200 protein-coding genes, 1 tRNA gene and 2 pseudogenes (2 of these 203 running past the window's edge) are annotated in these 228710 nt (G+C 63.4%); 90 read left to right on the plus strand and 113 right to left on the minus strand.

The window, feature by feature from the left end:
* Window positions 1-1249, minus strand: partial view of a peptidoglycan-binding protein gene (locus IVB28_RS00275; protein ID WP_247524072.1) — the 5' portion only. 110 nt of this gene lie to the left of the window's left edge; 1249 of the gene's 1359 nt are visible here — the first part of the coding sequence; it begins with the start codon at window positions 1247-1249; its stop codon lies off the left edge, out of view.
* Between the two features lie 219 nt (window positions 1250-1468).
* Between IVB28_RS00275 and moeB the strand changes: the two genes are divergently transcribed.
* Window positions 1469-2272: a molybdopterin-synthase adenylyltransferase MoeB gene (gene moeB / locus IVB28_RS00280; protein ID WP_247524073.1), complete on the plus strand. Its 804-nt coding sequence runs from the start codon at window positions 1469-1471 to the stop codon at window positions 2270-2272.
* 9 nt (window positions 2273-2281) lie between these two features.
* On the opposite strand, the gene IVB28_RS00285 is transcribed toward moeB, so the two are convergent.
* The gene (locus IVB28_RS00285) at window positions 2282-3289 is read right to left on the minus strand and encodes an aldo/keto reductase (RefSeq protein ID WP_247524074.1); all 1008 of its coding nucleotides are present in this window, start codon (window positions 3287-3289) and stop codon (window positions 2282-2284) included.
* Window positions 3290-3403: 114 nt separating this feature from the next.
* Between IVB28_RS00285 and IVB28_RS00290 the strand changes: the two genes are divergently transcribed.
* Complete coding sequence (locus IVB28_RS00290; protein WP_247524075.1) at window positions 3404-4315, plus strand: LysR family transcriptional regulator; 912 nt, start codon at window positions 3404-3406, stop codon at window positions 4313-4315.
* 4 nt (window positions 4316-4319) lie between these two features.
* On the opposite strand, the gene IVB28_RS00295 is transcribed toward IVB28_RS00290, so the two are convergent.
* Complete coding sequence (locus IVB28_RS00295) at window positions 4320-5321, minus strand: D-glycerate dehydrogenase (RefSeq protein WP_212243473.1); 1002 nt, start codon at window positions 5319-5321, stop codon at window positions 4320-4322.
* Between the two features lie 320 nt (window positions 5322-5641).
* On the opposite strand from IVB28_RS00295, the gene IVB28_RS00300 reads away from it, so the two are divergent.
* Window positions 5642-6172 carry an SH3 domain-containing protein gene (locus tag IVB28_RS00300; RefSeq protein ID WP_247524076.1) on the plus strand — a complete coding sequence of 177 codons (531 nt, stop codon included), beginning with the start codon at window positions 5642-5644 and terminating at the stop codon, window positions 6170-6172.
* A gap of 140 nt (window positions 6173-6312) precedes the next feature.
* On the opposite strand, the gene irrA is transcribed toward IVB28_RS00300, so the two are convergent.
* Window positions 6313-6804, minus strand: coding sequence for an iron response transcriptional regulator IrrA (irrA, locus tag IVB28_RS00305; protein WP_247524077.1), 492 nt, complete (start codon window positions 6802-6804; stop codon window positions 6313-6315).
* A 351-nt stretch (window positions 6805-7155) separates the two neighbouring features.
* Here irrA and fabA point away from each other — a divergent pair, with 351 nt between their 5' ends.
* The 3 genes from fabA to fabI all read left to right on the plus strand — a co-directional run bounded on the left by fabA (window position 7156) and on the right by fabI (window position 9917).
* Entirely contained in the window at window positions 7156-7677 is a 522-nt protein-coding gene (fabA, locus tag IVB28_RS00310) for a bifunctional 3-hydroxydecanoyl-ACP dehydratase/trans-2-decenoyl-ACP isomerase (protein ID WP_247524078.1), read from the plus strand.
* 54 nt (window positions 7678-7731) lie between these two features.
* On the plus strand, window positions 7732-8955 hold the full coding sequence (gene fabB, locus IVB28_RS00315) for a beta-ketoacyl-ACP synthase I (protein WP_247524079.1): 1224 nt from the start codon (window positions 7732-7734) through the stop codon (window positions 8953-8955).
* Between the two features lie 161 nt (window positions 8956-9116).
* Window positions 9117-9917, plus strand: a complete 801-nt coding sequence (gene fabI / locus IVB28_RS00320) for an enoyl-ACP reductase FabI (protein WP_247525309.1) — start codon at window positions 9117-9119, stop codon at window positions 9915-9917.
* A 107-nt stretch (window positions 9918-10024) separates the two neighbouring features.
* Here fabI and IVB28_RS00325 read toward each other — a convergent pair whose 3' ends face one another.
* The 5 genes from IVB28_RS00325 to IVB28_RS00345 all read right to left on the minus strand — a co-directional run bounded on the left by IVB28_RS00325 (window position 10025) and on the right by IVB28_RS00345 (window position 13061).
* On the minus strand, window positions 10025-10621 hold the full coding sequence (locus IVB28_RS00325; RefSeq protein ID WP_247524080.1) for a glutathione S-transferase family protein: 597 nt from the start codon (window positions 10619-10621) through the stop codon (window positions 10025-10027).
* A 71-nt stretch (window positions 10622-10692) separates the two neighbouring features.
* On the minus strand, window positions 10693-11289 hold the full coding sequence (locus IVB28_RS00330; protein WP_247524081.1) for a hypothetical protein: 597 nt from the start codon (window positions 11287-11289) through the stop codon (window positions 10693-10695).
* Window positions 11274-11570: a hypothetical protein gene (locus IVB28_RS00335; RefSeq protein WP_247524082.1), complete on the minus strand. Its 297-nt coding sequence runs from the start codon at window positions 11568-11570 to the stop codon at window positions 11274-11276. Before IVB28_RS00335 ends, IVB28_RS00330 begins: the two co-directional genes overlap by 16 nt.
* A 92-nt stretch (window positions 11571-11662) precedes the next feature.
* Window positions 11663-12127 (minus strand): GNAT family N-acetyltransferase, encoded by a 465-nt coding sequence (locus IVB28_RS00340; protein WP_247524083.1) that lies wholly within the window; start codon window positions 12125-12127, stop codon window positions 11663-11665.
* 7 nt (window positions 12128-12134) lie between these two features.
* A complete protein-coding gene (locus IVB28_RS00345) occupies window positions 12135-13061 on the minus strand; it encodes a hydrogen peroxide-inducible genes activator (protein WP_247524084.1) in 927 nt (308 codons plus the stop codon).
* Between the two features lie 114 nt (window positions 13062-13175).
* On the opposite strand from IVB28_RS00345, the gene katG reads away from it, so the two are divergent.
* Window positions 13176-15341, plus strand: a complete 2166-nt coding sequence (katG, locus tag IVB28_RS00350; protein ID WP_247524085.1) for a catalase/peroxidase HPI — start codon at window positions 13176-13178, stop codon at window positions 15339-15341.
* A 217-nt stretch (window positions 15342-15558) separates the two neighbouring features.
* Here katG and pnp read toward each other — a convergent pair whose 3' ends face one another.
* From pnp to rimP, 8 genes are all read right to left on the minus strand, one after another.
* Window positions 15559-17715 carry a polyribonucleotide nucleotidyltransferase gene (pnp, locus tag IVB28_RS00355; RefSeq protein ID WP_247524086.1) on the minus strand — a complete coding sequence of 719 codons (2157 nt, stop codon included), beginning with the start codon at window positions 17713-17715 and terminating at the stop codon, window positions 15559-15561.
* Window positions 17716-18092: 377 nt separating this feature from the next.
* The gene (gene rpsO, locus IVB28_RS00360; RefSeq protein ID WP_247524087.1) at window positions 18093-18362 is read right to left on the minus strand and encodes a 30S ribosomal protein S15; all 270 of its coding nucleotides are present in this window, start codon (window positions 18360-18362) and stop codon (window positions 18093-18095) included.
* 2 nt (window positions 18363-18364) lie between these two features.
* Entirely contained in the window at window positions 18365-19486 is a 1122-nt protein-coding gene (truB, locus tag IVB28_RS00365; protein ID WP_247524088.1) for a tRNA pseudouridine(55) synthase TruB, read from the minus strand.
* The gene (rbfA, locus tag IVB28_RS00370; RefSeq protein WP_247524089.1) at window positions 19483-19941 is read right to left on the minus strand and encodes a 30S ribosome-binding factor RbfA; all 459 of its coding nucleotides are present in this window, start codon (window positions 19939-19941) and stop codon (window positions 19483-19485) included. Before rbfA ends, truB begins: the two co-directional genes overlap by 4 nt.
* A gap of 155 nt (window positions 19942-20096) precedes the next feature.
* Window positions 20097-22799 (minus strand): translation initiation factor IF-2, encoded by a 2703-nt coding sequence (gene infB / locus IVB28_RS00375; protein WP_247524090.1) that lies wholly within the window; start codon window positions 22797-22799, stop codon window positions 20097-20099.
* A 72-nt stretch (window positions 22800-22871) separates the two neighbouring features.
* Window positions 22872-23555 carry an RNA-binding protein gene (locus IVB28_RS00380; protein WP_247524091.1) on the minus strand — a complete coding sequence of 228 codons (684 nt, stop codon included), beginning with the start codon at window positions 23553-23555 and terminating at the stop codon, window positions 22872-22874.
* 23 nt (window positions 23556-23578) lie between these two features.
* On the minus strand, window positions 23579-25189 hold the full coding sequence (gene nusA / locus IVB28_RS00385) for a transcription termination factor NusA (RefSeq protein ID WP_247524092.1): 1611 nt from the start codon (window positions 25187-25189) through the stop codon (window positions 23579-23581).
* A gap of 2 nt (window positions 25190-25191) precedes the next feature.
* Complete coding sequence (gene rimP / locus IVB28_RS00390) at window positions 25192-25947, minus strand: ribosome maturation factor RimP (RefSeq protein WP_247524093.1); 756 nt, start codon at window positions 25945-25947, stop codon at window positions 25192-25194.
* Between the two features lie 371 nt (window positions 25948-26318).
* Between rimP and IVB28_RS00395 the strand changes: the two genes are divergently transcribed.
* On the plus strand, window positions 26319-27401 hold the full coding sequence (locus IVB28_RS00395) for a DUF2336 domain-containing protein (protein ID WP_247524094.1): 1083 nt from the start codon (window positions 26319-26321) through the stop codon (window positions 27399-27401).
* A 13-nt stretch (window positions 27402-27414) separates the two neighbouring features.
* Here the strand turns inward: IVB28_RS00395 and trmB are convergent, their stop codons facing one another.
* The 16 genes from trmB to murJ form a co-directional block, all read right to left on the minus strand.
* Entirely contained in the window at window positions 27415-28125 is a 711-nt protein-coding gene (gene trmB, locus IVB28_RS00400; protein ID WP_247524095.1) for a tRNA (guanosine(46)-N7)-methyltransferase TrmB, read from the minus strand.
* Window positions 28122-29279 (minus strand): M20 family metallopeptidase, encoded by a 1158-nt coding sequence (locus tag IVB28_RS00405; RefSeq protein WP_247524096.1) that lies wholly within the window; start codon window positions 29277-29279, stop codon window positions 28122-28124. Before IVB28_RS00405 ends, trmB begins: the two co-directional genes overlap by 4 nt.
* Before the next feature lie 86 nt (window positions 29280-29365).
* Window positions 29366-29779, minus strand: a complete 414-nt coding sequence (locus IVB28_RS00410; RefSeq protein WP_247524097.1) for a helix-turn-helix transcriptional regulator — start codon at window positions 29777-29779, stop codon at window positions 29366-29368.
* A gap of 221 nt (window positions 29780-30000) precedes the next feature.
* Window positions 30001-31614 (minus strand): apolipoprotein N-acyltransferase, encoded by a 1614-nt coding sequence (lnt, locus tag IVB28_RS00415; RefSeq protein ID WP_247524098.1) that lies wholly within the window; start codon window positions 31612-31614, stop codon window positions 30001-30003.
* Window positions 31611-32729 (minus strand): hemolysin family protein, encoded by a 1119-nt coding sequence (locus IVB28_RS00420; protein WP_247524099.1) that lies wholly within the window; start codon window positions 32727-32729, stop codon window positions 31611-31613. The genes lnt and IVB28_RS00420 overlap by 4 nt, the downstream gene beginning before the upstream one ends.
* Window position 32730: 1 nt before the next feature.
* Window positions 32731-33240: an rRNA maturation RNase YbeY gene (gene ybeY / locus IVB28_RS00425; RefSeq protein WP_247524100.1), complete on the minus strand. Its 510-nt coding sequence runs from the start codon at window positions 33238-33240 to the stop codon at window positions 32731-32733.
* 61 nt (window positions 33241-33301) lie between these two features.
* Window positions 33302-34297, minus strand: coding sequence for a PhoH family protein (locus IVB28_RS00430; protein ID WP_247524101.1), 996 nt, complete (start codon window positions 34295-34297; stop codon window positions 33302-33304).
* A gap of 64 nt (window positions 34298-34361) precedes the next feature.
* Window positions 34362-35756: a tRNA (N6-isopentenyl adenosine(37)-C2)-methylthiotransferase MiaB gene (miaB, locus tag IVB28_RS00435; protein WP_247524102.1), complete on the minus strand. Its 1395-nt coding sequence runs from the start codon at window positions 35754-35756 to the stop codon at window positions 34362-34364.
* Between the two features lie 188 nt (window positions 35757-35944).
* Window positions 35945-36625, minus strand: a complete 681-nt coding sequence (locus IVB28_RS00440) for an HAD family hydrolase (protein ID WP_247524103.1) — start codon at window positions 36623-36625, stop codon at window positions 35945-35947.
* A 53-nt stretch (window positions 36626-36678) separates the two neighbouring features.
* Window positions 36679-37134: a Fur family transcriptional regulator gene (locus tag IVB28_RS00445; RefSeq protein ID WP_247524104.1), complete on the minus strand. Its 456-nt coding sequence runs from the start codon at window positions 37132-37134 to the stop codon at window positions 36679-36681.
* A gap of 38 nt (window positions 37135-37172) precedes the next feature.
* Complete coding sequence (gene rimI, locus IVB28_RS00450; protein WP_247524105.1) at window positions 37173-37658, minus strand: ribosomal protein S18-alanine N-acetyltransferase; 486 nt, start codon at window positions 37656-37658, stop codon at window positions 37173-37175.
* A complete protein-coding gene (gene tsaB / locus IVB28_RS00455) occupies window positions 37655-38350 on the minus strand; it encodes a tRNA (adenosine(37)-N6)-threonylcarbamoyltransferase complex dimerization subunit type 1 TsaB (RefSeq protein ID WP_247524106.1) in 696 nt (231 codons plus the stop codon). The genes rimI and tsaB overlap by 4 nt, the downstream gene beginning before the upstream one ends.
* Before the next feature lie 202 nt (window positions 38351-38552).
* Entirely contained in the window at window positions 38553-39122 is a 570-nt protein-coding gene (locus IVB28_RS00460; protein WP_247524107.1) for a NifU family protein, read from the minus strand.
* Window positions 39123-39299: 177 nt separating this feature from the next.
* Entirely contained in the window at window positions 39300-39794 is a 495-nt protein-coding gene (locus IVB28_RS00465; protein WP_247524108.1) for a universal stress protein, read from the minus strand.
* A 92-nt stretch (window positions 39795-39886) separates the two neighbouring features.
* Window positions 39887-40939 carry a tryptophan--tRNA ligase gene (gene trpS, locus IVB28_RS00470; RefSeq protein WP_247524109.1) on the minus strand — a complete coding sequence of 351 codons (1053 nt, stop codon included), beginning with the start codon at window positions 40937-40939 and terminating at the stop codon, window positions 39887-39889.
* A 111-nt stretch (window positions 40940-41050) separates the two neighbouring features.
* Window positions 41051-42586, minus strand: a complete 1536-nt coding sequence (gene murJ / locus IVB28_RS00475; RefSeq protein ID WP_247524110.1) for a murein biosynthesis integral membrane protein MurJ — start codon at window positions 42584-42586, stop codon at window positions 41051-41053.
* A 184-nt stretch (window positions 42587-42770) separates the two neighbouring features.
* Between murJ and IVB28_RS00480 the strand changes: the two genes are divergently transcribed.
* A complete protein-coding gene (locus IVB28_RS00480) occupies window positions 42771-43772 on the plus strand; it encodes an adenosine kinase (RefSeq protein WP_247524111.1) in 1002 nt (333 codons plus the stop codon).
* Window positions 43773-43909: 137 nt separating this feature from the next.
* On the opposite strand, the gene IVB28_RS00485 is transcribed toward IVB28_RS00480, so the two are convergent.
* Together IVB28_RS00485 and IVB28_RS00490 are read right to left on the minus strand one after the other, a co-directional pair.
* Entirely contained in the window at window positions 43910-45604 is a 1695-nt protein-coding gene (locus IVB28_RS00485) for an AMP-binding protein (RefSeq protein ID WP_247524112.1), read from the minus strand.
* Between the two features lie 193 nt (window positions 45605-45797).
* Window positions 45798-46991, minus strand: a complete 1194-nt coding sequence (locus tag IVB28_RS00490; protein WP_247524113.1) for a serine hydrolase domain-containing protein — start codon at window positions 46989-46991, stop codon at window positions 45798-45800.
* Window positions 46992-47335: 344 nt separating this feature from the next.
* On the opposite strand from IVB28_RS00490, the gene IVB28_RS00495 reads away from it, so the two are divergent.
* Window positions 47336-47656, plus strand: coding sequence for a hypothetical protein (locus IVB28_RS00495; protein WP_247524114.1), 321 nt, complete (start codon window positions 47336-47338; stop codon window positions 47654-47656).
* Between the two features lie 108 nt (window positions 47657-47764).
* On the plus strand, window positions 47765-49258 hold the full coding sequence (locus IVB28_RS00500; protein ID WP_247524115.1) for an NAD-dependent succinate-semialdehyde dehydrogenase: 1494 nt from the start codon (window positions 47765-47767) through the stop codon (window positions 49256-49258).
* A 150-nt stretch (window positions 49259-49408) separates the two neighbouring features.
* On the opposite strand, the gene IVB28_RS00505 is transcribed toward IVB28_RS00500, so the two are convergent.
* From IVB28_RS00505 to IVB28_RS00515, 3 genes are all read right to left on the minus strand, one after another.
* Window positions 49409-51625 (minus strand): SulP family inorganic anion transporter, encoded by a 2217-nt coding sequence (locus IVB28_RS00505; RefSeq protein WP_247524116.1) that lies wholly within the window; start codon window positions 51623-51625, stop codon window positions 49409-49411.
* 242 nt (window positions 51626-51867) lie between these two features.
* Window positions 51868-52782, minus strand: coding sequence for a phosphoribosylaminoimidazolesuccinocarboxamide synthase (locus tag IVB28_RS00510; RefSeq protein ID WP_247524117.1), 915 nt, complete (start codon window positions 52780-52782; stop codon window positions 51868-51870).
* Between the two features lie 91 nt (window positions 52783-52873).
* Window positions 52874-53791: a pirin family protein gene (locus IVB28_RS00515; RefSeq protein WP_247524118.1), complete on the minus strand. Its 918-nt coding sequence runs from the start codon at window positions 53789-53791 to the stop codon at window positions 52874-52876.
* A gap of 65 nt (window positions 53792-53856) precedes the next feature.
* Between IVB28_RS00515 and IVB28_RS00520 the strand changes: the two genes are divergently transcribed.
* The 3 genes from IVB28_RS00520 to IVB28_RS00530 all read left to right on the plus strand — a co-directional run bounded on the left by IVB28_RS00520 (window position 53857) and on the right by IVB28_RS00530 (window position 57125).
* Complete coding sequence (locus tag IVB28_RS00520) at window positions 53857-54429, plus strand: GNAT family N-acetyltransferase (RefSeq protein ID WP_247524119.1); 573 nt, start codon at window positions 53857-53859, stop codon at window positions 54427-54429.
* A 62-nt stretch (window positions 54430-54491) separates the two neighbouring features.
* Window positions 54492-55556, plus strand: a complete 1065-nt coding sequence (locus IVB28_RS00525; RefSeq protein ID WP_247524120.1) for a helix-turn-helix domain-containing protein — start codon at window positions 54492-54494, stop codon at window positions 55554-55556.
* Window positions 55557-55700: 144 nt separating this feature from the next.
* Window positions 55701-57125, plus strand: coding sequence for a serine hydrolase (locus tag IVB28_RS00530; protein ID WP_247524121.1), 1425 nt, complete (start codon window positions 55701-55703; stop codon window positions 57123-57125).
* 5 nt (window positions 57126-57130) lie between these two features.
* On the opposite strand, the gene IVB28_RS00535 is transcribed toward IVB28_RS00530, so the two are convergent.
* Complete coding sequence (locus tag IVB28_RS00535) at window positions 57131-58498, minus strand: MmgE/PrpD family protein (protein ID WP_247524122.1); 1368 nt, start codon at window positions 58496-58498, stop codon at window positions 57131-57133.
* A gap of 118 nt (window positions 58499-58616) precedes the next feature.
* Here IVB28_RS00535 and IVB28_RS00540 point away from each other — a divergent pair, with 118 nt between their 5' ends.
* Window positions 58617-59732, plus strand: coding sequence for an FUSC family protein (locus IVB28_RS00540; RefSeq protein ID WP_247524123.1), 1116 nt, complete (start codon window positions 58617-58619; stop codon window positions 59730-59732).
* Between the two features lie 102 nt (window positions 59733-59834).
* Here the strand turns inward: IVB28_RS00540 and IVB28_RS00545 are convergent, their stop codons facing one another.
* The 12 genes from IVB28_RS00545 to rpsT all read right to left on the minus strand — a co-directional run bounded on the left by IVB28_RS00545 (window position 59835) and on the right by rpsT (window position 76003).
* Complete coding sequence (locus IVB28_RS00545; protein WP_247524124.1) at window positions 59835-60323, minus strand: DUF2867 domain-containing protein; 489 nt, start codon at window positions 60321-60323, stop codon at window positions 59835-59837.
* Entirely contained in the window at window positions 60320-61714 is a 1395-nt protein-coding gene (locus tag IVB28_RS00550; protein ID WP_247524125.1) for an MATE family efflux transporter, read from the minus strand. Before IVB28_RS00550 ends, IVB28_RS00545 begins: the two co-directional genes overlap by 4 nt.
* Window positions 61715-61905: 191 nt before the next feature.
* On the minus strand, window positions 61906-63201 hold the full coding sequence (gene murA / locus IVB28_RS00555; RefSeq protein WP_247524126.1) for a UDP-N-acetylglucosamine 1-carboxyvinyltransferase: 1296 nt from the start codon (window positions 63199-63201) through the stop codon (window positions 61906-61908).
* Window positions 63202-63325: 124 nt separating this feature from the next.
* Entirely contained in the window at window positions 63326-63793 is a 468-nt protein-coding gene (locus IVB28_RS00560) for a hypothetical protein (RefSeq protein ID WP_247524127.1), read from the minus strand.
* A 144-nt stretch (window positions 63794-63937) separates the two neighbouring features.
* Window positions 63938-66373 carry a DNA topoisomerase (ATP-hydrolyzing) subunit B gene (gyrB, locus tag IVB28_RS00565; protein ID WP_247524128.1) on the minus strand — a complete coding sequence of 812 codons (2436 nt, stop codon included), beginning with the start codon at window positions 66371-66373 and terminating at the stop codon, window positions 63938-63940.
* 423 nt (window positions 66374-66796) lie between these two features.
* On the minus strand, window positions 66797-68962 hold the full coding sequence (locus IVB28_RS00570) for a hypothetical protein (protein ID WP_247524129.1): 2166 nt from the start codon (window positions 68960-68962) through the stop codon (window positions 66797-66799).
* 158 nt (window positions 68963-69120) lie between these two features.
* Window positions 69121-69810, minus strand: coding sequence for a hypothetical protein (locus IVB28_RS00575; RefSeq protein WP_247524130.1), 690 nt, complete (start codon window positions 69808-69810; stop codon window positions 69121-69123).
* 153 nt (window positions 69811-69963) lie between these two features.
* Window positions 69964-71100 (minus strand): DNA replication/repair protein RecF, encoded by a 1137-nt coding sequence (gene recF, locus IVB28_RS00580; protein ID WP_247524131.1) that lies wholly within the window; start codon window positions 71098-71100, stop codon window positions 69964-69966.
* Window positions 71101-71190: 90 nt separating this feature from the next.
* On the minus strand, window positions 71191-71556 hold the full coding sequence (locus IVB28_RS00585; RefSeq protein WP_247524132.1) for a DUF559 domain-containing protein: 366 nt from the start codon (window positions 71554-71556) through the stop codon (window positions 71191-71193).
* A gap of 128 nt (window positions 71557-71684) precedes the next feature.
* Window positions 71685-72803: a DNA polymerase III subunit beta gene (dnaN, locus tag IVB28_RS00590; protein WP_247524133.1), complete on the minus strand. Its 1119-nt coding sequence runs from the start codon at window positions 72801-72803 to the stop codon at window positions 71685-71687.
* A 259-nt stretch (window positions 72804-73062) separates the two neighbouring features.
* Complete coding sequence (gene dnaA / locus IVB28_RS00595) at window positions 73063-74472, minus strand: chromosomal replication initiator protein DnaA (RefSeq protein ID WP_247524134.1); 1410 nt, start codon at window positions 74470-74472, stop codon at window positions 73063-73065.
* Between the two features lie 1264 nt (window positions 74473-75736).
* On the minus strand, window positions 75737-76003 hold the full coding sequence (rpsT, locus tag IVB28_RS00600) for a 30S ribosomal protein S20 (RefSeq protein WP_212083530.1): 267 nt from the start codon (window positions 76001-76003) through the stop codon (window positions 75737-75739).
* A 380-nt stretch (window positions 76004-76383) separates the two neighbouring features.
* Here rpsT and IVB28_RS00605 point away from each other — a divergent pair, with 380 nt between their 5' ends.
* From IVB28_RS00605 to IVB28_RS00615, 3 genes are all read left to right on the plus strand, one after another.
* Complete coding sequence (locus tag IVB28_RS00605; RefSeq protein ID WP_028133689.1) at window positions 76384-76701, plus strand: hypothetical protein; 318 nt, start codon at window positions 76384-76386, stop codon at window positions 76699-76701.
* A gap of 175 nt (window positions 76702-76876) precedes the next feature.
* Window positions 76877-77533, plus strand: coding sequence for a peptide-methionine (S)-S-oxide reductase MsrA (msrA, locus tag IVB28_RS00610; protein WP_247524135.1), 657 nt, complete (start codon window positions 76877-76879; stop codon window positions 77531-77533).
* A 343-nt stretch (window positions 77534-77876) separates the two neighbouring features.
* Window positions 77877-78623 carry a polysaccharide biosynthesis/export family protein gene (locus IVB28_RS00615; protein ID WP_247524136.1) on the plus strand — a complete coding sequence of 249 codons (747 nt, stop codon included), beginning with the start codon at window positions 77877-77879 and terminating at the stop codon, window positions 78621-78623.
* Between the two features lie 117 nt (window positions 78624-78740).
* Here IVB28_RS00615 and IVB28_RS00620 read toward each other — a convergent pair whose 3' ends face one another.
* The 3 genes from IVB28_RS00620 to IVB28_RS00630 all read right to left on the minus strand — a co-directional run bounded on the left by IVB28_RS00620 (window position 78741) and on the right by IVB28_RS00630 (window position 80698).
* Complete coding sequence (locus IVB28_RS00620; protein WP_247524137.1) at window positions 78741-79415, minus strand: dienelactone hydrolase family protein; 675 nt, start codon at window positions 79413-79415, stop codon at window positions 78741-78743.
* 158 nt (window positions 79416-79573) lie between these two features.
* Window positions 79574-79909, minus strand: coding sequence for a hypothetical protein (locus IVB28_RS00625; RefSeq protein ID WP_247524138.1), 336 nt, complete (start codon window positions 79907-79909; stop codon window positions 79574-79576).
* Between the two features lie 24 nt (window positions 79910-79933).
* On the minus strand, window positions 79934-80698 hold the full coding sequence (locus IVB28_RS00630; RefSeq protein ID WP_247524139.1) for an alpha/beta fold hydrolase: 765 nt from the start codon (window positions 80696-80698) through the stop codon (window positions 79934-79936).
* 357 nt (window positions 80699-81055) lie between these two features.
* Between IVB28_RS00630 and IVB28_RS00635 the strand changes: the two genes are divergently transcribed.
* From IVB28_RS00635 to IVB28_RS00645, 3 genes are all read left to right on the plus strand, one after another.
* The gene (locus tag IVB28_RS00635) at window positions 81056-81547 is read left to right on the plus strand and encodes a (2Fe-2S)-binding protein (protein WP_247524140.1); all 492 of its coding nucleotides are present in this window, start codon (window positions 81056-81058) and stop codon (window positions 81545-81547) included.
* The gene (locus tag IVB28_RS00640; protein ID WP_247524141.1) at window positions 81544-83826 is read left to right on the plus strand and encodes a molybdopterin cofactor-binding domain-containing protein; all 2283 of its coding nucleotides are present in this window, start codon (window positions 81544-81546) and stop codon (window positions 83824-83826) included. The genes IVB28_RS00635 and IVB28_RS00640 overlap by 4 nt, the downstream gene beginning before the upstream one ends.
* Window positions 83827-84247: 421 nt before the next feature.
* Entirely contained in the window at window positions 84248-85342 is a 1095-nt protein-coding gene (locus tag IVB28_RS00645; RefSeq protein WP_247524142.1) for an HD domain-containing phosphohydrolase, read from the plus strand.
* A gap of 95 nt (window positions 85343-85437) precedes the next feature.
* Here the strand turns inward: IVB28_RS00645 and IVB28_RS00650 are convergent, their stop codons facing one another.
* Window positions 85438-87018, minus strand: coding sequence for an AMP-binding protein (locus IVB28_RS00650; RefSeq protein WP_247524143.1), 1581 nt, complete (start codon window positions 87016-87018; stop codon window positions 85438-85440).
* Between the two features lie 184 nt (window positions 87019-87202).
* A complete protein-coding gene (locus tag IVB28_RS00655; RefSeq protein WP_247524144.1) occupies window positions 87203-87622 on the minus strand; it encodes a VOC family protein in 420 nt (139 codons plus the stop codon).
* Window positions 87623-87747: 125 nt separating this feature from the next.
* Between IVB28_RS00655 and IVB28_RS00660 the strand changes: the two genes are divergently transcribed.
* Both IVB28_RS00660 and IVB28_RS00665 read left to right on the plus strand, forming a co-directional pair.
* Entirely contained in the window at window positions 87748-88722 is a 975-nt protein-coding gene (locus tag IVB28_RS00660; RefSeq protein WP_247524145.1) for a tripartite tricarboxylate transporter substrate binding protein, read from the plus strand.
* A gap of 149 nt (window positions 88723-88871) precedes the next feature.
* Complete coding sequence (locus IVB28_RS00665) at window positions 88872-89147, plus strand: DUF3551 domain-containing protein (protein WP_247524146.1); 276 nt, start codon at window positions 88872-88874, stop codon at window positions 89145-89147.
* Between the two features lie 9 nt (window positions 89148-89156).
* Here the strand turns inward: IVB28_RS00665 and IVB28_RS00670 are convergent, their stop codons facing one another.
* Window positions 89157-90404, minus strand: a complete 1248-nt coding sequence (locus tag IVB28_RS00670; RefSeq protein ID WP_247524147.1) for a serine protease — start codon at window positions 90402-90404, stop codon at window positions 89157-89159.
* A gap of 195 nt (window positions 90405-90599) precedes the next feature.
* Between IVB28_RS00670 and IVB28_RS00675 the strand changes: the two genes are divergently transcribed.
* The 4 genes from IVB28_RS00675 (at window position 90600) to IVB28_RS00690 (ending at window position 93032) form a co-directional block, all read left to right on the plus strand.
* Window positions 90600-91217, plus strand: a complete 618-nt coding sequence (locus IVB28_RS00675; RefSeq protein ID WP_247525310.1) for a hypothetical protein — start codon at window positions 90600-90602, stop codon at window positions 91215-91217.
* Window positions 91204-91578 carry a transcriptional regulator gene (locus IVB28_RS00680; protein WP_247524148.1) on the plus strand — a complete coding sequence of 125 codons (375 nt, stop codon included), beginning with the start codon at window positions 91204-91206 and terminating at the stop codon, window positions 91576-91578. Before IVB28_RS00675 ends, IVB28_RS00680 begins: the two co-directional genes overlap by 14 nt.
* Before the next feature lie 31 nt (window positions 91579-91609).
* Entirely contained in the window at window positions 91610-92350 is a 741-nt protein-coding gene (locus tag IVB28_RS00685; protein WP_247524149.1) for a di-trans,poly-cis-decaprenylcistransferase, read from the plus strand.
* A 388-nt stretch (window positions 92351-92738) separates the two neighbouring features.
* A complete protein-coding gene (locus IVB28_RS00690; protein WP_247524150.1) occupies window positions 92739-93032 on the plus strand; it encodes a hypothetical protein in 294 nt (97 codons plus the stop codon).
* 94 nt (window positions 93033-93126) lie between these two features.
* Here IVB28_RS00690 and IVB28_RS00695 read toward each other — a convergent pair whose 3' ends face one another.
* Complete coding sequence (locus tag IVB28_RS00695) at window positions 93127-94539, minus strand: HAMP domain-containing sensor histidine kinase (protein WP_247525311.1); 1413 nt, start codon at window positions 94537-94539, stop codon at window positions 93127-93129.
* A 104-nt stretch (window positions 94540-94643) separates the two neighbouring features.
* A complete protein-coding gene (gene dinB / locus IVB28_RS00700; protein ID WP_247524151.1) occupies window positions 94644-95744 on the minus strand; it encodes a DNA polymerase IV in 1101 nt (366 codons plus the stop codon).
* A gap of 43 nt (window positions 95745-95787) precedes the next feature.
* Between dinB and IVB28_RS00705 the strand changes: the two genes are divergently transcribed.
* The 5 genes from IVB28_RS00705 to IVB28_RS00725 all read left to right on the plus strand — a co-directional run bounded on the left by IVB28_RS00705 (window position 95788) and on the right by IVB28_RS00725 (window position 101402).
* A complete protein-coding gene (locus tag IVB28_RS00705; protein ID WP_247524152.1) occupies window positions 95788-96231 on the plus strand; it encodes a TspO/MBR family protein in 444 nt (147 codons plus the stop codon).
* 94 nt (window positions 96232-96325) lie between these two features.
* Window positions 96326-96535 (plus strand): hypothetical protein, encoded by a 210-nt coding sequence (locus tag IVB28_RS00710; RefSeq protein ID WP_247524153.1) that lies wholly within the window; start codon window positions 96326-96328, stop codon window positions 96533-96535.
* Window positions 96536-97552: 1017 nt separating this feature from the next.
* Window positions 97553-99874, plus strand: coding sequence for a DNA-primase RepB domain-containing protein (locus IVB28_RS00715; RefSeq protein WP_247524154.1), 2322 nt, complete (start codon window positions 97553-97555; stop codon window positions 99872-99874).
* Between the two features lie 296 nt (window positions 99875-100170).
* The gene (locus tag IVB28_RS00720; RefSeq protein ID WP_247524155.1) at window positions 100171-100740 is read left to right on the plus strand and encodes a hypothetical protein; all 570 of its coding nucleotides are present in this window, start codon (window positions 100171-100173) and stop codon (window positions 100738-100740) included.
* A complete protein-coding gene (locus IVB28_RS00725; protein ID WP_247524156.1) occupies window positions 100737-101402 on the plus strand; it encodes an HK97 family phage prohead protease in 666 nt (221 codons plus the stop codon). Before IVB28_RS00720 ends, IVB28_RS00725 begins: the two co-directional genes overlap by 4 nt.
* Before the next feature lie 159 nt (window positions 101403-101561).
* Here IVB28_RS00725 and IVB28_RS00730 read toward each other — a convergent pair whose 3' ends face one another.
* Together IVB28_RS00730 and IVB28_RS00735 are read right to left on the minus strand one after the other, a co-directional pair.
* The gene (locus IVB28_RS00730) at window positions 101562-103436 is read right to left on the minus strand and encodes a hypothetical protein (protein WP_247524157.1); all 1875 of its coding nucleotides are present in this window, start codon (window positions 103434-103436) and stop codon (window positions 101562-101564) included.
* A gap of 5 nt (window positions 103437-103441) precedes the next feature.
* Window positions 103442-103918: a hypothetical protein gene (locus IVB28_RS00735; RefSeq protein ID WP_247524158.1), complete on the minus strand. Its 477-nt coding sequence runs from the start codon at window positions 103916-103918 to the stop codon at window positions 103442-103444.
* Window positions 103919-104441: 523 nt separating this feature from the next.
* Here IVB28_RS00735 and IVB28_RS00740 point away from each other — a divergent pair.
* Window positions 104442-106898, plus strand: a complete 2457-nt coding sequence (locus IVB28_RS00740) for an SIR2 family protein (RefSeq protein ID WP_247524159.1) — start codon at window positions 104442-104444, stop codon at window positions 106896-106898.
* Between the two features lie 75 nt (window positions 106899-106973).
* On the opposite strand, the gene IVB28_RS00745 is transcribed toward IVB28_RS00740, so the two are convergent.
* Window positions 106974-107189: a hypothetical protein gene (locus IVB28_RS00745; RefSeq protein WP_247524160.1), complete on the minus strand. Its 216-nt coding sequence runs from the start codon at window positions 107187-107189 to the stop codon at window positions 106974-106976.
* 463 nt (window positions 107190-107652) lie between these two features.
* On the minus strand, window positions 107653-107901 hold the full coding sequence (locus tag IVB28_RS00750; RefSeq protein WP_247524161.1) for a hypothetical protein: 249 nt from the start codon (window positions 107899-107901) through the stop codon (window positions 107653-107655).
* A gap of 129 nt (window positions 107902-108030) precedes the next feature.
* Between IVB28_RS00750 and IVB28_RS00755 the strand changes: the two are divergent.
* From IVB28_RS00755 to IVB28_RS00785, 7 genes and pseudogenes are all read left to right on the plus strand, one after another.
* Window positions 108031-108443 (plus strand): annotated as a pseudogene (locus IVB28_RS00755) (hypothetical protein).
* Window positions 108444-108455: 12 nt separating this feature from the next.
* Complete coding sequence (locus IVB28_RS00760; RefSeq protein WP_247524162.1) at window positions 108456-108788, plus strand: hypothetical protein; 333 nt, start codon at window positions 108456-108458, stop codon at window positions 108786-108788.
* 6 nt (window positions 108789-108794) lie between these two features.
* Window positions 108795-109454, plus strand: coding sequence for an SOS response-associated peptidase family protein (locus IVB28_RS00765; RefSeq protein WP_247524163.1), 660 nt, complete (start codon window positions 108795-108797; stop codon window positions 109452-109454).
* Window positions 109444-110562, plus strand: coding sequence for a YaaC family protein (locus IVB28_RS00770; RefSeq protein WP_247524164.1), 1119 nt, complete (start codon window positions 109444-109446; stop codon window positions 110560-110562). The genes IVB28_RS00765 and IVB28_RS00770 overlap by 11 nt, the downstream gene beginning before the upstream one ends.
* Before the next feature lie 62 nt (window positions 110563-110624).
* Window positions 110625-111505, plus strand: a pseudogene (gene ligD / locus IVB28_RS00775) (non-homologous end-joining DNA ligase).
* Between the two features lie 283 nt (window positions 111506-111788).
* Window positions 111789-112154, plus strand: coding sequence for a hypothetical protein (locus IVB28_RS00780; protein ID WP_247524165.1), 366 nt, complete (start codon window positions 111789-111791; stop codon window positions 112152-112154).
* Window positions 112155-112450: 296 nt separating this feature from the next.
* On the plus strand, window positions 112451-112765 hold the full coding sequence (locus tag IVB28_RS00785) for a DUF3833 family protein (protein ID WP_346730704.1): 315 nt from the start codon (window positions 112451-112453) through the stop codon (window positions 112763-112765).
* A 245-nt stretch (window positions 112766-113010) separates the two neighbouring features.
* Here IVB28_RS00785 and IVB28_RS00790 read toward each other — a convergent pair whose 3' ends face one another.
* The 11 genes from IVB28_RS00790 to IVB28_RS00840 form a co-directional block, all read right to left on the minus strand.
* Window positions 113011-114024, minus strand: coding sequence for a site-specific integrase (locus IVB28_RS00790; protein ID WP_247524166.1), 1014 nt, complete (start codon window positions 114022-114024; stop codon window positions 113011-113013).
* A gap of 94 nt (window positions 114025-114118) precedes the next feature.
* Window positions 114119-114195 (minus strand) — tRNA-Arg (locus tag IVB28_RS00795).
* Window positions 114196-114246: 51 nt separating this feature from the next.
* On the minus strand, window positions 114247-115308 hold the full coding sequence (locus IVB28_RS00800; RefSeq protein WP_247524167.1) for a diguanylate cyclase: 1062 nt from the start codon (window positions 115306-115308) through the stop codon (window positions 114247-114249).
* A complete protein-coding gene (locus tag IVB28_RS00805; RefSeq protein ID WP_247524168.1) occupies window positions 115308-118418 on the minus strand; it encodes an EAL domain-containing protein in 3111 nt (1036 codons plus the stop codon). The genes IVB28_RS00800 and IVB28_RS00805 overlap by 1 nt, the downstream gene beginning before the upstream one ends.
* A 136-nt stretch (window positions 118419-118554) precedes the next feature.
* The gene (locus IVB28_RS00810) at window positions 118555-119640 is read right to left on the minus strand and encodes a branched-chain amino acid ABC transporter permease (RefSeq protein ID WP_247524169.1); all 1086 of its coding nucleotides are present in this window, start codon (window positions 119638-119640) and stop codon (window positions 118555-118557) included.
* Window positions 119637-120647 carry a branched-chain amino acid ABC transporter permease gene (locus IVB28_RS00815; protein WP_247524170.1) on the minus strand — a complete coding sequence of 337 codons (1011 nt, stop codon included), beginning with the start codon at window positions 120645-120647 and terminating at the stop codon, window positions 119637-119639. The genes IVB28_RS00810 and IVB28_RS00815 overlap by 4 nt, the downstream gene beginning before the upstream one ends.
* Window positions 120644-121366, minus strand: a complete 723-nt coding sequence (locus IVB28_RS00820) for an ABC transporter ATP-binding protein (protein ID WP_247524171.1) — start codon at window positions 121364-121366, stop codon at window positions 120644-120646. The genes IVB28_RS00815 and IVB28_RS00820 overlap by 4 nt, the downstream gene beginning before the upstream one ends.
* Window positions 121363-122136 carry an ABC transporter ATP-binding protein gene (locus IVB28_RS00825; RefSeq protein ID WP_247524172.1) on the minus strand — a complete coding sequence of 258 codons (774 nt, stop codon included), beginning with the start codon at window positions 122134-122136 and terminating at the stop codon, window positions 121363-121365. The genes IVB28_RS00820 and IVB28_RS00825 overlap by 4 nt, the downstream gene beginning before the upstream one ends.
* Before the next feature lie 164 nt (window positions 122137-122300).
* On the minus strand, window positions 122301-123485 hold the full coding sequence (locus IVB28_RS00830) for a substrate-binding domain-containing protein (RefSeq protein ID WP_247524173.1): 1185 nt from the start codon (window positions 123483-123485) through the stop codon (window positions 122301-122303).
* A gap of 214 nt (window positions 123486-123699) precedes the next feature.
* Entirely contained in the window at window positions 123700-125436 is a 1737-nt protein-coding gene (locus tag IVB28_RS00835) for an EAL domain-containing protein (protein ID WP_247524174.1), read from the minus strand.
* Window positions 125437-125636: 200 nt separating this feature from the next.
* Window positions 125637-126602: a sensor histidine kinase gene (locus IVB28_RS00840; RefSeq protein ID WP_247524175.1), complete on the minus strand. Its 966-nt coding sequence runs from the start codon at window positions 126600-126602 to the stop codon at window positions 125637-125639.
* Window positions 126603-126795: 193 nt separating this feature from the next.
* Between IVB28_RS00840 and IVB28_RS00845 the strand changes: the two genes are divergently transcribed.
* Window positions 126796-127635: a glucose 1-dehydrogenase gene (locus IVB28_RS00845; protein WP_247524176.1), complete on the plus strand. Its 840-nt coding sequence runs from the start codon at window positions 126796-126798 to the stop codon at window positions 127633-127635.
* A 104-nt stretch (window positions 127636-127739) separates the two neighbouring features.
* Here the strand turns inward: IVB28_RS00845 and IVB28_RS00850 are convergent, their stop codons facing one another.
* A complete protein-coding gene (locus tag IVB28_RS00850) occupies window positions 127740-129116 on the minus strand; it encodes a cytochrome P450 (protein WP_247524177.1) in 1377 nt (458 codons plus the stop codon).
* A 133-nt stretch (window positions 129117-129249) separates the two neighbouring features.
* A complete protein-coding gene (locus tag IVB28_RS00855; RefSeq protein WP_247524178.1) occupies window positions 129250-130485 on the minus strand; it encodes an LLM class flavin-dependent oxidoreductase in 1236 nt (411 codons plus the stop codon).
* 353 nt (window positions 130486-130838) lie between these two features.
* Between IVB28_RS00855 and IVB28_RS00860 the strand changes: the two genes are divergently transcribed.
* From IVB28_RS00860 to IVB28_RS00870, 3 genes are all read left to right on the plus strand, one after another.
* On the plus strand, window positions 130839-131003 hold the full coding sequence (locus tag IVB28_RS00860; RefSeq protein WP_247524179.1) for a hypothetical protein: 165 nt from the start codon (window positions 130839-130841) through the stop codon (window positions 131001-131003).
* Between the two features lie 6 nt (window positions 131004-131009).
* Complete coding sequence (locus IVB28_RS00865; RefSeq protein ID WP_247524180.1) at window positions 131010-131168, plus strand: hypothetical protein; 159 nt, start codon at window positions 131010-131012, stop codon at window positions 131166-131168.
* Between the two features lie 205 nt (window positions 131169-131373).
* Window positions 131374-132567: a PHB depolymerase family esterase gene (locus IVB28_RS00870; RefSeq protein ID WP_247524181.1), complete on the plus strand. Its 1194-nt coding sequence runs from the start codon at window positions 131374-131376 to the stop codon at window positions 132565-132567.
* Window positions 132568-132594: 27 nt separating this feature from the next.
* Here the strand turns inward: IVB28_RS00870 and IVB28_RS00875 are convergent, their stop codons facing one another.
* Window positions 132595-132897, minus strand: coding sequence for a hypothetical protein (locus IVB28_RS00875; RefSeq protein WP_247524182.1), 303 nt, complete (start codon window positions 132895-132897; stop codon window positions 132595-132597).
* Between the two features lie 139 nt (window positions 132898-133036).
* Here IVB28_RS00875 and IVB28_RS00880 point away from each other — a divergent pair, with 139 nt between their 5' ends.
* Window positions 133037-133405, plus strand: coding sequence for a helix-turn-helix domain-containing protein (locus IVB28_RS00880; RefSeq protein ID WP_247524183.1), 369 nt, complete (start codon window positions 133037-133039; stop codon window positions 133403-133405).
* A 3-nt stretch (window positions 133406-133408) separates the two neighbouring features.
* Here IVB28_RS00880 and IVB28_RS00885 read toward each other — a convergent pair whose 3' ends face one another.
* Entirely contained in the window at window positions 133409-134089 is a 681-nt protein-coding gene (locus tag IVB28_RS00885; protein ID WP_247524184.1) for an MBL fold metallo-hydrolase, read from the minus strand.
* A gap of 173 nt (window positions 134090-134262) precedes the next feature.
* On the opposite strand from IVB28_RS00885, the gene IVB28_RS00890 reads away from it, so the two are divergent.
* Window positions 134263-135861: an alpha-amylase family glycosyl hydrolase gene (locus IVB28_RS00890; protein WP_247524185.1), complete on the plus strand. Its 1599-nt coding sequence runs from the start codon at window positions 134263-134265 to the stop codon at window positions 135859-135861.
* 14 nt (window positions 135862-135875) lie between these two features.
* Here IVB28_RS00890 and IVB28_RS00895 read toward each other — a convergent pair whose 3' ends face one another.
* Window positions 135876-137573, minus strand: a complete 1698-nt coding sequence (locus tag IVB28_RS00895; RefSeq protein ID WP_247524186.1) for an alpha-amylase family protein — start codon at window positions 137571-137573, stop codon at window positions 135876-135878.
* A gap of 116 nt (window positions 137574-137689) precedes the next feature.
* On the opposite strand from IVB28_RS00895, the gene IVB28_RS00900 reads away from it, so the two are divergent.
* The gene (locus IVB28_RS00900) at window positions 137690-138178 is read left to right on the plus strand and encodes an MmcB family DNA repair protein (protein ID WP_247524187.1); all 489 of its coding nucleotides are present in this window, start codon (window positions 137690-137692) and stop codon (window positions 138176-138178) included.
* Window positions 138179-138331: 153 nt separating this feature from the next.
* Here IVB28_RS00900 and IVB28_RS00905 read toward each other — a convergent pair whose 3' ends face one another.
* Window positions 138332-138886 (minus strand): ActR/PrrA/RegA family redox response regulator transcription factor, encoded by a 555-nt coding sequence (locus IVB28_RS00905; protein WP_247524188.1) that lies wholly within the window; start codon window positions 138884-138886, stop codon window positions 138332-138334.
* Window positions 138887-138988: 102 nt separating this feature from the next.
* A complete protein-coding gene (locus IVB28_RS00910) occupies window positions 138989-140311 on the minus strand; it encodes an ActS/PrrB/RegB family redox-sensitive histidine kinase (protein WP_247525312.1) in 1323 nt (440 codons plus the stop codon).
* 105 nt (window positions 140312-140416) lie between these two features.
* Here IVB28_RS00910 and IVB28_RS00915 point away from each other — a divergent pair, with 105 nt between their 5' ends.
* The 4 genes from IVB28_RS00915 (at window position 140417) to IVB28_RS00930 (ending at window position 144724) form a co-directional block, all read left to right on the plus strand.
* Window positions 140417-141220 carry an ABC transporter ATP-binding protein gene (locus IVB28_RS00915; protein ID WP_247524189.1) on the plus strand — a complete coding sequence of 268 codons (804 nt, stop codon included), beginning with the start codon at window positions 140417-140419 and terminating at the stop codon, window positions 141218-141220.
* A gap of 127 nt (window positions 141221-141347) precedes the next feature.
* Complete coding sequence (locus IVB28_RS00920) at window positions 141348-142166, plus strand: ABC transporter permease (RefSeq protein ID WP_247524190.1); 819 nt, start codon at window positions 141348-141350, stop codon at window positions 142164-142166.
* Between the two features lie 121 nt (window positions 142167-142287).
* Entirely contained in the window at window positions 142288-143616 is a 1329-nt protein-coding gene (phaZ, locus tag IVB28_RS00925) for a polyhydroxyalkanoate depolymerase (protein ID WP_247524191.1), read from the plus strand.
* Between the two features lie 268 nt (window positions 143617-143884).
* Window positions 143885-144724 (plus strand): SprT family zinc-dependent metalloprotease, encoded by an 840-nt coding sequence (locus tag IVB28_RS00930; protein ID WP_247524192.1) that lies wholly within the window; start codon window positions 143885-143887, stop codon window positions 144722-144724.
* A gap of 341 nt (window positions 144725-145065) precedes the next feature.
* Here IVB28_RS00930 and IVB28_RS00935 read toward each other — a convergent pair whose 3' ends face one another.
* A complete protein-coding gene (locus IVB28_RS00935) occupies window positions 145066-147279 on the minus strand; it encodes a penicillin-binding protein 1A (protein ID WP_247524193.1) in 2214 nt (737 codons plus the stop codon).
* A gap of 169 nt (window positions 147280-147448) precedes the next feature.
* Between IVB28_RS00935 and IVB28_RS00940 the strand changes: the two genes are divergently transcribed.
* Window positions 147449-147874, plus strand: a complete 426-nt coding sequence (locus IVB28_RS00940) for a DUF1330 domain-containing protein (protein WP_247524194.1) — start codon at window positions 147449-147451, stop codon at window positions 147872-147874.
* Window positions 147875-148011: 137 nt separating this feature from the next.
* Here IVB28_RS00940 and IVB28_RS00945 read toward each other — a convergent pair whose 3' ends face one another.
* The 3 genes from IVB28_RS00945 to IVB28_RS00955 form a co-directional block, all read right to left on the minus strand.
* Window positions 148012-149238, minus strand: coding sequence for an ABC transporter substrate-binding protein (locus IVB28_RS00945; RefSeq protein WP_247524195.1), 1227 nt, complete (start codon window positions 149236-149238; stop codon window positions 148012-148014).
* 267 nt (window positions 149239-149505) lie between these two features.
* Window positions 149506-150732, minus strand: a complete 1227-nt coding sequence (locus tag IVB28_RS00950; RefSeq protein ID WP_247524196.1) for an ABC transporter substrate-binding protein — start codon at window positions 150730-150732, stop codon at window positions 149506-149508.
* Window positions 150733-150876: 144 nt separating this feature from the next.
* On the minus strand, window positions 150877-151284 hold the full coding sequence (locus tag IVB28_RS00955) for a DUF1304 domain-containing protein (RefSeq protein ID WP_247524197.1): 408 nt from the start codon (window positions 151282-151284) through the stop codon (window positions 150877-150879).
* Between the two features lie 48 nt (window positions 151285-151332).
* Between IVB28_RS00955 and IVB28_RS00960 the strand changes: the two genes are divergently transcribed.
* The gene (locus tag IVB28_RS00960) at window positions 151333-151863 is read left to right on the plus strand and encodes a methylated-DNA--[protein]-cysteine S-methyltransferase (protein ID WP_247524198.1); all 531 of its coding nucleotides are present in this window, start codon (window positions 151333-151335) and stop codon (window positions 151861-151863) included.
* Between the two features lie 40 nt (window positions 151864-151903).
* Here IVB28_RS00960 and IVB28_RS00965 read toward each other — a convergent pair whose 3' ends face one another.
* Complete coding sequence (locus IVB28_RS00965) at window positions 151904-152365, minus strand: nuclear transport factor 2 family protein (protein ID WP_247524199.1); 462 nt, start codon at window positions 152363-152365, stop codon at window positions 151904-151906.
* Window positions 152366-152526: 161 nt separating this feature from the next.
* On the opposite strand from IVB28_RS00965, the gene IVB28_RS00970 reads away from it, so the two are divergent.
* Window positions 152527-153429 carry a LysR family transcriptional regulator gene (locus IVB28_RS00970; RefSeq protein WP_247524200.1) on the plus strand — a complete coding sequence of 301 codons (903 nt, stop codon included), beginning with the start codon at window positions 152527-152529 and terminating at the stop codon, window positions 153427-153429.
* A 10-nt stretch (window positions 153430-153439) separates the two neighbouring features.
* Here IVB28_RS00970 and IVB28_RS00975 read toward each other — a convergent pair whose 3' ends face one another.
* Entirely contained in the window at window positions 153440-156232 is a 2793-nt protein-coding gene (locus tag IVB28_RS00975; protein WP_247524201.1) for a [protein-PII] uridylyltransferase, read from the minus strand.
* 188 nt (window positions 156233-156420) lie between these two features.
* Between IVB28_RS00975 and IVB28_RS00980 the strand changes: the two genes are divergently transcribed.
* The 5 genes from IVB28_RS00980 to IVB28_RS01000 all read left to right on the plus strand — a co-directional run bounded on the left by IVB28_RS00980 (window position 156421) and on the right by IVB28_RS01000 (window position 160718).
* Window positions 156421-157392 (plus strand): aliphatic sulfonate ABC transporter substrate-binding protein, encoded by a 972-nt coding sequence (locus IVB28_RS00980; protein WP_247524202.1) that lies wholly within the window; start codon window positions 156421-156423, stop codon window positions 157390-157392.
* A gap of 163 nt (window positions 157393-157555) precedes the next feature.
* Window positions 157556-158401, plus strand: coding sequence for an ABC transporter permease (locus IVB28_RS00985; protein ID WP_247524203.1), 846 nt, complete (start codon window positions 157556-157558; stop codon window positions 158399-158401).
* 4 nt (window positions 158402-158405) lie between these two features.
* Window positions 158406-159191, plus strand: coding sequence for an ABC transporter ATP-binding protein (locus IVB28_RS00990; RefSeq protein WP_247524204.1), 786 nt, complete (start codon window positions 158406-158408; stop codon window positions 159189-159191).
* Between the two features lie 69 nt (window positions 159192-159260).
* Window positions 159261-159770, plus strand: coding sequence for an OsmC family protein (locus IVB28_RS00995; protein ID WP_247524205.1), 510 nt, complete (start codon window positions 159261-159263; stop codon window positions 159768-159770).
* Window positions 159771-159920: 150 nt separating this feature from the next.
* Window positions 159921-160718 carry a hypothetical protein gene (locus IVB28_RS01000; RefSeq protein WP_247524206.1) on the plus strand — a complete coding sequence of 266 codons (798 nt, stop codon included), beginning with the start codon at window positions 159921-159923 and terminating at the stop codon, window positions 160716-160718.
* A gap of 113 nt (window positions 160719-160831) precedes the next feature.
* Here the strand turns inward: IVB28_RS01000 and mutS are convergent, their stop codons facing one another.
* Complete coding sequence (mutS, locus tag IVB28_RS01005; protein WP_247524207.1) at window positions 160832-163570, minus strand: DNA mismatch repair protein MutS; 2739 nt, start codon at window positions 163568-163570, stop codon at window positions 160832-160834.
* 216 nt (window positions 163571-163786) lie between these two features.
* On the opposite strand from mutS, the gene pcaF reads away from it, so the two are divergent.
* The 5 genes from pcaF to IVB28_RS01030 all read left to right on the plus strand — a co-directional run bounded on the left by pcaF (window position 163787) and on the right by IVB28_RS01030 (window position 169591).
* Entirely contained in the window at window positions 163787-164995 is a 1209-nt protein-coding gene (gene pcaF, locus IVB28_RS01010; RefSeq protein WP_247524208.1) for a 3-oxoadipyl-CoA thiolase, read from the plus strand.
* A gap of 202 nt (window positions 164996-165197) precedes the next feature.
* The gene (gene pcaH / locus IVB28_RS01015) at window positions 165198-165899 is read left to right on the plus strand and encodes a protocatechuate 3,4-dioxygenase subunit beta (RefSeq protein WP_247524209.1); all 702 of its coding nucleotides are present in this window, start codon (window positions 165198-165200) and stop codon (window positions 165897-165899) included.
* Window positions 165900-166502: a protocatechuate 3,4-dioxygenase subunit alpha gene (gene pcaG, locus IVB28_RS01020; RefSeq protein ID WP_247524210.1), complete on the plus strand. Its 603-nt coding sequence runs from the start codon at window positions 165900-165902 to the stop codon at window positions 166500-166502. It abuts the gene before it with no gap.
* A 262-nt stretch (window positions 166503-166764) separates the two neighbouring features.
* The gene (locus tag IVB28_RS01025) at window positions 166765-168453 is read left to right on the plus strand and encodes a methyl-accepting chemotaxis protein (RefSeq protein WP_247524211.1); all 1689 of its coding nucleotides are present in this window, start codon (window positions 166765-166767) and stop codon (window positions 168451-168453) included.
* A 91-nt stretch (window positions 168454-168544) separates the two neighbouring features.
* Complete coding sequence (locus IVB28_RS01030; RefSeq protein WP_247524212.1) at window positions 168545-169591, plus strand: ecdysteroid 22-kinase family protein; 1047 nt, start codon at window positions 168545-168547, stop codon at window positions 169589-169591.
* 200 nt (window positions 169592-169791) lie between these two features.
* Here the strand turns inward: IVB28_RS01030 and IVB28_RS01035 are convergent, their stop codons facing one another.
* From IVB28_RS01035 to IVB28_RS01045, 3 genes are read right to left on the minus strand one after another with little or no spacing between them, the layout of a single operon-like run.
* On the minus strand, window positions 169792-171348 hold the full coding sequence (locus tag IVB28_RS01035; RefSeq protein ID WP_247524213.1) for an MDR family MFS transporter: 1557 nt from the start codon (window positions 171346-171348) through the stop codon (window positions 169792-169794).
* Window positions 171349-171365: 17 nt separating this feature from the next.
* Window positions 171366-172529, minus strand: coding sequence for an HlyD family secretion protein (locus IVB28_RS01040; RefSeq protein WP_247524214.1), 1164 nt, complete (start codon window positions 172527-172529; stop codon window positions 171366-171368).
* A complete protein-coding gene (locus IVB28_RS01045; protein ID WP_247524215.1) occupies window positions 172522-173004 on the minus strand; it encodes a MarR family transcriptional regulator in 483 nt (160 codons plus the stop codon). The genes IVB28_RS01040 and IVB28_RS01045 overlap by 8 nt, the downstream gene beginning before the upstream one ends.
* 157 nt (window positions 173005-173161) lie before the next feature.
* Between IVB28_RS01045 and IVB28_RS01050 the strand changes: the two genes are divergently transcribed.
* From IVB28_RS01050 to IVB28_RS01075, 6 genes are all read left to right on the plus strand, one after another.
* The gene (locus tag IVB28_RS01050; RefSeq protein WP_063199255.1) at window positions 173162-173656 is read left to right on the plus strand and encodes a transcriptional repressor; all 495 of its coding nucleotides are present in this window, start codon (window positions 173162-173164) and stop codon (window positions 173654-173656) included.
* Window positions 173657-173692: 36 nt separating this feature from the next.
* Window positions 173693-174646, plus strand: a complete 954-nt coding sequence (locus tag IVB28_RS01055; RefSeq protein ID WP_247524216.1) for a DMT family transporter — start codon at window positions 173693-173695, stop codon at window positions 174644-174646.
* A gap of 12 nt (window positions 174647-174658) precedes the next feature.
* The gene (gene ispG / locus IVB28_RS01060; protein WP_247524217.1) at window positions 174659-175942 is read left to right on the plus strand and encodes a flavodoxin-dependent (E)-4-hydroxy-3-methylbut-2-enyl-diphosphate synthase; all 1284 of its coding nucleotides are present in this window, start codon (window positions 174659-174661) and stop codon (window positions 175940-175942) included.
* A 146-nt stretch (window positions 175943-176088) separates the two neighbouring features.
* Window positions 176089-176985 carry a TauD/TfdA family dioxygenase gene (locus tag IVB28_RS01065; protein WP_247524218.1) on the plus strand — a complete coding sequence of 299 codons (897 nt, stop codon included), beginning with the start codon at window positions 176089-176091 and terminating at the stop codon, window positions 176983-176985.
* A gap of 204 nt (window positions 176986-177189) precedes the next feature.
* A complete protein-coding gene (locus tag IVB28_RS01070; RefSeq protein WP_247524219.1) occupies window positions 177190-178527 on the plus strand; it encodes a Rieske 2Fe-2S domain-containing protein in 1338 nt (445 codons plus the stop codon).
* A gap of 3 nt (window positions 178528-178530) precedes the next feature.
* Complete coding sequence (locus IVB28_RS01075; RefSeq protein WP_247524220.1) at window positions 178531-179343, plus strand: N-acetylmuramoyl-L-alanine amidase; 813 nt, start codon at window positions 178531-178533, stop codon at window positions 179341-179343.
* Between the two features lie 8 nt (window positions 179344-179351).
* Here the strand turns inward: IVB28_RS01075 and IVB28_RS01080 are convergent, their stop codons facing one another.
* The 3 genes from IVB28_RS01080 to IVB28_RS01090 all read right to left on the minus strand — a co-directional run bounded on the left by IVB28_RS01080 (window position 179352) and on the right by IVB28_RS01090 (window position 182434).
* The gene (locus IVB28_RS01080) at window positions 179352-180959 is read right to left on the minus strand and encodes a Na+/H+ antiporter (protein ID WP_247524221.1); all 1608 of its coding nucleotides are present in this window, start codon (window positions 180957-180959) and stop codon (window positions 179352-179354) included.
* A 48-nt stretch (window positions 180960-181007) separates the two neighbouring features.
* Window positions 181008-181865 carry a class A beta-lactamase gene (gene bla / locus IVB28_RS01085; protein ID WP_247524222.1) on the minus strand — a complete coding sequence of 286 codons (858 nt, stop codon included), beginning with the start codon at window positions 181863-181865 and terminating at the stop codon, window positions 181008-181010.
* 194 nt (window positions 181866-182059) lie between these two features.
* On the minus strand, window positions 182060-182434 hold the full coding sequence (locus IVB28_RS01090; protein ID WP_007598116.1) for a nuclear transport factor 2 family protein: 375 nt from the start codon (window positions 182432-182434) through the stop codon (window positions 182060-182062).
* A 95-nt stretch (window positions 182435-182529) separates the two neighbouring features.
* Between IVB28_RS01090 and IVB28_RS01095 the strand changes: the two genes are divergently transcribed.
* The gene (locus tag IVB28_RS01095) at window positions 182530-182958 is read left to right on the plus strand and encodes a GFA family protein (protein WP_247524223.1); all 429 of its coding nucleotides are present in this window, start codon (window positions 182530-182532) and stop codon (window positions 182956-182958) included.
* A gap of 181 nt (window positions 182959-183139) precedes the next feature.
* Window positions 183140-184966, plus strand: coding sequence for a caspase family protein (locus tag IVB28_RS01100; RefSeq protein WP_247524224.1), 1827 nt, complete (start codon window positions 183140-183142; stop codon window positions 184964-184966).
* A 34-nt stretch (window positions 184967-185000) separates the two neighbouring features.
* Here IVB28_RS01100 and IVB28_RS01105 read toward each other — a convergent pair whose 3' ends face one another.
* Together IVB28_RS01105 and IVB28_RS01110 are read right to left on the minus strand one after the other, a co-directional pair.
* Window positions 185001-185693, minus strand: a complete 693-nt coding sequence (locus IVB28_RS01105; protein WP_247524225.1) for a DUF1345 domain-containing protein — start codon at window positions 185691-185693, stop codon at window positions 185001-185003.
* Between the two features lie 8 nt (window positions 185694-185701).
* A complete protein-coding gene (locus IVB28_RS01110) occupies window positions 185702-186625 on the minus strand; it encodes a polyprenyl synthetase family protein (protein WP_247524226.1) in 924 nt (307 codons plus the stop codon).
* A 161-nt stretch (window positions 186626-186786) separates the two neighbouring features.
* On the opposite strand from IVB28_RS01110, the gene mtgA reads away from it, so the two are divergent.
* The 3 genes from mtgA (at window position 186787) to IVB28_RS01125 (ending at window position 188610) form a co-directional block, all read left to right on the plus strand.
* Window positions 186787-187461: a monofunctional biosynthetic peptidoglycan transglycosylase gene (gene mtgA / locus IVB28_RS01115; RefSeq protein WP_247524227.1), complete on the plus strand. Its 675-nt coding sequence runs from the start codon at window positions 186787-186789 to the stop codon at window positions 187459-187461.
* A 167-nt stretch (window positions 187462-187628) separates the two neighbouring features.
* Window positions 187629-187811: a 50S ribosomal protein L32 gene (gene rpmF, locus IVB28_RS01120; protein WP_007598106.1), complete on the plus strand. Its 183-nt coding sequence runs from the start codon at window positions 187629-187631 to the stop codon at window positions 187809-187811.
* 142 nt (window positions 187812-187953) lie between these two features.
* Entirely contained in the window at window positions 187954-188610 is a 657-nt protein-coding gene (locus IVB28_RS01125) for a hypothetical protein (protein WP_247524228.1), read from the plus strand.
* A 4-nt stretch (window positions 188611-188614) separates the two neighbouring features.
* Here IVB28_RS01125 and IVB28_RS01130 read toward each other — a convergent pair whose 3' ends face one another.
* Entirely contained in the window at window positions 188615-188875 is a 261-nt protein-coding gene (locus IVB28_RS01130) for a hypothetical protein (RefSeq protein ID WP_247524229.1), read from the minus strand.
* Window positions 188876-189096: 221 nt separating this feature from the next.
* Between IVB28_RS01130 and IVB28_RS01135 the strand changes: the two genes are divergently transcribed.
* On the plus strand, window positions 189097-190788 hold the full coding sequence (locus IVB28_RS01135) for a bifunctional diguanylate cyclase/phosphodiesterase (protein WP_247524230.1): 1692 nt from the start codon (window positions 189097-189099) through the stop codon (window positions 190786-190788).
* Window positions 190789-190898: 110 nt separating this feature from the next.
* On the opposite strand, the gene IVB28_RS01140 is transcribed toward IVB28_RS01135, so the two are convergent.
* The 7 genes from IVB28_RS01140 to IVB28_RS01170 form a co-directional block, all read right to left on the minus strand.
* Complete coding sequence (locus IVB28_RS01140) at window positions 190899-192407, minus strand: tripartite tricarboxylate transporter permease (RefSeq protein ID WP_247524231.1); 1509 nt, start codon at window positions 192405-192407, stop codon at window positions 190899-190901.
* Window positions 192408-192410: 3 nt separating this feature from the next.
* Complete coding sequence (locus IVB28_RS01145; protein ID WP_247524232.1) at window positions 192411-192896, minus strand: tripartite tricarboxylate transporter TctB family protein; 486 nt, start codon at window positions 192894-192896, stop codon at window positions 192411-192413.
* A gap of 154 nt (window positions 192897-193050) precedes the next feature.
* Window positions 193051-194025, minus strand: coding sequence for a tripartite tricarboxylate transporter substrate binding protein (locus IVB28_RS01150; protein WP_247524233.1), 975 nt, complete (start codon window positions 194023-194025; stop codon window positions 193051-193053).
* Window positions 194026-194226: 201 nt separating this feature from the next.
* A complete protein-coding gene (locus tag IVB28_RS01155; RefSeq protein WP_247524234.1) occupies window positions 194227-197094 on the minus strand; it encodes a PAS-domain containing protein in 2868 nt (955 codons plus the stop codon).
* 248 nt (window positions 197095-197342) lie between these two features.
* Window positions 197343-198218 (minus strand): acyl-CoA acyltransferase, encoded by an 876-nt coding sequence (locus IVB28_RS01160; protein ID WP_247524235.1) that lies wholly within the window; start codon window positions 198216-198218, stop codon window positions 197343-197345.
* A 117-nt stretch (window positions 198219-198335) separates the two neighbouring features.
* Window positions 198336-199316 (minus strand): amino acid--[acyl-carrier-protein] ligase, encoded by a 981-nt coding sequence (locus IVB28_RS01165; RefSeq protein WP_247524236.1) that lies wholly within the window; start codon window positions 199314-199316, stop codon window positions 198336-198338.
* A 39-nt stretch (window positions 199317-199355) separates the two neighbouring features.
* Window positions 199356-200573 carry an acyl-CoA dehydrogenase family protein gene (locus IVB28_RS01170; RefSeq protein WP_247524237.1) on the minus strand — a complete coding sequence of 406 codons (1218 nt, stop codon included), beginning with the start codon at window positions 200571-200573 and terminating at the stop codon, window positions 199356-199358.
* Between the two features lie 357 nt (window positions 200574-200930).
* Between IVB28_RS01170 and IVB28_RS01175 the strand changes: the two genes are divergently transcribed.
* The 3 genes from IVB28_RS01175 to mtnA all read left to right on the plus strand — a co-directional run bounded on the left by IVB28_RS01175 (window position 200931) and on the right by mtnA (window position 203390).
* Window positions 200931-201203 (plus strand): phosphopantetheine-binding protein, encoded by a 273-nt coding sequence (locus tag IVB28_RS01175; protein WP_247524238.1) that lies wholly within the window; start codon window positions 200931-200933, stop codon window positions 201201-201203.
* Window positions 201204-201383: 180 nt separating this feature from the next.
* Window positions 201384-202259, plus strand: a complete 876-nt coding sequence (locus IVB28_RS01180; protein ID WP_247524239.1) for an S-methyl-5'-thioadenosine phosphorylase — start codon at window positions 201384-201386, stop codon at window positions 202257-202259.
* Window positions 202260-202289: 30 nt separating this feature from the next.
* Complete coding sequence (gene mtnA / locus IVB28_RS01185; RefSeq protein WP_247524240.1) at window positions 202290-203390, plus strand: S-methyl-5-thioribose-1-phosphate isomerase; 1101 nt, start codon at window positions 202290-202292, stop codon at window positions 203388-203390.
* Window positions 203391-203489: 99 nt separating this feature from the next.
* Here mtnA and IVB28_RS01190 read toward each other — a convergent pair whose 3' ends face one another.
* Window positions 203490-204125, minus strand: coding sequence for an HAD-IA family hydrolase (locus IVB28_RS01190; RefSeq protein WP_247524241.1), 636 nt, complete (start codon window positions 204123-204125; stop codon window positions 203490-203492).
* A gap of 112 nt (window positions 204126-204237) precedes the next feature.
* On the opposite strand from IVB28_RS01190, the gene IVB28_RS01195 reads away from it, so the two are divergent.
* Both IVB28_RS01195 and IVB28_RS01200 read left to right on the plus strand, forming a co-directional pair.
* Window positions 204238-204996: a trypsin-like serine protease gene (locus IVB28_RS01195; RefSeq protein WP_247524242.1), complete on the plus strand. Its 759-nt coding sequence runs from the start codon at window positions 204238-204240 to the stop codon at window positions 204994-204996.
* 122 nt (window positions 204997-205118) lie between these two features.
* Window positions 205119-206621, plus strand: coding sequence for an NAD(P)/FAD-dependent oxidoreductase (locus tag IVB28_RS01200; protein WP_247524243.1), 1503 nt, complete (start codon window positions 205119-205121; stop codon window positions 206619-206621).
* 423 nt (window positions 206622-207044) lie between these two features.
* Here IVB28_RS01200 and IVB28_RS01205 read toward each other — a convergent pair whose 3' ends face one another.
* Both IVB28_RS01205 and IVB28_RS01210 read right to left on the minus strand, forming a co-directional pair.
* A complete protein-coding gene (locus tag IVB28_RS01205; protein ID WP_247524244.1) occupies window positions 207045-207887 on the minus strand; it encodes an MlaD family protein in 843 nt (280 codons plus the stop codon).
* Between the two features lie 157 nt (window positions 207888-208044).
* Complete coding sequence (locus IVB28_RS01210; protein WP_247524245.1) at window positions 208045-210264, minus strand: acetate--CoA ligase family protein; 2220 nt, start codon at window positions 210262-210264, stop codon at window positions 208045-208047.
* A 212-nt stretch (window positions 210265-210476) separates the two neighbouring features.
* Between IVB28_RS01210 and IVB28_RS01215 the strand changes: the two genes are divergently transcribed.
* Window positions 210477-212120 (plus strand): glycosyltransferase family 2 protein, encoded by a 1644-nt coding sequence (locus IVB28_RS01215; RefSeq protein ID WP_247524246.1) that lies wholly within the window; start codon window positions 210477-210479, stop codon window positions 212118-212120.
* Between the two features lie 11 nt (window positions 212121-212131).
* Here the strand turns inward: IVB28_RS01215 and IVB28_RS01220 are convergent, their stop codons facing one another.
* The 3 genes from IVB28_RS01220 to IVB28_RS01230 form a co-directional block, all read right to left on the minus strand.
* Complete coding sequence (locus tag IVB28_RS01220) at window positions 212132-213124, minus strand: glycosyltransferase family 2 protein (RefSeq protein ID WP_247524247.1); 993 nt, start codon at window positions 213122-213124, stop codon at window positions 212132-212134.
* A 159-nt stretch (window positions 213125-213283) separates the two neighbouring features.
* Window positions 213284-213853: a class GN sortase gene (locus IVB28_RS01225; protein WP_247524248.1), complete on the minus strand. Its 570-nt coding sequence runs from the start codon at window positions 213851-213853 to the stop codon at window positions 213284-213286.
* 144 nt (window positions 213854-213997) lie between these two features.
* Window positions 213998-216259, minus strand: coding sequence for a marine proteobacterial sortase target protein (locus IVB28_RS01230; RefSeq protein WP_247524249.1), 2262 nt, complete (start codon window positions 216257-216259; stop codon window positions 213998-214000).
* Between the two features lie 187 nt (window positions 216260-216446).
* On the opposite strand from IVB28_RS01230, the gene IVB28_RS01235 reads away from it, so the two are divergent.
* On the plus strand, window positions 216447-217217 hold the full coding sequence (locus tag IVB28_RS01235; protein WP_247524250.1) for a helix-turn-helix transcriptional regulator: 771 nt from the start codon (window positions 216447-216449) through the stop codon (window positions 217215-217217).
* Window positions 217218-217269: 52 nt separating this feature from the next.
* A complete protein-coding gene (locus IVB28_RS01240; protein ID WP_247524251.1) occupies window positions 217270-218793 on the plus strand; it encodes a hypothetical protein in 1524 nt (507 codons plus the stop codon).
* Here the strand turns inward: IVB28_RS01240 and IVB28_RS01245 are convergent.
* The 3 genes from IVB28_RS01245 to IVB28_RS01255 form a co-directional block, all read right to left on the minus strand.
* Window positions 218740-219987: a hypothetical protein gene (locus IVB28_RS01245; RefSeq protein ID WP_247524252.1), complete on the minus strand. Its 1248-nt coding sequence runs from the start codon at window positions 219985-219987 to the stop codon at window positions 218740-218742. The two genes, IVB28_RS01240 and IVB28_RS01245, sit on opposite strands and share 54 nt — an antisense overlap.
* A 16-nt stretch (window positions 219988-220003) precedes the next feature.
* Entirely contained in the window at window positions 220004-221227 is a 1224-nt protein-coding gene (locus tag IVB28_RS01250; RefSeq protein WP_247524253.1) for an ABC transporter substrate-binding protein, read from the minus strand.
* Window positions 221228-221302: 75 nt separating this feature from the next.
* A complete protein-coding gene (locus tag IVB28_RS01255; RefSeq protein WP_247524254.1) occupies window positions 221303-222853 on the minus strand; it encodes a long-chain fatty acid--CoA ligase in 1551 nt (516 codons plus the stop codon).
* 265 nt (window positions 222854-223118) lie between these two features.
* Between IVB28_RS01255 and IVB28_RS01260 the strand changes: the two genes are divergently transcribed.
* The 6 genes from IVB28_RS01260 to IVB28_RS01285 form a co-directional block, all read left to right on the plus strand.
* Window positions 223119-224255, plus strand: coding sequence for an acyl-CoA dehydrogenase family protein (locus IVB28_RS01260; protein WP_247524255.1), 1137 nt, complete (start codon window positions 223119-223121; stop codon window positions 224253-224255).
* A gap of 116 nt (window positions 224256-224371) precedes the next feature.
* Window positions 224372-225535: an acyl-CoA dehydrogenase family protein gene (locus IVB28_RS01265; protein WP_247524256.1), complete on the plus strand. Its 1164-nt coding sequence runs from the start codon at window positions 224372-224374 to the stop codon at window positions 225533-225535.
* On the plus strand, window positions 225535-226191 hold the full coding sequence (locus tag IVB28_RS01270) for a glutathione S-transferase family protein (protein ID WP_247524257.1): 657 nt from the start codon (window positions 225535-225537) through the stop codon (window positions 226189-226191). The genes IVB28_RS01265 and IVB28_RS01270 overlap by 1 nt, the downstream gene beginning before the upstream one ends.
* A 196-nt stretch (window positions 226192-226387) precedes the next feature.
* A complete protein-coding gene (locus IVB28_RS01275; RefSeq protein WP_247524258.1) occupies window positions 226388-227188 on the plus strand; it encodes an AraC family transcriptional regulator in 801 nt (266 codons plus the stop codon).
* 192 nt (window positions 227189-227380) lie between these two features.
* The gene (locus tag IVB28_RS01280) at window positions 227381-228247 is read left to right on the plus strand and encodes a 3-keto-5-aminohexanoate cleavage protein (RefSeq protein WP_247324450.1); all 867 of its coding nucleotides are present in this window, start codon (window positions 227381-227383) and stop codon (window positions 228245-228247) included.
* A gap of 112 nt (window positions 228248-228359) precedes the next feature.
* Window positions 228360-228710: the start of an acyl-CoA carboxylase subunit beta gene (locus tag IVB28_RS01285; RefSeq protein WP_247524259.1), read on the plus strand. Its footprint extends 1266 nt past the window's final position; 351 of the gene's 1617 nt are visible here — the first part of the coding sequence; it begins with the start codon at window positions 228360-228362; its stop codon lies off the right edge, out of view.

Consider the following 228710-nt stretch of genomic DNA (forward strand, 5'->3'; position numbering starts at 1 on the left):
CCAGTACCGCCTGCGCCGCCGGCGCCGCATTGGCCGGGCCGGCCACGTGGGTCGGCTTCAACAATGCGATCCCGGCAAACTTGCCGTCACTGTCAATCGCGGGGCTGCCGGAAAATCCGACAGCCGGCGGCGGTGACACCGCGGTCTCGCCGCCGCCGACGGATGCCAGCGCGGCCTTGAGGCTCGACACACCGGCCGCTCCGCCCTGGCTCTGTGGATCAGCGATACCGATGATATCGACACTCGTCTTCGCCGCGCCGTCAGCAAGGCTGAACGGCTTCAGGCCGCGTGCGCCGTAGATGTGTAACAGCGCGAGACCGCGCTCCTTGTCCTCGGCGACACGGTCGGCACTGCCATGGCCCGCGATCGTGATCGCGAGGCAGCCGTCGGTGACGAGGCGGTCGGCAACGATTGCGCCATCGTCACTGACGACAGTGCCGGTGCCGTACTCGACGGTCTTGCGCGGCGGCGGCCCGGCCTGCGGCCCAGGCGGAAATGCATTGAAGGCGCTCGACATCGCGATCACGACCGGCTCGACCGTATTCTCGGTCGCTTGGTCGTAGAGAATCGTCATGGTACGGACCTCGTCGCCTCTAAAGGCGCCGCGGACGTAAAACTTCTTGAGGCCCTGCAAGCCCGACAGGACGAAGAAGTCGGGCTTTACCACGGTGTAGTCGACCTTGCGCCCGGACGGCTCTTTCTCCAGCTCCGCGAGCTTCGCCGAGGTCGGGTTCGCCTCCTTGCGGCGGCTGAGCAGCACCTGCACGGTTCCGGTCGGCGAGGTCCATTTCGAGCCGTTGGCGTCGCTCGCCTGCTGCGTCACCAGCTTTGAGGGAATGCCGAGCCGGGCGCCGCTGGTCGGCTCCGTCACGATCTTCCAGCCGACGCTGTCCTGCTTCTTTCGTGCCGTCTCGGCCAGCGCGGCGCGCTCCTGCGGATTGAGCACGCCGGTCGGCTTGCCGCCCTTGGCCTTCTGGTAATCCTTGATGGCGGTGACCATGCGTTCGCTGACGTCGCCGGTGATGGCGCCGTTGTACTGGCCGACCCAGGCGAGATCGGATTGCAGCGACAGCCGCTCTGCTTTTGCCATGGCATCGGCCGTCGCCGAGGGCGTCTGCATCGCCGGAGGCTTGACCGGAACGGTCTGAACCGTTTTCGGGGTGGAGCCGGGGATTTGTGGCGCGGTCATCTGGGCCTGCGCGCCTGTGGTAGCCGCAAACATCAAGGTTGCCGCAAGCATCGATCTCATGACAAATCCAACCAGCCCATTGAACGCGGTGTCATTGAAGCACATCTCGTTGGTCGCGAACAATGTTGGGGTGGTTCAGGTGTTTGACCCTCATCCTGAGGAGCCGCGCAAGCGGCGCCTCGAAGGATGCAGGCCCGGCTGAGGCAGCGAGGCCCCTTCATGGTTCGAGACGGCGCTTCGCGCCTCCTCACCATGGGGGAGGGAGTTGGAAGGAATACGATGCTGAGCCCGGACGAACTCGAACGCTATGCCCGCCATATCGTGTTGCGCGATGTCGGCGGTCCGGGCCAGGCCGCGCTGAAGCGGGCTTCCGCGCTGGTGATCGGCGCCGGCGGGCTCGGCGCGCCCGCTTTGATGTATCTGGCCGCAGCCGGCATCGGCACGCTCGGCGTCGTCGACGACGACGTTGTGTCGCTGTCCAACCTGCAGCGCCAGGTGATCCACACCACGCCCGATATCGGCCGGCACAAGGTCGAGAGCGCGGCCGAGCGGATCGCGGAGCTCAATCCGCATGTCCGTTTCGTCGGTCACGCCACCTGGCTCAAGGCCGACAATGCGCTCAGCCTGATCGGCGACTACGACCTCGTGCTCGACGGCTCCGACAATTTTTCCACGCGCTATCTGGTCTCGGATGCCTGCTTCTTCGCGAAGCGGCCGCTGATTACCGCTGCGCTCGGCACCTTCGACGGCTCGCTCACGACCATCCGCGCGCATGAGACGAACGAGCAGGGCGAGGTTAACCCGACCTATCGCTGCCTGTTTCCGGAGGCGCCGCCGCCCGGCACCGTACCGGCATGCGCGGAAGCCGGCGTCATGGGTGCGCTGGCGGGCGTGCTCGGCTCGATGATGGCGCTGGAGGCAATCCGCGAGATCGTCGGTTTCGGCGACGGCCTTGTCGGCCGCCTCCTGATGATCGATGCGCGCGCGATGCGCTTCGAGACGCTGCGCTACGGGCGCGATCCGGCCAATCCGCTCAACGGTGATGGGCCTGTGGTCACCGACCTCAGCGCCCATCGCACCTGATTGCCGCGGTTACGCCGTGGCCGGTTTCTCGCTGTCGAGATGCGCCATCTGCTCGGCGGCGTAGCGCGTTCCGGAGGCGACATCCGGCGGGAAGGCCTCTGCCAGTGCAGCGAGATGCGCCTGTGTCAGCGTGAACCGGGTCGCGCCGAGCGCTTCGGTGAGACGATTGCGAGTTCTCGCGCCAACCAGCGGCACGATCTCCTTGCCCTGCGCCGCCACCCAGGCGATCGCGACCTGCGCCGGCGTGGCGCCGATCTCGGCGGCAATCGCTCGGAGGGATTCCACCAGCGCGAGATTGGCATCGAGGTTCGCGCCCTGGAAACGCGGCGTCATCAGCCGGTAGTCTCTGCCGGCTTTGCCCTTGTCCTTGGTCCAGTGGCCGCTGATCAGTCCGCGCGCGAGCACGCCGTAAGCCGTGATGCCGATGCCGAGTTCGCGGCAGGTCTTGAGGATATCGCGCTCGATGCCGCGCTCGATCAGCGAATATTCGATCTGGAGATCGACGATCGGGTGCACGGCATGGGCGCGGCGGATGGTATCGGAGCCGACCTCTGACAGGCCGATATGCCTGATGTAGCCGGCCTTCACGAGATCGGCGAGGCCGCCGATGGTCTCCTCGATGGGCACGTTCGGATCGAGCCGCGCCGGGCGATAGATGTCGATATAGTCGGTGCCGAGGCGTTGCAGTGAGTAGGCGAGGAAGTTTTTGGTCGCCGCTGGCTTCGTGTCCATTCCCGAGAATTCGCCGGCGGGACCACGCAACGCGCCGAACTTCACGCTGATCTGCACTTTTTCGCGTGAGACATCCTTCAGCGCCTCGCGGACAAGCATCTCATTATGACCCATGGCGTAAAAATCGCCGGTGTCGAGCAGCGTGACGCCGGCATCGAGCGCCGCATGGATGGTGGCGATGCTCTCGCCGCGATCGGTGGGACCATAGAGATCCGACATGCCCATGCAGCCGAGCCCGAGGCCGGAGACGGTGGGGCCGGTTGAACCGAGTTTGCGCTGTTCCATGATGGCTCTCCTCGAAAGGCGGCTGATGCGCCGCGTGACGAGGCCAGATATGCGCCAACTCGATTGCGCGGATAAGCTGGACAATCCGGAATGGCTTGTTCACATTATCGAACAATGACCAAGCCCGACTTGCGCGATCTCGATGTCTTCGTGGCCGTCGCCCGCACCCGCAATTTCCGGCGTGCCGCGATCGAAATGCGTGTGTCCGTGTCGAGCCTTAGTCAGCGGCTGCGGGATCTCGAAGAGCGCCTCGGCGTCCGCCTGCTGAACCGGACCACCCGCAGCGTCGCCCTGACCGAGGCGGGCGAGCTGCTGCTGTCGCGGGTGGCGCCGGCGCTGCGCGATGTCGGCGATGCGCTCGATCAGGTGCGGGGCCTGCGCGAGGTCGCCTCGGGCCGCCTGCGCATCAATGCGCCGCCGCCGGCGGTCGATCTCGTGCTGGCGCCGATGGCCGGGCCGTTTCTCGCAGCGTATCCGCAGGTCGATCTCGACATCGTCTCTGAGAGCGGCTTCGTCGACATCGTCACTGCCGGCTTCGATGCCGGCGTGCGCTATGGCGAGCATCTCGCACAGGACATGGTGGCGATCCCGCTGAGCGGCCCGCAGCGCTACGTCGTCGTCGCATCGCCTGCTTACCTCGCGCGCCGCGGTAGGCCGAAACATCCGAAGGATCTGCTCGGGCATGATTGCATCCGCGCTCGCTACTCGAGCGGCGTCATGCACGATCTGGAGTTTGAGAAAGCCGGTCAGGTCGTGAAGGTCGATCCGCCCGCAAAACTGATCTCGACGAATATGACCCTGGCGATGCGCGCCGCGCTCGACGGCGCCGGCATCTGGGCAACGATCGACGGCTATGTCGGCGAAGCCCTGCAGTCCGGCGCCCTGGTCAGCCTGATGGAAGATTGGTGCGAGCCGTTCCCCGGCCCGTTCCTTTATTACCCGAGCCGGCGGCAAACGCCGCCCGCGCTGCGGGCCTTCATCGATTTCGTCGCCGACTGGCGCAAGCGCGACACGCGAAGCAAATAAGTTCTCAGAGCATGCTCGGCAGCACGCGATCCGGCGGCTTGTGGGCGTCGAGGAAGGTGCGGATGTTGATGATCACCTTCTCGCCCATCTCGACGCGGCCTTCGATCGTGGCCGAGCCCATATGCGGCAGCAGCGTCACCTTGCCGGCCTTGGCGAGCCGCACCAGCTTCGGGTTGACCGCGGGCTCGTGCTCGTAGACGTCGAGGCCGGCGCCGGCGATCTCGCCGCCTTCGATCAGCTTGATCAGCGTGTCCTCGTCGGTCACCTCGCCGCGCGCGGTATTGACGATGTAGGCGTCTTTCCGGATCAGCTTCAGCCGCCGCGCCGAGAGCAAATGATAGGTCGCCGGCGTATGCGGACAGTTCACCGAGATGATGTCCATCCGCGCCAGCATCTGGTCGAGGCTTTCCCAATAGGTCGCGCCAAGCTCTTCGGCAATCTTCGGCGCGACGGGACGGCGGTTGTGATAGTGGATCTGCAGGCCGAAGGCGCGGGCGCGGCGCGCGACCGCCTGGCCGATCCGGCCCATGCCGATGATGCCGAGCCGCTTGCCGCCGATGCGGTGGCCGAGCATCCAGGTCGGCGACCAGCCCGGCCAGGGTTTTCCCTCGGTCAGGATCGAGGCGCCTTCGATCATCCGCCTGGGCACGGCGAGGATCAGCGCCATGGTCATGTCGGCGGTATCCTCGGTCAGAACTTTCGGCGTGTTGGTGACGGTGATGCCGCGGGCGTGCGCGGCTTCGACGTCGATATTGTCGACGCCGTTGCCGAAATTGGCGATCAGCCGCAGCTTGCAGTCGGGCTGGTTGACGATGTCAGCGCTGATATGGTCGGTGACCGTTGGAACCAGCACATCGGCGGTGCGTGCGGCTTCCGCGATCTGGTCGGCGGACATCGGCGTGTCCTCGAGATTGATCCGCGCGTCGAACAATTCGCGCATCCGCGTCTCGATTGAATCCGGCAGCTTGCGCGTCACCACGACGAGGGGCTTTTTCTTCACCGACATGTCCTGCTCTCATGGGGCATCGCAGGCCGCCTCTGTCGCCAAAGGCTGGTCGTTGAGGCCTCATTAACCCGGTTGTTCGACACTGCCCTTGCCGTGTCCGTCCCCGGCGTTTCCTCCAAGCTCTCCCGAGATTTCCGGCCGGAAAATCGGGGCAAACTGGTTGTTCAAGTGCCCGTCCTCTCTAGCAGAAGGCCGGGCCAAGACAAGAACCACGGGTCAGGCTTGGGGAACACCCGCGTGGCGGGTCGGATGTACGCGGCAGGTTGGGAATTTTGGGGTGAGGGTCCGGCAAGGCCGGGTCCTCGACGGGAGACGGGTTGATGGCGTTGGGGCGTATTTGTTCGGTGATGGCGCTCGTTTGCACCTGGTTGAGCGCTTCGGTCGGCCCCTCGCATTCGGCCAAGGAGACCACGCCCCAGACCGCCAGCGGCCTGCCGGTGCCGCGCTATGTCAGCCTCAAATCGGACCACGTGAACGTCCGCGCTGGCCCGACCAAGGACAATGACGTGGCCTGGGTCTACACCCGTTCAGGCCTGCCGGTGGAAATCACCGCCGAGTTCGAGAATTGGCGCCGGGTGCGCGATTCCGAAGGCGCCGAGGGCTGGGTCTATCACTCGCTGCTGTCGGGCCGCCGCACTGCGGTCGTCACCATGAAGCACAAGGACGACCTTGCCCCGATTTACGATCGTGCCGATCTCGACAGCGCCGTTTCAGCAAAGCTCCAGGCCGGCGTCGTTACGCAGGTGAAGAAGTGCGCTGCAAACTGGTGCCGCGTCACCGGCAACGGCTTTGACGGCTGGATTCAGCAGGAGCGCCTCTGGGGCGTGTACTCGGACGAGCAGGTCAACTGACGCCAAAAGAGGGCGAACTGCTGCCCCAACGTCATGCCCGGGCTTTGTCGCGGGCATAAACGCTCTTCTCGCCTGGCCCAAAAACGTGGATGGCCGGGACAGCCCGGCCACGACGATCTCAGATCGATTTCAGTGACGTCTCAGCGCTTCTTGCGCAGGCGCACGACCATGTCGATGCGCGCGATCTCGTAACCCTCGGGGACCTCCGGCATCTTGGACAGCGCCAGATGCGGGTCCTCGATGTCGACCAGCTCATGGCTGTTCTCGAGGTAGTAGTGATGGTGGGTGGTGATGTTGGTGTCGAAATAGGTCTTGGTACCGTCGACGCTGACCTGGCGGAGCAGGCCGGCATCGGTGAGCTGGTTCAGCGTGTTGTAGACGGTCGCCAACGACACCGGAACCTTGGCCAGCGTCGCTTCCTCGTAGAGCATTTCAGCCGTGAGGTGCCGCGCGCCCTTGCCGAATAATAGCCAGCCGAGCGCCATACGCTGGCGCGTCGGACGCAGCCCGGCGGACTGGAGCATTTCGTTGACGTCGTGCCACGGGCAGCCGGTCAAAGCCGGCTGGCGGCCGGACAGGAGGGCCGCGGCGTGAACGTCGTCATCGTGGCGGGTGGCGCTGTTTTCAGTCATTTCCAAAATCGGGCACGCGTGGACGCTAACTCTCTGCAACATATATGGAGAGATAGATGCAGATGCAAGTTTCTCGCAACTAGAGTGGTTCTAATTAGCCGGGAACCGGGCCGGCGCCCCGCCATTTTACCTTCATGAGAGCGCTTTGCTACCCGAAATGGCCTGTGTTAGAGAGCCCGCGGTTCCGCTTAGCCGATTTTGGTGCGGCCAAGCATTCAGGGCCGCGCAATCCATCCGGATCCTTCGGTATTCTCGTCTTAACAAGGGCAACAGGCGTTGCTTTTCGAATAAGATGGGCCCCGTTTTGCCGGAAACGCCGCTCAATCGGGGTTAGAACACAGAGGCTTCCGCATGCTGAACAGGCGCAACGGTTACGAATATGAAGATCTGCTGGCTTGTGCCCGCGGCGAGATGTTCGGCCCTGGCAATGCGCAATTGCCGCTGCCGCCGATGCTCATGTTCGACCGCATTACCGACATCAGCGAGACCGGCGGCGAATTCGGCAAGGGGGTGGTCCGCGCCGAGCTCGACGTGAAGCCCGACCTCTGGTTCTTTGGCTGCCACTTCAAGAACGATCCCGTGATGCCCGGCTGCCTCGGCCTCGATGCGCTATGGCAAATGGTCGGCTTCTATCTGGGTTGGACCGGGGGCGAAGGTCGAGGCCGCGCGCTTGGTCTGAACGAATTGAAGTTCAGCGGTCAGGTGCTGCCCGAGGCCCGCAAGGTTGTGTACAACGTCGACATCAAGCGCGTGATGCGTTCAAAGCTGGTGCTCGGGATTGCCGACGGATGGCTTTCGGTCGATGACCAGATTATCTATCGCGCCAAGGACCTGAAGGTCGGCCTGTTCAAGCAAGGCACGAGCCTGGGCTGAGCGCATCATCACGAAGAGAACGAGCAAGAAGACAACGAGCAGGGCGAGGCTGTCATGAGGCGGGTTGTGGTCACCGGGATGGGCATCGTCTCGTCGATCGGAAACAACACCCAGGAAGTGCTTGCGAGCCTTCACGAGGCGAAGTCGGGCATTTCTCGGGCTGAGAAACATGCCGAACTCGGCTTTCGTTCCCAGGTGCAAGGCGCGCCGACGCTCGATCCTGCGACGGTGGTCGACCGCCGCGCCATGCGTTTCCTCGGTCAGGGCGCGGCGTGGAATCACGTCGCCATGGAGCAGGCGATCCAGGATTCCGGTCTGTCGCCGGACGAGGTCTCCAACGTCCGCACCGGCATCATCATGGGCTCCGGCGGCCCGTCCGCCCGCACCATCGTCGAAGCCGCCGACATCACCCGCACAAAGGGACCCAAGCGCGTCGGGCCGTTTGCAGTGCCGAAGGCGATGTCGTCCACGGCCTCCGCGACGCTTGCGACCTGGTTCAAGATCAAGGGCGTGAACTACTCGATCTCCTCGGCCTGCGCGACGTCGAACCATTGCGTCGGCAATGCCTACGAGACGATCCAGATCGGCAAGCAGGACGTCGTCTTCGCCGGTGGCTGCGAAGAACTGGACTGGTCGCTGTCGGTGCTGTTCGACGCCATGGGCGCGATGTCCTCGAAGTACAATGACACGCCTGCCACGGCCTCGCGCCCCTACGACATCAACCGCGACGGCTTCGTCATCGCCGGCGGCGCGGGCGTGCTGGTGCTGGAAGAGCTCGAGCATGCCAAGGCGCGCGGCGCCCGCATTTACGGCGAGATCGTCGGCTACGGCGCGACTTCGGACGGCTACGACATGGTCGCGCCATCGGGTGAAGGCGCCGAGCGCTGCATGCGCATGGCGATGTCGACGGTGAAGACCAAGGTGGACTACATCAATCCCCACGCGACCTCGACCCCCGCCGGCGATCCCCCCGAGATCGACGCGCTCCGTCGGGTGTTCGGCAGCGGCGAAAAGTGCCCGCCGATCTCGGCGACCAAGGCGCTGACCGGCCACTCGCTGGGCGCCACCGGCGTGCAGGAGGCGATCTACTCGCTGCTGATGATGAACAACGGCTTCATCTGCGAGAGCGCGCACATCCAGGAGCTCGACCCCGTGTTCGCGGACATGCCGATCGTGCGCAAGCGCATCGACAATGTCAAAATCGGTACCGTGCTGTCGAACTCCTTCGGCTTCGGCGGCACCAATGCAACGCTGGTGTTCAGCCGGCTGGATGCGTGATGCCATTGTTGGCGGACTGTTGATTTTCTCGTCATGGCCGGGCTTGTCCCGGCCATCCACGTATTGGCCCCGGGGTTGGAAGTGCTGATACCCGGGACATCCAGCGCGACGACGCGCTTCGCGCTTTTGCCCGCATGACGAAAACGGAAGGTAATGGCGAGATGGAAGGTTTGATGAAAGGCAAGCGCGGTCTGATCATGGGCATCGCCAATGATCATTCGATCGCCTGGGGCATGGCGAAGACGCTGCATGCCCACGGTGCCGAGCTCGCCTTCACCTTCCAGGGCGAGGCTCTGGGCAAGCGGGTCAAGCCGCTGGCCGAACAGCTCGGTGTCGATCTGGTGCTGCCTTGCGACGTCGAGGACATCGCCAGCGTCGATGCCACCTTCGGTGTGCTGCGCGAGAAGTGGGGCAAGCTCGACTTCGTAATCCACGCCATCGGTTTTGCCGACAAGAACGAACTCAAGGGCCGCTACGCCGACACCAGCCGCGAGAACTTTTCGCGCACCATGGTGATCTCCTGCTTCTCGTTCACGGAGGTCGCCAAGCGCGCCGCCGAGCTGATGATGGAGGGCGGCAGCATGATCACGCTGACCTTCGGCGCCTCCGAGCGTGCGATGCCGAATTACAACGTGATGGGCGTGGCCAAGGCGGCGCTGGAGGCCTCCGTGCGCTATCTCGCCTCCGATTTCGGGCCGCGCGGCATCCGCGTCAACGCGATCTCCGCAGGCCCCATCCGCACGCTCGCGGGTTCGGGCATCGGCGAGGCGCGCGCCATGTTCGCCTTCATGCAGAAGCATTCGCCGCTCCGCCGCGGCGTCACGCTCGACGAACTCGGCGGCTCGGCGCTGTATCTACTGTCGGATCTGTCCGGCGGCGTGACCGGCGAGATCCACTATGTCGATTCCGGCTACAACACAGTCCTGATGCCGAGGCCGGACGATTTGAAGGCCCCGGAGTAGGACTTCGCAGGGTGGGCAAAGGAGCGCAAGCGACGTGCCCACGATCTCTCAACAATTGCGCACAGAACGTGGGCACGCTTCGCTTTGCCCACCCTAAGAGAGCTGCTTCAACCCGCTGCGATCTTCTCCGCACGCTGGAATGCCGGCCGCGCCATGCAGCGCGCGAGATAGGCCTCGAAGGCGGGGCGCGATGGCACCATCTTGAACTGCCGCACCGCGAAATTCAGGCCCGAGCCGATCGTGATGTCGGCGGCCGAAAATTCCTCGCCGAGAATCCATGGTCCCCTGGCCAGCGCAGCCTCCAGCACGTCGAACACCTGCGTCGCGCTGCCCCAGGCTGCGGTCGAGGTCGGGATCTCGATCTTGGTGAAGATCTGGATGATGGCGGGCTCGATGCAGCCCGGCGAAAAGAACAGCCATTGCAGGTATCGCCCGCGGCGCGGATCGGTCACGGCGGGCGCAAGCTTCGTCTCGGGATAGCGATCGGCAATGTAGGCGCAGATCGCGGCGGCTTCGCCGAGTGCAACGTCGGCGTCGGCGAGCGCCGGCACCTTGCCCATCGGGTTGACCTTGAGGAAATCCGGCGCCTTCTGCGCGCCGGTTGAGATGTCGGTCAGCACGCGCTCGTAGGCAAGACCGCTTTCTTCCATCAGCCAGAGCGTCGTGAACGAGCGCGAGCGGGGCGACCAATAGAGCTTGATCATGGCGGGAACCTTCCATCGGCGTGAGGCGGGCGGGGCTATTCATCGCGTGTCTACTTCGAAATCGCAACGCACTACGGCTGGTCCGATGCAGCGTTCGGCCGCCACATCTTGGTCAACGCGAATGAGTGCGTGTCAGTCTTGCTTGAGATACCCGGGAAGCCCCCGATCGAGCCTGTCGGTGTGAGCGCCCGCGTTTTCTCGCGCAGGATCGCGCTGCTCGAAGCGGCCGCGGGCGGGTTGGGGAACTGGTCATTGTCGAGCTTGTTAAGCGGGTCTTCGGTCAGTCGCATGCTTGCGGCGAAGTTCGCGCCGAAATTCACAAAGGGGCGCTTGATCTCCTCGTAGCTCCGTCCGTCGATCAGGTTGATCGAGATGTTCGCGAACAAATGCGAATGCCGGATCAGATTTCCGAGCCCTTGATTGAATGTGCCGATGCCGTTCAACATCATGCGGCTGCCCGGCAATTCTCCTTTATGCGTGGTCGCAACCAGATAGCGATCGCAACTCACGTTCGGTGTGATGCCACGCACGATCGCCGGCAGACGTTCGCTGGGATCGGGAATGAAACGCGATTTCGGATGATAGAAGGGCTCGAACGCTCCCCTGGGGTAGGCGATCCTGCGAACACCGGGATCGCCGCCCGTTGCGGCTTTCACCCGCGCGAACACGAGATCGTCGAGACCCCTTCGGCTTCCTCGTTCTCGAAGATGGTTAGCCCGAACTTCTGGACGGAGTAGCGCTCGCCGATCACCGAGATCACGCCAAGCTTGCAGGGGCCGATATCCGCCGCCTGCGGCTTGCTCGCCGCCGGCTGCTTGGCCTTCGGCGCGACTTTCTTGGCGGCTGGTTTTGCCGGTGCGGGAGACGCAGAGCTTGTCGGAGGAGTTTGCGCTGATGCCGAAGTTAGAAGTGACAGCAGGACGAGCAATGGGGCAGCAGATCGAAACATGGATTCCAAGGGGATCAGAGGCGAGGGATCACGGGACACGCCACAGTAGGGTGGGAGTGTGACAACCGCAAGGTGCACCCGCTGGTCGTAATCTACCCGGTGGGCCCCTGCCGCTTCCACCGATAATACTTCATCATGAACCCGTTCGAGGGCTCGATCTCCTGCTTCTCGAACACAAAACCTTCGCGCTCGTACCAGCGCCAGGCCTTTTCGTTCTCGCGGACGCAACGCAGGTACATCTCGTCAGGCATTTGCGTGCGGGTGAAGGCGAGCAATTGCCGGCCGAGTGATTGGCCCTGATAGGCGGGCGCGACGAAGAGCATGTCGAGATAGAGCTTCGGCACATGCAGCGCCAGCATGGCGGTGATCGTGCCTTGATCGTCGGCGACGAACAGGCTCCAGCCGTCTTCGATCTCGCGCCGGATGCGCGCGCGCAGGTTTGCGAGCAGGAAGTCGCTGGCCTCGCCGAGGCCGGTCGAGACCCAGCTCTCCATCCAGACGCGGCCGACCTCATCGTATTCGCCGGCACGGGCAGGGCGGATGAGCTGATGCGACATCCGGCGCTCAGGTCCGGTGATTGCGCACGGCCGGACGCGGGCGCGCCTTGCCGGCCGACAGGCATACCACCTCCGAGATTTGCAGCAGCTGCCGGGCCAGCGGGCTGGTCTTGCGCCAGACCATGCCGATGGTGCGGGATGGTTGCGGGTCGCGGAAGCGCGTGAGCGAGACCGAGGCCGATCGCGTTTCCACGGGCACCGCCATCTCCGGGATCAACGTCACGCCGATGCCCGCGCTGACCATCTGGACCAGTGTCGACAGCGAGTTGGCATCCAGCATCTCGCGCGGCGGCGCCGATTGCATGTTGCAGAACGACAGGGCCTGATCGCGGAAACAGTGGCCCTCTTCGAGCAGCAACAGCCGCATCTCCCGTATCATCTCGCGCGAAGGTGCCGGCGTTCCCTCATCCGCGCCCGGCCGGACCAGCAGGAATTTTTCCTCGAACAGGGCGACCTCGGTGAGCGAGGGCTCGGACACCGGCAACGCCACGATGGCGGTATCGAGCCGTCCCTCCACCAGTTCCTGGATCAGCCGCGGCGTCATCGTCTCGCGCACGCGGATGTCGAGCTCCGGATGCATGCGCGTGAGATTTTTGGTGATCGTGGGCAGCAAATAGGGCGCGATCGTCGGGATCATGCCGATGCGCAGCCGTCCGGAGAACCGGTCCTGCGAGGCGCGGGCGAAATCGCCGAGTTCGTCGACCGAACGTAAAATGTCGCGGACGCGCTTTGCCAGCTCCTCGCCAAATCGGGTCAGCGCCACCTGCCGGGCGCTGCGTTCCAGCAGGAGGCCGCCGAGCGCCTCCTCCAATTCCTTGATCTGCATCGACAACGCCGGCTGCGAGATGGAACAGGACTCAGCCGCGCGGCCGAAATGGCCGTGACGCGCCAGGGCGTCGAAATAACGGAGCTGGCGCAGCGTCAGGTTCATCATCAGAAAAACTTATCGCAGCGATCATTAAAGTCAACTTCCCCTGATCGAACGCGAAGCTTAGAGTGCTTCTACCTGGTCAAAGGCGCGAGTTCGACGCCACCAGAGGAGGTATTCATGGACGACACTTCAAAGTGCCCGTTTTCGGGTGGAAAACGCGTGCCGGCAAACCGCGACTGGTGGCCGACGCAGCTCAGCATCGAGATGCTGCACAAGAATTCCGACAAGTCCGACCCGATGGACAAGGGCTTCGACTACGCCAAGGAATTCAAGTCGCTCGACCTGAACGCCGTCATCAAGGACCTGACCGCGCTGATGACGGACTCGCAGGAGTGGTGGCCCGCCGACTTCGGTCACTATGGTGGCCTCATGATCCGCATGGCTTGGCACAGCGCGGGCACGTACCGCACCACGGACGGTCGCGGTGGCGCCGGTGCCGGTCAGCAGCGTTTCGCGCCGCTCAACAGCTGGCCCGACAACGCCAATCTCGACAAGGCGCGCCGCCTGCTCTGGCCGATCAAGCAGAAGTATGGCCGCAAGCTTTCCTGGGCCGATCTGATGGTGCTGGCCGGTAACGTTGCGCTGGAATCGATGGGCTTCAAGACCTTCGGCTTCGCCGGCGGCCGCGTTGACGTGTGGGAGCCGGAAGAGCTGTATTGGGGTCCGGAAGGCACCTGGCTTGGCGATGAGCGCTACAGCGGCGAACGGCAGCTCGCCGAGCCGCTTGGCGCGGTTCAGATGGGCCTCATCTACGTCAATCCGGAAGGCCCGAACGGCAAGCCGGATCCGGTTGCCGCGGCCAAGGACATCCGCGAGACCTTCTCCCGCATGGCGATGAACGACGAGGAAACCGTCGCGCTGATCGCCGGCGGCCACAGTTTCGGCAAGACCCATGGCGCGGGGGATCCCTCGCTGGTCGGACCGGAGCCGGAAGCGGGCGCCCTCGAGGATCAGGGTCTAGGTTGGAAGAGCAAGCACGCATCGGGCCACTCGGGCGATTCCATCACCAGCGGCCTCGAGGTGACCTGGACGAAGACGCCGACGAAATGGAGCAACAACTTCTTCGAGAATCTGTTCAACTTCGAGTGGGAGCTGACCAAGAGCCCGGCCGGTGCGCAACAGTGGACTGCCAAGAACGCGGAAGCCATCATTCCCGATGCCTTCGACAAGTCGAAGAAGCATCGGCCGACGATGCTGACGACCGACCTCTCGCTGCGCTTCGATCCGGCCTATGAGAAGATCTCGCGTCGCTTCCTCGAGAACCCGGATCAGTTCGCAGATGCGTTCGCCCGCGCCTGGTTCAAGCTCACTCATCGCGACATGGGTCCGATCCAGCGCTATCTCGGCCCGCTGGTGCCGAAGGAGACGTTGATCTGGCAGGATCCGATTCCGGCCGTGAACCACGAACTGGCCAGCGACCAGGATATCGCTGCGCTGAAAACCAAGATCCTGGCTTCGGGCCTCTCGGTTTCAGAGCTGGTCTCCACCGCCTGGGCGTCGGCCTCGACGTTCCGTGGCTCGGACAAGCGTGGCGGCGCCAATGGCGCGCGCATTCGCCTTGCCCCGCAGAAGGATTGGGAGGTGAACCAGCCGGCTCAGCTCGCCAAGGTGCTCGGCAAGCTCGAAGCGGTCCAGAAGGACTTCAACGCGTCGTCAGGCGCAAAGAAGGTCTCCCTCGCGGATCTCATCGTCCTCGGCGGCACCGCCGCGGTCGAGAAGGCAGCGAAGGATGCCGGCGTCGACGTGAAGGTTGCGTTCACGCCGGGCCGCATGGATGCCTCGCAGGAGCAGACCGACGCGCCATCGTTCGCACCGCTCGAGCCGCGGGCCGATGGCTTCCGCAACTATGTCGGCAAGAGGCATCAGTTCATGCAGCAGGAAGAGGCGCTGGTCGATCGTGCGCAGCTGCTCAGACTGACCGGCCCGGAAATGACGGCGCTGGTCGGCGGCCTGCGCGTGCTCGGCGCCAACGCGAACGGTTCGAAGCACGGTGTCTTCACTTCGAAAGTGGGCACGCTGAGCAACGACTTTTTCGTCAATTTGCTCGACATGAGCACGCAGTGGGCGCCGGCAGCTGACGGCACCTACGAGGCCCGCGACCGCAAGACAAATGCGGTGAAGTGGACCGGCACGCGCGCCGACCTGATCTTCGGCGCGCACTCGCAGCTCCGCGCCTACGCGGAAGTCTATGCCACGTCGGATTCCAAGGAGCAGTTCGTGCAGGACTTCGCGAAGGCCTGGACCAAGGTGATGAACCTCGACCGGTACGACCTCGCGGCGTGAGGTGTTGCATCTCTCCCGCTCTTGTTCCCCGAAGCCTTGGCGGGGGGCGGATGCGGAAGAGATTGCTCCCGTAGCTCGGATGGAGCGCAGCGCAGTCGGCACGCCAGTCCCGCATTGCGCTTCGCTTCATGCGGGCTACGGACTGATCAACAAAACGGCACAAACAAAAAGGGCGGCCTTTCGGCCGCCCTTTCGTGTTTCTGACCGGGAGCGAGACTTACTCGCCGGCGGCTTCGCGGGGAGCCTTCTCGCCCTCGCCGCCCTTGCCTTCGAGGTCTTCGCCGGTGGTCTGGTCGACGACCTTCATCGACAGGCGGGTCTTGCCGCGGTCGTCGAAGCCGAGCAGCTTGACCTTGACCTTGTCGCCTTCCTTGACGACGTCGGAGGTCTTCTGCACGCGCGCCGAAGCGAGCTGGCTGATGTGGACGAGGCCGTCCTTGGAGCCGAAGAAGTTCACGAACGCGCCGAACTCCATCACCTTGACGACGGTGCCGTCATAGATCTGGCCGACTTCCGGATCGGATGCGATCGACTTGATCCACTTGATCGCGGCCTTCATCGCCTCGCCATCGCTCGAGGCGACCTTCACGGTGCCGTCGTCCTCGATGTTGACCTTGGCGCCGGTCTTCTCGACGATCTCGCGGATCACCTTGCCGCCGGTGCCGATCACTTCACGGATCTTGTCGGTGGCGATCTTGAAGGTCTCGATGCGCGGCGCGTATTCGCCGAGCTCGGCACGGGCATTGGTGAGCGCCTTGGCCATCTCGCCGAGGATGTGGATACGTCCATCCTTGGCCTGGGCGAGTGCGACCTTCATGATCTCTTCGGTGATGCCCTCGATCTTGATGTCCATCTGGAGCGAGGTGATGCCCTGCTCGGTGCCTGCGACCTTGAAGTCCATGTCGCCGAGATGGTCCTCGTCGCCGAGGATGTCCGAGAGAACCGCGTAGCGCTTGTCTTCGAGGATCAGGCCCATCGCGATGCCCGCGGTCGGCCGCTTCAACGGCACGCCGGCATCCATCAGCGCGAGCGAAGCGCCGCAGACCGAAGCCATCGAGGACGAGCCGTTCGATTCTGTGATCTCCGACACCACGCGCGTGGTGTAGGGGAATTCGTGGTGCGGCGGCAGCACCGGGTGGATCGCGCGCCAGGCCAGCTTGCCATGGCCGATCTCGCGGCGCTTGGTGCCGCCGAGGCGACCGGTCTCACCGACCGAGTAGGGAGGGAAGTTGTAGTGCAGCAGGAACGTCTCTTTGTACGTTCCCGACAGCGCGTCGATGTACTGCTCGTCCTCGCCGGTGCCGAGCGTGGTCACGACCAAGGCCTGGGTCTCGCCGCGGGTGAACAGCGCCGAGCCGTGGGCGCGGGGCAGTACGCCGACTTCGGCGACGATGTTGCGCACGGTCTTGCTGTCGCGGCCGTCGATGCGCTTGCCGGTGTCGAGGATGTTCCAGCGAACGATCTTGGCTTCGAGCTCCTTGAACACGCCGCCGATGCGCAGCTTGTCGTATTTCGGCTCCTGCCCTTCCGGGAAGTAATGCGCGATCACCTTTTCCTTGACCTTGCCGACCGCAGCGTAGCGATCCTGCTTGACCGGAATGGCGTAGGCGGCGCGCAGTTCCTGCTCGACCATGCCGAGCATTTCCTTTTCGAGCGCCGAATTGTCGATGACGGTGACTTCGCGCGGCTCCTTGGCGGCTTTCTCGGCGAGCTCGATGATCGCGTTGATCACCGGCTGGAAATGACGGTGACCGAACATCACCGCGCCGAGCAAGATGTCTTCGTTCAGCTCCTTGGCTTCCGATTCCACCATCAGGACGGCGTCGGCGGTGCCGGCGACGACGAGGTCGAGCTGGGTGTCGACCATTTCGTCGAGCGTCGGGTTGAGGATGAACTCGTCATTGGCGAAGCCGACGCGGGCCGCGCCGATCGGGCCCTTGAACGGTGCGCCCGACAGGGTCAGCGCCGCCGACGAGGCCACCAGCGCGACGATGTCAGGGTCGTTCTCCATGTCATGCGAAAGCACGGTGACGATCACCTGGGTCTCGTTGCGCCAGCCGTCGACGAACAGCGGACGGATCGGACGGTCGATCAGGCGGGAGACCAGCGTTTCCTTCTCGGTCGGACGGCCCTCGCGCTTGAAATAGCCGCCGGGAATGCGGCCCGCAGCGTAGGTCTTTTCCTGGTAGTCGACGGTTAGCGGCAGGAAATCGACGCCTTCGCGTGGCGACTTCGCCGCGACGACGGTGGCGAGCACCACGGTCTCGCCATAGGTGGCGACGACGGCGCCGTCGGCCTGGCGGGCCATCTTGCCCGTTTCCAGCTTGAGAGGGCGTCCGCCCCAGTCGATCTCAACTGAATGCTTATTGAACATAGAAGTTTTCTTTCATGGGTTCTCGAAAGAAGGACGGATCGAAAAACAAAAACCATGCGCAAGATTGCAGGGCGCTGACCGAAGCGGGTGATCAGCGTCCTGCGATCCTGCCATGGTTTTTGGATTTCGGATGGCGTCCATCCTTTCGGGTCATACGGGCGCCTTGCCCGTTGTGCCCAGCCGCCGGATTGCTGCTGGACTTTCAGTCGGCACGAATGCGAACACCAAACCGCGGTCTTTCGCCGATCGTGCCCCGGATGCCAGCCGTCAACGGCTCGCATCCGACGTGCGCGTGGCCTCGATCAAAAAGCTTAAAACAGGCGCTTTCGTTCGAAGCCACGTGCGAAAACGCGCGCCGTTGGCGCGCGCAAGAACTGTTAGCGACGAATGTTGTGCTTCTCGAGCAGCGCCTTGTACCGCGCTTCGTCCCGCTTCTTGACGTAGTCGAGCAGCGAGCGGCGGGTCGAGACCAGCTTCAAGAGGCCGCGACGCGAATGGTTGTCCTTCACGTGGGTCTTGAAATGGTTGGTCAGGTTGTTGATGCGTTCCGACAGGATCGCGACCTGAACCTCGGGCGAGCCGGTGTCGCCGGCCTTGTTGGCATTCGTCTTGATGACTTCCGCTTTGCGTTCTGCGGCAATCGACATCGTCAATTTCTCTCGTTGCGACCGGCTGAGGCAGTCAGGCCGGTCAGGTTGAACACACGCTTGGGGATGATTTCGCCATTGCCGACTTCGGCAAGCGCGAGAAGCCGGCCTGCCACCGTGACATAGACTGTGCCGCTACAAGTGGGCGCATCCCGTCCGCGCAACAAAACGGCCTGGCCCCGATGGAGCCTTGCCGCATCAGCCCGAGTGACGGCCAGTGCCGGGATGTCGTCCAGCGCGGTCTCAACGGGCATAAGCGCGTCCGCGAGGCTACCCTCGCCGGACGCGGCTCTATCGCACAAAGCCTCCAGCTGATCCAGTGGAATCATGTCGTTTTCGCCAAATGGGCCGACCAGGGTCCGCCGCAGCGCGCAGATATGGCCAAAAGTGCCGAGAATCCGGCCCATATCGCGGGCGAGCGCGCGGACATAGGTGCCCTTGCCGCATTCGGCCTCGAACACGGCCCGATCGTTATCCGGTTGATCCACAAGGGTTAAATGATGAATCTCGACTGGACGGGGCGCCAGCTCGACGATCTCGCCGTCGCGGGCGAGGTCGTAGGCGCGCTCGCCCTGGACCTTGATCGCGGAATAGCGCGGCGGGATCTGCTCGATCACCCCGGTGAACCGGGGCAGGAGGGCCAGGATCGCCTCCCGGGTCGGACGCTGGTCGGAGGTCGCGGTCGCCCGACCCTCGATATCGTCGGTGTCGCGCTCCTCGCCCCAGCACACCGTGAACTTGTAGCGCTTGCGGCCGTCCATGACGAAGGGAACGGTCTTGGTGGCTTCCCCGAGCGCGATCGGCAGCCCGCCCGAGGCGAGCGGATCGAGCGTGCCGGCGTGTCCGGCGCGCTTGGCGTTGAACAGGCGCTTGAGCACCGCAACCGCCTGCGTCGAGGTCATGCCGATCGGCTTGTCGAGCACCACCCAGCCATGGACGTCGCGCCGGTCGCGGCGAACCTGGTTACCCTTCTGCTTGGTGTTAGCGCGCGGATCGTTGTTGACGCGGCGCGGCTCCTGCTGCGGCTGAGAACTGTCGCCGCGATCCGCAAAATTATTTGTCTGCAGGTCGCGCTGATCGGCTTCTTCGCCGCCGATCGTGCCGTGAGCCGGGTCCATCGTCATTGGCCTTCTTCCCGATCCGAATCCGGATTCTGTTCCAAGTCCTGTTCGAAGTCCTGTTCGAGATCCTTCTGCACCGCAGGTGTTCGCAAAAGCTTCTCGATCCGTTCCGCTTCGTCGAATCGTTCGTCGACGCGGAAGCGAAGGTCAGGTGCAAATTTCAGGTTAACGCGCCGCGCGACTTCGCCGCGCAAGAACTTCTTGTTGCGTTCGAGCGCAGCGATGACGATCCCGGTGTCGCGGCCACCGAGCGGCATTACGTAGACTGTCGCGAGCTTCAGGTCGGGCGACATCCGCACCTCCGGCACGGTGATGATGTGACCTTCGAGATCCGCATCATGCACAGTGCCTTGCGCCAGAATCTCGGCCATCGCGTGGCGAACCTGCTCGCCGACGCGCAACTGACGTTGCGAGCCTCCGCCCGGAGCGGAACTCTTTTTCTGATGATGGCGTGGCATTCTTGAAAATCACCTCGTCATGCCCGTGTCTGGAACACGGGCGCTGACATTTGTCCTGTTGAAACGAAGAGGGATGGATGGCCGGAAAAAAATCCGGCCATCGCACTCCCGCAATTTCAGCTCAAAAAGATCCGGCGCTTCGGTAAGATTTGGACTTACAGGGAGCGCTGGATCGTCTCCACGCGGTAACACTCGATCACGTCACCGGCGCGCATGTCGTGGTAGTTCTCGAAGGCCATGCCGCATTCCTGACCGGACTGGACTTCCTTCACTTCGTCCTTGAAGCGCTTCAGCGTCGACAGCTTGCCTTCGTGCACGACGACGTTGTCGCGGATCAGGCGCACATTGGCACCGCGTTCCACAGTCCCGTCGGTGACGCGGCAGCCGGCGACCTTGCCGACCTTGGAGATGTTGAAGATCTCCAGGATGGCGGCATTGCCCAGCATGGTTTCGCGCAAGGTCGGCGCCAGCAGGCCGCTCATCGCCTTCTTCACGTCGTCCACGAGATCATAGATGATGTTGTAGTAGCGGATCTCGATGCCGTTGCGCTTGGCGGCCGCAGCGGCCTCCTTGTTGGCACGAACCGAGAAGCCGATGATCGCGGCATTGAAGCCTTCGGCCAGCGTCACGTCGGATTCCGAGATGCCGCCGACGCCGGCATGCAGGATGCGGGCTGCGACTTCGTCGGTGCCGAGCTTCTCCAGCGAGCCGAGGATCGCTTCCAGCGAGCCCTGCACGTCGGCCTTGATGATCAGCGGGAATTCCTTGCGGCCCGCGGTCTTCAATTGCGACATCATCTGCTCGAGCGAGCCGCGCATGCCGGAGATCGAGGCAGCCGCGTTCTCGCGCTTCTGGTGAGCACGATAGCTGGTGACCTGGCGGGCGCGAGCTTCGTTCTCGACTACGGCGAGACGATCGCCGGCTTCCGGCGGACCGTTGAAGCCGAGCACTTCGACCGGCACCGACGGACCTGCTTCCTGCACGGTCTCGCCCTGATCCGAGATCAGTGCGCGGACGCGGCCCATCTCGGCGCCGGCGACGATGATGTCGCCAACCCGGAGCGTGCCGCGCTGAACCAGCACGGTCGCGACCGGACCGCGGCCGCGGTCGAGCTTGGCCTCGATCACGGTACCCTCGGCCGGCCGTTCCGAATTGGTCTTGAGGTCAAGGATATCGGCCTGGAGCGCGATCATCTCGAGCAGCTTGTCGAGATTGGTCTTGTTCTTGGCGGACACTTCGACGTCGACGACTTCGCCGCCGAACGATTCGACCTGCACCTCGTGCTGGAGCAGCTCGGTGCGGACGCGCTCGGGCTTGGCGTCGGGCTTGTCGATCTTGTTGATGGCCACGATGATCGGCACCCGCGCCGCCTTGGCGTGGTTGATGGCTTCGATCGTCTGCGGCATGACGCCGTCATCGGCCGCGACCACCAGCACGACGATGTCGGTGACCTTGGCGCCGCGGGCGCGCATCGCGGTGAACGCGGCGTGGCCGGGCGTGTCGATGAAGGTGATCTTCTTGCCGCTCTCGGGCGAGACGACCTGATAGGCGCCGATATGCTGGGTGATGCCACCGGCTTCGCCGGAGACCACGTTGGCGTGACGGAGTGCGTCGAGCAGCGAGGTCTTGCCGTGGTCGACGTGACCCATCACGGTCACCACCGGCGAACGCGGCTCGGTGTCGGTGGAATCGTCGGTGGCGTCGAACAGGCCTTCCTCAACGTCGGACGCGGCAACCCGCTTGACGGTGTGGCCGAGCTCTTCGGCGATCAGCTGGGCAGTGTCGGCGTCGATCACGTCGGTGATCTTGTGCATCGCGCCCTGCTTCATCAGCATGCGGATGACGTCGACCGCGCGCTCGGCCATGCGGTTGGCGAGTTCCTGGATCGTGATCGCTTCCGGAATGACCACCTCGCGGATGAGCTTTTCCTTCGGCTCATTCGAGGCATGGCCCTTCAGGCGCTGGGTGCGGCGGCGGAACGAGGCGATCGAACGCTCGCGCACCTCGTCGGCATTGAGCGCGGTGACGACCGTCAGGCGGCCGCGCTCTTTTTGCGGGCCGGGCTTGTGGGTGGGCTTGGGGGCGATCACGGGACGCGCGGCGCCGCCGGGACCGCGACGGATCTGGCGCGGACCATCGTCCTCGTCGGGTCCGGCCGCGACCGCGGGCGCGCGACCCACCGGTCCGCCGCCCGGCCGCTGCGTGCTGGTCCCAGGGCGTGCTGTCGTCGTTCCCGGGCGTGCCGTCGCGGTTCCAGGCCGCGCGGCGGGCGCGCCGGATCGCGGTGCAGGAGCGGCCGATGCCGCTGCCGCGGAGCGCGGCGCAGATTGCGGCTGCTCGCCTTCGCCAAAACGCTTCTTGGCCTCGGTCTCAGCCTTGCGCTTGGCTTCGTCCTCGTGACGATGGCGCTCTTCCTCGGCCTTGCGGCGGGATTCGGCGGCCTCGCGGTCGGCGCGTTCGGCGGCTTCGCGAACAGCGCGGCGCTGCGCCTCTTCCTCGGCCACGCGGCGCTCTTCGACTTCGCGCACCTTGGCATCGGCCAGCGCGCTGGCGCGGGCGGAACGCTCGTCCTCGGTCAGCGTGCGCAGCACCACGCCGGAGCCGGCGTTGCGCGGCGGAGCCGGGCGTGAGGGAGCAGGTGCAGGCGCGGCGGGGGCCGGCTTTGCAACCACGGTGGGAGCCTGCGGTTCGGGGCTGCCGTCGATGCGGCGCTTGCCGCGCTTCTCGACCACGACCTGCTTGCTGCGGCCATGGCTGAAGCTCTGACGCACAGTGCCCGTTTCGACGCGCGGCTTGAGCGATAGCGTCTTGCTCGGAACGCTCAGCTTCTTGTCGTCAGGGGTCTTGGTATCAACCATTCAGCAGTCCTAATCCTGATCTTTGTTAACGTTGTGCGTTGCCGCACCGTCCTATCGGGTCGTGGTTGTCTCTCAGAAATCCTGGCCGGGCTTTTCGGCAGTCTTGTCAGCGTCCGCCATCCGGTATCGGACCAGCATCTGGCTACGTGACAGGAATGACTTGCTCGCCGGGCCCGCGAGCAGGGCAGCATGTATCACATTTGACCGGGTAAGTGCCAAATCCAATTCTACCGATTTCAGTACGGTAACGACGGGAATCTGCGGCTTGGCGTCGCGATTTCCGTCATTTTGACGCGCCAGCGTGTCCAATTTGCGGATTCCGTCCGCGGCCCCGTCGCTGGCGTGGATCAGGACCTCGACCGTGCCTTCCCGCAGGGCGCTTTCAACCTTGCCGAAACCGGCGACGATCTGGCCCGCCTTGGCCGCGATCCCAAGGACCTCGGTCACGCTCCGGACCAGGAGCGCCTCGATGTCGGCAGGAAACGTCTGGGGAATGCGCAGCTCGCGCTTGAAGGCCTTGCCAAAATGGTGACGCCGCACGGCTTCCGCAACCACCCCGCGCGAGGCGGTGAGCCACATTCCGCGTCCGGGCAGCTTGCGTTTGAGATCTGGAACCACCTCGCCTTGCGGCGAGACGACGAAGCGGATCAGCTCGTCGATCGGCCGGACCTGCCGACTGACCGCGCACATCCGCATGGTCGCGGACCTTTCGGTCCGCGGTCCATTGTCGAGTTCGGGATCAGTATCGGTGAGCATCCGGGCGACATCCTCCTTCGCCCTTAAGCCGGCTGATCTTCGGTCGCCTCAGCCTCTTCAGCTGGCTTGGCGAGATCGGCCTCGGTGATCCAGCCGGCCTTGACGCGGGCCTGCATGATCATCGCTTCGGCGTCGTCACGGGAGATATCGATACCATCGAGCGCGCCCGGGAATTTGGTCTGCTCGCCGCCTTCCTTGCGTTCGGTCCAGCCGACCAGATCGTCGGTGGCGCAGCCCGCGAGGTCGTCGACGGTCTTGATGTCGTTTTCGCCGAATTTGACCAGCATCTTGGAGGTGACGCCGGGCACGTCCTTGACGGCGTCCTCGACACCGAGCTCCTTGCGCCTGGCCTCGATTTCCGCTTCCTGCTGCTCGAGATGCTCCCGGGCGCGGTTCTGGAGTTCCTGCGCGGTCTCCTCGTCAAAACCCTCGATGCTGGCGAGTTCCTTGAGGTCTACCATGGCGAGTTCCTCGACCGTGGTGAAGCCTTCGGACGCCAGCAGCTGGCCGACCACTTCGTCGACGTTGAGCGCTTCCATGAAGACCCGAGTGGAGTTCTCGAAGTCGGCCTGGCGGCGCTCCGATTCCTCCTGCTCGGTCAGGATGTCGATGTCCCAGCCGGTGAGCTGCGAGGCCAGACGCACGTTCTGGCCGCGGCGGCCGATCGCCAGCGAGAGCTGGTTGTTGGTATCGGGCACGACGACCTCGATGCGCTCGCGGTCTTCGTCGATGACGACCTTGGACACTTCGGCCGGCGCCAGTGCGTTGACCACGAAGGTCGCGATGTCGGGCGACCAGGGGATGATGTCGATCTTCTCGCCCTGCAATTCGTTCACCACGGCCTGCACGCGCGAGCCGCGCATGCCGACGCAAGCGCCGACCGGATCGACCGAGGAATCGCGGGAAATCACGCCGATTTTCGCGCGCGAGCCCGGATCGCGGGCGACCGCCTTGATCTCGACGATGCCGTCATAGATTTCCGGCACTTCCTGCGCGAACAGTTTCGCCATGAACTGCGGATGGGTGCGGGAGAGGAAGATCTGCGGACCGCGGGTCTCGCGGCGGACGTCGAAGATGTAGGCGCGGACACGGTCGCCGTTGCGGAACACTTCGCGCGGCAGCATCTCGTCGCGGCGGATGATGGCTTCACCGCGGCCGAGATCGACGATCACGCTGCCATATTCGACGCGCTTGACGACGCCGTTGACGATGTCGCCGATGCGGTCCTTGAATTCCTGATATTGCCGGTCGCGCTCGGCCTCGCGCACCTTCTGCACGATGACCTGCTTGGCCGACTGCGCGGCGATACGGCCATATTCCAGCGGCGGCAGGGTGTCGGCGATGGTGTCGCCGACCTGGGCGCCCGGATTGGCGCGCTGCGCATCGACCAGCGAGATCTGGTTGGAATGATTTTCGACTGTCTCGACCACCAGCATGTGGCGCGACAGCCGCAGCTCGCCCTTCTTCGGGTCGATCTCTGCGTGGACATCAGTCTCGCTGCCGTAACGTGCGCGCGCGGCCTTGGCGATGGCATCCTCCATCGCCGCGATGACGATGCCGCGGTCGATCGATTTCTCGCGCGCAACGGCATCGGCGATCTGGAGCAATTCAAGTCGATTGGCGCTGACTGCCATGGCTAGTCTCCTTCGTCAGGTTCGATCTCGCCCCGTCGCGCGCGTTCGGCGGCCAGGCGATGTTTCTTCGTATTCGTCGGGGCCGGCTTCTTCGTCGGCCTGGTGTTCTTGGTGGTCTTTTCGCTGATCTTGGCATGCGGCGCCTGCGGCGGCTCGATGCCGAGATCGCGGCGCATCTTGCGCTCCTCGGCTTTGCCGCGGCGCATCGATTCCGCAATCAGCTCGTCGGTCAGCACCAGCCGGGCCTCGCCGATGTCCTCCATCGTCAGGAGCACATCGCGATCACCGTCTCCCTTAACGTCGTCGCGATGCAGATGCACGCGATCGCCTTCGACCGGACCGAGGATGCCGCGGAACCGCTTGCGCCCCTCATGGGCGACCGCCATCTCGATCTTCACGAGATATCCGGAATAACGCTCGAAATCGGAACGGCGGACCAGCGGCCGGTCGATCCCCGGCGAGGAGATTTCCAGCCGATAGGCGCGATCGACGGGGTCGGCGACATCGAGCACGGGCGAGAGCGCCCGCGAGATCGCCTCGCAATCTTCGAGCTGCATCGAGCCATCCGGCCGCTCGGCCATGATCTGCACGGTGCAGCCGGACTCTCCGGAAATGCGGATCCGCACCAGGCGATAGCCCATCCCTTCGAGCACCGGCGCGGCGACCGCGGACACCCGTGCCGCCACGCCCGGCTCGACCACGAGCCGCGGCTCGGCCAGCAATTCGGCATCGGTCGGACCAGGGTTCGGTTCGGTCATATCAGGGGTCAAGGCGCTCGTCGGATAAGGCTTGGGTTAAGGCTTGGTTAAGATTTCAGAGCCCGGATCGGAACTCTCCCGAGACGCGTCGGGCCGCATCTTCCGCCAAGCCGCGTTCAGGTAACAAAAAAGAGCGGGTCCTTGCGGGCCCACTCTCACTACGCGGATCGTATGAGAAGATGAATTGGCGCTGATATAGCGCTTTCTGTCTCCCCGGACAAGGCCCATCGCGGGTCAAACGAGGCTTTTTGCGCCCCGATTGCGGCCTCCCGAGCCTAACGCTTCTTTCACCTAGGGAGGCTAAATTCCCTGATTGTGGGGCGGCTTGGACCAAGGGCGCACCCGCGGCGTGCCCTGATCGAGTTGTTTTCATGACCGTTGCCACGGCGCTCATTCCCGGACTGGACGATATCGTCAAACGCGGCGATCCGCGCCGGCGCGGCGAGATCGCGCGCGCCATCTCCGAACTGTTCTTCCAGGATTCGGCCAATCTTCGTCCCGAGCTCATCAATCTTTTCGACAATCTCCTGATCGATCTCGTGCCGCATGCCGAGCTCGCCTCGCGCGTTGACCTGGCCGAGCGCTTCTCGCACCTGAACAACGCGCCGCCGCACCTGGTCAATCAACTCGCGCGCGAAAACGAGATCATGGTGGCGGCGCCCGTGCTGCGCCGCTCGCCCGTGCTCGATGATTCCGCTCTGGTCGAGATCGCGCGGCTGAAGGGCCAGGGCCATCTTCTGGCGATGACGGAGCGGCCCGCATTGTCGGCTGAGATCACCGACGTGCTGGTCGAGCGCGGCGATCGCGACGTGGTGCGCCGCGCCGCGGGCAATGCCGGTGCGGTGTTCTCTCCGAGCAGCTATTCCGAGATGATCAAGCGCGCGGCGCAGGACGGTGTTCTGACACTCAAGATCGGTCAGCGCCGCGACCTTTCGGGCGATCACCTGAAGGAGCTTCTCGACGGCACCCTCGACGTCATCCGCCGGCGCCTCTCCAGCGTGGTCAACCCCGCGCGTCAGGTCGAGATCAAACGCGCGATGGCGGCGATCGAGGAGGCCGCGCTGCCGCCGGGGCCGCGGCGCGATTTCTCAGGGGCGCAGCGCACGGTGCTCGCCTTGCATCGCGGCGGCCATCTCGGCGAGAGCGCGCTGCTGGGCTTTGCCAAGGCGCACAAGTACGAAGAATCGATCGCTTCGCTCTCGGCGATGTCCGGCGTCCGTCTCTCGGTTCTGGACCGCCTGATCGCGGGCGACCGCTACGATCCGATCCTCATTGTCGGTCGCGTGCTGAATCTGGGCTGGCCCACGGTACGCGCGCTCATTCTGCTCTGGTACGGTCCGCAGCGTACGCCGACCGAGGCCGACATCGAGGCCGCGCGCGTGAACTTCACGCGCCTGATGCCGACCACCGCCGAGCGCGTCGTGAACTTCTGGCGCAACCGGCAGACGGTTTGAATTCCGCTGCTGGTCATTTCCGCCTGAATCGCAAGTAAGCTGCCTTGCGCCCCTCGCGCGCGGCCTTTCGGCCGTAGCGCGTCATCGTGTAGCCCGCCCATGGCTGCCTGAAGTCATCCGCGCGTTCGGCAAGCCAGACGAAATCCTGCGAACGCGCAAGGTGCGACAGCGTCCAGGCGCAGTAATCGTCGATGTCGCAGACGAAGCGGAATTCGCCGCCGCCCTTCAGCACGCGCGCCATCGCGGCGATCGTCCGGTCCTGGACAAACCGCCGTTTCCAGTGCCGCCGTTTCGGCCAGGGATCGGGATGGATCAGATCGATCCGGGATAGCGATGCCCTCGGCAGCCACGCCAGCAGTTCGGCGGCATCGCCGGCAAACAGGCGGATGTTGCCGATGTTAGTGGCCTCGATCTGCGCGAGGACCTTCGCCATGCCGTTGACATAGGGCTCGCAGCCGATGAAGCCCGTTGTGGCGAAGTTCTGTGCCTCGGCTGCGAGATGCTCGCCGCCGCCGAAGCCGATCTCGAGCCGCACATCTTCGGCTGCGGGGGCAAAGATCTCGCGGGCATCCGCCGGCGTTTCACCCTCGATATCGAGCGCAAGATGCGGCAGCAGATGATCGACCAGCTCGGCCTGGTGCTGCCTGAGCTTGTGGCCCTTGCGGCGCCCGAAGAAGGCGCGCTCGCTGTCCTCGCGATCCGGGTCTGATTTGCGCTCGCTCATCGCAGCGTCTGATACAGGCGATGGAGCAGCCGCGCGCGTGGCGCGAGCGATGAGATATAGAGCTGCTCATAATGGGTGTGCGCGCCCTTGCCGTCGACGCCGAGACCGTCGAGCGTTGCGGTGTGCGCGGCGGTGAAATTGCCGTCCGAGCCGCCCCCGGTATGGGTGTCGATCAGCTTGAATCCGATCTCTGCAGCCACCATCTTCGCGTGCTCGTAGAGCGAAGCGCCTGCGTTGCTCTTCTCGTAAGGCGGTCGGTTGAGCTCGCCCGTGACCTTGACGGTGACCCCGTCGGTCTTCGACGTCAGCGCGAGAATCTTGCCCACGAACTCGTCCGCGTCCTTGAGGCTCAGCACGCGCAGATCGACTTCAGCATAGGCCTCTTCCGGCGTGACGTTGGCGCGCGTGCCGCCGCGCACCACACCGACATTGACGGTGACGCCGCGCTCGAGGTCGTTCATCCCTTCCAGTGCCAGAATGACGTTGGCGAGCTCGCGGACGGCGCTACGGCCGTCTTCGGGCCGGGTGCCGGCATGCGCCGGCACGCCCTTGACGAACACGCGGAAGCGTCCGACGCCCTTGCGTCCGGTGACGATCTTGCCGCCGTCACGCGCCGGCTCCGTCACCAGCACGTATTTGGCCTTGCGCCCTTCGATCTCGATGAGTGCGCGCGAGGTGGGGCTGCCGATCTCCTCGTCGGAGGTGAATACATGCGTGATGCCGAGCGGCGAGCGGTCAGCGGTCGCGCACAGCGCGCGAAAGGCGTGATGGGCGATGTAGGCACCGCCCTTCATGTCGTAGATGCCGGGACCGAACGCGACGTCGCCTTCGACCTTGAACGGCAGGCGCTCGATGAACCCGAGGGGATGAACGGTATCGAGGTGGCTCAGCACCAGGATGCCCGGCAGATCCTGGCCCCAATTCGACCGCGCGATGAGATGATCGCCGCAGCCATCGACGCCGGCGATGCGCTCGAGCGTGACGGGCAGATCGCGATATTGGTCCGCGACCATCGAGATCAGCTTGTTGACCTGTTCAGGCGCTTCCGTCGGCGTCTCGACCTCCACCCAGCGGCGGATGCCATCGAGAATAGTTTGGGAATCGAACCAATTAGAGCTGGCCATGGACGCATCCGTGCCTTTGAATCGCATCATCGAAGCGGACGCGCGTCAAAGCGCGGCCACAGATGACGACATAGGCCAGATTTGACGCGGTCTCAAATCGCCATTGAGAGGGCAGGTCAGCGCTTGTCGGGACCTTCGCGAGCAGCAATCTGCTCGACGAGATCGACGATCGAGCGGCGCATCTTCGAGTCGGTGATTCGCGTGAACGCCTTGGTCAAGGCAAGTCCTTCGGAGGTCGCGAGAAAGTCGGACACGTAAGAGGGCGAGGCGCCTTCGGCAAAGCCATTCGGACCCGCCACACCGCTCGGACCGCCTTCGAACAGGAACGACACCGGTACCTGGAGAATCTCGGCGATCTGCTGGATCCGGCTCGCGCCGACCCGGTTGGTGCCCTTCTCGTACTTCTGTATCTGCTGGAAGGTCAGGCCCAAAGCTTCACCAAGCTTCTCCTGGCTCATGCCCAACATGATGCGGCGCATACGCACGCGACTGCCGACATATCTGTCAACAGGGTTGGGCGCTTTCGACATTTACTCAGCCCTCCAAACACCACCCTCAGCGCAATCTTCAGGAATGCCTCAGGTGCAAGCACCGTTAAAATCAAACCCTGTTATTGGAAAACATTGCGGAGAAATTTAGCAATGTACCACTGTCTTTTGCAGCCGGTGCAGAATGGGGAGCCCGCGTGCAGTCTGTCAACCGTGGGACTACGGTTGTCAAAAGCTTCCGGCCCCGGGTGGCGAAGCTCCGATCAGGACTGCCGTTTGGCAACGCGTCGGCGAAGCGCCAGGATCACGGCCAGAGCGACGAGCATGGCTGCGGGCGCATCGCCCACCCGCGCATAGACGGTCGGCGGGATCGCGGCGGGCAGGTTTGCATCCAAAATGCCTTCGATTCCGAGGCCGAGGCTGGCGATGGTGCGGCCCACCGGATCGATCACTGCGGAGACGCCGGTGTTGGCGGAGCGAACCAGCGGCAATCCGAGTTCGATCGCACGCATCCGCGACTGCTCCAGATGCTGATAGGGGCCGGTGGAGATGCCGAACCAACCATCATTGGTGAGATTCACGATCCAGCCAGGACGTTCGTCGCGTTCGGCCACTTCGCCGGGAAAGATCGCCTCGTAACAGATCAGCGGTAGCGCGGGCGGTGCACCGGGTACCGGCAGCGCATGCCGCACCGTGCCGGGAATGAAGCCGCCGCGCACACGCGTCAGTTGCTCGAAACCGAGCTTCTCCATCCAGGACTGGTAGGGAAGAAATTCGCCGAACGGCACCAAATGCAACTTGTCGTACACTGCGAGCACGCTGCCGTCGTGATCGATCACGTAGATCGAATTATAGGCACGCGTGATCGGCGTGCCCCGCGGTAGGTCGGGCGCGCGGACCGACCCCGTAATCAGCACCGTGCCCTTCGGCAGAAGGTCGGCAATCTGAGCCATCGCGTCAGCTTCGCGGGTCAGGAAGAACGGAAAGGCGGATTCCGGCCAGATCAGGATGGTGGCATCGCGCACGCCGGTCGATTGCGGGCCGGAGGCGCGGTCCGACAGTGCCAGGTATTTCTTCATCACCTCCGCCTTGGCGGCGTAGTTGAACTTGGCGTCCTGCTGCAGGTTCGGTTGCATCAGGCGCAGCTTGGCGCCTGATGCCATCGTGGTCGGATGCAGCGACAGGCGGATCGCGCCGAAGATGCCCATGACGATCAAGAGTGCGATTGCCGCCGCCGGCACACGCCACGGCGGGCGGCGATCAGGCGTGCGGTCGATCAGTGTCGCGGGGCTCGCGAAGATCGCAACCGTCAGGAACGTCATGCCCCACAGGCCGATCAGCGAGGCCGTCTGCGCTAGCGGCAGCGGCTCGGAGAGCGCATAGCCGAACGCGTTCCAGGGAAAGCCGGTCAGCGCGTGACCGCGCGCCCATTCGCTGAGGGTGAGGCTTGCCGCGAGCGCAAGCACGCGCGTGGCGTTCTTGGTCCAGAGCAGGCGCGCCAGCGCAAAGCCAGCCGCCGTGAAGATGGATAGATAGGCCGGCAGGCCGAGCACCGCGAACGGCGTCAGCCAGGCGAACACATCGGCATCGACGAAGAAGGCATAGCCGATCCAGTAGAGGCCGGGCACGAAATAGCCGAGACCGAACCAGTAGCCGGTCAGTGCCGCGGCCGGGACGCCGCCATATCGTCCCGCGCCGGTGCCGTCGATCAGCCAGACCAGCACCGGGAAGGTGATGAACAGCACCGGAAAGAGGTTGAACGGCGCCAGTGCCAGCACCGACAGTGCTCCGGCCCCCATGGCGATGACGGCGCGCTTCCATCCCCAGGTGAGGATGATGGCAAGAGCAATCTGCCGAAGGCGCTGGAACGGACTCACTGTTGGCCGGTCCCGTCGTTTGGCGGCGGGGTGGGCGTGTCGCTAGCCGGCGGCTGGCCGCTGTCCGGCGCGGTCTCGCGGCGCCGGCTCTCGCGCTGGGTGCGCGGGGCGGGACGCTCTTTGCGGGTCGAAATGCGCAGCCGCTTGACGCGGCGCGGATCGGCATCGAGCACCTCGACCTCGTAATTGCCGGGCCCCGAGATCACCTCCCCGCGCACCGGCAGACGCCCGACGAAGCTGACGAGATAGCCGCCCAGCGTCTCCACCTCCTCGCCGGCTTCACCGGTGACGAAATCCTCACCGATCACCGAGCGGACGTCGTCGAGGCTGGCGCGAGCGTCGGCGATGAAGGCGTTGTCGGGCAGGCGCACGATCGAGGGCGGTTCGTCGCTGTCGTGCTCGTCGTCGATTTCGCCGACGATCTGCTCGACGATGTCCTCGATTGAAACCAGCCCGTCGCTGCCGCCATATTCGTCGACCACCAGCGCCAGATGGATGCGCGTGGCCTGCATCTGCGCGAGCAGGTCGATCGCCCGCATCGAGGGCGGCACGTAGAGCAGCTTGCGGATGATGCGCGCATCCTCGAGCGGCAGCGCGAGGTCGACCGCCCGGAGGTCGAGCCCGGCCGGCAGCGGCTTCTTGCGCTTGGTCTTGGTGGTTTCCGACACGCGAGCACGCGCGGTCATGAAGGCGAGCAGGTCGCGGATGTGGACGATGCCGACGGGATCGTCGAGCGTCTCGTTATACACCACGAGGCGCGAATGGCCTGCGCTCTCGAAGCGGTCCATCAATTCGCCGAGAGGGATGTCGCGCTTCACCGCGATGATGTCGGCGCGATGCACCATGACGTCGGCGATGCGGCGCTCGTGCAGTCCGAGGATGTTGCGCAGCATAGTGCGCTCGACCGCGGAGAAGCCGGAATCGCCAGGCGTCGTCGCATCGAGCACGACCTGGAGGTCGTCGCGCACCGATCCCGGCTTCCAGCCGAACAGCGTGCGGATGGCGCGCAACAGCCAGCCATCGGCGGTCGGTCGCATCACCTCGCCTTGGGTCACCACGGCGGGAAGATTGGCCGTGTGGCGCGGGTTGTCCTGAATTGGGTCGGAATCCGGCATCTCAGTGCGTCCCTGCGCGCTCTGCATAGGGATCGGGAATTCCAAGCTGAGCCAGGATCTGCGTCTCCAGCGCTTCCATCTCCTCGGCGTCGCCTTCGTTCTCGTGGTCGTAACCGATCAGGTGCAGGAATCCGTGCACGGCGAGATGGCTCAAATGATGCTCGAACGGCTTTTGCTCCTCGTCCGCTTCGCGCCGCATGGTCTCGTAGGCGATCGCGACATCGCCGAGCATGCGCGGCGCATCGCCGGGCTTCCACTCGCCCTCCGGCTGGAGCGCGGGAAACGACAGCACGTTGGTCGGCTTGTCGATGCCGCGCCAGTTGTTGTTGAGGGTGCGGATGCCGGCATCATCGGTCAGCATCACGGCCACTTCCGCGCCGGCAACGTCCTCGTCGACACTCTCGGCGGCGGCCGCAATCGCGCGTTGGATTACGGCTTCGGAGTCGGGCTCGCGTTGCCAGCAATCGGCGACGACGAGGACCTCGGTCATGGGAAGGTTGGGATGGGACATTGTGTTGTCTGGGACGAAAAGGGCCCGTATTCGCGCCCTCTGGGGTCCGACTGTTGCCTCGTCAGGATTTGCCGGCGGCCGGCCGCTGCGGCGAACCTTCGTAGGCGGCGACGATCCGCGCCACGAGTTCGTGGCGGATCACGTCCTCGGCTTTGAAATGAACTTGCGCAATGCCCTCGACGCCGCCCAGGAGGCGCGTCGCTTCGGCCAGGCCCGAGGTCTGGCCGTTCGGCAGGTCGATCTGCGAGGGATCGCCGGTTACGATCATGCGGCTGTTCTCGCCGAGGCGTGTCAGGAACATCTTCATCTGCATCGACGTGGTGTTCTGCGCCTCGTCCAGGATGATGGCGGCGTTGGTGAGGGTGCGGCCGCGCATGAAAGCCAGCGGCGCGATCTCGATTTCGCCGGTCTGAAGCGCGCGCTCGACGATGCGGGCGTCCATGAGGTCGTAGAGCGCGTCATAGATCGGGCGAAGATAAGGATCGACCTTCTCGCGGAGATCGCCGGGCAAAAAGCCGAGCCGCTCGCCGGCTTCCACCGCCGGACGCGACAGGATGATCTTGTCGACCTCCTTGCGCTCGAACAGCTGCGCGGCATGCGCAACCGCGAGCCAGGTCTTGCCGGTGCCGGCGGGGCCGATGCCGAACACCAGCTCGTGGCGCTTCAGCGCGCGGATGTAGGAGTCCTGCGCGGCGGTGCGTGCCCGCACCGGCCGCTTGCGCAAATTGATGCTGTCGAAGTTGGATTTGGACGATTTGGCGTCGAACTCGAACAGCGAGCCTTGGGCAATGACGGCCCGGATGGCGCCTTCGACCTCGCCCTGGTCGAGATCCTGCCCCTTCACGGCCTGCCCGTAGAGCATCTCCAGCACGCGGCGTGCGGCGTCGCAGCCGTCGCGCGAGCCGCCGATCGTGATGTGATTGCCCTTGGAATCGACGACGACGCCGAGCCGCCGCTCGATCAGCGCGAGATGCTGGCCGTAAGGGCCGACCAGCGCCGAAGCGGCGCGATTGTCGTCGAAGTCGATGACGACCTGGGTCTCGGGCGGAACTTGCATGTCGCGGTCAAATTTGCGGCTGGGAGCGATAGAAGACGAATCCGATGCGCTTTTGGGCAAGGGTTCAGGCTCCACTGGCTTGCGATAAAGCGGGCTCGCGCGCATTGCGCGGCATCACGAGCTCGCCGAGGAAACTGTAGCGCTCGAGGCTGTCGATCCTGACCGGCAGAATCTGTCCGATGATATCGGGCGAAGCCATCACATGAGCGGGCTGGAGGAATGCGGTGCGGCCGACGATCTGGCCGTCCTTGCGCGCCGGACGTTCGAACAGCACATCGATCGTTGAGCCAATCGCAGCCTTGTTGAAGGCCGATTGCTGGCTGTCGATCAGTTCCTGGAGCCGCTCCAATCGCTGGTCCATCTCGGCGGGGGACACCGTCTCCTGCATGTCCGCGGCCGGCGTTCCCGGCCGGGCGGAGTATTTGAACGAATAAGCTGCAGCGTAGCCGATTTGCGTGACAAGCGCGAGGGTGGCGAGAAAATCTTGCTCGCTTTCCCCGGGGAAGCCGACGATAAAATCTGATGAAAAAGCAATATCTTGGCGCGCCGTGCGGAAACGGTCGATGACCCGCCGATAATCATCGGCGTTATGTTTCCGGTTCATGGCCGCCAGAATGCGGTCCGAGCCCGACTGCACCGGCAGGTGTACGAACGGCATCACGGCACCGAGATCGCGATGGGCTGCAATCAGGCTGTCATCGACGTCGCGTGGATGGCTGGTCGAATAGCGCAGCCGCGCAATGCCGGGAACCGTCGCCAGATGCTCGAGCAGCCTGCCGAGCGGCCAGGCTTTCCCATCGGGTCCCTCGCCATGATAGGCGTTGACGTTCTGCCCGATCAGCGTGAGCTCGCGCACGCCGTTGTCGGCAAGCCGCTTCACGTCGTCGACGATCTTCGCGACGGGACGCGAGACTTCCGAGCCGCGCGTGTAGGGCACGACACAGAAGGTGCAGAACTTGTCGCAACCTTCCTGCACCGTGACGAAGGCGGAAATGCCGCGCGCGCGGATCGCGGCGGGCTTGGGCTGGGCCAGGAAGCCGAACTTGTCCTGAGCCGGAAACTCGGTCTCGATCGCCCGGCCTTCGTCGCCGGCGCGCTTCAACAGCTCCGGCAGATGATGATAGCTCTGCGGTCCCACCACGACGTCCACCACGGGCGCACGGCGCACGATTTCCGCCCCCTCGGCCTGCGCCACGCAGCCCGCAACCGCGATCTGCATGGTACGGCCTCCGCGTGCAGCCTCGTCCTTGGCGACGCGCAGGCGGCCCAGCTCGGAATAGACCTTTTCCGAGGCCTTCTCGCGGATATGGCAGGTGTTGAGGATGACGAGGTCGGCTTCCTCGGCACTGGTCGTCTCCACGAATCCTTCCGGAGCCAGCGTGTCCACCATGCGCTGAGCATCGTAGACGTTCATCTGGCAGCCATATGATTTGATGTGCAGCTTGCGCGGCGGCGTCATGGAACCCGAAATGGCGGTGGGAGGACCGCCCTCAGATATAGGTTGGAGGGCCGAAAATCCAGCGATGAGAGGGTTTTAGGGCATCATTCCCGGGCGCTTGCACGCCGAAGCCGGAATCCAGAGGTTTTAGCGCGAGATTCCGGGTTCGATGCTGGCGTACGCCCCGGAACGGTTGTGGAGATGCCAACTTAGTCCGCCAGTACAGCCGCATCCGCCCGGCGGATGAGATCCGGTAATTGGCGCATGTCGTCGAAAGTCAGGCCGGCGCCTGCCCGGAGCAGGGTATCGGCATGGCCCGTGCCGCAGTGACTGCCGCCATGGAAACCAAGCACCGGCATGCCCGCGGCCCGCGCGCCGGCGATCCCGGCGACGCTGTCCTCGATGACGAGACATCGCGCAGGCTCGGTCTGCATCCTCTTGGCTGCGAATAGAAACAGATCCGGCGCCGGTTTTCCGTTTGGTACCTGTACGGCGGAAAAAATGTTGGGTGCAAACCTGTCGTACAAGCCAACACGATTTAGGCTGGCGCTGATCTTTTCCGGCGGCCCGCTGGATGCGACACAGGTTGGCACAGCGATCTGGGTCAGCGCCTCGCCAATATAGGGCGTGGCTTCCAGCGAAGTCGCAAATGCTTGGAATATCTCGGCGTACACTTGCGAGTGAAAATCATCTGGTAGACTGCGGCCCAATTCCGCTTCAACCTCGCGCGTTGCCTGGCGCATTGATCGCCCGAGAAAGCGTTCGAGCACCTGCTCCGATGTGATTGGATAGCCGTGCTGGGACAGCACATCCGCATGCGCGCGACAGGAGATCACCTCGCTGTCCACGAGCACGCCGTCGCAATCGAAGATGATGAGATCGATGGGCACTAAGGCATGATCCGGAAAAGTGTGGAGCGGTTTTCCGACGAGATCATGCCCAACTAGGACGTCGGCTTGTCGTCGTCGAGCGGGACGCAATAGAGCTCAAGCCGGTGGTCGACCAGCTTGTAGCCGAGCCTTCGGGCGATCTCAGCCTGAAGCTTCTCGATCTCCTCGGAGGTGAACTCGATCACCTTGCCGTCGCGAAGGTTAATGAGATGATCGTGATGGCTATCGCGCATCTGCTCGTAGCGCGCGCGGCCCTCGCGGAAATCATGGCGCTCGATGATGCCGGCGTCCTCGAACAGCTTGACGGTGCGATACACGGTCGAGATCGAGATCTTGTCGTCGACGGCGACGCAGCGCCGGTACAATTCCTCGACATCCGGGTGATCGATCGCCTCCGCGAGCACGCGGGCGATGACACGGCGCTGCTCGGTCATGCGCATGCCCGTGGCGGCACAGCGCGCCTCGATGCCGGACGCCTTGGATGCGGAAGAAGGTTTTAGTGCGGTCATCGTTTGTCTGCCTGGCGGGGCGCTTTCTGCCACCGATGTTACGACAAGTCACGTCGCATCAGAAGGGCGCTCAAATGTTCCCCGTCCGGCTGCTTATAGTAGCGTTCGCGGCGCCCCACCACCATGAATCCGGCTCGATCGTAGAGCCGCCGCGCCGGCTGGTTATTTTCCTCGACTTCGAGAAATATTGTGCGCACGCCGCGCCCCGCGAGATGACCGAGATGGGTCATCAGCAGCGTGCGGGAGAGGCCGCGGCCGCGATGGGCTTGGCCGACCGCGATCGAGAGGATTTCCGCTTCGTCCGCGCCGATCCGCGACACCGCAAAGCCGATCGTCCTGCGGCCGAGACGCAAGCGATGCACCAGCGTGTTGCGCTCGCTGAGCATGCTCTCGAATTCGCCCTCGCCCCAGCCGCGCGCGAAGGAGGCGCCGTGAAGCTGCGCCAGCTGCGAGGCGTCACGCGCGGATGCGGGCTCGACGGCCGCGCTGCCGCCGCGCCACCATTCCGACAGCCATCTCATCATGAGGTTGCGGCTTGTGCTGCAAATGGCGCCTGCGCCGGCGGCTTGGCGTCGGGCGCCTTCAAATAGAACGGCCGTGCCGGCGTGGTGTCGGGATTGGCGGCAGCGCCGAGCCATGCGACCCAGCTGATCTCAGGCGCGGGCTGCGCGTCGACCGCGACCGGCTGCGGAATATTTTTCGGCCAGCGCTCGGCGAGGATCCCTGCGGCATTGCCGACCAAATGCGGCGCGCCGAATTGCGAGGCCGCGATGGCCTCCTCGATGCTGGCGACCTTCGGTCGCACCAACTGGCTGCCGTCGCCGGCGACGATCTGGAAGTAGACGTGATCGTGCCGCGCGTCGATCGCCGAGATCACGGGGGCCGATTTGCTCTGGCCGACGATGGAGGCGGCATAGGCCGACAAGGTGGTGAGGCCGATCGCCGGCCGCTCGGCCGCGAGCGCAAGGCCGCGGGCCGCCGAAATGCCGACGCGCAGGCCGGTGAAACTTCCGGGGCCGACGGTGACTGCGATGCGGTCGAGCGAGGGGAAGGCGAGATTGGCCGATTGCATGACGCGCGCGATCATCGGCATCAACGCCTCGGCGTGGCCCCGCTTCATGAGCAGCTGCTCCTGCGCGCGGAGCTCGCCGGCGTCGGTGTCCAGCACGGCGACGGAGCAGGCGTCGAGCGCAGTATCGATGGCGAGGATCAGCATGGAATTGCGAATGGCGAGCGGCGAATGGGAAGCAGTCTAGCGAACCAAGCGTCTATCTGCCATTCGTCTCGCACGATTTGCTGGCCTCCAAAATGCCGCCCTACGGCAACCGTCATTCCGGGATGGTGCGTTAGCACCAGACCCGGAATCTCGAGATTCCGGGTTCGGTCCTACGGACCGCCCCGGAATGACGACTTCGTCGTCACATCGGCCGGACTTCGACTACATCGGGCACGAAATGCTTCAACAGGTTCTGGATGCCGTGCTGGAGCGTCGCGGTCGATGACGGGCAGCCGGCGCAGGAGCCCTTCATGTTGAGATAGACGATTCCGTCCTTGAAGCCGCGGAAGGTGATGTCGCCGCCGTCGTTGGCGACCGCGGGCCGCACCCGGGTCTCGATCAGATCCTTGATCATGTCGACCGTTTCGGCATCGGCCTCGTCGAAGAACTCGTCTTCGTCGTCGAGATCGGCATCATCCTGAGCCGCGCCGTCGGCGAGCAGCGGTGCGCCGGACATGTAGTGCTCCATGATCGCACCGAGGATCGCGGGCTTGAGCTGCTGCCATTCACCGTTCGCCTTGGTCACGGTGATGAAGTCCGATCCGTAGAACACGCTGGTGACGCCGGGCACCTCGAACAGCTTTTCGGCGAGCGGGGAACGGCCTGCGGCTTCGCGGCTCGCAAATTCCATCGGGTTGCCATCGACCACGACGCGGCCGGGAATGAACTTTAGCGTGGCGGGATTGGGGGTGGCTTCGGTTTGAATGAACATGGTTTTCTCCAGACGTCGCCGGTTCAAGGCCGGCGCGTGCCCTATCCACTAGCAGATGGCGACGGCGAACGCACGATCAAGGGGCAGGCCGGGCGTTCCGCTGTTATATCAGCGGGTTAGGTGTATCCTTAACCCTCCTTGGAGGGCCGGGGAGGGGGAGGGCAAAAGGCACCGCTGCTAGGACAGCGAATCCACGCTTGCGTCGCTGAGTGCGCCGGAAATGATGGTCACCGGGATCGGGAACGTCCCCACCGCATGCGCGAGCAGCGCGACCAGGGGGCCCGGTCCTTCCGCGCCGGGGTTGGCGGCGAGCACCAGCATGGCGATGTCGGGGTCCTCGTCGATCACGGCGAGCAATTGCTCCATCGGCGCACCCTCGCGGATCACCCGCTCCGGCGTAATCGCGGCGATGCCGTTGGCGCGGCCGGCGGCGCGGCCGAGCGCGGCCTCCGCTGCCTCCTCCGCCTCCGCGCGCATGATGTCGGCGACCCCGAGCCATTCCTGGCTCTGCTGATTGGGCTCGATGATACGCAGCATCACCACGCCGCCGCCGGCGCGAATCGCCCAGCGGCTGGCGTAGTAGACCGCGCGATCCCATTCGGCGGTGTCATCGACGATGACGAGGCATTTGGGCTTGTGACCCGGCTCGAAGCAAAGTCGTTTGCTGGTCATGCATGTCCCGGAATGTGCAGGGACGGCATGCTGCCACACTCCCGCAGCGTTGGGGAGAGGAGATGCGGCCGGCGCGCCGGCGCCGACCGTCTCTAGCGCCGGTAGATGAAGCCGACGATATCCTTGGAGAGCTTCATCGTCTCCTCGGCGATGGCGCGGGCCCGGTCCGATCCATCGTTGAGGATCGCATCGATATGGCCGGGGTCGGCGACGAGGCGCTTCATCTCGCCCGCGATCGGCGCGAGCTTGGTGACGCACAGCTCCGCCAGCGCGTTCTTGAAACTGGAGAACTGGCCGCCGCCGAATTCCCTGAGCACGTCGGCCTTGGCACGGCCCGAGAGCGCGGCGAAGATGCCGACGAGATTGTCGGCTTCCGGGCGGGCTTCCAGCCCCTTCTCCTCCGACGGCAGCGGTTCCGGATCGGTCTTCGCCTTGCGGATCTTCTGCGCGATGGTGTCGGCGTCGTCAGTCAGATTGATGCGTGAATTGTCCGACGCGTCGGACTTCGACATTTTCTTGGTGCCGTCGCGCAAGCTCATCACCCGCGTCGCCGGACCCGTGATCAGGGGTTCCGGCAGCGGGAAGAACAGGCCGTCATTGGCGCCCTGGGCGCGAATGGAATCGGCAAAATCGTTGTTGAACTTCTGCGCGATGTCGCGCGAGAGTTCGAGATGCTGCTTCTGGTCCTCGCCCACCGGCACGTGGGTGGCCCGGTACAGCAGGATGTCGGCCGCCATCAGCACAGGATAGTCGAACAGGCCGACGGAGGCGTTCTCGCGGTCCTTGCCGGCCTTCTCCTTGAACTGGGTCATGCGGCCGAGCCAGCCCATGCGCGCGACGCAATTGAAGATCCAGGCGAGCTCGGCATGCCCCGAGACCTGGCTCTGGTTGAACACGATGTGCTTGTTGGGATCGATGCCGGCTGCGATGAACGCCGCGGTGACTTCGCGGGTGTTGCGCGTGAGCTCGGCCGGGCCGCCCCAGACGTCGATGCCTTGCGTGATCGCGTGCATGTCGACGACGCAATAGATGCAGTTGTGCGTTTCCTGCATCTTCACGAAGTTGACGATCGCGCCGAGGTAATTGCCGAGATGCAGATTGCCCGTCGGCTGGACGCCCGAAAAAACCCGATCAACGAATGGCATGGTCAGCTTTCCCATAGGTATTCGGCCGTCGTTTCCAACAGCGGCGCTGCCCCGTCAAGGGTATTTCCACCTTTCCCGATGGGAGAGGCTTAGAGCCATGGCGCACACACGCTAATGAGCGGGCCGTTTCAAGGCGTTGACCGCCTCACGCCAGGAGGCAGCGCCGAGGATTTGCAGGAGCAGGCCGTAGACGGCGATTCCGGCCGCAATCTGCACGCCCAGCACGACGAACTTGACGAGGCCATGGGTCTCGGCAGGCACGAGGCCCATCGTGAGCCAGAGCAGGGCGCCCATGGCGGCTGCGGCGAGAACGATCCGCGGCAGCCGCTTGCGGGCGGTGGCATCGACCGAGAAGCCGAACGCGGCCGTGCCATTGCGGAGCAGCGAGATCGCACTGCTCCAGGCGCCGGCCGCGATGCTCGCGGCGATCCCGCTCGCGCCGAAAAAATGGCCGAGCAGAATCGCGAGCGCGATCGCAACCACGAAGCCTTTGGCCGTGGCACGTAGCGGCGTCATCGTGTCGCTGCGGGCATAGAAGGCCGGCGACAGCGCCTTGATCAGGACGTGGGCGGGCAGGCCAAGCGCCAGCCACATCAGCGCGTGCGCGGTTGCCGCGCTGTCATCCTCGGCGAACGCGCCATGCTCGAACAACAGCCGCACGATCGGCTCGGCCAGCACCATCAGGCCGAGCGTGGCGGGCAGCGCCAGCCCGGTCGCAAGCTCCAGCGCCCGCGATTCCGCATGCGCCACTGCCTCGCGGTCGGAGCTGGCGACGGCGCGCGTCAGCTCCGGCATCAGCACGGTGCCCATGGCGACGCCGACGATGCCGAGCGGCAGCTCGATCAGCCTGTTGGCGAAATAGAGCCAGGACACCGCGGAGGGTGTCGCGGACGCGATGATCGCACCGGCCACCATCAGCCATTGCGGGCCGGAGCTTGCGATCATGCCGGGAATGGCCTTGGCGAAGAAGCCGCGCATCTCCTTGTCGAAACTCACGTGCAGCGGAGTGGCGAGGCGCGCGCTCCGCTGCGACAGCAACATCAGGAGTTGCAGCAGGCCGGCAAGGCCAACGGTCGCCGCCAGCATCCAAGCCGCGAAAGCCGCATCGGTGTGCCAGAGCAGGAGCACGGCGACTGCGACGATCAAGGCGATGTTGAACAGCAGTGGCGAGAACGCCGTGAGGGCAAAGCGTCCTTGCGCGTTCAGCAGGCCCATCAGCACGGTGACGGGCCCGGCGAAGGCGAGATAAGGCAGCATCAGCCGCGCATTCTGAACCGCGAGATCGAGCCTGCCGCTGCCGAGGAATCCCGGCGCGATGATTGTGATGATCAGCGGCATCAACAATGCGATCAGGATCGAGATCGCGGCCAGCGCGGCGCTGACCGTGCCGAGCACGCGTCCTGCGAACGCCGCCGCGGCCGCCGTGCCATCGCGGTCCCTGACGCGCAGCCATGCCGGAATCAGCGCCGCGTTCAGCGCCCCCTCGCTGAGCAGCCGGCGCACCACATTGACGAGCTGGAACGCCGCCAGAAACGCGTCCGCCACGGCGCCGGTGCCGAGCAGCGCCGCGATCAGGGAATCGCGGGCAAAGCCCAGCAGCCGCGAGGCCAGCGTTCCCGTCGAGACGGTCAGGAAGGAGCGGATCATCGGGTGTTATACCATAGCGTTTTCAAGCGAAGTGGCCCCGGTTCGCGTGAAGAAAACGCGCCGACCGACGCCTCTCGTTGCTTGCCCGCGCAGGTCCGGTCGTGATAGGCCGCGAGCCAGATTTCAGGCTGACAGGAAGCGGATTTCCGCTGGGATCGCAATCCGCCAAACAGGATCAAGGTGAATGGCTGACGTGAAATATGACGTTCTCGGCATCGGCAACGCGCTGTTCGACGTGCTGGTCAGGACCGACGAGGCCTTTTTGGCCAAGCATGGCATGACCAAGGGCAGCATGTCCCTGATCGACGAGGCGCGGGCGGCGGCCATTTACAAGGATATGGGGCCGGCCACGGAAGTCTCGGGCGGCTCGGCCGCCAACACCATCGTCGGCATCGGCAGCTTGGGGGCACGCGCCGCCTATGTCGGCAAGGTCAAGGACGACCAGATCGGCAAGCTCTACGTCCACGATATCCGTGCCGCCGGCGTCGCCTTCAACACGCCCGCCGCGACGGACGGTCCCGCCACGGGTTGCTCCTACATCCTGGTTACGGATGACGGCGAGCGCACCATGAACACCTATCTAGGCGCGGCGCAGGATCTGTCGCCCGCCGACATCGATCCGGCCGAGATCGCCAGCGCCGGCATCGTCTATCTCGAAGGTTATCTTTGGGATCCCAAGAACGCCAAGGACGCCTTCGTCAAGGCGGCCAAGATCGCCCATGATGCCAAGCGCAAGGTGGCGCTGACATTGTCGGATTCCTTCTGTGTCGACCGCTATCGCGACGAGTTCCTGTCCCTGATGCGCAACGGCACCGTCGACATCGTGTTCGCCAACGAATCCGAGCTGCGCTCGCTCTACATGACCTCGGACTTCGACACCGCGCTGAAGCAGCTGCGCAACGACGTCAATCTCGGAATCGTCACCCGCAGTGAGAAGGGCTGCATGGTGGTGTCGTCGGAGGACGCGGTGGCAGCGCCGGCCTTCCCGGTCAACAAGGTGGTCGACACCACCGGCGCCGGCGATCTCTTCGCCGCAGGCTGCCTGTATGGCCTGGCGCGCAATCTCGCGTACAAGCAGTGCGGCGAGCTCGGGGCGCTCGCGGCCGCCGAAGTGATTCAGCACATCGGCGCGCGGCCGGTGGCGTCGTTGAAGGAGCTGGCGCAGCAGCGCGGGTTGACCGTCTAGGCCCCCGCTTTCTCCTCGTCATTGCGAGGAGCGCAGCGACGAAGCAATCCAGAATCTCTCCGCAGAGACAGGCTGGATTGCTTCGCTAAGCTCGCAATGACGATGTGGATGCAGGCTCGCGCCACACACTCAGCCACTCACGCCGTCTTCGCCGCTTTCAGCCCCAGCCGCTGCTCCACGGCATCGCGCATCAGGAACTTCTGGATCTTTCCCGTCACCGTCATCGGGAATTCCTCGACGAACTCGACGTAGCGCGGGATCTTGTTGTGGGCGATCTGGCCCTCGCAGAAGGCGCGGACCTCCTCCGCGGTCAATGTCTCGCCCGATCTGACGCGAACCCAGGCGCAGAGCTCCTCGCCGTAGCGGCTATCGGCAACCCCGAAGATCTGCACGTCCTGGATCTTGGGGTGACGATAGAGAAACTCCTCGATCTCGCGCGGATAGAGATTTTCGCCGCCGCGGATCACCAGGTCCTTGATACGGCCGACGATGTTGCAATAGCCCTCATCGTCGATGACGGCGAGGTCGCCGGTGTGCATCCAGCCGTTGGCATCGACCACGTCGGCGGTCTTCTCGCTCTCCTCCCAATAGCCCAGCATGACGCTGTAGCCTCGGGTGCACAGCTCGCCCCGTTCGCCGCGCTTGGCGATCCTGCCCTCGAGGTCGACGACCTTGACCTCGACATGCGGATGGATCCGCCCGACCGTGGAGACGCGCCGCTCCAGCGGATCGTCCGTCGCGCTCTGGAAGCTGACCGGGCTGGTCTCGGTCATCCCATAGGCGATGGTGACCTCGCGCATGTTCATCTCGGTATTGACGCGCTTCATCACCTCGATCGGGCAGGGCGCGCCGGCCATGATGCCGGTGCGCAGTGATTTCAAATTGAAATTCTTGAATTCGGGATGATCGAGCTCGGCAATGAACATGGTCGGCACGCCGTAAAGCGCCGTGCATTTCTCCTGTTCGATCGTGCGCAGCGTCGTGAGCGGATCAAAACCCTCGCCGGGATACACCATGGTCGTGCCAAGTGTGACCGATGCGAGATTCCCCATCACCATGCCGAAGCAATGGTAGAGCGGCACCGGAATGCAGATGCGATCCTGCTCGGTCAGGCGCATCGCGCGGCCGGTGAAATAGCCGTTGTTGAGGATGTTGTGATGCGTCAGCGTCACGCCCTTGGGCGATCCCGTGGTGCCGCTGGTGAACTGGATGTTGACGGGGTCGTCGAATTGCAGCGCGGCGTCGAGCGCTGAGAGTTGCTCGTTATGTTCCGCTCGGACTATGCGGGCGACTTCTTCGAACGGGATCGTGCCTGATGCTGCCGGGCCGCCGATCTGGATCACGATACGCAAGGCGGGCAGCCGCGCGGCCTGCAACTGTCCCGACCTGGCGCTTGCGAGCTCGGGCAGCAGCGTGTTGAGCATATCCATGTAGTTGCTGGTCTTGAAGGCCGTCGCGGTGACGATCGCTGCGCAGCCGACCTTCTTCAACGCAAATTCCAGCTCGCTGAGCCGATAGGCAGGATTGATCGTCACCAGGATCAGGCCGGCCTTGGCGGCGGCGAACTGGGTCAGCGTCCATTCCGGCCGGTTCAGCGACCAGATGCCGATCCGCTCGCCGCGTTCGAGCCCGAGCGCGAGAAAGCCGGCGGCGAGCGCATCGACCCGCTCGGCGAATTCACGCCATGTCCATCTCACGCCATGGCTGGGCGAGATGAGGGCTTCGCGGTCGCCCCAACGCTGTGCGGCTCGGTCGAGGCTGCGGCCGATGGTGTCGCCGAGCAGCGGCGCGTCGGAGATGCCGCAAACGTAGCTATCAACCTTCTCTGCCAACTCGATGTCCTTTCGTCAAAGACAGTCGGCGCGGTCGCCTTCGGTCATCATGCCCGGACTTGTCCCGCCTGCGCGGCCGAAGCCGCTTCGGCGAGGCGAAGGCCGGGGCATCCACGTTCTTCGTGCCGTGAGGCGATGCGTGGATGGCCGGGACAAGCCCGGCCATGACGCGCGGCGAGAAAGCGGCTCCTTCTCACGCCGCCTTCTGTCCGCTCCCCGCATCGAGCCCGGCATAGACCCCGCGCTCGAAGCCGGCGAATGCTTCGAGGCATTTCGCGTCGGCGAACGGCAGCAACTGCATCAGGATCACGCCGGTGACGTCGCGGGCCGGGTCGATCCAGTAGTAGGTGTTGGCGAGGCCCGCCCAGGCGAGGCTGCCCGCGCTGCGCCCTTCCGCGGTCTTGGCGGTGTTGATCATGAAGCTGAGGCCCCATTTCTTCACCTGGTCCGGATAGAGGTCGACGTCGTTGGTGTACATCGGCGCCGCCGTGGTCATCTTGCCCATGGCGAGATCGCCGATATGGTTCTGTCCCATCATCGCGACGGTCTCGGCCCTCAATACCTGGTTGCCGTTGCCGCGGCCCTTGTTCAGGATCATCCGGGTGAACTTGATGTAGTCGGCCGTGGTCGCGTAGAGGCCGCCGCCGCCCATGTGGAATTCCGGCTCCTGCTCGAGCTCGAACGGGATCGATGCGAGCTGGCCGTCCTCGCCGCGCGCATGCATGCCGACGAGGCGCTTGCGCATGTCGTCGGTGATCTTGAAAGCGGTATCGCTCATGCCGAGCGGGTTGAAGAGATTGTCCCGCAGGTAAGCATCGAGCCGCTTGCCGCTGACCGCTTCCACCGCCTTGCCGACGAAGTCGATATTGGTGCCGTATTCCCAGCGCGTGCCGGGATCGGTCATAACAGGCGTCTTCAGTGCCGCGTTCTGGCAGGTGGTGATGGCGGGAATGCCGTTCTTGTCGAGATAGACCGCGAGATCGCCGTTCCACATGTTGTAGCAGAAGCCTGCCGTGTGGGTCATGAGCTGGCGCAGCGTGATCGGGCGCTTGGCCGGCCGCAGCTTCGCCTCGCCCTTGGCATCGAAGCCTTCGAGCACCTGCGGGTTGGCCAGATCGGGCAACACCTCACCGATCGGCGCATCCAGCGACAGCTTGCCCTGCTCGACCAGCTGCATCGCGCCCGCCGAGGTCACCGCCTTCGTCATCGAGGCGATCCAGAACACGCTGTCCGCCGTCATCGCATCGGGCTTGGACAGGTCGCGCTTGCCGAACGCACCCTGATAGAGCACGTCGTTACCGCTGGCGGCGATCGCGACGACGCCGGGGATTTCCTTGGTGTCGCTCTTCTGGCGCAGGATCTCGTCGATCTCGGCTTTGCTTTGCATGGCGTTTCCTCCGGTTTGATTATTGTTGGAAGTGATCGATTGTCCTCCCGCACGCCCCGCGCGGCAAGCGTGTCCCGGTGCCCGCGTTGGTCGCGATGTCGTGACTTGACCGGCCGCACCCACCGCAGGACGACAGGACGGCTGAACTGCAGCACCCCGTCACAATCTGCGGTGGATGACACCAGCCCGCCGTGACCTTGGGTGGGCGCCGGCGATATATTTCGCGTGTTTGAATCACTTGAAACATTTTGTGCCTTGCGGCGTTTCAGCACGCGGCCAATCGGCCAGCGACGTTAAGACTTGATGCAAATTGGCGGTCGCTGAGCGGCTGCGAGGGGACTCAGATGATTTCGACCTGGAGCGAATGGAAGCGCTATCCCCGTCCCGGACGGGGTGAGAATTTGGAGGCGCCGATTTCGCCCGGCATCTACGAGGTGCGCATCGCCGGCACCGGCGCGCTCTATTCCTTCGGTGCGGTCGACAATCTGGCGCAAGCCCTGGCGCTGCTGCCGGTCGGCTCGAAAAGCTGGTTCGGTCGCCGCAACCCCTCCGACGTTCCCGATCTCGAATACCGGACGTGCGCAACGTCGTCCAAGGCCGGCGCCAAGGCCGCAGCCGAGCGCATGATCGGCCGGCGTGAGACCTATATGAGCGGCGCGGCCTAAGGCCGCTCCCAACTTAACCCTCCAGCAGATGTGCGTTACGGGGCGGTGCATTGGGCGCTGCTTATCCCTATATTCCGGGCCGATCTGATCGCCCCCAGGGAGTACGCCATGACACCGACCGCCGCCGCACGCGCCCCTCAAGCCACCGCCACTCTGCGCGACCGGTTGAAGGACCCTTCGCTGCTGAAGGAGGCCTGCTACATCGACGGCGCCTGGGTCGGCACGGCGGTTTTCGCCGTCAACAATCCCGCGACCGGCGTCGAGCTCGCAAAAGTTCCGCAGCTTGGTGCAGATGATACGACCAAGGCGGTCGAGGCCGCCGAGCGCGCATTTCCTGGCTGGGCCAAGCATACCGCCAAGCAGCGCTCCAACATCCTGCGCAAATGGTTCGAGCTGATCACAGCCAATCGGGAGGATCTCGCGCTGATCCTCACCTCCGAGCAGGGAAAGCCGCTCACCGAGGCGCTGGGCGAGGTCGATTTCGGTGCCGCCTATATCGAGTTCTTCGCCGAGGAAGCCCGCCGCGTCTATGGCGAGACCATTCCGACCCAGCGGCCCGACGCGCGTCTGCTCGCCATCAAACAGCCGATCGGCGTTTGCGGCGCGATCACGCCGTGGAATTTTCCGAACTCGATGATCACCCGAAAAGTGTCCCCGGCGCTCGCGGCCGGCTGCACCGTGGTGCTGAAGCCCGCCAATGAAACGCCCCTGTCGGCACTGGCGCTGGCCGTGCTTGCCGAGAGGGCCGGTATCCCCAAGGGCGTGCTCAACATCGTCACCGGTGATGCGTCGCCGATCGGCAAGGTGCTATGCGAGCATCCGGCGGTGCGCTTCGTCGGCTTCACCGGCTCGACCGCGGTCGGCAAGATCCTCTATCAGCAGGCCTCCGTCGGCGTGAAGCGGCTCGGCCTCGAGCTCGGCGGCAATGCGCCGTTCGTGGTGTTCGACGACGCCGACATCGACGCCGCGGTCGAAGGCGCCATCGTCTCGAAATACCGCAACATGGGTCAGACCTGCGTCTGCGCCAACCGCCTCTACGCCCAGGACAAGATCTACGACGAATTCGTACAGAAGCTGTCGAAGAAGGTCGCCGCGATGAAGATCGGCGACGGCACCGAGAGCGGCGTCACGCAAGGGCCCTTGATCAACCTGAAGGCGGTCGACAAGGTCGAGCGCCACATTGCGGATGCGGTCAAGCGTGGCGCCAAAATCGTCACCGGCGGCAAGCGCAGCGAGCTTGGACGCTCGTTCTTCGAGCCGACCGTGCTGGCCGACGTCAAGTCGGACTCGCTGGTGGCGCAGGAGGAAACCTTTGGTCCGCTCGCGCCGGTGATCCGCTTCAAGGACGAAGCCGACGTCATTGCGATGTGCAACGCCTCGCCGTTCGGCCTCGCCTCGTATTTCTACTCCCGCGATCTCGGCCGCGTCTGGCGCGTCGCCGAGGCGCTGGAGTCCGGCATGGTTGGCGTCAACACCGGCCTGATCACCACCGAAGTCGCGCCCTTCGGCGGCGTCAAGGAAAGCGGCCTGGGCCGCGAAGGTTCGCGTCACGGCATGGAAGAATATGTCGAGATCAAATACGTGATGATGGCGGGGGTGTGAGCCTCCGCTTATCCCTCCACGTCATTGCGAGCGAAGCGAATCAATCCAGAATCTTTCCACGAAGACAGTCTGGATTGCTTCGTCGCACCAGCGCAAAATTGCCTGGCAATTTTGTCGCGGGCTCCCCGCAATGAGGAAGCTGCGGCCTGATCATCGCCGCAGCACCGCGATCGTCCTATTCGCAAACGCCAACCGCTCGGCCATGACTGACACGAAAAAGGTCAGGAGCTTGTGGCTGAGCGCTGGCTCCTCGTCCCTGATCGCGTCGAACTGGCGCGTATTGAGGACGTAGAGCACGCTGTCGACCTCCGCCTGGATCGTCGCACTGCGCGGCGTGTTCGACACCAGTCCCATCTCGCCGATCGTGGTGTAGCGGCCGAGGCTGCGCACGCGCGTGGTGCGATCCTCCTCGGCGGGGACCATGATGCCCAGGCGTCCCTCGAGTATGAAGTGCATGGAATCGGCGGGGTCGCCGGCCCTCACGACGACCTCGCCGGCCTCGACCTCGATGCGCTGGCAGCGGTGGATCAGCCTGTCGGCATCATCCTCGCTGTCAAGGATTCGTGTGAACCAGCCGCGCAGGCTGGCCTCCTCCTGCTCCAGCCCCTGATGCTGCGCGATGATTTCGTTCTCGCACCATTCCAGCGCGTGATCGAGCTCGGGAACGATGGTGACGCCGTCGCCGACGAAGTCGCTGGAGCGCAGCACCTTCTCCGCCGCGACCGGCAGATGCACCAGGATCAGCTCGACGCCGAGGTCATGCGCGCTGCGCTTGATCTGGGCAAAGCTGTAGGCAGCCGACGAATCCACGCCGGTGACGAGCTTGAAGTCGAACAGCAGGTAGCGGCATTCCGGGCGCTCCTGCAGCAGCCGCTTGACATGCTGGTAGAGCCGGTTGGCGGAGCCGAAGAACAGGTAGCTCTGAAGATTGAGACCCTGAATCTTGCCGCCATGCGCCAGCAGCACCTCCTGGTCGTCGCGCGAGCGATCGAGCGAAGAGCGAAACTCGGCGCCGTCAAAGCTGTACTTGATCGACTCGACCCGGGCCGCGCTGAACGCAAACGTCGCGCAGCCGATGATCACGCCGATGAGGATGCCCGGGACGAAGCCCCAGCCGATGATAATGACGATGATGGCGACCAGCGAGAGATATTCGAGATTCGACAGCCGCTTGCGCGATTCGATGATCCATTTGTGCAACTGGTCAGCGCCCAGATAGAGCAACAGGCCGCCGAGCACGAATTTCGGCATGAAGCCGAGCAGCTCGGGCGCGACTGCCAGCATCAGCAGCGACATGGCGGCAACGGTGAGGCCGGAGAGGCGTCCGCGGCCGCCAGCGCCGAAATTGAGGACCGACCGGCTGACCGAGATGCAGCCGGCATAGCCGCCGAGTGCGCCGGTCAGAATGTTGGCGGCGCCGGTGACGTTCAACTCGCGCTCCAGATTGGCTTCGCGATGCACGGCGACTTCAACGCCGGTGGTATTGAACAGCGTGCCCGACGCGGCGACGAAAATGACGGCAACGAGGTTGCCGAGCAAGTCCGGCACCGCTGACCACGGATATCGCGCGAGCTCGTCGATGTGCCATGGCAGCATGAAGGCTGCCTGCGGAGGAGGCCGGAAGGTCCAGCCCATGGCACGGGCTTGCTCCAGCGAGATCCCCAAGACCCAGAACGCCACATGAGCGGTGAGCATGCCGCCGATCAGGATGATCGGTAATCCGAACGGGCTACGCGAGCGGTGCCAGGTCAGATACAGCACCAGCGCCATTGCGCAGGCCGCACCCAGCTCCAACAGCGCGACTCCATTGGCGACGCGCTGGAGCGTCGCGAACTCGACGGGGTGATCGGTGATGACCCGGATCGCGCCCATGACGATCACGAATCCGGTGGCACCGAGAAAGCCGCCGACCACCGGGTAAGGCACATAGCGGATCGCGCGGCCCATACGCGTCAGGCCCAATCCGCACAGTACGAATCCGGTCAGGATCGTCGACAGACCGAGCGTGATCAGGATGGACGATAGCAGTGGCGCGGGCAGGTTGGCGGTCTCGATGCGCTCGACCAGCGAGGCCGCCAGGATGCCTGTCATCGCGGCGGTCGAGCTGTCGGGTGCGGCAATTGCGAAAGGCAGGGAGCTGCCCAATGCGATCACTGCCGCGAGTACGGCGGAGCTGATGAAGGTCGCGGCGATGCCAAACGAAAGATATGGCGACAGCGGGCCAGCGAAGATCAGCAGCGAATAGGACAGCCCGAAGGTGACGGTAAGGACGCTGGCGGCGCTGCCGCCCAATATATCGTTGAGCGCACGTTTGAGGGACGGATTGAAACGGGGAGCCGGGCTGAAATTGATCGCTGGATCGGTCACGCCGGTGCGCTCGCCCTCTGAAAAGTCCCGTTCCAGACGTAGACGACTGCGGGTTTAACGCAACTGGATTCTTGTAGCTATTAAGTACCGAGACAGTTTTGGCGATGTCTCGCGATCCGATCGATGGCATTGTGAATGGCCAAACATCCGGAGCGGCGGCTGGGGCAGGGCACGCCGGCCTCTCCACGTCATGGCGAACGCAGCGAAACCATCCAGCATCGTTCCTCGGGGTGGCGACGGAGCTAGATCTCCAGCTCTTTCCCCGTCACCCGCCGATACGCTTCGAGATAGCGCTTGCTCGTCGCCTCCACCACGCTCGCCGGTAGCGGCGGCGGCGGGGCGTCGCCGTTCCAGCGGCCGGCGCGGCGCTCGACGTCGAGATAGTCGCGCAGCGGTTGTTTATCGAAGCTCGCCTGCGGCTGGCCTGGCTTGTAGGCACTGGCCGCCCAGAAGCGTGAAGAATCCGGGGTCATCACCTCGTCGATCAGGATGATGCGGCCGTCCTTGTCACGGCCGAACTCGAACTTGGTGTCGGCGATGATGATGCCCTGCTCGCGCGCCAGCTCCTCGCCGAGCGTGTAGATTGCGCGCGTCATGCTCTCCAGCGTGTAAGCAACCTCGTCGCCGACGACTTCGCGCATCTTCGCGATGGTGATGTTCTCGTCATGGCCGCTCTCGGCCTTGGTCGCCGGGCTGAAGATCGCAGGCTCAAGCTTCTCGCTCTCGACGAGTCCGGCCTTCAGCTTTTCGCCGGCCAGCGTGCCGCTCGCGGCGTACTCCTTCCAGGCCGAGCCCGAGAGGTATCCGCGGATCACGCACTCGATCGGGAACACGGTGGTGCGCTTGCACAGCATGGCACGGCCGAGAATCTCGGCGCGGTGGGGCTGCAACGCCGGCACGGCGGCGAGGATCGCGTCGGTGTCGGCGCTGATCATGTGATGCGGCACCACGCCTTCGAGCTCATTGAACCAGAACGCGCTGATTTGCGTCAGCACCGCGCCCTTCATCGGGATCGTCTCGCCCATCACGACATCGAAGGCGCTGATGCGGTCGGTAGTGAGGAGCAGCAGGCGATCGTCGTCGACAGCGTAGATGTCGCGCACCTTGCCGCGGCCGATTTTGGGGAGCGGCAGGTCGCTGGAGAGCATGGCGGTCATCGGCAAATCTTTCGCAGGCAAATCTTTCAGACAAGGCTTTCAGGCAGGACATGCGACCGCGCTGGATGGCGTGGCCGAAGACCGGATTAGCCTATTCCGGCAGCGGAATGAACTCATGTTCCTGCGGAACTGCGGCGAAGCGGCCGGTTTTCCAGTCCTGCTTGGCCTGCTCGATCCGCTCCTTGCTGGAGGAGACGAAATTCCACCAGACGTGGCGTGGCCCCTCCAGCGCATCGCCGCCGAGAAACATCATCCGTGTCGCCTTTAGCGCCTTCACCGTAATGCGATCGCCGGGCCGGAAGATCAGGAGCCGCGGCGCTTCGTAACGCTCGTTGGCGATCTCGACCTCGCCATCGACGATGTAGATCGCGCGCTCCTCGTGATCAGGATCGAGCGGCACGCTGGCGCCCGCCACCGCCGTGACCTCGGTGTAGAACCAGGGCGACACCATCGTGACCGGCGAGGTGATGCCGAACGAGGAGCCCGCGATCACCCGCGCGGTGAAATCGCGCTCGGAGATCATCGGCAAATCGCCCGCGCCGTAGTGCTGGAACGAGGGCGCAATCTCTTCCGATCTCGCCGGCAGCGCGATCCAGCTTTGCAGGCCGAGCATCTTCTGGCCCGAGGCGCGCTGCGCATCAGGCGTGCGCTCGGAATGGGCGATGCCGCGCCCGGCGGTCATCAAATTCATCGCGCCCGGCGCGATCTCCTGAACATTGCCCTCGCTGTCGCGATGCATGATCGCGCCGTCGAACAGATAGGTGACGGTAGCGAGCCCGATATGGGGATGCGGCCGCACGTCCATGCCCTTGCCGGAGACGAACTGCACCGGCCCGAAATGGTCGAAAAAGATGAACGGCCCGACCATTTGCCGCTTGCCATGCGGCAGCGCGCGCCGCACCGCGAATCCGTCGCCGAGATCACGCGTGCGCGGCACGATGACGAGATCGAGCGCATCGCAGGACATGGGATCGCCGAGCACGGGATCGTTCGAGGGCTGCCAGCTCATGGTGGACTCCTGTTTTTTGCGGGTATGATCGTAGCAGAACAATTGTGAGAACGGGAGGAGACCAGATGATTCCGCCGCTCAAGCCCGGCGCCGAGCTGCTCCAGGTCAAAGGTCCAAGAATCGATACCCAGCGCCTGATCCTGCGCCCATGGCGCGCAGGCGATATCGCTCCGAACGCCGCCATGTTGGCCGATCCCGGCACGGCCCGTTTCATCGCGCCGGATGGCAAGCCGATCACCACCGAGATCGGCGGCTGGCGCAACGCAGCCGTGATCTCCGGGCACTGGGCGCTCTATGGCTTCGGCATGTTCGCGGTCGAGGAAATGTCGAGCGGAAAATATATCGGGCGAGTTGGCCCTTGGTGCCCGCCCGGCTGGCCCGCCTTCGAGGTTGGCTGGGGCATTGCCTCGGAATTCCGCGGGAAGGGCTATGCGGTTGAGGCGGCTCGCGCATCGATCGACTGGTCGTTCGACAGCTTCGAAATTGACGAGATCATGCACTGTATCGAAAGCGAAAACGTGCCGTCGCAAGGCGTGGCGCGCAGCCTGGGTGCGCGGAAGGATCGCGAGATCGATCTGTTCGGCAAGCCCGCCGATGCCTGGATCACGTCGCGTGCCGCCTGGACCCGGCAAAATTGAAACGGTGCTCGATCTGACTTAAGTTCGCGTAGCGCGCGAATGGGCGCGATTGGGTCGACCTGATGCTGCTTGCCAATCTCGAACTTGCATTCCGTGCGGCGTCGGTAGCGTTGCTGCTGGTGCTGGCGGCGTCATTGCTCTCCGATTTCCGTAGCGTGCTCACAGCCCGCCTCGGCGCAGCCTTCGCGCTCGGCTCGGCCGCACATGCGGCGAGCTATTCGGTCGGCGTCACGTCCGTGATCCCGCTATGGCACGCGCCGCTGATCGCGCTCTCGACCGGAAACATCGTGGTGTTCTGGATGTTCACGCGGGCGCTGTTCGAGGATGAGTTTCGTCTGCGCGGGTGGCATGGGCTGGTCTGGGCGCTGGTCACTTCCTTCAGTTTCGCGGGGTGCGTCTGGATCGCACCTGCTGGCCACGTGCGATTCTCCGTGACCGCAGTCAATCTGATCGTCCTCGGCTTCATCGGGCTTGCGATCGGGCAGACGATCGCCTCGTGGCCGGCCGATCTGGTCGAGCGCCGCCGCCGCGTTCGCGTCTTCATCGTCTGCGCAGCCGCGCTCTATGGCGGGCTGAATGCAGCACTTCAGATCGTCGTTGCCGGTCACCGCGTCGGCGATGTCGCCGATTCGATAAACACCGCCGTGCTTGCCTGCGTCGTTGCGGGCATCGCGTGGGCGATGATGCGCGTCGACGGCGCCGATCTGTTTCCAGTCGCGGTGGAGACCGCGCCGGCGATTGCGCCTAGCCAGCCGCTGGCTTCCGAGGATGCCGCCGATCAAAAGCTCATCGAGGCCCTGATGCGGCTGATGGCGGACGAGCGGGTCTATCGCCAGGAGAACATCACCATCGGCGCGCTTGCGGGCCGGCTGAAGATTCCCGAATACCGCCTGCGCCGGCTGATCAACCAGCGCCTCGGCTACCGCAACTTCAATGTGTTCCTGAACAATCACCGGATCGAGGAGGCCAAGGCCGCGCTCGCCGATCCCGCCCAGGCCGAGGTCCCCGTCATCACCATCGCCATGGACGCCGGCTTCCAGTCGCTCGGTCCCTTCAACCGCGCCTTCAAGGCGGTCACGGGCGTGACGCCGACGGAATATCGGCGGCTGAAGGTGAATATGGTCTGACTGCTAATCTCCTGTAATATCGGCGTAATTCCAAAATCGGCGAACCCGGCACAGTTTCAGCGATGCCATTTTCCAAATCCGGCGAGCGCTCTGCCCCCCATTCCGGCTTTCTCCCCGGGCATACGCCCAAGCCGGAGACCGCCAGTGACCCGCCGCCGCAAGATCATCCTCATCACCACCATCGCCTGTGCCGGTCTTGTGCTCGGCGCCGCGCGGGCCCGCGACGTGCCCAAGGTCGCCACCGGCTTCGTCGCCGACATCCTGTGCTCGGAGACGTTCGTCTCCGGCCTCGATCCTCAGCGCACCTTTGCCGAGACCAATGACGCCATGTCCGGGGCGGGCCTGATCAGCTGGGCGATGGATTATCAGGTCGATCGCGTCCGCAAGGATGTCACGGTGACGCTGTTCGGAATCGGCCGCAGCCACGCCGTCTATCGCGAGGGGCTCGGCTGCACGCTCGACCATGGCGCGGGGATTGCCGCTGTCGAGCCTCCTGCGGATGTCAGGCAGCCCGCATTGCTGCCCGAGATCGCCGGGCCTGGAATCGTGCCGTCGCAAAGCCCCTCACTTTCCACCGCGCTCGACCGCGCCTTCGCCGAGCCTGCGCAGCCGCCTTACCGGCGCACCCGCGCGGTGGTCGTGATGAAGTCGGGCCGCGTCGTCGCGGAGCGCTATGCGGAAGGCGTCGGGCCGGAGACGCCGCTGCTCGGCTTCTCCATGACGAAATCCGTCATCTCGGCGCTAACAGGTGTGCTGGTGCGCCAGGGCAAGCTGAAGCTCGACGAGCCCGCGCCGGTCGCTGCCTGGAAGAACCCGAATGATCCGCGCCGCGCCATCACCGTCGATCAGTTGCTGCGCCACACCGCCGGGCTGGCGCTCGGCAGCTCATTGCAGGCTTCGCTCGGCTCCGCGTTCGAGCCGGTCAACCGGATGAAGTTCGTGGAAGCCGACATGGCTTCCTATGCGGAGAGCATGCCGCTGGAGACCGCGCCCGGAGCCGTGTGGAATTATCACGACGGCAACATGCTCATCCTCTCGCATGTGATCCGCGTCGCTGCCGGCGGGAATCCCGCAGACGCGCTTGCCTTCGCGCGCCGCGAATTGTTTGCCCCGCTCGGCATGCGCCACGTCACGCTCCAGCTCGACGGCGTCGGCACGATCGAAGGCTCGAGCGAAATGCTCGCACCGGCGCGCGACTGGGCGCGCTTCGGCCAGCTCTATCTCAACGACGGCGTCGCCGGCGGCAAACGTATCCTGCCCGAAGGTTGGGTGAACTACACCGCATCGCCGACACCGAACGCGTGGGTTGGCATCGGCGCCGGCTTCTGGACCAACCAGGGCGACAGTTTTGGCGCGAAGTTTCGCGTCGAGCACGGCTGGCCACGCGATGCCTTCTTCGCCAAGGGCACGATCGGGCAATACACCATCGTGATTCCGTCGGAGAAGCTGGTGATCGTGCGGATGGGGCGCTCGCCGAACGGACCGCCGCAGGCAGACGGCGTGTTCGATCTGGTGCGCGACGTGGTGGCCGCGACGCGCGAGAAGGGGAAGATGGCGGGCGTGGATTAGGTGCTTTACCGCCCCAGCTCCGTCGCCCTCGCCACGCGATCGAACCGCTCCAGCGTCATGATCGCGTCCGCGAATTTTTCCGCGCGCGCGTTCAACACGGGCCGTGCCAGCGTCAGAAACTTTTGCTGCATCGCCTGCGCGTCCGGGAATGAGGTCGGCTCACCGGAGGGATCGGCATAGAGTCGCTCATGCACGCCATCGTCGGTGGTGATGCTGACGCGGGCACCAAAAGGATGCGTACGGCCGACTTCGAGCCGGTCGTCCTGCACCACGTCGAACTTGTCGGCGAGCGCGTCGATTGCGGTGTCGCCAAGGCGGCTGTAATCGTCCCAGCCGAATGAACCCTGGTCGAGCGCGAGCGCGCCGGTGAAGAACATCGAAAACTGGCCGCCGACGATCGAGGTCGGGTGCCGCTTGGTGGCGGCATCGCCCGTCAGCGTGATGCCGTTGCGGTGCAGTCCGATCTCGACGCGCTTGACCTGGTCAGGCGTCAGATTGTGCTCGCGCCGCATCGCGATCAGCGCGTCGATGGCGGCATGGGTGTAGCGGCAACTCGGATAAGGCTTTACGCCGATCTTCATGGTTTCGTAGCTCTTGCCGAGCTCGGCGACCGCCTTGCCCGGATGCGCGTCGTCGGTGTAGCCGGCGAGCAGCCCGTGCTTGCCCTCGACCGATTCCGTTGCGCCGACGAAATCGTTGCGCGCCAGCGTCGCGGCGATCACGCCGTTCATCGCGGCGGCGCCGACCTGGTAGCGCTTGTTCCAGGCGCCGTTGACCAGGAATTGCAGCGAGCCGGCGGCCTGGCTGCCGGAGACACCGAAGGCGGCGATGAGCTGCTGCTCGGAGAGGCCGAACAGTTTGCCGGCCGCCGCGGCCGCGCCATAGGTGCCGGCGGTCGCGGTCGGGTGGAAGCCGCGCGCATAATGCGAGGTCGGATCGAGCGCATTGCCGAGCCGGCAGCAGACCTCGTAACCCGCCACGATCGCGGTCAGCACGTCGCGCCCCGACGCGCCGACCATCTCGCCGACGGCGAAGGCGGCCGGAACCACCGGCGCACTCGGATGCAGCGAGGAATCGGCGTGGGTGTCGTCGAAATCGAGGGAATGGCCGAGCGCGCCGTTGAGCAGCGCGGCGACCGCAGGCGTCCAGGTCTTGGCATCGCCGAACACGGTGGATTCGCCCTTGGTGTCCAGCGCCAGTGCTTCCAGCATCTTCAGCATCGACGGGGTCGATTCCGCCTCGCGCCTCGCCCGGATCGCACTGCCGAGGAAGTCCAGCGTCAGCACTTTTGCGCGATCCAGCACTTCCGCCGGAATATCCTGGTAGTTCAGGTTAGCGACATAGGCGGCGAGCGTTGCGGTTTCGTGGGCCATCGTGTTTCCTCGTTTTGGCGCGCAAGTTAGGCGGGCTGATTTGGCCTTTCAAGCAGCCTTGCGGCCACGGGCATCAGCCATGCTTTTGCCTGGCCTTAAGAGGATCGGACTTCCAACCATGGCATTCGCAGGACAGGTGTGGGAGCGGATACGGTCGCGGCGAACGCAACTGGGGCTCGCGATCCGGGTTACGGTCGCTGCGACCGCGGCCTATGCGCTCGCCACCGCGCTGCATCTGCTGTTGCCGCTCTGGGCCGTCCTGACCTCGCTGATCGTGACCCAGATGAGCGTCGGCCGCTCGCTGAAGGCGACGCGCGACTATATGCTCGGCACCATCGGCGGCGCGATCTATGGCGGTGCCATCGCGATCCTGATCCCTTATTCCAGCGAAGCCGGGCTGCTGGGATTGCTGGTGCTGTCGGTCGCCCCGCTCGCCTTCATCGCCGCGATCAATCCAAGCTTGAGTGCGGCCACCGTGACCGCCGTGATCGTGCTGCTGGTTCCGACCATGCATCATTCCGACCCCATGACCTCGGCGATCGACCGCGTTAGCGAGGTCGCGGTGGGCGCGGTCACGGGCCTGCTGGTCTCGTTCCTGGTGCTGCCCTCGCGCGCGGCGCGGCAGATCCGTGCCAGCGCCGCGATCCTGCTCGAACTGATCGCAGATGCCTTCACCGAGCTGCTCGCGGGCCTCACCCGCGGCCGTGACAACGACGCGCTGCACCGGATCCAGGACGGCATCGGCACCGCGATGGTTGGTCTCAATGCGATCGGAACCGAGGCCGAGCGCGAGCGCGCCGCGCGGCTGTCGAGCGGTCCGGACACCGGTCCGCTGCTGCGAACCGTGCTGAGGCTGCGCCATGATGTCGTGATGATCGGCCGCGCCACCGTGGTGCCGCTGCCGATCGAGGTGCAAACGCGGCTCGCAGCTCCCCTGACGGAAGTCTCGACCGCGATCGCGCGCTTCCTGCGTTCGGCAGCTGGCGCCTTCCGCCAAGGCGCCGGCGCGCCGCCGATCCATCCCGTCCATGTCGCGCTTCAGCACTACGCCGAGGCGGTCGCCGCCGTCCGCCAGGATGGCCTGATCCGCGGTCATCCCGGCGACACCGCCGAGCGATTCTTCGCGCTCGGTTTCTCGCTGGAGCAGATGCACCAGAATCTCTGCGATCTCGATCGGGTCGTCGGCGAATGGTCGGAGGCTGCGGCGACCAAGCCGGCGCGTGTGGCGGAGTAGCCAAAACATGATCCGGAAAAGTGCGCAGCGGTTTTCCGAAAAGATCATGCTTGAACAACAACCTAAAGCGCGATGGCGAGTTATCCTAATCGCATCGCGCTTTTAAGGGGCCGGCTCGACGATGCGTCTCATCATGCTGCGGGCCACGAGCTTGTGGAAGGGCGTGATGAAAGCGAGATAGGTCCGGCCGAGCCGGTTGTGCGTCCGCACCAGCGTGGTCAAAGTCACCCGACGGCCTGCCGCATCGCCTGAAGCGTCGACCACGATGCGGAAATCGAGGTGAGAATCGTTGAAGCCGGCGACCAGCCGTTCCGGCGTTTCGCTCAGCACCGGAAACAGGCCGATCGATCCGCCCGGCGCCGGCGCGCCTTCACCCGACGTCTTCAGCCCGAACGGCCTTACCAGAATGTTGCGCAGGCGCAGCAGCCCATCGATCCAGCGCGGTCCGTGCAGCACCATCCGGGTGCAGGCCTCGCGGGCGTTCACTTGCGCAGTGCCGATCTCGACGCGAAACGCGTCGGCGAACTGCGCGCCTGCCAGCAGCGTATTGGCATCGACCTCGGGTGCGACTTCGCGGACGGTTCCGTTCATTCCGCCAATCTGCGCGTCAGCATCCGGAAGCGCAAGATCAGCAGCCCGGCATAGACGAACGTCCCGACCGAAAACCCGACCCAGACGCCGACCGCGCCAAGCCCCGCGTTGAAGGCCAGCACCCAGGCGATCGGAAAAGCGATGCCCCAATAGCCGATCGCGGCGAACAGCAGCGTCATCCTGGTGTCGTTCAGGCCGCGCAGCGCGCCGCCCATAATGGTCTGCAGGCCGTCAGCGATGAAGAAGGTGGCGCCGACCAGCAGCAACGTCGCAGTCAGCTCGATGGTGGCCGCGCTCTCGGCGCCGCTACCGAAGAACAGCCGGCCGAGCTGGTAGCGGCCGAGGATGATGACGATGGTCAGGGCGGAGACCAATCCGACGCCGAGCACGGCTGCGGCCAGCCCGGCGCGCTTCACGGCCGCCGGCTCGCCGCGGCCGAAGGCGTGGCCGACCCGCACCGTCGCCGCCATGCCGATGCCGAGCGGCACCATGAACAGCACGGCGGTGATCTGCAGCGCGATCTGATGCGCGGCAATAGCGGCGGTCGAGATCAATCCCATCAGCAGCGCGGCCGAGGAGAACAGGCCATATTCCAGCAGCAGCGAAAACGAGATCGGCGCGCCGATCGCGATCAGCTGGCGCATCAGAGGCCAGTCGATCCGCCAGAAGCGGGCGAGCGGGCGGTAGTCCGAAAGCGGTTTGCGCAGACCTGCGATCGCGAGCACCGCGACGAACGTGCCGAGGTTGACCATCGTCGTCGCAAGTCCCGCGCCGAACAGGCCCAGCTCCGGCAGGCCGAACAGGCCGTGGATCAGGGCATAGACCAGCGCGGCATTGACCGGGATCGCCGCCACCGTGATCCACAGCGGCGGCTGCGGCCGGTTCACCGCGCTCATCATGCTGCGCACCGCGATGAAGCCGAGTGCCGGCGCGATGCCCCAGGCGAGGCCATTCAGATAGCGTTGGGCAAGGCCGGCTGATTGCGGCGCCTGTCCGAGCGCGAGCAGGATCTGCTCGCCATAGAGCGGTGAGGCCATCATCGGCAGCGAGATCAGCAGCGCGGCCCATAGCCCGACACGCAAGGAGCGGCGGATCAGCCTGACGTCGCCGGCGCCGAAGGCCTGCGCGGCCAGCGGCGACACCGCGGCCATCAATCCGAGCCCGAAGGTGAAGCTGACGAAATAGACCGTATGCGCCAGCGCCGCAGCGGCCACGGCATCCTCGCCGAGCCGCCCGATCAGCGCGAGATCGGTCGTGATCATCGCGATCTGTCCGAGCTGCGTCAGCATCAAAGGCACGGCCAGCCGCAGCGTCTCGACGAACTCCTGCGCGAGATGGTTTTGCGGCATGCCGGTTTGCGGCTGCGAATGGTGTTGGACGGTATCGAGCATGGCTCTCCAATAGCATCGCAGGGCGACGAAACCATGGGTATTGTGTCCCGGACGCGCTGCAGCGCGAAGCGCTGCTGCGCTGAGCCGGGACCCCGAAAGTTGCGGTCTCAGGCCCCGTCCCATGGGCCCCGGCTCAGCAGCGCATCACTTGCGTGCTGCGCCGCGTCCGGGGCACGAGCCCTTGGGAGGCGCTAGCCCTTGCGCTCCGGCACGCGCTTGATCTTCGCGCCCAGCGCGTTGAGCCGCTCCTCGATGCGCTCGTAGCCGCGCTCGATCTGGTCGGCGTTGTTGATGGTGGAGGTGCCCTGGGCGCACACGGCCGCCAGCAGCATCGCCATGCCGGCGCGGATATCCGGCGAGGTCATGGTCGCGCCGTGCAGGCGGCTGGGCCCTGCGATGATCGCGCGGTGCGGGTCGCACAGCACGATGCGCGCGCCCATCGCGATCAGCTTGTCGACGAAGAACATCCTGGATTCGAACATCTTCTCGAACATCAGGATGACGCCCTCGCATTGCGTGGCGGTGACGATCGCGATCGACATCAGATCGGCCGGGAAGGCCGGCCAGGGCTGGTCTTCCAGCTTCGGCACGTGGCCGCCGAAATCGTCCTGGATCTTCAGGGTCTGGTTCGACGGCACGATGAGATCGTCGCCCTCGACGCGGCAGACGATGCCGAGCCGCTCGAATCCCATGCGGACCGAGCGCAGATGCTCGACGCCGGCGCGCGTGATGCGAAGCGGCGAGCGCGTCACCGCGGCAAGCCCGATCAGCGAGCCGACCTCGATGTGATCGGGCTGGATGCGATAGGTCGCCGACCCCAGCGTTGCCGGCCCATGCACGATCATGGTGTTGGTGCCGATGCCCTCGATCTTCGCGCCGAGCGCGACCAGGAAATTGGCGAGGTCCTGCACATGCGGCTCGGACGCCGCGTTGCGCAAATAGGTGACGCCGTCGGCCGCGACCGCCGCGACCAGCGCGTTCTCGGTCGCGGTGACGCTTGGCTCGTCCAGGAACACGTCGGCACCCGCGAGTTTTGGCGCGCGGAATTCGAGCCGGTCGGTCGCGGTGACTTTTGCGCCCAATTGCTCCAGCGCCAGTACATGCGTATCCAGCCGGCGGCGGCCGATGACGTCGCCGCCGGGCGGCGGCAGCATCACCTCGCCGCAGCGTGCGAGCAAGGGGCCCGCCAGCAGGATCGAAGCGCGGATGCGCACGCACAGATCGGGGTCGAGATCGGCGGCGCGGATGCTCTTGGCGTGGATGTGCAGCGTATTGCGGCCAGTCCATTCCGCCGACGCGCCGACCGAGCGGATCAATTCGACCAGCGTCTCGGTGTCGCGGATCCGCGGCACGTTCTCCAGCGTCACCGGATGCTCGGTGAGCAGGGCCGCCGCGATGATCGGCAGCGCCGAATTCTTGTTGCCGGACGGCTCGATCGAGCCCGAGAGCCGGTGACCGCCCTCGACGATATATTGGATGGGCGCCACTGAGATCTCTCGCTGTCCTGTTGGGTGGGCTGTTTCGGAGCGGAAACTACAGAGAATTGGACGCGGGAGCAATTGTGCTGCCGTATCAGGCCGTCAATCTGGAGCTTGTGGCAGGCGGCAGCCCTTAGAACAACCCGATGATGTTTCCCACCACATACAGGATCGCAATCAGGACCAGAGCGCCGATCATGACGAAGGAGATTTCGATCGCGATGGCGCCGGCGCCGAGCGCGGCGGCGACGGCGGCGAGGAGCCGTTCCTCCCTGAAGACCAGCGAGAGGACGGAGAGCAGGACGGCGAGCAGGCCGAGCGAGATCGCGGTGACTGACGCGATTTCGCTCCAGCTTCGCCCCGTGGATTTCTCGACCTTCGGGGCCTGATACTCCACGCCCTTTACCTTCGCGATGACGCGGTCCTTGATGCGATTTCCGGTGTCGACGATCACCTTATCTGCCGGCGGCGGGGGAAATACGATCGGCACGACCCAATGCGGCAGCACCGCCGCCATCAGCGCCAACACACCGACAATGCTGCCCACGATGCCGAGGCGCCGGGACGGCACGGTGGAACGGGTCATTGCGGATGCGGTCATGGCGTGAGGTTTCCCGGCCGGAATTGGCCAACGGGTTCATGCCACTTCGTCGCGTTGACGGGAGATGAGGTTCAGGGGGTTCTCACCTCTCCTACGGGAGAGGTGATCGGTGCGCGCGATCGGCACCGCCGAAGCAAACGCGCGCTAGATATCGATCGTCGCGCTCAGCGAATGTTCCTGGATGAAGTCGCGCCGCGGCTCGACCACGTCGCCCATCAGCTTGGTGAAGATGTCGTCGGCTTCGTCGACCTCCTTCACCTTCACCTGGAGCAGTGATCGCGCGTTGATATCCAGCGTCGTCTGCCAGAGCTGCTCCGGATTCATCTCGCCGAGACCTTTGTAGCGCTGCAGCGAGACGCCCTTGCGGCCGGCGTCGGTGACGGCTTCGAACAGATCGACCGGGCCGTACACCATGTGCTCGGCGTCCTTGCGCCGCAGCTTGCCCGGGCGGGCATAAACGTCCTGGAGCTTGATCGTGTACTCATCGAGCTTGCGGGCTTCGACGGAGCCTAGGAACGCGTCATCGATGAGGGCGACGTCCTTGACGCCGCGCACCGTGCGCTCGAACTGGAAACCATGGCCTTCGACGTATTGACCGATCCAGCCGCGCTCGACGTCGTCGGCGAGCGTGTCGAGGCGGGCGGCGATGTATTGCGCGGCCCCGGCGGCCTTTTCCGGATCGCCGTAGATCGCCTTGTTTAGCACGCCGGTGATGGCGGCCTGCTCGATCACCTTGCGATTGTAGCGGGTGTGCAGGCTGCGCAGGATGCCGCGGACGGCGCGGGCGTCGTCGACCAGCGAGCGCAGGTCGCGGCCGGTGCGATCGCCGCCGGTGCCGGGGATATAGACGCAATCGTCGAGCCCGGTATCGATCAGATAATCTTCCAGCGCGCGCTCGTCCTTCAGATATTGCTCGGACTTGCCGCGGTTGACCTTATAGAGCGGCGGCTGGGCGATATAGAGATAGCCGCCGTCGATGATGTCGCGCATCTGGCGATAGAAGAAGGTCAAGAGCAGCGTGCGGATGTGGGCGCCGTCAACGTCGGCGTCCGTCATCACGATGATCTTGTGATAGCGCAGCTTCTCGATCGAGAACTCGTCGCTGATGCCGGTGCCAAGCGCGGTGATCAGCGTGCCGATCTGCTCGCTGTGCAGCATCTTGTCCGGACGCACGCGTTCGACATTGAGGATCTTGCCGCGCAGCGGCAGCACGGCCTGGAATTCGCGGTTGCGGCCCTGCTTGGCGCTGCCGCCTGCCGAGTCGCCCTCGACGATGAAGAGCTCGGACTTGGCCGGGTCCTTTTCCTGGCAGTCGGCGAGCTTGCCCGGCAGCGAGGAGACCGAGAGCGGGCTCTTGCGCGTCAGCTCGCGGGCTTTTCGCGCGGCTTCGCGGGCGGCGGCGGCCTGGATCACCTTGCCGACGATCATCCTGGCTTCGGAGGGATGCTCCTCGAACCAGGCCTGGAGCGCCTCGTTGAGGACGTTCTCGACCACGGGACGCACTTCCGAGGACACCAGCTTGTCCTTGGTCTGGGACGAGAACTTCGGATCCGGCACCTTCACCGACAGGACGGCGGTGAGGCCTTCGCGGCAATCGTCGCCGGTCAGCGCGATCCTTTCCTTTTTCGCATTGGCCTCGGCATAGCCGTTGACCTGACGCGTCAGCGCGCCGCGGAAGCCGGCCAGATGAGTGCCGCCGTCACGCTGCGGGATGTTGTTGGTGAAGCACAGCACGTTCTCGTGGTAGCTGTCGTTCCACCACAAAGCCGCCTCGACGCCGATGCCGTTGGCTTCCGCGCGCACCATGATCGGCGCCGGCACGATGGGCTTCTTGTTGCGGTCGAGATATTTGACGAATTCCTCGACGCCGCCGGAATAATGCATCTCCTCGCGCTTCTCGACCGCGTGACGCATGTCGGAGAGGGCGATGTTGACGCCGGAATTGAGGAAGGCGAGCTCGCGCAGGCGGTGCTCGAGCGTGGCGAAATCATATTCGATGTTCTTGAAGGTCTCGCCCGAGGCCAGGAACGTGACCTCGGTGCCGCGCTTGCCCGGCGCGTCGCCGACGACCTTGAGCGGCGCCACGGCATCGCCATGGGCGAACTCGATGGTGTGCTCCTTGTCGTCGCGCCAGATGCGCAGCACGAGCTTGCTCGACAGCGCATTGACGACGGAGACGCCGACGCCGTGCAGGCCGCCGGAAACCTTGTAGGAGTTCTGGTCAAATTTTCCGCCGGCATGGAGCTGGGTCATGATGACCTCGGCCGCCGAGATACCTTCGCCCTTGTGGATGTCGACAGGGATGCCGCGGCCGTCGTCGCGCACGGTGACGGAATTGTCGGCGTTGAGCACGACATCGACGCGCGTGGCGTGGCCCGCGAGCGCTTCGTCGATCGCGTTGTCGACGACCTCGTAGACCATGTGGTGCAGGCCCGAGCCGTCGTCGGTATCGCCGATATACATGCCCGGGCGCTTGCGGACGGCGTCGAGACCCTTGAGCACGCGGATCGATTCCGCACCGTATTCGCTCGGATTGGAGGGCTCGTTTTCGGCAGCGGGCTGCCGAGCAGGTTCTGTCATGAGAGGCCTTCGAATGTCGCCCGAATCAGCGGCGCAAAAGGCGCTGATTTGCAGGCTGTTTGTGCCATGAAAGAGGGTTTGCGCCTAGCGCAAAGTATCCTCCGGCAACCCTTTGAGCAGATAGGGTTTTTCGGCGACTTTTCAAGGCTTTTGAAAGCCGGTTCCTAGGCTTGCAAAAAGTGCGATTCGAGGACGCGTTTTGGGTCTCGAAAGGCGTGGATTTTTCATGTTCAGGAAGGCTGGTTTCGGGCGCCTTGGGCGGCATTCACAGGTCGTCGTCACGCCCTTGTCGCGGGCATCCACGCCTTTGCCGCCGTGGGGGAGAAGGCGTGGATGGCCGGGACGAGTGTTTAGCCCGGCCATGACGACGTGAGGCATTCGCGGTCGGCCAACACGCTACGCGCGCCGAAAGGCATCGCGGCCTCAATACATCTGAAGCGGCAGCACGTCGCCGCCGGGGCCCACCAGAAGGCCCCAGGCCTCGCCGGCGGCAACAGTCAGGGCCTCAGTGCGGGCGGGCTGCCCGGGCATGCGCAGCGCGTACTGGTACTTGCCCGGCGGCAGATCGAGCATCGGTCCCTTCGGCGATTGCGGGCCGCCGGCGCCGGCCGCGATCTTGACCGTCTGCTTGTTGATCGTCAGCGAGGCCTCGCTCGGTCCCATATTTCCGAGCATGAGCTTCGCCTGTCCCGCCTTTGGCATGATGCCGGTCTTGGCTGCCGCATCGGAATTCTTCTGCGCCAGATGGACAGTGGTCTCGCCTTTGGTGCGGCCGAGTTTGAGCACGGCCGGGCCCTGCGGTGAGGTGAAGTCGATTTGTGCGCGATCTGCGGACATAGCTGCGCCGTCGCTCTTTTCCTGCCAGCCGAGCTTGGCCAACTCCGCTCGATAAAAGGCGAGGACATCCTGGAGCGGTGCCGGGACGCTGGCTCGCAGCTCGCGGCGGAGTGGAGCCTCTCCGCCGGGTATCTTCGTGGTCTCAAACGATTTCGACGAATGCTGCGTCGGAACGGGCAGTTGGGAGTCAGGATCTGGCTTGAGCGGTTCGGAGGACTTGGCCTGTCCTTCCGCCTCCGTGCTGGCCTCAGGCTTGGCCCCAGCCATCACGAGGCCCGATCCGTCGGCGCGAACATTCACCTTCGGACCCATCTGCATCACGGTCATCGAGATCGACTTGCCGCCCTTGGAGAACGCCATCACCGCCATGTTGGGCTGCTTGATGACGGAGGGCTGCTCCTTCCAGCCCGATCCCTTCAGCGCCGAGCGATAGAAGCTGCTGAGTGCCTTCACGCTCGATGTCGAGGAGAATTCCAGCTGGCCGTCACCACCTTCGAACTTCACGTCTTCGGCGCCTTCGGGCAGCGGCACCGGCGTCTTGCTGTCGGCGAGCGCAGTGAGCGGCGCGTCCGACAGCGCGGCGGCCTGCGACTTCCGCCTGGCCTCATCGGCAGCGATGAGCTGCTGAGCCGCACCCAGGGCATCGCCCAGGAACCTGTCGTCGGCCTCCTTCTTCGCCTTGGCGCGGGCCGCAAGCGCTGATTCCTTCACCTGCGCGATCAGGCTGATCATGGTGAAATCATATTTGCGGCCGAGCCGCAGCACGCCGGTTTCCTCGGCGGAAGAGATCTTGATCGCGACCTCGTCGCCGGGCGCAAGCGGCGCGTTTCCGTCTTCCTGCCAGCCGCGCGCGGCGAGCTCGCGATGATAGAAGGCGAGCACGGCCGGCAGCTCGGCCATCGCGGCGGCGCTGATCTCGCGCTTGTTGGAGCTTGCGCTGCCGAGGCCTCGCGCCGATTTGGTCGGCTTGGGCCGTGGCAGCCCGGCCATGTCATCATCGGCCTCGAGCTCCTGGGGCAGCGCGAACGGCGCCACCTTGATCTCGACATTGGTGCGGCCATCGTCGCGGCGGATCAAAGTCAGCATCACCGGCTTCTGCTTGTAGAACTGCGTCGTGTCGCCATCGGGATGATCGTAGAACGCGCGCATGCCGTTCAGGACGATCTCGTTGAGATCGGCATTCGGCCAGCGCGAGGCTGTCTGGGGCGTCAGCTTGCGCCATCCCATCGCAACCATGTCCTTCGCAAAGAACTCCGCGGTCGCATCGAGCGCGCCGGGCGCGATGCAGCCGAGATAGGGCCTTGTGCCATCGAACACGAGGTCGCTCGCGGCGTCGGGAAACGGCACGTTCGAATAGATCCGGTCGGTCGTGTAATAGACCACGGACTGGTCCGGGCGGCCGAGCGCCTGCGTGAAGTGAACCGAAAGCCCCTGCCGCCCCTTCTTGAATTTCAGCGCGGTGCCCCTCTCCTCCAGCGGCAGGACGTAGGGCACCCAGCCTTCGGCGCTCAGGAGTTTGCGCACGGCCTGCGACGTCGCGCCTTGGGGCGTCGGCACACGATATTCGAGGCGGTAGGGATCGGGACGCGTGGTGTCCTCCACCGCGCCCTCGAGCCGTGGCAGCGCGTGGACGTCGACGATGCCTTCGTCTGCGGCGCCCGCCGGACGCGAGGTGCTCGCCATCGCGAGAATGCCGCAGGCAAGCAGCAGCCATCTTGCCGGGACTTGCGCCCCGCGCTGGATCATCGGCATCGTCAAAACTCCTGGATGTCGCGCGGTCGTCCTGCCCTCGCGCATGGCAGGCTGCGGCGCCGTCGGCGCGCGGCCTCAGACGAGAAGTCGCGTTGGGAACCGGAGAGGTTCAACAGGAGCGTTCTGCTCGGCGCCAGGGCCTGAAAAGGGGCGGGGGCTCAGTACAGCTGCAGCGGCGGCCACGCGTCACCATCGCGCCCGACCGTGAGCTCCCAGGTATCGCCGGCTGTGACCGTGAGAATGTCCTTGGTGGCTGGATAGCCCGGCACGCCCAGTCTGTAGGGGTATTTGCCGGGCACGAGGTCCAGCGCGACCGCGTTCGCGCCGGCCCGGCGCGGGATGGTTTGCCCGTGGATCTCGAGCACGGCTTCCTTGTCGCCGGTGTTGCTGAACACCAGCTTCGCCTGGCCGGGCTCGGGCAGGACGTTCGCTCTGGTCGCCATCTGCGCGTTCTTCTGCACGAGATGGACCGATGTGCCGGACTCCTTGCGGTCGAGTTTCAACGCCGCGGGCCCCAGCGGCGAGATGAAGGCGAGCTGGACGTGGTCGGCGCCGATCATCGCGTGATCATGCTGTTCCTGCCAGCCGAGCTTTCGCAGCTCGGTGCGATAGAAGGCGAGGACGTCCCCCAGCGCTGCGGGCACGGTGGCTTCCAGCCTGACGCGGAGCGGCGCTTCGACGCCCCGCATCAGGGTGGTGTGGATTCCTCTGTGATTGTAGCGGGTCGGCGCTGGCAGCACTGCATCGGAGTCCAGCGTGAGCGTCGTCGGAAACAGATGCGGCAGCGAGGCGCCGGCGCTGGCCGCGAGCAGGCACGTCGCAAGCAGGACGAGGCTGTATGCAAACATCCGCCATCGTGCCGGGGCTCGCGCCCCATGCCTCACCACCGTCATGCTCATGCTCCAAGAATATCGCGCGTGCCAAAATTCGGCGCGATGGCCGCTGCCGGCGGCCTCAAGCAGCTAGTCGCTGACGAAACCGAGCGGGTTCAACCCGTCGGCCTACCTTCGGGCCGAGACCTGTCCGCTCTCGACGTCGAAGACTTCGCCTCCGGGGCCGATCTCGGCGAACGCCGCCGGGTCCGCACCGGTCAGCCAGACCTGCGCGCCGAGCTTCTTCAACTCGTCGAACAGCGCGGCGCGGCGGTTCGGATCGAGATGCGCGACGACCTCGTCGAGCAGCAGCAGCGGCACGATGCCGGTCATTTCCGCCACCAGCGTCGCATGCGCCAGCACCAGGCCGATCAGCAGCGCCTTCTGCTCGCCGGTCGAGGCGTCGCGCGCCGGCATGCTTTTGGGCGCATAGATCACCTGGAGATCGGTGAGATGCGGGCCGTCGGTGGTGCGGCCGGCGATGGCATCGCGCGGGCGGTTGTCGCGCAGGATCTGCCGGTAGCGGTCCTCGACCGACGTCGCGGTCTCCTGGAGCAGCGCATTCTCCATCCAGCCGTCGAGCGCGATTTGCGCTGAGGGAAAGGCGGAGGCCTGCGCGCGCGCGTTGAGCATGCCCGTGAGCCTCGCTGCGGTCTGGCCGCGCGTTGCCGCGACCGCGACCGCGAGCTCCGCGGTTTCGCGCTCGATCGCGTCACACCAATGGTCGTCATAATTGCGGGTTTCGAGCAGGCGGTTGCGCGAGCGCAGAGAGCGTTCCAGCGCGGAGATGCGGCCGGAATGATCGCTGTCGATGGCGAGCACCAGGCGGTCGAAGAAGCGCCGCCGCTCGGAGCCGGCGCCCATGAACAGCCCATCCATTGCGGGCGTCAACCACACCATGCGGATGTGGTCGCCAAAGGCGGTGGCCGAATTGACCGGCTCGCGGTCGATGCGGCAGCGCCGGCTCGCCGTGCTGTCGGGCCGCGGCGCATCGATGCCGGTGCCGAGCGTCGCCAGTCCCAGCGCGCCCTCGACCTGCGCCGACACCGCCCAGGAGCCGTCGCCCTGGTTGTCGGCGACATCTTCCAGCGTGGCGCGCCGCAGGCCGCGTCCCGGCGACAGAAACGAGATCGCCTCGATGCAATTGGTCTTGCCCGCCCCGTTAGGCCCCACCAACGCCACCATGTCAGCCGACGTCTCGAGCCCCGCCGCCCGATAATTGCGAAAATGCGTCAGCGTCAGGCGATGAATGCGGGAGGGTGTCATATCACTCTGTCATTGCCGGGCTTGGCTTTCCCTCCCCCCTTGTGGGGGAGGGTGGCGCCTCACGAAGTGAGGCGACGGGTGAGGGGTATCTTACCGCCCGGCGAGCTTTGCAAGGACGTCTTCCAACACAGAAGTGGGCTGCTGTAGGACGTCATTGTTCCAATAACGCGCAATGGCAAAGCCTTCAGCGGAGAAGGCTGCGTCACGAGCGACATCGCGTTGTGACTCTGCGTGTTGGCTGCCGTCGGCCGCGATCACAAGGCGCTTCTCAAAACAGACGAAGTCGAGAATGAAACTCTTGAACGGGGCCTGCCGGCGAAATTTGACTGCGGACAATCGACGCTCTCTGAGCAGCCGCCACATCGCAGCTTCCGCATCAGTCGGCTCATGCCGCATGTTCTTTGCAAATTGGCGGAGATGTTTGGGAACTGGCCGATGGGACGGCTCCTGCGGCACTAACCCCTCACCCTATCGCGCTTGCGTCGACCGGCGGAGTAGCCCTCTCCCACAAGGGGAGAGGGCGCAGCAATGCGCATCGCGCTTGCTTCCAAAAGCAGGGTGCGCGTGGCGTAGAGCCACTTTTCTCACACCCGCATCGGCATCAGCACGTACAGGGCGCTCTTGTCGTCGCGGTCTTGCACCAGGGTGGGTGAACCGGGGTCGGCGAGCCTGAGGGTTGCGACGTCGCCTTCGATCTGGGCGGCGATGTCGAGCAGATAGCGGGAGTTGAAGCCGATATCGAGTGCGTCGGAGGCGTATTCGACTTCGAGCTCTTCGGTGGCGCTGCCGGAATCCGGATTGGTCACCGACAGCACCAGCTTGCCGGGCGCCAGCGACAGCTTCACCGCGCGGCCACGCTCGCTCGAAATCGTCGACACGCGGTCGACCGCGTTCTCGAAATCCTTCTTGTCGACCACGAGCTCCTTGTCATTGCCTTGCGGGATGACGCGGCCATAGTCGGGGAAGGTGCCGTCGATCAGTTTCGAGGTCAGCACGACGTTGCCGATCGTAAAGCGGATCTTGGCCTGCGACAGCTCGATCGTCATCTCGGCTTCGGTGTCCTCGATCAGGCGCTGCACCTCGCCGACGGTCTTGCGCGGCACGATCACGCCGGGCATGCCCTCGGCGCCCTTGGGCTGCACCAGATCGAGCTGGGCGAGGCGGTGACCGTCGGTGGCGACGCCGCGCAGGGTTGCGGCCTTAGGCGTGCCGGCGGCGTGCAGATAGATGCCGTTGAGGTAATACCGCGTCTCCTCGGTGGAGATCGCGAACTGGGTGCGGTCGATCAGCCGCTTGACGTCCTTGGCGGCGAGCGAGAAGGAATGCGACATGTCGCCGGCGGCCAGATCCGGGAAATCATTCTCCGGCAGGGTCTGTAGCGTGAAGCGGGAGCGGCCGGCGCGGATCGCCAGCACGGCGCGGTCGCCGTCGGCCTCCAGCACGATCTGCGAACCATCCGGCAGCTTGCGCACGATGTCGTAGAACATGTGCGCCGGCACGGTGGTGGAGCCCGCGGTCGCGGTTTCCGCCGGCAGCGTCTCGGTCACCTCGAGGTCGAGGTCGGTCGCCTTCAGCGACAATTTGGCGTTCTCGGCGCGGACCAGCACGTTGCCGAGGATCGGAATCGTGTTGCGGCGCTCGACCACGCGGTGGACGTGGCCCAGCGACTTCAGGAGTTGCGCGCGTTCGACCGTAACCTTCATTGCACTACTCGCCCGATCCCCAAGGAAACACAACGTTTAGAAGGCCGGGCGGCGGGACGCGCACCACGGCACCGAAGACCCCGGAAAGCCGGATCATCCAGCCGATATGACCAAAGCCGTCAGGGTCGCGCAAGGTGGCGCGGATGGCCCCCGGATTCAAGGGATCGGAGGCAGTTCCCCACGATTTACCGTCCAAAACGAAGGCCGCCGCCCAGACATGGCCGGGGCGGCGGGAGAATGGCAGGAGCGCCTTAGGCGTTTATTCCTGAAGCTGGCGCTTCAGCGACTCCACTTCGTCCGACAGGGCCGTATCCCTGGAGACCAGGGCCTCGATCTTGCGCACGGCGTGCAGCACCGTGGTGTGGTCGCGCCCGCCGAAGCGGCGGCCGATCTCGGGGAGCGAGCGCAGGGTCAGCGTCTTGGCGAGATACATCGCCACCTGGCGCGGGCGGACCACGTTGGCGGTGCGCCGCGAGGAGAGGAGGTCGGAGCGGCTGACATTGTATTGCCGCGCCACCACCCGCTGGATGTCCTCGATCTTGATCCGCTTCGGCTCCTGCGGCCGGACCAGGTCGCGCACCTCGTGCTCGGCCATTTCCAGCGTCACCGGCCGGTTGTTGAGTTTCGAGTGCGCGAGCAGGCGGTTGATCGCGCCTTCGAGGTCGCGGCCGTTATGGGTGATGGTGCGCGCCAGATAATGCAACACCTCCTCGGGCACCTCGAACGTCGCATGGTGGGCGCGGGCCGCCGCGACGCGCGACTTGAGAATGCCGTGGCGCAGCTCCTCGCCGAGCGAGCCCATCTCGACCACGAGGCCGCCGGCGAGCCGCGAGCGGACGCGGTCATCGAGGCTTTCGAGATCGGACGGCGGCCGGTCGGCCGCGACCACGACCTGGCGGCCGGCGTCGATCAGCGCGTTCAGCGTGTGGCAGAACTCGGCCTGGGTCGACTTGCCTTGCAGGAACTGGAGATCGTCGATGACCAGCACGTCGATGCCGCGCAGCGCTTCCTTGAAGGCCAGAGCCGTTTGCGTCTTCAGCGCGGCGACGAAGCCGTACATGAATTTTTCCGCCGTGAGATACAGCACCTTGCGCTCGTTACCGGAATTGCCGGCCCAGGTCACCGCCTGGAGCAGGTGCGTCTTGCCGAGCCCGACACCGGCATGGATGTAAAGCGGGTTGAACATCACGGGATCGCCGCGGCGCCCTTCGGCAACCTGGCGCGCGGCGGCAAGCGCCAGCGTGTTGGAGCGGCCGACGACGAAGCTCGCAAAGGTCAGGCGCGGATCGAGCGGCGAGCCGCCGAGCGCGTCGTGATTGGCCGAGACCGGCGCGGTTGCGGTCGAGCGCAGCTCCGCCGTCGGCGTGCGTCGCGTTTCGACCGGCGCCGGGGCTTCCTTCTGCACGACCGGGCGCACGGCCGAACGCACCGTGAGGTCGATACGATGCACTTCCGGCATCTCGGCCTGCCAGCACGACAGCACGCGCTCGGCATAATGGGCCTGGATCCAGCTTTTCAGGAAGCGGGTCGGGACTGAGAGCCGCACGCTCTCCTCCTGCACACCTTCCAGATCCATGCGTGCAAACCAGCTCGTGTAAACGTCCTCGCCAACGCTCGAGCGCAGCCGACCCTTCACGCGTGACCAGCGATCCTGTTCCATTGTCATCATCAGAAAACTTCTCTTGAGAGATATAGTTGCGTTGTGAGCGCCATGCAGGGTTTCCTGCAGGACCCCTTGAGCAGGGCCCTCGGAATGGCGCGACCTCAAAGCGAGTCCATCATCAGGCATGGCTCGACCGTCCGGCGGGAACGCCGCGTCAGATCAGCGATGTCGGAGATGGAGGGTTCGCGAGGTCAGCGCGTACTCGGCGCTCCGCCACACGCGGGAGGCTGGAGAACTGACGGATCCGGGACGGCATCGTTGGAATGCGAAACGTATTTCAATACCGCGTTGAGTCCGAAAGACATGATACCTCCCCATCCTGCCGTGATCGCTCACGGCAAGGTCCTGCGTGTCTTGACGACAGCCGCACCGTACTCCTGCGCGGATGCCTGCCCGTGTACTTGTCGTCTGCTCGACTTCGCCGCCTTGCGTGCCGGGGTAGCTTTGCGATGTCTCTCATATGCGCTTGGCACGAGGCGGGAAGATCCCGCTTGGAGACATTCAGACAAAGAGCTACCATTCCCACATTGCTATGGGTTGTGAACCGACATCGCTTGTTGAAGCGTCGCCTACGTGCACACCGCCGCCGATTTGCACGCTCGCCCCGTTTCCTAAACCGCGCTGGTCTGAAGATCGTGGGCGCCGCTGACGACCTAAGGAATACACTAAGCGGAAAGACTCGCAACGAATTGATTCACACTTGAGCCACCAAAAAAACTTGACGTCGGTTAACGCCGCACGCGACTTGTGCACAGGCTCCGGAGCAAGTTTTTGGATTCGTGCACAGAATCGAAAACGCCACACCTCATGTGACAATTCTCAGCCACCGCCGAAATTTTTTAACAAATTCGTCACGCACCCCGACGCGCGGGTGAATTTTCCAAACGCTTGCGATCGCTATGTCGATAAGTGATTAGCGAGACATCGTTTTTTGAGTCTCATTTCACAGGGTAACTCCCAAGCGACGTGCATTCCTGTGAATCTACGGTGTGTAGAACTTCGGTCGTCCGCGGTGTTCAATTCGAGCGCGCAGCGCAGGGGTTTTTGCAACGCGGTGAAAGTTTCCGCTGTTGCAAAAACATCGGCAGGTAGAACTACGGAACGAAGCATGGCGCAGGCGGAGCAAACCTTCCAATCGAAGATCGACTGCGGCGCGACTCGCCCGTGAAGATGACAGGCAACAAAAAAGCCCGGCGCGATGCCGGGCTGTTTGACGCGTGCGATGCTCGATCGATCAATCGACCGATCGGTCCGCCATTACCTGGCGAGCTTACTTTGCGAGCTTGGCGATCTGCGCGGTGAGCCGCGAGACTTTGCGGCTGGCATTGTTCTTGTGAATGATGTTGCGCTGGGCGGCACGCATCAAAGCGGGCTCGGCATTCGCCAGCGCCTTCGCGGCAGCGGCGCGGTCGCCGGTCGCGATGGCTTCTTCGACGGTGCGCACGGCGCCGCGCATCTGGGTGCGGCGCGACTTGTTGACGGCGGTGCGGCGGGCGATCTTGCGCGTCGCTTTCTTGGCGGAAGTTGTATTGGCCATGGTCTCAATATCCTTTGCGGGTACCGGTCGCGTCTTGGTCGGGTAGCGCCGGCTTGCTTGACCGCGTAATCGACGCTCGGATTTAGGGTGTTCGGTTGCTGGGCTGTCCCCGGAACATGAGGCCTCAAAGAGCCTCTCAGCTCGAGGAGCCTGCAACTGCTCAAAGAACAGCGGCGGCAGGATTGCGCCCGCCGCCAGTTGGCGCCCTTATAGAGAGGGTCTTGCGCACCGTCAACGCTTTCCGGGCTGGAAAAGCGGCCCCCGGGACGCTCGAGGGAGCACGGTAACGCCCTGAAGAGGTTGAATTTCTGCCGTCTCCCGGCTATTGGCAGGCGGCGTTTTGTCGGGTCCTCCGATCGGACGACCATATAAGGTGGGGCATGATCCGCGGCTTTTTTCGACTGATTGGGCTGTTGCTGCTCGCCGGCGGGTTCATCTTCATGGTCTATGACGGCGCCCGCTGGGTGGCCGACCAGACCCTGCGGTTCACCCGCTTCGGCCAGTTCTGGAACGACATCAATCAGGCCAGCCAATCGGCCTTCCGCACCTGGGTCGAGGCCAAGGCGCCCTGGCTCTGGACCTCGGTGATCCGCCTGCTGCTGGATCAGCCGGTCTTTGCCGTCCTCGGCATTCTCGGCATTCTGCTGATGATCCTGTTCCGCCCGCGGAAACCGCTGATCGGCTATTCCCGGGATTGATCTCCAATCCAGCCGGAATTGAGCTTTCAATTCCCGCCGGGATTGAGCGCTGCCGGGCGCGCGACGTAACAACGCTGCCGACGCTCACGTAGAACCCTATATTCCCATCTGATCGCGAGCACGCCGCGTGAGCATCTGGCTCAGGCGACGACAGCTCGCTTGCGGAGATCCAATCATGCTGTTCATGCGCAAGACCACCGCATTGCCGAGCGCAGCTGAGGCGCTGCCCGGCCGTGCGCAGGCCATTCCGACCGCGACCAGCCATTTCGTCAACGGCAGCAAGCTCAAGCCGCCTTATCCCGCCGGCCTCGAGCAGGCCGTGTTCGGGCTCGGCTGCTTCTGGGGCGCCGAGCGCAAATTCTGGGAGCTCGGCGATGGCATCACGACGACCGCTGTCGGCTATGCCGGCGGCCACACGCCGAACCCGACCTATGAGGAGACCTGTTCGGGGCGCACCGGCCACACCGAAGTGGTGCTGGTCGTGTTCGATCCGACCAAGATCTCCTACGCGAGGCTCCTGAAGACGTTCTGGGAAAGCCACAACCCGACGCAAGGCATGCGTCAGGGTAACGATGTCGGCACGCAGTACCGAAGCGCGATCTACACCTACTCCGATGCGCAGAAGAAAGCGGCTGACGAGTCGAAGGCGCTGTATCAGAAGGCGCTCGCAGCCAGGGGCCTCGGTGCCATCACCACCGAGATCGCGCCGGCACGCGAATTCTATTTCGCCGAGGATTACCATCAGCAATATCTGGCGAAGAATCCCGCCGGCTATTGCGGCCTCGGCGGCACCGGCGTGTCCTGCCCGATCGGCATCGGTGTGAGCGCGTAAGTGTAAGTCGCCGAAGCGTGCTGCACTTAAGTCTCCCCTGGAGGCAGGGCTATCGCATATGGGAGCGCTTTTCTCTGTGGCCATCCTTCGAGACGCCCGCGTTGGCGGGCGCTCAGGATGAGGACCGAGTGTCTGGCAGCAGTTCCAACGGGCTCGGTGCCGCTTAGCCTCATCGTGAGGAGACCGCGAAACGGTCGTCTCGAACGACGAGGCGCGCGCTCAGCTCGTGACAAATACCAAATGCGATAGTCCTGCCCTCCAAGGGAGGGTAAACGCCGCTCAACGCTTTATTAACCATAATCGGTGCATCACTGGAGCCGTCTCGTTTCGAGGGATAGGTCCGGTGCCGGTTGCACGCGCGTTTCGATGGTCGAACTTGGCGTCTTTGGCAGCGTCCGCCGCGCTGACCCTTGGCGGCTGCATGCAGACCGCCGGCCCTGTCGCGGTGATGCAGCCGCGCGCCGATCTCGACTCCATGGCCTATGGCCAGCCCTACGGCGCGCCGCAGCCGGTCGTCGTCGCCAGTAGCGGTGGCGGCGCCATCGCGGCTCTCAGCAATTCCTTTGCCGCTTCGCCTGCACCCATGCCGGTCGGCTACGCCGCGCCGATGGCGGCTCCGATGCGCTATGACGCCTCCTACCATCTCGATGCCGGCGACAAGCTCCGCGTCGTGGTCTACGGCCAGGAAGGCCTCACCAACAGTTACGCCATCGATGCCGGCGGCTCCATCACCATGCCGCTGATCGGCGCGGTGCCGGCACGCGGCCGCACCACGGCCGGTCTTGCCGGCGAGATCGCCGCGCGCCTGCGCAACGGCTATATCCGCGAACCCTCGGTCGCCGTGGAGATCGAGGCCTATCGCCCGTTCTTCATTCTCGGCGAAGTCACGGCGCCCGGCCAGTATCCCTACGTGCCGAACATGACCGTCGAAAGCGCGGTCGCGATCGCCGGCGGCTTCTCGCCGCGGGCCAAGCGCGACGTGGTCACCGTCACGCACACCGAGAATGGCGGCTCCATGCGCGCCATAGTGCCGCTCGGCACCCCCTTGAACCCCGGCGACACCGTGTTCGTCGGCGAGCGCTGGTTCTGACGAAGTACGACGTACTTCGTCATTCCGGGACGGTGCTGGCACCAGACCTGGAATCTCGGGATTCCGGGTCTGCACCGCTTCGTGGCGCATCCCGGAATGACGATGGAGACAGACGCGCTACTTCGCCAAATGCTTCGCGAAAAACGCCATGCTGCGCGGCCAGGCGATGTCGGCGCTGGCCTTGTCGTAGCTCGCCCGCTCGTCGCAATGGAAGCCGTGCTGGGCGCCCGGATAGACGAAGACCTCCAAATCCGGCCGTTTCGCCTTGATGGTCTCCACGTCGGTCAAGGGGATGCCGGCGTCCTTCTCGCCGAAATGCAGCTGCGTCGGCACTTTGGGCGTCTCGTCGGCAAAGCGCACGACCGCGCCGCCGTAATAGCCGATCGCGGCTGCCAGGCCGGTCAATCGTGTCGCCGCGAGGAAGGCGATGCTGCCCCCCAAGCAAAAGCCGATGATGCCGACCGGGCCCACGCTCTTGACTATATCGATCGCCGCCTGCGTGTCGCGCAGCATCGCCGCCCAATCCGGGTTGGCAACGAATTTGCGCGCCTCCGCGATCTCGTCAGGCGAATAGCCCGACTGGAAGCCCGGCGCGGTGCGGTCGAAGATCGACGGCGCGATCGCGACATAGCCTTCGCCGGCGAGGCGATCGCAAACCGAGCGGATGTGGTGATTGACGCCAAAGATCTCCTGGATCACCACCACCGCGCCCTGCGGCGCGCCCGAGGGATCGGCGCGATAGGCGCCAAACTGGAAATTGTCGGACGCCGTCAATTTGATGTCTTGTCCCACGCGGGTTGCCCTTCTTGGTTGTTACGAATTCTAATCTCCCCTCATCCTGAGGAGCGCGCCCTTGCGCGCGTCTCGAAGGATAGAGGCCCATGACGCTTCAGCCGGGCCTGCATGGTTCGAGACGCGGCTACGCCGCTCCTCACCATGAGGAGATAAACCTACTCCCACATCCAGTTCTCGCCGTAATCCTCTTTCCATCCTGCCAGCCGTCCGTGACGGAATTGCAGGAACAGGCGGTGGCGGTAGGGGATCAAGCGGCTGCCGCCGATGTTGCGCAGGGCGAGATAGATTTCGTTGCCGGGACCCCCGCGCACATATTGCAGCGGCTGCCCGAGGGCGCGGGCGGTCTGCTCGGCGTCCATGCCGAAGGCGAGCGGCGTGTTGTTCGACAAGGTTGCGACAAAGGGCTGGCGCGACGGCGTGGTGCCGAATGGTTCGGCCTGCGCAGATATCGACAGCAACATCGTGGCCGTAGCCAGCATCGCCCGCTTCATTGCCAACGTCCTTGCTTGATCGGCCTATACCGGCAAGTTCTTCAGGAAAGGCGCGACTGCGTCAACAAAAGCCTTGGGCTGATCGATGTTGACGGCGTGACCGGCCGCGGGGATCACGATCTTTTGTGCGCCGGGGATTTTTGCGGCCATGTAGTCGGACGCGGCGAGGAACGGCGTGTCGTCGGCGCCGACCACGATCAGACAGGGCACCTCGATGTTGGGGAGCAGCTCGATCACGCGGGCGTCGCGCTGGGTCAGCATGCCGCGTGCGGCGAGGGCCAGTCCCTTGGCGTTGCGATGACTGGCGGCGGCGCGCTCACGCGTTGCCGATTTCAGGACGTCGAGGCCTTCGCGGTCGAGCCTGTCGGCGGTGGCCAGTGCACGCGCATTCCAGGCCTCGCGCGCATCGTCCTTCTTGAAGCCCGGGCCGGTGTCGATGATCAGCAGCGCGCGGATCCGTTTTGGATGCGCGCGAGCGAAGGCGAGAGACATGTAGCCCCCGAGCGACAGTCCGCCGATGATGACGCGGTCGGCGCCGACGGCATCGAGGATCGCCGCCATGTCGCCGACCGTGAGCGCTTCGCTGTAGGCGGCGGGATCGTCGGGATAGTCAGACTGGCCGTGGCCGCGCATGTCCCACAGGATCAGCTTGTGGTCCTTTGCCAGCGCATCCACCTGCCCATGCCACATCGCCGAGGTCGAGGAATAGCCATGGGTCAGCAGCAGCGGCGGCCCCTCGCCGTGAACCTCGTAGTAGATACTGACGCCGTCCCGATCGATCCTTGGCATAGTGTCCGCCCTAACTTTTTTATCTCACCGCGGCACCTTCTCCCGCAAGGGAAGAAGGCACACCTGGCCCGCAGCTCCTCACCCTAGCCTGCCGAGTTACCTGGAAGAAACTGCCTCAGCGCGATGGCACACATGTGGGGCGCGCACCTGTTGCGTCCAGTCGCTACGTCGGGGCCGTTGGCGCGGCGCACAACGAGCAGGTGCAGAGGTGGTCTGTTTCGACTCGTTCCAAATTGCATTTGCCACGGCACGCGAACCCGATCATGCTTGCGGCCAAGGCTGGCGCCGGCCCGGTGGGCGTCCGTCATTGAAGTTGCCGCCGTAAGCGGCTTCACGCACCGGCAGGGGAAGACGCCTATGCCAACTCTCACCATCAACGGACGGAGTATGTCCGTGGATGCGGCGAACGATTCGCCGCTCCTCTGGGCAATCCGCGAGCAATTGCAGATGACCGGCACCAAATTCGGCTGCGGTGCCGGGCTTTGCGGTGCCTGTACCGTTCACGTCAACGGTGAAGCCGTGCGCTCGTGCCAGACCATGGTCGGCGATGTCGCCGGCAAGAAGATCACGACCATCGAAGGCCTCTCCGCCAAGGGCGATCATCCCCTGCAGAAGGCGTGGGTCGCCGAGCAGGTGCCGCAATGCGGCTATTGCCAGTCCGGGCAGATCATGCAGGCAGCCTCGCTGCTGTCGAAAAATCCCAATCCGTCCAAGGAAGAAGTGGTCGCGCATATGGACGGCAATCTCTGCCGCTGCATGACCTATTCGCGGATTCAGAAAGCGATCATGCGCGCCGCATCCGAGATGCGCACCGCATCGGCCACCTCCAACGAACGGAGGCCCACATGAACCGGCACGTGAAAAACGTCACGCCTGAGACGACCGATCTCAGCCGCCGTTCCTTCCTCGTCGGCAGCGCCGCGGCCGGCCTCGTGCTGGGCTACGCCGGCCTCCCCGGCATCGGCGAAGCGCTCGCTGCGCCCTCGAATTTCGAGCCGAGCGTCTGGTACGCGATCGCGCCCGATGGCCTGGTCACCGTGACCTGCGGCAAGGCCGACATGGGCCAGCACATCGCCTCCACCATGGCGCAGATCGTTGCCGAGGAACTCGGCGCGAAATGGAGCGACATGCGGGTCAATCTCGCCTCCAACGATCCGAAGTTCAACGATCCCGTTTTGGGCGCGCAGATCACCGGCGGCAGCTGGTCGACGATGATGAACTTCGAGGCGATGAGCCGCGCGGGCGCTGCCGGCCGCATGGCACTGACGGAAGGCGCGGCCGCCGCGATGGGCGTGCCGGCCGCGGAGCTCGTGGTGCGCGATTCCATGATCGTGCATCCGAAGTCGAAGAAGCAGATGTCGTTCGCCGACATCGTCAAGAGCGGCAAGGCGACCAAGACCTTCACGCCGGACGAGCTGAAGGCGATCAAGCTGAAGACGCCGGATCAGTACACCATGATCGGCGTCTCGGTCCCGCAGCTCGACATCCCCTCCAAGACCAACGGCACGGCGAAGTACGGCATCGACGTGATGCTGCCAGGCATGGCCTATGGCGCGGTGGTTACCCCGCCGGTGCGCTTCGGCGCGACGGTGAAATCGGTCGACGACAGCGCGGCGAAGAAGGTGCCGGGCTTCATCAAGGCCGTCACCCTCGACGATAAAACCGGAACGACGTCCGGCTGGGTCGTCGCGGTGGCCGGCACCTATGCCAACGCCAAGAAGGCGGCGCAGGCGCTCAAGATCGCCTATGACGGCGGTCCGAACGCGAAGGTGTCGAGCGAATCGTTGCTCGAGGAGGCCAAGCGGCTTCAGAAGCTGGAGGATTCCGGTCAGTTCTTCGTCAAGGACGGCGATCCCGCAGCGGCGTTCGGCTCGGCCGCAAGGGTGGTGGAGGCCGAGTACACCACCAGCATCAACATCCACGCGCCGCTGGAGCCGATGAATGCTACTGCGGAGTTCAAGGGCGACATCCTGCACATCTATTCCGGCAACCAGTTTGCGACGCGCTCCGGAGCGATTGCGGCAGGCGCAGCCGGGATCGATCCGAAGTTCGTGGTCATGCACCAGATGTGGCTGGGCGGCGGCTTCGGCCGGCGTCTCGATGCCGACATGATGATTCCGGCGGTGCAGGCGGCGAAGGCGATCGGCAAGCCGGTGAAGGTGATCTACACGCGCGAGAACGACATGACGATGGATTTCTCGCGTCCGCTCACCTACCAGAAAGTGAAGGCCGGCGTAGACGGCGACGGCAAGCTGGTCGCGCTCAGCCACGACGTGGTCTCGGCCTGGCCAACTCAGCGCTGGGGAATCCCCGACTTCCTGACGCCCTCGGTCGACAAGAAGGGGCCGCTCGATAGCTTCACGGTGAATGGCGCCGACTTCTTCTACACCGTGCCCAACCACTATGTGCGCGCGATCAAGAACGAGATGGCGCACAACGCCACGCCGTCCGGCCAGCTCCGCTCGGTGGCGCCGGGCTGGACCTTCTGGGCGGTCGAAAGCATGATCGACGAGATCGCGGCTGCCACGGGCAAGGATCCCGCGCAGTTCCGCATCTCGCTGCTCGACGGCGCCGGCAAGAACGACGGCGGCGCGCAGCGGCTGCGCAACACGCTGCTGGCCGCGATGGGACTGTCGGGCTACGGCTCCAGGCAATTGCCGAAAGGCGAGGGCATGGGCGTTGCCTGCGTGTCGTCGCAGGAGCGTGCGACCGCGAGCTGGACGGCGTGCGTCGCCCATGTCGCGGTGGCGCCATCGGGCGAGGTGACCGTGAAGAAGCTCACGGTGGCAACCGACGTCGGCACCCAGGTGCATCCTGACAACATCCGTGCCCAGGTCGAGGGCGCGGCGCTGTGGGGCCTGTCGCTGGCGATGTACGAGAAGGCAACGTTGAAGGACGGTGGCATCGAGCAGACCAATTTCGATAGCTACACGCCCTTGCGGATGAGCCAGATGCCCGAGGTCGCGATTGCCGTGATCGCAAATGGCGAGAAGGCCACCGGCGTCGGCGAGCCCGCGGTGACGGTGGTCGCCCCCGCCATCGGCAACGCCATCTTCAAGGCGAGCGGCGCCCGCGTGCGGGCACTGCCGATCACGGCGGAGGCCGTGAAGGCGAGCATGAAGGCGTAAGGCTGGTTACGATTGTGACCTGACATGATCCGCCGGGGGGGCAGCCTCCGGCGGATTTGTTTTGTCCATGGTACACCGCCTCCACGATCTCGCTGTCATGCCTCGCGAAAGCGGGGGCATACAGCACGCCGCGGCTCCTCGGTCCCAGCCGCGCCGTTTCGGCGTATTGGGCCGCCCGGTCGAGCCGGGCGACGACAGCGGAGCGTGGGGCGAGAGCGCCCGAAATTTCCCTTATCCATCAATGGCCCGTCTACTGTGCATGGGGTTGTTTTTGCGGTTTTGGTCCGGAGCCCCCCGGAACCCAAAATCCCTAAAATTGCAACTGATCCCCCAAGGTTCCATTGAGCACGCCTCTTAAGGGCCAGAGAACCTGATCCGGCTTAGTCTGCCGCCAAATCCAGTCCCATGTTTTGGGGAAGTCATGAACGCGCTAGCTAAAACCGCCGCCAAACGCCGGCTTCTGCTCGCCTCCGACCGGAGCGACGAGAGCACCGAGCTTGCCAGCATTTTGAAAACAGTCGGCGAGGTCTCGACGGTGTCGACCGAGGCAATTCCCGCTCAGCCGGCGCGCGATCTCTCCGGCCTCGTGGTCGACATCAACCTGCGCTCGCCCGAAAGCGTGCAGCGGGTGCGCAACAAGCTGCGCGGCGATGCGTATCGGTCGATGCCGCGGCTGTTCGTGCTCGCCGACGCCCTGCATCACGGCACCATGCAGGCGTGGGCGCTCGGCGCCACTGACACGATCTCGCGGCCGCTTCAGGCCGATGCCATTCTTCAGCGCATCCGCGCCGCTTTCCCGGACACCGCCGCCTACGACGCGACCGATCGCGGCAAGACGCTCAACCGCGGGGTCGATGCGGCGCATGCGGTGCTGAAGAAGATGTTCGAGAAGCTTCCGCTCGGCGTGGCCCTGACCTTCGACGACGTCATCGCCGCGGAAACCAAGATCCTGAAGGCGATCAAGCACTCCTCGCTGCGCGAATGGCTCACCACGGTGGGCTGCCACCATGTCGGCAGCTATCGTCACTGCCTGTTCGTCACCGGCTTCGCCGTCGCCTTCGCGCAGCATCTCGGCATGCGCGAGGACGACCAGCGCCGCCTGACCCGCGCCGCGCTGCTGCACGACGTCGGCAAGGCCTTCGTTCCCTCCGCCCTGCTCGACAAGCCCGGCAAGCTCACCGACGAGGAGATGGCCGAGGTCCGCCAGCATCCGCGCCGCGGCTATGACGCGCTCGCGGCCCAAGGCGGCTTTCCGCCGGAGATGCTCGACGTCGTCTTGCATCACCATGAATTCCTCGACGGTTCCGGTTACCCCAACGGCCTGTCGTCGAACCAGATCAGCGACATCGTGCGGGTGACGACGATCGTCGACATCTACGCCGCGCTGGTCGAGAAACGCGCCTATCGCATGCCCTTCACGCATTCGCGCGCGTTCGCGATGATGGAAGGCATGGGCGGCAAACTCGACCAGCAGCTGCTGCAGGCCTTCCGCCCCGTGGCGTTGGGCTCGTTTTGATTTTTGAGGAGTCATTCCGGGACGTGCGAAGCGCGAACGCGGAATCTCGAGCTTGCGGGCTGGGTGCTTCGCATCGTCCCGGAACGACAGACAATTTACCCCACCATCTTCCTCAACTCCGCTTTCGCGACCTTCTCCAGCGTCGAACGCGGCATGTCGTCGACGAACCTGATCTCGCGCGGCACCTTGAAGTCCGCGAGGCCGGTACGGCAGGCGGCCATCACGCGATCATGCAGGTCGGGCGCAGCGCCCGCGACCCCGCCCTGCGGAATGATGAAGACGACAGGCACTTCGTCCAGCATCGGATGCGACTTCGCCACCACGGCGGCCTCGCGCACGCCTGATACGAGCGCGATGACCTGCTCGATCTCGGAAGCCGCGACGTTCTCGCCGCCGACCTTCAGCATATCCTTGGCACGGTCGCCGAACTTGATGTAGCCGTTCGCGAGACGCTCGACGCGGTCGCCGGTAAGAAAGAAGCCGCGCTCGTCAAAGCTCTCGCGCGTCGCTTTCTCGTTGTGCAGATATTCGGCGAACAGCGACAGGCCGGGGATGCCCTTGATCGCGAGATTGCCGGTGCCGCCGACTTCCGTCGGCCGGCCGTCGTCGTCGGTGATGCGGATCTGATATTCGCTCGCGGCGCGGCCGATCGACATCGGGATGTTGGGCTGGTCGACCTCGCCGATGATGCCGTGGGTGATGGTCTCGGTCATGCCCCACCAGCCGATCACCTTGACGCCGAAGGCGGCAAAGGCGGGCGGCTCGTTGATCGCCGAGCCCCACAGGCGAAACTTATGATCTTTCGGAACCTCCTGCTCGAGCAGTGCCTTCATGCAGAACGGAATCGTCGAGGTCCAGGTCGCGCCGTGCTCGCGCGCGACGCCCCAGAACCGGCTCGCGGAAAACCGCGGCTGGATCACGCAGGTGGCGCCGACCCACAGCGTCGCCAGCATGGAATAGGCGAGCGCGTTAGTGTGGAACAGCGGCAGATAGGCCTGGTGAACGTCGGCGGCGTGCAGGTCCTCGTGCGCGGCGTTGATCTTGGCGCCCCACAATGCGTTTGCATGGGTCCATAGCACCGCCTTGGGACGCGACGTCGTGCCGGAGGTGTATTGCACGCTGCACGGCGCGAGCGGATCGGTCCCGCGTTTCGGACGATCGGCGCTGTCGGCGAATAGCGATTCAAAGCTGTCGCCGCGCGAAACGCCCAGCGTAGGTGCGGTGCCCGCATCATGCGAGGTCACCGCCATCCAGCGGATGTTGCGGCAGTTCTGCGCGACGATCTCCGCATAGGCCGGCTGCGTGATCGCGGCGACTGCGCCGCAATGATCCGCGAAATACGCGATCTCGGCCGGCGCCGAGCGCGTGTTGGTGGTGACCGCGATGGCGCCGAGTTCGACGCAGGCAAACCAGGCCAGCATCGCCTCGATGCAATTGTCCAGATGAATGAGCACATATTCGCCGGGCTTGATGCCGCGTTGCGCCAGCCCCGCCGCGAGCGCGCCGACCCGCTCGTGAAATTCGCCATAGCTCCAGCGCCGCGCCGGCGCATCGAACGGCGCCCAGATCAAGAATGGATGCGAGCTGCGCACCTCGGCCCGCATCCTCAAGAGCCAGGGCACGTCAAGTCCGTCGAATGGGCCGACGATTCCGGCTGCGGTCTGTTGAACAGGCATGTGTCCCTCCCCGTGCAGCCCGCATCTTGCTGGCGGCTGCGTTTTTTTTATTGCGTCTTCCTGCTCTCTCCGCCGTCATTGCGAGCGCAGCGAAGCAATCCAGAATCCCTCCCCGGGGACAATCTGGATTGCTTCGTCGCAAGGGCGCCTCGCAAGGACGGCGCGTGGGGCAGGCCGCTTGGCCTTACCGGCCGCCGTCCTCATACGACGAAATCTCGATCAAACTGCCATCCGGATCCCGGCAGTAGACCGAGCGCAGCGTGCCGCGTGCGCCCTGCCTGGGAACCGGGCCTTCCTCGATCTTGACGCCGTGTGCCTGCAGATGCGCCACCACCTCGTCGGGCGCAGCAGAGGTGAGGAAGCAGAGATCCTCGCTGCCGGCGGTCTGGTGGTCCGCGGTGAACCACTCCACCTTGTCGGCATCGCGCGGCCGGACGTTGATCTTCTGGTTACCAAAGACGAGTGACGTCCGCGGCGCTTTGCCGCCGCCGGGATCGAACACCTTGACTTCCATGCCGAGAATCCTGCGGTACCAGTCCGCGGTTGCCGCGACGTCGGCGACATTGATCACGAGATGATCGAGGGCCTCGACCTTGACCGGCATGCCTTATCCTTTCGTCGTGATGCGCCCCGCGCACTTTCCGCCTGCGGCAAGCTTTGTTACAACCGTGTCGACGCCACTTTCAAGCTATCCGGCTTCAAGAACAACACGTTGGGAGAACCCTTGAGATGATCACTCGCCGTACCGCGCTGGGCCTGCTCGCCGCCACTCCGCTTGCAGCCACCCCGCTGTCGAAGGCTCTTGCTGCCGATTATCCGGCCCGGCCGGTAAAATGGGTGGTCGGTTATCCGCCCGGCGGGGCCACGGACATCCTGGCGCGGCTGATCGGCCAGCGGTTGTCGGAACGGCTCGGCCAGCAATTCGTGATCGAGAACAAGCCGGGTGCCGGCAATAATATCGCCACCGAATCGGTCATCAATGCCGAGCCCGACGGCTACACGCTGCAGCTGGTCAATCCGGCCAACTACATCAACGCCTCGCTGTACACCAATCTGAAGTTCAACTTCGTGCGGGACATCGCTCCCGTCGCCTCGTTCCAGCGCGTGCCGAACGTGATGACCGTCAACAAGGACGTGCCGGCCAAGAACGTCGCCGAGTTCATCGAATATGTGAAGGCCAATCCCGGCAAGGTGAACATGGCCTCGTCTGGCAACGGCACCTCGGTGCATCTGTCCGGTGAGATGTTCATGGCCATGACCGGCTGCAAGATGCAGCACGTGCCCTATCGCGGCGCGGCGCCCGCGATCACCGACATGCTGGCCGGCCAGGTGCAGGTGATCTTCGACAACATGCCTTCGATCATCCAGCACATCCGCTCCGGCTCGCTTCGCGCCATCGGCGTCACCACCACGGAACGCTCGCCGCAGCTGCCTGATATCCAGCCGATCGCCGACACCGTCAAGGGCTACGAGGCCAGCGCGCTGTTCGGCATGGGCGCGCCGAAGAATACGCCGAAGGAGATCATCGCCAAGCTCAACGCCGAGGTTAACGCGGTGATCAAAGAGCCCGATATGGCCAAGCGTCTGGTGGAGCTCGGCGGCGAGCCACGCGCGCAGACACCCGAGGCGTTCGGCGAGGAGATCAAGGCCGAGACCGAGAAGTGGAAGAAGGTCGTCGAATTCGCCGGCCTGAAGGTCGAGTAGCGATGTTGTGATTGTGAGGATAGGAGCCCTGCCGTCCGGCAGGGCTTTTTTCTTGCGTTCTTTGTTTCGTTGACCTGGAATAAAACGACGCCGCGAAACCTGATGAGAGATGGCGCTGAATCTCGTGCCAACCAGAGAGGAATTGGATCATGCGCAAGACGCAATTTGTGCTGCTGACGCTCGGCGCGACGGTTCTGGGCGGCATCGCCACCGTCACGCCGGCAGCCGCGCGCGACTATCCATGGTGCGCCCAGGGCGGCGACTATGATTATCCCGGCGAATGCACCTACAGCACCTATGAACAGTGCCAGGCCAGCGTGTCCGGCCGGCTGCTGTACTGCGATCGCAACCCTCGCTTCTCCTACGGCGAGGTGCAGCCGCAACCACGCCCGCAGCGGCGCGCGCGGCCGGTCGCGCCGTATTAGAGGAGCGATTTACCGCTTCGCGTCCGCCTGCTCCGTGCCGGTGCATGAGATCAGCATCGTGTAGGCGCGGGCGCTAGCGGCGATGTCGGTGGTCTTCAGGTCACCCTTGGGCTCTGCGGTCTGATAGCGCACCACGGAATTGTCGAGGAAGTCGCGCAGCGCGCCGGTCTTGATCGCGAAATTGATGTTCTCGGTCAGCTGCCCGGTCTCCTTGATCATCCTGAGCGCGTTGAGCTTGGCAACGACGACGCCTGCGACTTGGCCGGACATGTCGAACAAGGGGCCTCCACTGTTGCCCGCTTGAACTGCCGCGCTGATCTGCAAACGTCCCGTATGATTGCGAAAGCCGCTGAGTGAGCTGACGATCCCCGTCGTCACGGTCAGGTCAGAGCTGAGATAGCCGTGCAGCGGGAAGCCGATGGCCACCACGGAATCGCCGGAATGCATCGAGCGGTCGCGGATCTTCGCAAAATCCTTGAATGCTGTTGTCGCCGGCGCTTGCAGCAGCGCGAGATCATTTATCGCGTCGCTGGAGACGACCCGCAGCACCATCGCGGCCTCGCCGGCGAGATTGCCCTTGATATCTCCGGTGCAGCCCTCGATGACGTGGCTGTTGGTGACGATATGTCCGGTGGGGCTGACCACAAAGCCGGTGCCGGTGAAGGTCCCGGTTCGTCCCGGCTTGGCGGGAGGCGCAGCCTGCTTGTCGCCGGCGACTGGGGGCTTCGCTGCAACCTTGGTGAAGTCGCCAGCCTTGTCGAGGCCGTCGGCTTTCACCTTGCTCACGCAATTGGCCAATGCCGCGATGACCGGCCCGGTCGATGTCAGATCGAAATTCAGAACGGCGCGGCCGGCTGTCGCCACCATAAGGCTCGCCTTCTGAAACGTGCGCACGACATTGAGTGGCATGACGGCCGTGAGCATGTTGGACTGATATGCCGTAGCGTACAGCCTGGCTTGCTCCTGCCCGTCGAAGGTGACGTCGATCGCGGCGTTCTCGCCCGTGTTGAAGCGGTAGCTGGGACTCGCAAAGGCGAGCGACCAGGTGCCGGCGGCATTTTGGCTCACGACGAGGATGACGCCGTTCGAATAGGGCGTCGTCGCCGCGCAATGGGAGAAGGCGCCCGTCTCGTCGTTGCTGAAGGCGCCGCCGATCCAATTGCCGACATTGACGCTGCCGAATGGTCCTTTCGCATGCGCGATGCCGGCCATGCCCACTTGCAATAAAGACGCGACGATTAATGACTTAAGCCACATACCAGCCCCCGGAACGCTTTTGCATATCTTATCTGCGGGAGCTGGGGCTGCGCAACCGGCAGTTGTTCGCCCCGATGGCAATCCTCGCGATGGGCTTTCGGGCTTGCACTTACTTTGCAATCCTATATACTTTGCGGTACAAAGTAACGGGGCAGACAGCCCCGGCAAGCTTGGGAGCGGGGCTTGGCCTTGCCAATACGCGATCTCGACAAGGCACTGGCCGACATCGTGACGATCCGCAGCCAGATTGCGGCCGGCACGGCCTTTCGCGGTTACGGCCCGGCGACGATGGCCGCGACCGGCGCGGTTGCGCTGCTCACCGCGATCCTGCAATTCTGGCTGCTGGGCGATCCCACCAGTGAGCCGCTCGGCTTCTTCTTCGGCTGGTTCGTCGCCGCCGCGCTCTCCGGCCTGATGATCGGGATCGAAATGCGCGCGCGATCGCGCCGTCATCATTCGGGCCTGGCCGACGCCATGATCCACCAGGCGGTCGAGCAGTTCCTGCCCGCAGGCGTTGCCGGTGTGCTGCTCGCGGTGGTGATGTGGAAGTTCGCAAGCGAGACGCTGTGGCTGCTCCCGGGCCTGTGGCAGATCCTGGTGTCGCTCGGCATTTTTGCCTCCGTCCACTCGTTGCCGCGCACCGTCGCGTTCGCCGGCGCCTGGTATTTCGTGTCCGGCTTCGCCGTGGTGGTGCTTGCGAGCCAGACCCACACGCTGTCGCCATGGAGCATGGGCCTGCCCTTCGTGATCGGGCAGTCGATGATGGCGGGCATTCTGCATGTCGCATCAGGAGATCATGATGTCGAAGACTGACAGCGCACCCTTCTCTTACGAAGGACTGGACCGTGTGATCCACGAGAAGGCGAGGCTCGGGCTTCTGACCTCGCTGATAGCGCATCCAAAGGGGCTGGCATTCGCCGACCTCAAGCAACTGTGCGGGCTCACCGACGGCAATCTCAGCCGGCACCTTGCCGTGCTCCAGGAGGCCGGCCTCGTCGAGATGACCAAGGGCTACGAGGGCAACCGCCCCCACACCACTTGCCGCCTCACCAAGGCCGGTCGCCGCCGTTTCCTCGACTATCTCGCCGTGCTCGAGCGCCTGGTGCGCGACGCTGCGAAGGCCGCCGGCCGCGAGGCGCCGCCGCTCGGTCGTCTCGGTATCGCCTCGACCTGATCCTCCCCCTTTTTTGACCGGAGACTTTGCTATGCAAAGTGATCTTACGTCCCGCGGCGAGAAGCTTCATGTTGGCATCATCATGGACGGCAACGGACGATGGGCGACGCGGCGCGGCCTGTCGCGCGTGCGCGGCCATGAGGCGGGCGTCGAGACGATCCGCCGTATCGTCGAGGCCGCGCCCAAGCAGGGCATCGGCACGCTGACGCTCTACGCCTTCTCCACCGACAATTGGCGGCGGCCCAAGGCCGAGGTCGCCGCGTTGATGACCCTGCTGCGTTTCTATCTCGCCAATGAGGTGCAGAGCCTGGTCAAGAACGGTGTGCGCCTCACTGTGATCGGCCGCCGCGATCGCCTGCCGGAAGGCATTGCCACCGCGATTGCGCGCGCTGAGAAAGCCACCGCGCGAGGCAGCACGCTGCATCTGCGCATCGCGGTCGACTATTCCGCGCGCGACGCCATCCTCAATGCCGCGGCAAAGGCCGCCGCGCTCACCAGCATAACCCGCGAAGCCTTCTCACAGCTCGTCACCGGCGAAGCGGGCCTGCGCGACGTCGACCTCATCATTCGCACCTCCGGTGAAAAGCGGCTGTCGGACTTCCTGCTCTGGGAAGGCGCCTATGCCGAGTTGCACTTCACCGAGCGGATGTGGCCCGAGTTCGATGCGAGCGATTTGGCTGCCGCCCTGGCCTCCTTCCATGGTCGCGAGCGGCGCTTCGGCGGACTTCAGGCGATCATGCCAGAGGAGGTGCCGTCGCTCTCTCGTGTGTGACGCGCGGCACATGAAAGCGAGCTGTTCGTTTTCAGTCACATGATTGGCGGCAATGTCCAAGCGCCCGGTGCGCGGCTTCGGCTAGGTGTGCAAGTCCCAGCACCTGCCGAAAACATCACGCATGTCTGTCACGCGTCTGCGCGCTGTCGGTGGGCGAAAACCGCAGCGAGTAGCGGGCCGCCGATGAGCCCAGCCCGCGGACAGTTCGTGTGCATCTTGTGGCGATCTCGTGCCGCGAGCGCGGCGGATGTGGTGCGCGATCACGAAATACGTTTCGCAGGAACATTTGTGCGCAGCGCCTGTTCGGAGTTGAGCCAGGCGGACAAAGGCGCAGGGAACGCGCGCTCCCGTCGGGCCAATGAAACCGGTGACAGAAACGGAGCAGCTCATGAAGCTCACAACCGAACAGGTGAAGCAGACCGTCAGCCAACTCGGCGCTCAGGTGCTGCCCGACGAACATCCGGCCATGCCGCAGCTCAACAGCATGTTCGGCGAGCATACCTTCTTCGTCGACGAAATCGGTCTCAAGGTCCTCGAGCCGACGCCAACGCTCGGCGCCGATCGCGAGAGCGGCGAAGTCGTCAGTCTTGCCGATTGGGGCGATTCCGACCTGACGCGCCTGATGGCGCACGATCCCGAGCCGACCGGCGTGATCGTGGTGTTCGAGCACGTCAGGCATTGAACGGCCCGCGCGGCTCGACTTGGGTAGTGGCGGGTCTGACAAATCCCGCCGCCGCTGGTCGCGCACCTGCGATCGCTCTCTGCCGAGGCGGGACTTAGGCTTCGAGCGGAAGCTCGATTGCAACCTGAGTGCCTGGGCTCCTCTTGCTCTCTAGTCGCAAGCGCCCGTTGAGCGACGAGGTGACCAGATTGAACGCGATGTGCAGCCCTAGACCTGCATTGCCCTTCTCGCGACTTGTCGTCACGAACGGGTCGAAGATGTGCGCCTGCAAGTGGCCGGGAATTCCGACGCCGTCGTCGGCGCAGACGAGGCGAACCGATTTCGAGTCCGGTTGGCTGACGGTGATGACAAAGCGGCCGCCTGACTTGCCGGGGTAGGCGTGGCCGGCCGTATTGAGAGCGAGATTGCTGATCACCTGTGCCAGTGCTCCGGGATAGCTGTTGAGCGTGATCCCTGCAGGACATTCGACCTCGACCGTCAGGCCATGATGCGACAGCAACGGCCCCAGCTTGGACATCAACTCCGACAGCCAAACCTTCAGCTCGAAACGGCGCCGGTCCTCGTCGGCTTGATGCACCGCAACCTGTCTGAAGCTATGTACCATCTCGGATGCGCGGTGCAGATTGTCGAAGGTCAGGGTTAGCCCCTGCTTGAGCCTGTCGATGCCCTTGGTCAGATCGGATCGCCGGACCGCAGCGGCGCTCAAGGCGTCCGCCATCGTTTGCAGGTCGGCTTGCATGGTTGTCGAAGTCGTCAAAGCGAGCCCGAGGGGAGTGCTGACCTCGTGAGCGACGCCAGCCACCAACTGTCCGAGCGAGGCGAGCTTCTCTGCCTGAACGAGCTGCTCCTGGGTTGCGCGCAGGTCGCGCAGCGATTTCTCCGACCGCTCCTTTTCGCGTTGCAGTGCCTCGGATGTCCGGAACTGTCGCCGCGCCCGGTATTCGCGGGCGGCCACGGCATAGAGTGACAAGGCGTAAGCGTTGCCGACGAGAGAGTGATTGATGAAGCTCAAGCCCGCCGGCACCCCCTCCGCGAACGTTTCCGCGACCAGCAATGCCACCGACGAGAGCAGGCAGAAAATCACCAGCGAGCCGATCCGCAACGGCAGCATCGTCGAGACGAACAGGATGATCATCATCATGCCGGGCGCGGCAAAGGTGAACCCGGACGGTAAGACCAGATAGATGCTCGGCAGAATGCAGCCGGGAATGACGCAATAAACCAGGAATATCGTCTCGGCCCATGGCTTCATCCTTCGCCGCGACAGCAGCGCGGTCAGCGGCAGCAGGATAAACAGGGCGGTGCCACCGCGGATCGCGAGCGTGGTGGGAACCACTTCAGGATAGAGCACCCAATCCCAGAGCGTGTAGCCGGCATAGGTGGCCGCGCCGAGCAGCATCGCGATCTGCGTCCAGCCGAGGCTGCCTCGGACATATTGGTCGACAAACCTGCGCTCCTCGATGCGGTCTTCGAAGCGCAGTCCGAGGCGGATCAATAAGCTAAGCATTCCAGCGTCAATCACGAAAAATCATGCTTTGTGTCTCTACGACAGGTTTTGAGCCGCGTCGCGGATAAGATTGTCGCGTTCGGCCGGGGAGCCCGCCTGCCTCGTCAGATGCCCAGCGTCAGCTGTGGCTCCGGCTCGCCGCCAGCCTGGAGCGCGGACAGCGAGACGCCCAGCAGCCTGACGCGCTTGGGCAGCGGCATCTCGATCTCGAGCAGGCCGAGGGCCAGCCGCTCCAGATCGTCTCGCCTCGCAACCGGCGCCAGGACCGACCTGCTGCGCGTGATGATCTCGAAGTCGGCAAACTTGATCTTCACCGTGACGGTGCGGCCGCGATTGTCGGTCGCCTCGCAATGGCGCCAGATCTTGTCGACGAGGGGCCTGAGCTCGGCGGCCAGCGCGTCGAATGCGTCGAGGTCGGTCGAGAACGTGTTCTCCGCGCCGATCGACTTGCGAATTCGGTCGGCCCGGACCGGCCGCTCGTCGACGCCGCGTGAGATCCAGTAATAATAGGCGCCCGACTTGCCGAAATTCGCATTCATGAACTCCAGCGACTGATTGCGGATGTCGAGACCGGTGAACATGCCGAGCGCGTTCATCTTCGCGCTCGTCGCGGGGCCTATCCCGTGGAACTTGCCGACGGGCAGCATCTCGACGAAGGCGGGTCCCATTTCCGGCGAAATCACGAACTGACCGTTGGGCTTGCGATGATCGGAGGCGAGCTTGGCCAGAAACTTGTTGTAGGAGATGCCAGCCGACGCGTTGAGGCTCGTCTCGGCCTTGATCGTCTCGCGGATCCGCAGCGCGATGTCCCGCGCCAGCGGGATGCCTTGCAGGTTGTTGGTGACGTCCAGATACGCTTCGTCGAGCGACAACGGCTCGATGACGGGCGTGTGCTCGGCAAAGATCTCGCGGATCTGCCTGGAGATCGCCTTGTAGACCTCGAAGCGCGGCCTGACGAAGATCAGATCGGGGCATTGCCGCTTCGCCGTCACTGACGGCATGGCGGAGCGAACGCCGAATTTGCGGGCCTCATAGCTGGCGGCCGCGACGACGCCGCGCTCCGCGGAGCCCCCCACTGCAACCGGCTTCCCACGCAGCTCCGGATTGTCGCGCTGCTCCACCGACGCATAGAACGCATCCATGTCGATATGGATGATCTTGCGCACCGGCGAGGCCTCGCCGGCCACCATCTCGGAATCACTCATGGAAAGATGATATAGTTGAGCGAAGAGAAGCGCGAGGTGAGGGATGCTGCAGCTGTTGGTCTTCGTTGTGGGCGTGGTCGGCATCGGCTGGCTGATCGGCGCGGCCAATCTGCCGGGAGAATGGTATGCCGCACTTGCCAAGCCGGGCTTCGTTCCGCCGAACTGGGCGTTCCCGGTGGCCTGGACCATCCTTTACATCATGATCGCAATTGCAGGTTGGCTGACCTTTCGCCGTGAACCCAGGGGCAAGTCGATGCTGGCCTGGGCCGCGCAACTCGCTCTGAACTTTGCTTGGTCGGCGGTCATGTTCACGATGCACCAGATTGGGGCCGCACTCGCCATCCTCCTTGGCCTATTCGTCGCGATCGTGACCTACATCGGTCTTGAGATGTCACGAGACAGATTAGCCGCCGCATTGTTCGTGCCCTACGCAGCCTGGGTCGCCTTTGCCGGCGTACTCAATGCGGCGATCTGGCGTTTGAATTGAGACGTTTAGTCCAGAGCTGATCAAAGAGCAGTCTCAGGCTTGTGAGTGGAAAGCATGGTGAGGCGATCTAATATCAGCCTGCGAAGGACAGCCAATGCAATATAGCTCCGAGCTCATTCAGACGATGCGTCAGGCACTGGAGACCGTGATGGCGAGCGTACCGGCCGATCAGTCGGTATTCGGTCTGAAAGCGGCGGTCGCCGAATGCATCCTGAAGGCGGCCGCACACGGCCAGACGTCGTATGAGGGGCTGGTGACATCGGCGTCCAGTCAGATCCAGGCGATTGTCACGATGCTGACATAGGCGCCGATGTGAAAACGGCGACAAGGCTGGCGCACCCGACACGATTCGAACGTGTGACCTTTGCCTTCGGAGGGCAACGCTCTATCCAGCAACACGAAAAATCGCTGCAAAATCAATGGTACCGCAAAGGAGGCCGGGCCGCAACCCGCTGCTTCGCAGCCGGTGTTGTGACAGGAGTGTGACGCAGAAGGCGAGCTAGCGTGGATAAAAGCGAAACAATGCCATGCGACAGATTCGATGGTCTCACACCTCACCTCGCCGGTCCTGATTAGCCAGTGAAGATATCTCCACTTTTCTTATGCACATTCAGTCGCCCGCTTGTTCCTCCTTTTCGGCTTCGCTTGCTAGTAGCGACCCTGGGCTGTTGATATGCAATGCGCTTTACGTTGTCCTCCCCTAGACCTCCTTCCTCCGACAATATCTTGAAAGCTTTTGTTCTAGACAACGGACGGTCTGCGTTGCTGTTCAGAAGCTCACTCCGATTGCGCAACACAATAGCTATCCGTTCGACTCTTCTAGGCTCTGCAATTCGCACCATCTGCCAATTATTACGTGCAACTAACTCCTTGGCCACTTCGCGGAAAGGCCGACTCGTCAAGAAATCCAATCTGCGGACCACTTCGGAATTGCGCTCATTAAGATAATCGCTTGAGAGGCCGAACGTCACGGTTATGTGGTCGGCCTTCCAATGCCCTAGCCGTTTTACAAGAACGTGCCGCAATAGGCGGTAGGCGCGTCGAACGTCTTGTCTGTGATGGTTCCGCCAGCCGTCCATAGCTTCGAACAACATTGTTTGGGCGGTGCAATGCAACACAGCCGGGACTTCTATCCTCATTTTTCCTCCCGCTTGCAGCGAGCATCTTCGTTCATTCTCAAACAGAAAGCTGGGTAGTTCAGAATTCGCCAGCAAGCTGTCGTTGCGGCACCTATACAGCGTTTCTCTAGGCGATGCTCAGAATCAACCGAGTTCGCAATAAGGCAAGCGAAATGGTACCGGTTATGCAACATGACAAGAGATTGCTGTCCGCCAACCAAACTGCGGCTCGGAACGAAGCTGTCATTGCATTCGTCTCTTCTATCCACAAGCTCGCGCACGGGCTAAACGGAAAACTCGTCGTATGCGCATTCCATGAAGGGCAATCTGGCGTCGTGACTCACCACGAAGTCGGGGACGTTAGTAGCACCGTCGATGCGGTAAGCGCCCACATCGACACGCAAGGCGCAAATGTCTACATGCCCCTTTGCGTGATGCGTCGTGATCTGCCACGCGGGAAGAAGGGCGGCGAAGCCGATGTTACCGCAGTGCTTGGTCTCGTTGCTGATATGGACGTAGACACAGGCAAGGTCGGTGAAATGCCGATTGTGCCCAGCTATGTAATCGAGACCTCACCAGGCAATTCTCAGCAAGCGATCCTGTTTGATAAACCTCTGTCACCTGAAGAGGCCAAGCCACTCGCCATCGCGCTGAAGAAGGCCAGCAACTCCGATCATGGCACGGCTGATATCTCGCATCTGTGGCGCGTTCCTGGTACGTTGAATTGGCCAACAAAGACGAAGCTTGCGCGTGGGCGGAGTGCTGAAGCGTGCCCGGTATTGATGCGGGAGCCATTCAGGGGGGCAGTCTACGGCGCCGCCACGCTTACTGCGGCGCTCCGCGAATACGTCGAGGAGTCCGAAATCAAAGTCGGTGAGGCTGGCGTCGGTGGCAAGATCGAGCCGACGGAAGTATGGCACCGATTGACGGATATTGCACGCGCGCACCTTTTGAGCGATGGGCAACCCAATCGATCGGACCATCTTGCGCGGATTGTCGAGCAGCTTCACTTCGAAAAGCTATCTTTGGATGAGACAAAAGCCGTTTGCTGCGAGCGGCTAGGCGCGTGGGCAGAGAAGTACGAGTCTGACAAGCGTATGATCAAAGATATCGAGCGAATCTGGCGCAAGTATCCGGCTGAAAAAGAGAAACAACAAGAGAGGGATGCGGAGGCGGGGAAAGCGTTTGTTGCTGCGCAGGTGACGGTTCCGCACGCTCGTCCCCCATTTCTGACGCCACCCACCTTTGATCCGAAGCCTTTCCAGTTGTTGAAGCCGGGCGGCCTTATCACGGACGTTGCAAATTTTGTCCATGATACATCGCCGTCACCGATCCCCGAGTTCGCAATCACATCTGCCCTTGCGTTGCACGCGGCGATGTTTGGGCGTCGATTCCTGACTCCCGATGGGCTTGGTCTGAATCTTTACATCGCAAACGTTGCAGGCTCCGGCTTTGGCAAGGACCGACCTCTGAAAGCACTTGCACAAATTGCGGACGCAATCGACATGGGACACATAGTAGGTCCAAACGATGTGGCTTCGGACTCGGCGATTGAAGTCATACTCCGGCAGAACGCCTGCCAGGTGTTGCCCCTCGATGAAATGGGAATCTTTTTGGGGGCTTCGGGCCGAAATTCCGACTCATATCTGAGGGCTAGGCGCAAAGCCTTACTGGAGTTGTATTCGTCCGCTACATCGCCTTGGGTGGCTAAGGTGCGAGCATCGGACGCTGCAAATGGTAAAGAGCCGAAGCCGAAGATCATATGGCCTACCCTGTCTGTCCTTGGCGCAACTACACCGCCTACGTTCTATGAAGGATTGGAGGATGATGCGTTCGCTAGTGGCTTTATGGCTAGGTTGAACGTTGTTGCGGTCGATCAGCCACCTCAACGTCAGCGAATCAACGGGTACCCTGAAGTACCACGGCAACTCGTTGATCATCTATTAGATGCCGTCAATGTGGAAGGAGGCACTTTCGCGGGGAAGGTCATAGCCGATCCCTATAAGAAGCCCAACTACTTGGTTGTACGTTGGTTCAATGACGAGGCGGCGCTACGCTTAGATCAAATCAGAGACTGGGCACTTCAGGTGGCGCTCGCTGACGAAAGGCGTGGCCAGATCGTCAACCGAGCTGGAGACCACACTAGCAAGCTGGCGACGATCCGAGCAATTTCTCGCGATTCTAAGCGCCCGATGGTTACTGTTGATGATTTGGAATGGGCGTTCGGGATTGTTTTGCGCTCAATCAAGACGGTCGAAGATGGTGCAGAGCGCTTCATGTCGGGTAGCCCGTTCGAAGCCCTTTGCAACGCCATCATAGAAGCCATCAGACAGTGCAGGGACGAAGACGGATTGAAGAACGCCGAGCTACTGCGGAAGCCGGGAGTAAAGCAAGCTGACACGCGGACTGTGGATCAGGCTCTAACACGACTAATTAGTGGGACCGGGCAGGTCGTTAATGTTGGGAAGGAGCGTCTAGGACCTGGAGGAATGGGTGGACGCTATAAGCTGTCCACGGTGCACTGATCCATCACCGGGTGACCGCATAAGCCGAGGCGAATGCCGCCGTCATCCATTCCGGTGGTCACCCGGTGATGGATGGCACCACCCAAAAGAACGCAAAAACGCCGGAGACTAATGTGGTTTTGCTGGTTGGTGTAAGGGTGTAAGGGCGGTTTTTTCTTACTCATTACAGCTTAGCAAAACAGCCCCAACACCAGCGCACCGAGCCACCAAGGGCGGGGCGCATTTGAACGGAACTATGAGACCAAAAACAGCGTGCTCGCTTCGGCAGGCGCGGCAGAACAGCCATGGGAACGAGAATGACCAAAGTACCGAACGTTGAGGATTACAGCCTCGAAGTCCGAGAGGAAGTTTCGAAGGAAGACGATTTAGCTCTGCGGACCAAGGAAGCAGAGCAGCGGGCGTTGATGTTGCGGGACCGCCTTCAAGAAGGTCCGAGTAAGGAAGAGCGCGCGGCAGATGCTGAGCGTGCGGTTAAAGGCGAGCCGCTTGCCGATCTAGACAGCGAATTCAAGACGGCCCTTCGGGAGTTTCGCGCGCTTGAAGATGCGTTGAAGGCGCAAAAAGCCAAAGTGGTGGCCGTTCGGCGAGAAGCTGGTGGAAAGATGTGTGACGAACTGGTGGTGCCACTCTACGCTAAGGCAGAAAAGCGCTTAGCGTCGCTGCTCTTCGACCTCTACACTCAGCATTGCGAGATATTTCGGTTGAAGCGAGGCTTGTTAAACCAGGGTCTCGGCACCTATGGAGTATTCAGACTTGAACCAGAGTTCCTGGGCGTGCCCAACGGCACAAGCGATTTCGAAATCTTTCTGCGGGAATGCGTCAAAGCGGGTCTTCTCCGGTCGTTACCGATGGAATTTCCCCAATGACCAAGCGCGAGTATGAAATTGCGGCCGGACGGCCGCTCGACCTGGAATACGGCGGCGGTGGCTTCGTTTCGGCGGTAGATGGGAAGTCAATCAGCGTTGCTCAGCCGAATGAAGAGGTGCGGCAGCATTTACAGGGCTACGGACTTCGCTGGCGCACAATTGTCGAATACAAAGGTCAATTGATCTATTTCGAGCCGCACGCAATCAAAAATCCAATGTGGGGCGAGCCAAAGCGCCTGCTATTCGATCATGACGAGAGCGAAATTTACGCAACGACTCAGAGCGGGCTGCAACTGCATTGCGACGACTACGGCCTGGCAATGCGGCTTGTTATCGGAAAAGATCCGAAGCGCCGGAAAGCATACGAAACAGTCAAGCGAGGCGAGCGCACCGCCCTTTCGGCTGGCCTGATCATGCACGGCGGAGAGTTCTTCGATATTGAAGGCGCTCGCATCAAGGTGATTAAGTCAGCAACGCTTGAAGAACTGAGTCTTGTGCCAGTCGGGGCATGCAAACCCGCGTTCTGCGGATTGATCGACGCAGATGGCGCGCGCTCACTTGAAGACGACGCGGAGTCGCTTCGCATTCTTAAAGATAGTTCGGCTAACCGCGTCACGAAGGCGCTCGCCGCACTGCAAGAGGCACTTCGAAACCGTCACTAGATACGGGTGTGACGGTCAGCGCTCACGGCGTCCCGACGTTGAGCGCGGCGATATGGTGGCGGGGTGTCCGTTCCCGCCACCAGATCGTTGAGGGTGATTGAGCAGAGGGTCTAGAGCATTCTACAGAGACAGATGCGGCTAACACTGATCGGGGTGCAGTTAGCTCTTCTTCTTCTTGGCCTTTGATTGCTCGCGCTGATTCCCCCGTTCAGGCTTCGTCGAAACGCCAAGATCTTCGAACGTAACTTCGGTGGGCCGCAACACCATGTTTGGCAGTAGTTGGATGCCGTACTTACTTAAGAGGCGACCGGGCGTGAACTTGCCCGCTGTATAATCGTTGTCCGGCTCGTCGTCGGCCGTTATCGTCACAACGAGAGCGCGGGACTTCTGCGTACGAAATATCTTTACCGAAAATCCCTCTGCCGAAAACATCTCGTCGCCGTAACCGCATGTTTTGGTATCTAAAAGTGTGGTCTCTATCGTCTTCTCAAGCCATCGCTGATTCTTCTGGTCCATCTGCTTGAGCTTCTTCACTCTGGAAAGCAGAACTTTCAACTGAGCATAAACAAGGTCGATGTCTTTATCCGGCTCACGAAAAATCATCCTAATAAAGCCGACGTTATCTTCTCCTACAACATCGACAGAACCGCCCTCGAAGATGCCCACCGAACAATTCGAGCATGATGCCCCCTTTTTGATCGAATTAGCATTAAAGACAGAGTGGACGTCGCCCGACGTAATTCCAAGGCCGTTCTGCACAAACCTTCCCGGAAAGAGGTCAGCTTCGTCCGTCGCTAGCCTCTGGACCATCTCGCTGTACGTTTTTGAGAGGCCAGACAGATCAGCCTTCATCGCCTCACCGAGCGAAGCGTAAAACCTCTCACTGCGAATTAGGTCGTGCGAGTGAGTTGCGTTCGCGAAAGAGCTAGTCAGCTTTTGCTTCATTGCTTGGCGCTCATCGGCCGTCATTATCGGCAGAAAGCCCCACTTCCCATAAATGATGTTCTTCATTTTTTCAAAGGACGGATCGCCATCAGTCGTAAGACATGCCTTGTGGTATAGTTCGAAAAACAGATCATCGTATGATAGAGATCTGAATCCGTCGAAAAGATCCATTAAGGCCGCGTCCCTGAAGTACTTAATTGACGCTATGATTGGTTGTTGAACATACACCGTTTGAAAGCTTCGGAGGGGCTGAGCATCCGACAGCTTCTGCCTTCCCATGAATTCCGCCAGCGCCTTAGCGGAGAATTCGTCGGCCTGATCTTCGATTTTGATAAGCTTGGCTCGTTCCCGTTGAATAAAGTAGTTCTGTATTATCTGGTAGAACTCCCCAGCGTTGCCCGCGGTCAAATGACCCAACTCATGAAAAACTACCGGCGCTAACGATGCCTTTATCACATAGTTCAGGCTCTGGAATTGCGCGTCATTGGCTTCCTTGAACACAGATGCGGCAATCGTGGACAGCTTACCGTAGTTGGATATCTCCGATCTTGTAAGTTCAGTCTTGCCCTCTCTGTAAGTGATCTTAATACGATCGATGTCGCCAATTGCTCCTAACATCCGACTCGATCGATACGCCTCAAATATAATCGTGTCCCTGGGAATGGCGGCTCTTAGGTTCAGAAGAGATATTCCGGCCAAGCTTGCTTGCACTCTATACCAAGTGTCTATATTCGCGTTGATTGCAAGATAGTCGATTAATTCGGAATCAATGAAAACGATATTCGGCAGTACCGCGGTCGCATTGTTCTTCAGTCTCTTCAAAATGCTGGCGGTTTCCATATCTTTGATGTCGTTCGATATCTTAGAAGACGGCACAAGGTAGATATGCAAGCCATCGGACGTGTAGGGTTCGTTTATGTGCACAGAGGTAAATTTGCTTCTGACGTTTTCGGACTCGCTAAGCAATTCCCGGATCGGGGCGGAGTGAGTGTTGTCCAGCCGATCATTGACCAGAAGCTCGTCGAACCGCGCGTCAGCTCGACTGGCGATCAACCCGACGACGATACAAATGATAAGCGCCCGCCACATAATATCTACTCCACCTGTTTATTGGTCGATGTCAGTTCGCGGCCGACTATGCTTTGAAAAAAGAAGCCGCTTTGGTAAGCGAACAGAAAATTCAGGAGGTCGCTGTTTGAAGCATCGAGCTTGCCGTATAAGCTCATCAGGACAATAGGAGTTATCATTAGAGGGAAGAAAAGCCCTCTCAGTATGGACCGAAATAGGCTTAGCCGGCTCGCAAGTAGCTTTAGGATAATTTCGTCAGTCGCCGACAGTAGATCGAAGACAATCTTCGAGAATATTCCCACGACCGCTCCGCTTGCTAGCAACAGCGGATTTTTTGGATCTGCCTTGAGGAGTTCGGCGGTCGGCCCATCATTCAGATTGAATTCCGTAAGGCTCTTGGAATGGATGAAGAGCTGCACGGCGAAAAACACTAGAGACAGAAAAAAAGCAGCTACCGCCAGTATCAATAATGAAGGAATCCAGATTTTCGCGCGGTTCCACATCGGAGAATACCCCAAGGAAAAAGACCTGCTAGAAACGAACGCTGCCGAACCGCCCGCTAGCGGTCATAGCCACCCTAAGTAGATTACTTGGATCTTTAGCGAAATGGGAAGCCAAAGGTTCAGCCGGTCGGTCGTTAGAGATACAACCTCTTCTATCAGATGCAGCTCTCCCGCTAAGGGTCGCGCAATGTGTCAAGCGAAGCTGGTCTAAGGGCTGCGGCCGGGGGGGCGTTCGATCCCTAGCACCTAAGGGGCTTCGACCGGTCCATAGGAAAATTCACATATCCGCAAAATGGGGAATCTCGACCTACGGGACGCAGCTCTGAGGAGCTACCTACCCACCTAGAGACATGCTTATCCGTAAATTCACGGGGGTCGGCGCGCGGACTGAGCATCTAATCCGTCCTCTCACAGGAAATAAGGTGGATACTCCATAGATCTTTCCAAAGTTGCATTGATAGCCGGACTAGCGCAGTCCTAGAGTTGCGAACTTTGAAGTGATTGCGCCTGAAAGGTTTTCACCGTGCCCGTTTCCGTTGATGACGTAATCAAAAGCTTGAGACCCGAGCGAACGATATTGTTATTCGGTTCCGGCTCTTCAATGCCCTCCAACGCTCCTAGTGTTCAGGACTTACAAAGACACTTCGAGAGCAAATTCGGCATCTCCGCGTCTCAGTACAACTTGGCTGAACAGACGAGCATCATCGAAGTCAGCACAAGAGACAGGAAAACACTGATCGCGGAGCTTAGAACAAAATTTAAGGGCTTGGAGCCGACGGGCGCCCTGCTCAACCTCCCACTTCTGCCATGGAAATGCATATTCACTACGAATTATGACACGCTTATTGAAGATAGCTATAAGCGCCGTTCAGCGTCTTGCGCAGTGTATTCTTGCAATTTTGACTTTGGCGTAGATCGTGATCCCGATGCGATTCAGATTTTCAAAATTCACGGAACGATTGATAAAGATGTTGCTGACGGAAACAAGTCTCGAATAATCCTCACCGAAGGCGACTATGATCAAACTGCCGATTTCCGTGAGCAGTTGTGGGACCGCTTGCGCGCCGACATTGCTGGCAACCATCTAATCGTCATTGGGCACTCGCTTGCAGATCCAGACATTAAGAGTGTGGTTGATCGTGCTCTCGGCCTAATACAAAAGTCAGGAGGTGGTGGCCGGGTAACTCTCTTCTCTTTCACTCGCGACGACGGGCGCGCACTCTTATTTGAGTCGAGGGGTATCTCCGTTTGCTTCGGCGGCATTGATGACTTCTTCGCGGGGCTCACGACGCTGATTGTGCGCCCGCCGGTAGCAGCACCAGCCACCGGCGACCCTCTCGATGAGCAAGCAGGCTTAAGGCCAACAACTATCGATATCGCTCACCAGGTAGCAACTGCCGCACCAAAAGTTAGTGCGATGTTCAATGGCTGGCCAGCATCTTACGCGGATATCGAAGCTGGCTACACATTCAAAAGGAATGTTGTTATCGCTATTGAGGGGCAGTTCTTTAAGTCTGACAAGCACATTGCTGTTGTGCTGGGACCTGCCGGCACCGGCAAGACCACCGCAGCTCGTCAACTGGCGACCAATTTGCTGCGAGCAAAGGTTTTTTGTTGGGAACACAAGCGCGAACAGCCTTTGCTTTCCGAAGCATGGAGGAAGGTAGCGCAATTTCTGAAGAGTAACGGATTAGTCGGCTGCTTGATAATCGATGAAGCTCATCTCGACTTGTCAGATGTTAACAAGCTCTCCGATTACCTAGCCTCTGACGCCAACGTGTCTTTGAAGCTCGTACTTATATCCTCTGTGAATCACTGGCATCCGCGAGTTAAGGTGCCGAGTCTGCACAAGGCCGCGCAAGAATATAATCTCAATCGTGTTCAATCGAATGAAATTGATCGACTTCTGGACCTCGCGGAGCAGATAAAAGATATTCGCGATTTGGTCGAGCGAGGCTTTGCAGGGTTTTCGCGGCCGGAACGCAGGCGAAGGCTCACGGAGCGATGCGAAGCGGACATGTTTGTCTGCCTTAAGAATATTTTCTCATCTGACAATTTTGACGACATCATACTACGCGAGTACGCGACTCTGAATCCGACACTTCAAGATGTATACAAGAGCGTTGCGGCTATGGAATGGGCGGGCGTTCACGTTCATCGTCAATTGATCATACGTTTACTCGGCATAGGAGCTTCGTATGTCTCAAACGTAGTGACAGATCTCGCAGACATAATTCATGAAGAGACGGTAGATGAGCGTCAGGGGATATTTGCTTGGAGAGGGCGACACCTAGTGATCATGGGTATCATCGCTCAGCAAAAATACTACCTTGAAAACAGCCGGTTCGAACTTTTTAAGCGCGTTGTCGCAGCGATTTCTCCAACGTATGAAATCGAGATTCGAACTATCCGAGAACTATGCAATGTCGAGACTGGCCTGGCGACGCTCACCGACAAGAGGGAGCAAAACATTATCCTTAGGATGATGATTTCAACCGCTCCACGGGAACGGGTGCCACGGCATCGTCTAATGCGGAACCTAATCGCATTGGGCGAGTACGATCAGGCGGATACAGAAATGCGTCTCTTCCAAAAGGACTTTCGCAGCGCCGATGGGCCAACCACACGATATAAGATCGACTTGGCAGTGGCCCGTGCGATACGCTCTCCGGGCTTAATGGACGAAGACCGCATAGTGCTTTTGGAAAAAGCGCGTGAAGCGGCGGCGGCGGCGGCGGAACGATTCGCAGTTAACAAAGCAGTTCTCACTGCATATTGCGAAGTAGGACTGGCGACGATGAAACTGACTCGCCGGCCTGACGTATTCTACGCGGCAATAGCGCAACTGAAAGACGCAGAGGACCAAACTGAGGATACAGACATCAGCCGGCGGGTTGCTCGTCTTGAGGCACGAATGAGGAGCCTTGGTTCCGGCGTGGATGTGGACGTTGGACCAACCGAACTTGAATTTGAAGACTGACTGGCCAAGTACGCCCGAGCCGTGCAGCGGTCAGAAATGGCGCAACGCCAACTAGACTCTGCCATTTCAAATGCTTCAATCGTACCAATCTTTCCGATCACGCGGCAGCACTCGCCCGCGCGCGTAGCCAGGCGATGCAAGCTCTTGAAGACGGTGCTCAAGGTACTCGTTCGCCACGATCAGCGCTTTGACCGCTTCGCGCGCATCGCCACCGCAAGCGGCTATGGCTTGATCCGCCGCCACTTCGAGCGGATCGGGATCGGGCGGATGGCTTGGGGCGGAAACAGGCATTTGGCGAGTGTACCAGCTTTGTTCTCGTTCGCAATATGTCCTATTGAGCTTTGCTGATCAGTCCGACTTCCTCTGTTTCATGGAAACGAGCGGTAGCGAACGGTAAATTGTCATAGCGGCCTGTCCCACCTCTGAAGTGGGTGTGTGTCGCAATAAGAATGCAAGAGGCGTGTGGTGGATTTCAAGTCGCCAAGGTTCCGACTCTGCTCGCCGCGTGAAAGAGCGGCCAAGTTCAATCCTGAAAGAAAACCAGTTACCCAACCGACAAAGGTATTGTCGGCCCCGGTGGGGTCCGCCTTGTAAAGGCTGCTATACTGTCCGCAGGTTGCGGTACCTGCGCCAAGAGCCGCAACTTCAATCGAATTAGCGGAAGCGTCGGTGGCAGCCAGTAAGCAGAAGACTCCAGCAAGCCTATTCCGCATTTTTTCCTTCGCGAAATTTGTCGTTGTGGCGCGTTTAGCAATCAATACACTGTCCCCTCATTGTCTACGACCCGATAGGTTGCAGTGCCTATTGGGCGTTGCAGTATCGTCAGGTAGAAGCGGGCTGCCTGGTCGGCTTCTTCCTTGGTAAAGAATTCTTCCGCAATCGTGTGGATGCTGATTCCGGCATCGTCGGGACCGTGCAAGTCAACCAACACAATTTGAGCTTTAAACATTTGCACAATGTGGCACCATGCTTCGGATTTAGCCACCAAAGCAAGCTTATCCACGGTTGGTAGCCTCTTCGCTTCCAGCGGATAATTGTCCACACCCACCACAACGGGTAGGTCAATCGCATACGCACGACCAATAGATTGATAATTTGATCAAGCCCGTCCGGTGCGCTTCTCTGTAGCGCGATGACCACCAAATCCCGCGAATACCTCTACGGCACGCAGATAAGAATGTCGGCCGAACGCGCCAAGGAAGCGCGCAAGGCCGCTGACAAGCTTGCATGCGAAGCATGGAATTACCGAATGCTTGGCTACAAGGGACCCGCGCAGCCATTACCGACAATCGCGACGCCATCAACGGCGGTTACCCATACTTGGAAGTTCGCTGCCTGGGCTGCAATACCAACCAAGCCGTAGCCTTGGAAATCGTTAGGCGCGCGAAGACGACGCCGATTCATGAATTGGAGCGGTACTTGCGTTGCAAGGACTGCTCGGCAGTGCGACGCTATCCATATAAGCGAAGCGCATTGGTCGCGCTTCGACCAACGGAGATATCGGCTCGCCATCCGCCTTCAACTTGGTGGCCGGGAGAACGATAGGGAGAAGCATTGATGTCCTTGACGTTGAATTTCCAATGGGAAGAGGCACCGGGAGCAAAGACCCTAAGTAATCCGACTAAACCTCGCCCGGCCAATGAATTTGGCGACGCCCCGGCCGGACAGACTGCGCGCCAGTCGGCCTTCTATAGGAATTTGGTTCGACTCGCCGAACAGACTCAATCAAAGACACTTCCAATCGCATTCATGACGGCAGATGGCGTAGCAAAGCGAATGGATCACGGGTGCATGACGATCGCGGCGCATGCGCGTTTCATAGAACCGCTTCAGAATTCGGTCAGTGGTGGAGTCGAGACCGTTACCTTGACTTGGAATCCATCGATCTGACGGCCCATGTGCAATCTTTACAGCATCACCACGAACCAAGCTGCCATTGCCGCGCTCTTTCGCATCGTCAATCGATACGTCGGCAACCTCGCGCCAATGCCCGGCGTGTTTCCCGACTACCCCGCGCCTGTAGTGCGAAACACCGACAGCGGGACAGAATTGGCGCTTATGCGTTGGGGCATGCCGCCGCCGCCTCGCACAGGTGGTCCACCGGTCACAAACATTCGCAACACGTCATCGCCGCATTGGCGAGGATGGTTAAAGCCAGAGAACCGCTGTCTTGTCCCATTCAACAGTTTCGCCGAATACGCGTCCGAACCAAACCCTGAGACCAAGAAAAAAGACGTAGTATGGTTCGCCTTGAACGAAAACAGGCCGCTTACCGCATTCGCTGGCATCTGGACCGTCTACAAGGGTGACCGTGGCACGAAGTCAAAACCGGTATCTGGCCCGCACAATGTTTATGGGTTTCTAACCACCACGCCTAACGGCACCGTCGAGCCGATTCACCCCAGGGCAATGCCGGTGATCCTCACGACGGATGAGGAACGGAACGTGTGGATGCGGGCGCCTTGGGACGAAGCTAAGGCGTTGCAGAGGCCGTTAGCGGATGGTCGATTGATGATCGTGGGCCGGGGAGCGGAAAAGGAAGATCATGGCGTCTAACTCAGAAGGCATTCGGTTCTTAGAGAGCACTACAAATCTCAAAAAAGTTATCAAGCGCGTCTCGGGACGAACGCCTAGCACCGAAGTGGCGCGTGATATTTCCGCTTGCTTACAACAAGGGCGTCTTTTTTTTGATGCGGCAACGGCCTCGCCGCTACAAATACGGCCATTGCAATTGTATTACGGAATGGAGGGCTTCGCTAAAGCTATGGTCCTCGCCCGAACTCTCCGCTCCATTTCAACGCTTGTGCAATCGCACGGACTGTCCGACGTGTCAGACGATGCGACAACGATAGCGGGGATGAAAGTAAAATTTCTAGAAGCAGGTATTTTTCAAGATTTTAATGACACGGTGGCGCAGTTGGGTGTCCTAAAGTACTATGACGGCTCAATGCCTAAGCAGGAAGCCAAGCCATTTGAGTCGGCTATCCGCGTGGCGGGCACCGAGACAACTTTAGAAGAGTTGCTGAGGAGGATTCCAAGCTTGCAACGATCATTCCGCCGCACGTTCGGTAATGATCCCCTGTGTTGGTCCGTTGACATCAATTACAATCACGGATTGGTCGATCTTAGGATCGATGACCCTATCCTGTTTGCGGGAAAAGACGGGTTACGCGATATAGTCGCAAAATGGCGAGCAAAATTTCCTTGGTTAAATAACTGGTGTTTTTCTCATGCAACTCTCGCCTGGAATAACTCTGTTCTGATTTTTACAAATAGAGAAAAGCCGCGATCTGGCGAGTTGGCCGATGAAAACCTAATTCAAGCTAACGACGGATTCTCTGCTAAAACCAATAACGAGAGTGGAGTGTACTGGCTTGACATTCTTCCTCCGCTAACCGGAGGAGTAGAAGGTGATCGTTTGGCGATGATAGACAAGTTGAACGGAGTCGAACTCCCGGATTCCAGCATTCAATTTGCTGCGGCCTTTTTGCTGAGTTCGTTAGCTCGTTATCGTCCGCAGGTGTGGCAGCATGCGCTCTCGCATTCCGATACTCAGAATAAAGTCGCCGACGATGGAGCGCTTTCGCTCATCGAGGATTTCATGGAATCGGCTCTGAACAACTTTCCGACGCTGGTGCGGCAGGTAATTGATCCGAGCGTGTAAACGGTTCAATTGCGGATCGTTTTTTTGGAACGAACGCTACCCTTCCGTCTTGAATCGGCCGTATGCGTGGGAGTCCACCAGTCGGCGTAAAAGCCCGCTTCCCGGGCTTTATCGAACCCGCTTTAGCCACCCTAATGGGTCGGGTACCGAGCGGGGATAGGTGGATTCACGAGATCAAATTTGACGGCTACCGCGTTCAAGTGCACATTGCGAACTCAGACGTGAAGGTCTTCACACGCCGTGGTCACGATTGGACACACCGCTTCCGCAAGATCGCGCATGACGCCTTCCAGGTAAAAGCTGAGACCGCGATTATAGATGGCGAAGTCGTCGTTCCCGCCGCCGACGGTACGACTGACTTCTCAGTTCTTCAGAATGAATTGAAAGGCCGGTCTACTAAAATCGTAATGGTGGCTTTCGATCTTCTGTACCTGGACGGCCGCGATCTGCGCGCAGTGCCGCTCTTTGAGCGTAAGGCGTTACTGCGCAAGATCATCAGCGGGACAGATATTCAGTTTAGCGAAAGCTTTGAAATCGACGGCCATGACATGTTCAAGCACGCGTGCAAAACCGGCTTGGAAGGAGTCGTTTCGAAAGTCCGTGACGGTCGATATGAAAGCGGGAGAGGCAATGTCTGGATCAAAGCGACGTGTGCCCAACGTGAAACGCTCGCCATCGCCGGATACGCTTTAGACGTACCAAGTGGGATGGCATGTACATCGGCCGTCGCAACGGCAGTGACTTCGTGTACGCCGGGAAAGTCGATCACGGCTTCTCGCCTGACGACGCCAAAGAACTACAGCGAAAACTCAAGCCTCTGGTACGAAGAACCCAACCCTACACAAAATGCATTGCGCATCGCGGCGTTTGGGTCGAACCGAAGCTTTTGGCCGAAGTCGAATATCGTGCAAAGAGCGCCGAAGGGAAGTTGCGGCATGGGTAGAATGGGCGGAAAAGCCACCGAGTGACCGGCGTACGATCCCGGCTGAACTTTTCCACGCCGTCACGGGTCTGCCTGAGGTCGATCAGCTTGACCGGGAGAAAGTCAACGAAGCCGCGCGACAACAGCCTCCCGTTGTTTGGATTTACGAAGAAAGCGGCAAGAATATCGACGATGTCTATTGGGTGAAGGTCTTCGCCACTGAAGAAGCCCCCGACGCATGGCTCGCCGAAAACGATCCTGAAGGTGTCGTTTGGGCTTACCCTGTTCGAGGTGAGACTTAACCATGGCGAGCATTTGGCTATACGTCAACGTCGAGAACGATTGCGTGAAGGTCTTCGCTTCGAGCGATTCGGCCGTCGAATGGCTTCGCGAAAACGATCCTGAAGGCGCGGCAGTTGAATATCCGATTGAGGAAGAACACGCGCCGTCGATCATACCGAAACGCTCAGATATTCAGACTCTGTTATCGGCGTTTCTGGAAGCTCGTTCTGTGTTGAGTCACTATCTCATCCCCGCCGTCCCACGGAGTGCAGAATTCACAGTAGAGAAGCTGATGGACGCACTCACGAATGACGATGTGTTAGCCGCAATCAGTCGGATCGAAGGGCGCCAGCGGTTTGGTCTAGTTGAAGTTGATTGCGCCACCTGAAATTCAACCTAGGTTTGGTTCACCGGATGGGAGCATGGTTTAGGATCGCAGGCGCCGATCAATTAATCGCCCGACAATCCATGAACGTTCCTCGTTGCACACCATGCGAGACCATTCGCGAATTGGTCCGATTTGAGCCAGTGGCGGAAAAATACGAACTCCGCTCTTACGAATGTCCGTCATGTCGAAGCGTGTTGAACATGGTGGAGCGCAAAGAGCCGACGATGTTCCCGCGACAGGTCAGGAACTTATCCTGAGCGGGACTCTTTAGATCGATCCATTCGCAAGGATTGGTCATGGCCATCGACGCATTCGCAGGCACCTCGCTGTTGTTTCTTCCTGAAAAGTTCTTCGTCGGCCGCTTGGAAGGTTGGGCGGTAGTCGAAAGCCTTGTTGGCGGGCTGCTTAAGCGCGCAAGCATCGCCGCCCATGGCGAACTGGACGCGGATACTGACACAGTTGTTTTTACGGAAACCTATACCTTTGATGACGGACAGAGCGACACACTACGCTGGACGATCCACAAAAGCGGCGAAGGCCAATACACAGGGCTTCAAAATCGCCTAGAAGGCGAAGCCGTTGGCAAGCAAGCCGGTTGCGCCTTCCATTGAAAGTATAAGCGTGACACACCGCAAGGCGACGGGAAATCGATCAAGCTGAACTTCGATGACTGGTTTTATGCGATAGACGAAAAAGGCTTGCATCGTTCGGGGTAGCGCGGGGCGCGCGGGCATTCCGTTTGCGACAGCGCACGTTACGTATCGGAAGGTTTAGGCAATCTGCCTCGTCGCTTACTTTAGCAATTGTTTGTTCCGGCGTTTGGGTCACGAACCCTGGATGCTCCCGCAACGGAGTATCATGCCGCCCGTCGTTCATTAGGGGGCGCCTTTGCGTTCAATTTGGAAAAGATCGTCTTCGACGCGGCGTGGGCATATTTTAGGAGCATTGTTGCATCCCGGTGGCCGCTTATCGCGGCGACTTCTGGGATAGTTAGCCCTAGTTCAAAAAAGCGACTGATTGCTTCATGGCGAAGGTCATGAAATCGCAAGTCATCGATGCCAGCACGCTCAGTAATGCGATCCCAAGCTAAGTGTATCGCGTTCCCTGTCATGGAAAACAGGCGCCCGTCGATTGAAGACCGACGTGGTAACGTCTTCACGGCGTGATGCGAAAGCGGAATTGTCCTCGCGTGACCGTTCTTGGTGACGGGAATTGTTAGAAGTCTCCTCTTAAGGTCGAGGTCCTTCCATTGCATATTTGCGATTTCGCCTCGCCTCATCCCCGTCGCGAGCGCAAATTGGATTATCTGCGAGATCGTGGGGCTTCGGCAAGAGCGAGTGGCCTTCAATAATCTGTTCAATTCTCCGGGGCGCAATCGGCGAGTCCGCATGCGCATCGCCGCCGAGAAGCCAAGCGCTTTGATAGGATTGTCTCTGACCGGAATCGCCCAATCGCGCTTCGCAACTTCAAACATGTGTTGGATGGGGTTCAACTGTCGCTTGAGCGTTGTGGGCGCGACGAACGCCAAACGACGATCACGATAACGCGCGAAATCGGCCGTACCCAATTGTGAAAGCGGCAATTTGCAGATGGGGTCGCGGAGCATCTGTGCGAGCACAGACTGTTCAATCTTTGCACCACGCTTTTTGGGTGTCACTTCGGTGCGGTAGCGGCTGATCAGATCGGCCAAGGTTATTGTCTTGAGCGTACCAGTGTCGGCAGGCAGGTCGGAGCGGTCCGCCCGAATTTCCATTTGCCTCGCCCAAGTCTGCGCGTCCTTCCTCCTGAGGAAGGATTTGGACACGGCCCCAGCGCCTGCCCGCCTGACCTGAACCTGCCATTTTTCGCCTCGTTGCCGAATGGTCGCCATGAATCGCCTCGCTGTGACACGGTTGTGACAGCGAGCTTTTCGGTGGCTGGGGGGCCGATCTGGCTAAAAGCCTTTAAAACAAGGCTTCCAAGGCTGGCGCACCCGACACGATTCGAACGTGTGACCTTTGCCTTCGGAGGGCAACGCTCTATCCAGCTGAGCTACGGGTGCTAGTCGAAGTTCATTTAGCCGATTGGCGGGGGGCGGGCAACCGCTTCTCGCCTATCTCGCGCGGGCTGATTTGCGCCGGTCAGGCGCCGGAACCGCTGCAGCCTCCCGGCCGAGGCCGGCGAGCTCGGCCAGCACCCTTTCGGCGCAGATGACCCGGTTGCGGCCGAGACGTTTGGCCACATAGAGCGCTTCGTCGGCCGCGCCGAGCAGCCGGTCGGGACCGCCATCGGACCCACCTGGAATGTGGCTGGCGACGCCGACGCTGAGGGTGACGTGGTCGCCGGCGCCCGCGGCGCCGTGGGCGATCCGCAAGGCCATGACGGCGCAGCGGATCTCGTCGGCGATGACGCAGGCGGTATCGCAATCCATGTCCGGCAGGATCAGCGCGAACTCCTCGCCGCCGTAGCGGCTGGCGAGATCGAGCGGACGCACGGCATGCCGGCTGACGACGGTGGCGACCGCGCGCAGGCATTCGTCGCCAGCCTGGTGGCCGTGCTGGTCGTTGAACAGCTTGAAATGATCGACGTCGACGAACAGCAGCGCCAGCGGCTTCTGCGTGCGGTGGGCGCGATCCCATTCGCTCATCAGCATCTGGTCGAACGAGCGGCGGTTCGACAGGCCTGTCAGGCCGTCCTTGGTGGCGAGCTCCTTCAGCGCCATCTCGGCGCGCTTCTGGTCGGTGAGATCGCGCAGCGTCTCCACCACCGCGATCAAATTACCGGCTTCGTCGTGGATCGGGCCGGCGTCGATGGCAAGATAGAGCTGGTTGCCGAGCTTCGGCATCGTGCACCAGTTCTCCGCGGAAAAGCCGAGCCCGTTATGGCCGCGCGCCGCATATTCCGAATAGAATTCCGGCAATTGCTCCGGCCGATCGAGTGCGACGAGATCGGCAAGGCAGGGACGCCTGGTCTCGTAGAAGGCCTGCCAGTGCTTGCTGGTGCCGATCACGTCCGAGGCGGGGACGCCGGTCAGCCGCTCGCAGGCCCTATTCCAGATCACGACGCGGCGCTTCGGGTCGATCACGAAGGTCGGCACCACCAGGTGCTGCATCAGCCGGACGGCATAGGAATCCGCGACGTCGACGGATTTCGCCGAGTTTTTGCGCTTCGTCATCAGGCCACCGCCGCCATCGGCCCAGCACTGCCGGAGCCGAACAATTTCCGCACCTCGCTGGCCGGCTTCGGCGGGCTGAACAGATAGCCCTGCATCTGCGTGCAGCCGAGCGCGCGCAGCAAATCGCGCTGCGCCTCGGTCTCGACCCCTTCGGCGACCGTGGTCATGTTGCTGGCGGCCGCAATGTTCACGACCGCCTGTACGATCACCGGCGCGCCGCTCGCCTCCGCGATGTCGGCGACGAAGCAGCGGTCGATCTTGATCTTGTCAAACGGGAAGCGCTTGAGATAGCTAAGCGAGGAGTAGCCGGTGCCGAAATCGTCGAGCGCGATACGCACGCCGATCGAGCGGAGCTGATGCAGGATCGAGAGCGCAGCCTCGTCGTCGCGGATCAGCACGGCCTCGGTGATCTCGAGCTCGAGCCGGCGCGGGTCCAGCCCGGAGGCGGCGAGTGCGCCCGCGATCTGCAGCGCCAGCGTGTCGCATTTGAGCTGCACCGGCGACACGTTGACTGCGACGCGGATATGCGCCGGCCAGGTCGCGGCTTCGTTGCAGGCCATGCGCAGCACCCAATCGCCGAGCTCGTTGATCAGGCCGGTATCCTCGGCGACCGGAATGAACTCCGCCGGCGACACCATGCCGCGCTCGGGATGCCGCCAGCGCAGCAGCGCCTCGCAGCCCGAGACCTCGTTGGTGCGCAGGTCGACCAGCGGCTGATAGTGGATCTCGAAGCTGCCGTTCACCAGAGCCTGCCGCAAATCCTGCTCCATGCTCAGGCGCGCCTTGGCGCTCGCATCCATCTCCGGTTCGAAGAAGCGATGGCTGCGGCGCCCCTGGGACTTGGCGCCGTACATCGCGAGATCGGCGTTCTTGACGAGCTGGTCGAGATCGGTGCCGTCCTGCGGCGCCAAGGCAATCCCGATGCTTGCGTCGGTCGAGAGCTGATGGCCGAGACAATGATAGGGCTGCCGGATGGCCTGATAGATGCTGGTCACGAACGACAGCACATCGGCAGGGGACTGGATTGCGGTCTGGATCACCGCGAACTCGTCGCCCCCCAGCCGCGCGATCAGGTCGCCCTGCTTGAGGCAGCCGCGGAGACGGCCGGCAATCGCCTTCAACAGCTCGTCGCCGACATGGTGGCCAAGCGAATCGTTGATGCCCTTGAATTCGTCGATGTCGATGTAGAGCAGCGCAAACCGTCCGCCGCCGGCGACATTCGCCAGCTCGCGTTCGATCTGCTCGCGGAACAGCGTGCGATTCGGAAGGTCGGTCAGCGCATCGTAATGTGCCATATGCGCGATCTTTTCGTCGGCGCGTCGTCGTTCGGTGACATCCTCGACGACGTTGATGAGATAGCGCGGCTCGCCCGACTTGTCGCGGATTCCGATCCTGGTCGAGGTGATGTAGCGCAGCCCGTTGGTCTGGCTCTGCCAGGCATGCTCGTCGTTGAACAATCCCTTGGTCATCTGCAGCGCCTTGCTGTCGTCGTCGGTGACGACCCTGGCGATAGCCTCCGGGTACATGTCAAAGGGAGTCTTGCCAACGATGTCTTCACTCGACTGTCCGAATTGCTCCTCTGCGATCCGGTTGACCAACAGATATTGACGCGTTTGAGCGTCCTTCACCGTAATCTGCGATGGGATGTGGTCGATGATCTCGCGCAGGAACATGTAATTGCGGTCGCGTTCCTGCTCCAGATTGCGACGCTCGGTGATGTCTTCGATGGTGGCCACCCACCCGCCCTGCGCGAGCGGAGTGTTGATGACCTGGAAAGCGCGGCCGTTGGGCAGCTCGTGGACCCTGGTGGAGACCGTGCCTTCGCCGACGATCCTCATGACTTCGGCGCAGAATTCCTCGACATTGCCATCGAACGCGCCACGCTGCTTGCGATGGTACATCGCCTCGCGGATGTGGCAGCCGGGCTTGATGACGCCGTGGGAGAGACCGAACATCTCGGCATAGCGGCGGTTGCAGGTGACGATGTAGCCGCTCGCGTCGTATAGGATCAGCCCCTGGGTCATGTTGTTGAGGGCGGTGTCGAGCCGCAGCCGCTCCGCTTCCAGCCGTTCCCGGGCGTCGCGGTTCTGCCGGTTGATCTGGCGAATGATCAGATAAAGAATTAGCGCGATGACGCCGGCCGAGAAGCTCGCCGTCGCAACCATGAAGCTCGTCTGCTGCCGCCAGTCGGCCAGCGCTGCCGCCGTGGTGCTGGTCGCGATGATGACCAGCGGGAAATGCGACAGCGATGCCGCCGATCCGAGGCGATCCTCGCCGTCGATCGGTCCCTTGACGCGTAGGGTGTGCAGGCCACCTTCGGCCAGCATTTTGCGCATCAGCGGGGCGTCCTTGAAATTCCTGCCGATCAGCTCTTCGACATGCGGAAAGCGCGCCAGCATCTTGCCTTCGCGGTCGAACAGCGAGATCGCCGTGCCCTCGGCAAGCGCGACAGATGCAAAATACTGCTGGTAACTGTCCGGATCGATGCGCCGGACCATCGCGCCGAGGAAAGTGCCGTCGGCACCGTTTAATCGCCGTGCGACGATCGTGGTCCATTTGCCGATGATGAAGCTGCGGACCGATTCCAGGATGACCGATTCCGCCATCGGATCGGATTTGAATGTCTGGAAATAGGCGCGCGAGGAGACGTTGATCTTGGGCAACGGCTGGGCCCGCGACCAGTTCACCAGTTCGCCATCGGCATCGTAGATTGCGATGTCGCCGAGATAGGACACGGAGCTGATCTTGCTGCGCAGCATCTGGTTGGTCGCAAGTCCGGACATGCGCTCGTGGAACATCGCGGGCGAGGTGATCTCCGGCAGGTTCATCTGCCCGATCACATCGGCGGCGACCACGTCGGAATCTTCAAACTGCTGATCAAAGTGCCGCGCGATCAGCTGCACCGTGTTTTCCAGCTCGCGCTCGCGGTTCGCCAGGGTACGTTCGCGGAATTCGCCGACGGCCATGGCGGTCACGGCGAAGATCCCCGCGACCAGCAGCACGCCGCACAGGGTCAGCCAAAGCACCGGTCCGCGCCGAATCACTGCTTCCCAGCCGTTCCTGGCGGCTAGAGGCATTCCGGCTGCGACTCCTGACAAGACCTGGCGCATTCCCCCTCCCTGGAGGGACAGAAATACACCGCACAAATGGCGTAAACCTTAGGAAAGCCAGTTACCTAAGCATTAATCGCGTTGCGCCATGACAGACGTGTCCAGCATGTTGCCGCGCTGCATCGTTAACCGCGGCTTAATGCGAGCTGCCGCCGCTCTTGTCGCCGGCCGGATTGCGCAGCCGTCCGACCACGCCGGTCGGAAAGAAATAGACGCTGGCGATGAACAGCAGCCCGAGCCACAGCAGCCAGCGGTCGGGATGCAAGAGGCCGGGCAGCAGCGGCAGCCCGGCTTCCGATGCCGCCGTGGAGGCGGCTCCCATCAGCGACTGCAAATAGTTCTGGGCGAGGATGAAGATGCTGGCGCCGATGATCGCGCCGTAGATCGTGCCCATGCCGCCGATCACGACCATCAGCAGGATGTCCAGCATGATCGAGAAGCTGAGCGAGGTATCGGGACCGGCATAGCGCAGCCACAGTGCATTGAGAATGCCGGCGCTGGCGGCCACCAGTGCGGCGAGGCAATTGGCGTAGGTCAGGTGGAAGACGGTGCGGAAGCCGAGCGCCTCGGCGCGAAAACGGTTCTCGCGGATGGCCTGCAGCACGCGCCCGAACGGCGAGTTCACGACCCTCAGCAAAGCGAGGATCATCAGGGCCGAGACGGTGAACACCAGATAATAGGTCAGGATGCGGCCGTTGACCTCGAAGCCGAACAGATTCTTCGAGATCAGCACGGTGCCGGGACGCAGCAGCTCCGGCAGCTGGAAGCTGCGCCCGTCCTCACCGCCGGTCAGCCAGGAGAGCTGCGAGGCCAGCACCTGGAAGGCGGAGGCGACCGCGAGCGTGATCATGGCGAAGAAGATCGCGGCCACGCGCAGAGAAAAGAGCCCGATGGCGAGCGCGAGCAGGGCTGCGAGCGGCAGCCCGACGGCGATGCCGGTTGCGACCGCGGCCCAGTTCGAGCCCATCCCGTACAGCGCAATTGCGATCGCGTAGCTGCCGATGCCATAGAACATGGTGTGGGCGAACGACACCGAGCCGGTATAGCCGAGCAGGAGATCGTAGGAGGCGACCAGCGCCGCGAAGACGCAGATCTTGGCCGCGACGTTCAGCGCCTTGGCGCCAGGGAACAGGAACGGCGTCGCCGCCAGTGCCAGAATGATGACGACGAGAACGAGCGTCAGGACGCGGCTGCGCGGCGGGTCGCCGGAGAGGATCATCATCGGCTGGTCACCGCATAGAGGCCGCGCGGCCGCCACATCAGAATGGCGACCATCAGCAGGATGTTGGAGACGAGGGCGAGTTTCGGCAGCAGGAAGCCGCCGTAGTTGGCGACCATGGCCACCAGGATCGCACCGATGAAGCAGCCGCCGATCGACCCGAGCCCCCCGATGATGACGACGATGAAAATCAGGACGGTGAGGTCCTCGCTCATGGAGGCGTGGACCTGCTCGCGATAAAGCGCCCACATCACGCCGCCGAGACCGGCGAGCGCCGATCCCGTCATGAACACGCCGAGGAACAGGCGGCGGATGCGATAGCCGAGCGCCTCGACCATCTCGCGGTTCTCGACTCCGGCGCGGATCAAGAGGCCAAGCTTGCTGCGATTGAGCACGAGCTGAATCGCAATGAAGATGGCAAGACCGATCAGCATCGCCAGCACGCGGTATTTGGCAATTGCGACATCGCCGAGGATGAAGGAGCCTCGCAGCGAACTCGGCAGCGGCATCGGGATGATCTGCGGTCCCCACAACGCATAGAGCATCTGCTCGGCGACGATCAGGCCGCCGGTGGTCATCAGGATCTGCTTCAGATGCTGGCCGTAGACCGGCAGGATCAGCACGCGCTCGACGAGGAGGCCGAGCGCGCCTGACACCGCCATCGAGAGCAGCGCCGCCGGGGCGAGCACCGCCAGGTTCACCCACAGCGAATCCGCCTGAATGGAGGCCGCGAACGGCGCAAGCACGAGGGTGGCGACATAGGCGCCGACGGCGATGAAGGCGCCGTGGCCGAAATTGAGCACGTCCATCAGGCCGAACACCAGCGTCAGGCCCGAGGCCATGATGAAGATCATCATGCCCATGGCGAGACTGGCGGCGGTCAGCGTCAGCCAGGAGCTGGTCGACCCAATCAGCGGGATCATGAGCAGCGCGAGCGCGATCGGCAGCAGGATCGGCGCGACGTCGCGCTTCGGCTTCGGCAGCGGATCATTTGCGGCAAGTTCAGTCACTGATGTGCCTCCAGGCTCAGGCCGAGCAGCCGCTCCTGCAGCGGCACGTCGGAGGCGAGCGCCGCCATCCCGCCGCGATGAACGATGGTGCCGTTGTCCATGATCAGCACGTTGTCGCCGAGCTCGCGGGCGGCAAAAAAGTTCTGTTCGACCATGAGGATGGTGGCGCCCTTGCGCTTGATCTCCTTCAGGCACTCGATCAGCGCCATTACGATCGCCGGCGCCAGGCCCTTGGTCGGCTCGTCGATCAGCAAGAGCTTGCGCGGCTCGATGATGGCGCGCGCGATCGACAGCATCTGCTTTTGCCCGCCGGAGAGGCTGCCGGCACGCGACAGCCAGAAGCGGCGCAGGGCCGGAAAGAAGCCAAAAATCCAGTCAAGCTGGGTGTCGTCGAGCGGGCCGTCGCGCGCAGCCAGCACCAGGTTCTCTTTCACGGTGAGATCAGAGAACACCGCCATGCTCTCCGGCACGTAGCCGACGCCGAGCCTTGCGATGTCGGGGGTGGCACGGTTTTCGATGCGATCGCCGGCGAGGCTGATCTCGCCACTGGAGGCCTGCCACAGCCCCATGATAGTGCGCAGCGTCGTGGTCTTGCCGGCGCCGTTGCGGCCGAGCAGCATCGTGACCTGCCCCTGCGGGACCGCAAGGTCGATGCCTTGGAGGATGTGATAGCGGCCGATATGGGTATGCACGCCGGAGAGCTTGAGCAGGTCGGTCATGCGACGCTCTCTGCGTTCTTGGGAGCGACGCCGAGATAGGCTTCCTGCACGATCGGCGAGGCGATCACTTCGGCCGGCGGCCCGTCCGCAACAAGCTCCCCGTTATGCAGCACGATGATACGGTCGGCGAGCGAGCGCACCACGTCCATCTTGTGCTCGACCAGCAGGATGATCTTGCTCCTGTCCTGCTTGAGCTGCGCGATCAGGTTGAGGACCACAGGCACCTCATCGATGCTCATGCCCGCAGTCGGCTCGTCGAACATGAAAACCTTCGGCTCGAGCGCCATCATCAGCGCGACCTCGAGCTTGCGCTGGTCGCCATGCGACAGCGCGGTCGCGGCGACGCCGCGGCGGCTGCCGAGCGCGACCTGGTCGAGGATGGCGTCGGCGCGTGCGAACATGTCGCGCCGTACCATCCAGGGCCGCAGCATGTCGTAGTGGGTGCCGCTGGCGGCCTGCACCGCGAGGCGAACGTTCTCTTCCACGGGGAGGTTCGGAAAGAGATTGGTCAGCTGGAAGGCGCGCCCGAGGCCCGCCCGGGTGCGCAGCGGCGCGGAGTGCTGGGTGATATCGGTGCCGCCGAACAGGATGCTGCCTTTCGAGGCGCGCAGCTGGCCCGAGATCAGATTGAAATAAGTGGTCTTGCCGGCGCCGTTCGGCCCGACGATCGCGGTGAGCTCGCCCGGGCGGAACGTGCAGGTGACGTTGTTGACGGCGACATGGCCGCCGAAGCGGATGGTGAGGTCGCGGGTTTCCAAAGTGAGCGTCATGGGAGATTTCGATCGGGCTTGGTTGGACGTGTATCCGCGATCACGGTGGGCTCCCTCTCCCGCTTGCGGGAGAGGGTGGGGTGAGGGTATCTCCGCGGGCGAGAACCCCAGAGGACAGCGCCCTCTCCCGGCCTCTCCCGCAAGCGGGAGAGGTGAAGAAGCACCTACCGCTTGTTGCGGACCGGAACGTCCATGTCCTCGATCTTCAGCTCGCGCACCGGCTCGAGCACGGCCCAGGCGACGTTCGGATCGACCTTGACCTTGAAGTGATACATGCTCTGCAGCGCCTGATGGTCTTCCTTGCGGAACATCATCTTGCCCTTCGGCGTGTCGAACTCCAGGCCTTCCATCGCATTGATCAGCTTCTCGGTGTCGGTCGACTTCGCCTTGGTGACGGCGGCGACGACGGACATCGCGGCGGCAAAGCCGCCCGCGGTGAAGAAGTCCGGCGGCGCGTTGAAGCGCTTCTGGTGCTCGGTGACCAGCCAGTCGTTCACCGGGTTCTTTGGGATCTCGTAGAAATAATAGGTCGCGCCTTCCATGCCGGGCAGGCCCTTATAAGCGGCGAGCGCCGGCAGGATGTTGCCGCCGGTGGAGAGCTCGATGCCGTAGCGTTTCGGGTCCATGTCCTGGAGCTTGGCCAGCGGATTGCCGGCACCCGCCCAGATCACCCAGATCACCTTGCGGCCGGGCTTGTCCTTCAGCGCGTCGAACAGGCGCTGGCCGACCGCCGTGAAGTCGGTGGTCGAGGTCGGGGCATACTCTTCCGCAGCGAGCGTCGCGCCGGTCTTGGCGAGCGCCTCCTTGAAGGCGGCGACGCCGTCGCGGCCGAACGCGTAGTCCTGCGCCAGCGTTGCGACGGTGACGCCCTGCTTGCCGATCGCGACCGCATTCGAGATCGCATCCTGCGAGGAATTGCGTCCGGTGCGGAAGATGTAACGATTCCACTTCTCGCCGGTAATCTGATCCGCGACCGCGGGCTCGACGATCAGGATCTTCTTGTTCTCCTCGGCGACCGGGAGAATGGCGAGCGCGGCGGCCGACGAGGTCGTGCCGATCGCAATGTCGGCCTTGTCGTCCTGATAGGCTTCGGCGAGCGCGGCCTTCGAAAGGTCCGGCTTGCCCTGGTCGTCCTTGGTGATGATGACGATCTTGCGACCATCGAGCGTCATCGTGCCCTTGGTGGCGTATTCGAAGCCCATTTTCAGGCCGGTCTCGGTCTGCTTGGCATAAGCCTCGAGCGGACCGGTCTTGCCGTAGATCAGCGCGACCTTGAGATCGTCGGCCCGTGCGGAGGTGCCCGCGGCGAGCGCGAGGATGGTTGTTGTTATGATGAATGATCGACGCACGATGGTCCCTCCTGATGAAATCCTTTGGCATAGCGATTTGCACAACCGTGCAGACATTGCAATTCCACCTTCCGGCGGACCACGCGACGGGCATGTGTGACATTGGCTCTGCCCGGCCGCACCGGATCGCGGCTGCCGAGGAAATCGGCAGATGCACGTGTTGACCTCACCCGCTGAACGGGTTGCTCAAGCTTTGCAAGGATCAAGGCCGGCGCTACCGCCGATACCCGCTCGCCCGCGAATAGCCCTGGCGGTTCTGCTGGTGTGGGCGGCTCGAGACGCTCCCCCGCGCTTCGCTGGAGAGCGGTGTTGCGAGCTTCAGCTCCTCCAGGAAGATCGGCCGGGAGAAGTAATAGCCCTGCGCGTAGCGGATATTGGTTGCGGCCTGGAGATAGGCGAGCTCCTCGTAGGATTCGACACCCTCGGCAATCACGGTCATGCCCAGCGCTTCGCTCAAGGATTCGATCGCCCGCAGGATGCCCTGGCTGCGCGGGCGCTTATGAATGTCGGTGATGAAGGAGCGGTCGATCTTGATCTCGTCGGCAGTGATGTCGGCCAGCGCCGAGAGCGATGAATAGCCGGTGCCGAAATCGTCAATCGAGATGCCGACGCCGAGATTGCGGAACATCGGCAGGATCTCGGCCTGGAAGTGATTCTTGGCGACGAAAGCGTCTTCCGTCACCTCGATCATGAAACGCTGGGGAAAGCCGGTGTCGTCCAGCGCCTGCGCGAAGCTGCGCATGAATTCGGGATTGCCGGCCTGCTTGGCGGCGACGTTGATGCTGATGGTCGCTTCCGCGCCGAACGTCTCGTTGATCGGGTCGATCGACTTGACGATCTCGGCGAGCACGAGGTGAGTCAGCTCGTCGATCAGGCCGAGCTCGCCGGCGAGATTGATGAACGAGCCGGGAGCCTGAATCACGCCTTCGTCGTCGCGCAGGCGCACCAGTGCCTCGATGCCCTTCGCGGCCTGGGTGCGGATGTCGACCTTGGACTGGAAGGCGCAGCAGAAGCGCTTCTCGAGGATGGCAAGCCGCAGCGACTGCTCGATCTTCATCCGCGCCTGCGCCTCGCGCTCCATGCTGGAATCGAAGAAGGCGGCGAGTCCCTTGCCGCCGTTCTTGATGCGGTACATGGCAATGTCGGCGTTCTGGCGCAGCGTCTCGAAGCTGCTTCCGTGATCGGGATAGAGGCTGATGCCGACCGAGGTGGAGGCGAAGACTTCCGAATTGTCGATGAAGAACGGCGCCGTCAGCCGCTCCAGCGTCGACTGCACGAATTCGGCGACTTCCTCCTGGCTCTGGATCGGCGAGAGCAGCAGCAGGAATTCGTCCCCGGAGATGCGCGACAGCATGTCGGAGTCACGCAAGTCGCGGCCGAGCCGCTTCGACAGCTCGACCAGCAGCGCATCGCCGACGGCGTGGCCGTAATAGTCGTTGATGTGCTTGAAATTGTCGACGTCTAGGAAGGCCAGCGCGAAGCGCTCGCCGCCGCGGTTCTCCGCAAGCAGATTGTTGGCGCGATGTTCGATCACGCGCCGCGAGGGCAGTCCGGTCAACTCGTCGAAATAGGCCGAGCGGAACAGCTGGTCCTCGAAATTCTTCTGCTCGGTGATGTCGGAAGACGCCGAGATCAGGAGCTCGCGTCCGGCGAGGCGAACGGGACGATGGGTCGTGAGCAGGACCTGGCGCGCGGCGCCGCCGTGAAGCGCCTCTTCGGTGACGACAGGCTGGCCGGCGCTCAGAGCCTTGCGGCAGGCTTCGCGGCGCGGCGCCAGATCGGGTGAGGGTCGGCTGCCGTCCATGCCGAGCTGCGCGGCCGCGGCGTCGTTAACCAGCAGAAGCTCGCCATGCGCGTCCTGCACGGTCAGGCCTGCAGGCAGCATTCTAACGATTTCCTTGAGAAATCCGAGCTCGGCTTCACTCGCGCCGGAATATTTGTTGTCGTTCATAGAATTCATGAATCTTGTTGTTTCAGCGCGCGTTGCAATGGCGCGATCTTGCGTGGTTCCCTCTTAAGTTTGGTTAAGGGGTCAGGAGAAATACGGGGGTGTTTTGCGGCGATGCGACGCGCGCAGCCCATCGTCATTAACAGAAGGTCAATGCGCCCGGCGAAACCGCAAGCGTGCGATCGGATTTTGTTGCCTGGTGTCTAACCGCTTTTGGGAATGCGGCATTGCATGGTGCAATGAAGTCCGGTCCTGAGATAGGACACCTCCGTCTTGCCGTCGAAGGCCGAAAGCGCCGACTTCAACAGCTTGGTGCCGAAACCCGGCTCGGAGACCTTGTCGACGCTTGGGCCCTCCGTTTCATCCCAGGTAACGGTCAGACGATCGTCGCTGACGGTCCATGACACTTGCAACAGTCCGCGTGGCGCGGAGAACGCGCCATATTTGCCCGCGTTGGTGGCGAGTTCGTGGAACATCAGGGACAGCGTGACCGCAAGCTTTGGCGGCAGGAACAGCCGGTCGCCGTTGAGCGTGAAGCGGACGTGGCCGTAAGGGCCGAGTTCGGAGATCAGGAGATCGCGGATGTCGCAGCCGGCCTTGTCAATCCGCGAAATCAAATCGTCAGTCGCGGCCAGCGACCGCAGCCGCGGATCGATGCCGGCCCAGATCTGCGGCTGATCGTGCAGCACCTGATGCAGCACGGCGTGCACGGTCGACAGCTTGTTCTTCAACCGGTGCTGGAGCTCGTCGACCAGCACTTTGCGATAGTCTTCTTCTTCGATCAGGCGTTTGGAAATCCGGCGCTGCTCGACCAGGAGCGAGCGATAGTGCTCGACGCCCCAAATGGTGAGCGCGCAGACCACCCAATACAGCGCGAGCAGGGCGAACCGCGCGTGATCTGCCAAGGCATCGCTGAAATTCACGGCGACGCCGAGCACGCCGCCGACCAGCGCCGTGATGATGCCGATGCGGAAGCCGCCGAATGCCGCGGCAAAGAACACGGCCGGGAAATACGGGGTGAAATAGACGTCGGGCCGCACATGGGCGAGAGCCCAGCGCGCCAGCGTCGCAACCAGCAGGCAGCCGACTGCGAAGATCAGGCTCAGGCCCAGCGATGGCGGTGCCACGCCCTGCCAGCCCTTGCGGAATTCGTCGATCAGCTTCCCCATGTGCAGCCCGGTTGCGATACGCGTCCGAAGATCGGGCGATTGCCGGGAATGTTACGCATGTCCCCCGCGCAAGCAAAGCTTGCCTTGACGGAAGCCGGCGGGAATAGTGACGCTTGCGGCGCCGACTGTTGCGGCGCCGTCATCGGTCGGTGTCCGCCATCGGACGTCAAGTGGTTCAAAACAGGGACATTCCATGGGCAGGCTGGACGGCAAGGTTGCGGTGATTACGGGCGCGACGAGCGGGATCGGATTGCGCACTGCGGAAGTCTTCGTTGCCGAAGGTGCCAAAATTGTGATCGCGGGGCGGCGCATACCGGAAGGAGAGGCGCTGGCCAGCCAGCTCGGGGCCAGTTGCGTCTTCCGGCAGACCGACGTGACGGTCGAAGCCCAGATGCAGGCCCTGATCGCGCTGGCCGTGGACAAGTTCGGCCGGATCGACTGCCTGTTCAATAATGCCGGCGGCCCGGCGCAGACCGGCGGCATCGAAGGCCTCGAGGTCGAGCGCTTCGATGCAGCGATGGCAACGCTGGTGCGCAGCGTCATGCTCGGCATGAAGCACGCCGCGCCCCACATGAAGAAGCAGGGCAGCGGCAGCATCATCAACAATGGCAGCATCGCCGGACGTCTCGCCGGGTTCTCGTCCTCGATGGTCTATGGCGCGGCCAAGGCGGCGGTGATTCATCTTACCAAATGCGTGGCGATGGAGCTCGGCGAGTCCAATGTGCGCGTCAATTCGATCTCGCCCGGCGCTATCGCGACCGGCATTTTCGGCAAGGCGCTCGGGCTCTCGACCGACGCCGCGGAAAAGACACCGGCGGTGATGCGCGAGGTCTACAAGTCCGCGCAACCGATCCCGCGTGCCGGCCTTCCCGACGACATCGCCCATGCCGCGGTGTTCCTGGCCAGCGACGAATCCAGCTTCATCAACGGCCACGACCTCGTCATCGACGGCGCCATGACCGGCGGCCGCAACTGGAGCCAGCAGCAGCAGGGCTATGTAGCCTTGCGCAAGGCGTTCGATCAGGGAGCGTAGGGCGCAAATATTTGCTGTCATTCCGGGGCGCACGAAGTGCGAACCCGGAATCTCGAGATTCCGGGTTCGATGCTTTGCATCGCCCCGGAACGACGGAATCTTCGCTAAACCGCCTTCATCCGCACCCTTAACCCGTCCCGCGGCTTCGGGATGGGCCACATCTGCCAGTCCGGCTTGTATCCCTTTTCCAGCGACACCTCGATGTTCTGCAAAAAGTGCCGCGCGAAGCATTTCGCCTGCATGTAGGCGAAGTGCAGGCCCAGGCACATATGCGCGCCGCCGCCGAACGGGACCCAGGCGAAGCGGTGGCGGCTCCGTTGCGCCTCCTCGGTGAAGCGCAGCGGATCGAAGCGATCCGGTTCCGGCCAGATGTCCTTCATGTGATGCGTATAGAGCGGATTGACGCCGACCGCCGTGCCTGCGGGAATCCTGAAGTCCTTGAATGTGAAATCGCGCATGGCTCGGCGCGGCATCGAGGGCACCGGCGGCTTGATCCGCAGCGCTTCCTTGAACGCCATCTCGCAAAGCGGCATCTTTTCGAGATCGTCGAAGCTGCTCGGTGCATCCGCCGCTAGGCCGAGCGCGAGAACTTCCGCGCGCAGCCTGCCCTGCCAATCCGGATTGGCGGCGAGTTCGCCGATGAAGGAGGTCAGCGACGAAGTCAGCGTGTCGTGCGCCGCCATCATCAGGAAGCTCATGTGGTCGATGATGTCCTGCTCCGACAGCAGCGCGCCGTTCTCATGGGTGGCGCGGCAGAGCTGCGAGAATAGATCATCGCCGCCGTGATTGCCGCGTCGCAGCGGGATCTGTTCGCGGAAATAGGCGACGATGCGTTTGCGCCCCCTTACGCCGGCGGCCATCTGGGTGCCGGGCAGGGGGCGGCGGATCGGGGCGACGGCAGCCGCGACCATATCGACGAAGGCGCGGTTGATCTCGTCGACCTCCGGTCCGATGTCGGCGCCGAGGAACGAGGCCGCAGCGAGATCGAGCGTGAGCTGCTTCATCGCCGGGTAGAGCTGCATCTCGCCAGGCTTGGCCTTCCACTGCGCGACCCGCGCGGAGATGCCGCGGTCGAGATCGGCCAGATAGGACTTCATCGGCCCGGACTTGAACGCGACCGACAGCGCCTTGCGGTGCAGCCGGTGCTCGTCGAAATCGAGCAGCATCAACCCGCGCGGAAACAACAGGCCGAGCACCTTGTTCCAGCCGTGGGTCGACGAGAACAGCTTTTGCTGGTCGAACATCACGAGCTCGTTGGCCTCGGGCCCGAGCAGCACCACATTGGTCTCGCCGAAAACATGGGTGCGGTAGACCGGGCCGTATTTGGCGCCGTTCGCCTCGATATGGCCCTTGGGATCGGCCAGCACCTGGAACGTCTTGCCGATGATCGGCCAGCCCTCGTCGCCGGGAATGTGCGTCAGGGCGTTGCGTTTTGGCGCGGTGAAGTCGGGCGCCGTTGCGGCCACATTCTGCATCGACATGACGATTGCTCCGGTTGGCTTGCTCTGCCAGCGTAGCACAATCCGGCCACGGTGATGCGTGATTGCTGGCGCAAATTCCCACAGACGGCGACGTCGTGCCCTCGTTGGCAGGGACCCACGGGTGTAGCGTGTCCTACCGCTTCGCCGCTTCCTTCTGCAGATCCGGCGCGTTGACGGCGGGAATGGCGACGCGGCCGGGGCCCGTCACCTTCAGCGCCTCGGCGGCCTTCTCGTTCTCCATGATCTTGGCCATCACCGCCTGGCCTGCGCGCTCGAAGATGGCGCGGTTCTCGATCACGAACTTCTGCGACCTGCGCAAGCTATCGACATAGCCGTTGATCTCGGGCACGACGTAGCGCGCCACCATGTCCCAGCTCCGGCGCGTATTTTCCGGATTGGCCCAGTCGTGCACGAAACCGATGATGGCGCCGACGCCGCCGGAGACCTGCATCACGTTCTTGATGGTTTTGACGAGGTCGTCGGGCGTGCCGATGGTGGATGCCGCGCCTTCGACGAAGGCGGTCTTGTCCACCGCCTCGTCGGGCGAGGAGAATGCGGTCAGCCCTGGCCGCTGCAGGGTGCCGACATTATATTCGTTGTGCCAGCGCATCAGCCCGGCGCCGGCCTCGCGGCGGGCCTGCTCGCGGGTCTCGGCGATGTGGAAAGTGAGGAGCACGCGCCAGTCCGCGCGGTTGACCGTGGTGCCGTGCTTCCTGGCGGCGTCCTCCGCGAACTGCCATTGCTGCTGCAGCGACATCAGCCCCTGCGTCGTCATCGAGCCCAGGGAGATGATGCCGATGCCGTATTTGCCGGCGAGCGTCATGCCGGAGGGCGAGATCTGCGAAGCCACGACGAACGGCATCTCCTCCTGCAGCGGCAGGATCTGCAGCGCGGCGTCGTTCATGGTGAACCAGTCGCTCTTGGCGGTGACGCGCTCGCCATTGAAGAGCCGGCGGATGACGCCGATCGCCTCGTCCTGACGGTCGCGCTGCGTCATCGGGTCGATGCCGAGCGTGTGTGCGTCGGAGGCGAGCGCGCCGGGGCCGGAGCCGAAAATGGCGCGTCCGCCGGTCATGTGGTCGAGCTGCACCATGCGCTGGGCGACGTTGTAGGGATGATGATAGGGCAGTGACACCACGCCAGTGCCGAGCTTGATCCGCTTGGTGCGCTCGCCGGCGGCCGCCAGGAACATCTCGGGCGAGGCGATCATCTCCCAGCCCGAGGAATGATGTTCCCCGCACCAGAACTCGTCATAACCGAGCGCGTCGAGTTGCTCGACCAGATCCAGATCGCGCCGGAACTGCAGCATCGGATGCTCCCCGATCGGGTGATGCGGGGCAAGAAAAGCTCCGAACTTCAGGCGCGCCATGGCGTTCTCTCCGGCTTTGATTTTCTGTTCGTTGAGCCGGTGAGGCTACGTGCCGGATGGCGCGAACGCAATCGCGCGGTGACCCGTGTTACGGAATGCAGGCATGCGTGTTTCTTCTCCCTCTCCCCGGTTCTTTGGCAGGCGCTTTCACCTCGTCATGGCCGGGCCCGGCTATGAAGATCTTTTCTTGATAATCAAGCTCGGCAGTTCTTCCGCTGGCTGGCGAGAAAGGCGCGCGAATCCTACCTCTGAGTAAATCGCGGCGCTGCATCCAGTCTGAATCATCGGGTGCTCGGCTTCACCCTGATGTCGCTGTGGTGTGGCCTTGCGCAATCAGGCGTGGAGCAACCGGCATGGCCTTTATTCCGCTCGCGCTCGCTTTCGTCGCGGCGTCGCGCCATCGCGGCACCAAGGTTTTGATCGAAGGCTGCGCACTTCAGATCGCGGGTCTTACTGAGCTGGCGCTGTCGCACCTTCTATCGATGCGCCGTCGCCGGTCCTGCCCGCGCTCACCATGATCAAGCTTGAAGCCTGCCGCCGCGGGCTCGGCCTCCCTCATGTACGGCACCATTGCGCAGATCGGACATGCGGCCGGAGTGGCCGCAATCGGCGCGCTGGTCTTCGCCCTCGAAGCCTTGCAATCAGCGCGCGCAGGATTTCTCGTCTCGCGCGCGCTGTCGTGACATTAAATCATGATCTGCGCCGCATTCCTGGCGTGGATGCCCCGCGCATCTGCACGAAGTTGAGGCATTGCGGTTAATACAGGCGAATTTCTGCAGGTTATTCCGCGATTTAGCGACATATCGACAGCACACGGTCTTTTTATTTTGCGCTGCAGCAACTATTTGGTTTGGGTGGACGTTGAACGTCCGCCTGCCAGGAGTTGCCGTGTCGTTAACCAGAAATGTCGACCTCTTGAGACGTCTGCCGAAGCTGGACGGATTGCGCTTCGCCGCGTTCGGCCGCAGCGCCGACGCAGCCAGTCCGTTGCAAGAGGTTACGAGCTTCGGCGACAATCCCGGAGCCTTGCGCATGTTCGCGTTCGTGCCGGCGCAGTTGCAGAAGCCGCGCGCGCTGGTCGTCGTGCTGCATGGCTGCGGGCAGACGGCAGCCGGCTACGATCTTGGCGCGGGCTGGTCGACGCTCGCGGGGCACTATGGCTTCGCGCTGTTGATGCCCGAGCAGCAGCGTACCAATAATGCCAACACGTGCTTCAACTGGTTCAATCCGGAAGACACGGCGCGGGGCGGCGGCGAGGCGCATTCGATCCGCGAGATGATCGCGCACATGGCCGAGGCGCATCGCATCGATCCCCAGCGCGTCTTCATCACCGGTCTGTCCGCCGGCGGCGGCATGACATCGGTGATGCTCGCGACCTATCCGGAAGTCTTCGCGGCCGGCGCGGTGATTGCCGGACTGCCCTATGGCATCGCCTCGAACCTACGCGAAGCCCTGGACGGCATGTTTCATTCCCCGGCGCGCCCCGCGCGCGAACTCGGCGATCTCGTGCGCAATGCCTCGGATCATCGCGGCCCCTGGCCTAAAATCTCGGTGTGGCACGGCAGCGCCGACCGCACCGTCAATCCCGGCAATGCCAACGAGATCGTCAAGCAGTGGCTCGATCTGCACGATCTGCCGGAAGCGCCGATGGCGGAGACCAATGTCGACGGCTATCCGCGCCAGACCTGGTGGAACAAGGACGGCGAGACGCTGGTCGAATCCTATGCCATCACCGACATGGCGCACGGCACGCCGCTCGGGCTCGCCGACAACGATCAGCGCTATGGCGTCGAAGGCGCCTTCCTGATCGAGGCCGGTATCTCCTCATCCTATCACATCGCAAAATTCTTCGGCCTCACCGACTGGATTGCAGACGTCGCGAAGGTGGAAGCCAAAGCCGCAACCAAGGCCGCAACCAAGCCTGCAACAAAGCAGGCGCTCTCACCCGCGCCGCATCTTGCCCGCTCGATCCGCGCGGCCGTCGCCGAACAGCCGGCCGAGCCGAAACGCGAGGAGACCGGTGGCTTCGATATCGGCCAGATCATCACGCGCGCGCTGACCGCGGCGGGGCTGATGAAGTAGCGCCGCGGTCGTCACCCGCGTCAAAGACTACGCCGTCTGGTCGATCCATTCGATCGGCGTCGCCGTGACTTCGCCTCCAGAGACTTCTCGTGTCGTCGCCGAATAGGCCTTGAAGAAGTCGCGCGATTGCAACGTCTTCTGAGCGGCATCGTCGCTGACGCTGGCGAGGTGGAAGTAGCTGCCGCCCTCGCGATTCCTCAGCACGCGATAGCCGATCCGCCCTTTCAGCTCCGGATCGCCGTCGATCGCCTTAATGAAGCGGCTGATCTCCTGGTGCCAGGCTTCCGTGGTCCCGTTCTTGAAGTCGTATCTGATCATGAAGTGCTTCATGTGACGCTCCCTTTTCGTCGTGTGCGTCATCATCTGCGGGCTGAGAGCGATCCTGCAAGTATGGACAAAATTGATAGTATGGACTTTTCCGACGCTGCTCCTATCCTCGTGCCGGCTGGATGCGCATCGAGGAGACGACATGGCAAAGGCAATGCCGGCGCGCACCTGTCCGGTCGCGGCGTTTCAGAAGATGATCAGCGGTAAGTACAAGCTCCGCATCGTGTGGGACTTGAAGGACGGCCCGCGCCGTTATGGCGAGATCCGAAGCGGACTGCTCCGCGGCACGAGTGGCAGCGCGGAGATCACTCCGCGCGTGCTCAGCCGCGAGTTGAAGGCGCTGACGATGAGCGGCCTGGTCGACCGGAAGGACTTTGGCGAGGTGCCGCCGAAAGTCGAGTATCGCCTGACGCGGAAGGGCAAGAGCTTCGTGCCCGTCGTCGCCGCCATTCGCGAATGGGGCGAGCATCACCTCGATGAGGCGGCGGCACTCACCGAGGCCGCCGAATAGCGCCTACATCTCGCCGGTGATGAACGGATTGGTCATCCGCTCCTGGCCGATGCTCGAGCCGGCGCCATGGCCGCAGATGAAGCCGACATCGTCGCCGAGCGGCAAGAGCTTGGTCTTGATCGAGTTGATCAACGTGGCATGACTGCCGCCGGGCAAATCGGTGCGGCCGACCGAGCCGGCGAACAAGACGTCGCCGACATGGGCAAAACGCAAGTCCTTGTTGAAGAACACCACGCTGCCGGGCGAGTGGCCGGGACAGTGCAAAATCTCGAACGAGAGGTCTCCGATCGACACGGTGTCGCCTTCGGCGAGCCAGCGATCGGGAGCAAAGTTGCGCACGCCGGTCATGCCGAAGCGCGCGCCGCTTTCGACGACATTGTCGAGCAGGAACTTGTCCGCTTCATGCGGCCCCTCGATCGGCACCTTCAGCGCATCGCGCAAATCGGCCGCACCGCCGACATGGTCGATATGGCCGTGGGTCAGCCAGATCTTCTCCACGGTGACGCCGGTCTGCTTGATCGCGTCCAGGATCTTCGGCACGTCCCCGCCGGGATCGATCACCACGGCCTTCTTGGTGGGCTCGTCCCAGATGATGGTGCAGTTCTGCTCGAACAGCGTCACGGGAACGATGATCGCGCCCGCCTTGGATTGGGAGGATTCCTGGGTGTCGTTTTGCTTGGTCATGGCGTCACAATGCCGATTTTTGCCATGCCGCCAAGCAAAAGATTCGTCCCTGAGGGTCGGAACGAGGCCGGAACAACCGTCACACGGCTGTCCCAATTGACCCGCCAATTTGAACCGCGGCGTCGCTATCGCGTTCTCCCGCGCAAGATGCAGATTTTAGGTGGTCTTCCGGCATGGCTCACGGCAACGAAAATTGGTGGCGCGACGGCATCTTCTATCAGATCTATCCGCGCTCGTTTCAGGACTCCAACGGCGACGGCGTCGGCGATCTCGCCGGCATTTTGCAGCGGCTGCCCTATGTGAAATCACTTGGAGTCGATGCGATCTGGTTGTCGCCGATCTTCCCCTCGCCAATGGCCGATTTCGGTTATGACATCTCCCACTATACGGGCATCGAACCGCTGTTCGGCACGATGGAAGATTTCGACAGGTTGATCGCTGCCGCCCACGACAACGGCCTGAAGCTGATCCTCGACCTCGTGCCGAACCACACCTCCGACCAGCATCCCTGGTTCGTCGAAAGCCGCGCCTCGCGCGACAATCCCAAGCGCAACTGGTACATCTGGCGCGATCCCGCGCCCGACGGTGGCGTGCCGAACAACTGGCTGTCCGAGTTCGGCGGCAGTGCATGGCAGTTTGACGAGACCACACGTCAATATTACTACCACGCCTTCCTGGCCCAGCAGCCGGACCTGAACTGGCGCAATCCGGACGTCCGCGCCGCGATCTACGACGTGATGCGGTTCTGGCTTGAGAGGGGCGTCGACGGATTTCGCGTCGACGTGATTTGGCATCTGATCAAGGATGCCGAGTTCCGCGACAACCCGCCGAACCCGCATTATGTCGAGGGCCGGCCCCCGAACGAAAGGGTCCTCACGCAATACTCCACTGATCAGCCGGAGGTGCACGACGTAATTGCCGAGATGCGGCGCGTCACCGATGGATATGCCGCCCGCGTGCTGATCGGCGAGATCTATCTGCCGCTGCATCGTCTCATGGCCTATTACGGCAACGACCTCACCGGCGCGCAGATGCCGTTCAATTTTGCGCTGCTCTCGACGTTCTGGAGCGCCCGCTCGATCGAGAAGATCATCGAGGATTACGAGAAGGCGCTGCCGCGCGGCGCCTGGCCGAACTGGGTGCTCGGCAACCACGATCGCCCGCGCGTTGCGAGCCGCGTCGGGCCGGAACAGGCCCGCGTCGCCGCCATGCTGCTGCTGACGCTGCGCGGCACGCCGACGCTCTACTACGGCGACGAGATCGGCATGCATCAACTCGCGATCGCGCCGGAGGACGTCCGCGATCCCTTCGAAAAGAACGTGCCCGGTATCGGTGTCGGCCGCGACGGTTGCCGCACGCCGATGCAGTGGGACTCCTCCAACTTCGCCGGCTTCTCGGAGGTCAGGCCGTGGTTGCCGCTGCCGGAGGATCATATCCACGAAAACGTCGTCAATCTCGAAGCCGATTCGCGTTCGATCCTCGCGCTCTACAAGCGCCTGATCGCGTTGCGGAAGGGGTATCCGCCGCTGGTCGCGGGCGACTATCATCCGATCGCGGCGCAAGGCGATCTCCTGGTCTATCGCCGCGAGGCCGAGGGCAGGGCGGTGATCGTGGTGCTCAATCTCGGCCCCGAGCCGATCGCCGTGACGACCAGCGCCATAAAGTTCGACAGTCAGATTCTGCTGTCGACGTTTCTGGATCGCGAGGGGGAGAAGTTGGGAGGCGTGCTGGATCTGCGAGGCAATGAAGGTGTGATCATCGCACCGCCCTAGGTGTGCGGCGCCATCTACCCCGGATGTTTATTCCCCCGCACCGTCTCGTCGATATCACTGCGCTTCAGCAGATAATCCAGCCCGCCGACCCGGTACCAGCGATAGCCGTAAGGCTCCAGCACGATGCGGTGCTGGCCGCGCTTGTCGGCGTGGCTGTGGTCTTCCGCGAGCAGATTGATCAGGTGCGCGCCGGCCTCGCCGGATAGCCCCGTCGAGAACGCGATCTCGCGCGGCTTCTCGTCGAGATTGTGTACGAACAGCACGGAGTTGTTGCGCCAGTCGTAGCGCATGATGAACACGGCGGGATCGCGCGTCGCGATGATGGCGAAATCGCCCCAGCCGACCTCCGGCACCTCCTTGCGCATGCGGACGATGCGCTCGACCCAGTTCAGCATGGAGTTCGGGTCGCGGCGCTGTTTTGCGACGTTGACGTGCGGATAGCCGTACGGCCCCTTGTCGATGACGGGGCAGGCCGGCTTGTTGCTCTTGGTGAAGCCGCCATGCGGCTCTGTCGACCATTGCATCGGCGTGCGCGCGCAATTGCGCTCGGGCAGAGAGAGGTCGTCGCCCATCGCAATCTCGTCGCCGTAACGAATGACGGGCGTTCCCGGCAGCGTGCACATCAGGCTGTAGGCGAGTTCGAGCCGCCTGCGGTCGCCGCCCAGCATCGGCGCGAAGCGGCGGCGAATGCCGCGGTCGTAGAGCTGCATATCCTTGTCGGGCCCGAAGGATTTGAACACCGTTTCGCGCTGCGCCTTGGTCAGGCGGCCGAGATCGAGCTCGTCGTGATTGCGCAGGAACAGGCCCCATTGCGCCGTCGCCGGCCGCGGCTTGGTCGCCTTCAATGCCTTCGCCAGGGAGCGCGAATCGGCCGAGGCCAGCGCATAGAACAAATGCTGGTTGACGTGGAAGTTGAACATCATGTGCATGCGGTCGCCATCGCGGCCGAAATATTCCATGTCGGTTTTCGGCAGCACATTGGCTTCGGCGAGGATGATGGCGTCGCCCTGTCGCCATTGCAGGAATTCGCGGAACGCGCGTAGCATGTCGTATTGCTCGACGGGTTTCTTCACCTTGGCGCCCTTAGTCGCGATCACGAAGGGCACCGCGTCCATGCGGAAGCCGGAGACGCCGAGCTGGATCCAGAAGCCCATGATCTTGAGGATCTCTGCCTGCACATGCGGGTTCGAGGTGTTGAGGTCGGGTTGGAAATCGTAGAAGCGATGAAAGTAGTACGCGCCGGCTTCCTTATCGCGCGTCCAGGTCGATTTCTGCACGCCCGGAAACACCATGCCCTTGTCGGCGTTGGCTGGCTTCTTGTCGGACCACACATACCAGTCGCGATAGGGCGAGTTCTTGTCGCGCCGCGCTTCCTTGAACCAGTGATGCTGGTCGGATGTGTGGTTGACGACGAGATCGATGATGATGCGGATGCCGCGCTGCTTGCAGCCGTGGGTGAATTCGACGAAGTCGCCGAGCGTGCCGTAGCGGGGATCGACGCTGTAATAGTCGGCGATGTCGTAGCCGTCGTCGCGGCCGGGCGAAGTCTGGAACGGCATCAGCCAGATCGTGGTGATGCCGAGCCCATGCAGATAATCGAGCCGTCGCAGCAGGCCCTTGAAGTCGCCGATGCCGTCGCCGTTGGCGTCCATATAGGAGCCGACGGACAGGCAGTAGAACACGCCGTTCTTGTACCAGAGATCGTCGATCATGCGCCGCAGCCTCGATGCTCCGCCCAGGCGGCGGCTGCGTGATAAGTGTTAAGAGGAGGTCAGGTTCCGCCTTTCGCCCGGACGACATGTGGGATGGAATCGGCTATCCTCTCCTCATGGACAACACCGCCCGCATCACCCTCGTGCCGCCGACTGATCGTCGCCAGTCGGAAACGGCGCTCGCAATCGCGCGCGGTACATCCCGGCTGCTACGTTCGCTCGGCTTCTCCTGCATCAGCGAATTGCCGCTGCCCTCGGGCCGGCGCGCCGATCTCGTGGCGCTGAACGAGCGCGGAGAGATTTGGATCGTCGAGATCAAATCGTCGGTGGAGGATCTGCGCGCCGATCAGAAATGGCACGAATACCGCGCGCATTGCGACCGGCTGTTCTTCGCCTTCACGCAGGACCTGCCGTGCGAGATCTTTCCGCAAGACACCGGCCTGATCGTCGCGGATGCCTATGGCGCGCACATGCATTGCGAGGCGCCCGAGCACAAGCTCGCTGCCGCCACGCGCAAGCAGATGACGGTGCGGTTCGGAATGGCGGCGGCCTTGCGGATCAACCGCCTGGTCGACCCGCAGGGACACGCGGAATTTTGGGAGTAGGACGGTCTCGTGTCCCGGACGCGCTGCAACGCTTCAGCGTTGCTGCGCAGAGCCGGGACCCAGCAGGCGACGGTTCAAGCAGAGGCATGGGCCCCGGCTCAGCAGCGCATCACTCCGTGCTGCGCTGCGTCCGGGGCACGGTAGTCGTGAGTATCACCTTGGCGCGCGCTTCGCCAAAATGCGCTGCAGCGTGCGGCGGTGCATGTTCAGCCGCCGCGCAGTCTCCGAGACGTTACGGTTGCACATCTCGTAGATTCGCTGGATGTGCTCCCAGCGCACGCGGTCGGCCGACATCGGGTTGGTCGGCAGCTCGGATTTTTCCGCGCTCGTCGACAGCAGCGCCGCGACGACGTCATCGGCATCCGCGGGCTTGGAGAGATAATCGATCGCGCCCATCTTCACCGCGGTGACGGCGGTAGCGATGTTGCCATAGCCGGTCAGCACGATCGCGCGCGCATCCGGGCGCTTCTTCTTCAGCGCGGAGACCACGTCGAGGCCATTGCCGTCGCCGAGCCGCAGATCCACCACGGCGTATGCGGGCGCCGCCTTGCCGATCTGCGCAAGACCGTCCGAGACGGTATCGCATGACGTCACCGAAAAGCCGCGGGTTTCCATCGCGCGTGACAACCGCTCCAGGAACGGCTTGTCGTCTTCGACGATCAGCAGCGAGCGGTCAGTTTGTTCGTTCAGTTCGGCGATGGCGTTCAAGGTTTGTCCTCTCTCCAACGCGTCTACATATGGCCTCGCAATCGGGCGGTGCCAAGGCCGTCGATGGTCGATCGGCCCCGTTGTGCGACGCAAGGTCGCGGTCTATCCTATTGTTTCTTCGAGCGTCTCGATAGTCTCAAATCGCTGCCTGGGCCACGTGATCTGGACCACAGCACCGTGTTCTGGAAAGATCCGGTTGGTGAACGAGACCTTGGCGCCGGTGCGTTCCAGCAAAGTGCGCGCGATGAACACGCCCAATCCGAGGCCGCGTCGCTCGCCGCTGCCATCATCCTGGCTGCGCCGCCGCGACAGATAGGGCTCGCCGATCCGGTTCAGGATATCGGGCGGAATGCCGGGGCCGTCGTCAGAGATCACGAGTTCGATGTCCTCCTTGTTCCACCACGCGTTCACCTCGACGGTGGTGCGAGCGAAATCGACCGCGTTCTCGACGATGTTGCCGATGCCGTAGAGGATCGCCGGATTGCGCGAGCCGACCGGTTCGGAAACGGCGGCGACCGCGATCCGCACCTTGATGTCGACACCGAAATCGCGGTGCGGGGCCACCACCTCCTCGATCAGCTCCGACAGCTTCATGCGGTCGAACGGTGCGCCGGTGGAGGAGAGCTGGGTGATCTTGCTCAGGATATCGCGGCAGCGCTGCGTCTGCTCGCGCAGGGTCTTCAGGTCGGCGGCAAAACTTGCGTCCTTCACCGTCTTTTCCAGCTCGCGGGAGATCAGGAAGATCGTGGCAAGCGGCGTGCCTAGCTCGTGCGCGGCTGCAGCCGCGAGCCCGTCGAGCTGGGTGAGATGCTGCTCGCGCGTCAGCACCAGCTCGGTCGCGGCCAGCGCGTCGGCGAGCTTGCGCGCCTCTTCCGTCACCTGGAACGAGTAGAGGCTGGTGACGCCGATCGCGAGCACGATCGAGAGCCAGACGCCGACGAGATAGATCGGCGGCAGCACCAGTGGATCGTCGGAATCCCAGGGTAGCGGCAGGTGGAAGAAGAACAGGATCGAGGCACAGGCCACCGCGAGCAGGCCGAGACCGAACGTGAAGCGCGCCGGCAGCGCCGTCGCCGAGATCAGAACCGGGGCGAGGAACAGGAACGAGAACGGGTTCTGCAAGCCCCCGGTGAAGAACAGCAGACCAGCCAGTTCCACGATGTTCAGCGCGAGCAGTCCGGCCGCCTGCATCGGCTCCAGCCGGTGCATCGGATTGGCCGCGGTCTGGAGTCCCAGATTGAGCGCCGCCGACAGGGCGATGATGCTGACGCAGGGGACGATCTCGACGTTGAACTCCAGCCCCTGCGCCACGATGAAGATCGCGGCGAGCTGGCCCAGCACCGCGAGCCAGCGCAGCCGCAGGATCGTGTCCAGGCGGATATGCCGCTGCGCGTGGCGGAAGTTGGAGGCGGCAATTTCGGTCATATCGGCCAAGGTGGCGGTGCCTTCCAGATCACAAACGTCGGGCTCGCGGAACCACCGGATTACAAGCCTTGCGCTCCCTGCCGCAATAGCAGAAGAACGGTCAGCATGACCGAGAATGACAAGGCTTCAAGTCGGCCGACTGTCGCGGAGCGCAGCCCGTCCGCGGCGATCACGGTCGATCATCTCGTCAAGCTTTACAAGCAGACCCGTGCCGTCGACGATATCTCCTTTTCGCTGCCGCGCGGCAGCATCACCGGACTTCTGGGCGGCAACGGCGCCGGCAAGACCACGACCATCGCGATGATCATGGGCCTGGTGCTGCCGACCTCCGGTCGCGTGCAGGTGCTTAGTCATCGGATGCCCGAGGAGAGCGCGGCCGTGCTGGGGCGGATGAACTTCGAGAGCCCCTATGTCGACATGCCGATGCGGCTCACGGTGCGTCAAAACCTGACCGTGTTCGGCAAGCTCTATGCGGTGAAGCACCTCGCCGGCCGCATCGCCGAGCTCGCGGAAGATCTCGATCTCGCCGATTTCATCGATCGCGCCAACGGAAAGCTGTCCGCCGGGCAGAAGACCCGGGTCGCGCTTGCCAAAGCGCTGATCAACCGGCCCGAGTTGCTGCTCCTGGACGAGCCGACCGCCTCGCTCGATCCTGACACCGCCGACTGGGTGCGGGCGCATCTGGAGCGCTATCGCAAGGAGAACAACGCCACCATCCTGCTCGCTTCGCACAACATGCTCGAGGTCGAGCGGCTCTGCGACCGCGTCATCATCATGAAGCGCGGCCGCATCGAGGACGACGACACGCCCGAGGCGATCATGGCGCGCTACAACCGCACGACACTGGAGGAGGTGTTTCTGGACGTCGCGCGCGGCCGGGTGAACGGCGCGAAGGAGGCGGCAAGGTGAGCGAGCCGGGGGCGTTTCTTTTGTCATTGCGAGCGAAGCAATCCAGAATCTCTCCGCAGAAGAATTCTGGATTGCCTCGTCGCAAGGGCTCCTCGCAATGACGGTGCGTGCAGATCCCGGAGCGGCCATGATTAATTCCTCCCTCCACCGCGGCATCTCCGTCCATCGCATCGGCGCGATGATTCTGCGCTATTGGTATCTGTTGATGTCGTCCTGGCCGCGGCTGCTCGAGCTGCTGTACTGGCCGGCGCTGCAGGTCATCACCTGGGGCTTCCTCCAGCTCTATATCGCCGAGAACGCCAATTTCTTCGCGCGCGCTGGCGGAACGCTGATCGGCGCCGTCATCCTCTGGGACATCCTGTTCCGCGGCCAGCTCGGCTTCTCCATCTCGTTCCTGGAGGAGATGTGGGCGCGCAACATCGGAAACCTCATGATGAGCCCGCTGAAGCCCATCGAGTTTCTGCTGTCGCTGATGGTCATGAGCCTGATCCGGCTCGCGATCGGGATCGTCCCGATGACGTTGCTGGCGCTGTTCCTGTTTCACTTCAACGTTTATGCGCTCGGCCTGCCGCTGATCGCGTTTTTCTGCAATCTGATCTTCACGAGCTGGTCGGTCGGCATCTTTGTCTCGGGCCTCGTGCTGCGAAACGGCCTTGGCGCCGAGAGCATCGTCTGGACCCTGATGTTCGCGATCCTGCCGTTGGCCTGCGTCTATTATCCCGTCAGCGTGTTGCCGGCGTTTTTGCAGTACGTCGCTTGGGCGCTGCCGCCGACCTACGTCTTCGAAGGGATGCGCGCGCTTCTGATCGAGCAGACCTTCAGGACCGATCTGATGCTCGGTGCGTTGGCCCTCAACGCGGCCCTTCTGGTTGCATCTTTTGCAGCGTTCCTTGCCCTTTTACGCAGCGCCAAGCGGAACGGCTCGCTGCTGTCGGGTGGGGAATAACGTCACTTTCTCGTGGATTCAGCCTGATTTGGCCGTTCTGCTCACGTAGATGTACGGAACCATGCATTGACGCAATATTACGCATTCGGCAGTATGCTGCGATGCGAAGAGGAATATAGCGATGCCGATTGGTGAGTTTGGCGGCGCGCCGCCCCTGGCGGCCGAAGGCAGTCCGGTCCTGACGACGCCGATGTACTGGATGTACGAGATGGCGCAAGCCTCTCTCAATCCGGCACGCGCGGTCACTGACGCGACCAAGCTGTTGTTTCAGAACCCGCTCAATCCCTGGGCGCGCACCGAGGTCGGCAAGTCGGTCGCCGCGGCCTGCGAATTGTTCGAGCGCACTACGCGCCGTTACGGCAAGCCGGAATGGGGCCTCAACGATACCGAGGTCAACGGCATCCGCGTCCCTATCGAGATCCGCTCGGTCTGGGAAAAGCCGTTCTGCCGGCTGCTCTACTTCGATCGCAAATTCACCCGCCCGCTGCGCAGCCCGCACCCGCGCGTGCTGATCGTCGCGCCGATGTCCGGCCATTATGCGACGCTGCTCCGCGGCACGGTCGAGGCCTTCCTGCCTGCGCATGAGGTCTACATCACCGACTGGGCCGACGCCCGCATGGTGCCGCTCAGCGACGGCCGCTTCGATCTCGACGATTACATCGACTACGTCATCGAGATGCTGCACGTTCTCGGCGGCAACACTCACGTCATCGCGGTGTGCCAGCCCTCAGTGCCCGTCGTCGCCGCCGTGTCGGTGATGGAAGCGCGGCGCGATCCGTTCGTGCCGACCTCGATGACGCTGATGGGCGGCCCGATTGACACCCGCCGCAATCCGACCGCGGTGAACAATCTCGCCCAGGAACGCGGCATCGACTGGTTCCGCAACCACGTCATCACCAAGGTGCCGTTCCCGCATCCGGGCATGATGCGTGACGTCTATCCGGGATTCTTGCAGCTCAACGGCTTCATCAGCATGAATCTCGACCGGCATATGGACGCCCACAAGCAGCTCTTCGCCCATCTGGTGAAGGGCGACGGCGACCTCGCCGACAAGCATCGCGAATTTTATGACGAATATCTCGCGGTGATGGACCTCTCGGCCGAGTATTACCTGCAGACGGTCGACACCGTGTTCGTGAAGCACTCGCTGCCGAAGGGCGAAATGACCCATCGCGGAACACGCGTCGATCCGTCCAAGGTCACGCGCGTGGCGTTGATGACGGTCGAAGGCGAGAACGACGACATCTCCGGCATCGGCCAGACCGAAGCAACGCACATATTGTGCAGTTCGATCCCCGATCATCGCCGCGTTCACTACGTGCAGAAGGGCGTCGGACACTACGGCGTGTTCAACGGCTCGCGCTTCAGGTCGGAAATCGTGCCGCGGATCCATGACTTCATGGTTTCGGCGGCGAATCCGAGCTCGTTGCAGGCGCGCGCCGCCGAATAGAGCGTTTTTCAAGCGAAGTGACCGTTCCGATTTCCATCGGAACGGCTCCAGCTGCGTTTTTCGGCTTTCCCGTCGAGAATTCTGGGCTCGCTGGGGCCTCCGGCGGGGCTCAGGCCGCTCCAGATTCGCGGTATTTAGGTAGCTTTCTAGGAGTGAGTCCGTCCTCACCCCTTGGGGGTGTTGCATGCGTCCAGCGGGGGCGAAAAAAGCCGGTTCCAACCCCAGTCTGTAGGGTCTCCCGGACGCCAGACCGCTGTATATTGGGCAAATGATTTGTTTTTGCGCCGAGCGCTTTCCCTGGCGGCGGTTATGGCAGAATCCGGGCGCCCTCCTGCCCCCCGGACTGACAGACATGGCCACTCGCGCACTCCTCTATCGGCGGCCCCACGAACCGAAGACCCTGGTCATCACCCACGGATCGCAATTTTTTGCCATCCGGTTGCGCCGGCACAGACGCGCGCGCCGCTACACGCTCAGAATTCATCCGAGCGACCGCGAAGCCATCCTCACCATGCCGCCGCGCGGCACCCTCGCCGACGCCAAGGACTTCGCGCAGCGTCACGGTGCGTGGATCGCAGCTCGTCTCGGCCGCTTGCCGAAGGCGGCGCCGTTCCAGCCTGGCACAGTGATACCGCTGCGCGGCACACCCCATCGCATCGTTCATCGCGCAGGCAGCCGCGGCACGGTGTGGACCGAGACGCGCGACAGCGGTGACAAGATTCTCTGCGTCGCCGGCGGGCTCGACCATGTCGATCGCCGCATCAGTGACTTCCTCAAGCGCGAGGCACGTCGCGATCTGCAGCGTTCCGCGGAGGCTTACGCAGCCGAGCTCGGCGTCAAGGTCAAGCGCCTCTCGATCCGCGATCAGTCCAGCCGCTGGGGTTCCTGCACCTCAGCGGGTTCGCTGTCGTTCTCCTGGCGCCTGATTCTCGCGCCGCCCTTCGTGCTCGACTACCTCGCCGCGCACGAGGTTGCCCATCTCGTCGAGATGAACCACTCGGCGCGGTTCTGGCGTGTGTGCGGAAAAGTCTGCCCGTCGATGGAGCGCGCCAAGAAGTGGCTTGATACCTACGGCAACGATCTGCACCGGTACGGGGTCGAGGATTAGGGCGGTCCTGCACAGGAGCTCGCTGCCAACTCAGCAAACACTGTCATCGTCCGCGAAAGCGGGCGATCCAGTATTCCAGAGGCAGTAGCTAGAGAGCCGAAAGACCGCGGCGTACTGGATTGCCCGCTTGCCGCCCTGCACTAAAGCTTCGGCGCGTCCAAAACCGAAACTTCGGCGAAGCCTTGGCGTCGCCGGGTCGCGGCAATGACAGCTGTCTTCCAGGCGCGTGCTTCAGGCCGCTGTGCTCTCTGCAAGCTGTTGATTTTGCTGTCCCCGGCTACTGTGCATGGGGTTGTTTTCGCAGTCTTTGGTCTTGAGGCCGCCCAGAGCTCGAACCCAAACTAGCGATTGCCCCCGAACAGCCGGTCCATCAGCCAACCATCGAGCCCTGCCGCTGCCTCCGGCCGCACATTGGCGCGCGTCGGTGGTGGGCGATAGCCGCCGTTGTTCGCCGGTGCCGGCCCGGGCGCGGCCGCAGTCGGCGGTGACACCTGCGATGCCGCCTGCGCGAGGTTCGAGAGACCCCAGCCGCCTGGTGCGCTCGGCAATGCCGCCACCGGCACACCCTCGTGCGCGGTCTTCATGAAGCGGGTCCAGACTTCCACCGGCAGGCCGCCGCCGGTGGCCTTCTTGGTCGGCGAGTTGTCGTCATTGCCGAGCCAGACGCCGGTGACGAGGTTTGCGGTGTAGCCGATGAACCAGGCGTCACGATAATCCTGGCTGGTGCCGGTCTTGCCGGCCGCCGGCCAGCCCGGGATCTCCGCCTTCTTGGCGGTGCCTGATATCAGCGTTTCCCGCATCATCGTGTTCATCATGCCGACATAGCGGGGGTCGACGACCTGGTTGCGCTCGTCCGGCTGGCGCATGTAGAGCAGTTTGCCGCTGAGCGTCCGAATCCGCGTCACGACATGCGGCGCCACAGCCAAGCCGCCATTGGCGAACGGCGCATAGGCGCCGACCAGCTCGACCACCGAGACCTCGGAGGTGCCGAGCGCGATCGAGGCATTCGGCTCGAGCTTCGAGGAGATGCCGAGCCGGTGCGCGGTACGCACCACGTTCTTCGGCCCGACCTCGAGGCCGAGCCGGATGGCGACCGTGTTGAGCGACATCGCCAGCGCCTGCGTCAGCGTCACCGCGCCGAAATATTCGTGGGTGTAATTCTCGGGTCGCCAGCCCTTGACCTCGATCGGCGCGTCCTGGCGCAGGGTATCAGGCGTCAGGCCCTGTTCGAGCGCGGTGAGATACACGAACGGCTTGAACGAGGAGCCCGGCTGGCGCTTGGCCGTGGCCGCGCGGTTGTACTGGCTCTCGGAATAGTTCCGCCCGCCCACCATGGCGCGCACGGCGCCGTCAGGCGTCATCGCCACCAGCGCGCCCTGGCTGACATTGAACTTGACGCTCTTGGCCGCGAGCTCGTCGATGATGGCGGCTTCCGCCACGCTCTGCAGCTTCGGATCAATCGTGGTCTCGACCTTGATGCTCTCGTCGATCTGGCCGACCAGATCGTCCAGCACCTCGCCGATCCAGTCGGCGACGTAATTGACCGTGCCGGCGCCGGCGGGTTTCACATTATAAGAGGGATGGCCGATCGAGGCCTTCGCCTGCGCGTCGGTGATGAACTTCGCATCCGCCATCGCCGCGAGCACGATTTGCGCGCGCGCTTCCGCGCCTTCAGGATTGCGGTTCGGTGCGAGCCGCGACGGCGACTTGACGAGGCCGGCGAGCATTGCCGCTTCCGCGACCGTGACAGTCTTGGCCGACTTGCCGAAATATTTCTGCGCCGCCGCCTCGACGCCATAGGCGCCCGAGCCGAAATAGACGCGGTTCAGATAAAGCTCCAGGATCTCGTTCTTGGAATGCTTGCGCTCCAGCCAGATCGCGAGCTCCGCCTCCTGCAGCTTGCGCGCCATGGTGCGCTCCTGGGTCAGGAACAGGTTCTTGGCGAGCTGCTGCGTCAGCGTCGAGCCGCCCTGCGAGACGCCGCGATGAAGCAGATTGGTGACGAGGGCACGCAGGATGCCCACGGGATCGATGCCGAAATGCGAATAGAAACGGCGGTCCTCGATGGCGATGAACGCCTTCGGCAAATAAGGCGGCAGGTCCTGCAGGGCGACATTGGCGCCGGCCATCTCGCCGCGTTGCGCCAGCATGCTGCCGTCGATGCCGACGATCTGAATCGTCGGCGGGCGCTTAGGAATTTCCAGCGACTGGATCGGCGGCAGATGGGCGCCGACATAGATCACGACGCCGATCACGGCGATCACGCCCCACAGGCTCAGCACCGCGCCCCAGTAAACCAGGCGGCCGAGGCCGAAGCCACCGCGCGACTTCGACCGGCGCTTGGCGCCGCTGCGGCCGGCTTGCGCTTTCCGCTCGCGCGGCGGCTCGTCGTCGGCATCCTCGCTCTTGCGCTTGGCGGATGATCTCGCCGATTTCTTCGGCTTGTCGTCGCCGCCGGGAATGCGATCCGCGGCAGTGAGGCGCAGATCGGCGAGCGCCGCGGGCAAGCCGAACAGCGGCTCCTTCCGCCCACTCTTTTTCTTTCCCCACGCCATACGCAAAACGCCCGGTCAGCCCGCCCCGCCGCACGCTAGCGGTCGCTGTTTAAGGCCCGGTTACCCCGACGTTAACGCGCGATTAGGAGATGGGGCATTCGCACTCCGCAGTTCCGCTGTCTTGATGCCGGAGCTAGGATCACCGCCACAAAACAACGGGGAAACACGTATGGGCCATATCGATCCGACCAAGGAGATCTTCGCGCAATTCCGGGACAGCGACCGCCCCGGCCCGATCCAGATGCTCAATCTGGTGCGCCTGCGCAATGAAGCGGCCTATCCCGACGGCCGCAAGGCGAGCGGGGCGGAAGCCTACGCAGCCTATGGCCGCGAGAGCGGGCCGGTGTTCGAACGCCTTGGCGGCCGGATCGTCTGGCAGGGCAGGTTCGAACTGATGTTGATCGGCCCGCAGGACGAACGCTGGGACCATTGCTTCATCGCCGAATATCCCAGCGTCGGAGCTTTCGTGGAGATGATCCGCGATCCCGTCTATCGCGAAGCCGTCAAGCACCGCCAGGCCGCGGTGGAGGATTCACGGCTGATCCGGCATGCGGTGCTGCCGGTCGGGAAGAATTTTGGGGAGATACCGACGTGAATGCCGCTGCACGCTTATCCCGCGGTCGTCGTGGCCGGGCTTGACCCGGCCATCCCCGACTTGCTCGGGCGCCCCAAGAACGTGGATGCCCGGGACAAGCCCGGGCATGACGTCGTTGAGGCAGTTGTTTCCGAGAACTAACCCGCCGGACCCGCGTCCTCCAGGATCGGGCCGAACAGCTCCCAGCGCTCGCCGTTGAACTTCATCATCTGAAGCTGCTTGTTGACGCGGTAGTCGGTCGGCGAGGTGTTGGCCTTGATGCCGGGCAGGGACAGGTCGAGCTCCACGTCCTTCAGGCTGGTGGCGACCTTCATGACGTTGTCGCGGGTTAGATCGTCGCCGCATTTCTGGAGCACGTAAGCCATCAACTGCGAGGTCGAGTAGCCGTAGCTGTTGAAGCTCGAATCCTTGTCGCCGTCCGGATAGTACTTGGCCATGAACTCGAAATATTTCTTCATGCCCGGATCATCCTTCCAGGTCGGATCGAGCGGATCCTTGCCGTAGTTGACGCTGATCACGCCCTTGGACGCTTCGAGTCCTGCCGGCTTCATCACGGCGCCGACCGAAGTGGCGTTGATGTCGAGAATGTGCACGGGATGCCAGTCAAGCTCGGCGATCTTCTTGATCGCTTGCGCGGCTTGTTTCGGCGTCGTGGCGCTGAAGAACAGATCGGCGCCTGCCGACTTGATCTTGAGGATCTGCGAATCGATGGTGGGATCGGAGACCTCGTAGGACGCTTCCGCAACGATCATGCTGGAGGCCTTGTCTCCAAGCCCGGCCTTGATGCCGTTCAGATAGTCTTTGCCAAGATCGTCGTTCTGGTAGAGGACTCCGACTTTGGCGTTCGGATGGTTCTTGATGACGTACTGGCCGTAGATGCGGCCTTCGACGAAGTAGTTGGGATTGAAGCCCATCGTCCATGGGAAGTTCTTTGGGTCTGTGAACTTCGAGGCCCCGGTGGCCGCGAACAGTTGCGGGACCTTCTTGGCGTTGAGATATTTCTGCACGGCAGCATTCGACGGGGTGCCGAGCAGCTGGAAGGTGAGCAGCACCTCGTCGCTCTCGACGAGCTTGCGCACCTGCTCCACCGCCTTCGGCGGCGAATAGGCGTCGTCGTACTGGATCAGGTTGATCTTGCGGCCATTGATGCCGCCCTGATCGTTGATCATCTTGAAGTAGGCGGCCTGGGTCTTGCCGATCGTGGCATAAGCGGAGGCGGGGCCGCTGAACGGGTTGGTCTGGCCGATCTTGATTTCGGTGTCCGACGCGCCGGGATCATATTTCTTCTGGGCATTGGCCGCCGAGACCGACAGCGCCAAAGCGAGCGCCGTGCCAGCGACCAGATGCAAAAATCCGTTCCTCATTCGCAATTTCCTCGTTTGTTATCTCGATGATCTTTCCGTCGCCGCTGCGGCAAGCAGACGCCATCGCTGGGCGGGAGTGTGGCGGAGGCCTTGCTGCAACGCAAGATTACATGCTGGTCAAGGACGTGACTTTAGTCGAACCGATGCCGGGACTTTCAGACATGGTTGACGAGCCCGGCAACGTGCAAAGCATGATGCTCCGCACCTCGGGTGCGGAGCATCCGTTATGCGCCTCTGCCTGTGCTGAGGCGAGGTATCCGGGTCGTGCTAGCCCGAGGGTCCGTTGTCCTCGATGATCGGTCCGAACAGCTCCCAGCGTTCGCCGTTGAACCGCATCATCTGCATCTGCTTGTTGACGCGGTAGTCGTTCGGCCCGGTGTTGATCTTGATGCCGGGCAGCGCAAAGCTCGGGGTGAAGTCCTTGATGTTGGCGACCTGCTTCATCACGTTCTCACGCGACAGGTCGTCGCCGCACTGCTTCAGCACCTGCGTCAACAGCTCGGCGACCGAATAAGCATAGGTGTTGACCGTGTTGAGCTTGTCGCCTTCGGGGAAATACTTGTCCATGAAGGCGAAGAACGCTTTCACGCCCGGATCGTCCTTCCACTGCGGATCGCTCGGCTCCTTGCCGTATTGGGTCGAGATGATGCCTTTGGAGATGTCGAGGCCGGCCGGCTTCAGCGTCGCCGAGATCGGGCTCGCATTGATGTCGAGGATGTGCACCGGGTTCCAGCCGAGCTCGGCCACCTTCTTGATGGCTTGCGCCGCGAACTTCGGCGTCGAGGCATCGTAGAAGAGATCGGCGCCCAGCGACTTCAGCTTGACAACCTGCGAGTCCACGGTCGGATCGGTGACCTCGTAGGACACCTCGCCGACGATCATGCTGGGGGCCTTGTCGCCGAGGCCGCTCTTGAGTCCGGCGAGATAGTCGCGGCCCATGTCGTCGTTCTGGTAGAGCACGCCGATTTTGGCATTCGGATGCTCCTTGAGAATGTACTTGGCGTAGATCCGTCCCTCGGACACGTAGTTGGGATTATAGGCGATGGTCCATGGATAGTTTTGCGGATCGTTGAAGCGCGCCGCGCCGGTGGATGCCAGCAGCTGCGGGATCTTCTTTCCGTTGAGATATTTCTGCACGGCGGCGTTGGCGGCCGTGCCGATGATCTGGAACGTGAACAGCACCTCGTCGCCTTCGACGAGCTTGCGCACCTGCTCCACCGTCTTCGGTGGCGAATAGGCGTCGTCATATTGGATCAGATTGATCTTGCGGCCGTTGATGCCGCCCTGATCGTTGATCATCTTGAAATAGGCGGCCTGGGTCTTGCCGATATTGGCATAGACGGAGTAGGGGCCGGAGAACGGCACGGTCTGGCCGATCTTGATCTCGGTGTCGCTCGCCCCGGTGTCGTATTTCTTCTGGGCGAGGGCGTGGCTGGCGGAGAACGCGAAGGCGAGCGCCGCCGTAGCGGCTATGAAGGCTCTGCGATTGCTCATGTGGGTTGTTCCTCCTGACGGAATTTTCGGCCGACGGTCTTTTTCCGTTGATTGCAACGGTCGCCATCGCTGTCGAAGATTGTGGAGGAAGCTTCGCCACCGCGCAAGGATCGCAGCGCTGCGCCCTAGCGTCTCAGGCTAAAGCTAGGCGAGGAACAAGGCAGCCAGCGCGACCGCAGCCGGCAGCGCCTGCACCATCAGGATTCGGCTGCTGACGGTCGCGGCGCCATAGGCGCCGGCCACGATCACGCAAAGCAGGAAGAACGCCTTGATCTGGAACGCGAAGGCCGGGTTGCCGTGGACGAGACCCCAGATCAGGCCGGCGGCGAGGAAGCCGTTATAAAGGCCCTGATTGGCAGCCAGCACCTTCGTGATCTCGGCCTTCTCCGGCGTGTTGCGGAAGACCTTCATGCCGAACGGCTTGTCCCAGAGAAACATCTCCAGGATCAGAAAGAAGACGTGCAGCGCGGCGACCAGCGCCACCAGGATATTGGCGATCAGGATCAAAGTCAGCTCCCCCAGAAGCGTCAGCTTTCGGGTGGACGGTAGCATGACCGGCATGGCAAGTGCGATGGGCGTGTTTCGATGCAATGGTGCCCAATGGCCAGCCGATCAACCAAACTCTCTGTCCGCTTCGGCCTCGATCGCCTGACGACGCCGATCGGAATCGCGTTGCTCGTCACCGACGCCGAGGGTGCGCTGCGCGCACTCGACTGGAACGATTACGAGCACCGCATGCGCGCGCTCCTGCGCCTGCACCACGGCGCCGTCGATCTGAGCGACCAGCCTGCGCCCGCGACCATGCGGACGGCGCTGTCGGGCTATTTTGAAGGCGATCTCGGTCAGCTCTCGAGCATCGCATGGCGCATCGCCGGCACGCCCTTCCAGCAGAAGGTCTGGACTGCGCTTGCGCAAATCCCTGCGGGCACCACCATGAGCTATGGTGCCCTCGCCGCAAGGATCGACACGCCAAAAGCCATTCGCGCCGTCGGCCATGCCAACGGTTCCAACCCGATCAGCGTGGTGCTGCCGTGCCATCGGCTGATCGGCGCCGACGGCTCGCTGGTGAAATATGGCGGCGGCCTCGAGCGCAAGCGCTGGCTGCTGCGGCACGAGGGGGTGGAGGTCTAAGAGCCGGTTTGAGGACGTGGGAGCGATAAGGAGCCGGGCTTCACGGTCGTGCCCTGCGACCCTTCAGTCGCACTCCCTCTGCTGCAAGCGAATCCGTCAGATTTTCTGACGTCATCACTTTCTGCACGATCTTCCAGCTCCCATTCACCTTCAGGCATGACAAAAGGTCGGTGAAGCAACGCGGCGGAATTTGCAATCTCACCTTCAACAGCGCGAGCTCTCGATCAAAGTCGATTGAGAGGATCCGATCATCCCGCTCGAAGCCCTGTTGCTTCGGAGCTTTCATTTTGCGAGCCGCTGCCAGCCAGGTTGCAATCGGCGTCACGCCCACGGTACCGTCCTCGGCGACCTTGGTCACGGAACTCATGGGGTGAAATATGGATGCAAACTTCTCGGCATCCATTTCATAGGCCGCATCGAAATAGGTCTGCGCAAGGGAGCGCAGGGCGGAAAGGTCCGTATCCATCGTCATCCTCAAAGCTGTTGCACCGAACTCAATCAAGCGGATCGGCCAACTGTGCCGCGCTTCAACCTGTCTCACGTTCGGGAATTACTGCAGGTCATTTCCCTGCTCGCAAAGACCTACGGCAAAGCGGCTTATGAGACCAGACGTCTTGCATGGCATGGGCTCGTGAGCGATATTCATGAACGATGACAAACGAGATGAACGAACTCGCTGCATTTGCAGTCGTTGCCAATGAACGAAGCTTTACGCGCGCTGCGGTAAAGCTGGGTGTATCTCAGTCGGCCTTGAGCCACACGATCCGGAAGCTCGAGCAGCGGCTCGAGCTGAAGCTGCTCGCTCGAACAACCAAAAGCGTTGCGCCAACCGCTGCGGGGGCAGCTCTTCTGGGAGACTTGTCGCCGGCACTTGAGCAAATCCGTCATGCGATCGACAAAGTCCGAAGCGTTCGGCACCGACCCGCAGGTCGCCTTCGAATTGTAATGTCACGATCGGCAGCCGTGATGGTATTGTTGCCGCGGCTGAGAGCTTTCGCAGAGGCCTACCCTGACATCGTTCTGGACGTTGTCACCGTTACCGGACCCGTGGACCTTGTTGCGGGCGAGTTCGATGCCGGTATTCAGCTTGGCGAGTACATTCAAAAGGACATGATCGCGGTTCGTGTCACGCCCGAACTGCGATTGGCGGTCGTTGGGTCGCCACGCTACTTCGCTTCACGAGGCATCCCCCAAAAGCCAAAGGACCTCAGCGATCATCGGTGCATCACCCTGCGGCTTGCGGGTGGTCCATATCGGTGGGAGTTTGAGCAGGGACGAAAGTCGGTCACGATCAACGTGAACGGCCCGCTCATCATTGACGATACTCACCTGGTAATTCAGGCGGCGCTCGCTGGAGTTGGTATAGGACTCGCTTATGAAGAGCAGGTCGCCGAACATGTTGCGAAGCGCCGCCTTGTTCGGGTGCTGGAGGACTGGACTCCGCCAATTCCCGGCTTCTTCATGTACTATCCAAGCCGTCAGCATCAACCAGCCGCGCTGTCGGCACTGGTGAACGGGCTACGATTGTCTAAACAAAAGCCGCCGCGATGTTTCAACCCGAAATGACGAGTGAAAGTCACGCCACAGGCTGAACCGCCTTGTCGCCGGCCATCACATGGGTCAGCGCGCTCTTGATCGCGGCCTGCCGGGTCGGCGCGTTGATCTGTGCACCAAGGAGGTCGGTGACGTAGAACACGTCGCGGGCGCGCTCGCCGAAGGTCGCGACATGGGCCGAGGCGATGTTGAGGTTGAGCTTCGAGATTGCGGTGGTCAGCTCATAGAGCAGGCCGGGGCGATCGAGGCCGGAGACTTCGATCACCGTGTAGCGGTCGGACCATTGGTTGTTGATGGTTACTTCCGGCTCGATCACGAAGGGCCGGGCCTTGCTGCGCACGGTGCGCCGCGCCACCACTTCGGGCAGGCGCAGCTTGCCTTCGAGTACGTCCTCGATCATCTCGCCGATGCGCGTGGCGCGCCGGCCCTCGTCCTCGTCCCGGTCGTATTCCCGGGAGATCGAGATCGTGTCGAGCGCGCGGCCGTCGGTCGTGGTGTAGATCTGGGCGTCGACGATGTTGGCGCCGGCTGAGGCGCAGGCTCCGGCGATGATCGACAGCAGCCAGGGATGGTCGGCGGCGAAGATCGTGAGCTCGGTGACGCCGCGCACCTCGTCGAAACCGACATTGATCGCAAGCTTGTGGCCGGCCTGTTCGCTGGAGCGGACGAAGCGGGCGTGGCGGATCTTGCGCGGCAGCTCGACCTTGAGCCAATAGGCCGGATAGTGCCGGCCGATATAGGCATCGAGCTCGTCCTCCGGCCATTCGGCGAAGGCCATGCGGAATTCGGCATAGGCAGCCGCGAGGCGTTTGCCGCGGTCGACCTCCGAGAAGCCGCCGGTCAGCACCGGCTCGGTCTCGTAGTAAAGCGAGCGCAGCAGCTGCGCCTTCCAGCCGTTCCATACGCCGGGCCCGACGCCGCGGATGTCGGCGGTGGTCAGGATCGTCAGCAGCTTCATCTGCTCGACCGACTGCACCACGGCGGCGAAATTCTCGATGGTCTTGCGGTCCGAGAGATCGCGCGACTGCGCAACCGTGGACATCGTCAGGTGCTCTTCGATCAGCCAGGCGATGAGCTCGGTATCGGCCGGGCTGAAGCCGAGCCTCGGGCACAGCCGCCGCGCCACCTTGGCGCCGGCGATCGAGTGATCCTCCGGGCGGCCCTTGGCGACGTCGTGCAGGAGCGTGGCGATGTAGAGCACGGCGCGGTGCTCGGGCCGGGATTTGCGCATGAGGTCGCTGGCGAGCGCGAACTCCTCGACGGCGCCGCGCTCGATGTCCTGCAGGAAGCCGATGCAGCGGATCAGATGCTCGTCAACGGTGTAGTGATGATACATGTTGAACTGCATCATCGACACGATCTTGCCGAAGGCGCGGATGAAATGGCCGAGCACGCCGGTCTCGTTCATTCGCCGCAGCACGATCTCCGCATTGTCGGAGGTCAGGATCTCCATGAACAGCCGGTTGGCCTCGGGATTTTCGCGAAGCTGCGCGTTGATCAGACCCAGCGACCGCGTCACGCCGCGCATCGCATCCGGATGGAAGGCAAGGTTGTTCTTCTGTGCCAGGCGAAAGATACGGATCAGATTGACCGGATCGTGCTTGAACACGTCGGGTGCTGCGACGTTGATGCGGTTGTTGTCGACGATGAAGTCGTCGCTGTCGGGGACGCGCCGCTTCACCGCGGTGCTCGGCCGTAGCCGCGCCATCATCCGGCTGAGGACCGGTGCGGGCTTGGCCTGCTGGTCCTCAAGCTTGGCGCAGAGGATGGCGGTAAGATTTCCGACCTCCTTGGCGACCAGGAAGTAGTGCTTCATGAAGCGCTCGACGTCCTGCATGCCGGGATGCGAGGTGTAGCCAAGCCGCACCGCGATCTCGCGCTGGAGGTCGAAAGAGAGGCGCTCTTCGGCGCGGCCGGAGTGGAAGTGCAGATTGCAGCGCACCGACCACAGGAAGTCGGCGCAGCGGCGGAAGCTGCGGTATTCCTGCGCGTCGAACACGCCGCGCTCGACCAGTTCACTGGTGTCGCGCACGCGGTAGACGTATTTGGCGATCCAGAACAGCGTGTGCAGGTCGCGCAAGGCCCCCTTGCCGTCTTTGACGTTGGGCTCGACCAGGTAGCGCGACTGGCCGCCGCGGCGATGCCGCTCCTCGCGCTCGGCGAGCTTCGCTGTGACGAATTCCGATGCGGTGCCCTGCACCACCTCCTTGTCGAATCGCGCGACCAGCTCGTCATAGAGCGGCTTGTCGCCGGTAAGGAAGCGCGTCTCCAGGATCGCGGTGCGGATGGTCATGTCGCCGCGCGCCTGCCGGATCGACTCGTCGACCGAGCGCGTGGCGTGACCGACCTTCAGCCCCATATCCCAGAGGCAATAGAGAATGGCTTCGGCGACCTGCTCGCCCCAGGCGGTCTGCTTATAGGGCAGGATGAACAGGAGATCGATGTCGGATTCGGGCGCCATGAGACCGCGGCCATAGCCGCCGGTCGCGACCACCGCCATGCGCTCGGCGCCACTCCGGATCGGCGAGCGGTAAAGATGGCGGGTCGCCGCTGAATACAGAATCCGGATGATCTCGTCCTGGACGTGACAGAGCCGCTCGGCGCAGTGACGGCCGTGGCGATCCTTTAAAAGGATTTCCTGTGCCGCGGCGCGCGCCGCAATCAGCTCGCCCTTGAGCAATTGCGCCATGGCGGTGCGGAACGCGTCTTCGCGTCCCTGATGCCTTTCGGCAAGCGCATCGACCGCGGCGGTGATCCGCACTGTGTCGAAACGATCGTCCACCTCGGCCTTGTGCTCTGTCGCAACGCTGTCCATGCCTCACCGGATATAAGAGGTGACAGGCGCTGTCACCCGCCATTCTCTGGCAATAGTCATTCCATGCTGGAAAGCTTCGGTTTTGGGCAAACCTCTTCTCGGCCGGTGCGCCTTCAAGGGGCGGATTTTCTTGTTGATTTCTAGATGTAACTCATTGAAAGACAATGAGGTTTTGAAGGAGGCTGGGCATGACCAGGATGACACGACGTATTCTGCTGGCGGGGGCAATGGCCCTCGCAATCACCCCTGCGGCGTGGGCGGCCGATCCGCTCAAGGAAATCCGCATCGACTGGGCGACTTACAATCCCGTGTCGATGGTCCTGAAGCAGAAGGGGCTGCTCGAGAAGGAGTTCGCCAAGGACGGCATCACCGTCACCTGGGTGCAGTCGGCCGGCTCCAACAAGGCGCTCGAATTCCTCAATGCGGGCTCGATCGACTTCGGCTCGACCGCCGGTTCCGCGGCGCTGGTGGCGAAGATCAACGGCAACCCGATCAAGTCGATCTATGTCTATTCGCGTCCGGAGTGGACCGCGCTGGTGACAGGCAAGGACTCCAAGATTGCGAGCGTGGCTGAGCTCAAGGGCAAGCGCGTCGCGGTGACGCGCGGCACCGATCCGCACATCTTCCTGGTGCGCGCGCTGCTTGGTGCCGGCCTGACCGAGAAGGACATCACGCCGGTGCTGCTCCAGCACGCCGACGGCAAGACCGCGCTGATCCGCGGTGACGTCGATGCCTGGGCCGGCCTCGACCCGATGATGGCGCAGGCCGAGGTCGAGGAAGGCGCAAAGCTGTTCTACCGCAAGGCCGACGCCAACACCTGGGGCATCCTCAATGTGCGCGAGCAGTTCTTGAAGGACCATCCGGATGCGGCCCGCCGCGTGCTCGCGGTTTACGAGGAAGCGCGCAAATATTCGCTGGCGAATTACGACGAGCTGAAAAAGACCTTCATCGCGGTCACAAAGCTGCCCGAGGCCGTGGTTGACAAGCAGCTCAAGGAACGCACCGAGCTCACCCATAGCCGCATCGGCGCGCCCCAGCGCGAGTCGATCCTCGCCGCCGGTCTCGCACTCCAGCAAGCCGGCGTCGTCGATGCCAAGGTCGACGTGAAGTCCACGCTGGATGCCCTGATCGACGACCAGGTCCCGCTGCCGACGAATTAGTCGACAGGAGAGGCAGGAGCGCGCAACACACTCCGCCGTGTCCCGGGCAAGCGTAAGCGCCGACCCGGGACCCATGCGCGCGCCTTGAGGCGCGCTTGTCCAGGACGACCGGCGGGGCAATAGTAGTGTTGCATTCCCCCGTCAGACGCGCTTCCTACCGGCCATGATCTCCGACGCGCCAGTGCTGCAACAAGCCTCCGAACCGGCCGAAAACGTCGCCGCGCCTTCGCGGCTGTCGCGTTACGCGCGGCCGCTGCTTGGGATCTTGCTGCCGCTGATGCTCGCGCTCGGCTGGGAACTCCTGGTCTGGCTCGGCTGGTCCAACGGCCGGCTGGTGCCGCCGCCCTCGCGCATCTTTGCCACCATCGCCGAGCTCGCCCGCTCGGGCGAGCTGGTCCGCCACATCACCGCGACGCTGTGGCGGGTCGCGCTCGGCTTCGCGTTCGGCGTGGTCGCAGGCACGCTGCTCGGGGCCATCTCCGGCTATTGGTCGCTTGCCCGCCGGCTGCTCGATCCGACCGTGCAGGCGCTGCGCGCGATCCCGTCGCTCGCCTGGGTACCGCTGTTCATCCTCTGGCTCGGCATCTTCGAGACCTCGAAGGTTGTGCTGATCGCGGTCGGCGTGTTCTTCCCCGTCTATCTCGGCGTGATGGGCGCGGTCCTCTCCGTCGACCGCAAGATCGTGGAGGTCGGCCGCACTTTCCGCCTGTCCGGACCGGCGATGATCCGCCGCATCCTGTTGCCTGCCGTGCTGCCGGCCTATGTCGTGTCCTTGCGCGTCGGTCTCGGCCTCGGCTGGATGTTCGTGGTCGCGGCCGAGCTGATCGGCGCCTCGGAAGGCCTCGGCTATCTCCTGCTCGACGGCCAGCAGCTCGGCAAGCCCGCGCAGATCCTGGCGGCGATCGTGATCTTTGCCATCCTGGGCAAGCTCACCGATTGGCTCATCGAGGTCGCCGCCGCGCCCTTCCTGCGTTGGCAGGATGCCTTCGTCCGCGCCAAAGGAGCTTGAGGCGATGCTGGCGCTCGACCGGGTCAGCAAGACCTATCCCAACGGCGTGCAGGCGCTGGCGCGGTTCTCCGCCGAGATCAGGCAAGGCGAGATCGTCGCCATTATCGGCGGCTCCGGCTGCGGCAAGTCAACATTGCTCCGTGCCATCGCCGGCCTCGACCGCGCCAGCTCGGGCACCGTGACGCTCGACAATGAGTCGATCAGTTCGCCCCATGCCAAGATCGGCATCATCTTCCAGGAGCCCAGGCTTTTGCCCTGGCTCAGCGTCGCCGACAACATCGGCTTTGGTCTTGCCGATCTGCCCACGGCTGAGCGGCGCGAGAGGGTGGCGCGCGCGCTCGAGCGCGTCGGGCTCGCCGAAAAGGCGCAGGCCTGGCCGCGCGAACTCTCCGGCGGCCAGGCGCAGCGCGTCGCGATCGCACGTGCGCTGGTGCCGCAGCCGGAGGTGCTCTTGCTGGACGAGCCGTTCTCCGCGCTCGACGCCTTCACGCGTAGGGACCTTCAGGATCATCTGCTTGACCTCTGGGCCGATGCGCGGCCGACGCTCATCCTCGTCACGCATGACGTCGACGAGGCCGTGGTGCTGGCCGATCGCGTCCTGGTGATGCGGCCGCGGCCGGGGCGGCTGTTCGACCAGATCGAGATCAATCTCGGCCGTCCGCGCGACCGCAATTCGCCGCTGTTCGAGAATTTCAAGCGAAGTGTGCTGACGTCACTCGACCGTTCGCTCGACCGCAGCGTGCCCGACCGTGACGCAACCCAGGGTCCCGGTCAGGCCATGTGGTGGTGACAATTTCTCTCCAAGCCGGTACATCGCAATCCGGTACTTCGTAGAGACGATTTTTCCGGGAGAGACAAAATGGACGCCGCAGCACTGCGCCAGATGCAGGCCCCGATCAAGGAACGCTACAAGACCGATCCCAAGACGGCGATGATCACGCTGAAGGCCAAGGGCTCGACCGACAGCGAAGGCATCGCCTGCAAGGTCGAGACCGGCCGCGCCATCGCGATGGCGGGCCTGCATCCGGCGACCGGCGGCTCCGGCCTCGAGCTCTGCTCCGGCGACATGCTGCTCGAGGCGCTGGTCGCCTGCGCCGGCGTCACGCTGAAGTCGGTCGCGACCGCGATCGAGGTGCCCTTGAAGACCGGCAACGTCTACGCCGAGGGCGATCTCGATTTCCGCGGCACGCTGGGCGTCGACAAGGAGACCCCGGTCGGCTTCGCCGAGATTCGTTTGCGCTTCGAGGTCGATACCGATGCGCCGCAGGACAAGCTCGACCTGCTGCTCAAGCTCACCGAGCGCTATTGCGTGGTCTATCAGACCATCAAGAACGGCCCGAAGGTCTCGGTGTCGCTGCACCGGATGTAGCGAGCGAAAGCGTCCACTCCGCAATCGGTGTTGTCCCGTGGCGTGCCGCTTGGCGCGACCCCGGGGGTCGCTCCAGCTCTTAAACCACTAATGCCTGTGGTTATGGATTCCGGGTTCGCGCCAAGCGGCACGCCCGGATTGACAGATAGAATGTCCCCCGACCTCCACTTCATCCTCTTTCTCATCCTGCGCATGGCGATCGCGGCGACCTTCGTCGTGACGGCGTCGATCGTCACCGAGCGGTCGGGCCCGGTGATCGGTGCGCTGGTCGCGACCCTGCCGATCTCGGCCGGTCCCTCCTACGTCTTCCTCGCGCTCGACCACGACGCCGCCTTCATCGCGCAAGGCTCGCTCGCGAGTCTTCCGATCAACGCGGCGACGATCTTCATGTGCCTCATTTACGTGGTGCTGGCGCAGCGGCACAGTCTTCTGGCGAGTTGTGGGAGCGCGGTCGCGATCTGGATCGTGCTTGCTTCGGTCATCCGTCAGTTCGATTGGTCGCTCACCGGCGGACTGGCTGCGAATCTGATCGCCTTCGGCATCTGCATTCCGCTGTTGGCCGGCTATCGCCACGTGAAAATGCCGCTGGTGACGCGCCGCTGGTATGACGTGCCGATGCGAGCCGCATTGGTCGCGACCCTCGTCGCGATCGTGGTCTCGACCTCGGGCTGGGTCGGTCCCCGCATCAGCGGCATCATCGCGCTGTACCCGGTCGTGTTCACCAGCATCATGGTGATCCTGCATCCGCGTATCGGCGGCCCGCCGACCGCCGCGGTACTTGCCAACTCCGCCTGGGGCCTGCTCGGATTCGGTATCGCCATCGCGGTGCTACATCTCGGCGCCGCGAATTCAGGCTCGGCGACCGGGCTGGGCCTGGGGCTCCTCACCTGCGTCGCCTGGAATCTGACGCTCTGGTGGAAAGGGCGAAAGAAGCGGCTCGCGCACTAGCCTGCGTCTTTGCAAGGAGCTCTTGCGAGAAGCAATCCAGTCAGTCCGGTCCCGCCGAGACAGTCTGGATTTGCTTCCCTCCGCTCGCAATGACGATTGTGGCCACGGCGTGCTTACTGCTTCGGCAGTTTCGCCTTCAACGCATACAGCGCATCCAGCGCCTCGCGCGGGGACATCTCGTCCGGATGCAGCGCCTTCACAGCTTCCATCAACAGCTCGGCTTCGCTCGGGAGCGCGGCTTCAGCCGCGGCGCGGGAGGGCACGGCGAACAGCGGAAGATCGTCCACGAGCGCTCGCGCGGTCTGGCCGCGATCCTGCGCCTCGAGCTTGGAGAGCACCGATTTCGCGCGCGTGATCACCGCGGGCGGCAGGCCGGCGAGTTTTGCCACCTGGATGCCGTAGGAGCGGTCGGCCGAGCCCGGCAGCACCTCGTGCAGGAACACGACGTTGCCCTGCCACTCCTTCACCCGCACGGTGGCGTTGAACATCCGCGGCAGCTTTGCCGAGAGCGCAGTTAGCTCGTGATAATGCGTGGCGAACAGGGTGCGACAGCGATTGCTTTCGTGCAGATGCTCGATCGCGGCCCAGGCGATCGAGAGGCCGTCGAACGTCGCGGTGCCGCGGCCGATCTCGTCCAGGATCACGAGCGAGCGCTCGCCGGCCTGGTTCAGGATCGCCGCAGTTTCGACCATCTCCACCATAAAGGTGGAGCGGCCGCGGGCGAGATCGTCCGCGGCGCCGACGCGCGAGAACAGGCGGTCGATGATGCCGATCCGTGCACGCGTCGCCGGCACGAAGCTGCCGATCTGGGCCAGCAGGGCAATCAGCGCGTTCTGGCGCAGGAAAGTCGATTTGCCGGCCATGTTGGGACCGGTGAGCAGCCAGAGCTGGCCGGACTTTTGCGCAGGGCCTGGCGACAGATCGCAGGCATTTGCGATGAACGGCTCGCCATTGCGCTTGAGCGCCTGCTCCACCACGGGATGGCGACCGGCTTCGATCGCAAAGCCAAGAGAGGCGTCCACCTCGGGCCGCACATAATTCTCGTCGACCGCCAGCTTGGCGAGCGACGTCGCAACATCGAGCAGCGCAAAGCCGTGCGCGGCCGCGCGCAAGTCTTCACTGATATCGAGCGCCTTGGCACAAAGCCGCTCGAAAATATCGAGCTCGAGGCCGAGCGCACGGTCGCCGGCACTGGCGATCTTCGCCTCGATCTCGCCCAATTCCGAAGTGGTGAAGCGCACCTGCCCCGCCAGCGTCTGACGATGGATGAAGGTCGCGTTCAGCGGCGCCGACATCAGCTTGTCGCCGTGCTGTGCGGTCACCTCGACGAAATAGCCGAGCACGTTGTTGTGCCGGATCTTGAGGCCCTTGACGGCGGTCGCGTCGGCATAGCGGGCCTGCATCGAGGCCACCACGAGGCGCGAGGCGTCGCGCAGGTTGCGCGTCTCGTCGAGGGCGGGCTCATAGCCTTGCCGAACGAAGCCGCCATCGCGCTTGATCAGCGGCAGTTGCTCGTCGAGCGCACGGGCGAATTCCGCCGCCAGCTCGCGCGACGGACGTTGCAGCGCCGCCATGACCGCGGCGATCTCCTGCGGCGGCTGGTCGATCTCGCCAAGTCGCGCCAGCACCTGGTCGGCGGCGATGATACCGTCGCGGATGCCTGCGAGGTCGCGCGGGCCGCCGCGGCCGACCGAGAGACGGGCCAGCGCCCGGGACATGTCGGGCGCGCCGCGCAAGATGCTGCGGATGTCCTCGCGCGCGGCCGGGTCGGCTACGAAGGTGCTGATCGCATCGAGCCGCCGTGCGATGGCTGAAGCATCCGTCAGCGGGGCCGCCAGCCGCTGCGCCAGCAGGCGTGAGCCTGCCGACGTCACGGTGCAGTCGATCGCGTCGAGCAGCGAGCCGCGGCGTTCGCCTGCGAGCGTCCGCGTCAGCTCGAGATTGGCGCGTGTCGCCGGATCGATCGCCATGGTCGCACCGGAAGCTTCGCGCGCCGGCGGCGACAGCGGCGGATGCTTGCCGACCTGGGTGCGGTCGACATAGGTGACGGCGGCGGCCGCGGCGGTGGCCTCCAGGCGCGTGAGCTGGGAGAGCCCGTCCATGGTCGCGACGGCAAAGTAGTCGCACAGCCGTTTCTCGGCGGTTGCGCCGTCGAAGACGTCGCGGGTCAGCGGCGTCACCGACGGCAACTCGCGCAAGGTCTGTCCGAGTTCGTTGTCGTTATAGAGTGCGTCGGTGACGATCGCCTCGTTCGGGTTGATGCGCGCCAACGCCGCGGCGAGCTCGCCGCCCGAACATTCGGTTACCATGAATTCGGCGGTCGAGATGTCGATCCAGGCGAGGCCGAAGCGGTCGCCGCCGGCGGACGACCGTGCCCGCGCGATCGCCAGCAGATAATTGTTGGCGCGCGCATCGAGCAGCGTGTCCTCGGTGAGCGTGCCCGGCGTGACCAGCCGCACCACGCCGCGGCGGACCACGCTCTTGTTGCCGCGCGCCTTGGCGGCGGCGGGATCTTCGGTTTGCTCGCAGACCGCGACGCGGTGGCCGGCGGATATCAGGCGATGCAGATAGTCCTCGGAGCGCTCCACCGGCACGCCGCACATCGGGATGTCGGCGCCCTGGTGCTTGCCGCGCTTGGTCAGCACGATGCCGAGCGTCTTCGAGGCGATCTCGGCGTCCTCGAAGAACAATTCGTAGAAATCGCCCATCCGGTAGAACAGCAGGAGGCCCTGATGCGTAGCCTTGATCTCAAGGTACTGTTCCATCATCGGGGTGACGCGCGCGGCAGCTTCCGCAGGCAGTGCGGACGTGTCCTCGGGGGGCGGAACGGGGATCGATTGTTGCATGGTCATGGGCGGCGCAACCTACAAAATTTCGCCCCCTGCTCCTATCGCTTTGGCCGTCGGAGGCGGGTTTTCCACGTTGTCCGCATTGCGGCATGCGCGGCCGGCGTGCGGCCCCCTCGGAACACGCGCGCATCAGTCAATTGACCTGCTGCAGGCGCCCTCCTAAAACTCCGCCGTCATTAAAGAATTCTGGCCGAACCGCGGCATTCAGGGAGAACAGCGATGCGTGACGTCTTTATCTGCGATGCCGTGCGGACCCCGATCGGCCGCTTCGGCGGCTCCCTCGCCAAGGTGCGCGCCGACGATCTCGCCGCCGCCCCGATCAAGGCGCTGATGGCCAAGCATCCCAATCTCGACTGGGCCCAGGTGGACGAAGTCTTCTTCGGCTGCGCCAACCAGGCGGGCGAGGACAACCGCAATGTCGCACGCATGGCGCTCCTGCTCGCGGGTCTCCCGGATTCGGTACCCGGCCAGACTCTGAACCGGCTCTGTGCATCCGGCCTCGATGCGGTCGGCGCCGCCGGCCGTGCCATCCGCTCCGGCGAGATTGAGCTCGCCATTGCCGGCGGCGTCGAATCCATGACGCGTGCGCCCTTCGTAATGGGCAAGGCGCAGGAGGCCTTCTCCCGTTCCGCCGAGATCTTCGACACCACGATCGGCTGGCGCTTCATCAATCCGCTGCTGAAGGCGCAGTATGGCGTCGATGCCATGCCGGAGACCGGCGAGAACGTCGCCGAGGAATTCCAGGTCTCGCGCGCCGACCAGGACGCCTTCGCGATCCGCTCGCAGCAGCGCGCGGGCGCTGCGATTGCGGCGGGCTATTTTGCCGAGGAAATCATCCCGATCACCATTCCCGGCGGCAAGGCGGGCCCGATCACCGTTGACAAGGACGAGCATCCGCGTCCCGAGACCACGCTCGAAGCCTTGACGAAGCTCAAGCCGATCGTGCGCAATCCCGGAACGGTGACCGCCGGCAACGCCTCCGGCGTCAATGACGGCGCCGCCGCGATGATCCTGGCGTCGGAAGCTGCGGTGAAGAAGCATGGTCTGACGCCCCGCGCGCGCATCCTCGGCCTTGCCTCGGCTGGCGTGCCGCCGCGCATCATGGGCATCGGCCCGGTGCCGGCGACCCGCAAGCTGATGGAACGGCTCGGCAAGAAGATCAGTGATTTCGACCTGATCGAGCTCAACGAGGCCTTCGCCTCGCAAGGCATCGCCTGCATGCGTCAGCTCGGCGTTGCTGATGATGCCGATTTCGTCAATGCGCATGGCGGCGCGATCGCACTTGGCCATCCCCTCGGCATGAGCGGCGCACGTCTCGCTCTCACCGCCGTCCACGGCATGGAGAAGCGCGGCGGCAAGCTCGCGCTCGCCACCATGTGCGTCGGCGTCGGCCAGGGTGTCGCGGTCGCGATCGAGAAGCTGAACTGACCGGACGCGAAGCGCCCGGTCATCCCGGAGCCGCTCGCTCGAGCGGAATCCCGGATCTCGAGATTCCGGGTTCAGCCCTGCGGGCTGCCCCGGAATGACAGCTTTGGAAGCCCGAAACCCGCTTCCCCAAATTAGTTATATCCTATAATGATTGGTCGAAGCGTTGACCGGCCGGACCACATGGCCGGGGAGGAGTTCGCCAATGACATTCATCTATCCCACCGACAGCAACAAGGCGCATCCGCTGCCGCTGTCGCCCGAGTACAAGAGTTCGATCAAGCGCGCGCCGAATAAGCCCCTGATCCCGATGCGCCATACGTTGTCCGAGCTGACCGGCCCAGTCTACGGCCACGAGACCGTGCGCGAGGGCGACAGCGATCTCACGCGCCGGCATAGTGGCGAGCCGCTCGGCGAGCGCATCATCGTGCACGGCCATGTGCGCGACGAGGACGGTCGCGGTGTGCCGAATTCACTGGTCGAGATCTGGCAGGCCAATTCCTGCGGCCGCTACGTTCACGTCCGCGACCAGCATCCGGCGCCGCTCGATCCGAACTTTACGGGTGCGGGCCGCACGGTGAGCGATGCCGCGGGCTACTACCGCTTCGTCACCATCAAGCCCGGTGCCTATCCCTGGGGCAATCACCACAACGCCTGGCGTCCCGCACACATCCATCTGTCGGTGTTCGGCCATTCCTTCGTCACGCGCCTCGTAACGCAGATGTACTTCCCGAACGACCCGCTGTTCCCGTTTGATCCGATCTTCAACTCGGTGCCCGACGAGAAGGCGCGGGCGCGGATGGTCTCGTCGTTCGACTTGGAGAATACCCAGCCTGAATGGGCGCTGTGCTACCGCTTTGACCTCGTGCTGCGCGGCAAGAATGCCACCCCCATGGAGAACCATTAAGTGCAAGAGTCTGGGAAGCCCAACGGGATCACCCCATCACAGACCGTCGGTCCGTTCTTCAAATACGGCCTGACGCCGAATGGCGAGTACGCCTGGAACGACGCGTTCACCAGCTCGACGCTCACACCCGATGTCACGGGCGACCGCATCCGTATCGAAGGCCGCGTGTTCGACGGCGACGGCGTAGCGGTTCCGGATTGCATGCTGGAAATCTGGCAGGCCGACGCACAAGGCCGCTTTGCCGACCCGCAGGACAAGCGTGCTTTGCCGAATGCGAGCTTCCGCGGCTTTGCCCGTTGCGGCACCGACAAGGACGGCAATTACGCTTTCGACACCATCAAGCCGGGCGCGGTGCCGGATCCCGACGGCAAGCCGCAGGCGCCACACATCCTCCTTGCGGTGTTCGGCCGCGGCATGTTGCGGCATCTCTACACCCGGATCTATTTCAGCGACGAGGCCGGCAACGCCGCCGATCCCGTGCTGGCGCTGGTGCCCACTGACCGCCGCGCCACGCTGACCGCGGTGCGCGAAGCCGACAAGCCGGTCTATCGGCTCGACCTGCGGCTGCAGGGCGACAGTGAGACGGTGTTCTTCGACGTCTGAGGCAATGCGTGCCGAGGAAGGCCTGGTCCTCGGCACGCCTTTCACGTTCAGCGCGTCAAAGCTAACGCGGCCCCGCATGGGGTGGAATGAATGTCTTTCAGGTCAGTGCGTCAGCTCTACTGACTATAAATACCGACAGCTTGACGCTCGATCCCCGTAGTTCTGCGGTCTTCGCGCGATGTAATTCCGCGGCCAAGCAATTCCGTATTTACCGTATTCGTCTAGGGTGGCTGTAGTTTTGACGCCGACCCCGGATTATTTCATGAAATTACGTCTGTCGTTGTCTTCTGCGATCATCGCGTTCGGCATCGTTCTGGCCATCGGCTTTACCGCCGTGGTTTCCACCAGCCTCTACGCCCTGAAAGAGCTCAAGGTCGGCGGTCCGCTGTATTCCGACATCAAGCTCGGCAACGACCTCATCGCGGACATTCTGCCACCGCCGGAATATGTCATCGAGGCCTATCTCGAGGCGACGCTGGCCATGCGCGAGCCGGACCAGCTGGCGGCCCACGGCGAACGCCTGGTCCAGCTCCGCAAGGATTACGACGAGCGCAAGGCATTCTGGGTCACCTCCAGCCTCTCGGCGGACCTGAAGACGGCGCTGGTGTCGAAATCCGATGCCGAGGTGCAGAAATTCTGGAAGGCGTCCGACCAGCTTCTGCCTGCCCTCAAGGCCAAGGATGCGGCTGCTTCCGAGCGCATCTATGCGCAGCTCAAGGACGCCTACACCGCGCATCGCGCCGTGATCGACAGCATCGTCGAGAACGCGAACAAACAGAATGCCGCGATGGAGAAGCTGGCCGCGGACCGCGACAGCTCGATGCTTTACATCCTCCTCGGCGTCTCCGCCGCCGTCCTGGCCTTCATTGCCGCGGGCCTGCTCGGCGTTGCTCTCGGCGTGGTGCGCCCGATCGTGCGCATGACGGACGCGATGCAGAAACTCGCGACCGGCGATCTCGCCGCCGATATTCCTTTTGCGGACCGCCAGGACGAGGTCGGCTCGATGGCGGGCGCGCTTGTGGTGTTCAAGCAGGCGGCGGTCGAGAATTCCCGACTGCGTGAGGAGCAGTTGCGGCAGGAGCAGGAGGCGGCGCTCGCCAAGCGCTCCGCCCTTCACCGGATGGCCGAGACCGTCGAGCGCGAGACCGGCCGCTCGGTCGACACCGCGAGCGCGGCGAGCCACGGCGTGGAGCAGGCGGCGTCCAGCCTGTCCGAGATCGCAGGTTCGCTCTCTGCGCAGTCGCAGGCGGTCGCCGCGGCCTCCACTCAGGCGCTTGGCAGCTCGCAGAGCGTCTCGGCCGCGGCCGAAGAGCTGAGCGCCTCGATCCGCGAGATCGCGAGCCAGGTCGCGCGGACCAGCACGGTCACCAAATCTGCCGTCGCGGGCCGCGAGCAGGCGCGTTCGACCATTCAGGCGCTGGCGGGATCGGTGAAGAAGATAGCCGAGGTCTCCGACCTCATCGGTGGCATCGCCGGCCAGACCAACCTGCTGGCGCTCAACGCTACGATCGAGGCGGCGCGCGCCGGCGAGGCCGGTCGCGGCTTCGCCGTGGTTGCCGCCGAGGTGAAATCCCTGTCCGACCAGACGGCAAAATCTACCGAGGAGATCGGGCGGCTGATTGCCGAGATCCAGGCCTCGACGCAGGCCGCCGTCGATGCCGTCGAAACGATGGGAGGCCACATCGTCGAGATCGACGGCGTCGCGACCTCGGTTGCCGCTGCGATGGAAGAGCAGGACGCCGCGACGCGGCAGATCACGCGGTCGATTTCCGAATCGGCCTCAGCGGCGAAGGAGGTCTCGGCCAAGATCGGGAATGTCAGCCGCGACGCCGCTTCCGTGAACGAGCGCGCTGCGGAGGTGAGGCAGGCGATTGCCGGCATGGCGGCCGATCTCGAACAGCTACGGTCGGTCGTCGTGCGGACCGTGCGCGAGTCGACCGCGGCAGCCTGAGCCCGGCGGCATCTCGGCCGCTGGTGCCCGGGAGTGTGATCGTGCAGTATGGCGCGGGACAGGGGCATCGTGGTTCATGACATCTCCACAATTGCCAGCGGTCGTTGAGCCCGCTCGACTGACGGCCGCGTTGCGCCGGGGCGGCGTGCTGGACGCCGGCGCGGTGCGGGAGGTGAAGGTGCTGCACCAGCGCGACACCGTCGTGTCGCATATCATCCGCCTCGGCCTGCGCTATGTCGGCGAATCCACCGGCGCCCCGCAGTCGCTGATCCTCAAAACTCCCAATTCCGCTTTCGCCGAAACCCTCGCCAATGGCGGCCGGCGCGAGGTGGACTACTACACGCAGCTTGCGCCGAAAATGCCGCTGAGCCTCGTGCCGCGCTGTTTTGATGGGCATTTCGACGAGCACAGCCCCACCTGGCATCTGCTCCTCGAGGATCTCACCGACAGCCACGAAATCGCGATGGCTTGGCCGGTGCCGCCGTCGCGCGAGCAGACCTTCGCTATCGTCGCCGCGCTCGCACGCTGGCATGCAGCCTGGTGGGACCATCCGAGCCTCGGCGACACGGTCGGTACCTGGGCGAGCATGGAGGACAGCGCGCAGCGCATGGAGACCCTCGCCGGTCATTACGATCGCTTCGCCGATCTGCTCGGTGATCGCCTCAGCGAGGAGCGGCGAATCCTCTTCCGCCGCCTCATCGACCAGTCGGAGCGGCTGTCCCAGCGTTACCATTCACGCCGTCATCTCAGCATCACGCATGGCGACGCCCACACCTGGAATTTCCTGCTGCCGCGCGCGGGCGTCGCCGATACCGTGCGCATCTTCGACTTCGATCTTTGGAGTATCAACGTTCCGACCCACGACCTCGCCTACATGATGGCCACGCAGTGGTATCCGCAACGCCGGCAGGCGCTCGAACGCCCGCTGCTCAATCTCTACCATGACACGCTGATCGAAAGTGGTATCACCGGCTACACGCGCGGCGCGCTCGATCGCGACTACCGCTGGGCGGTGCTCTGGCAGATCACGAGACCGGTCTGGCAATGGAGCATCAACATCCCGCCGGTGATCTGGTGGAACAATCTGGAGCGGGTGCTTGCGGCGGTGGATGATTTGGGGTGTGAGGAGTTGTTGTAGCGCGTGCCGCATATTCGTTGTCGTCCGTGCGAACGCAAGGACCCATAACCACACGGAGCCGTTTGGCGCGAGACTGGTAACGAGTCTTCTAACGAGTCTTCGCCAAATGTCTCCCTGTGGCTATGGATCCTGGATCTGCGCTTCGCTTGTCCGGGACGACAGGGGAGATTGTGGCTGGACCAACTCCTTACGCCACCCCGCTACTCCATCACCGCATGCTCAGGCCCCGCCGCCTGTTTGCGCAGCGTGGCCTTGGTCGAGCCGATCAGCAAGGCGAGCGGGATGGTGCAGAGGATGAAGACCATCACCAGCTGGTAGTCGTGCGCAAACGCGATGATCTGCGCCTGCACGCTGACCATCCTGTCGGCCATGGCGCGGCCGGTATCGGTGGACAGATTGATCATGCCGCTGACGTCGGGCATCTGCAGTGCATGGTTGAACGGGTTGATGTGCTCGGACAGGATCGCGTAGGTCCGCCGCGTCCCCTGCGTCAACTGCGCGATGACGACGGAAATGCCGACCGAGCTCGCGACGTTGCGCATCAGGGTCAGCATGGCGGTGCCGTCGGTGCGAAGTTCGTTCGACAGCGTCAGGAACGCCACCGTCGAGAGCGGCACGAAGACGAGGCCGAAGCCGAAGCCCTGGATGACGCTGACGGTGACGATCTCGGGCACCTGGGTCAGGTCGGTCCAGCCGGTCATCTGGAAGAGCGAGCCCGCAGTCAGCGTCAGGCCGGCGATGATCAGCGTGCGCGCCTCGAAATAGCGCATCATGCGGCCAACCAGCATCATGGCGAAGAAGGTACCGAAGCCGCGGCTTGCCAGCAGCAGGCCCGCGGTGATGATGGGATAACCGATCACGTTCTGCATGTAGGGCGAGGCTAGCGCCATGGTCGAGAACAGAACGAGCCCCATTACGACCATGAACATGCAGCCGGTGACGAAGTTGCGATCCCGGAATAGCCCGAAGCGGATGAACGGCGTCGAGGTCGTGAAGGAGTGCGCGAGGAAGAAGTAGAACGCGGCCGCCGAGACGATGAACTCCGCCAGGATCTCGTTCGATTCCAGCCAGCCCAATTGCTCGCCGCGGTCGAGCGCGAGCTGAAGCGAGCCGATCGCGACCGCCAGCGCGGCGAAGCCGAACCAGTCGAATTTGAGGCTGAAATCCTTCCGGGTTTCGTCCATGAAGACGATCAGGCCGAGCACGGTGATGAAGCCGAACGGCAGATTGACGAAGAACACCCAGTGCCAGGAATAGGTCTCGGTCAGCCAGGCGCCCAGCGAGGGGCCCATGATCGGGCCCATCATCACGCCCATGCCCCAGATCGACATTGCCTTGGCGCGCTCCTGGAGCGTGTAATAGTCGAGCATGACGGACTGCGACAGCGGCACCAGGGCGGCGCCGAACACGCCTTGCAGCAGGCGAAACAGCACCATCTGGTTGATGTCTTGCGCGAGGCCGCACAGCACCGAGGCCATGGTGAAGCCGGCCGAGCAGATGATGAAGATGCGCTTGCGGCCGAACCGGTTGGCGATCCAGCCCACCGGCGCCGTCATGATGGCCGCGGCGACGATGTAGGAGGTCAGCACCCAGTTGATCTGGTCCTGCGAGGCCGACAGCGTGCCTTGCATGTAGGGCAGGGCAACGTTGGCAATGGTGGTGTCGAGCGCCTGCATGATGGTCGCGGTCATGGCGCAGATCGTGACCATGTTCCGGCGCAGGCCGGGGACCATCAAGCTGGCATCGGGTCCGGACATCGGATCAGCCCTTGAACTCAGTCTTTGTCTTGGTTGGCTGTCGCCGACAGGCCGAGCAGGCCGGCAAGCGAGCGCTGATGGCCGGTGTCGATGGTGGCATAGACGCTCATGCCGGCCTTCAGCTTCCGCACATATTTGTCGGTCTCGTCGAAATAGATGCGGATCGGTACCCGCTGCACCACCTTGACGAAATTGCCGGTCGCGTTCTGCGGCGGCAGGATCGCGAATTGCGCACCGGTGCCTGGCGAAAGCGAGCCGATCTTGCCCTTGAAGACGTGGTTCGGGAATGCGTCGACCTCGAGCGTGACGGGCTGTCCTTCGGTCACATAGGTGAGGTCGCTCTCCTTCGGGTTGGCGTCGACCCAGGGGTGGGCGACGTCGATGATCGAAAACACCGGCGTGCCCGCGGCGACATAGCGCCCAAGCTGGATCTGCTCGACCTGCGTCGCCACGCCATTCATCGGCGCGCGCAGCACGGTGTGGTCGAGGTTGCGCTGGGCATCGTCCAGCTTGGCTTTCGCCTGTGCGTAGGATGGAAATTGCTCCAGCGGCAAGGCGGGGTCGCCGAGCAATTGCGTCTTGGCATTGGAGAGCTGCTGCTTGATGTATTGGGACTGTGCGCCTGCGGTCACCAGCGCATTGGATGCATTGTCGAGGTCGAGCTGCGAGCCGTAATTGCTCTTCACCAGCGCCTGCTTGCGCTCGACATCGCGCTGCTTCAAATCGATGCCCTGCTGGGCGAGGTTGAGCATGTCGCCGTAGATCTTGATGTTGGCAACCAGATTGTCATAGGTCGTGCGCGCCTGCGCGAGCTGCGCCTTGGCTTCGTCCACCGCGTGACGAAACGGAGCGGGGTCGATCTCGAACAGCTCGTCGCCCTGCTTGACGGACTGGCCTTCCTTCACGACGACCTTCAGGATCTTGCCGGAGATGTCGGGGGTCACCAGCACCTTTTGCGCGCCGACATAGGCATCGTCGGTGCCGACATAGCGGCCGCCATTGATATAGAAGGTGAGGCCGCCGATGACGGTGATCACGGGCAGCACGACCAGGAGCAGGAAGCGACGGTAGCGGCGCAGGCCCGCCATCAGGCGGCGGCGCGGATCGGTGCCCGCTTTCTTGGTGGGCTTGCCGCTGTCGGTCTTCTGCTCGGGCTGGAACTTGAGGACTTGGTCAGCCATACCGCTGCTCCTTACGTGCTTGTTCCGCGCCGCTGGTCTGGATCGCGCTGCGCACGTTTTCCTTGATGGTTTCAAGTTGGGTAACGAGGCGATGGGCGTCCGCCGGCGTGATGCCCTCGAGCGCGTTGGCCGTAAGCTCGGACTTCAGCCCGCTCATCCGGCCCAACAATTGCCGGCCGGCCTTCTTGAGATACAGGCGCTTCACGCGGCGGTCCGAGGCATCGCTGCGGCGCTCGATCCAGTCGTTGTCGCAGAGCTTGTCGATCATGCGGGTCAGCGTGATCGGCTGCATCTCGAGCAGTTCGGCGAGTTCCGACTGCTTCATGCCCTCGCTGCGCTCGACCTTGGCCAGCACCGCCCATTGGGCGCGGGTGATGCCGAACCGCGATGCCTCTTTGTCGGCATAGACGCGCAAGAGGCGGTAAAGCTCGCCCAACGTAAACAGGAAGTTCTGATCGACAGGCCCGCGGCTCATGAGCTTGGTCTCCAATAAGCATGGCATATAATAAGCAAGCTTATGATTATTTCACGGCGGGTTGACGCGGTGCTGTCCCGCAGCAATGGCATGGCTGACCGCCGCGTCGCTGGTCGTGCTTTGGGTTCCGCCGGCGAAATGCTAGAAGCTCGGCTGCATGACCCCTGCTAAATCGGCATTCCCCGCCCCTGATCACGATCACGGCCGCTGCACCGCGGATGCGCTGGCGCATGCCGAGGAGGTCTGCGAGCAACGCGCGCAGAAATTCACGCCGATCCGTCGCCAGGTGTTGGGAGCGCTGCTCTCCAGCCACCGCCCGCTCGGCGCCTATGAGGTGATCGACGAGCTCGCCAAATCGATGTCGCGGCCGGCGCCGATCACGGTCTATCGCGCGCTCGATTTCCTGATGGCCAACGGGCTCGTGCACCGCATCGAAAGCCGCAATGCCTACCTCGCCTGTGCCGCCCACGACCACGACGCGACCTCGGCGGTGGCGTTCCTGATCTGCGAGCGCTGCGGCCTGGTCGGCGAAATCCCGTCGGCATCCTTCGCCGGGGATCTCAATGCCGCGGCACGCAGCTCGGGCTTTGCTCCCAAATTGTCCGTGGTGGAGATCACGGGCGTCTGCACCCATTGTCAGAAAGCTGCATAAAGCAACAACGGCGAAAAGCCGGTTATTCGGGAAGACATGTCCTCACCACAAGCCAACCAATCCGTCGCGCGTCCCCTCAGTGCCGGCGCCATCGCTCTGATGCTCATGCTTTGCCTGACCTGGGGCTTCAACCAGATCGCGGTGAAGCTGGTGCTGCCGGACATTCCGCCGATGCTCCAGGCCACGATCCGCTCGATGGGCGCGCTGCCGGTGCTGTTCATCGTCGGCACGCTTCGCGGCGTCAAATTCTTCGAGAATGACGGCACGTGGAAGCCGGGCCTGGTCGCCGGGCTGATGTTCGGCATCGAATTCGTGCTGATCTTTCAGGGGCTGCGCCTCACCTCGGCCTCTCGCGCGGTGGTGTTCCTCTACACCGCGCCGTTTTTCGTTGCGCTAGGCTCCTACCAGGTGCTTGGCGAGCGGCTTGGCGCCTCGCAATGGCTGGGCCTCGCCATCAGCTTTGCCGGCGTTGCGCTCGCGATCGGCGTGCCGCAGGCCAATGTCGATTCGCATGTTCTGCTCGGCGACCTCATGATCGTCGGCGGCGCGGCGCTGTGGGCGGCGACGACGCTGGTTGCCAAGGGCACGAGGCTGCGGTTCGCCGCGCCCGAGAAGGCGCTGGGCTATCAAGTCGCCATCTCGATCCCGATCCTGGGGCTGGCGGCCTGGCTGTTCGGCGAGACCATCACGCACACGCCGGCACCGCTGTCGCTCGGCCTGATGGCCTTCCAGGCAATCTGGGTGGTTGGAACTACGTTCACGCTTTGGTTCGCGCTGGTGAAGGCCTATTCAGCCAGCAAATTGTCGGCTTTTACCTTCATCACCCCTTTGTTTGGCGTGGTGGGTAGCTATTTCATCATGCACGACACCCTGAGTCTGGCGTTCGGGGCCGCGGCTGTCCTTGTAATTGCTGGGCTTTTTCTGGTTAACCGTCCCAGCTCAACGGCTGCGGCGCCGCGCGATGCATTGCTGAACGTCACCAAAACCTGATATTTGGACCCCATGAACAAGCTCGAAACCACCATCGATTCCGACATCGCGGGGCCCGCGCCGCGCCATCACACCACACAGGTCAAGGTCGGCGACGTCGCCGTCGGCGGCGGTGCGCCGATCGTCGTGCAGTCGATGACCAACACCGACACCGCCGACATCGAGGGCACCATTGCCCAGGTCGCAGCGCTCGCGCGCGCCGGCTCCGAAATGGTCCGGATCACCGTCGACCGCGAGGAAGCCGCTGCCGCCGTTCCGCACATTCGCGACGGCCTCGCCAAGCTCGGTATCACCACGCCGCTGATCGGCGACTTCCACTATATCGGCCACAAGCTGCTCGCGGCCTATCCGGCCTGCGCCGAGGCGCTGGCCAAGTACCGCATCAATCCCGGCAATGTCGGCTTCAAGGACAAGCGCGACACCCAGTTCGCCGACATCATCGAGATCGCCAACAAGAACAACAAGCCGGTCCGCATCGGCGCCAATTGGGGCTCGCTCGACCAGGAGCTGCTGACCAAGCTGATGGACGAGAATGCCGCGTCCGCCAATCCGCGCGATGTGCGCGCGGTGACGCGCGAGGCCATGGTGCAGTCGGCGCTGCTTTCGGCCGCACGGGCCGAAGAGCTCGGCATGCCCAAGGACCGCATCATCCTCTCCGCAAAGGTCTCGGCGGTGCAGGATCTCATCGCGGTCTATCAGGACCTCGCCAGCCGATCCGACTATGCGATCCATCTCGGCCTGACTGAAGCCGGCATGGGCTCGAAGGGCATCGTGGCGTCCTCGGCCGCGCTCGGCATCCTGCTCCAGCAGGGCATCGGCGACACCATCCGCATCTCGCTGACGCCGGAACCGGGTGGCGATCGCACCCGTGAGGTTCAGGTTGGCCAGGAACTGCTCCAGACCATGGGCTTCCGCACCTTCGTGCCGCTGGTCGCCGCGTGTCCCGGCTGCGGCCGCACCACCTCGACCACGTTCCAGGAGCTGGCGCGCTCGATCCAGGATTTCATCCGCGACGAGATGCCGGCCTGGAAGACGAAATATCCTGGCGTCGAAGAGCTCAACGTCGCGGTGATGGGCTGCATCGTCAACGGCCCGGGCGAGTCCAAGCACGCCAATATCGGCATCTCCTTGCCCGGCACCGGTGAAGCCCCGGCTGCGCCTGTGTTCGTCGACGGCAAGAAGTTCCGCACGCTGCGCGGCCCGACCATCTCGGCCGACTTCAAGGCGCTGGTGATCGACTACATCGAGCAGCGCTACGGTCAGACTGCCAAGGTGCCGGTGACCGCGGCGGAGTAGGCGCCTTTCAACATTGGAATCGTAGGGCGGGTTAGCGAAAGCGTAACCCGCCTCATTTTTTCGGGGCGCGAGTTGGCGGGTTACGCTTCGCTAACCCTCGCTACATTGCTACGATGTCCCCAATCAAAACGATCGGGAGACACGCCATGAGCTCACTCGCCGGCAAGCAGGGCCCGCGCTACCGCCACACGGCCGAGGAGGGCGCGCCGTATGAAACGATCGCGGTCGAAAAACTCACCCCCATCATCGGTGCGGAAATCTCCGGCGTTGATATCGGCAAGCTCGTCTCGGACGACGCCCGCTCCAACCAGCAGATGGACGAGGTCCACCGCGCGCTCGCCGAAAACCTCGTCGTCTTCTTCCGCGACCAGCACATCACGCCGCAGCAACATCTTGCCTTCGGCCGCAAGTTCGGCGAGCTGCATTTCCATCCCGCCGCGCCGCACGAGCACGAAGACCCGGCCTTGATGAAGATCTACGCGGATGCGAACTCGCCGCGCGCGAACGGCGAGGGCTGGCACTCCGACGTGTCCTGCGATCTCGAGCCGCCGATGGGCTCGATCCTCTACATCAAGCAGTGCCCGCCGCGCGGCGGCGACACGCTGTTCGCCAACATGTACGCCGCGTACGAAGCGCTGTCGGACCGCATGCAGGCCTATCTCGACGGCCTCACCGCGCTGCACGACGGCGAGCCGATCTATCGCGGTCTCTACGCCAATTACGGCGTCGCCGACCGCCCTTCCTATCCGAACGCCGAGCACCCGGTGGTGCGCACGCATCCGGTCACGGGCAAGAAGGCGCTCTATGTCAATCGCGGCTTCACCCGGCACATCAACGGCATCCCGCGCGACGAGAGCGACGCGTTGCTGGCCTATCTCTACCAGCACGCCGAAAACCCGCTGTTCCAGTGCCGCTTCCGCTGGACCGAGAACGCCATCGCGTTCTGGGACAACCGCTGCACCCAGCACCGCGCGATGTGGGACTACTGGCCGCATACGCGCTCCGGCACACGCGTAACGGTGAAGGGGGAGCGGCCGTTCTGAAGGATGGCTCTCGTGTCCAGGACGCAGCGCAGCGCTTCTTCAGCGGTGCGCTGCAGAGCCGGGGCCCATTGTTGCGGCGAAACTGGGTCCCGGCTCTGCGTCGCGTCATTTCATGCCGCGCCACGTCCGGGACACGACAGCGGTTCATGCGTTGACGTCCGCGCGCTCCCGCGCCAATCTTCCCGAAAACATCGGGAGGGTGCCATGCTCCGCGCCGAGGACAATAAATTCCTGACCGAGGCCGGCCCCGGAACGGGCATGGGCGAATTGTTGCGCCGCTTCTGGATTCCCGTGGCTCTGTGCGAAGAACTCCCCGAGCCGGACGGCGAGCCGAAGAAGATCGTTGTGCTCGGTGAAGAACTGCTCGCCTTCCGCGACTCCCGCGGCGTCGTCGGTGTCATCGACCAGTACTGCCCGCATCGCGGCGCCAATCTCTGGCTTGGGCGCAACGAAGAGTGCGGCATCCGCTGCGTCTATCACGGCTGGAAGTTCGACACCGACGGCCGCTGCCTGGACATGCCCACTTCATATCCCGATCTCAACGCCAAGGATCTTATCCGCATCAAATCCTATCCGGTGCGCGAATGGGGCGAGATGATCTGGGCCTATATGGGTCCGCTCGAGACCATGCCCGAATTGCCCGACCTCGAAATGGCGCTGCTGCCTGCTTCGCACCGCTACGTCAGCAAGAAATGGCAGGACTGCAACTGGGTGCAGGCGCTGGAAGGCTCGATCGACACCGCGCATTTCACCTTCGCCCATCTCTCCTTCGACAAGGAGGAGAACGAAATCCTGGACATCAAGAAGCACTTTGTGAATCCGATCGCGCGGATGTCGAGCGATCACATGCGCTGGATCGCGGAGGATCCGCGCCCGGTGATCAAGATCAGTCCGCACGAGGCCGGGCTCACCATTGCCGGCGGCCGGCTTACCGGCGGCGACAACATCTACTGGCGCATCGCGCAGTTCCTGATGCCGTTCCACGCTTTTGCGCCGAGTGCGATGCCCGGCGAGAACATCTTCGGGCAGACTTTCGTGCCGGTGACCGACACCAATTGCTGGATCTACACCTATGCCTGGAATCCGGAGCGGCCGCTGACCCAAGCCGAGCGCGACGCCTTTGACCGTGGCAACGGCGTGATCGCGGAGGTCGACGGCAATTACGTGCCGCTGCGCCACAAGGGCAACGACTATCTGATCGACCGCAAGCTCCAGAAGACCCGAAGCTACACCGGCATCAAGGGCGTCTCCGAGCAGGACGCCGCCGTACAGGATAGCCAGGGGCCGATCGCCGACCGTACCCGCGAGCATCTCGGGCCGACCGATCTCGGCATCATGCATTTCCGGAAAGTCGTGATGGATCTGGCGCGGGCGCTCCAGCAGGGCCAGCCGCCGCCGCAGGCCGCGCATCAGGACCGCTATGCGGTGCGCTCCGGTGCCTGCGTGACCAGCAAGTCCAAGGACCTGCCTGCAGTGATGCTGGAACGCTTCGGCGACGTCGCGGGCTTCGTCGGTCGTCCGAGGATCGCGGCAGCGGAGTGAGGCTTGGGGCAATCGCGGAGCATCATCGTCGGGCTGATTGCGTCGATCCTGCTATCGTCGCTTGCGATCGTTGACAGCAGCGAGGCCGTGACCGCGCGAAGGACTGCGAGACCCAAGGCCAAGCCGCAGGTATCGGCCAGATGTGAGATGTCCAGATTCCGGATCGTCGTGGACGTCGGGCACACCCCGGACTCCTACGGTGCGTTGAGCGCGCGCAATGATCCGGAGTTCGGCTTCAACTTCCGTCTCGCAAGTCTCATCACGGCAAAACTCAAGTCGGAAGGCTTTGCCGCAACCCGCCTGCTCGTCACCGACGGCAAGGCGCGGCCGAGCCTTTTCAGGCGGGTCAGTGCCGCGAATGATGGCCGGGCCGATCTCTTCCTGTCGATTCACCACGATTCGGTGCCGGACAAGCTGATCGAGACCTGGGAGTTCGATGGTGCGAAGAGCTATTTCAGCGATCGCTTTTCGGGCCACTCGCTGTTCGTGTCTCGGCGCAATCCGCACTTCGCCACCAGCCTGGTGCTGGCCCGGATGATCGGCCGGCAGTTGAAGGAGCAGGGCCTGAACTATGCCAGCCAATACACCTTGCCGGTGATGGGCCGTTATCGGCGCCAGCTGCTCGACAAGGATTTCGGCATCTACCGTTATGACGGGCTCGTCGTTCTCTCGCGGACAAGCAGTGCCGCGGTGCTGCTCGAAGCCGGCTCCATCATCAACCGCGACGAGGAAATGGCGATGAACTCGCCGGAGCGGCACGAGACGATCGCAGAGGCTGTGGCGGCGGCAATCGGGGAGTTCTGCGCGAGGCGGTAGGTCACGCGCTACAGCGGCACCCGCCGATACTCCCGGTTCGCCAGGCTCGCCTCCTCCAGGTCCAGATCGCGCTCGATCCGCCGCCGCGTCTCATCGGTGATCTGGCCATCGCGCAGGAGATCGTGGATGAATTTTCGTTCGGCGGCGATCAGGTTGCGGGTCAGCACGGTGCCGGCCGCGGAGACTTCGTGGTGGGTGGGATCGAGCGAATCAGGAAGCTGGTTGACGCGGATATCGTGACGCGCCCGCAGAAGCCGCATCACCTCTTCGGAGACTTCCTGTTCCGCGGTCATTGCGTCGAGCGACTTTAGCGCGGCGTCCAGGGCCTGGCGGCGCGCGGCGATCTCGGCTTCGTGCTCGGCGGCATGCTCGTTACGGCCGGCCTCGGCGACGCCGAGCCACCGCACCACCGGGGGCAGCGTCAGGCCCACGCCGATCAGCGTGACGAAGATGACGCCGAAAGCGACGAACAGGATCAGGTCACGATAGGGGAACGCCTCGCCACTGGGGAGCGTGAAGGGCAGCGCCAGCGCCGCTGCAAGCGACACTGCGCCGCGCACGCCGGTGAAGGCGAGCACGAATGGCCATTGCCAGGGTGGCGACGGATCGCGCTCGCGCAACGATTTGCTGAGCATCCGCGGCAGATAGGTTGCGGGATAGAGCCAGGCGAAGCGCGCGATCACCACGATCATCAGGACCACGGCGGTCGCGATCAGGGTGTCGTCGAGCGGGAACGCCTTCGATTTCTCGTAGAGCGCGCGCATCTGGAAGCCGGTGAGCAGGAACAACACGCCCTCGATCAGGTAGATCACGAGGTCCCAGAAGAAGATGCCCTGCAGGCGCGTCGCCGACGAGATCAGCAGCGGGCCGTTCCAGCTCACATAGAGGCCGCAGGCAACGGTGGCGATCACGCCGGAGCCGCCGACATGCTCGGGCAGCCAGTAGGAGACGTAAGGCGTGATCAGCGATAGCGTCAGCTCCACCTGCGGATCCCCGGACCATTTGCGGAATCGAAGGGAGAGCCAGCCGACGCCGATGCCGAAGGCGATCTCGCTGGCGACGATCAGCAAGAACTCGCCGGCCGCGAGCGGCAGCGAGAAATGCCCGACCATGATCGCGGCCAGCGCGAAGCGGTAGAGCGTCAGCGCGGTGGCGTCGTTGGCGAGCCCTTCGCCCTCGAGGATGACCACGAGCCGCCGCGGCAAGTTGAGCCGGCGCGCGATCGCGAGCGGCGCCACCACGTCGGGGGGCGCGACGATGGCGCCGAGCAGAAAGCCGATGGCCCAGGGCAGGCCGATCAGGTAATGCGTCGCGGCCGCCACCATTGCCGCGGTGAAGATCACTGCGCCGACCGCAAGCAGCACGATGGGACGCAAGTTGTTCTTGAACTCGCGCCAGCTCATGGCGACGCTCGCCGAGTAGATCAGCGGCGGCAGCACCATCAGCAGCACCAGTTCGGGCGGCAATTCCACCGCGGGCATGCCCGGCACGAAGGCGAGACCGACGCCCGCCAGCATCAGCAGGATGGCAGGGGCGACGTTGAAGCGGCGTGCGGCCAGCGCCACGCCCGCCAATACAGCCAGCAGGATGAGAAAGGTCTGAAACTTCGCTTCCATGATGGCCTGTCTTGAACCGGAAGCGGTCGCAACGTCAATCCGCGCGGCTTACGCCAGCCGCTCTGCGACCATCCGCCCGATCCGCGCAAACACGGCTTCGATCTGGGGTGCCGTCGGCGTGCCGCCCTGGACGTAGGCCGCGATAAGGATCGGCGTGTCGGGCTTCGACCAGGCCACGGCGATGTCGCCCGCTGCGTCCTTGCCATTGGAGCCGGTCTTGTCGCCTATCTTCCAGCTTGCGGGCAGGCCGCCGCGCAGCCGGTTGGCTCCGGTCTTGCAGTTCACCATCCATTCAGTGAGCTGCGCGCGAGAGGCCGGAGACAGCGTTTCGCCCGTCACCAGACGGCGCAAGTTCCCGGCCATCGCCGCCGGCGTTGTCGTATCCTGGGGATCTCCGGGCGGGGAGCGATTGAGTTCGGGCTCGTTGTGGTCGAGCCGCGAGGTCGTGTCGCTAAGCGAGCGCCAGAATGCAGTGAGAACGGCAGGGCCGCCGATCCGCGCCAACAGCAAATTGGCGCAACTGTTGTCGCTGAGCTCGACGATCGCCTTGCACATCTCGGCAACCGACATCGCGCCGGCCGCGAGATTTTGCTTGGCGACCGGCGCGTAGTCGAGCAGGTCGGCCTTGCCGTAAGGGATCATGGCTGCGAGCTGCTCCTCGCCGCGATCGACCCGCGCCAGCACGCAGGCTGCGAGCGAGGCTTTGAATGTCGAGCACATGACGAAGCGCTCGTCGGCGCGCCAGGTGAGCTTTGCGCCGGTGGCCAGATTTTCCGCGTAGATCCCGATCCGTCCGCCGCTCTCGCGTTCATAGGCTTCGAGCTCAGGAGGTGCCTCGGCGGCAAATACGGGATACGCGGCCATCCAGCCGAGTGAGGCGAGCAGGGAGCGGCGATCGAGAAGCATGGAGACTTTCACGTGAGTGGAGGCAGGAAATTGCGGATGCTGCATCCGCGGCGTCATTGCGGGGAGCGAAGCGACGAAGCATCCAGAATCCCTCCCAGGAGACAGACTGGATTGCGTCGTCGCAAGAGCTCATCGCGATGACGGAGAATGGGGGCTGAGCGCGGCAGATATTGGGCAGCGGAGGTTTTGCCTTGTCACTCCCTCAGGTCGTACCGATACGATTTCGATACGATCTGCCAGCCGTCGGCGAGCTTCATCGCCACCAGATAATCGGTGAAGAAGCGCGGCGGCAATTGGCAGCGGACCTTGATGAAGGCGGTCTTATCGTCCGAGCGGTCGATGGTGACGATGAAATCCTCGCGCGGCTTGCCTTCGGCCTTGCCGGACGGGCGCTTGCGCACGCGGTCGAGCCAGTCCGGTACGGTCAACACCTGGAGCTCGCCCTTTTCGACCCAGCGCAGATCCGCGGAGGGATGGAAGATGGCGCCGAGCTTTTCGGCGTCGCCCTCGTAGAGCCCGTCAAAATAGGATTGCACGACGGCTTCGACGCTCGAACGGTTCTGGCTCATGGGTCATCCTTTTGCATGACGGCTTGGGGCGAATTTAGTCGTACACATCAAAATGCGCTATGGGTGTCTCTCGCCGGTTGCGCAGGGATGCTGGAATGACCCGATCAGAAACTTCGAACGCTCGTATCCTGATCGGCGAATGCTACTGCCGCACCGTGCGCTTTGAGGTGGCCGACGCGTTCTCCTACGCGATGAACTGCCACTGCTCGAACTGCCGTCGCACCACCGGCTCCGCCTTCAAGCCGTTCGCCGGCATCCGGGAAGACAAGCTCCGCATTGTCCAGGGTCGGGATCAGCGCATGATTTTCGGCGAGGACGCCAGCCATGACGCCCATTGTGCCCGATGCGGCTCACTGCTTTATTCCCGGGTACGTGACGGACAATGGGTCCATGTCGCCATGGGAACCCTGGTCGATGCCCCCTCGATCCGGCCAAGCGCCCACATTTTCGTGGCTTCCAAGGCGCCCTGGTACGAAATTACGGACAATCTGCCGCAATATCGGGGGCATATAGGTCATGCTTAAGGGAACTCGGTCGACACCAGCTTGGCAGCGAACCCTGACCGCGCTGGGGCGACAAACAAAGGGGGCCTTTCGGGATGTCGTCGGCGCGGCCTTCGTGACCTCCATCACAAGCTCCGGCGCCAGATCCTGCTAAAGCTGTCCCAGAGGGGCTCGAAACGGCCCGAACTTCGGAAGTCGTGTCATGCGCAATCTGCTCAGACTATGCCCGCTTCTCCTCGCCGCAGTGCTGCTGTTCGGCACTGATCCCGCTCTCGCCGGCAACCGCGTCGCGCTGGTGCTTGCCAACTCGGCCTATCAGCACGCGCCGGCGCTCACCAACCCCGTCAACGACGGTGCGGTGATGGCGAAGACGCTCAAAGAGGCCGGTTTCAATATCGTCGATTACCGGCGCGACCTCTCGGCTCTGGATACACGGCGCGTGCTGCGCGAGTTTGCCGACGCGACCCGCAGTGCCGACATCGCCGTGGTCTACTATGCCGGTCACGGCATCGAGGTCGAGGGCTCGAATTATCTGATCCCTGTCGACGCCAAGCTCGAGCGCGATACCGACGTCTATGACGAGGCGCTGTCGCTCGACCGCGTCCTGGTCGCGGTCGAGCCGGCAAAGCAGCTTCGTCTGGTAATCCTGGATGCCTGCCGCGACAATCCGTTCGGCAAGACCATGAAGCGCACGGTGGCCTCTCGCGGCATCGGCCGCGGCCTGGCCCAGGTCGAGCCGACCAGCCCCAACACGCTGATCGCCTATTCGGCGAAGGCCGGCTTCACGGCGCAGGACGGCGACGGCACCAACAGCCCCTTTACGGTCGCGCTGTCGAAGCATCTGACGACGCCGGGCCTCGACGTCCGCCGCGCCTTCGGCTTCGTGCGCGACGACGTGCTCAAATCGACCGGTAACAAGCAGGAGCCGTTCGTTTACGGCTCGCTCGGCGGCGAAGACATGCCGCTGGTGCCGGTCAAGGTGGCGGCTGCAGCACCCGTGGCGCCCGTGGCGAACCCGCAGGCCGATATCCGCCGCGACTATGAACTCGCGCTGCAGGTCGGCAACAAGGCGGCCTGGGATGCCTTCCTCGCCCAGCACTCCGATGGCTTCTATGCAAGCCTTGCCAAGCTCCAGGTCGAGAAGATCGGTGCCGAGCAGGCCCACGCAGCGGCGACCGCGAAGGCGAAGCAGGCCGAGGCCGAGCGTGATCGTCTCGCCGCGCTCGGCGCGCAGAAGGATACGCAGGCCAAAGCCGCAGCCGATGCGAAAGCCGCGGAGCTGGCGCAGCTTGTCGCGCAGAAGGCCAAGGAGCAGGCGCAGCAGCAGGCAGCTGTGGCCGAGCAGCAGCGCGTCAATCTCGCCGCCGTGGCCCCGAACACGGCGCCAGTCAGCACGGCGAGCCCGGCCGGCACTAACGTTGTGTCGCTGACGCCGGCGACGGCGCCGGCCGATCTCAGCCGCTCGGTGCAGACCGAGCTTGGCCGCGTCGGCTGCTTCTCCGGCGCAGCCGACGGCAATTGGAATACGTCCACGCAGCGCTCGCTGTCGCAGTTCAACCGCTATGCCGGCACCAAGCTCGACGTGAAGACGGCAAGCACGGATGCGCTGGACGCGGTCAAGGCCAAGCCGTCGCGCGTCTGCCCGCTGGTTTGCGAGCACGGCTTCAAGGCCGACGGCGACAAATGCACCAAGGTCGTCTGCCGCGAGGGGTATGCCGTCAACGACGACAATGAGTGCGAAAAGCAGCGTGCGGCCAAGCCGGCCAAACCGACCACCGCGAAGCGCGACGACGGTGACGAGCGTCCCGCACGGCAGCGTCGTGAGGCCGGCGGTGCGGCTGCCGGCGCGGCGGGTGGTTATGGTGCCGCGGCCGGCGTTGCCGCCGCCGCCGGGGCCAGCCGTCCCTCGGCCGGCGGGCAGATGTTCTGCAACAACACTGGCTGCCGTCCGGTCAGCCGCGGCTGCCATCTCGAGTATCGCGGCGGTGGCGGCCCCGGCAACGACGCCAATGCCGAGGTTTGTCACTGACGATTCACATCGTCCCGGCCTGGCCGGGACGATGTCAGTTGGAGATCGCGCTTGCCGCGATGTTCACCATCAGCGCCAGCAATGCTGTATTGAAGATGAATGAGACGATGCCGTGCGCCGTCGCGGTGCGGCGGATGGTCTTGTTGGTGATGCCGACGTCGGAGACCTGCGCGGTCATGCCGATCACGAACGAGAAATAGACGAAATCCCAATAGTCGGCATGGTCTTCCTTGTCGTTGCTCGGGAATTGCAAGCCGCCCGGCTTGGCGCTGCGGTAATAATCATGCGCGTAATGCAGAGCGAACGTCGTGTGTACGGCGGCCCATGACAGCGCGATGGTGCTGATTGCAATGGTCAGCTCCGACGCGCCCCGATGTGGTGTGCCGAGCTCGGAGACGATTGCGGCGATGCTGGCGAACGCCCCCGTCGCCGTCACCAGCAGGATCACGAAGCGACCATCGTCCTGCATCGCGGCGGCGCGGCGGATGTGCTGATGGTCGTTGCACAGCATCATTGCGTAGACCAGCACGAGATAGACCGCGATCAGGGCATCCCAACCGAACAACAGCCGTGTCACCAGGCGGTGCGAGCCCGGCAGCAGCAGGCAGACCAGGGCGCCGGCCGCGAGCGCGATGAAGGTCCGCGGCCGAGCATAGAGCATCCGCATCGGCCGCGACATCTGCCGGAAGCGGGCGAGGGCGGGATCCTCCTTGCCACCGGCTGCCATCGTGCGCGTCAGTTCTTCCGCTCGGCCACGAACCGCGCCGCGGCCTGCAGCACGGCGGCCCGATCGCCGAAGATCGACACCGCGCTGTCGGCCCGGGCGAGCAGATCGCGCACGCGCTGCTTGGCGCCTTCGATGCCGAGCTGGGTGACGAAGGTGGTCTTGCCGAGCGCGGCATCGGCGCCGGCCGGCTTGCCGAGGGCGGCCGCATCGCCCTCGACGTCGAGCAGATCGTCCGCGATCTGGAAGGCTTCACCGAGCGCGCGCCCGTAATCGTCCAGCGCCTGATATTCCTTTTGCGAGGCCTGGCCGAGGATCGCGCCGGCGATGCAGCCATAGCGCAGCAGCGCGCCGGTCTTCATCTGCTGAATACGCGCGACATCGATCGGCTCGTTGCCGCCAAAACGGCCTTCGCCGGCGAGATCGAGGATCTGGCCGCCGACCATGCCGCCGATGCCGGCGCAGCGCGCCAGCGCGCGCGTCAGCAGCAGCCGCACATTGGCGTCGCGGTGGATCTCGTCGCGGGTGACGATGTCGAAGGCGAGCGTGAGCAGACCATCGCCGGCGAGGATCGCGGTGGCGTCGTCGGTGTGCTTGTGCAGCGTGGGGCGGCCGCGGCGCAGGTCCGAATTGTCCATCGCCGGCAAGTCGTCATGGATCAGCGAATAGCAGTGGATGCATTCGAGTGCGGCGCCGACGAGCAGCGCCGCCTCGCGCGGTACATCGAACACGGCGGCGCTCTCGACCACCAGGAACGGCCGCAGGCGCTTGCCGCCGTTCAGGCTCGAATAGCGCATTGCGTCCATCAGTCGCTTGGGCCGGGCGATCTCATCGTGCAGGATGTCGTCCGACAACAGGCGCCCGAGCAGGGCCTCGGTGTCATCAGCGGTCTTGTCCAGACGTTTGGCGAAATCGGACGGGGACGTGCCGGTCATCAAGAAGGGCTCCAGAACTAAAATTCGGCGCGACAATCCTTTATGCGCCCGCCCCAGTCAATCGTTTGGAAGGCCTAAAAAGTGCTGGAAAAGACCCGAATTATCACAGACTTAACAGGGGGATCCGTGGCCGCGTCTCGATCCCTGCCGGAAAGCTCGATTTGCGCATCGTCAAAATCCTGCTCGTAGTGCTCGCGGTCGTTCTTCTCGCGCCCTATGTGATCGCGCCGTTCTACCGTATCGGCCATCCGGTTTCGACGCTGATGGCGTGGCGCTCGCTTCGCGGCGCGCCGATGCAGCGCGAATGGATCGATCTGGCGGCGATGTCGCCCTCACTGCCACGCTCGGTGGTGGCGGCCGAGGATGCGCATTTCTGCAAGCATCACGGCATCGATTGGGGCGCGCTGCGCGAGGCGATCGACGACGCGCAGGAGGACGGCACACCGTTCCGAGGCGCATCCACCATCACCCAGCAGGTCGCGAAAAACCTGTTCCTCTGGCAGGGGCGGGATTTCGTCCGCAAGGCGCTGGAATTCCCGCTGGCGCTCTGGATCGATTTGGTCCTGCCCAAATCGCGGGTCCTGGAGATTTACCTCAATATCGCCGAGCTCGGTCCACAGGGACAATTTGGCGTCGAGGCGGCCAGCGCTTACGCCTTCGGCAAGTCGGCGGAGGACCTTTCACCCCGGGAGGCGGCCCTCCTGGCCTCGATCCTGCCGAATCCGGTCAAACGCAGCGCCCGGATCCCCGGCCCGGGTGTCCGGCGGCTGGCGGCGACCTATATGGCCCGGGGGAAGGCGGGCTCACTTGCCACCTGCTGGCGGGAAAATCGATGATTTCGGGCCGAATCCGGGCGTATTTTCCGGCCCAAGAGCCTAGCTTTACGGCCAGCCTTCCTCTATAAGCCCGGCCTTGATCGGCATTCAGCTCGCCTCGGATTGCGGGTGCTGAGCCGTCCTCCCGGACGATGCCCTGACAACACCAATCCCTAGAGGATATTGAAATGGCCGTTCCGAGAAGAAAAACCTCGCCGTCGCGCCGCGGCATGCGCCGCTCGGCAGACGCCATCAAGAAGCCGACCTATGTGGAAGACAAGGACTCCGGCGAGCTCCGTCGTCCGCACCATCTCGACCTCAAGACCGGCATGTACAAGGGCCGGCAGGTCCTGAAGAAGAAAGAGTCCTGAGTTAAGGACCTTTCTTGGGGCAGGATGATTTGGCCTGCCTGATTTCGGCCCATCCATGAGATAGACGGTGACGGCGGCGGAGCAAATGCTTCGCCGCTGCATTGTTCTGTCCGGACATCTTGATCGAGAAGGCATTTTGCCGATGGTCGGTTTCCCGCTGCTTCTGATTCCGCTCGCGGTCTACAACATCATCGCCTTCCTGATGCCGACCGTGTCCTTTACGGACGTGCTGTTCAGGGTGCCGATGGTGTCCGGCGAGGCCTGGCCGGTCACGCTCGCCGATCTTATGCTCGCGCTCGGCGTGGTGCTGCTGCTGCTCGAAGTGGTCAAGGGTGCGCGGCCCGGCTCCAAGTTCCTGATGGATCATCTGCTGTCGCTGATCATCTTCGGCGCGGCCGCGGCCGAGTTCGTGATGTGGCCCAAATTCGGCAACTCGACCTATTTCCTGCTGGTGCTGCTTGCGATGGCCGATTTCTTCGCCGGCATCGCCCAGCGCACGCGTCGTCGCGTCACCTATGTCGCCGAGACGACGGTAGCGGCACCGCGCAAGGCCAAGCGCCAGGCGGAAGCGCCGGGTGAGGATGTGGCGTCGGAGCGCAAGTTCGAGCCGGTGATTGCGCCGCAGCCGGCACCGGTGGAGCCTCCCGCACCTACGGCGCAATCCGTCGCCGAATCTGTGCTGATGGATCATCCTGCGCCAAAGCCCGTGCAGGGCCCGCCTTCGCCGGAAATTCCTTCCCCGCATCTTCAGCCGGGCAATGGCGTGCCGCCGTCTTCCGACGAGCCGCCGCCGCGCTGATCAATCAGGCCACCTGCCGCGTGCGTGCGCCGACGCTCTGCAGCGGGCGTTTGCTGCCATAGGCCATCTGTGCGTCCTCGGAAGATGCACGGCGCAACCGGCTCGTCTGCGGCAGGTGCTCGGCGTTGGCGATGAGCTGGGCGACGAAGCTCGGATCGGGGCGCGGCATCGGCGCCTTGTGAACCCAGCACAACGTCGGCATCAGCGGCACCAGGGCCGTGGCGGCCTGCCGCTCTGCCTTTTCCATGTCATCCGCAGTCGCCATCGCAACAACCGTCCATCAGGTTGAACTGGCGCGTTTTGGGACATTGGCGCCGGTGCATGTGATGGTCTCGCAAGGCCTATGCCGCCCGAGCCTAATCAGTTCCTGGGCCGTTTGGGAACGTGGTTTCCAAATTGTTTATCAACTTTGCCTAGGGTCGGGGGCGAATCTGGCTCTATCCTGTGCCGACTCAGGACTCCCCGCTGTCCCGAAACGAGGCGATTTTGACCCCCGCATTACCGCAAGCCTCCGACATTCTGGCTGCCCTCGGCCAGGCCGTGTTCGCCTGGGACATCGGCAGTGATGCGATCGTCTGGGGTGATCAGGTCGCCAGCGTCTTTCCCGATATTCCCGCCGAGCGACTGGCGACCGGCGCCGAGTTTGCCAAGCTGATCGAACCCGCGCCATCGGTGCGGACCGCCGCGCTGGCGCAAACTTATGCCGTGCATGGCACCGATGGCACGCCGTACCGGGTCGAGTACGGCGTCCGCATGAGCGCCGCCGATCCCGTGATCTGGATCGAGGAGACCGGCCGCTGGTTCGCCGGCCCCGACGGCCGCCCCACGCGCGCGATCGGCTCAGTCCGCATCAACAATGAGCGCCATGCCCGCGACGAGGAACTGACCAAGCTCGCCCGGCTCGATCCGCTGACCGGCGAGCTCAACCGTTCGCACCTGATCGCGGCACTGGCCGAGGCGATCGAGGAGACGACGCGCTTCCGCTCGACGGCGGCCTTCATGCTGGTCGGCATCGACCATCTCGCCCGCGTCAACGATGCCTTCGGCTTCGACGTTGCCGATGCCGTGATCCTCGATATCGCCAAACGCATCCGCTCGCGCCTGCGCGGCGGCGACGTGCTCGGCCGCTTTTCCGGCAACAAGTTCGGGCTAATCCTGAAGAACTGCACCGTCGACGACATGAACGTCGCCGCCGAGCGCTTCCTTGTCGGTATCCGCGATGAGGTGGTGCCGACCAAATCCGGTCCGGTCTCGGTGACCGCCTCGATCGGCGCGGTCAGCCTACCGCGCTATGCCCGCAACACCGACGAGGCCGTCAACCGCGCTCATGAAACGCTGGATGCCGCCAAGCGCCGCCGCGTCGGCTCGTTCGCGGCATGGCGTCCGGATGCCACGCGCGACGCGCAGCGCCGCGTCAACATTCGCGTCACCGACGAGATCGTCACCGCGCTGAACGAGCGCCGCATCAAGCTCGCCTATGAGCCGGTGGTGTCGGCCGCCTCGCGCGAGCGCGCGTTCCACGAATGCCTGGTGCGGATGGACCAGGGCGACGGTCAGGTGCTGCTCGCGCCCGACATCGTGCCCGTCGCCGAACGGCTCGGCCTGATACGCCTGGTCGATCATCGCGTGCTCGAGCTTGTGGTCGCCGAGCTCGCGGCGGCGCCCGACATCTGCCTCAGTCTCAATATCTCGCCTGATACCACCATGGACCCCGATTGGTGGGCGGGCATCGAGTCCCTGATGCAGGCCCATCCCGGCGTTGCCGAGCGGTTGATCGTCGAGATCACCGAAACGGTCGCGATCCAGGACATCGATGACGTGCGCGGCTTCGTCACCCGCCTGAAGAATTTCGGCAGCCGCATCGCCATCGACGATTTCGGCGCCGGCTACACCTCGTTCCGAAACCTGCGCAAGCTCGGTGTGGACATCGTGAAGATCGACGGTGCGTTCGTGCAGAACATCACTCATTCCGCCGACGATCGCGCCTTCGTGCAGACCCTGATCGACCTCGCCCGCCGCCTCGACATCAAGACCGTGGCCGAATGGGTGCAGGACGACGAAGCCGCAAACATGCTGCGCGACTGGGGCTGCGACTACATCCAGGGCCGGCTGATCGGGCTTGCGTCAGCCGAGCGCCCATGGGGCGCGCCGCCGGATGCGCTGCCTGCGGCGGGCTGAGACTTCGTAGGGTGGGCCGAGCCAAGCGTGCCCACCACCGTGCCGAATTGTAAGGAAGATCGTGGGGACGGCGCAAGCGCGCCTTTGCCCACCCTACACACCTGCGCTTCTCACGCCCCCTCGTCCAGCGCCACCAGCTCTCGCTTCTTGCGCAGCGCGGGCAACAGGGGCGCGATCAGCAGCGCCATTGCGAATGCGAGGCACACAGCCGAGATCGGCCGCTGCACGAAGGTCCAGAGATCGCCCTGCGACAGGATCAGCGATTTGCGTAGATTGTTCTCCATCATCGGCCCCAGCACGAAGGCCAGCACCAATGGCGCCGGCTCATAGCCGAGCTTGCGCATGAAATAGCCGATGATCCCGAACGCGATCATCACATAGACATCGAACACGTTGTTGCTGGAGCAGTAGACGCCCAGGATCGTGAACAGGATGATCAGGGGAAACAGGATATTGTAGGGCAGCTTGAGCAGCTGCACCCACATCCCGATCATCGGCAGGTTCAGGACCAGCAGCATGAGGTTGCCGATATACATGCTGGCGACGATGCCCCAGAACAGGCCGGGGTTTTGCGTGATCATCAGCGGTCCCGGCTGCAGGCCGTGAATGACGAATGCACCGAGCAGCAGCGCCATCACCACATTCGGCGGGATGCCGAGCGTCATCAGCGGAATGAAGGCGCCTCCCGCCGCGGCGTTGTTCGCCGACTCCGGCCCCGCGACGCCTTCGATCGCGCCATGGCCGAAACGCTCGGGCGTCTTCGACAGCCGCTTCTCGAGCGCGTAGGAGGCAAAGGAGGCCACCACCGCGCCGCCGCCCGGCAGGATGCCGAGGAAGAATCCGAGAATGGTGCCGCGGCCGACCGGACCTGCGCTCGCCTTCCAGTCCTCCTTGGTGGGCAGCAGATGGGTAATCTTGGTGTTGATGATGTCGCGCTTGATGGCCTGCTCGGTGTTGAGCAGCACCTCGGCAACGCCGAACAGGCCCATCACGACGGGCACGAGCCCGATGCCGTCGATCAGCTCCATGCGGCCGAAGGTCAGACGCGGCTGCGCCGTGATGCTGTCGAGCCCGATCAGTCCGAGCACGACGCCAATGCACGCCATCAGCAGCGCCTTCGGCATCGAGCCTTGGGTCAGGAAGGTGAGAACCACGAGGCCGAGCACCATCAGGCTGAAATATTCGGCCGGGCCGAACGCAATGGCGACGCTGGCAAGTTTCGGCGCGACCAGCATCAGCGCGACGAGGGAAAACGTGCCGGCGATGAAGGAGCCGAAGGCGGAGATGCCGAGCGCAGGGCCGGCGCGGCCCTGCTTCGCCATCTGGTGGCCGTCGATGCAGGTGACGACGGACGCCGCCTCGCCGGGGATGTTGACCAGGATCGAGGTGGTCGAGCCGCCATACATCGAGCCGTAATAGATGCCGGCCATCATGATGATGCCGGATTCCGGCGTTCCCGACAGCGTCACGGGCAGCAGCAGCGACATCGCCGAGATCGGTCCGATCCCCGGCAGCACGCCGACCAACGTACCGATGAAGACGCCGATGAAGCAGTAGAGCAGGTTGACCGGAAGCAGCGCGACGCCAAATCCATGCGCGACATTGACAAGCGTATCCATAGGTCAACCGATCCCGAAGAGGCCCGAGGGCAACTGGATCAACAGCAGTCGCTTGAGCGCCCACCACATGCCCATGGGTACCAGCACGGCGATCGGAATCGCCAGCAACCAGCGGACGGGATCGATCAGCCGCAACAGCAGCAGCATCAGCGGCATCGACGACAGCAGGAAACCGAGCGGCTCCAGTGCGACGGAGAACGCCACCAGACAGGCGATCAGCAGGAGCGGCTTGCTCCAGCGCACATTTTCCAAGCGCGAGGCCAGCGTGGGCCCGCCCTCGGTGATCGCCGAGACGATGATCGAGCCTGCGAACACGCACATCAGGATGCCCGTGTAGAACAGCACGTAACCGGAGCCGGGATCGTTGATGGAGCCGAGCTTGAGCTTCAGGCCTGACCAGATCACAAAGCCGCCGAGCGCGAGTCCGATCACTCCGCCCCAGAGTTCGGAATTGCTGAGACGGAGTTTGACGTTGGCTTGATCGTTCATCGACGGTCTTTCGGACGTTCCCCGGACCCTGCAGCGCGAGCTGTGCGCTGCAGAGCCGGGGCCCATGAGTGTGGACGAAAAAGGTGGGTCCCGGGTCTGCGGTGCATCGCTGAAGAAGCGCTGCATCGCGTGAAGGACACAAAGCGGCTCAGTCCTACTTCTTTGCCAGCCCAAGCGTGTCGATCACCTTGCGCTCGGACTCCGTGACCTCGACCACGAACTTCTTGTAGTCCTCGGTGTTCTTGTAGTTCGGCACCATGTCGTATTTGGCGAGCGTTGCCACGACTGCCGGGTCCTCGACCGCCTTCTTGAAGGCATCGTGCAGCTTGGCGACGATCTTTGGATCGAGGCCCTTCGGGCCGGCGATGCCGAACGGGGAGTCATAGACCATGGGATAACCGAGCTCTTTCAGCGTCGGCACGTCAGGGTAGTTCGGCGAGCGTGAGCCGGTCCACACCATCAGCAGCCGCAGCTTGCCGGCGTCGACCAGCGGCCGCCATCCCGTGGAGTCCGCCTGAAGCATCGTATGCTGTCCCAGCACCGCAGCGTTGGTCTCCGCGCCGCCCTTGAAAGGGACTTGCGTCAGCTTGATGCCGGACATCCCGGCGATCTGCTCCATGCCGATGTGCAGCGAGGTGCCGGCGCCGGGCGTCGCATACGTCACCTTGCCCGGATTCGCCTTTGCGAAATCCACCACGTCCTTCCAGCTCTTGAACTGCGACTCTGCGCTGGTGGTCACGCCGAAAGTGTAGCCGGTGAGGTGGATGATATAGGTGAAATCCTTTGCCGGATCCCACGACACTTCCTGCATCAAGGGAAGACGGAAGACGGTGATCGGAAGCTGCGAGATGGTGTAGCCGTCCGGCTTCGCCGCGGCAGCCATGGTCGCCGGTCCCACCGTGCCGCCGCCGCCGGCCTTGTTGTCGATCACGATCGGCTGACCCAGCACTTTGGAGGCGCTGTCGGCGATCGCGCGCATCGAGATGTCGGTCGACCCACCGGCCGGCCACGGCACAATCAGCGTGATCGGCTTGGTGGGATAATCCTGCGCACTGGCGTCAGTCGCGAGCAAAGCGCCGACAACATACATGGCGGCAACGGCAATCGTCTTCAGCCGGTATCGCGGCATTGAAACACCTCCCTCGCAGCGGTCTCGTTCGACCGCCGTTTCTCATTGTCATGAGGTGATTGTTCCCGAAATCGAGGAAGAAGAAAAGCGCATTGCGCGGACCGCGCGCAGCGGTCTGTGCGGCAATTCCGGCAGAACCGGCACGTGCGACAATTCGTCGTTTGCCGTGTGCCGAGATACGGAATTTGAGGAAGCGCGCCGCTATGCCACGCGCCGAACCGTGTTCAGCGTCTCGATGGTGCGGCCGACTTCCGATGCCGGGCACGGCTTTCCGAAATAATAGCCTTGCACGGCCGTGCAGCCGCATTCGCGGACGAAGTCGAGTTGCTCCCTGGTCTCCACGCCCTCCGCCGTCGTCTCGACTCCGAGTACGGAGCCGAGGCTCGCGATGGTGCGGACGATCGCCACGCTCTCCGGGCTTTCGCCGAGCGTACCGACGAAGGAGCGGTCGATCTTGATGCGGTCGAACGGGAACTTGCGCAGGTAGCTCAGCGAGGAATAGCCGACGCCGAAATCGTCGAGGCTGACGCGGATCCCCAGCGAGCGGAGCTGGTGCAGGATTTCGATCGTCGCCTCGCTGTCGTCGAGCAGCGCCGTCTCGGTAACCTCTAGCTCGAGCCGCTGCGGCGGCAGGCCGGCCTCCGCCAGCGCGCTCGTGACCATCGCCACCAGCCCCCGCGAACGGAACTGCACCGGCGACAGGTTCACCGCGACAGTGACACCGGGCCAGGACACGGCGGTCGCACAGGCGGTGCGCAGCACCCATTCGCCGATCGGAACGATCAGCCCGTTCTCTTCAGCGATCGGAATGAACTCGGCCGGCGAGACGAGGCCGCGCGAGGGATGTTTCCAGCGCAGCAGCGCCTCGAAGCCGGTGAGTTCGGAGCTGTCGAGCCGTACCTGCGGCTGGAACACCAGGTGGAATTCGCCTGCCTCCAGCGCGCCGCGCAGATCGTGCTCCAGCGCGTGCCGGCTGCGTGCCTCTTCTTCCATCTCGGGCTCGAACAGCTGGTAGGCGCCGCGCCCCCTGGCCTTGGCCTGGTACAGCGCGAGGTCGGCGCATTTCATCAGTTCGTCGGCATCGAGCCCGTGATCGGGCGCGATCGAGATGCCGACGGAGACGCCGACATGGATCGACTGGCTTTCGAGCGCTGGCGGGTGACCGATGATTTCGACCAGACGCCGGGCGAGCTTCTCGGCCGATTGCGGCTGCGGTCCACGCTGCAGCACGGCAAACTCGTCGCCGCCGAGGCGTGCGACGGTGTCGTGTTCGCCGGCATTCTCCTTCAGGCGCGCGGCAACCCAGCGCAGCAGCCGGTCGCCGGCGGCGTGACCGAGGCGGTCGTTGACGGTCTTGAAATTGTCGAGGTCGAAGCACAGCACCGCCATCGCCCCGCCGGCGATCGCGACCTGGTTCAGTCCCTCGCCCATCTTCTCGCGGAACAGCGTGCGGTTGGGCAGGTCGGTGAGCGAATCGTGCCGCGCCATGTGCGCGACACGCGCCTGCGCCTTGTGGCGCTCGGTGACGTCCTCATAGGTGACGACCCAGCCACCATGCTCCATCCGCTTGTGATTGAGCTTGATGATGCGGCCGTCGCTTAAATGGCGGTGCAGCGTATGCTCGCCCTCGCGCAGCCGCTCGACGTAATCTGCGTAGAGTCGCGCCGCTGTAGTGTTCGCATGGATGCCGAGCTCGCAGCTGTGCTCCATGATCTCACGCATCGAGACGCCGGGCTTCACGACATCAGGCGACAGGCCGTACATCTCGATATAACGCCGATTGCACACGATCACCCGCAGGCTCGCGTCGAGCATGCACAGGCCTTGGCTCATGTTGTTCAGAGCCGCGTCGAAGCGACGATACTGCTCGCTTAGCTCTTCAACCGCGCGCTCGCGTTCGGTGATGTCCTCGTAGGTGGTGACGAAGCCGCCGTCCGGCAGCGCGCAGTAGCGCACCGAGATCATCGTATCGTCCGCCATGCGCCGGCGCATCGGCGAGGAGTCGCGGCTCGCGATCCTCGCACTGGCGGCTTCCAGCAGCTGTTGAGGGCTGTATTCGGAAGCGAACGCGCCGTTCGCCATCGACCGCTCGATCAACTCGGACAGATGTGTACCGGGCTTCGTTTCCTCCGGAGACAGCCGGAAAAGCTTGCGATAGGTGGTGTTGCAGACCCGAAGACGCATGTCGCTGTCGTAGAAGGCGAGCCCGTGCGCCATGTTCTCCAGCGCCGCATCGAGGATGAAGTTCTGCTGCCTCAGCGTTTCCTCGTATTGCAGCCGCTCCGTGACGTCCTCGTGCACGGTCACCCAGCCCCCGTCGGGCAGGAAGCGGGAGACCGCCTGCACCATCCGTCCGTCATAACGCATCACCAGCAGGGATTTTGCCTTTCTGGTGCGCACGTCGTCCAACCTGGATTTATGGAATTCCTCGGCCGGCATGCCCGGCAAATTGCCGCGCGAAACCCAATGGTCGAGTACCGTGCGATGCGAGATGCCGGGCTTCACGACCTCGGGGTCGAGATTGTAGAGGTTCAGGAAACGTTCGTTGCAGACGACGACGCGGCTGTCGGCATCGTACATGATGAGGCCGTGCGACATGTTGGAGAGCGCGTGCTGGCTGCGCTCGGTCTGCACGCGCAGTTCCGCCTCGAGCCGGGCGAGACGGCTGACATCGTCGCAGATCGTCATCCAGCCGCCGCCGGGAAGCGGCTTCAGCTCGAGCGACACGACGAGGCCGCTCGCAAGCCGCTGCTCGGTCCGGAACGGTTTTCCCCCAGCAACCTGCGCGATCCGCGCCGAATACAGCGGGTCGAGCTCGCTCTCCGGAAAGTTGCCGCGCGCGGCGCTGTGGGCGAGCACCTCGCGGTAGCTCGTGCCCACCCGCACGATATCGGCCGACATGTTGAAGAAGGAAAGGTAGCGCTGATTGACCAGCACGATCCGGTTGTCGGCATCGTAGACGCAGACGCCTTGCTCCATGTGGTCGAGCGCAAGCTGGCTCAGCGCGACCAGGGCCTCCGGGCCCTGCTCGCGGCGTGCACCAAGCTCGTTGTCGCGGGTCGATGTCATGGGGTCGGTGGGATCTCGGCGGGCAATAGACTTAACGCAACTTAATTCAGCCACCGAGCGTAGCGAAGAGGCCGGAAAATTCCCTTAAGCGCAGTAGTTTACGGAGGGTGACTGGCAATGGAGAGGCCGTGGGAAATGCGGTGGTGCAAGCGAGAGTTGGCGCGTCGGCACGCGGCAAGTTCCGTCGTCGACCCTGCGAACGCATGCGTTCGCTGGGTCCGCAGTGTGCTCTCGGCTGAGGGCCTCCTCTACGGCCCGTACAACACGAGTTCCGTATCTGTGAGATCGCCCAGCTGCGGCCGATGCGGGCCCTTGAAATATTTGCGTCCGCGCCGCTCGGTATAAATACCGACAAGGCCGGGAATCGGGCCATTGGAATCGATCGCCACCGCGATCTTGCCGAGCCGGAGCAGCAGCCGGCCGATGCGGCCTGCACAGGTCGCGTATTCCGCGGCGCTGCGGCAATAGATCAGCTTCATTGCCGGGGGCGCGATGAAGCCGCGGCGGATGCGGACCGGTTGCAGAACGAAGGGAAAGGCTCCCTTCGGCGTGCGGCAGACGAGGCTGAGGCAATTGTAGCGCGCATGCCGCGTCAGCAGTTCGGTCTCGGATTCGGAAAGCCCCTCGATCGTCTTCGCGTGAGGCGAGATGACCTCGATCTCGCTCCAGCGCGGGACGCGCGCCAGTGCAGGGACCGAGAAGAATATGCCGCGGCAATAGGCGCGAAAGCCCTGCGTCTCGATGATCGGCCAGGTCCACGGCGCCGGACTGATGTTGAAATAAGTCACGTCCTTGTGCCGCTGCGCGATCTTGGTCAGCAGCGGGGCATAGTTGCGGTAGGCCGGATCGACATACCAGCTCGACAAATTGCACTGGATGGCGGTCTCGTCGCCGTTCTTCCGCGCCGTGTAGATCAGCAGCAGCACGCCGACCGGCGTGCCCTCATTGTCGAGCATGTAGCCGAAGCGCGGATAGCCCTCCGGTACGGAGCGGAAGGCCTGCCGGCGCAGACCCTGGATCCAATAGTCTCGCGAGCGGCCGACGAAGCCGCGCGTCAGCAGGTCCGCGACCGCTTCGGCGTCGGACTCGGTGATCTCGCGGCATCGGACCTTGGTGTGAATCACGCTCGGCTTACCCGTGGAAATGACAGGCCTCGTTCGGTCGATTGTTTCAGCACGATGTTCTCGAAGAACCGCTTCGCGCTTTTCGCTAACGTGGTCATTCGGATCCGGATCACGCTCTTAGCGCCAGCCTTCGACGTGAGCGTCGGCCGTGACCCGCGACTGCAGGCCCAGGAGGTCGCGCACCTTGGCGGGCCAGGCGGACAGGTCGGTGCCGTGGGTGTGGAACATGGCGACAGCCAGTCGATCCATGCCGAAGGCGACGCAGCCGGTATGGGCCGGCTCGCCACTGGCATCCTGGATTCCCCAGGTCGTGCCGAAGTGCTCGCGGTGATAGTTGAAGCTCATGCACGCCGTCGGCTGCTCCTCGGAGCGCAGCGGGATCAGCAGTTCGAACTTGAGCTGCTGCTGCTTTTGGCTCACCGCCTTCATCTGACCGACGCGACCGAAGAAGGGATCGCTGGCATAGTCGACGCGAAAGGTAAGTCCGAGATCGGTGGCGATCGCCTGCGCGCGCACCATCCAGCGCTCGCGGAAATTGGCGACGTCGTCAGGGCTGCCGATGCAGACATATTCGCGCATCCGGAACGATTGCAGCCGGTCGAGATGCTTCGACGGCTCGCGGCGGAAACAATCCGCCGCGACATCGAAGCGCAGGCCGCCCTTCGGCAAGGGTCCGCGGCTCGCCGCGATCGGATAGACCGGATAGCAGGCGGCAGGCGACAGCACGAGGTCGGCGGGCGACAGCGAGCTGGTCCAGTCGCCGCCGGCATCGAAGCGGCTCACGGCGGCGTTGATCTCGCGCTCGGTGCCGTGCAGGCCGCAGACGCAGCCGAGCAGGTTCGGAAAGCTCTTGAGGTAGCCGGACTTCTCGAGCTGGGCGCGACTCATCACCGGCGGGAAGCGCATCACCTCGGTGCCGGCCTCGCGATGGCTTGTGATCAGCGCGGCAAGCTTCTCGACGATGCCTTCATAGAGCCCGGTGCGGGCATAGACGCCGTCAGCGCCCATGCGGTGGAATAGCTTGTCGGCGAGATGATCGAGCGGGTCGATCATCTGCGGCGCGGTCGTGGGCGAGTCGGTGAGGATGGCAATGTTCATGGCGCGGGCGTCCTGTTATTTCAAAATTGTTCTTGTAATTCAGTCGCGAAGGCTTGTCGGCACACCGCTCATCAGCGTCGATGTCGCAGCATTGGCCAGAATGCGGTCGTTATTGATCATGATCGGAGACGACAACACGTCGCGGAGATGCCGGCCCATGGTGAACTCGCCGTCATTGCGGTAGCCGGAAAGGCCGGCTGTGCGCATCGCATGCATCACGGTCTCGACGGCGAGCTCGGAGGCCTGCACCTTCAGAAGCGTGATCGAGGACTGGAAGTCGAGCGAGCTCAGGGCGCGCTCATCATGCTCTGCTCGGGCGAAAGCCTCGGTGTTGGCAGCGATCAGCGCGCGCAGCTTGGCCAGCGACATCTTGGCGGCGGTGAAATGCGCCGCGGCCGGGGGCATTTGGCCGCCGGAGCTGCGCGCCGCCTTACGGACGAAGGCCTGCGCGCGGGTCACGGCTGCGGCGGCGATGCCGGCCCAGGCCGACGACCAGCACAGATGTGCGAACGGCGTCATGGTCTGCGAGTGGATCTTGTCATAGGATTCCGGGAAGACGCGATCGGCGGGGCAATCGACCTTCAGCTCGAAACCGGTCGAGCAGGTGCCGCGCATGCCGAGCGTTTCCCAGCCCAGCGTCCGCTTCAGCGAATAATCGTCCTTGGCAAGCGCCAGCAACACCTGGTCGGAGGCGGCGGCATTGGTGGCGCGGCGGGCGATGGTGACGAGGCCATCGGCCTCGGCGCCGTAGGAGATCACGGTGGCGTCGCGCATCAGCGAAACGGTGTCGCCGGCGTGGTCGACGGCGGCGGCGCTGGCGCGGATGTTGCCGCCGTTCTGGCCTTCGGTGGTAGAGGAGGCGAGCAGCCACTGGTCGCGGGCAACCCGGCGCATCATGGTTTCCATCCAGGGTATGCCGTGGCCGTGCCTGACGACGCAGGCAACCTTGGTCTGGTGCATCGCGTAGATCATCGCGGTCGAGGCACAGGCGCGTCCGAGCGTGTAGCAGATGTCGGTGACGTCGTAGATCGAGGCACCGAAGCCGCCGAACTCGACCGGGATCATGACGCCGAGCAGCTTCTGCTCGCGGGCTACCTCGAAAGCCTTGTGCGGGAAGCGGGCGTCGCGATCGACGCCATCGGCGTCTGCCGCCGCAGCGGCCGCGGTCCGGGCGGCGCGCTCGATCAGGGAGGGACCCTGCTCCAGGAAGCTGGTCTGCGTCTCGTCGACAGTGAGGACTGCTTCACGCACGTTCATACTCGTCCGCCTCCGGTTCGCCGTTCGAGATCGCCGGCATCATTCGCGATGCGCGTCAGCGATCCTCCGGCCATCTTTGCTTGTGAGACGAGGCTACGGATTTAATTCAAATTCGTCGATGAAATAGAGGGTAAACAAAGTCCAATTCCGAACGAACAGTTAAGGTCCGGTTGTTTGCATCTCCCGTTTTTACGGCATCGCGTTAGGAATCTGGAAGAAGCCCGAATTCCAGACAATCTGAGTCATCGTTTACTAAGAAACGCGACGTATGAATGCCGCCCATTGCGGGACCGGCAGACCGCGCCCATCGTAGCCGGAAGCGGGTCCGACCTTTGACAGACAAACGGGAATTTGCCGATGCAAATCTTTGATACCGAATTGCGCAATCGCATCATCAAGCTGGTGAAGGGCATCCTCGAACAGAATTCGCTCGTCGCCGACGTCACGCCGTCCGCCAAGCTCGTCGATGCCGGCCTGACCTCGATGGACATGGTCAATCTGATGCTCGGTGTCGAAGCCGAGTTCGACTTTACCATCCCGCAATCCGAGATCACACCGGAGAACTTCCAGTCCGTCGAGACGCTGGAGCGCATGGTCGCGGCCCAGCTGCGGGTGGCCACCGCGGCTTAACCAAACGGGTGTCATCCCTGCGCACGCACCAGGGTGCGCGTTCGCGGGGACGACCACTGAATATGACGCGCCGCTTTGCGCTCCTCACATCGCCGCCGTCCTCCTCACCCCCGTTCCAAAACCGTCCCAAAGCTGGCATAGCTTAACCATGTCGCACGTGGCTGACAGGGTGGAGCAGGTATGACGAAGGCTGTATTGGGCATCATCGGCGGCTCGGGCATCTATGACCTGCCGGGCCTCGAGGGTGCGCGCGAAGAGGTGATCGAGAGCCCCTGGGGCGAGCCGTCGGCTCCCTTAAGGCGTGGCACCATCGCGGGCCTTCCGATCGTGTTCCTGCCGCGGCACGACAAGGGCCACCGTCTGTCACCCTCCGACATCAATTATCGCGCAAATATCGACGTGCTGAAGCGCGCCGGCGTCACCGACCTGATCTCGCTGTCGGCCTGCGGCTCCTTCACGGAGGAACTGCCGCCCGGCACTTTCGTTCTCGTCGATCAGTTCGTCGACCGCACCCACAAGCGCGAAAGCTCGTTCTTCGGCCGGGGCTGCGTCGCGCATGTGTCGATGGCGCATCCGGTCTCGCCGCGGCTGCGTATTCACCTGGCCGCAGCAGCCGAGGCAGAGGGCATCGCAATCGGGCGTACCGGGACCTATGTCTGCATGGAGGGGCCGCAATTCTCCACTTATGCGGAGAGCATGACCTACAAGGCGCTGGGCTATTCAGTGATCGGCATGACCAACATGCCGGAGGCCAAGCTCGCGCGTGAGGCGGAAATCTGCTACGCCACGGTGGCAATGGTGACGGATTTCGACTGCTGGCATCCCGACCACGACGCCGTCACCGTGCAGGACATCATCCGTGTGCTGACGTCGAATGCCGACAAGGCGAAGGCGCTGGTGGCGCGGCTCGCAAAGGATTTCCCGCGCGAGCACGAGCCGTGCCCGATCGGCTCGGATCGCGCGCTCGACACCGCGCTGATCACGGCGCCCGAGGCACGCGATCCCGAGATTCTGAAGAAGCTCGATGCGGTGGCCGGGCGCGTGCTGCGCGGTTGAGGCGCAAGAAAGACGAAAAGGCAGAATGCCATGAAGGTCGACGGCAAGCATTTCCGCAGTATCTGGCGCGAAGGCGACGGCTGGTCGATCGGCGCGATCGATCAGCGCCGGCTGCCGCACGAATTCGTCGTCGCCAAGCTGACATCGTGTGAAGACGCCGCCGTCGCCATCCGCGACATGCTGGTGCGCGGCGCGCCGCTGATCGGTGCCACCGCGGCCTATGGCATGGCGCTGGCGATGCGCGAGGATGCCTCCGATGCCGGTCTGAAGCGCGGCTATGAGACGCTGGTCGTGGCGCGGCCGACGGCAATCAATCTGAAATGGGCGCTGGACGAGATGCGCACAACGCTGGCGCCGATCGATCCGGTTGAACGGGCCGAGGCGGCCTATGCGCGCGCCGACGAGATCGTCGAGCAGGATGTCGAGATCAACCAGGGCATTGCCGGCAACGGCCTCAAGCTGATTGAGGCGATCGCATCGAAGAAGCCGGGTGAGACCGTCAATGTGCTGACCCATTGCAACGCCGGCTGGCTCGCCACCGTCGACTGGGGCACCGCGACGGCGCCGATCTATCTTGCGCATGAGCGCGGCATCAAGATCCATGTCTGGGTCGACGAGACGCGTCCGCGCAACCAGGGCGCCTCGCTCACGGCCTGGGAACTCGGCCATCACGGCGTGCCGCACACGGTGATCCCCGACAACACCGGCGGGCATCTGATGCAGCACGGCATGGTCGATCTCGCCATCGTCGGCACCGACCGCGTCGCTGCCAATGGCGACGTCTGCAACAAGATCGGCACCTATCTGAAGGCGCTCGCCGCCCACGATAACGGCGTGCCGTTCTACGTCGCGCTGCCGTCACCGACGATCGATTTCGCCGTCCATGACGGCATCCGCGATATCCCCATCGAGCAGCGCAGCGGGACGGAGGTCACCGACATGACCGGCCGCACCGCCGACGGAAGGCTGGAGACGGTGCGCATCGTCCCCGAGGGATCGCCGGTTGCGAATTATGCCTTCGATGTGACGCCGGCACGGCTCGTGACCGGTTTGATCACCGAGCGCGGCGTGCTGAAGCCCGACCGTGCTTCGCTCGCGGCGGCGTTTCCCGAGCGGGTTGCAGCGGAGTAAGTCGCGCAGCATGGGCAAAGGCGCGGAAGCGCCGCGCCCACGATCGGCTTGTGGTGGGCACGCTTCGCTTTGCCTACCCTACCATTGGAAGCTCTATGGCTAGCTCAGCTTCAACCCCGTCGCCTGCTCGAGCTCGGCGATCGCCTGCGCGCCGCTCGTCACCTTGATGGTGGTCATGCCCATCTCGCGTGCCGGCTTCAGGTTGACGCCGAGGTCGTCGAGATAGACGCAATTCTTCGAGTCGACGTTCAGCGTCTCGACCATCAGCCGGTAGATCCGCGGGTCCGGCTTGCGCAGACCGATCTTGGCGGATTCGATCACATGATCGAACAGCACCATGACTTCGGCGATATAAAGCGAGCGTCCCGTCATGCTGCCGATGGCATTGGCCGGAAGGTTGTTGGTGATGCAGCCGGTCTTGAATTTCGCCTTGATGCGCTTCAATGCCTCGACCATCTCGGGGCGCAGATCGCCCTGCAGCAGCGATACCACCTCGCGCCCGCGCACTTCGGCGCCGAGCGCACGGGATTCCTCGGCAAACAAATGATCGAACGCGTCGATATCGACCTCGGCGCGCTCAAATTTGGCCCAGGCATTTTCCAGATGGTTGGCGGCGTTGGTGCGCCGGATGATATCGATCGGCAGACCGCGTTCGGTCTCGAACCGCGCGAAGGCCTCGAACGGCGAACTCGTCAGCACGCCGCCAAAATCAAAGATCACCGCCTCGATCGCCAATGTCCTACCCTCGTCAATTCCTTTCCAAGAGGGCTAGCATGCGCTATCGGCAAGGGCCAGTCCGAAGCAAATTCCAGGCGCTCACCGAACCGACGGCCGAGACATGTTCTCCATGAAGACGATCGCGATATTCGCCACGGCTACTCTGCTGCTCGCCGCGCCCGCGCAGGCCATCGTCGGCGGCGGCACGCCGCAGGCGGATGGTGTCGCGCGTGCCGTCGTTACCATCGTCGGCTCGCGCGGCAATTTCTGCACCGGCAGTTTGATCGCGCCAAGACTCGTGCTCACCGTCGCTCACTGCGTGCAGCCCGGCGCGGACTACAAGATCGTCGATCGCGGAACCGACGGCCAACCGCAATTGATGAACGTGCGCACGGTCGCGATCCATCCGAGCTTCAACATGCAGGCGATGCAGTCGCACCGCGCCACCGCCGACGTGGCGCTGCTGCAACTGGAAATTCCACTCAAGGGAAAATCCACAGTACCGGTCGGCATGCCGCAAATTCCAATTCGGGTCGGCGACCGCTTCACCATCGCCGGCATCGGCGTCACCGTTCGCGGCGATGGCAAGAGCGGCGGCACCACGCGTGTTGCCGCGCTTGTCGCCACCGGCCAGCCCGGCACGCTCCAGATTCGGCTGGTCGACCCCGTAACCAACGGTGTTCGCGACGGAATTGGCTCTTGCACCGGCGATTCCGGTGGCCCCGTGTTCGAGGACAAGCCGAATGGTGCCGTGCTGGTCGGCCTGATCAGCTGGTCCACGGGGCCGAACGGCACGGCCGGCTGCGGCGGGCTGACCGGCGTCACCCCGCTCACGCTCTACCGCGACTGGATCTTGCAGACCGCGCGGAGCTGGGGTGCGGCGCTGTGATTTGACCGGGGCTTGATCTATGTCATTTTGAAGCGGAAGCGCGGCGGGTGATCATGCCGGCCGCGGAGGAAACGAGTCGTCCATCAAAGGCGGCCACAAACAACCAAGGCATAGAAGCAACAATGAATGTCGCTGTTCGCGGTCACACCGCTACCAAGCAAGCTTCCGAACATTTCGACGTGCTGATCGTCGGCGCCGGCATCTCAGGGATCGGCAGCGCCTATCACATCGAAAAGCAGCTGCCGGGCACCAGCTATGTCATCCTGGAGACGCAGGAAACGTTCGGTGGCACCTGGAGCACACATCGCTATCCCGGCATTCGCTCCGACAGCGATCTCCATACCTTCGGCTACAGCTTCAAGCCGTGGGTCGGCCCGCCGATCGCGACCGCCGAGGAGATTCTCTCCTATATGAACGAGGTGATCGAGGACAACGACCTCGCAAAGCACATCCGCTACAAGCACAAGATCAACTCGGCGAGCTGGTCGAGCGAGCAGAATCTCTGGACCATCGAGGCGACGACGACCGACACCGGCGAAGCCAAAACCTTCACCGCAAACTTTCTCTGGATGTGCCAGGGTTATTACCGCCATTCGGAAGGCTACACGCCGGACTGGAAGGGCATGGATCGGTTCAAGGGCCGCATCGTCCATCCCCAGACCTGGCCTGACGATATCGATCTCGCGGGCAAGAAGGTGGTCGTGATCGGCTCGGGCGCGACCGCGGCAACGCTGGTGCCGAACATTGCGGACAAATGCGCTCATGTCACCATGCTGCAGCGCTCGCCGACCTATTTCCGGCTTGGCCGCAACGCCATCGAAATCGCGGAGGAGCTGCGCCGGCTTCAGGTCGACGAGGAATGGATCCACGAGATCGTGCGACGCAAGATCCTGTTCGAACAGGATGCCTTCACCAAGCTCTGCGTGACCAAGCCCGAGCAGGTCAAGAAGGAACTGATCGGCGAGATCAGCGCCGTCCTCGGCCCGGACTACGACGTCAAGACGCATTTCACACCGACATACCGGCCGTGGCGGCAGCGCATCGCCTTCGTACCCGATGCCGACCTGTTCAAGGGGATCGCCAGCGGCAAGGCCTCCGTCGTCACCGATGAGATCGAGTGCTTCGTCGAGAACGGCATCCAGCTCAAATCCGGCAAGCTGCTGGAAGCCGATGTCGCCGTCACCGCGACCGGCTTCAATCTCGCGGCTCTCGGCGACATCGCCTTCGAGATCGATGGAAAGCCGCTCGCCTTCGGCGACACCGTCACCTATCGCGGCATGATGTTCACGGGCGTACCGAACATGGTCTGGGTGTTCGGTTATTTCCGCGCCAGCTGGACGCTGCGCGTCGATCTGGTTGCCGATTTCGTCTGCCGGCTGCTCGGCCACATGAAGGCCAAGGGCAAGAAGAAGGTCGAGGTGAGCTTGCGCGCCGAAGACCACAACATGCCGATCCTGCCCTGGATCGATCCCGAAAACTTCAACCCCGGCTACATGATGCGCAACATGGATCTGTTGCCCAAGCGCGGCGACAAGCCGGAATGGCAGCACAGCCAGGACTACTGGACCGAGAAGGACGAGATCCCCAAGACGGATCTGGACGACAAGGCGTTCGTGTATGGGTGAGGGCGGCGTTGGTGTGATGGGCGTTCGTGTGAAGGGGCGGCGACGTTCACCACAAATTCCGCCGTCGTCCCGGGCGCGAAGCGAACCCGGGACCCAAAACCACGGGGAGTAGTATGGTCGCGCCGGTCACTCCGAGTCGTCGTCGAACGTCTGCCCGTTGCCATGGGTCCCGGATCTGCGCTTCGCCTGTCCGGGGCGATACTGTTTGTTGGGTTAGCGGTGTCTCAACGCATTCACACGCCGACATGCTGGTGGGCATCCGCCCTGCCCTGGAGGGCAGGGCCGATCGCGCGTAGCGCAAGCGGGGTGGGTGATCTTTCCACTCGGACACTGCTTGCCGCGAAGCACCGCAACTCACCTCGGATCGCATTTCGCTTTGCTTCATGCATCCGGTCCTCCTCCAGGGGAGGATAAGAAAGAGCTCTACTGCTTCTTCTGCTTCTGCTTCTGCTCGGGCTTGCGCGGCGGGCGCGAGGCGGCGGCGGGTGCTGGCGTCCCACTCATTTTGTTGGCTGCCTCGCTGACGTCGAGCAGCGAACGACGAATGTCTTCGAGAAAGCCGGCCGATTTCTTCTTCATGGTGTCGGCAAGCTCGTGTAATCCCCTGATCTTCTCGTACAGCTCGTCGGCCTTGCCGTCGACGAAGCCGGGCACGGCGCCCTCGATCTTCGTGACCGCCTTGTCGAAGCCTGCGAAGGCGCTGTCGACCTTGGCCATGACAGAATCGATCTCGCCGCCTTTGCTCCGGAGATCGGCGGTGTAATTTTCGAACGTGCTCAACCCGTCCCTGATAGCAGGGGCGTTGCTGACGATCGTGCGGTCGACACTGTGCAGGGTATCGACGATGGATTCAGCGTCGCTGAGATCGGCGGTCAGCACGGGGACGCCGTCAGAGTCCAGCGGCACCGGTGGCGCTGAGGGCGCGCCTCCGATCAGCGAGATCGCGGCAACGCCGGTCAGACCCTGGAACTCGATGCCCGCCACCGTGTCCTTGCGGATCGGGGCGGTGTTGTCGAGCATCACCAGCGCCACCACCTTGCGCGGATTGTCCAGCTTGATCGACAGGATCTGGCCCGCCGGGACACCGTCGAAATTGACCGGCCCGCCACGACGCAGGCCGCTGGCGGACCCGCCCTCGAAAACCACCCGCAACTGGCTGCGGCTCTGGATGGTGCGCCATTTCTGCACGCCAAGCACGCCGCCGAACGCCATGGCGATCACCGCCAGCGTCGCCGTTCCGATCGCCAAATTGCTCGCGCGTGCCATGAGGCTGAGTCTAAGGCCAAAGCGGGATGGTTGGAAAGTGTTCGAATGGCCGCGATTCTAGGTAGGGCGGGTTAGCGAAGCGTAACCCGCCACCATCTCTCGTATGCATAAACGGTGAGTCGGTGGATTACGCTGCGCTAATCCACCCTACAGGACTTCAACGTCCGGCCGCACGCCTTGCCGCGGCGTTGTTGAGGACGATCAGGGCATCGACGGCTACGCCCGTCCTGGTGTTGATCAGGAACGGATTGATGTCGATCGAGGCGATCCGGTCGCCGGCATCCGCGATCAAATTCGACAGGCCGACCAGCGCTTTCACTGCGGAGGCCTCGTGCAAGGCCGGTTTGCCGCGATAGCCCCGCATCTTGATTCCGGCCTTTGTGCGGCCGATCAGGAGCCGCGCCTCGGCCTCATCCAGCGGCGCGCCGGCGAGCGCCACGTCCTTCATCAGCTCGATGTCGATGCCGCCGGTGCCGAACAGCACGACCGGCCCCATCTCGGCGTCCAGTGAGGCGCCGACCACGAGCTCGAGCTCGGCCTTGACCTGTTGCGCGATCAGGATGCCGTCGAGCTTCGGCTTGCCTTTCAGCTTCGCCACCCGGGCGGTGATGTCGGCGAATGCCTTCTTCACCTCGGCGGCGCTGTTGAGGTTCAGCACGACACCGCCGATGTCGGATTTGTGCAGGATCTCCGCGCTGACGACCTTCGCCACGACCGGGAAACCGATCTGCTTTGCGATCTTGGCCGCATCGGCTGCCGTCTGCGCAATTGCCTCCTTGGAGACCGGAATGCCGTAGGCCTTCAGGAGCTTCTTCGAGGCGACCTCGTCGAGCGCGGCACCGCTTGCCGATCTCAATGCCTTCTCCAGCACGGCGCGCGCGGCAGGTTTCGAGCTCGAGACGATGTCGGGCACCTCCTTGCGCAGCTTGGCATAGGCGAGCAGCGACTTGATCGCGGTCACCGCCCGGTCCATGCCCTGCATGACCGCGAGATGCGGCAGCGATTTGCGTAATGTCTTGGTGAACTCGGTGAAGCCAATGGACATCGCGCTGATGTAGATCACGGGCTTGCCGCCCTGGCGCGCCATCTCGTCGACGATGCGCAGGTTGCGTTCGCGCAGCTCATGTGGCGCCTTGGGCAGTTCAGCGTCGACGATGACGATGTCTATAGCGGGATCGTCGATCATCAGCTTGATCGACTTCATGTAGACGGAGGGATCGACGACCGCGGCAAAGCCGGCGTCGAGCGGATTGCCGACGATCGAGCCCGGTCCGAGCATTTTCGCCAGTTCGGAGCCGACGTGCGGGCTGAGCGGGGCGAAGTTCAGGCCTTCCTTGTAGAAGGCGTCAAGCAGCATGCCGCGCTTGCCGCCGGACAGCGTGACGGCAGCGAGCCGGTCACCTTTGGGCACGGCCGCGTGAACGAAGCATTCGGTGGTCTCGATCAGCTCGTCGAGCCCGCCGACCCGGATCACCCCTTCGCGCGTCGCAACGGCGTCGAACGTCTCGATCGAGCCCGCGAGCGCACCGGTATGCGCCATCGCCGCGGCGCGGCCGCCCTCGGACGCGCCGAGCTTGAGCGCGATCACCGGCTTGCTGGCGGCGCGTGCCGCCTTGCAGGCGTCGCGAAACGCCCTGGTGTTGCGCACGCCTTCGAGATAGACGACGATCACCTTGATGCTCGGGTCCTCGGCGAAATAGCGCATCAAGTCTGGCGTCTCTAGCCCGGCCTCATTGCCGGTCGTCACCATGTAGCCGACACCAACACCCCGATCCTCCAGCGCCTGACGGATCGCCATGACAATGGCACCGGACTGTCCGGCGATTGCCACCGCGCCTTGCTCCATGGTGACGATGCGGTCGTCGATGTTGGTGAAGAGCTTCTCGCCCGCGCTCAAGTTGCCGAGGCAATTCGGGCCGGTGACGGCGAGCCCCGTCTCGCGCACGGCCGCCTGCAATTCGGCGGCGAGCTTCTGGCTGTCTTCATCCTGCAACTCGCTGAAGCCCGAGGTGACGATGGTAGCCGATCTTGCGCCGGCTGCCGCAGCGTCGCGGATCACCTGGACGGCAAAGCGCGCCGGCACCAGCACCAGAACGTGATCGGGCTTCTCCGGCAGGCTGGCAAAGTCCTTGTAGCAGGGAACGCCCCATATCGATTCGCGCTTGGCGTTGACCGGATAGAGGCCGCCCGCGTAACCGTACTTGATCAGATTATTCCAGATGCGCTCGGCATAATTGCCGGGCTTGTCGGTCGCGCCCACCAGCACGATGTTGAGCGGATGCAGCATGGCATGGATGCCCTTGACGATCTCTCCGGCCTCGGGTGCCGGAGACCATGGGCGTTGCGAAACCGATGCGGCAGGCACTTGAGCTTCCATGCGCTTCCCTCACTTCTTGTTCTTGTTGCAACGCGCTGTCGCGCCGGCTGCGCGGGCTGCCGTGGCGGGACTCCATGCCGCGAGGCGGAATGGGCAAGTCTTTGACGACAAGACCTGACGATAACGCTAGCATCACAAGACTTTTGGCGAAAGTGCGAACGATCCGGCAAGATGCTAGGACACCGTGACGCTCATTCTCTCAAATGGTCATCATGCCGCTTCTGTCCATCGTGGTGCCGACTCTCGATCGTCCCGACACGCTTCGCCACGCGCTCGCGACCATGGCGTGCCAGCCTGCGCACGCAGACTGCGAGTTCGTCGTCCAGAACAACGGCGGCAATCCTGAGATCGCGAAGATGGTCGCAGACCTCCAGGACGAGCGGTTCAAGCATTTTGCCAGCAAAGCCGTGCTGACCATGACCGACAATTGGGAGGAGGCACTCGGCCATGCCTCGGGCGAATACATCGCCTTCCTCGGCGATGACGACGGGTTGATGCCCTACGCATGTGCCACGGCATCGGATCTGCTCTCGGGCGGAAAGATCGATCTCCTGAGCTGGCACGCCTACAGCTACCACTGGCCGGGCTACTACCATCCGGCCTTCCGCAACAGGCTGCTCGCCGAGATCGACCTGACCTCGTCGGCAAAGCGCGTCGCCTCGCGCGACGAGCTGGTGCGCATCTTCGGCTTCCAGGCGCATTATGCGAATCTGCCGATGATCTACAATTCCTTCGTCCGCCGCAGCGTCATCGATCGGATGCGTGCGGTCGGTGGCCGCTACTTCATCGGCCTATCGCCGGACGTGGCATCCGGTATCGCCAACGCTGCGCTGACCGACAGTTTCGTCCGACTGTCACGGCCGCTGAGCATGGCCGGATTTTCGCAGCACAGCACCGGTCATGCGTTGTTCTTCGAGACCATTGATCTGCTCGAAACGTCGCGAGGAGCGCGCGATTTCGGCCCCATTGACGACGATCCCCGGCTCCCTGATCTCAACGCCCTTCAGCTCTTCATTGCCAAGGACATGCTCGTCCTCAAGCATCTGTTGCTGGCGGATGATGACGACGTGCGGCTCGACTTCAAGGCACTTGCACAGGCGCTTGCGACCGACATCAACAATCGGCCGCCGCTGTATGATCGAACCGTACAGACCATCGGCGAACTCGCCCGCATGCATGGGTTCGAGGTCGCCGATATCATCATTCCTGCGCGTCTTGCGGATCGGCCGCCACCCGGCAAGGGTGTTCGCGTCATCGGACAGAACCGCGTGGTTTACGAGCTCGATGGTTCTGCGATCGGGCTCAATTCGATCGCAGATGCCGTGCGCGTGGTCGCGCAGTTCGTTCCGGATCAGGAGCCGTTCGATCTAGTCGCTCCGGAGGCTCCCGCGTCTGCGCCGGTCCTCGGCGCCGAGGAGCTCGAATTTGGATGTGGCGGGGCGGGCGTCGCTGCGTTGATCGAGGGATGGAGCGAGCCGGAGCAATGGGGCACCTGGTCCGTCGCCAGGCATTGCGTGCTCCGCTTCGAGGTTCATCCCGTCCCGTCACGGCCGGTCGAGCTCGTTGTGGCGTGCCGGGCCTTCGTTTCCGACAGAAATCCGCAACTGGGTGCGGTTTGCCGCGTCGGCAGCGGAGCGCAGCAGGAATTGACGTTTTCGACAGGGGCGTTTGCGGGCTTGCGCAGGTTGATGCTCGATCCCGCCGCGATTGCCGCCGACGGGAGCTTGACCATCAGCCTGTCCCTATCCGATCCACGCTCGCCCGCTGATCTGGGGTTGAGCGCCGATGTACGCCCTCTCGGCATTGGTCTTGAGCGGATCTGGCTCGATGAGGTCCGTGCGTCACGAGACCGCTGATCTCCGCTTGCTCAGTGCGGCAGCAGGTTCAGCTTGTGGGCGTAGTGAAAGACAACCTGCCTTGCGAGATAGGGAGCGATGGCGCGGCGGATCTGCATGTGTGTCGGATCGAAGCCGAGCACGCGACGCCGCAAGATGCCCATCTCCCTGACGCCGATTGCGTAGGTTGCTGCCGTCTTCTGGGCGTCATGAATTCGGAAGCAGGCGAGGAATCGGGGCAGGCGAACGAATTTGCATCCCGCAGCCTGCGCTCGCAGGATGAAGTCCCAATCCATCGCGTAGTGAAAGCTCTCGTCGAGCGGTCCGATCTTGTCCCACACGCGCTTGCGCCAGAACATCGTCTCCTGCGGGATATAGTCGGCATATTGCAGCGCGTGCCCGTCATGGGGCGGCAGCACGGCACGGCCGACCTCGAGCCCTTCGCGATCGACGAAGACGCGATGGCCATAGACGATGTCGACATGCGGATGCGACGTGAAGTAGTTGGCGACATAGGCCAGCGTCCCGGGCAGCAGCATGTCGTCGCTGTTGAGATAGGCCATGATCTCGCTGTCGATACCCGCAAAGCCGAGATTGATGGCGTTCGACTGCCCGCTGTCAGGTCCGCTCTTCCAGCTGATGCCCTCGCCGCGGCTCTTCAGCAGATCTGTCGTACCATCGATCGAGGCACCATCCTGCACGTGATAATACAGGTTGGGATAGCTCTGACTCACGACGCTTTCGATCGTGGCGCCGAGATATTGCGCATGGTTGTAGCTTGGCGTGACGATCGCGATCCGCGGTGCATTCCCGTGGATCGAGGGGGCCGGTGGGAATGCCCTCAAATTGAGCAGGCGCGGTGGATATTGCTCGAAGGTCCACATCGGCGGGCGCCGCCAAAGGCTCCGCAGCGAGGATCGCCTTTGCCCGGCGGCGATGAGATCCTGGTTCCTTTCCAGGAGCGCGACACGATTTTCGAGCTGCTCCAGTCGTAGTTCGAGCCGCTGCCTGAACTCGGCATCCATGTATCGTTCTTCCACAAAATCACAACGTACGAAAATCAATGGGCCTTTCTTACAGGCCTTCGGCCGGCAGCGCCAGTTCGCGGTGCCGTCAAATACGATGGCCCGCCTCTCCGGCGCGATTACGGAGCGCTTGATCGATCCGGGACAGCCTGCGAACCGTTATTCACCTGTTCCGATCAAGGTGGCATGCAGGACATACCGCTCCGGGCCGGAGGTGACCGCGTCGAACGGCCAGCAGGTCGTGAGCACGAGTTCGACATCCCGCGCCGTGGGATCGATGCCCGACGCATCGAAGCGGACCACAGCGGATGAATCCGCGCGATAGCGAAAGTGTTTGCCGTCAGCGCGTGTGACATCGATCACGTCACCAATGGCGACATTCCGCACGAAACGGAAATGTGTGTCGCGATGTCCGGCATATACGGCAATGCCGCGCTCGCCGGCATCAACCGTTTGGTGGATATGACCGGGTCCAAAGGCAAGCGCCTGCCCGCTCGCGCCTTCCAGCACGATCGTGCTGGCGCCGATCCGTTTCACCTCGACCCGCGCGACCGGCCAGGTGTCGGCCCATGACCACGGCTTGACCATCCGGCCCGTCGCGACGCTCTGGTCGAATGCGCGCTCCAGCAGCACCTGTGCGAGCCACGCCTTGGCGTGGATAAAGGCGCCGTCGCCGAACAGGATAAGGCCGATCAGGGACAGAACCAATGGAGATAAGAGGCGGGGCATCGTATTTCATCTTCCGTATTGCGAGCGAAGCGAAGTTCGTTGCTTCGCTCCTTGCAATGACATCGATAAAAAGGCGCGCGCGGCCGTTGGGTGTGGGACGGGCAGCCGCGCGCGCTGAAGTAGAGGAGTTAGGGAGCTCCTCTCTCAAGCGACGTCAGTGAGCAAGGGCTGACGCCGGTTGAACACGAATAGAAACAGGGCGAGCACAATCAGCATCAGGCCCGCGATCATCTTCAGCTCGGCTGAGGTTGCCGTCTTGGGCAGACGGATCGCATCAGGCGCTGCCGATGTTGGACGCCGCGCGGCCGGTGAGGTGCCCGCATCGGCATGACGTTCACGCAACTGCCCCGGGAACGGCGACCGTTCGCCAAACACTTTCTCGAACTCCCAGCCGGCGGGCAGGTTGATCGGCAGCTCGCTGAGCTTGAGCGGCGCGCCTTCGGGGCGATTCGGCGTCTTGTCGACGGCGACAAGGCTGGTCAGGCGCGTGACGATCTGATGGTCGAGCGCCAGCGTCAGGATCGCCTTGTCGGCCTCCTCGGGCGCGAGCTCCCGCATGGCGCGCGCCACCTCGGCGTCACCGATCTTGCGCCTGGCCCAGAGTTTCGACAGGCCCTTGCCTTCGGCCGCATTTTGCAGCGGCAGCGTCACTGACCATGGACGGTCGCCGACGTGCCCCCTGATCTCGAGCGAGCCCGCCAGCTTGTCGAGCTTGGCCGCAAGCACCAGCGGCTCGTCGCGATAGACGTCCGGGATGATCGCGGGGGTGACGTCGGCCTTGGCTTCGGAGAATTTCGCGCTGAGGCCGGTCACGGCCGGATTTTCGAGCTTGGCGAACAAGCCGCGCATGCGCTCCTCCACCTGCTCGACCGACCCGATATGGGTGAAGGCTCCACGGCCGAGCTCGGCGGCGCGTGTCATCAGATAGGTGTTGGGCGCCGACCCGATGCCGACCATGAAGACGCGCGAGCGGCCGCGCATCGCCGTGATCGCTTCGAACAATTGCTGTTCGTTGCCGATTGCACCATCGGTCAGGAATACGACCTGGCGAACCATGCCGGTGTCGCCGAGCTTGTCGGCCAGTGCGGCGCGCATCGCCGGCACCATCTCGGTGCCGCCGCGCGCCTGCAGCGCGCTCACGAACGAGGTCGCCTCGCCGACATGGGCAGCGTCTGCCGGCACGGAAGCCGGAAACAGCACGTCCATGGTATCGTCAAAGCGGATGACGTTGAAACGATCGGTCGGCTGGAGCCGAGAGAGAGCGTAAGTAAGGCTTGCCTTGGCCTGGACCATCGACGTGCCGCCCATCGACCCGGAATTGTCGATCACGAACACGACCTCACGCGGCAGTGGCTTCTGTGTCGACTGCTCGGCGTTGGGCGGGGTGACGAAGGCGAGCAGGTAGTCGGCACCGCCGACATGTTCGCGGAACAGGCCCACTGACGGCGCCTTCTCGGCGGCAGGCTTCCATGTCAGCTCGAAGTCGCGGTCGGCAGGAACAGCGCCATCGGCGAGCGTGATGATGCGTGCCGTGTTCTCCGGACTCTCGATCTTGACGTTATGGTGGTGACTCCTAACCTCGCCAAGCGCGAAGCCGGCCTTCAGGCGCACCGTGATGCTGGTCGGATTGACCGGTGCAGTCCTGGCGGGATCCAGCACCGGCGGCGAGATGCGGTCACGGTCCGGTACCGGGGCCGACGTCGCCGCGCCCCAGCCCGAGCCGTCGCTGCTGAAGTCGACGCTCTGCACGATCGGCGCCGGATTGTAGCGCGGTCCGACCACCAGCGGCAGGCGGAGCGAATATTCGTTGCCTGATTGATGCACGGGCTCCTGATATTCGATCTGCACCAGCACGGTTTCGCCGGGGCCGATATTGGCAACTGAATTGGTGAAGATGTTCGGCCGTTCCTGCTCGGTGAGCGCGGCCTTCTGACCGGCGCGGCGTGCCTCTTCGTAGATGACGCGCGCCTGCTGCCGCTCCTTGATGTCTCCGACGATGACGCGATCGCCGACCACCATCTTCAGCGAATCGACGGCGGCGCCGGCCGCGAGCGGATAGACATAGGTTGCCTCGGCCCAGTCCTTGGTCGGGTTGCGGAAGATTTGGGTGACCCGGGCGCGCAGCGTCGGACCCGATACCGTGATGTCGATGTCGATACCGAGGCGGATCGCTTCGGTGGTGGCGCCGTCGTCCTTCAGAAGCAGCGTACCGGACCGTGCATCGCCGGGCTGGAGCAGGCTGGCCGGCTCGGTCGTTGCCGACCAACTCGTCCCGAAGCTGACAAGCAGGGCCACGAAGGCCATCAGCATCACCGCGATGCCCTGCGCGAGAAGAAGCAATCCGAGCTTGATCAGCCGGTTCAACATGGGGTGCTCGTCGTTGTCAGCTGTGTCGTAGGTGACCATTGGGCCTGCTCCCGAAAGGACGTTTGCTGGCTGTGAGCATTCGCCGGGAGGGGCCGATTTCGCGAGCAGAATGATCGGCAATGTTCCGCCGCGGCCGGCCCCGGCAGGCCGCCGCTGGGCGGTCATGTGCGGTTTTGTGCTGGTTTGTCCGCCCTGCTAGGATGTCCGTGCTGGAGCAGGGCTAGCGATGCAGATGCAGGATAAACCAACCGACAAGCAGCTTTCGGACGAGCAGAGCCGCGAGATCGCCGAGACCATTCGCGAGGAGCTCGCCAGGCGCCGGATCTCCCGGCAGGCGCTGGCCGAGCAGGCCAAGCTCAGCCTGTCGACATTGGAAAAGGTACTCGGCGGCCGCCGACCGTTCACGCTGGTGACGACGGTCCGGCTGGAGCAGGCGCTGGGCGTCTCTTTGCGCAAAAGCGTCGTCGTGGTGACGCCGCCGGCCGCCAACGATGTCGCCCCGGACAGCCTCGGCTCCTATGCGCATCGTGCCGTAAGCTGGCTCGAGGACATCTACATCACGCTGCGGCCGTCGTTCGGCGACAAGGACGCGATCTTCGCCTATCGCACCGAGATCGTCTGGGAGCCGAAAATCTCTTCGTTGGTCTTCCGAGAGGGCGATCGGACCGATGCCGCCTACGAACATACCGGCGAGGTCGCCGTTCCCCATCAGTCCGGCTTCATCTACCTCGTCATCATCAAGCATGGCCAGCACCGCGTGATCACGGTGTCGCGGCCGACGGTCGCCGGCGAGATGTACGGCATCATCTCGACGCTCCGCGCTGGCCCCGGCTCGCAGCTCACGCCCATCGCGGCGCCGATCGCCTACGTACCCCTGAAAAACGTCCAGCAGCCCTCCCTGGGACGGGTTTCGCCGGATGATGCCAACCATGCCTTGTATCGAAAACATCTGCGACGCACGGTAGAAGAATCGTTCGCGCTGTTTTTGACGCAATAGTCCGCAAGAAATAGTCCTGCAGCGGCGTGGCATGTGTTTATAAAGATCGACCATGCAGTATGGGCCCGCGCGATACGGCGGCGGATCTCCGCTGTTCTCCATCATCATCCCGCTCGAATATCATCGCGGGCAATGGGAGCAGTCCTGGCTGGGCTGGACCTCGCAGACCGCGGACAAATCCCTCTACGAAATCATCCTGGTCGTGCCGCCCGATTTCAGGGCGCGCGAGGAGTTGAAGGCGCTGGCCGGTGACGAGGCTCGCCTCGAGTTCACCGACTCCGAGCACGATATCGGGCTGTGCGCGTTCGGCGCAACCAAAGCCCGCGGCAGCCATCTGTTCTTCACGGAGTCGCATTGCTGGCCCGAGCCCGGCGTGATCGAGCTGTGCATCCGCGCCATCGAGGCTCATCCCGAGTGGGCCGGCTTCTCCTGCCATTCGGTCCCGATCTGCCATAACCGACTGTCCGTGGCAGAGGCTGCGATGTACCAGGCCGACATCGAGTTCGGGATGAAGCAGCATCCCTGGCGTAAAGTGCTCGACCAGTGCTTCGTGACGCGGCGTGACGTCTATTGGGAATGCGGGGGCCTGCGGGAGGAGCTCGGCCATTTCGCCGAATGGGTGCTGGCTGCGGCATATCACGCGAGAGGCTATGCCATTGGTTACCTGGAAGAGGCGCGCTTCCATCACTATTACGTCGGCAAGATCGGCGAGCTGAGGAAGTTCACGCTCGATTTCGTTCAGGGCGAGATCCGCTATCTCGGCGAGGCACGCCGCGATCCCGGCAGCGAATTGCTCGAGATCCCGATCGAGTGGAGCCAGCGGGATGATTACGACGTTTCGCTCGCGCGTCATGCATTGCAGGCGCTGGTGCGCTACAGCCTTTCGGGCCGAGGCTGGAGACAGCCTGACGAGAAGCTGCGTGCCTTCTGCCGCTGGGCGGTGCCGTCGCTGCTCGGCAGCCTTGGCGCGCGTGTAGCCGCACGCCTGACCGTCGCGCACGCGTATGCGGTCTTGACCGCACTGACGGTGGCCGGTTCAAGCGCAGCGATCGCGCGATGGATGAGGCGCTACATCGCCTCGCTGATCCGGCTTCAGAGGCTCGACTGCATTCATCGCGCCGGACGCGACAGGAGGCCGGTTGCCGGCCTGCTTGGCGAAGGTGTGCGCGCGCAAGCCGGATTCCATGCGATGGAGGCATCGGCCGGGCACACTTTCCGCTGGAGCGAGCCGGAGGCGGCGGTTCGCATCATGGGAATCCCGGGCCGCAACACGGTCCGTATCCAAAGTCCGGCGCTGCGCGCGCCACCGGAGAAAATCGGCGCCCATTTCTATCTCGACGGTGTGCGCGTGGACGGCTCTGCGATCATAATCGGCCGCGACAGCTACATCCTGAACGTCGACCTGCCGCCCTCGGGCACCGCCATCCTTGCCTGGGCTTGCCCCGTGTTCAGGGGCATCGGCGATTCCCGCCGTCTCGGCCTTTCCGTCGTGTCCGTCGAACTGGGCGAGGTTACCGAATATTCAAACCAGCTCGAGCCAGGCGAGGGCGAATCCGAGTTGCCGGGCATCCAATGAGGCCGGATCGAGATCGCGCGGGCTGCCCAAGACGGGACAGTCAAAAGTCAGGGCTGCGCGATGAGCATCCGCCGTCCAGGCTGTCGCAGCAATGTCGCCTTCAATGAGGATGCCGTCGCTGACCGCCCGCTTGCGCAGGTCGAGGCGGTGGCCGTTGAGTGCGATCCCGAGGCGGTCGAGCGTATGCGTACTGAAGACGTGCGACAGCAGGCATTTGAACCGCGACGGGCGGGCTGTTCGTACGCGCAGATTCAGCGTCGCCAGGGGTGCCGAATTCCAGCACAGCCAACGGTCCGCGAAATATTCCCGTTCATGCCAACCATGGCCGTGCACGGGTTGATCCGGCGTGAAGCGGCCCCCAATAAGCGATGTCGCGATCGCCGTCGTGTCCGCTTCGTCGGGCAAGGCGCGCAGTTTCTGGTCGAACAACCGGCAGGCCTCGACATAGAGCCGGAGGTCCAGCTCATTCCAGGATTGCAGGATGTGGCGGCAGCCTGCGTCGAGCTCGGATCGTCGCCCGTGCGTGCTATTGAGGTGGGGCAGCGGGCCAAGCGCTCCCCAGCCCATGATCCGGCCAAGGAGGTGCAGAGTATCTCGCTCGCGTTCGAGGATGCCGGCGAGATCGACCTCCGCAAGATTTTGCAGGGCAGCATCGAGCAGCTGCGGGTCGTCATCGGGACAATCTGCGAAAGCGGCGCCGGCCAATTGCCGCGTCTGCACATTGGCGAGCCAATGGCGCGCCAGCTTCTCCTCCTCGGCGAGAAAGCGGGCCGGCCCGAGCTCGCGCGCACGCTGCTGGAAGCGGCTGCGGCCTTGATATTCCTCCTCCGTCAGCTCGGTCGCGAGATGTCGAAGGAAGGTCTCGCTATGGCTCTGGAAGAAGTCATAGGCTGACATGCTCCGCGCCATCGGCTCGCGCAGCACGGTGAAGATCGTCGGAGCAGCTTTGAACTGCCTGGCATAGTCGAACCCGACATGGCCGGTCGCAAACAGCGCATCATTTGGCTGCCGCGGCCCGCTGACCGAATGGGCCTGGAACAGGATTCGGTCCGCAGGAAAGCGGTTGGCCAGGAGGCCGCGCAGCGAAACGCCGGCGGTCTTGCGGATGTGCAGAAAGAAAAACGGCTTCTCCGCCGCCATTTCACTTGCGTGTGGAGCCGCCCCTTGCGGGGACGGCTCCGGATCGCTGGCCAAGGACATGCGCGAAGAACTAGCCTCCGGTTTCCGCGCTGATGATATCCCCGAACAGCTCCCACTGGCCAGCCTTGAAGCGGATCATCTTGAGCTGCTCGATCGGCGCGAAGTCGTTGGCGCCGGTGTTGATCTTGATTCCGGGGATCAGCGTATCGGGTGTAAAGTCCTTGAGGCTGGCGGCCTGTTTCATCACGTTGTCCCGCGTCAGGTCGTCGCCACACTGCTTCAAGGTTTGAACCAGGGTCTGCGCGGCGGCATAGCCGTAGACGAGGTTGGTGTCGGAGACATTGGCGCCCGGCATGTATTTGTCGATGAAAGCGATAAACTTCTTCATTCCTTCGTCGTCCTTCCATTGCGGGTCGGATGCGTCTTTCAAATAGGTCGCCGACAGCACGCCTTCCGAAGCATCGAGCCCAGCGGGCTTCATCACCGCGCCGATCGAGATCGAGACGTCGGTCATGACATGCATCGGCTTCCATTCGAGCTCGGCGATCTTCTTGATCGCCTGGGCTGCGAATTTCGGGGTCGAGATGTTGACGAAGACGTTGGCGCCGGTGCCCTTCAGCTTGACGATGTGGGAATCGATTGAGGGTTCGGTGGTCTCGTAGCTCTCTTCCGCAACGATCAGCGAGGAGGCCTTGTCACCGAAGATCTCCTTGATGCCGGCGACGTAATCCTTGCCGAAATCGTCATTGGCATAGAAGATCGCGACCTTGGCGTCGGGCTTCGCCTGCAAGATGTATTTGGCGAAAATCCGCGCCTCGACCCGATAGCTCGGCTGGAAGCCCATGGTCCAGGGGAAACCCTTCGGGTCGTTCCATTTGCTGGCGCCGGTGGCGAGGAACAGCTGCGGCACCTTCTTGGCGTTGTGATATTTCTGCACGGCGGTCTGGGTCGGCGTGCCCAGCGCGTTGAAGACCAGGAACACCTCGTCGCTCTCGATCAGCTTGCGGACCTGCTCCACGGTCTTGGGCGGCGAGTAGCCGTCATCGTAGGAGATCCAGTTGATCTTGCGACCGTTGATGCCGCCCTGGTCGTTGATCATCTTGAAATAGGCCTCCTCGGTCTTGCCGATGACGCCGTAGGCGGAAGCGGGGCCGGAATAGGCCTCGACATTGCCGATCCTGATCTCGGTGTCGCTGGCGCCGGTGTCGTATTTCTTTTGTGCGGAGGCGCCTTGAACCGAAAACAATGTGAGGGCCGTTGCCGCGGCGAGCAGGACGAACTTCTTGTTCTTCATAAAAATTCCTTGGAGTTTCTTGTGGGGAGGGGCAGGCACTTCAAAAAGCAAAGCGCCCACTAAAGGGCGCCTGGATCAGGCATTGGCGGCTTTCTTGTCGACTTCCGAGGCCACCGAGAACTCCTTGCGCAAGGTCGGCTTGTGGATCTTGCCGGTGGCGTTGCGCGGTAGCGCTTCGACGAAGCGGATCTGGCGCGGGCATTTGAAGCGCGCGAGATTTGCCGCGCAATGCGCCATGACATCGGTCTCGGTCAGCTTCCGGCCCGGCTTGGCGGCGACGATGGCAAGGCCCACTTCCCCCCATTGCGGATCCGGGATGCCGATCACGGCGGCTTCCGCGATGGCCTCGAGTTGGTGCAGCACGTTCTCGACCTCGGCCGGATAGACGTTTTCGCCGCCGGAGATGTACATGTCCTTCCATCGGTCCACGATGTAGTAGAAGCCTTCCTCGTCGACGCGCGTAGCATCGCCCGTGTGCAGCCAGCCGTCGGTGAAGGACGTCTTGTTCGCCTCCGGTCTGTTCCAATAGCCCGGCGTGATGTTGGGGCCCTTTACCCAGAGTTCGCCAAGCTCGCCGATATCGGCATCGCTGCCGTCGGGCCGAACGATGCGGACCTCGGTGTGCAGCACCGGCTTGCCGGCAGAGCCGGCTTTCCGCGCCGCATCCTCGCGGTCGAGCACCAGTACGGCCGGCGAGGTCTCAGTCATGCCGTAGCCCTGCTGAAGCGCGACGCCGCGCGCCTCCCACACCTTGAGCAGGGGCACCGGCATCGGCGCGCCACCGACGCCGCCGATGATCAGCCGGCTGAGATCGGTCGTCGCGAAAGCCGGATGCTGCGCCATGAACTGGTAGATCGCGGGCACGCCGAAGAACACGTTGATGCCCTGCGCGGGATCGTTGATCAGGCCGAGCGCGGTGCCGGGATCGAAGGCGCGCATGATCATCACCGTGCCGCCGGCGTGCAGCACGGGATTGGTGTAGCAATTCAGCCCGCCGGTGTGGAACAGCGGCAGCACGGTGAGCAGCACAGACGACGGCCCGATGCAGGCGGGGCCGCCGAGATTGACGCAATTCCAGAAGGTCATGCCATGGGTGATGGTTGCCCCCTTGGGATGTCCCGTCGTGCCTGACGTGTACATGATGGTCGAGACATCATCGAGCGTGATCTGCTCGATGGTCTCGAGTGGCCTTGCGGCGGCGATGCCGGCCTCATAGGACCCGCCGGGACCGAGCAGCAGGGTCGTCGCGATGCTGCAGAGCTTTGCGACGCTGAGCGCCGTCTCGGCCAGATCAGTGTCGTGGACCATCACCTTCGGCGCGCAATCCCCGGTGATGAACTGCAGCTCGGGAACGGTGAGGCGGGTGTTCAGCGGCACGAAGATCGCACCGAGGCGACCACAAGCGAACTGAACCTCCAGCGTATCGGTCGTATTCAGCGCCAGCACCGCGACGCGGTCGCCGCGCGAGACTTTGAGCATGTGACGCAAGAACGAGGCGAGGCGCGAGACGCGGGCATCAAGCTGCGCATAGGTGAAGCGGCGCTCGCTCGCGAGGTCGATCACCGCGACCTTATCAGGCGTGCGGCGGCCGTGATGAACGATCCAGTCGTAGTAACGAACGGCCAAAAAATCCTCCCTCGGCGGTCGTGTGCCGCCCTCCTTCTTGCTGCCCGTGCACCATGCCCGGCCTGGCCCTGGGGCCGGCCGGAGTCTGTGCAGCAGCGTCTTTTTTGACTTGGAGTTGGCGCGCGAGGGGTCAAAATCGTCTTGCGTTGAGTTGCTAGGCCATGCCCGGCGAAGCGCCGTTCCCGGCCAGCCACTCCACGCAAGTAACGGCCCGTGTTCCGGCGATGGTGGGTAGGACGAATCCGTCAGCAAGGCTGAAAGCGCGATGAAGAGCCCGTTCTATACCGCCGAGCATGATGCCTTCCGCGAAATGATGCGCCGCTTCGTCGAGAAGGAGATCACCCCGTTCGCCCATGAGTGGGACGAGGCCGGTGAATTTCCGCGCCCGCTCTATCGCAAGGCGGCCGAGATCGGCCTGTTGGGGCTGGGATTTCCCGAGGAATATGGTGGCATCCCCGCCGATCAATTCATGAAGATTGTGGCCAGTCAGGAACTGGCGCGGGCCGGAGCCGGTGGCGTCAGCGCGAGCCTGATGAGCCACAGCATCGGCTCGCCGCCCATCGCGCGCGCGGCGCGCCCTGAGGTTAGGGCACGCGTGCTGCCGCAAGTGCTCGCTGGCGAGAAGATCTCCGCGCTCGCGATCACCGAACCGGGCGGCGGCTCGGATGTCGCGAACCTCAGCACGCGGGCGCGGCGCGACGGCGATCACTACGTGGTGAGCGGGGAGAAGACCTTCATCACCTCAGGCATGCGCGCCGACTATCTGACCGTTGCGGTGCGCACGGGCGGCGAAGGTGCTGGCGGCGTCAGCCTGCTGCTGATCGAAGGCGACACGCCCGGCCTGTCCCGCACCAAGCTGAAGAAGATGGGCTGGTGGGCCTCCGACACCGCGACGCTGCATTTCGACGAGTGTCGCGTGCCCGCCACGAACCTGATCGGCGAGGAGGGGCAGGGCTTCAAGATCATCATGCAGAACTTCAACAGCGAGCGCATGGGTATGGCGGCAAGCTGCACCGCCTTCGCCCGGGTCTGCCTCGACGAGGCGGTCGCCTATGCCAGGGAACGGAAGACCTTCGGCAAGCCGCTCGTCCAGCATCAGGTGATCCGTCACAAGATCGTCGACATGGCGCAGAAAGTCGCGGCGTCCCAGGCGTTGCTGGAGATGCTGGCCTGGCGGCTTGAGCAGGGCGAGAGCCCGGTCGCCGAAATCTGCATGATGAAGAATCAGGCGACGCAGACCATGGCCTTCTGCGCCTCGGAAGCCGTGCAGATCTTCGGCGGCGCCGGCTTCATGCGCGGCATCAAGGCCGAGCGCATCTATCGCGAGGTCAAGGTCAACGCCATCGGCGGCGGCACCGAGGAGATCATGAAGGATCTGGCGTCGCGGCAGATGGGGCTGTGACTGATGCCGTCATTCCGGGGCGCGCGTAAGCGCGAGCCCGGAATCCAGAGATGAGTCTGATGTCGAGATTCCGGGTTCGACGCTGCGCGTCGCCCCGGAATGACCAGGAAAAGAAAATGCTCTACAGCACCGATCACGACGACATCCGCCGCTCCCTGCAGAAGTTCATCGTCAACGAGATCAATCCCCATGTCGACGAGTGGGAGAAAGCCGGCATCTTCCCGGCGCACGAGCTGTTCAGGAAGATGGGCAGCCTCGGCTTCCTCGGCCTGAACAAGCCCGTGGAATTCGGCGGCTCGGGCCTCGACTATTCCTATGCGCTGATGATGGCGGAGGAATTGGGCGCCATCACCTGCGGCGGCGTGCCGATGGCGATCGGGGTGCAGACCGACATGGCGACACCGGCGCTGGCGCGCTTCGGTTCGGACGAGGTCCGCCGGGAATTTCTGGCGCCATCGATCTCGGGCGATTTCGTCGCCTGCATCGGTGTCTCCGAGCCGGGCGCAGGCTCCGACGTCGCCTCGATCAAGACGCAGGCGCGCTCCGACGGCGACGATTACGTCATCACCGGCGGCAAGATGTGGATCACGAACGGCACCCAGGCCGACTGGATCTGCCTGCTCGCCAACACCGGCGATGGGCCTGTTCACCGCAACAAGTCGCTGATCTGCGTGCCCATGAAAAGCAGGGGTGTGACCGTGGCGCGCAAGCTCGACAAGATGGGCATGCGCTCGTCGGACACGGCGCAGATCTTCTTCGACAATGTCCGCGTACCCAAGCGCAACCGGGTCGGTGAGGAGGGCAAGGGCTTCACCTATCAGATGATCCAGTTCCAGGAGGAACGGCTCTGGGGCGCAGCGGCCTGCCTGAAGGCGCATGAATACATCATCGATCAGACCATCGAATACACTCGCAATCGCAAGGCTTTTGGCCAGAGCATCCTCGACAACCAGGTCGTGCACTTCAAGCTGGCGGAGATGCAGACCGAGGTCGAGCTGTTGCGCGCGCTTATCTATCGCGCCGCCGAGGCGCTGGTGGCGGGCGAGGACGTGACGCGGCTTGCGACCATGGCCAAGCTGAAGGCCGGTCGGCTTGGCCGCGAGCTCACCGACGCCTGCTTGCAATATTGGGGTGGAATGGGCTTTACCAACGAGACGCCGGTTAGCCGCGCGTATCGCGACAGCCGCCTGACCTCGATCGGCGGCGGCGCCGACGAAGTCATGCTGATGGTCCTGTGCAAGATGATGGGTACGCTGCCCGGCAGCAAAGGAAGCTCCTGATGATCACGCTCTATCACTGCGACGCCGCGCGCTCGTTCCGCCCGCTCTGGATGCTGGAGGAGATGGGGCTGTCCTACGAATTGAAGATGCTGCCTTTCCCGCCGCGGGTCTTCGCCAAGGATTATCTCGGCATCAATCCGCTCGGCACCATCCCCTTCCTGATCGACGGCGAGACGCGGATGACCGAATCCTCCGGCATCTGCCACTATCTGGGCATCAAGCACGGCCCGACGCCGCTGATGGTGGGACCGGAGGATCCCCCCTATGGCGCGTTCCTGAACTGGATGTATTTCAGCGATGCCACGTTAACCTTCCCGCAGACGCTGGTGCTCCGGTATAGCCAGCTCGAGCCGGAGGAGCGGCGCAACCCGCAAGTTGCCGGCGATTACCACAAATGGTTCCTGGGGCGGCTGCGCGCCGTCGAGGCAGCAACGGCCAATGCCGAAACCTTGTGCGCGGGTCGCTTCACCGCCGCTGACATTGTCATCGGGTACGCCCTTCGCCTGGCCGACAATATCGGTCTCGCCAAGGATTTCGGGCCAAATGTCGCTGCTTATTGGGCTCGGCTGCAACAGCGCGAGGGATTCAAGCGCGCTGTCGCTGCGGAGCAAAAGGCCGGCGTCGAGCAGAACGTTGCGCCAAGGGTGAGGGCATAAGCTTGCCCCCGTCATTCCGGGGCGATGCGCAGCATCGAACCCGAAAGTTCGAGGTTCCGGGTTCGGTCCTGCGGACCGCCGCGGAACGACCGGTCGTGTTTTCCATGACAGCGCTATCCCACCGTGACAGCGCCTAAATTTCCGCTAAGGTGACCTCCGTCCGCAGCGGCCTGAGAGCCGCGCGAGGAGGATCCCAATGGAAGATAAAGGTCGCGAATCCGACCATCTGATGCTGATCACGCCTGAGCGGGTATTCTATGCCGGCCTGCTCGGCCGCCCTCGCAAGCGGACTCCCGGCTGCTGCCATGTCTATGTCGCCGTAAAGGGCAGCCTGCATCTGACGATTGATGAGGTCCAAACGTCGGACGAGTTGATCGTGACCCTGCCGAACCAGCGGCACACCATCGCCAGTGACTATCGCAGCGTCATCAGCGTGACGCTGGAGCCGGAAAGCATGCCGGATGGCATGATCGAGGTCCTGGCCGAGCGGCTGCGAGGGCCGGACAAGGCGGCCTATGCCCGCAAGATCCTGGCCGCTTACGCGTTGCTGCGCCAGCGCCGCTATGGCGACATCACCACCGCCGAGTTCGACGAGATGTGCTTCGGCGAGGCGCTTCCGCGCCGCGTGCTCGATCCGCGTGTGACCCGCGCCGTCGCCCGCATCGGGCGTTTCTCCGGCGAGCCGGTGACGGCCGACACCTGCGCGGCGGAAGCAGGGCTGTCCGCTTCGCGCTTCCTGCATCTGTTCAAGGAAGAGACCGGCATCTCCTTCCGCTCCTTCCGCGCGTGGAAGCGTGCGCGCCATTTGCTGCACTTCGCCAACCAGGACCTCAACCTCGCCCATCTCGCGCAGGACATCGGCTATCCCGATTCCACGCATTTCAGCCATTCGATCCGCCGCTTCTACGGATTGAAGCCGCGCGCGATCTTCGTCGGCTCACGCGACCTTGCGATCTACCGCAGCACCGAGACGGTGCGGCTCGCGGAGGCTTCGTAGCTTCGTAGGGTGAGCAAAGCGGAGCGTGCCCACCATCGTCATCGAGACTTGAAACGTGGTGGGCACGGCGCAAGGGCGGCTTTGCCCAACCCACGATTCCTGGTTTTCTTCAGCTTCTCCGCGCAAGAAGCCGCGTGCCACCCGTCACATGATCGCAAACGTTGAATTCTCAACGTGCGAGACATTAGTGGCATGAGCGACAAGGCCGTCATCACCTGCGCGCTGAACGGCGTGCTCACCGACCCGAAGCAGCACAACGTGCCCGTGACGCCGGAAGAGATGGCGCGCGAGGCCAAGGCTGCGTTCGATGCCGGCGCATCCATCATGCACATCCATCTGCGCCAGCAGGCGCCGAACAAGGGGCATCTGCCGTCCTGGGAGGTCGCCGTCAGCAAGGAGATCCAGCAGGCGATCCGCGAGGCCTGCCCGGGCGTGATCATCAATCATACGTCGGGCGTATCTGGGCCGAACTACTCAGGCGCGCTGGACTGCATCCGCGAGACGAAGCCCGAGATCGCCGCCTGCAACGCCGGCTCGCTGAATTATTTGAAGGTCAAGGCCGACAACACCTGGGCTTGGCCGCCGATGATGTTCGACAACGCGGTCGAGAAGGTGAAGGACTATCTCGACGTCATGAACGCGGTCGGCACCATCCCGGAGTTCGAGTGCTTTGACGTTGGCATCGTGCGCTGCGTCGGCATGTACCGCCAGGTCGGCATGTACAAGGGCCCGCTCGAATATAACTTTGTGATGGGCGTCGCTTCGGGAATGCCGTCGGATCCGGAATTGCTCCCGATCCTGATCAAGCTGAAGCGCCCCGAGGCACATTTCCAGGTCACTGCCATCGGCCGCGAGGAGATCTGGCCGCTGCACCAGCGCTGCGCCGAGCTCGGCGGCCATTTGCGCACGGGGCTCGAGGACGCCTTCTATCTCGCCGACGGCAAGAAGGTGACATCGAATGGCCAGCTGATCGAAGCCATCGCCGCCTGTGCAAGACGTGCGGGCCGCGAGATCGCCAGCCCTGCCGAGGCGCGGAAGATCTTCGGGACGAACAGGTAAAGTAACGCCTCACCCGTCATTGCGAGCGCAGCGAAGCAATCCAGAATCTCTCAGCGATGCAACTGGATTGTTTCGTCGCTTCGCTCCTCGCAATGACGAGCAGGATCAAGTCATGTCTGTCATCGAAAACACCATCTCCCCCGGCAGCGCAGCCTACCACGCCAACCGCGACGGCATGTTGGGTCTCATCGACCGCATGCGCGCGCTGGAGGAGCGCACCCGTGCGGTCTCGGCGGCGGCAAAGGACCGCTTCCACAAGCGCGGACAATTGCTGCCGCGCGAGCGCGTCGCGCTGGTGCTCGACCCCGGCGCGCCCTTCATCGAGCTGTCGACGCTCGCCGGCTACATGTTCGACGTATCAGATGCCGCCAAGAGCGTGCCCGGCGGCGGAGTCATCGCAGGCATCGGCTTCGTCTCGGGCATCCGCTGCATGGTCAGCGCCAACGATGCCGGCATCGATGCC

The sequence above is a fragment of the Bradyrhizobium sp. 199 genome (genome assembly GCF_023073355.1).
Classification (GTDB): domain Bacteria; phylum Pseudomonadota; class Alphaproteobacteria; order Rhizobiales; family Xanthobacteraceae; genus Bradyrhizobium.

What these genes read in the sequence shown, in the direction of transcription:
- moeB (WP_247524073.1), top strand. Translation starts at nt 1,469, where the DNA reads ATGCTGAGCCCGGACGAACTCGAACGCTATGCCCGCCATATCGTGTTG.
- IVB28_RS00285 (WP_247524074.1), bottom strand. Translation starts at nt 3,289, where the DNA reads ATGGAACAGCGCAAACTCGGTTCAACCGGCCCCACCGTCTCCGGCCTC.
- IVB28_RS00290 (WP_247524075.1), top strand. Translation starts at nt 3,404, where the DNA reads ATGACCAAGCCCGACTTGCGCGATCTCGATGTCTTCGTGGCCGTCGCC.
- IVB28_RS00295 (WP_212243473.1), bottom strand. Translation starts at nt 5,321, where the DNA reads ATGTCGGTGAAGAAAAAGCCCCTCGTCGTGGTGACGCGCAAGCTGCCG.
- IVB28_RS00300 (WP_247524076.1), top strand. Translation starts at nt 5,642, where the DNA reads ATGGCGTTGGGGCGTATTTGTTCGGTGATGGCGCTCGTTTGCACCTGG.
- irrA (WP_247524077.1), bottom strand. Translation starts at nt 6,804, where the DNA reads ATGACTGAAAACAGCGCCACCCGCCACGATGACGACGTTCACGCCGCG.
- fabA (WP_247524078.1), top strand. Translation starts at nt 7,156, where the DNA reads ATGCTGAACAGGCGCAACGGTTACGAATATGAAGATCTGCTGGCTTGT.
- fabB (WP_247524079.1), top strand. Translation starts at nt 7,732, where the DNA reads ATGAGGCGGGTTGTGGTCACCGGGATGGGCATCGTCTCGTCGATCGGA.
- fabI (WP_247525309.1), top strand. Translation starts at nt 9,117, where the DNA reads ATGGAAGGTTTGATGAAAGGCAAGCGCGGTCTGATCATGGGCATCGCC.
- IVB28_RS00325 (WP_247524080.1), bottom strand. Translation starts at nt 10,621, where the DNA reads ATGATCAAGCTCTATTGGTCGCCCCGCTCGCGCTCGTTCACGACGCTC.
- IVB28_RS00335 (WP_247524082.1), bottom strand. Translation starts at nt 11,570, where the DNA reads ATGTTTCGATCTGCTGCCCCATTGCTCGTCCTGCTGTCACTTCTAACT.
- IVB28_RS00340 (WP_247524083.1), bottom strand. Translation starts at nt 12,127, where the DNA reads ATGTCGCATCAGCTCATCCGCCCTGCCCGTGCCGGCGAATACGATGAG.
- IVB28_RS00345 (WP_247524084.1), bottom strand. Translation starts at nt 13,061, where the DNA reads ATGATGAACCTGACGCTGCGCCAGCTCCGTTATTTCGACGCCCTGGCG.
- katG (WP_247524085.1), top strand. Translation starts at nt 13,176, where the DNA reads ATGGACGACACTTCAAAGTGCCCGTTTTCGGGTGGAAAACGCGTGCCG.
- pnp (WP_247524086.1), bottom strand. Translation starts at nt 17,715, where the DNA reads ATGTTCAATAAGCATTCAGTTGAGATCGACTGGGGCGGACGCCCTCTC.
- rpsO (WP_247524087.1), bottom strand. Translation starts at nt 18,362, where the DNA reads ATGTCGATTGCCGCAGAACGCAAAGCGGAAGTCATCAAGACGAATGCC.
- truB (WP_247524088.1), bottom strand. Translation starts at nt 19,486, where the DNA reads ATGACGATGGACCCGGCTCACGGCACGATCGGCGGCGAAGAAGCCGAT.
- rbfA (WP_247524089.1), bottom strand. Translation starts at nt 19,941, where the DNA reads ATGCCACGCCATCATCAGAAAAAGAGTTCCGCTCCGGGCGGAGGCTCG.
- infB (WP_247524090.1), bottom strand. Translation starts at nt 22,799, where the DNA reads ATGGTTGATACCAAGACCCCTGACGACAAGAAGCTGAGCGTTCCGAGC.
- IVB28_RS00380 (WP_247524091.1), bottom strand. Translation starts at nt 23,555, where the DNA reads ATGCTCACCGATACTGATCCCGAACTCGACAATGGACCGCGGACCGAA.
- nusA (WP_247524092.1), bottom strand. Translation starts at nt 25,189, where the DNA reads ATGGCAGTCAGCGCCAATCGACTTGAATTGCTCCAGATCGCCGATGCC.
- rimP (WP_247524093.1), bottom strand. Translation starts at nt 25,947, where the DNA reads ATGACCGAACCGAACCCTGGTCCGACCGATGCCGAATTGCTGGCCGAG.
- IVB28_RS00395 (WP_247524094.1), top strand. Translation starts at nt 26,319, where the DNA reads ATGACCGTTGCCACGGCGCTCATTCCCGGACTGGACGATATCGTCAAA.
- trmB (WP_247524095.1), bottom strand. Translation starts at nt 28,125, where the DNA reads ATGAGCGAGCGCAAATCAGACCCGGATCGCGAGGACAGCGAGCGCGCC.
- IVB28_RS00405 (WP_247524096.1), bottom strand. Translation starts at nt 29,279, where the DNA reads ATGATGCGATTCAAAGGCACGGATGCGTCCATGGCCAGCTCTAATTGG.
- IVB28_RS00410 (WP_247524097.1), bottom strand. Translation starts at nt 29,779, where the DNA reads ATGTCGAAAGCGCCCAACCCTGTTGACAGATATGTCGGCAGTCGCGTG.
- IVB28_RS00420 (WP_247524099.1), bottom strand. Translation starts at nt 32,729, where the DNA reads ATGCCGGATTCCGACCCAATTCAGGACAACCCGCGCCACACGGCCAAT.
- ybeY (WP_247524100.1), bottom strand. Translation starts at nt 33,240, where the DNA reads ATGTCCCATCCCAACCTTCCCATGACCGAGGTCCTCGTCGTCGCCGAT.
- IVB28_RS00430 (WP_247524101.1), bottom strand. Translation starts at nt 34,297, where the DNA reads ATGCAAGTTCCGCCCGAGACCCAGGTCGTCATCGACTTCGACGACAAT.
- miaB (WP_247524102.1), bottom strand. Translation starts at nt 35,756, where the DNA reads ATGACGCCGCCGCGCAAGCTGCACATCAAATCATATGGCTGCCAGATG.
- IVB28_RS00445 (WP_247524104.1), bottom strand. Translation starts at nt 37,134, where the DNA reads ATGACCGCACTAAAACCTTCTTCCGCATCCAAGGCGTCCGGCATCGAG.
- rimI (WP_247524105.1), bottom strand. Translation starts at nt 37,658, where the DNA reads ATGATGAGATGGCTGTCGGAATGGTGGCGCGGCGGCAGCGCGGCCGTC.
- tsaB (WP_247524106.1), bottom strand. Translation starts at nt 38,350, where the DNA reads ATGCTGATCCTCGCCATCGATACTGCGCTCGACGCCTGCTCCGTCGCC.
- IVB28_RS00460 (WP_247524107.1), bottom strand. Translation starts at nt 39,122, where the DNA reads ATGTTCATTCAAACCGAAGCCACCCCCAATCCCGCCACGCTAAAGTTC.
- IVB28_RS00465 (WP_247524108.1), bottom strand. Translation starts at nt 39,794, where the DNA reads ATGACCAGCAAACGACTTTGCTTCGAGCCGGGTCACAAGCCCAAATGC.
- trpS (WP_247524109.1), bottom strand. Translation starts at nt 40,939, where the DNA reads ATGCCATTCGTTGATCGGGTTTTTTCGGGCGTCCAGCCGACGGGCAAT.
- murJ (WP_247524110.1), bottom strand. Translation starts at nt 42,586, where the DNA reads ATGATCCGCTCCTTCCTGACCGTCTCGACGGGAACGCTGGCCTCGCGG.
- IVB28_RS00480 (WP_247524111.1), top strand. Translation starts at nt 42,771, where the DNA reads ATGGCTGACGTGAAATATGACGTTCTCGGCATCGGCAACGCGCTGTTC.
- IVB28_RS00490 (WP_247524113.1), bottom strand. Translation starts at nt 46,991, where the DNA reads ATGCAAAGCAAAGCCGAGATCGACGAGATCCTGCGCCAGAAGAGCGAC.
- IVB28_RS00495 (WP_247524114.1), top strand. Translation starts at nt 47,336, where the DNA reads ATGATTTCGACCTGGAGCGAATGGAAGCGCTATCCCCGTCCCGGACGG.
- IVB28_RS00500 (WP_247524115.1), top strand. Translation starts at nt 47,765, where the DNA reads ATGACACCGACCGCCGCCGCACGCGCCCCTCAAGCCACCGCCACTCTG.
- IVB28_RS00510 (WP_247524117.1), bottom strand. Translation starts at nt 52,782, where the DNA reads ATGACCGCCATGCTCTCCAGCGACCTGCCGCTCCCCAAAATCGGCCGC.
- IVB28_RS00515 (WP_247524118.1), bottom strand. Translation starts at nt 53,791, where the DNA reads ATGAGCTGGCAGCCCTCGAACGATCCCGTGCTCGGCGATCCCATGTCC.
- IVB28_RS00520 (WP_247524119.1), top strand. Translation starts at nt 53,857, where the DNA reads ATGATTCCGCCGCTCAAGCCCGGCGCCGAGCTGCTCCAGGTCAAAGGT.
- IVB28_RS00525 (WP_247524120.1), top strand. Translation starts at nt 54,492, where the DNA reads ATGCTGCTTGCCAATCTCGAACTTGCATTCCGTGCGGCGTCGGTAGCG.
- IVB28_RS00535 (WP_247524122.1), bottom strand. Translation starts at nt 58,498, where the DNA reads ATGGCCCACGAAACCGCAACGCTCGCCGCCTATGTCGCTAACCTGAAC.
- IVB28_RS00540 (WP_247524123.1), top strand. Translation starts at nt 58,617, where the DNA reads ATGGCATTCGCAGGACAGGTGTGGGAGCGGATACGGTCGCGGCGAACG.
- IVB28_RS00545 (WP_247524124.1), bottom strand. Translation starts at nt 60,323, where the DNA reads ATGAACGGAACCGTCCGCGAAGTCGCACCCGAGGTCGATGCCAATACG.
- IVB28_RS00550 (WP_247524125.1), bottom strand. Translation starts at nt 61,714, where the DNA reads ATGCTCGATACCGTCCAACACCATTCGCAGCCGCAAACCGGCATGCCG.
- IVB28_RS00560 (WP_247524127.1), bottom strand. Translation starts at nt 63,793, where the DNA reads ATGACCGCATCCGCAATGACCCGTTCCACCGTGCCGTCCCGGCGCCTC.
- gyrB (WP_247524128.1), bottom strand. Translation starts at nt 66,373, where the DNA reads ATGACAGAACCTGCTCGGCAGCCCGCTGCCGAAAACGAGCCCTCCAAT.
- IVB28_RS00570 (WP_247524129.1), bottom strand. Translation starts at nt 68,962, where the DNA reads ATGCCGATGATCCAGCGCGGGGCGCAAGTCCCGGCAAGATGGCTGCTG.
- IVB28_RS00575 (WP_247524130.1), bottom strand. Translation starts at nt 69,810, where the DNA reads ATGTTTGCATACAGCCTCGTCCTGCTTGCGACGTGCCTGCTCGCGGCC.
- recF (WP_247524131.1), bottom strand. Translation starts at nt 71,100, where the DNA reads ATGACACCCTCCCGCATTCATCGCCTGACGCTGACGCATTTTCGCAAT.
- dnaN (WP_247524133.1), bottom strand. Translation starts at nt 72,803, where the DNA reads ATGAAGGTTACGGTCGAACGCGCGCAACTCCTGAAGTCGCTGGGCCAC.
- dnaA (WP_247524134.1), bottom strand. Translation starts at nt 74,472, where the DNA reads ATGATGACAATGGAACAGGATCGCTGGTCACGCGTGAAGGGTCGGCTG.
- rpsT (WP_212083530.1), bottom strand. Translation starts at nt 76,003, where the DNA reads ATGGCCAATACAACTTCCGCCAAGAAAGCGACGCGCAAGATCGCCCGC.
- IVB28_RS00605 (WP_028133689.1), top strand. Translation starts at nt 76,384, where the DNA reads ATGATCCGCGGCTTTTTTCGACTGATTGGGCTGTTGCTGCTCGCCGGC.
- msrA (WP_247524135.1), top strand. Translation starts at nt 76,877, where the DNA reads ATGCTGTTCATGCGCAAGACCACCGCATTGCCGAGCGCAGCTGAGGCG.
- IVB28_RS00625 (WP_247524138.1), bottom strand. Translation starts at nt 79,909, where the DNA reads ATGAAGCGGGCGATGCTGGCTACGGCCACGATGTTGCTGTCGATATCT.
- IVB28_RS00630 (WP_247524139.1), bottom strand. Translation starts at nt 80,698, where the DNA reads ATGCCAAGGATCGATCGGGACGGCGTCAGTATCTACTACGAGGTTCAC.
- IVB28_RS00635 (WP_247524140.1), top strand. Translation starts at nt 81,056, where the DNA reads ATGCCAACTCTCACCATCAACGGACGGAGTATGTCCGTGGATGCGGCG.
- IVB28_RS00640 (WP_247524141.1), top strand. Translation starts at nt 81,544, where the DNA reads ATGAACCGGCACGTGAAAAACGTCACGCCTGAGACGACCGATCTCAGC.
- IVB28_RS00645 (WP_247524142.1), top strand. Translation starts at nt 84,248, where the DNA reads ATGAACGCGCTAGCTAAAACCGCCGCCAAACGCCGGCTTCTGCTCGCC.
- IVB28_RS00650 (WP_247524143.1), bottom strand. Translation starts at nt 87,018, where the DNA reads ATGCCTGTTCAACAGACCGCAGCCGGAATCGTCGGCCCATTCGACGGA.
- IVB28_RS00655 (WP_247524144.1), bottom strand. Translation starts at nt 87,622, where the DNA reads ATGCCGGTCAAGGTCGAGGCCCTCGATCATCTCGTGATCAATGTCGCC.
- IVB28_RS00660 (WP_247524145.1), top strand. Translation starts at nt 87,748, where the DNA reads ATGATCACTCGCCGTACCGCGCTGGGCCTGCTCGCCGCCACTCCGCTT.
- IVB28_RS00665 (WP_247524146.1), top strand. Translation starts at nt 88,872, where the DNA reads ATGCGCAAGACGCAATTTGTGCTGCTGACGCTCGGCGCGACGGTTCTG.
- IVB28_RS00670 (WP_247524147.1), bottom strand. Translation starts at nt 90,404, where the DNA reads ATGTGGCTTAAGTCATTAATCGTCGCGTCTTTATTGCAAGTGGGCATG.
- IVB28_RS00680 (WP_247524148.1), top strand. Translation starts at nt 91,204, where the DNA reads ATGTCGAAGACTGACAGCGCACCCTTCTCTTACGAAGGACTGGACCGT.
- IVB28_RS00685 (WP_247524149.1), top strand. Translation starts at nt 91,610, where the DNA reads ATGCAAAGTGATCTTACGTCCCGCGGCGAGAAGCTTCATGTTGGCATC.
- IVB28_RS00690 (WP_247524150.1), top strand. Translation starts at nt 92,739, where the DNA reads ATGAAGCTCACAACCGAACAGGTGAAGCAGACCGTCAGCCAACTCGGC.
- IVB28_RS00695 (WP_247525311.1), bottom strand. Translation starts at nt 94,539, where the DNA reads ATGCTTAGCTTATTGATCCGCCTCGGACTGCGCTTCGAAGACCGCATC.
- dinB (WP_247524151.1), bottom strand. Translation starts at nt 95,744, where the DNA reads ATGAGTGATTCCGAGATGGTGGCCGGCGAGGCCTCGCCGGTGCGCAAG.
- IVB28_RS00705 (WP_247524152.1), top strand. Translation starts at nt 95,788, where the DNA reads ATGCTGCAGCTGTTGGTCTTCGTTGTGGGCGTGGTCGGCATCGGCTGG.
- IVB28_RS00710 (WP_247524153.1), top strand. Translation starts at nt 96,326, where the DNA reads ATGCAATATAGCTCCGAGCTCATTCAGACGATGCGTCAGGCACTGGAG.
- IVB28_RS00720 (WP_247524155.1), top strand. Translation starts at nt 100,171, where the DNA reads ATGACCAAAGTACCGAACGTTGAGGATTACAGCCTCGAAGTCCGAGAG.
- IVB28_RS00725 (WP_247524156.1), top strand. Translation starts at nt 100,737, where the DNA reads ATGACCAAGCGCGAGTATGAAATTGCGGCCGGACGGCCGCTCGACCTG.
- IVB28_RS00730 (WP_247524157.1), bottom strand. Translation starts at nt 103,436, where the DNA reads ATGTGGCGGGCGCTTATCATTTGTATCGTCGTCGGGTTGATCGCCAGT.
- IVB28_RS00735 (WP_247524158.1), bottom strand. Translation starts at nt 103,918, where the DNA reads ATGTGGAACCGCGCGAAAATCTGGATTCCTTCATTATTGATACTGGCG.
- IVB28_RS00745 (WP_247524160.1), bottom strand. Translation starts at nt 107,189, where the DNA reads ATGCCTGTTTCCGCCCCAAGCCATCCGCCCGATCCCGATCCGCTCGAA.
- IVB28_RS00760 (WP_247524162.1), top strand. Translation starts at nt 108,456, where the DNA reads ATGTCCTTGACGTTGAATTTCCAATGGGAAGAGGCACCGGGAGCAAAG.
- IVB28_RS00765 (WP_247524163.1), top strand. Translation starts at nt 108,795, where the DNA reads ATGTGCAATCTTTACAGCATCACCACGAACCAAGCTGCCATTGCCGCG.
- IVB28_RS00770 (WP_247524164.1), top strand. Translation starts at nt 109,444, where the DNA reads ATGGCGTCTAACTCAGAAGGCATTCGGTTCTTAGAGAGCACTACAAAT.
- IVB28_RS00780 (WP_247524165.1), top strand. Translation starts at nt 111,789, where the DNA reads ATGGCGAGCATTTGGCTATACGTCAACGTCGAGAACGATTGCGTGAAG.
- IVB28_RS00785 (WP_346730704.1), top strand. Translation starts at nt 112,451, where the DNA reads ATGGCCATCGACGCATTCGCAGGCACCTCGCTGTTGTTTCTTCCTGAA.
- IVB28_RS00790 (WP_247524166.1), bottom strand. Translation starts at nt 114,024, where the DNA reads ATGGCGACCATTCGGCAACGAGGCGAAAAATGGCAGGTTCAGGTCAGG.
- IVB28_RS00800 (WP_247524167.1), bottom strand. Translation starts at nt 115,308, where the DNA reads ATGACGAAGCGCAAAAACTCGGCGAAATCCGTCGACGTCGCGGATTCC.
- IVB28_RS00805 (WP_247524168.1), bottom strand. Translation starts at nt 118,418, where the DNA reads ATGCGCCAGGTCTTGTCAGGAGTCGCAGCCGGAATGCCTCTAGCCGCC.
- IVB28_RS00810 (WP_247524169.1), bottom strand. Translation starts at nt 119,640, where the DNA reads ATGATGATCCTCTCCGGCGACCCGCCGCGCAGCCGCGTCCTGACGCTC.
- IVB28_RS00820 (WP_247524171.1), bottom strand. Translation starts at nt 121,366, where the DNA reads ATGACCGACCTGCTCAAGCTCTCCGGCGTGCATACCCATATCGGCCGC.
- IVB28_RS00825 (WP_247524172.1), bottom strand. Translation starts at nt 122,136, where the DNA reads ATGACGCTCACTTTGGAAACCCGCGACCTCACCATCCGCTTCGGCGGC.
- IVB28_RS00835 (WP_247524174.1), bottom strand. Translation starts at nt 125,436, where the DNA reads ATGAACGACAACAAATATTCCGGCGCGAGTGAAGCCGAGCTCGGATTT.
- IVB28_RS00840 (WP_247524175.1), bottom strand. Translation starts at nt 126,602, where the DNA reads ATGGGGAAGCTGATCGACGAATTCCGCAAGGGCTGGCAGGGCGTGGCA.
- IVB28_RS00845 (WP_247524176.1), top strand. Translation starts at nt 126,796, where the DNA reads ATGGGCAGGCTGGACGGCAAGGTTGCGGTGATTACGGGCGCGACGAGC.
- IVB28_RS00850 (WP_247524177.1), bottom strand. Translation starts at nt 129,116, where the DNA reads ATGTCGATGCAGAATGTGGCCGCAACGGCGCCCGACTTCACCGCGCCA.
- IVB28_RS00855 (WP_247524178.1), bottom strand. Translation starts at nt 130,485, where the DNA reads ATGGCGCGCCTGAAGTTCGGAGCTTTTCTTGCCCCGCATCACCCGATC.
- IVB28_RS00860 (WP_247524179.1), top strand. Translation starts at nt 130,839, where the DNA reads ATGGCCTTTATTCCGCTCGCGCTCGCTTTCGTCGCGGCGTCGCGCCAT.
- IVB28_RS00875 (WP_247524182.1), bottom strand. Translation starts at nt 132,897, where the DNA reads ATGAAGCACTTCATGATCAGATACGACTTCAAGAACGGGACCACGGAA.
- IVB28_RS00880 (WP_247524183.1), top strand. Translation starts at nt 133,037, where the DNA reads ATGGCAAAGGCAATGCCGGCGCGCACCTGTCCGGTCGCGGCGTTTCAG.
- IVB28_RS00885 (WP_247524184.1), bottom strand. Translation starts at nt 134,089, where the DNA reads ATGACCAAGCAAAACGACACCCAGGAATCCTCCCAATCCAAGGCGGGC.
- IVB28_RS00890 (WP_247524185.1), top strand. Translation starts at nt 134,263, where the DNA reads ATGGCTCACGGCAACGAAAATTGGTGGCGCGACGGCATCTTCTATCAG.
- IVB28_RS00895 (WP_247524186.1), bottom strand. Translation starts at nt 137,573, where the DNA reads ATGATCGACGATCTCTGGTACAAGAACGGCGTGTTCTACTGCCTGTCC.
- IVB28_RS00900 (WP_247524187.1), top strand. Translation starts at nt 137,690, where the DNA reads ATGGACAACACCGCCCGCATCACCCTCGTGCCGCCGACTGATCGTCGC.
- IVB28_RS00910 (WP_247525312.1), bottom strand. Translation starts at nt 140,311, where the DNA reads ATGACCGAAATTGCCGCCTCCAACTTCCGCCACGCGCAGCGGCATATC.
- IVB28_RS00915 (WP_247524189.1), top strand. Translation starts at nt 140,417, where the DNA reads ATGACCGAGAATGACAAGGCTTCAAGTCGGCCGACTGTCGCGGAGCGC.
- IVB28_RS00920 (WP_247524190.1), top strand. Translation starts at nt 141,348, where the DNA reads ATGATTAATTCCTCCCTCCACCGCGGCATCTCCGTCCATCGCATCGGC.
- phaZ (WP_247524191.1), top strand. Translation starts at nt 142,288, where the DNA reads ATGCCGATTGGTGAGTTTGGCGGCGCGCCGCCCCTGGCGGCCGAAGGC.
- IVB28_RS00930 (WP_247524192.1), top strand. Translation starts at nt 143,885, where the DNA reads ATGATTTGTTTTTGCGCCGAGCGCTTTCCCTGGCGGCGGTTATGGCAG.
- IVB28_RS00935 (WP_247524193.1), bottom strand. Translation starts at nt 147,279, where the DNA reads ATGGCGTGGGGAAAGAAAAAGAGTGGGCGGAAGGAGCCGCTGTTCGGC.
- IVB28_RS00940 (WP_247524194.1), top strand. Translation starts at nt 147,449, where the DNA reads ATGGGCCATATCGATCCGACCAAGGAGATCTTCGCGCAATTCCGGGAC.
- IVB28_RS00945 (WP_247524195.1), bottom strand. Translation starts at nt 149,238, where the DNA reads ATGAGGAACGGATTTTTGCATCTGGTCGCTGGCACGGCGCTCGCTTTG.
- IVB28_RS00950 (WP_247524196.1), bottom strand. Translation starts at nt 150,732, where the DNA reads ATGAGCAATCGCAGAGCCTTCATAGCCGCTACGGCGGCGCTCGCCTTC.
- IVB28_RS00955 (WP_247524197.1), bottom strand. Translation starts at nt 151,284, where the DNA reads ATGCTACCGTCCACCCGAAAGCTGACGCTTCTGGGGGAGCTGACTTTG.
- IVB28_RS00960 (WP_247524198.1), top strand. Translation starts at nt 151,333, where the DNA reads ATGGCCAGCCGATCAACCAAACTCTCTGTCCGCTTCGGCCTCGATCGC.
- IVB28_RS00970 (WP_247524200.1), top strand. Translation starts at nt 152,527, where the DNA reads ATGAACGAACTCGCTGCATTTGCAGTCGTTGCCAATGAACGAAGCTTT.
- IVB28_RS00975 (WP_247524201.1), bottom strand. Translation starts at nt 156,232, where the DNA reads ATGGACAGCGTTGCGACAGAGCACAAGGCCGAGGTGGACGATCGTTTC.
- IVB28_RS00980 (WP_247524202.1), top strand. Translation starts at nt 156,421, where the DNA reads ATGACCAGGATGACACGACGTATTCTGCTGGCGGGGGCAATGGCCCTC.
- IVB28_RS00985 (WP_247524203.1), top strand. Translation starts at nt 157,556, where the DNA reads ATGATCTCCGACGCGCCAGTGCTGCAACAAGCCTCCGAACCGGCCGAA.
- IVB28_RS00990 (WP_247524204.1), top strand. Translation starts at nt 158,406, where the DNA reads ATGCTGGCGCTCGACCGGGTCAGCAAGACCTATCCCAACGGCGTGCAG.
- IVB28_RS00995 (WP_247524205.1), top strand. Translation starts at nt 159,261, where the DNA reads ATGGACGCCGCAGCACTGCGCCAGATGCAGGCCCCGATCAAGGAACGC.
- IVB28_RS01000 (WP_247524206.1), top strand. Translation starts at nt 159,921, where the DNA reads ATGTCCCCCGACCTCCACTTCATCCTCTTTCTCATCCTGCGCATGGCG.
- mutS (WP_247524207.1), bottom strand. Translation starts at nt 163,570, where the DNA reads ATGACCATGCAACAATCGATCCCCGTTCCGCCCCCCGAGGACACGTCC.
- pcaF (WP_247524208.1), top strand. Translation starts at nt 163,787, where the DNA reads ATGCGTGACGTCTTTATCTGCGATGCCGTGCGGACCCCGATCGGCCGC.
- pcaH (WP_247524209.1), top strand. Translation starts at nt 165,198, where the DNA reads ATGACATTCATCTATCCCACCGACAGCAACAAGGCGCATCCGCTGCCG.
- IVB28_RS01025 (WP_247524211.1), top strand. Translation starts at nt 166,765, where the DNA reads ATGAAATTACGTCTGTCGTTGTCTTCTGCGATCATCGCGTTCGGCATC.
- IVB28_RS01035 (WP_247524213.1), bottom strand. Translation starts at nt 171,348, where the DNA reads ATGTCCGGACCCGATGCCAGCTTGATGGTCCCCGGCCTGCGCCGGAAC.
- IVB28_RS01040 (WP_247524214.1), bottom strand. Translation starts at nt 172,529, where the DNA reads ATGGCTGACCAAGTCCTCAAGTTCCAGCCCGAGCAGAAGACCGACAGC.
- IVB28_RS01045 (WP_247524215.1), bottom strand. Translation starts at nt 173,004, where the DNA reads ATGAGCCGCGGGCCTGTCGATCAGAACTTCCTGTTTACGTTGGGCGAG.
- IVB28_RS01050 (WP_063199255.1), top strand. Translation starts at nt 173,162, where the DNA reads ATGACCCCTGCTAAATCGGCATTCCCCGCCCCTGATCACGATCACGGC.
- IVB28_RS01055 (WP_247524216.1), top strand. Translation starts at nt 173,693, where the DNA reads ATGTCCTCACCACAAGCCAACCAATCCGTCGCGCGTCCCCTCAGTGCC.
- ispG (WP_247524217.1), top strand. Translation starts at nt 174,659, where the DNA reads ATGAACAAGCTCGAAACCACCATCGATTCCGACATCGCGGGGCCCGCG.
- IVB28_RS01065 (WP_247524218.1), top strand. Translation starts at nt 176,089, where the DNA reads ATGAGCTCACTCGCCGGCAAGCAGGGCCCGCGCTACCGCCACACGGCC.
- IVB28_RS01070 (WP_247524219.1), top strand. Translation starts at nt 177,190, where the DNA reads ATGCTCCGCGCCGAGGACAATAAATTCCTGACCGAGGCCGGCCCCGGA.
- IVB28_RS01080 (WP_247524221.1), bottom strand. Translation starts at nt 180,959, where the DNA reads ATGGAAGCGAAGTTTCAGACCTTTCTCATCCTGCTGGCTGTATTGGCG.
- bla (WP_247524222.1), bottom strand. Translation starts at nt 181,865, where the DNA reads ATGCTTCTCGATCGCCGCTCCCTGCTCGCCTCACTCGGCTGGATGGCC.
- IVB28_RS01090 (WP_007598116.1), bottom strand. Translation starts at nt 182,434, where the DNA reads ATGAGCCAGAACCGTTCGAGCGTCGAAGCCGTCGTGCAATCCTATTTT.
- IVB28_RS01095 (WP_247524223.1), top strand. Translation starts at nt 182,530, where the DNA reads ATGACCCGATCAGAAACTTCGAACGCTCGTATCCTGATCGGCGAATGC.
- IVB28_RS01100 (WP_247524224.1), top strand. Translation starts at nt 183,140, where the DNA reads ATGCGCAATCTGCTCAGACTATGCCCGCTTCTCCTCGCCGCAGTGCTG.
- IVB28_RS01105 (WP_247524225.1), bottom strand. Translation starts at nt 185,693, where the DNA reads ATGGCAGCCGGTGGCAAGGAGGATCCCGCCCTCGCCCGCTTCCGGCAG.
- IVB28_RS01110 (WP_247524226.1), bottom strand. Translation starts at nt 186,625, where the DNA reads ATGACCGGCACGTCCCCGTCCGATTTCGCCAAACGTCTGGACAAGACC.
- rpmF (WP_007598106.1), top strand. Translation starts at nt 187,629, where the DNA reads ATGGCCGTTCCGAGAAGAAAAACCTCGCCGTCGCGCCGCGGCATGCGC.
- IVB28_RS01125 (WP_247524228.1), top strand. Translation starts at nt 187,954, where the DNA reads ATGGTCGGTTTCCCGCTGCTTCTGATTCCGCTCGCGGTCTACAACATC.
- IVB28_RS01130 (WP_247524229.1), bottom strand. Translation starts at nt 188,875, where the DNA reads ATGGCGACTGCGGATGACATGGAAAAGGCAGAGCGGCAGGCCGCCACG.
- IVB28_RS01140 (WP_247524231.1), bottom strand. Translation starts at nt 192,407, where the DNA reads ATGGATACGCTTGTCAATGTCGCGCATGGATTTGGCGTCGCGCTGCTT.
- IVB28_RS01145 (WP_247524232.1), bottom strand. Translation starts at nt 192,896, where the DNA reads ATGAACGATCAAGCCAACGTCAAACTCCGTCTCAGCAATTCCGAACTC.
- IVB28_RS01150 (WP_247524233.1), bottom strand. Translation starts at nt 194,025, where the DNA reads ATGCCGCGATACCGGCTGAAGACGATTGCCGTTGCCGCCATGTATGTT.
- IVB28_RS01155 (WP_247524234.1), bottom strand. Translation starts at nt 197,094, where the DNA reads ATGACATCGACCCGCGACAACGAGCTTGGTGCACGCCGCGAGCAGGGC.
- IVB28_RS01165 (WP_247524236.1), bottom strand. Translation starts at nt 199,316, where the DNA reads ATGAACATTGCCATCCTCACCGACTCGCCCACGACCGCGCCGCAGATG.
- IVB28_RS01170 (WP_247524237.1), bottom strand. Translation starts at nt 200,573, where the DNA reads ATGAACGTGCGTGAAGCAGTCCTCACTGTCGACGAGACGCAGACCAGC.
- IVB28_RS01175 (WP_247524238.1), top strand. Translation starts at nt 200,931, where the DNA reads ATGCAAATCTTTGATACCGAATTGCGCAATCGCATCATCAAGCTGGTG.
- IVB28_RS01180 (WP_247524239.1), top strand. Translation starts at nt 201,384, where the DNA reads ATGACGAAGGCTGTATTGGGCATCATCGGCGGCTCGGGCATCTATGAC.
- mtnA (WP_247524240.1), top strand. Translation starts at nt 202,290, where the DNA reads ATGAAGGTCGACGGCAAGCATTTCCGCAGTATCTGGCGCGAAGGCGAC.
- IVB28_RS01195 (WP_247524242.1), top strand. Translation starts at nt 204,238, where the DNA reads ATGAAGACGATCGCGATATTCGCCACGGCTACTCTGCTGCTCGCCGCG.
- IVB28_RS01200 (WP_247524243.1), top strand. Translation starts at nt 205,119, where the DNA reads ATGAATGTCGCTGTTCGCGGTCACACCGCTACCAAGCAAGCTTCCGAA.
- IVB28_RS01205 (WP_247524244.1), bottom strand. Translation starts at nt 207,887, where the DNA reads ATGGCACGCGCGAGCAATTTGGCGATCGGAACGGCGACGCTGGCGGTG.
- IVB28_RS01210 (WP_247524245.1), bottom strand. Translation starts at nt 210,264, where the DNA reads ATGGAAGCTCAAGTGCCTGCCGCATCGGTTTCGCAACGCCCATGGTCT.
- IVB28_RS01215 (WP_247524246.1), top strand. Translation starts at nt 210,477, where the DNA reads ATGCCGCTTCTGTCCATCGTGGTGCCGACTCTCGATCGTCCCGACACG.
- IVB28_RS01220 (WP_247524247.1), bottom strand. Translation starts at nt 213,124, where the DNA reads ATGGATGCCGAGTTCAGGCAGCGGCTCGAACTACGACTGGAGCAGCTC.
- IVB28_RS01225 (WP_247524248.1), bottom strand. Translation starts at nt 213,853, where the DNA reads ATGCCCCGCCTCTTATCTCCATTGGTTCTGTCCCTGATCGGCCTTATC.
- IVB28_RS01230 (WP_247524249.1), bottom strand. Translation starts at nt 216,259, where the DNA reads ATGGTCACCTACGACACAGCTGACAACGACGAGCACCCCATGTTGAAC.
- IVB28_RS01235 (WP_247524250.1), top strand. Translation starts at nt 216,447, where the DNA reads ATGCAGATGCAGGATAAACCAACCGACAAGCAGCTTTCGGACGAGCAG.
- IVB28_RS01240 (WP_247524251.1), top strand. Translation starts at nt 217,270, where the DNA reads ATGCAGTATGGGCCCGCGCGATACGGCGGCGGATCTCCGCTGTTCTCC.
- IVB28_RS01250 (WP_247524253.1), bottom strand. Translation starts at nt 221,227, where the DNA reads ATGAAGAACAAGAAGTTCGTCCTGCTCGCCGCGGCAACGGCCCTCACA.
- IVB28_RS01260 (WP_247524255.1), top strand. Translation starts at nt 223,119, where the DNA reads ATGAAGAGCCCGTTCTATACCGCCGAGCATGATGCCTTCCGCGAAATG.
- IVB28_RS01265 (WP_247524256.1), top strand. Translation starts at nt 224,372, where the DNA reads ATGCTCTACAGCACCGATCACGACGACATCCGCCGCTCCCTGCAGAAG.
- IVB28_RS01270 (WP_247524257.1), top strand. Translation starts at nt 225,535, where the DNA reads ATGATCACGCTCTATCACTGCGACGCCGCGCGCTCGTTCCGCCCGCTC.
- IVB28_RS01275 (WP_247524258.1), top strand. Translation starts at nt 226,388, where the DNA reads ATGGAAGATAAAGGTCGCGAATCCGACCATCTGATGCTGATCACGCCT.
- IVB28_RS01280 (WP_247324450.1), top strand. Translation starts at nt 227,381, where the DNA reads ATGAGCGACAAGGCCGTCATCACCTGCGCGCTGAACGGCGTGCTCACC.